This is a genomic window from Peteryoungia wuzhouensis, assembly GCF_003205195.1.
Lineage (GTDB): Bacteria > Pseudomonadota > Alphaproteobacteria > Rhizobiales > Rhizobiaceae > Allorhizobium > Allorhizobium wuzhouense.
The window spans coordinates 115344-340341 of sequence record NZ_QJRY01000004.1 but is presented as its reverse complement, the minus strand read 5'-3'; the positions used below and the strand labels follow the sequence as shown (position 1 = coordinate 340341).

At 62.4% G+C, this 224998-nt stretch carries 217 protein-coding genes, 2 tRNA genes, 1 other RNA gene and 1 pseudogene (2 of these 221 only partly in view); 115 read left to right on the top strand and 106 right to left on the bottom strand.

What is annotated here, in order from left to right; all coding sequences use genetic code 11:
• The 8 genes from DMY87_RS13185 to DMY87_RS13150 all read left to right on the top strand — a co-directional run.
• On the top strand, positions 1 to 187 hold the 3' portion of the coding sequence (locus DMY87_RS13185; protein WP_110791922.1) for a hypothetical protein. Its footprint begins 149 nt before the window's first position; only the last 187 of its 336 coding nucleotides appear in the window; its start codon lies beyond the left edge, outside the window; the stop codon is at positions 185 to 187.
• A 2-nt stretch (positions 188 to 189) separates the two neighbouring features.
• Complete coding sequence (locus DMY87_RS13180; RefSeq protein WP_110791920.1) at positions 190 to 1074, top strand: ABC transporter permease; 885 nt, start codon at positions 190 to 192, stop codon at positions 1072 to 1074.
• Positions 1071 to 1937: an ABC transporter permease gene (locus tag DMY87_RS13175; protein ID WP_110791918.1), complete on the top strand. Its 867-nt coding sequence runs from the start codon at positions 1071 to 1073 to the stop codon at positions 1935 to 1937. Before DMY87_RS13180 ends, DMY87_RS13175 begins: the two co-directional genes overlap by 4 nt.
• A 30-nt stretch (positions 1938 to 1967) precedes the next feature.
• Positions 1968 to 2960, top strand: a complete 993-nt coding sequence (locus DMY87_RS13170) for an ABC transporter substrate-binding protein (RefSeq protein WP_110791917.1) — start codon at positions 1968 to 1970, stop codon at positions 2958 to 2960.
• A gap of 330 nt (positions 2961 to 3290) precedes the next feature.
• On the top strand, positions 3291 to 4481 hold the full coding sequence (locus DMY87_RS13165; protein WP_110791915.1) for an efflux RND transporter periplasmic adaptor subunit: 1191 nt from the start codon (positions 3291 to 3293) through the stop codon (positions 4479 to 4481).
• Positions 4482 to 4495: 14 nt separating this feature from the next.
• Positions 4496 to 7819 carry an efflux RND transporter permease subunit gene (locus DMY87_RS13160; RefSeq protein WP_110791914.1) on the top strand — a complete coding sequence of 1108 codons (3324 nt, stop codon included), beginning with the start codon at positions 4496 to 4498 and terminating at the stop codon, positions 7817 to 7819.
• A gap of 148 nt (positions 7820 to 7967) precedes the next feature.
• Positions 7968 to 8642 (top strand): outer membrane protein, encoded by a 675-nt coding sequence (locus tag DMY87_RS13155; protein WP_110791913.1) that lies wholly within the window; start codon positions 7968 to 7970, stop codon positions 8640 to 8642.
• Between the two features lie 314 nt (positions 8643 to 8956).
• Positions 8957 to 9640, top strand: coding sequence for a Crp/Fnr family transcriptional regulator (locus DMY87_RS13150; RefSeq protein WP_110791912.1), 684 nt, complete (start codon positions 8957 to 8959; stop codon positions 9638 to 9640).
• 31 nt (positions 9641 to 9671) lie between these two features.
• Here the strand turns inward: DMY87_RS13150 and ureG are convergent, their stop codons facing one another.
• The 19 genes from ureG to urtA all read right to left on the bottom strand — a co-directional run bounded on the left by ureG (position 9672) and on the right by urtA (position 25533).
• The gene (gene ureG / locus DMY87_RS13145; RefSeq protein WP_110792202.1) at positions 9672 to 10283 is read right to left on the bottom strand and encodes an urease accessory protein UreG; all 612 of its coding nucleotides are present in this window, start codon (positions 10281 to 10283) and stop codon (positions 9672 to 9674) included.
• 27 nt (positions 10284 to 10310) lie between these two features.
• Positions 10311 to 11000 carry an urease accessory protein UreF gene (locus tag DMY87_RS13140; protein WP_110792200.1) on the bottom strand — a complete coding sequence of 230 codons (690 nt, stop codon included), beginning with the start codon at positions 10998 to 11000 and terminating at the stop codon, positions 10311 to 10313.
• The gene (gene ureE, locus DMY87_RS13135) at positions 10993 to 11460 is read right to left on the bottom strand and encodes an urease accessory protein UreE (protein WP_110791910.1); all 468 of its coding nucleotides are present in this window, start codon (positions 11458 to 11460) and stop codon (positions 10993 to 10995) included. The genes DMY87_RS13140 and ureE overlap by 8 nt, the downstream gene beginning before the upstream one ends.
• Before the next feature lie 64 nt (positions 11461 to 11524).
• The gene (locus DMY87_RS13130; RefSeq protein ID WP_110792198.1) at positions 11525 to 12379 is read right to left on the bottom strand and encodes a GGDEF domain-containing protein; all 855 of its coding nucleotides are present in this window, start codon (positions 12377 to 12379) and stop codon (positions 11525 to 11527) included.
• A gap of 264 nt (positions 12380 to 12643) precedes the next feature.
• The gene (locus DMY87_RS13125; protein ID WP_110791908.1) at positions 12644 to 13333 is read right to left on the bottom strand and encodes a TIGR02117 family protein; all 690 of its coding nucleotides are present in this window, start codon (positions 13331 to 13333) and stop codon (positions 12644 to 12646) included.
• A gap of 138 nt (positions 13334 to 13471) precedes the next feature.
• Positions 13472 to 13705, bottom strand: coding sequence for a hypothetical protein (locus DMY87_RS13120; protein ID WP_110791906.1), 234 nt, complete (start codon positions 13703 to 13705; stop codon positions 13472 to 13474).
• 74 nt (positions 13706 to 13779) lie between these two features.
• On the bottom strand, positions 13780 to 15492 hold the full coding sequence (gene ureC, locus DMY87_RS13115; RefSeq protein WP_110791905.1) for an urease subunit alpha: 1713 nt from the start codon (positions 15490 to 15492) through the stop codon (positions 13780 to 13782).
• Positions 15493 to 15497: 5 nt separating this feature from the next.
• On the bottom strand, positions 15498 to 16148 hold the full coding sequence (locus DMY87_RS13110; RefSeq protein ID WP_110791903.1) for a Urease operon accessory protein: 651 nt from the start codon (positions 16146 to 16148) through the stop codon (positions 15498 to 15500).
• Between the two features lie 11 nt (positions 16149 to 16159).
• Positions 16160 to 16588 (bottom strand): lysozyme inhibitor LprI family protein, encoded by a 429-nt coding sequence (locus DMY87_RS13105; protein ID WP_110792195.1) that lies wholly within the window; start codon positions 16586 to 16588, stop codon positions 16160 to 16162.
• A gap of 24 nt (positions 16589 to 16612) precedes the next feature.
• Positions 16613 to 16918, bottom strand: coding sequence for an urease subunit beta (locus DMY87_RS13100; RefSeq protein WP_110791901.1), 306 nt, complete (start codon positions 16916 to 16918; stop codon positions 16613 to 16615).
• Between the two features lie 20 nt (positions 16919 to 16938).
• Positions 16939 to 17193 (bottom strand): DUF1272 domain-containing protein, encoded by a 255-nt coding sequence (locus tag DMY87_RS13095; protein ID WP_110791900.1) that lies wholly within the window; start codon positions 17191 to 17193, stop codon positions 16939 to 16941.
• An 11-nt stretch (positions 17194 to 17204) separates the two neighbouring features.
• Positions 17205 to 17507 carry an urease subunit gamma gene (locus DMY87_RS13090; RefSeq protein ID WP_062279689.1) on the bottom strand — a complete coding sequence of 101 codons (303 nt, stop codon included), beginning with the start codon at positions 17505 to 17507 and terminating at the stop codon, positions 17205 to 17207.
• A gap of 21 nt (positions 17508 to 17528) precedes the next feature.
• On the bottom strand, positions 17529 to 18347 hold the full coding sequence (locus tag DMY87_RS13085; RefSeq protein WP_110791898.1) for an urease accessory protein UreD: 819 nt from the start codon (positions 18345 to 18347) through the stop codon (positions 17529 to 17531).
• Positions 18290 to 19417: a CE1 family esterase gene (locus DMY87_RS13080; protein ID WP_110792193.1), complete on the bottom strand. Its 1128-nt coding sequence runs from the start codon at positions 19415 to 19417 to the stop codon at positions 18290 to 18292. The genes DMY87_RS13085 and DMY87_RS13080 overlap by 58 nt, the downstream gene beginning before the upstream one ends.
• 97 nt (positions 19418 to 19514) lie before the next feature.
• A complete protein-coding gene (gene urtE / locus DMY87_RS13075; protein WP_110791896.1) occupies positions 19515 to 20210 on the bottom strand; it encodes an urea ABC transporter ATP-binding subunit UrtE in 696 nt (231 codons plus the stop codon).
• Between the two features lie 261 nt (positions 20211 to 20471).
• A complete protein-coding gene (urtD, locus tag DMY87_RS13065; RefSeq protein WP_110791894.1) occupies positions 20472 to 21227 on the bottom strand; it encodes an urea ABC transporter ATP-binding protein UrtD in 756 nt (251 codons plus the stop codon).
• Between the two features lie 4 nt (positions 21228 to 21231).
• Entirely contained in the window at positions 21232 to 22401 is a 1170-nt protein-coding gene (gene urtC / locus DMY87_RS13060) for an urea ABC transporter permease subunit UrtC (RefSeq protein WP_110791893.1), read from the bottom strand.
• The gene (gene urtB, locus DMY87_RS13055) at positions 22398 to 24002 is read right to left on the bottom strand and encodes an urea ABC transporter permease subunit UrtB (RefSeq protein WP_110791891.1); all 1605 of its coding nucleotides are present in this window, start codon (positions 24000 to 24002) and stop codon (positions 22398 to 22400) included. Before urtB ends, urtC begins: the two co-directional genes overlap by 4 nt.
• 241 nt (positions 24003 to 24243) lie before the next feature.
• Complete coding sequence (gene urtA, locus DMY87_RS13050) at positions 24244 to 25533, bottom strand: urea ABC transporter substrate-binding protein (protein WP_110791889.1); 1290 nt, start codon at positions 25531 to 25533, stop codon at positions 24244 to 24246.
• Positions 25534 to 25806: 273 nt separating this feature from the next.
• Between urtA and DMY87_RS13045 the strand changes: the two genes are divergently transcribed.
• The 6 genes and pseudogenes from DMY87_RS13045 to DMY87_RS13025 all read left to right on the top strand — a co-directional run bounded on the left by DMY87_RS13045 (position 25807) and on the right by DMY87_RS13025 (position 33836).
• Positions 25807 to 26367 (top strand): biliverdin-producing heme oxygenase, encoded by a 561-nt coding sequence (locus tag DMY87_RS13045; RefSeq protein WP_245408911.1) that lies wholly within the window; start codon positions 25807 to 25809, stop codon positions 26365 to 26367.
• Positions 26324 to 28051: pseudogene (locus DMY87_RS13040) on the top strand (GAF domain-containing protein); the annotation flags it as partial. The gene DMY87_RS13045 and the pseudogene DMY87_RS13040, both read left to right, overlap by 44 nt.
• 93 nt (positions 28052 to 28144) lie before the next feature.
• Positions 28145 to 28867: a response regulator gene (locus DMY87_RS24635; RefSeq protein ID WP_425353500.1), complete on the top strand. Its 723-nt coding sequence runs from the start codon at positions 28145 to 28147 to the stop codon at positions 28865 to 28867.
• Between the two features lie 108 nt (positions 28868 to 28975).
• A complete protein-coding gene (locus DMY87_RS13035; RefSeq protein WP_110791884.1) occupies positions 28976 to 29434 on the top strand; it encodes a DUF5680 domain-containing protein in 459 nt (152 codons plus the stop codon).
• Positions 29435 to 29536: 102 nt separating this feature from the next.
• Positions 29537 to 32920: a hybrid sensor histidine kinase/response regulator gene (locus DMY87_RS13030; RefSeq protein WP_110791882.1), complete on the top strand. Its 3384-nt coding sequence runs from the start codon at positions 29537 to 29539 to the stop codon at positions 32918 to 32920.
• Positions 32913 to 33836 carry a response regulator transcription factor gene (locus tag DMY87_RS13025; protein WP_110791881.1) on the top strand — a complete coding sequence of 308 codons (924 nt, stop codon included), beginning with the start codon at positions 32913 to 32915 and terminating at the stop codon, positions 33834 to 33836. The genes DMY87_RS13030 and DMY87_RS13025 overlap by 8 nt, the downstream gene beginning before the upstream one ends.
• Before the next feature lie 246 nt (positions 33837 to 34082).
• On the opposite strand, the gene DMY87_RS13015 is transcribed toward DMY87_RS13025, so the two are convergent.
• From DMY87_RS13015 to DMY87_RS12985, 7 genes are all read right to left on the bottom strand, one after another.
• A complete protein-coding gene (locus DMY87_RS13015; RefSeq protein ID WP_110791877.1) occupies positions 34083 to 35201 on the bottom strand; it encodes a branched-chain amino acid ABC transporter substrate-binding protein in 1119 nt (372 codons plus the stop codon).
• A 142-nt stretch (positions 35202 to 35343) separates the two neighbouring features.
• Positions 35344 to 35697 (bottom strand): DUF6867 family protein, encoded by a 354-nt coding sequence (locus DMY87_RS13010; RefSeq protein WP_110791875.1) that lies wholly within the window; start codon positions 35695 to 35697, stop codon positions 35344 to 35346.
• A gap of 18 nt (positions 35698 to 35715) precedes the next feature.
• Entirely contained in the window at positions 35716 to 36444 is a 729-nt protein-coding gene (locus DMY87_RS13005; RefSeq protein ID WP_110791873.1) for an ABC transporter ATP-binding protein, read from the bottom strand.
• Positions 36444 to 37316 carry an ABC transporter ATP-binding protein gene (locus DMY87_RS13000; protein WP_110791872.1) on the bottom strand — a complete coding sequence of 291 codons (873 nt, stop codon included), beginning with the start codon at positions 37314 to 37316 and terminating at the stop codon, positions 36444 to 36446. The genes DMY87_RS13005 and DMY87_RS13000 overlap by 1 nt, the downstream gene beginning before the upstream one ends.
• The gene (gene livM, locus DMY87_RS12995; RefSeq protein WP_110791870.1) at positions 37316 to 38710 is read right to left on the bottom strand and encodes a high-affinity branched-chain amino acid ABC transporter permease LivM; all 1395 of its coding nucleotides are present in this window, start codon (positions 38708 to 38710) and stop codon (positions 37316 to 37318) included. Before livM ends, DMY87_RS13000 begins: the two co-directional genes overlap by 1 nt.
• 4 nt (positions 38711 to 38714) lie before the next feature.
• The gene (locus DMY87_RS12990) at positions 38715 to 39617 is read right to left on the bottom strand and encodes a branched-chain amino acid ABC transporter permease (protein WP_110791868.1); all 903 of its coding nucleotides are present in this window, start codon (positions 39615 to 39617) and stop codon (positions 38715 to 38717) included.
• Positions 39618 to 39890: 273 nt separating this feature from the next.
• Entirely contained in the window at positions 39891 to 42317 is a 2427-nt protein-coding gene (locus tag DMY87_RS12985) for a GcvT family protein (protein ID WP_110791866.1), read from the bottom strand.
• Between the two features lie 254 nt (positions 42318 to 42571).
• On the opposite strand from DMY87_RS12985, the gene DMY87_RS12980 reads away from it, so the two are divergent.
• Positions 42572 to 44305 (top strand): methyl-accepting chemotaxis protein, encoded by a 1734-nt coding sequence (locus DMY87_RS12980; protein WP_110791864.1) that lies wholly within the window; start codon positions 42572 to 42574, stop codon positions 44303 to 44305.
• Between the two features lie 53 nt (positions 44306 to 44358).
• Here the strand turns inward: DMY87_RS12980 and DMY87_RS12975 are convergent, their stop codons facing one another.
• From DMY87_RS12975 to DMY87_RS12950, 6 genes are all read right to left on the bottom strand, one after another.
• Entirely contained in the window at positions 44359 to 45477 is a 1119-nt protein-coding gene (locus DMY87_RS12975) for a metallophosphoesterase (protein WP_110791862.1), read from the bottom strand.
• Positions 45478 to 45642: 165 nt separating this feature from the next.
• Positions 45643 to 46899 carry a hypothetical protein gene (locus tag DMY87_RS12970; RefSeq protein WP_110791860.1) on the bottom strand — a complete coding sequence of 419 codons (1257 nt, stop codon included), beginning with the start codon at positions 46897 to 46899 and terminating at the stop codon, positions 45643 to 45645.
• 98 nt (positions 46900 to 46997) lie between these two features.
• Positions 46998 to 47549, bottom strand: coding sequence for a sarcosine oxidase subunit gamma (locus tag DMY87_RS12965; RefSeq protein ID WP_110791859.1), 552 nt, complete (start codon positions 47547 to 47549; stop codon positions 46998 to 47000).
• Positions 47550 to 47559: 10 nt separating this feature from the next.
• Positions 47560 to 50517, bottom strand: a complete 2958-nt coding sequence (locus DMY87_RS12960; protein ID WP_110791857.1) for a sarcosine oxidase subunit alpha family protein — start codon at positions 50515 to 50517, stop codon at positions 47560 to 47562.
• Positions 50514 to 50795, bottom strand: a complete 282-nt coding sequence (locus DMY87_RS12955) for a sarcosine oxidase subunit delta (RefSeq protein ID WP_110791855.1) — start codon at positions 50793 to 50795, stop codon at positions 50514 to 50516. Before DMY87_RS12955 ends, DMY87_RS12960 begins: the two co-directional genes overlap by 4 nt.
• Before the next feature lie 9 nt (positions 50796 to 50804).
• On the bottom strand, positions 50805 to 52058 hold the full coding sequence (locus tag DMY87_RS12950) for a sarcosine oxidase subunit beta family protein (protein ID WP_110791854.1): 1254 nt from the start codon (positions 52056 to 52058) through the stop codon (positions 50805 to 50807).
• Between the two features lie 234 nt (positions 52059 to 52292).
• Here DMY87_RS12950 and cysQ point away from each other — a divergent pair, with 234 nt between their 5' ends.
• Complete coding sequence (cysQ, locus tag DMY87_RS12945) at positions 52293 to 53087, top strand: 3'(2'),5'-bisphosphate nucleotidase CysQ (RefSeq protein ID WP_110792190.1); 795 nt, start codon at positions 52293 to 52295, stop codon at positions 53085 to 53087.
• Positions 53088 to 53216: 129 nt separating this feature from the next.
• Entirely contained in the window at positions 53217 to 54239 is a 1023-nt protein-coding gene (locus tag DMY87_RS12940; RefSeq protein WP_110791852.1) for a DUF2793 domain-containing protein, read from the top strand.
• A gap of 70 nt (positions 54240 to 54309) precedes the next feature.
• On the opposite strand, the gene DMY87_RS12935 is transcribed toward DMY87_RS12940, so the two are convergent.
• The gene (locus DMY87_RS12935; RefSeq protein ID WP_110791851.1) at positions 54310 to 55050 is read right to left on the bottom strand and encodes a response regulator transcription factor; all 741 of its coding nucleotides are present in this window, start codon (positions 55048 to 55050) and stop codon (positions 54310 to 54312) included.
• 401 nt (positions 55051 to 55451) lie between these two features.
• Between DMY87_RS12935 and sciP the strand changes: the two genes are divergently transcribed.
• Positions 55452 to 55727, top strand: a complete 276-nt coding sequence (gene sciP, locus DMY87_RS12930; protein ID WP_110791849.1) for a CtrA inhibitor SciP — start codon at positions 55452 to 55454, stop codon at positions 55725 to 55727.
• 85 nt (positions 55728 to 55812) lie between these two features.
• Here the strand turns inward: sciP and DMY87_RS12925 are convergent, their stop codons facing one another.
• On the bottom strand, positions 55813 to 56316 hold the full coding sequence (locus DMY87_RS12925) for a paraquat-inducible protein A (protein WP_110791848.1): 504 nt from the start codon (positions 56314 to 56316) through the stop codon (positions 55813 to 55815).
• Positions 56317 to 56379: 63 nt separating this feature from the next.
• On the opposite strand from DMY87_RS12925, the gene DMY87_RS12920 reads away from it, so the two are divergent.
• On the top strand, positions 56380 to 56667 hold the full coding sequence (locus DMY87_RS12920) for a GNAT family N-acetyltransferase (RefSeq protein ID WP_110791847.1): 288 nt from the start codon (positions 56380 to 56382) through the stop codon (positions 56665 to 56667).
• A 92-nt stretch (positions 56668 to 56759) separates the two neighbouring features.
• Here DMY87_RS12920 and DMY87_RS12915 read toward each other — a convergent pair whose 3' ends face one another.
• The gene (locus tag DMY87_RS12915) at positions 56760 to 57110 is read right to left on the bottom strand and encodes a flagellar export protein FliJ (RefSeq protein ID WP_062279749.1); all 351 of its coding nucleotides are present in this window, start codon (positions 57108 to 57110) and stop codon (positions 56760 to 56762) included.
• Between the two features lie 433 nt (positions 57111 to 57543).
• Here DMY87_RS12915 and ctrA point away from each other — a divergent pair, with 433 nt between their 5' ends.
• On the top strand, positions 57544 to 58245 hold the full coding sequence (ctrA, locus tag DMY87_RS12910; protein ID WP_110791846.1) for a response regulator transcription factor CtrA: 702 nt from the start codon (positions 57544 to 57546) through the stop codon (positions 58243 to 58245).
• 185 nt (positions 58246 to 58430) lie between these two features.
• On the opposite strand, the gene DMY87_RS12905 is transcribed toward ctrA, so the two are convergent.
• Both DMY87_RS12905 and chpT read right to left on the bottom strand, forming a co-directional pair.
• Positions 58431 to 58799 (bottom strand): response regulator, encoded by a 369-nt coding sequence (locus DMY87_RS12905; RefSeq protein WP_165826223.1) that lies wholly within the window; start codon positions 58797 to 58799, stop codon positions 58431 to 58433.
• Between the two features lie 110 nt (positions 58800 to 58909).
• Positions 58910 to 59551, bottom strand: coding sequence for a histidine phosphotransferase ChpT (gene chpT, locus DMY87_RS12900; protein ID WP_110791844.1), 642 nt, complete (start codon positions 59549 to 59551; stop codon positions 58910 to 58912).
• 190 nt (positions 59552 to 59741) lie between these two features.
• Between chpT and DMY87_RS12895 the strand changes: the two genes are divergently transcribed.
• Together DMY87_RS12895 and DMY87_RS12890 are read left to right on the top strand one after the other, a co-directional pair.
• Complete coding sequence (locus DMY87_RS12895) at positions 59742 to 60329, top strand: DUF1134 domain-containing protein (RefSeq protein WP_110791843.1); 588 nt, start codon at positions 59742 to 59744, stop codon at positions 60327 to 60329.
• Between the two features lie 195 nt (positions 60330 to 60524).
• Entirely contained in the window at positions 60525 to 61667 is a 1143-nt protein-coding gene (locus DMY87_RS12890; protein ID WP_245408909.1) for a coiled-coil domain-containing protein, read from the top strand.
• Between the two features lie 5 nt (positions 61668 to 61672).
• On the opposite strand, the gene DMY87_RS12885 is transcribed toward DMY87_RS12890, so the two are convergent.
• Both DMY87_RS12885 and DMY87_RS12880 read right to left on the bottom strand, forming a co-directional pair.
• A complete protein-coding gene (locus DMY87_RS12885; RefSeq protein WP_110791841.1) occupies positions 61673 to 62506 on the bottom strand; it encodes a TrmH family RNA methyltransferase in 834 nt (277 codons plus the stop codon).
• A 6-nt stretch (positions 62507 to 62512) separates the two neighbouring features.
• Entirely contained in the window at positions 62513 to 62899 is a 387-nt protein-coding gene (locus tag DMY87_RS12880) for a hypothetical protein (RefSeq protein ID WP_110791839.1), read from the bottom strand.
• Positions 62900 to 63064: 165 nt separating this feature from the next.
• On the opposite strand from DMY87_RS12880, the gene DMY87_RS12875 reads away from it, so the two are divergent.
• Entirely contained in the window at positions 63065 to 64093 is a 1029-nt protein-coding gene (locus DMY87_RS12875; RefSeq protein WP_110792184.1) for an RluA family pseudouridine synthase, read from the top strand.
• Positions 64094 to 64108: 15 nt separating this feature from the next.
• Here DMY87_RS12875 and DMY87_RS12870 read toward each other — a convergent pair whose 3' ends face one another.
• Positions 64109 to 64993 carry a DMT family transporter gene (locus DMY87_RS12870; protein WP_110791838.1) on the bottom strand — a complete coding sequence of 295 codons (885 nt, stop codon included), beginning with the start codon at positions 64991 to 64993 and terminating at the stop codon, positions 64109 to 64111.
• Positions 64994 to 65179: 186 nt separating this feature from the next.
• On the opposite strand from DMY87_RS12870, the gene DMY87_RS12865 reads away from it, so the two are divergent.
• From DMY87_RS12865 to rpoH, 3 genes are all read left to right on the top strand, one after another.
• Positions 65180 to 65395: a hypothetical protein gene (locus DMY87_RS12865; protein ID WP_110791836.1), complete on the top strand. Its 216-nt coding sequence runs from the start codon at positions 65180 to 65182 to the stop codon at positions 65393 to 65395.
• Positions 65396 to 65575: 180 nt separating this feature from the next.
• On the top strand, positions 65576 to 66052 hold the full coding sequence (locus DMY87_RS12860; protein ID WP_165826222.1) for a Fic/DOC family protein: 477 nt from the start codon (positions 65576 to 65578) through the stop codon (positions 66050 to 66052).
• 157 nt (positions 66053 to 66209) lie between these two features.
• Positions 66210 to 67112, top strand: a complete 903-nt coding sequence (rpoH, locus tag DMY87_RS12855) for an RNA polymerase sigma factor RpoH (protein ID WP_110791833.1) — start codon at positions 66210 to 66212, stop codon at positions 67110 to 67112.
• A gap of 73 nt (positions 67113 to 67185) precedes the next feature.
• Here rpoH and DMY87_RS12850 read toward each other — a convergent pair whose 3' ends face one another.
• From DMY87_RS12850 to DMY87_RS12835, 4 genes are all read right to left on the bottom strand, one after another.
• The gene (locus DMY87_RS12850) at positions 67186 to 67980 is read right to left on the bottom strand and encodes an ABC transporter permease (protein ID WP_165826221.1); all 795 of its coding nucleotides are present in this window, start codon (positions 67978 to 67980) and stop codon (positions 67186 to 67188) included.
• Entirely contained in the window at positions 67977 to 68918 is a 942-nt protein-coding gene (locus DMY87_RS12845) for an ABC transporter ATP-binding protein (RefSeq protein WP_245408908.1), read from the bottom strand. The genes DMY87_RS12850 and DMY87_RS12845 overlap by 4 nt, the downstream gene beginning before the upstream one ends.
• Positions 68919 to 69075: 157 nt before the next feature.
• Complete coding sequence (locus tag DMY87_RS12840; protein ID WP_110791830.1) at positions 69076 to 71640, bottom strand: hypothetical protein; 2565 nt, start codon at positions 71638 to 71640, stop codon at positions 69076 to 69078.
• Positions 71641 to 71697: 57 nt separating this feature from the next.
• Entirely contained in the window at positions 71698 to 72996 is a 1299-nt protein-coding gene (locus DMY87_RS12835; protein ID WP_110791828.1) for an adenylosuccinate synthase, read from the bottom strand.
• A 214-nt stretch (positions 72997 to 73210) separates the two neighbouring features.
• Here DMY87_RS12835 and DMY87_RS12830 point away from each other — a divergent pair, with 214 nt between their 5' ends.
• Positions 73211 to 74113 carry a DMT family transporter gene (locus DMY87_RS12830; protein WP_110792180.1) on the top strand — a complete coding sequence of 301 codons (903 nt, stop codon included), beginning with the start codon at positions 73211 to 73213 and terminating at the stop codon, positions 74111 to 74113.
• Here the strand turns inward: DMY87_RS12830 and DMY87_RS12825 are convergent.
• On the bottom strand, positions 74110 to 74871 hold the full coding sequence (locus DMY87_RS12825; protein ID WP_110792179.1) for a metallophosphoesterase family protein: 762 nt from the start codon (positions 74869 to 74871) through the stop codon (positions 74110 to 74112). The two genes, DMY87_RS12830 and DMY87_RS12825, sit on opposite strands and share 4 nt — an antisense overlap.
• 198 nt (positions 74872 to 75069) lie before the next feature.
• Here DMY87_RS12825 and DMY87_RS12820 point away from each other — a divergent pair, with 198 nt between their 5' ends.
• The gene (locus tag DMY87_RS12820; RefSeq protein WP_110792177.1) at positions 75070 to 75870 is read left to right on the top strand and encodes a creatininase family protein; all 801 of its coding nucleotides are present in this window, start codon (positions 75070 to 75072) and stop codon (positions 75868 to 75870) included.
• A 13-nt stretch (positions 75871 to 75883) separates the two neighbouring features.
• On the opposite strand, the gene DMY87_RS12815 is transcribed toward DMY87_RS12820, so the two are convergent.
• Positions 75884 to 76837: a LysR family transcriptional regulator gene (locus tag DMY87_RS12815; RefSeq protein WP_110791827.1), complete on the bottom strand. Its 954-nt coding sequence runs from the start codon at positions 76835 to 76837 to the stop codon at positions 75884 to 75886.
• A 179-nt stretch (positions 76838 to 77016) separates the two neighbouring features.
• On the opposite strand from DMY87_RS12815, the gene DMY87_RS12810 reads away from it, so the two are divergent.
• The 6 genes from DMY87_RS12810 (at position 77017) to DMY87_RS12785 (ending at position 83789) form a co-directional block, all read left to right on the top strand.
• Positions 77017 to 78033, top strand: a complete 1017-nt coding sequence (locus DMY87_RS12810) for an ABC transporter substrate-binding protein (RefSeq protein ID WP_110791825.1) — start codon at positions 77017 to 77019, stop codon at positions 78031 to 78033.
• Positions 78034 to 78279: 246 nt separating this feature from the next.
• Positions 78280 to 79128, top strand: a complete 849-nt coding sequence (locus tag DMY87_RS12805) for an ABC transporter ATP-binding protein (RefSeq protein WP_110791824.1) — start codon at positions 78280 to 78282, stop codon at positions 79126 to 79128.
• Positions 79128 to 79964 (top strand): ABC transporter permease, encoded by an 837-nt coding sequence (locus tag DMY87_RS12800; protein ID WP_110791822.1) that lies wholly within the window; start codon positions 79128 to 79130, stop codon positions 79962 to 79964. The genes DMY87_RS12805 and DMY87_RS12800 overlap by 1 nt, the downstream gene beginning before the upstream one ends.
• Positions 79964 to 81277 carry a cytosine deaminase gene (locus tag DMY87_RS12795; RefSeq protein WP_110791821.1) on the top strand — a complete coding sequence of 438 codons (1314 nt, stop codon included), beginning with the start codon at positions 79964 to 79966 and terminating at the stop codon, positions 81275 to 81277. Before DMY87_RS12800 ends, DMY87_RS12795 begins: the two co-directional genes overlap by 1 nt.
• Positions 81278 to 81279: 2 nt before the next feature.
• Positions 81280 to 82692, top strand: coding sequence for an FAD-binding oxidoreductase (locus DMY87_RS12790; RefSeq protein ID WP_110791819.1), 1413 nt, complete (start codon positions 81280 to 81282; stop codon positions 82690 to 82692).
• A gap of 515 nt (positions 82693 to 83207) precedes the next feature.
• Positions 83208 to 83789: an NAD(P)H-dependent oxidoreductase gene (locus DMY87_RS12785; RefSeq protein ID WP_110791818.1), complete on the top strand. Its 582-nt coding sequence runs from the start codon at positions 83208 to 83210 to the stop codon at positions 83787 to 83789.
• Positions 83790 to 83882: 93 nt separating this feature from the next.
• Here DMY87_RS12785 and DMY87_RS12780 read toward each other — a convergent pair whose 3' ends face one another.
• The 7 genes from DMY87_RS12780 to ung all read right to left on the bottom strand — a co-directional run bounded on the left by DMY87_RS12780 (position 83883) and on the right by ung (position 89854).
• The gene (locus DMY87_RS12780; protein WP_110791816.1) at positions 83883 to 84224 is read right to left on the bottom strand and encodes a hypothetical protein; all 342 of its coding nucleotides are present in this window, start codon (positions 84222 to 84224) and stop codon (positions 83883 to 83885) included.
• Positions 84225 to 84302: 78 nt separating this feature from the next.
• Positions 84303 to 84701, bottom strand: coding sequence for a DUF1236 domain-containing protein (locus DMY87_RS12775; RefSeq protein WP_110791814.1), 399 nt, complete (start codon positions 84699 to 84701; stop codon positions 84303 to 84305).
• A 161-nt stretch (positions 84702 to 84862) separates the two neighbouring features.
• The gene (locus DMY87_RS12770) at positions 84863 to 85252 is read right to left on the bottom strand and encodes a RidA family protein (RefSeq protein ID WP_110791812.1); all 390 of its coding nucleotides are present in this window, start codon (positions 85250 to 85252) and stop codon (positions 84863 to 84865) included.
• 15 nt (positions 85253 to 85267) lie between these two features.
• Complete coding sequence (locus tag DMY87_RS12765) at positions 85268 to 86164, bottom strand: DMT family transporter (RefSeq protein ID WP_110791811.1); 897 nt, start codon at positions 86162 to 86164, stop codon at positions 85268 to 85270.
• 30 nt (positions 86165 to 86194) lie between these two features.
• Entirely contained in the window at positions 86195 to 87622 is a 1428-nt protein-coding gene (locus DMY87_RS12760) for an aldehyde dehydrogenase family protein (protein ID WP_110791809.1), read from the bottom strand.
• Positions 87623 to 87730: 108 nt separating this feature from the next.
• Entirely contained in the window at positions 87731 to 89008 is a 1278-nt protein-coding gene (locus DMY87_RS12755) for an NAD(P)/FAD-dependent oxidoreductase (RefSeq protein ID WP_110791807.1), read from the bottom strand.
• 138 nt (positions 89009 to 89146) lie between these two features.
• The gene (ung, locus tag DMY87_RS12750) at positions 89147 to 89854 is read right to left on the bottom strand and encodes a uracil-DNA glycosylase (protein ID WP_110791806.1); all 708 of its coding nucleotides are present in this window, start codon (positions 89852 to 89854) and stop codon (positions 89147 to 89149) included.
• Positions 89855 to 89951: 97 nt separating this feature from the next.
• On the opposite strand from ung, the gene DMY87_RS24175 reads away from it, so the two are divergent.
• The 3 genes from DMY87_RS24175 to DMY87_RS12740 all read left to right on the top strand — a co-directional run bounded on the left by DMY87_RS24175 (position 89952) and on the right by DMY87_RS12740 (position 92193).
• Positions 89952 to 90311: a hypothetical protein gene (locus tag DMY87_RS24175; protein ID WP_165826220.1), complete on the top strand. Its 360-nt coding sequence runs from the start codon at positions 89952 to 89954 to the stop codon at positions 90309 to 90311.
• Entirely contained in the window at positions 90308 to 90907 is a 600-nt protein-coding gene (locus tag DMY87_RS24170) for a DedA family protein (protein ID WP_165826219.1), read from the top strand. Before DMY87_RS24175 ends, DMY87_RS24170 begins: the two co-directional genes overlap by 4 nt.
• Positions 90908 to 90990: 83 nt before the next feature.
• Entirely contained in the window at positions 90991 to 92193 is a 1203-nt protein-coding gene (locus DMY87_RS12740) for a ceramide glucosyltransferase (protein ID WP_110791802.1), read from the top strand.
• Between the two features lie 72 nt (positions 92194 to 92265).
• On the opposite strand, the gene DMY87_RS12735 is transcribed toward DMY87_RS12740, so the two are convergent.
• The 3 genes from DMY87_RS12735 to DMY87_RS12725 all read right to left on the bottom strand — a co-directional run bounded on the left by DMY87_RS12735 (position 92266) and on the right by DMY87_RS12725 (position 94986).
• A complete protein-coding gene (locus DMY87_RS12735) occupies positions 92266 to 93837 on the bottom strand; it encodes a GMC family oxidoreductase (protein ID WP_110791801.1) in 1572 nt (523 codons plus the stop codon).
• Positions 93838 to 93936: 99 nt separating this feature from the next.
• Positions 93937 to 94467 carry a twin-arginine translocation signal domain-containing protein gene (locus DMY87_RS12730; RefSeq protein ID WP_110791799.1) on the bottom strand — a complete coding sequence of 177 codons (531 nt, stop codon included), beginning with the start codon at positions 94465 to 94467 and terminating at the stop codon, positions 93937 to 93939.
• Between the two features lie 123 nt (positions 94468 to 94590).
• Positions 94591 to 94986, bottom strand: a complete 396-nt coding sequence (locus tag DMY87_RS12725) for a VOC family protein (protein WP_110791798.1) — start codon at positions 94984 to 94986, stop codon at positions 94591 to 94593.
• A gap of 225 nt (positions 94987 to 95211) precedes the next feature.
• On the opposite strand from DMY87_RS12725, the gene DMY87_RS12720 reads away from it, so the two are divergent.
• Positions 95212 to 95520 (top strand): ribbon-helix-helix domain-containing protein, encoded by a 309-nt coding sequence (locus DMY87_RS12720; protein WP_110791796.1) that lies wholly within the window; start codon positions 95212 to 95214, stop codon positions 95518 to 95520.
• Positions 95521 to 95592: 72 nt separating this feature from the next.
• Here the strand turns inward: DMY87_RS12720 and DMY87_RS12715 are convergent, their stop codons facing one another.
• A complete protein-coding gene (locus tag DMY87_RS12715) occupies positions 95593 to 96933 on the bottom strand; it encodes a dicarboxylate/amino acid:cation symporter (RefSeq protein ID WP_110792175.1) in 1341 nt (446 codons plus the stop codon).
• Positions 96934 to 97204: 271 nt separating this feature from the next.
• On the opposite strand from DMY87_RS12715, the gene DMY87_RS12710 reads away from it, so the two are divergent.
• On the top strand, positions 97205 to 99025 hold the full coding sequence (locus tag DMY87_RS12710) for a sensor histidine kinase (protein ID WP_245408907.1): 1821 nt from the start codon (positions 97205 to 97207) through the stop codon (positions 99023 to 99025).
• Positions 99022 to 100353: a sigma-54-dependent transcriptional regulator gene (locus DMY87_RS12705; protein WP_110791794.1), complete on the top strand. Its 1332-nt coding sequence runs from the start codon at positions 99022 to 99024 to the stop codon at positions 100351 to 100353. Before DMY87_RS12710 ends, DMY87_RS12705 begins: the two co-directional genes overlap by 4 nt.
• Here DMY87_RS12705 and DMY87_RS12700 read toward each other — a convergent pair.
• Positions 100347 to 101165, bottom strand: a complete 819-nt coding sequence (locus DMY87_RS12700) for an HpcH/HpaI aldolase family protein (RefSeq protein ID WP_110791793.1) — start codon at positions 101163 to 101165, stop codon at positions 100347 to 100349. The two genes, DMY87_RS12705 and DMY87_RS12700, sit on opposite strands and share 7 nt — an antisense overlap.
• A 174-nt stretch (positions 101166 to 101339) precedes the next feature.
• Here DMY87_RS12700 and DMY87_RS12695 point away from each other — a divergent pair, with 174 nt between their 5' ends.
• Positions 101340 to 102008, top strand: coding sequence for a spermidine synthase (locus tag DMY87_RS12695; RefSeq protein WP_110791791.1), 669 nt, complete (start codon positions 101340 to 101342; stop codon positions 102006 to 102008).
• A gap of 223 nt (positions 102009 to 102231) precedes the next feature.
• On the opposite strand, the gene dgcA is transcribed toward DMY87_RS12695, so the two are convergent.
• Complete coding sequence (gene dgcA, locus DMY87_RS12685; RefSeq protein WP_205908163.1) at positions 102232 to 103215, bottom strand: N-acetyl-D-Glu racemase DgcA; 984 nt, start codon at positions 103213 to 103215, stop codon at positions 102232 to 102234.
• Between the two features lie 197 nt (positions 103216 to 103412).
• Here dgcA and mnmA point away from each other — a divergent pair, with 197 nt between their 5' ends.
• The 3 genes from mnmA (at position 103413) to DMY87_RS12670 (ending at position 105284) form a co-directional block, all read left to right on the top strand.
• A complete protein-coding gene (mnmA, locus tag DMY87_RS12680) occupies positions 103413 to 104609 on the top strand; it encodes a tRNA 2-thiouridine(34) synthase MnmA (RefSeq protein WP_110791789.1) in 1197 nt (398 codons plus the stop codon).
• Between the two features lie 136 nt (positions 104610 to 104745).
• Positions 104746 to 104822, top strand: a tRNA-Met gene (locus tag DMY87_RS12675).
• Between the two features lie 147 nt (positions 104823 to 104969).
• Positions 104970 to 105284, top strand: coding sequence for a hypothetical protein (locus DMY87_RS12670; RefSeq protein ID WP_110791788.1), 315 nt, complete (start codon positions 104970 to 104972; stop codon positions 105282 to 105284).
• 7 nt (positions 105285 to 105291) lie between these two features.
• Here DMY87_RS12670 and DMY87_RS12665 read toward each other — a convergent pair whose 3' ends face one another.
• Both DMY87_RS12665 and DMY87_RS12660 read right to left on the bottom strand, forming a co-directional pair.
• Complete coding sequence (locus DMY87_RS12665) at positions 105292 to 105933, bottom strand: ThuA domain-containing protein (protein ID WP_110791786.1); 642 nt, start codon at positions 105931 to 105933, stop codon at positions 105292 to 105294.
• A 29-nt stretch (positions 105934 to 105962) separates the two neighbouring features.
• On the bottom strand, positions 105963 to 107063 hold the full coding sequence (locus tag DMY87_RS12660; protein WP_110791785.1) for a Gfo/Idh/MocA family protein: 1101 nt from the start codon (positions 107061 to 107063) through the stop codon (positions 105963 to 105965).
• 291 nt (positions 107064 to 107354) lie between these two features.
• Here DMY87_RS12660 and DMY87_RS12655 point away from each other — a divergent pair, with 291 nt between their 5' ends.
• Together DMY87_RS12655 and DMY87_RS12650 are read left to right on the top strand one after the other, a co-directional pair.
• A complete protein-coding gene (locus tag DMY87_RS12655) occupies positions 107355 to 107939 on the top strand; it encodes a transglycosylase SLT domain-containing protein (RefSeq protein ID WP_110791783.1) in 585 nt (194 codons plus the stop codon).
• 6 nt (positions 107940 to 107945) lie between these two features.
• Positions 107946 to 108332, top strand: a complete 387-nt coding sequence (locus DMY87_RS12650) for a VOC family protein (RefSeq protein ID WP_110791782.1) — start codon at positions 107946 to 107948, stop codon at positions 108330 to 108332.
• A gap of 25 nt (positions 108333 to 108357) precedes the next feature.
• On the opposite strand, the gene DMY87_RS12645 is transcribed toward DMY87_RS12650, so the two are convergent.
• The 5 genes from DMY87_RS12645 to DMY87_RS12620 form a co-directional block, all read right to left on the bottom strand.
• Positions 108358 to 109368, bottom strand: a complete 1011-nt coding sequence (locus DMY87_RS12645) for a TIM44-like domain-containing protein (RefSeq protein WP_110791780.1) — start codon at positions 109366 to 109368, stop codon at positions 108358 to 108360.
• A 234-nt stretch (positions 109369 to 109602) separates the two neighbouring features.
• A complete protein-coding gene (gene cydB, locus DMY87_RS12640; protein ID WP_110791779.1) occupies positions 109603 to 110607 on the bottom strand; it encodes a cytochrome d ubiquinol oxidase subunit II in 1005 nt (334 codons plus the stop codon).
• Entirely contained in the window at positions 110597 to 112009 is a 1413-nt protein-coding gene (locus tag DMY87_RS12635) for a cytochrome ubiquinol oxidase subunit I (RefSeq protein ID WP_110791777.1), read from the bottom strand. The genes cydB and DMY87_RS12635 overlap by 11 nt, the downstream gene beginning before the upstream one ends.
• 238 nt (positions 112010 to 112247) lie before the next feature.
• Entirely contained in the window at positions 112248 to 113843 is a 1596-nt protein-coding gene (serA, locus tag DMY87_RS12625; protein ID WP_110791774.1) for a phosphoglycerate dehydrogenase, read from the bottom strand.
• Positions 113844 to 113930: 87 nt separating this feature from the next.
• Positions 113931 to 115109 carry a phosphoserine transaminase gene (locus DMY87_RS12620; RefSeq protein WP_110791772.1) on the bottom strand — a complete coding sequence of 393 codons (1179 nt, stop codon included), beginning with the start codon at positions 115107 to 115109 and terminating at the stop codon, positions 113931 to 113933.
• Between the two features lie 244 nt (positions 115110 to 115353).
• On the opposite strand from DMY87_RS12620, the gene DMY87_RS12615 reads away from it, so the two are divergent.
• Positions 115354 to 116346 (top strand): transporter, encoded by a 993-nt coding sequence (locus tag DMY87_RS12615; RefSeq protein WP_425353499.1) that lies wholly within the window; start codon positions 115354 to 115356, stop codon positions 116344 to 116346.
• Positions 116347 to 116433: 87 nt separating this feature from the next.
• Here the strand turns inward: DMY87_RS12615 and DMY87_RS12610 are convergent, their stop codons facing one another.
• Both DMY87_RS12610 and DMY87_RS12605 read right to left on the bottom strand, forming a co-directional pair.
• A complete protein-coding gene (locus DMY87_RS12610; RefSeq protein ID WP_110791771.1) occupies positions 116434 to 117279 on the bottom strand; it encodes an outer membrane protein in 846 nt (281 codons plus the stop codon).
• A 273-nt stretch (positions 117280 to 117552) separates the two neighbouring features.
• Positions 117553 to 118563 (bottom strand): LLM class flavin-dependent oxidoreductase, encoded by a 1011-nt coding sequence (locus DMY87_RS12605; protein ID WP_110791769.1) that lies wholly within the window; start codon positions 118561 to 118563, stop codon positions 117553 to 117555.
• A 153-nt stretch (positions 118564 to 118716) separates the two neighbouring features.
• Between DMY87_RS12605 and ruvC the strand changes: the two genes are divergently transcribed.
• From ruvC to glmM, 20 genes are all read left to right on the top strand, one after another.
• The gene (ruvC, locus tag DMY87_RS12600; protein ID WP_110791767.1) at positions 118717 to 119229 is read left to right on the top strand and encodes a crossover junction endodeoxyribonuclease RuvC; all 513 of its coding nucleotides are present in this window, start codon (positions 118717 to 118719) and stop codon (positions 119227 to 119229) included.
• Positions 119230 to 119284: 55 nt separating this feature from the next.
• Positions 119285 to 119545 (top strand): AbrB/MazE/SpoVT family DNA-binding domain-containing protein, encoded by a 261-nt coding sequence (locus DMY87_RS12595; RefSeq protein ID WP_110791766.1) that lies wholly within the window; start codon positions 119285 to 119287, stop codon positions 119543 to 119545.
• Positions 119526 to 119945 carry a type II toxin-antitoxin system VapC family toxin gene (locus DMY87_RS12590; protein WP_110791764.1) on the top strand — a complete coding sequence of 140 codons (420 nt, stop codon included), beginning with the start codon at positions 119526 to 119528 and terminating at the stop codon, positions 119943 to 119945. The genes DMY87_RS12595 and DMY87_RS12590 overlap by 20 nt, the downstream gene beginning before the upstream one ends.
• 17 nt (positions 119946 to 119962) lie before the next feature.
• On the top strand, positions 119963 to 120580 hold the full coding sequence (ruvA, locus tag DMY87_RS12585; protein WP_110791763.1) for a Holliday junction branch migration protein RuvA: 618 nt from the start codon (positions 119963 to 119965) through the stop codon (positions 120578 to 120580).
• 94 nt (positions 120581 to 120674) lie between these two features.
• Positions 120675 to 120941, top strand: coding sequence for an AbrB/MazE/SpoVT family DNA-binding domain-containing protein (locus DMY87_RS12580; protein WP_245408906.1), 267 nt, complete (start codon positions 120675 to 120677; stop codon positions 120939 to 120941).
• Complete coding sequence (locus DMY87_RS12575; RefSeq protein WP_110791761.1) at positions 120938 to 121342, top strand: type II toxin-antitoxin system VapC family toxin; 405 nt, start codon at positions 120938 to 120940, stop codon at positions 121340 to 121342. Before DMY87_RS12580 ends, DMY87_RS12575 begins: the two co-directional genes overlap by 4 nt.
• A complete protein-coding gene (gene ruvB, locus DMY87_RS12570; protein ID WP_110791760.1) occupies positions 121339 to 122379 on the top strand; it encodes a Holliday junction branch migration DNA helicase RuvB in 1041 nt (346 codons plus the stop codon). The genes DMY87_RS12575 and ruvB overlap by 4 nt, the downstream gene beginning before the upstream one ends.
• A complete protein-coding gene (locus DMY87_RS12565) occupies positions 122380 to 123285 on the top strand; it encodes a metallophosphoesterase (RefSeq protein WP_110791758.1) in 906 nt (301 codons plus the stop codon). It begins immediately after the preceding gene.
• Positions 123285 to 123794 carry an NUDIX hydrolase gene (locus tag DMY87_RS12560; protein WP_110791757.1) on the top strand — a complete coding sequence of 170 codons (510 nt, stop codon included), beginning with the start codon at positions 123285 to 123287 and terminating at the stop codon, positions 123792 to 123794. The genes DMY87_RS12565 and DMY87_RS12560 overlap by 1 nt, the downstream gene beginning before the upstream one ends.
• Positions 123791 to 124357, top strand: coding sequence for a DinB family protein (locus DMY87_RS12555; RefSeq protein WP_110791755.1), 567 nt, complete (start codon positions 123791 to 123793; stop codon positions 124355 to 124357). Before DMY87_RS12560 ends, DMY87_RS12555 begins: the two co-directional genes overlap by 4 nt.
• A gap of 95 nt (positions 124358 to 124452) precedes the next feature.
• The gene (ybgC, locus tag DMY87_RS12550; RefSeq protein WP_110791754.1) at positions 124453 to 124899 is read left to right on the top strand and encodes a tol-pal system-associated acyl-CoA thioesterase; all 447 of its coding nucleotides are present in this window, start codon (positions 124453 to 124455) and stop codon (positions 124897 to 124899) included.
• A 236-nt stretch (positions 124900 to 125135) separates the two neighbouring features.
• A complete protein-coding gene (tolQ, locus tag DMY87_RS12545; protein ID WP_062279877.1) occupies positions 125136 to 125855 on the top strand; it encodes a protein TolQ in 720 nt (239 codons plus the stop codon).
• Positions 125856 to 125880: 25 nt separating this feature from the next.
• A complete protein-coding gene (tolR, locus tag DMY87_RS12540; protein WP_110791753.1) occupies positions 125881 to 126333 on the top strand; it encodes a protein TolR in 453 nt (150 codons plus the stop codon).
• 9 nt (positions 126334 to 126342) lie between these two features.
• Entirely contained in the window at positions 126343 to 127416 is a 1074-nt protein-coding gene (locus tag DMY87_RS12535; RefSeq protein WP_110791751.1) for a hypothetical protein, read from the top strand.
• A gap of 21 nt (positions 127417 to 127437) precedes the next feature.
• The gene (gene tolB, locus DMY87_RS12530) at positions 127438 to 128742 is read left to right on the top strand and encodes a Tol-Pal system beta propeller repeat protein TolB (protein WP_110791749.1); all 1305 of its coding nucleotides are present in this window, start codon (positions 127438 to 127440) and stop codon (positions 128740 to 128742) included.
• A gap of 167 nt (positions 128743 to 128909) precedes the next feature.
• On the top strand, positions 128910 to 129449 hold the full coding sequence (pal, locus tag DMY87_RS12525) for a peptidoglycan-associated lipoprotein Pal (RefSeq protein ID WP_110791748.1): 540 nt from the start codon (positions 128910 to 128912) through the stop codon (positions 129447 to 129449).
• 157 nt (positions 129450 to 129606) lie between these two features.
• Complete coding sequence (ybgF, locus tag DMY87_RS12520; RefSeq protein WP_110791746.1) at positions 129607 to 130587, top strand: tol-pal system protein YbgF; 981 nt, start codon at positions 129607 to 129609, stop codon at positions 130585 to 130587.
• Positions 130581 to 131909, top strand: a complete 1329-nt coding sequence (gene tilS, locus DMY87_RS12515; protein ID WP_165826217.1) for a tRNA lysidine(34) synthetase TilS — start codon at positions 130581 to 130583, stop codon at positions 131907 to 131909. The genes ybgF and tilS overlap by 7 nt, the downstream gene beginning before the upstream one ends.
• Positions 131910 to 132028: 119 nt before the next feature.
• Positions 132029 to 133960 carry an ATP-dependent zinc metalloprotease FtsH gene (gene ftsH / locus DMY87_RS12510; protein ID WP_110791742.1) on the top strand — a complete coding sequence of 644 codons (1932 nt, stop codon included), beginning with the start codon at positions 132029 to 132031 and terminating at the stop codon, positions 133958 to 133960.
• A 236-nt stretch (positions 133961 to 134196) separates the two neighbouring features.
• Entirely contained in the window at positions 134197 to 135552 is a 1356-nt protein-coding gene (gene glmM, locus DMY87_RS12505; RefSeq protein ID WP_110791741.1) for a phosphoglucosamine mutase, read from the top strand.
• A gap of 109 nt (positions 135553 to 135661) precedes the next feature.
• Here the strand turns inward: glmM and DMY87_RS12500 are convergent, their stop codons facing one another.
• The gene (locus tag DMY87_RS12500; RefSeq protein WP_110791739.1) at positions 135662 to 136408 is read right to left on the bottom strand and encodes a YebC/PmpR family DNA-binding transcriptional regulator; all 747 of its coding nucleotides are present in this window, start codon (positions 136406 to 136408) and stop codon (positions 135662 to 135664) included.
• 172 nt (positions 136409 to 136580) lie between these two features.
• Here DMY87_RS12500 and DMY87_RS12495 point away from each other — a divergent pair, with 172 nt between their 5' ends.
• A complete protein-coding gene (locus DMY87_RS12495) occupies positions 136581 to 137084 on the top strand; it encodes a pyridoxamine 5'-phosphate oxidase family protein (RefSeq protein ID WP_110791738.1) in 504 nt (167 codons plus the stop codon).
• A gap of 6 nt (positions 137085 to 137090) precedes the next feature.
• Here the strand turns inward: DMY87_RS12495 and DMY87_RS12490 are convergent, their stop codons facing one another.
• The 4 genes from DMY87_RS12490 to DMY87_RS12475 all read right to left on the bottom strand — a co-directional run bounded on the left by DMY87_RS12490 (position 137091) and on the right by DMY87_RS12475 (position 140325).
• The gene (locus DMY87_RS12490; RefSeq protein ID WP_245408915.1) at positions 137091 to 137900 is read right to left on the bottom strand and encodes an MBL fold metallo-hydrolase; all 810 of its coding nucleotides are present in this window, start codon (positions 137898 to 137900) and stop codon (positions 137091 to 137093) included.
• A 156-nt stretch (positions 137901 to 138056) separates the two neighbouring features.
• On the bottom strand, positions 138057 to 138668 hold the full coding sequence (locus DMY87_RS12485; protein ID WP_133253017.1) for a hypothetical protein: 612 nt from the start codon (positions 138666 to 138668) through the stop codon (positions 138057 to 138059).
• A gap of 242 nt (positions 138669 to 138910) precedes the next feature.
• Entirely contained in the window at positions 138911 to 139735 is an 825-nt protein-coding gene (locus DMY87_RS12480) for a TIGR00282 family metallophosphoesterase (RefSeq protein WP_110791733.1), read from the bottom strand.
• Positions 139736 to 139743: 8 nt separating this feature from the next.
• Positions 139744 to 140325: a 5-formyltetrahydrofolate cyclo-ligase gene (locus DMY87_RS12475; RefSeq protein WP_110791732.1), complete on the bottom strand. Its 582-nt coding sequence runs from the start codon at positions 140323 to 140325 to the stop codon at positions 139744 to 139746.
• A 164-nt stretch (positions 140326 to 140489) separates the two neighbouring features.
• Here DMY87_RS12475 and DMY87_RS12470 point away from each other — a divergent pair, with 164 nt between their 5' ends.
• Positions 140490 to 142508: a methyl-accepting chemotaxis protein gene (locus DMY87_RS12470; RefSeq protein WP_110791730.1), complete on the top strand. Its 2019-nt coding sequence runs from the start codon at positions 140490 to 140492 to the stop codon at positions 142506 to 142508.
• A 74-nt stretch (positions 142509 to 142582) separates the two neighbouring features.
• On the opposite strand, the gene ssrS is transcribed toward DMY87_RS12470, so the two are convergent.
• From ssrS to DMY87_RS12455, 3 genes are all read right to left on the bottom strand, one after another.
• A non-coding RNA gene (gene ssrS / locus DMY87_RS12465) (6S RNA) lies at positions 142583 to 142741 on the bottom strand.
• A 62-nt stretch (positions 142742 to 142803) separates the two neighbouring features.
• Complete coding sequence (locus DMY87_RS12460; RefSeq protein ID WP_110791728.1) at positions 142804 to 143187, bottom strand: cell division protein ZapA; 384 nt, start codon at positions 143185 to 143187, stop codon at positions 142804 to 142806.
• A gap of 80 nt (positions 143188 to 143267) precedes the next feature.
• Positions 143268 to 143540: a DUF4164 domain-containing protein gene (locus tag DMY87_RS12455; protein ID WP_110791727.1), complete on the bottom strand. Its 273-nt coding sequence runs from the start codon at positions 143538 to 143540 to the stop codon at positions 143268 to 143270.
• Between the two features lie 341 nt (positions 143541 to 143881).
• On the opposite strand from DMY87_RS12455, the gene tkt reads away from it, so the two are divergent.
• From tkt to DMY87_RS12410, 8 genes are all read left to right on the top strand, one after another.
• Positions 143882 to 145864, top strand: coding sequence for a transketolase (gene tkt, locus DMY87_RS12445; RefSeq protein WP_110791724.1), 1983 nt, complete (start codon positions 143882 to 143884; stop codon positions 145862 to 145864).
• Between the two features lie 74 nt (positions 145865 to 145938).
• Positions 145939 to 146949, top strand: a complete 1011-nt coding sequence (gap, locus tag DMY87_RS12440; RefSeq protein ID WP_110791722.1) for a type I glyceraldehyde-3-phosphate dehydrogenase — start codon at positions 145939 to 145941, stop codon at positions 146947 to 146949.
• Positions 146950 to 147202: 253 nt separating this feature from the next.
• The gene (locus DMY87_RS12435; protein ID WP_110791721.1) at positions 147203 to 148858 is read left to right on the top strand and encodes a BCCT family transporter; all 1656 of its coding nucleotides are present in this window, start codon (positions 147203 to 147205) and stop codon (positions 148856 to 148858) included.
• A 222-nt stretch (positions 148859 to 149080) separates the two neighbouring features.
• The gene (locus DMY87_RS12430) at positions 149081 to 150910 is read left to right on the top strand and encodes a potassium/proton antiporter (RefSeq protein WP_110791720.1); all 1830 of its coding nucleotides are present in this window, start codon (positions 149081 to 149083) and stop codon (positions 150908 to 150910) included.
• A gap of 84 nt (positions 150911 to 150994) precedes the next feature.
• On the top strand, positions 150995 to 152194 hold the full coding sequence (locus DMY87_RS12425) for a phosphoglycerate kinase (protein WP_110791719.1): 1200 nt from the start codon (positions 150995 to 150997) through the stop codon (positions 152192 to 152194).
• 420 nt (positions 152195 to 152614) lie between these two features.
• On the top strand, positions 152615 to 153529 hold the full coding sequence (locus DMY87_RS12420) for a fructose bisphosphate aldolase (protein ID WP_110791717.1): 915 nt from the start codon (positions 152615 to 152617) through the stop codon (positions 153527 to 153529).
• A gap of 104 nt (positions 153530 to 153633) precedes the next feature.
• Positions 153634 to 154557 (top strand): PhzF family phenazine biosynthesis protein, encoded by a 924-nt coding sequence (locus DMY87_RS12415; RefSeq protein WP_110791715.1) that lies wholly within the window; start codon positions 153634 to 153636, stop codon positions 154555 to 154557.
• 177 nt (positions 154558 to 154734) lie between these two features.
• Positions 154735 to 155181 (top strand): PACE efflux transporter, encoded by a 447-nt coding sequence (locus tag DMY87_RS12410; protein ID WP_110791714.1) that lies wholly within the window; start codon positions 154735 to 154737, stop codon positions 155179 to 155181.
• Between the two features lie 7 nt (positions 155182 to 155188).
• Here DMY87_RS12410 and DMY87_RS24165 read toward each other — a convergent pair whose 3' ends face one another.
• On the bottom strand, positions 155189 to 155344 hold the full coding sequence (locus DMY87_RS24165) for a hypothetical protein (protein WP_165826216.1): 156 nt from the start codon (positions 155342 to 155344) through the stop codon (positions 155189 to 155191).
• Between the two features lie 225 nt (positions 155345 to 155569).
• Between DMY87_RS24165 and DMY87_RS12405 the strand changes: the two genes are divergently transcribed.
• The 4 genes from DMY87_RS12405 to DMY87_RS12390 all read left to right on the top strand — a co-directional run bounded on the left by DMY87_RS12405 (position 155570) and on the right by DMY87_RS12390 (position 159139).
• Positions 155570 to 156859, top strand: coding sequence for an MFS transporter (locus DMY87_RS12405; protein ID WP_110791712.1), 1290 nt, complete (start codon positions 155570 to 155572; stop codon positions 156857 to 156859).
• Positions 156856 to 157050: a DUF1192 domain-containing protein gene (locus DMY87_RS12400; protein ID WP_110791710.1), complete on the top strand. Its 195-nt coding sequence runs from the start codon at positions 156856 to 156858 to the stop codon at positions 157048 to 157050. Before DMY87_RS12405 ends, DMY87_RS12400 begins: the two co-directional genes overlap by 4 nt.
• Positions 157051 to 157411: 361 nt before the next feature.
• Positions 157412 to 157927, top strand: a complete 516-nt coding sequence (gene rcdA, locus DMY87_RS12395; RefSeq protein WP_110791709.1) for a protease adaptor protein RcdA — start codon at positions 157412 to 157414, stop codon at positions 157925 to 157927.
• Between the two features lie 144 nt (positions 157928 to 158071).
• Positions 158072 to 159139 (top strand): patatin-like phospholipase family protein, encoded by a 1068-nt coding sequence (locus DMY87_RS12390; RefSeq protein ID WP_110791707.1) that lies wholly within the window; start codon positions 158072 to 158074, stop codon positions 159137 to 159139.
• Between the two features lie 75 nt (positions 159140 to 159214).
• On the opposite strand, the gene rpmE is transcribed toward DMY87_RS12390, so the two are convergent.
• Entirely contained in the window at positions 159215 to 159436 is a 222-nt protein-coding gene (rpmE, locus tag DMY87_RS12385; RefSeq protein WP_110791705.1) for a 50S ribosomal protein L31, read from the bottom strand.
• Positions 159437 to 159635: 199 nt separating this feature from the next.
• On the opposite strand from rpmE, the gene DMY87_RS12380 reads away from it, so the two are divergent.
• Positions 159636 to 161438, top strand: coding sequence for an ABC transporter transmembrane domain-containing protein (locus DMY87_RS12380; RefSeq protein WP_110791703.1), 1803 nt, complete (start codon positions 159636 to 159638; stop codon positions 161436 to 161438).
• Between the two features lie 30 nt (positions 161439 to 161468).
• On the opposite strand, the gene DMY87_RS12375 is transcribed toward DMY87_RS12380, so the two are convergent.
• The 7 genes from DMY87_RS12375 to DMY87_RS12345 all read right to left on the bottom strand — a co-directional run bounded on the left by DMY87_RS12375 (position 161469) and on the right by DMY87_RS12345 (position 169502).
• The gene (locus DMY87_RS12375; RefSeq protein WP_110791702.1) at positions 161469 to 163115 is read right to left on the bottom strand and encodes an FAD-binding dehydrogenase; all 1647 of its coding nucleotides are present in this window, start codon (positions 163113 to 163115) and stop codon (positions 161469 to 161471) included.
• A gap of 94 nt (positions 163116 to 163209) precedes the next feature.
• Entirely contained in the window at positions 163210 to 164241 is a 1032-nt protein-coding gene (locus tag DMY87_RS12370) for a peptidoglycan -binding protein (protein WP_110791700.1), read from the bottom strand.
• Positions 164242 to 165282 (bottom strand): flagellar motor protein MotA, encoded by a 1041-nt coding sequence (locus tag DMY87_RS12365; protein WP_110791698.1) that lies wholly within the window; start codon positions 165280 to 165282, stop codon positions 164242 to 164244. It abuts the gene before it with no gap.
• A 121-nt stretch (positions 165283 to 165403) separates the two neighbouring features.
• On the bottom strand, positions 165404 to 166204 hold the full coding sequence (locus DMY87_RS12360) for an inositol monophosphatase family protein (RefSeq protein WP_110791697.1): 801 nt from the start codon (positions 166202 to 166204) through the stop codon (positions 165404 to 165406).
• A 139-nt stretch (positions 166205 to 166343) separates the two neighbouring features.
• Complete coding sequence (locus DMY87_RS12355) at positions 166344 to 167609, bottom strand: MgtC/SapB family protein (protein ID WP_110791695.1); 1266 nt, start codon at positions 167607 to 167609, stop codon at positions 166344 to 166346.
• Positions 167610 to 167652: 43 nt separating this feature from the next.
• Positions 167653 to 168846, bottom strand: a complete 1194-nt coding sequence (locus tag DMY87_RS12350; RefSeq protein WP_245408905.1) for a tetratricopeptide repeat protein — start codon at positions 168844 to 168846, stop codon at positions 167653 to 167655.
• An 8-nt stretch (positions 168847 to 168854) separates the two neighbouring features.
• Positions 168855 to 169502, bottom strand: a complete 648-nt coding sequence (locus tag DMY87_RS12345) for a thiamine phosphate synthase (RefSeq protein WP_110791694.1) — start codon at positions 169500 to 169502, stop codon at positions 168855 to 168857.
• A 103-nt stretch (positions 169503 to 169605) separates the two neighbouring features.
• On the opposite strand from DMY87_RS12345, the gene DMY87_RS12340 reads away from it, so the two are divergent.
• Positions 169606 to 170382: a sulfite exporter TauE/SafE family protein gene (locus DMY87_RS12340; protein ID WP_110791692.1), complete on the top strand. Its 777-nt coding sequence runs from the start codon at positions 169606 to 169608 to the stop codon at positions 170380 to 170382.
• Between the two features lie 67 nt (positions 170383 to 170449).
• A complete protein-coding gene (locus DMY87_RS12335) occupies positions 170450 to 170710 on the top strand; it encodes an ArsR/SmtB family transcription factor (protein WP_110791690.1) in 261 nt (86 codons plus the stop codon).
• A gap of 154 nt (positions 170711 to 170864) precedes the next feature.
• Here DMY87_RS12335 and DMY87_RS12330 read toward each other — a convergent pair whose 3' ends face one another.
• Entirely contained in the window at positions 170865 to 171041 is a 177-nt protein-coding gene (locus DMY87_RS12330; protein WP_110791689.1) for a YdcH family protein, read from the bottom strand.
• Positions 171042 to 171274: 233 nt separating this feature from the next.
• Here DMY87_RS12330 and DMY87_RS12325 point away from each other — a divergent pair, with 233 nt between their 5' ends.
• The 5 genes from DMY87_RS12325 (at position 171275) to DMY87_RS12305 (ending at position 174182) form a co-directional block, all read left to right on the top strand.
• Positions 171275 to 171478 (top strand): YdcH family protein, encoded by a 204-nt coding sequence (locus DMY87_RS12325; RefSeq protein ID WP_110792165.1) that lies wholly within the window; start codon positions 171275 to 171277, stop codon positions 171476 to 171478.
• A 17-nt stretch (positions 171479 to 171495) separates the two neighbouring features.
• On the top strand, positions 171496 to 171996 hold the full coding sequence (gene purE / locus DMY87_RS12320; protein ID WP_110791687.1) for a 5-(carboxyamino)imidazole ribonucleotide mutase: 501 nt from the start codon (positions 171496 to 171498) through the stop codon (positions 171994 to 171996).
• Positions 171993 to 173057 carry a 5-(carboxyamino)imidazole ribonucleotide synthase gene (locus DMY87_RS12315; RefSeq protein WP_110791685.1) on the top strand — a complete coding sequence of 355 codons (1065 nt, stop codon included), beginning with the start codon at positions 171993 to 171995 and terminating at the stop codon, positions 173055 to 173057. The genes purE and DMY87_RS12315 overlap by 4 nt, the downstream gene beginning before the upstream one ends.
• A gap of 177 nt (positions 173058 to 173234) precedes the next feature.
• Positions 173235 to 173360 carry a type B 50S ribosomal protein L36 gene (gene ykgO, locus DMY87_RS12310; protein ID WP_062279996.1) on the top strand — a complete coding sequence of 42 codons (126 nt, stop codon included), beginning with the start codon at positions 173235 to 173237 and terminating at the stop codon, positions 173358 to 173360.
• A 114-nt stretch (positions 173361 to 173474) separates the two neighbouring features.
• Positions 173475 to 174182: a tetratricopeptide repeat protein gene (locus tag DMY87_RS12305; protein WP_110791684.1), complete on the top strand. Its 708-nt coding sequence runs from the start codon at positions 173475 to 173477 to the stop codon at positions 174180 to 174182.
• Positions 174183 to 174236: 54 nt separating this feature from the next.
• Here DMY87_RS12305 and DMY87_RS12300 read toward each other — a convergent pair whose 3' ends face one another.
• From DMY87_RS12300 to DMY87_RS12285, 4 genes are all read right to left on the bottom strand, one after another.
• Complete coding sequence (locus DMY87_RS12300) at positions 174237 to 174521, bottom strand: YciI family protein (RefSeq protein ID WP_110791682.1); 285 nt, start codon at positions 174519 to 174521, stop codon at positions 174237 to 174239.
• Between the two features lie 8 nt (positions 174522 to 174529).
• Entirely contained in the window at positions 174530 to 175150 is a 621-nt protein-coding gene (locus DMY87_RS12295) for an aminotransferase class IV family protein (protein ID WP_110791680.1), read from the bottom strand.
• Positions 175135 to 176322 (bottom strand): aminodeoxychorismate synthase component I, encoded by a 1188-nt coding sequence (locus DMY87_RS12290; protein ID WP_110791679.1) that lies wholly within the window; start codon positions 176320 to 176322, stop codon positions 175135 to 175137. Before DMY87_RS12290 ends, DMY87_RS12295 begins: the two co-directional genes overlap by 16 nt.
• A 111-nt stretch (positions 176323 to 176433) precedes the next feature.
• The gene (locus DMY87_RS12285; RefSeq protein ID WP_165826215.1) at positions 176434 to 178305 is read right to left on the bottom strand and encodes a methyl-accepting chemotaxis protein; all 1872 of its coding nucleotides are present in this window, start codon (positions 178303 to 178305) and stop codon (positions 176434 to 176436) included.
• 383 nt (positions 178306 to 178688) lie between these two features.
• Here DMY87_RS12285 and DMY87_RS12280 point away from each other — a divergent pair, with 383 nt between their 5' ends.
• Complete coding sequence (locus tag DMY87_RS12280) at positions 178689 to 179297, top strand: helix-turn-helix transcriptional regulator (RefSeq protein WP_133253016.1); 609 nt, start codon at positions 178689 to 178691, stop codon at positions 179295 to 179297.
• A gap of 18 nt (positions 179298 to 179315) precedes the next feature.
• Here the strand turns inward: DMY87_RS12280 and DMY87_RS12275 are convergent, their stop codons facing one another.
• Complete coding sequence (locus tag DMY87_RS12275; protein ID WP_110792163.1) at positions 179316 to 181166, bottom strand: M3 family oligoendopeptidase; 1851 nt, start codon at positions 181164 to 181166, stop codon at positions 179316 to 179318.
• A 303-nt stretch (positions 181167 to 181469) separates the two neighbouring features.
• Between DMY87_RS12275 and DMY87_RS12270 the strand changes: the two genes are divergently transcribed.
• Together DMY87_RS12270 and DMY87_RS12265 are read left to right on the top strand one after the other, a co-directional pair.
• Entirely contained in the window at positions 181470 to 183014 is a 1545-nt protein-coding gene (locus DMY87_RS12270) for a sigma-54-dependent transcriptional regulator (protein ID WP_110791674.1), read from the top strand.
• Between the two features lie 184 nt (positions 183015 to 183198).
• The gene (locus tag DMY87_RS12265; RefSeq protein WP_110791672.1) at positions 183199 to 185046 is read left to right on the top strand and encodes a peptidoglycan L,D-endopeptidase MepK; all 1848 of its coding nucleotides are present in this window, start codon (positions 183199 to 183201) and stop codon (positions 185044 to 185046) included.
• Positions 185047 to 185121: 75 nt separating this feature from the next.
• Here DMY87_RS12265 and DMY87_RS12260 read toward each other — a convergent pair whose 3' ends face one another.
• The 3 genes from DMY87_RS12260 to DMY87_RS12250 all read right to left on the bottom strand — a co-directional run bounded on the left by DMY87_RS12260 (position 185122) and on the right by DMY87_RS12250 (position 186622).
• Positions 185122 to 185388 (bottom strand): DUF2312 domain-containing protein, encoded by a 267-nt coding sequence (locus DMY87_RS12260; RefSeq protein ID WP_054157131.1) that lies wholly within the window; start codon positions 185386 to 185388, stop codon positions 185122 to 185124.
• A 106-nt stretch (positions 185389 to 185494) separates the two neighbouring features.
• Entirely contained in the window at positions 185495 to 185800 is a 306-nt protein-coding gene (locus DMY87_RS12255; protein ID WP_110791670.1) for a DUF1244 domain-containing protein, read from the bottom strand.
• A 12-nt stretch (positions 185801 to 185812) separates the two neighbouring features.
• Complete coding sequence (locus tag DMY87_RS12250) at positions 185813 to 186622, bottom strand: N-formylglutamate amidohydrolase (RefSeq protein ID WP_110792161.1); 810 nt, start codon at positions 186620 to 186622, stop codon at positions 185813 to 185815.
• A 277-nt stretch (positions 186623 to 186899) separates the two neighbouring features.
• Between DMY87_RS12250 and DMY87_RS12245 the strand changes: the two genes are divergently transcribed.
• Together DMY87_RS12245 and pyk are read left to right on the top strand one after the other, a co-directional pair.
• On the top strand, positions 186900 to 187316 hold the full coding sequence (locus tag DMY87_RS12245) for a DUF1036 domain-containing protein (RefSeq protein WP_245408914.1): 417 nt from the start codon (positions 186900 to 186902) through the stop codon (positions 187314 to 187316).
• Entirely contained in the window at positions 187316 to 188755 is a 1440-nt protein-coding gene (gene pyk, locus DMY87_RS12240; protein WP_110791667.1) for a pyruvate kinase, read from the top strand. Before DMY87_RS12245 ends, pyk begins: the two co-directional genes overlap by 1 nt.
• Positions 188756 to 188807: 52 nt before the next feature.
• Here the strand turns inward: pyk and DMY87_RS12235 are convergent, their stop codons facing one another.
• Entirely contained in the window at positions 188808 to 189878 is a 1071-nt protein-coding gene (locus DMY87_RS12235; RefSeq protein ID WP_165826214.1) for an alpha/beta fold hydrolase, read from the bottom strand.
• Between the two features lie 171 nt (positions 189879 to 190049).
• Between DMY87_RS12235 and DMY87_RS12230 the strand changes: the two genes are divergently transcribed.
• The 9 genes from DMY87_RS12230 (at position 190050) to DMY87_RS12190 (ending at position 201120) form a co-directional block, all read left to right on the top strand.
• Positions 190050 to 190940, top strand: a complete 891-nt coding sequence (locus DMY87_RS12230) for a heme-dependent oxidative N-demethylase family protein (RefSeq protein ID WP_110791664.1) — start codon at positions 190050 to 190052, stop codon at positions 190938 to 190940.
• Between the two features lie 138 nt (positions 190941 to 191078).
• A complete protein-coding gene (locus DMY87_RS12225; protein WP_110791662.1) occupies positions 191079 to 192521 on the top strand; it encodes a homospermidine synthase in 1443 nt (480 codons plus the stop codon).
• A 207-nt stretch (positions 192522 to 192728) separates the two neighbouring features.
• A complete protein-coding gene (gene omp10, locus DMY87_RS12220; RefSeq protein WP_110791660.1) occupies positions 192729 to 193094 on the top strand; it encodes an outer membrane lipoprotein Omp10 in 366 nt (121 codons plus the stop codon).
• A gap of 202 nt (positions 193095 to 193296) precedes the next feature.
• On the top strand, positions 193297 to 195219 hold the full coding sequence (locus DMY87_RS12215; RefSeq protein ID WP_110791659.1) for a 5'-nucleotidase C-terminal domain-containing protein: 1923 nt from the start codon (positions 193297 to 193299) through the stop codon (positions 195217 to 195219).
• Between the two features lie 125 nt (positions 195220 to 195344).
• Complete coding sequence (gene hemH / locus DMY87_RS12210; protein ID WP_110791657.1) at positions 195345 to 196379, top strand: ferrochelatase; 1035 nt, start codon at positions 195345 to 195347, stop codon at positions 196377 to 196379.
• A 400-nt stretch (positions 196380 to 196779) separates the two neighbouring features.
• The gene (locus DMY87_RS12205) at positions 196780 to 197388 is read left to right on the top strand and encodes a hypothetical protein (RefSeq protein WP_110791655.1); all 609 of its coding nucleotides are present in this window, start codon (positions 196780 to 196782) and stop codon (positions 197386 to 197388) included.
• A gap of 80 nt (positions 197389 to 197468) precedes the next feature.
• Complete coding sequence (locus tag DMY87_RS12200; RefSeq protein WP_110791653.1) at positions 197469 to 199439, top strand: methyl-accepting chemotaxis protein; 1971 nt, start codon at positions 197469 to 197471, stop codon at positions 199437 to 199439.
• A 203-nt stretch (positions 199440 to 199642) separates the two neighbouring features.
• A complete protein-coding gene (locus tag DMY87_RS12195) occupies positions 199643 to 200659 on the top strand; it encodes an SPFH domain-containing protein (RefSeq protein WP_110791651.1) in 1017 nt (338 codons plus the stop codon).
• 2 nt (positions 200660 to 200661) lie between these two features.
• Positions 200662 to 201120, top strand: coding sequence for an NfeD family protein (locus tag DMY87_RS12190; protein ID WP_110791649.1), 459 nt, complete (start codon positions 200662 to 200664; stop codon positions 201118 to 201120).
• Positions 201121 to 201137: 17 nt separating this feature from the next.
• Here the strand turns inward: DMY87_RS12190 and DMY87_RS12185 are convergent, their stop codons facing one another.
• On the bottom strand, positions 201138 to 202133 hold the full coding sequence (locus tag DMY87_RS12185; protein WP_110791648.1) for a KpsF/GutQ family sugar-phosphate isomerase: 996 nt from the start codon (positions 202131 to 202133) through the stop codon (positions 201138 to 201140).
• A 124-nt stretch (positions 202134 to 202257) separates the two neighbouring features.
• Between DMY87_RS12185 and DMY87_RS12180 the strand changes: the two genes are divergently transcribed.
• Entirely contained in the window at positions 202258 to 203784 is a 1527-nt protein-coding gene (locus tag DMY87_RS12180) for an outer membrane beta-barrel protein (RefSeq protein ID WP_110791647.1), read from the top strand.
• A 28-nt stretch (positions 203785 to 203812) separates the two neighbouring features.
• Here the strand turns inward: DMY87_RS12180 and galU are convergent, their stop codons facing one another.
• The gene (galU, locus tag DMY87_RS12175) at positions 203813 to 204700 is read right to left on the bottom strand and encodes a UTP--glucose-1-phosphate uridylyltransferase GalU (protein WP_110791646.1); all 888 of its coding nucleotides are present in this window, start codon (positions 204698 to 204700) and stop codon (positions 203813 to 203815) included.
• Between the two features lie 201 nt (positions 204701 to 204901).
• Here galU and DMY87_RS12170 point away from each other — a divergent pair, with 201 nt between their 5' ends.
• The gene (locus DMY87_RS12170) at positions 204902 to 206119 is read left to right on the top strand and encodes a lytic murein transglycosylase (RefSeq protein WP_165826213.1); all 1218 of its coding nucleotides are present in this window, start codon (positions 204902 to 204904) and stop codon (positions 206117 to 206119) included.
• Between the two features lie 117 nt (positions 206120 to 206236).
• Positions 206237 to 207445 carry an SGNH/GDSL hydrolase family protein gene (locus DMY87_RS12165; protein WP_110791644.1) on the top strand — a complete coding sequence of 403 codons (1209 nt, stop codon included), beginning with the start codon at positions 206237 to 206239 and terminating at the stop codon, positions 207443 to 207445.
• Between the two features lie 64 nt (positions 207446 to 207509).
• Here DMY87_RS12165 and DMY87_RS12160 read toward each other — a convergent pair whose 3' ends face one another.
• Genes DMY87_RS12160 through gltB form a run of 4 tightly spaced genes read right to left on the bottom strand, consistent with a single transcriptional unit; the run spans position 207510 to position 214401 of the window.
• A complete protein-coding gene (locus DMY87_RS12160) occupies positions 207510 to 208964 on the bottom strand; it encodes a glutamate synthase subunit beta (RefSeq protein ID WP_110791643.1) in 1455 nt (484 codons plus the stop codon).
• A 24-nt stretch (positions 208965 to 208988) separates the two neighbouring features.
• The gene (locus DMY87_RS12155) at positions 208989 to 209375 is read right to left on the bottom strand and encodes a type II toxin-antitoxin system VapC family toxin (protein ID WP_342588655.1); all 387 of its coding nucleotides are present in this window, start codon (positions 209373 to 209375) and stop codon (positions 208989 to 208991) included.
• An 8-nt stretch (positions 209376 to 209383) separates the two neighbouring features.
• Positions 209384 to 209656: an antitoxin gene (locus tag DMY87_RS12150; protein WP_165826211.1), complete on the bottom strand. Its 273-nt coding sequence runs from the start codon at positions 209654 to 209656 to the stop codon at positions 209384 to 209386.
• Positions 209657 to 209715: 59 nt separating this feature from the next.
• Entirely contained in the window at positions 209716 to 214401 is a 4686-nt protein-coding gene (gene gltB / locus DMY87_RS12145) for a glutamate synthase large subunit (protein WP_425353498.1), read from the bottom strand.
• A 443-nt stretch (positions 214402 to 214844) separates the two neighbouring features.
• Here gltB and DMY87_RS12140 point away from each other — a divergent pair, with 443 nt between their 5' ends.
• The 5 genes from DMY87_RS12140 (at position 214845) to DMY87_RS12120 (ending at position 218663) form a co-directional block, all read left to right on the top strand.
• Positions 214845 to 215891 (top strand): threonine aldolase family protein, encoded by a 1047-nt coding sequence (locus DMY87_RS12140; protein ID WP_110791637.1) that lies wholly within the window; start codon positions 214845 to 214847, stop codon positions 215889 to 215891.
• Between the two features lie 145 nt (positions 215892 to 216036).
• Positions 216037 to 216339: a BufA1 family periplasmic bufferin-type metallophore gene (locus DMY87_RS12135; RefSeq protein WP_110791635.1), complete on the top strand. Its 303-nt coding sequence runs from the start codon at positions 216037 to 216039 to the stop codon at positions 216337 to 216339.
• Positions 216340 to 216422: 83 nt separating this feature from the next.
• The gene (bufB, locus tag DMY87_RS12130; RefSeq protein WP_245408904.1) at positions 216423 to 217325 is read left to right on the top strand and encodes an MNIO family bufferin maturase; all 903 of its coding nucleotides are present in this window, start codon (positions 216423 to 216425) and stop codon (positions 217323 to 217325) included.
• A complete protein-coding gene (locus tag DMY87_RS12125; RefSeq protein WP_110791634.1) occupies positions 217315 to 218100 on the top strand; it encodes an HvfC/BufC N-terminal domain-containing protein in 786 nt (261 codons plus the stop codon). The genes bufB and DMY87_RS12125 overlap by 11 nt, the downstream gene beginning before the upstream one ends.
• Positions 218097 to 218663, top strand: coding sequence for a DoxX family protein (locus DMY87_RS12120; protein ID WP_110791632.1), 567 nt, complete (start codon positions 218097 to 218099; stop codon positions 218661 to 218663). The genes DMY87_RS12125 and DMY87_RS12120 overlap by 4 nt, the downstream gene beginning before the upstream one ends.
• 65 nt (positions 218664 to 218728) lie before the next feature.
• On the opposite strand, the gene DMY87_RS12115 is transcribed toward DMY87_RS12120, so the two are convergent.
• Positions 218729 to 219199: an Hsp20 family protein gene (locus DMY87_RS12115; RefSeq protein WP_110791631.1), complete on the bottom strand. Its 471-nt coding sequence runs from the start codon at positions 219197 to 219199 to the stop codon at positions 218729 to 218731.
• A 394-nt stretch (positions 219200 to 219593) separates the two neighbouring features.
• Between DMY87_RS12115 and DMY87_RS12110 the strand changes: the two genes are divergently transcribed.
• The gene (locus tag DMY87_RS12110; protein WP_110791629.1) at positions 219594 to 220583 is read left to right on the top strand and encodes an alpha/beta fold hydrolase; all 990 of its coding nucleotides are present in this window, start codon (positions 219594 to 219596) and stop codon (positions 220581 to 220583) included.
• Positions 220584 to 220593: 10 nt separating this feature from the next.
• Here DMY87_RS12110 and hisN read toward each other — a convergent pair whose 3' ends face one another.
• Together hisN and DMY87_RS12100 are read right to left on the bottom strand one after the other, a co-directional pair.
• Positions 220594 to 221370, bottom strand: a complete 777-nt coding sequence (gene hisN, locus DMY87_RS12105; RefSeq protein WP_110791627.1) for a histidinol-phosphatase — start codon at positions 221368 to 221370, stop codon at positions 220594 to 220596.
• A gap of 347 nt (positions 221371 to 221717) precedes the next feature.
• Positions 221718 to 222593 (bottom strand): N-formylglutamate amidohydrolase, encoded by an 876-nt coding sequence (locus DMY87_RS12100; protein ID WP_110791625.1) that lies wholly within the window; start codon positions 222591 to 222593, stop codon positions 221718 to 221720.
• A gap of 197 nt (positions 222594 to 222790) precedes the next feature.
• On the opposite strand from DMY87_RS12100, the gene cpdR1 reads away from it, so the two are divergent.
• The 3 genes from cpdR1 to DMY87_RS12085 all read left to right on the top strand — a co-directional run bounded on the left by cpdR1 (position 222791) and on the right by DMY87_RS12085 (position 224320).
• Positions 222791 to 223153 (top strand): response regulator CpdR1, encoded by a 363-nt coding sequence (gene cpdR1, locus DMY87_RS12095; RefSeq protein WP_006726917.1) that lies wholly within the window; start codon positions 222791 to 222793, stop codon positions 223151 to 223153.
• A 95-nt stretch (positions 223154 to 223248) separates the two neighbouring features.
• A tRNA-Val gene (locus DMY87_RS12090) sits at positions 223249 to 223323 on the top strand.
• Between the two features lie 217 nt (positions 223324 to 223540).
• The gene (locus DMY87_RS12085) at positions 223541 to 224320 is read left to right on the top strand and encodes a DUF3800 domain-containing protein (RefSeq protein WP_165826210.1); all 780 of its coding nucleotides are present in this window, start codon (positions 223541 to 223543) and stop codon (positions 224318 to 224320) included.
• Between the two features lie 139 nt (positions 224321 to 224459).
• Here the strand turns inward: DMY87_RS12085 and DMY87_RS12080 are convergent, their stop codons facing one another.
• The gene (locus DMY87_RS12080) at positions 224460 to 224879 is read right to left on the bottom strand and encodes a hypothetical protein (protein WP_110791622.1); all 420 of its coding nucleotides are present in this window, start codon (positions 224877 to 224879) and stop codon (positions 224460 to 224462) included.
• A gap of 4 nt (positions 224880 to 224883) precedes the next feature.
• A protein-coding gene (locus DMY87_RS12075; RefSeq protein WP_425353497.1) for a fumarylacetoacetate hydrolase family protein crosses the window boundary here: on the bottom strand, positions 224884 to 224998 show its 3' portion. 584 nt of this gene lie beyond the right edge of the window; the window shows 115 of its 699 coding nt (coding positions 585-699); its start codon lies beyond the right edge, outside the window — the gene reads right to left on this strand; the stop codon is at positions 224884 to 224886.

The window sequence follows — 224998 nt, the reverse complement described above, 5'->3', positions numbered from 1 at the left end:
GAAGCTGATGCGTGAGGGTGGGCTGGGCTTGGCCATCTCCGCTTCGGCCATCGCCCAGCTGGTCCTCATCAACGTCATCGCCTTCTTCCTCTTCGGCGAAAGGCTCAGCAACATCCAGACGGCCGGCGTGGCGCTTGGTGTCGTCTCCATGGCGCTGATGCTCTTTCCGGCAAAGGGAGGCGTGTGACCATGGCCGAGCCGTCCACCTTCCGTGACCGCATCCTGCCGATCCTGACGGTGATCCTGGCGATCCTCGTCATCTGGCATGTCTTCGTCGTCTACCTGAACGCGCCCTTCGTGCGCGACCAGGCGGCCCGTGCCGGCGAGGAAATCACCTTCGCTGAGGTCGTCGAGCGTACCTTTGCGCAGGAGCGCCCTGTCCTGCCGGCCCCGCACCAGATCGTCGCCGAACTCTGGGACACCACCATCAACAAGGCCGTCACCTCCAAGCGCAGTCTGGTCTACCATGCCTGGATCACGCTTTCGGCGACGCTGGCCGGCTTTGCCATGGGCACCATACTCGGCATCGTGTTGGCCATCGCCATCGTTCACAACCGGGCGATGGACAGATCGCTGATGCCCTGGGTCATCGCCTCCCAGACGATCCCGATCCTTGCAATTGCGCCGATGATCATTGTGGTGTTGAATTCCATCGGCATCTCCGGATTGATGCCCAAGGCCCTGATTTCGACCTATCTTTCCTTCTTCCCGATTGTCGTCGGCATGGTGAAGGGCCTTCGCAGCCCCGATATCCTGCTGCTTGACCTGATGCACACCTATAACGCCAGCCAGACCCAGACCTTCTGGAAGCTGCGTTGGCCGGCCTCCATGCCCTATCTCTTCACCTCGCTGAAGGTAGCCATTGCGATCTCGCTCGTCGGTGCGATCGTCGGTGAACTGCCGACAGGAGCGGTCGCGGGCCTCGGCGCCCGCCTGCTCTCCGGCTCGTATTATGGCCAGACCATCCAGATCTGGGCCGCTCTCTTCATGGCCGCAGGGCTCGCCGCCCTGCTCGTCTCGATCGTCGGCATGGCGCACACAAGGGTACTCGCACGCATGGGGGTCAAGCCATGAACGGGTATCTCGTCTTCGCCTTTGTCTTCTGGCTCTGCACCTGGGGCCTCAACGAATGGCTGGTGCGTCTGCGCACCAAGGATCCGGCCGCCCGCCGCGCGATCGGCATTGCCGTCCCGCTGATCTTTGGCGTGACGCTGCTCGTCATCTGGGAATGCCTCGTGCGCGGCTTCGAGATCCCCTCGATCCTGCTCCCCGCCCCCTCGATGATCTGGGCGCGAATCCTCACCTCCACCCATATCCTCTGGGCGGATTTCCAGCAGACCTTCCTGAAATCGGTCATCACCGGCTACGTCGCCGGCTGCAGCCTCGGCTTCATCGCCGCAATCCTGATCGATCGCTCGCCCTTCCTGCAGAAGGGCCTGCTGCCGATCGGCAACTTCGTCTCGGCGCTCCCGGTCGTCGGCATCGCCCCGATCATGGTGATGTGGTTCGGCTTCGACTGGCAGTCGAAAGTCGCGGTCGTCGTCATCATGACCTTCTTCCCGATGCTGGTGAACACGGTCCAGGGTTTGGCGTCTGCGAGCCATATGGAACGCGACCTGATGCACACCTATGCCGCCTCCTGGTGGCAGACGCTGGTGCGCCTGCGGCTTCCCGCCGCCTGGCCTTTCATCTTCAATGCGCTGAAGATCAATTCCACCCTCGCGCTGATCGGTGCGATCGTGGCAGAATTCTTCGGCACCCCGATTGTCGGCATGGGCTTCCGGATCTCGACCGAGGTCGGACGCTCGAATGTCGACATGGTCTGGGCCGAGATTGCGGTTGCCGCACTCGCCGGCTCGGTCTTCTACGGATTGGTGGCACTGGCAGAACGCCGGGTCACCTTCTGGCATCCGTCCGTCCGTGGTGGCCGGACGTAAGTGGGACTAACAAGAAAAGAGGGAACTGAAATGACTGTCAAACTCGCATCCCTGCTGCTGTCAGCTGCGGTCTCGCTGACCGCCCTGCAGGCCGCCGCCGCCGACAAGGTGACCCTCCAGCTGAAATGGGTAACCCAGGCCCAGTTCGCCGGCTATTACGTCGCGAAAGACAAGGGCTTCTACGAAGAAGAAGGCCTCGACGTCGAAATCAAGCCGGGCGGCCCTGACATTGCACCGCCGCAGGTTCTGGCCGGTGGCGGCGCTGACGTGATCGTCGACTGGATGCCGTCAGCCCTCGCAACCCGCGAAAAGGGCGTTCCGCTCGTCAACATCGCCCAGCCCTTCAAGTCCTCGGGCATGATGCTGACCTGTCTGAAAGAAACCGGCATCACCAAGCCGGAAGATTTCAAGGGCAAGACGCTCGGCGTCTGGTTCTTCGGCAACGAATATCCGTTCCTGTCCTGGATGAGCACGCTCGGCATCAAGACCGACGGTTCGGAAGGCGGCGTGACCGTTCTCAAGCAGGGCTTCAACGTCGACCCGCTGCTGCAGAAGCAGGCCGCCTGCATCTCGACCATGACCTACAACGAATACTGGCAGGTCATCGATGCCGGCATCAAGGCGGAAGACCTGGTCACCTTCAAGTATGAAGACGAAGGCGTCGCCACGCTCGAAGACGGTCTCTATGTGCTCGAAGACAAGCTGAAGGACCCGGCCTTCAAGGAAAAGATGGTCAAGTTCGTCCGCGCCTCGATGAAGGGCTGGAAATATGCCGAGGAGAACTCCGACGAAGCAGCCGAGATCGTCCTCGAAAACGACGCTTCGGGTGCCCAGACCGAACAGCACCAGAAGCGCATGATGAGCGAAGTCGCCAAGCTGACGGCCGGCTCGAACGGCGCGCTCGACAAGGCCGATTACGATCGTACCGTGAAGACGCTGCTCGGCGGCGGCTCGGATCCGGTGATCTCCAAGGAGCCGACGGGGGCTTACACGACCGAGATCACCGACGCGGCCCTGAAATAGTCTTGGCGGACCACAGCAAGTAACGGGCACGGGGAGTGATCCCCGTGCTCGAATATTTTGTAGGCAACGCTGATCAACTTGGCATCGCTGAATTGCATTTCGGCAACACCACAGTCCAATATTGAACATTCTTCTCGCCGAACCTGAAATCACGGCCAGCGCCTCTTGCAAGCATTTGGCCGATCGCCCACCTCTGGCAGGATGTTGGGGTACCGGTGCCGCCCACGCGGCGCTACGGTGGGATTTGTTATTGCGCCTTGGATGTGAGCCGGAGACGGCGCCCATGCGTAATATGAACGGACTTGCGATCTATTTTTGGGGAAGGGACCCATGCTTATAAACACGAGCCCCAGGGCCATCATGCTGGCCTCCATGCTGACGCTGATGGCCTCGGTCGCCTTCGCTGAGGAAAAGCCCGCAGACGCGGCAACGGCCCCTGCTCTGCCCTCGATCGTCGTCACCCAGGCCAAGAGCCGCGATCTGGTCGACCGGATCGTCGCCACCGGCACGATCAAGGCGGTCGAGGATGTCTACATCCAGCCGCAGGTCGAAGGTCTTCAGATCAAGTCCCTGGAAGCCGATGTCGGCGACACGGTGGCCGCCGGTCAGGTTGTCGCCCGCCTCAACGATGACACGCTGAAGCTGGAACGCAGCCAACAGGCGGCAAACCTTGCCAAGGCTGAGGCCTCTCTGGCCCAGTCCCGCGCTCAGGTGCTCGAAGCCGAAGCCAATCTCAAGGAAGCCCAGCGCCAGTTCGACCGGGCCTCGCGTCTCGTCACCAGCGGTTCCGCCTCGGCTTCGCAACGCGAACAGGCCGAAACCTCGCTCGCCAGCGCCCAGACCCGTGTCGAGAGCGCCAAGCAGGCAATTGCGGTGGCCCAAGCGGACATCAAGGTGATCGAGACGCAGATCTCGGATATCGACCTGCGCCTCGCCCGCACGGAGATCAAGTCGCCTGTCGCCGGCATCATTTCGGTTCGCAACGCCCGCATCGGCGCCATCGCCTCTGGCAGCGCCTCGCCGCTGTTCACCGTCATTCGCGATGGCCAGATCGAACTGGTGGCGGACGTGACGGAAAGTGATATACTGCGGTTGAAGAAAAACCAGGAAGCCGTCATTACGGTTGCAGGCACCAAGACCCCGATCACCGGCTCGATCCGGCTGGTCTCGCCGGTGGTTGACGCCCTGACCCGCATGGGTTCGGTGCATATTGCCATCGACGACGACATGGCCGCACGCGCCGGCATGTATGGAAATGCCGCGATCACCATTGGCAAGGCCGATGATATCGCGCTGCCCCTCTCGGCCATCACCAGCGAGCGTAACGTGACCACGGTACGCCTCGTCACGGACGGTGTGGTCAAGATGCAGACGGTCAAGACAGGCATCCAGGACGGTCCCTACATCGAGGTGACCGAAGGACTGAAGGAGGGTGACCTGGTTGTCGCCAAGGCGGGCGTCTTCGTCCGTGAAGGTGACCGGATCAATCCCGTAGAAGACACCAGCAGCGTATCCAACTGAGGAACGACGTCGCCATGAACTTCTCTGCATGGTCCATCCGAAACCCGATCGCGCCGATCCTGGCGTTTTTCCTGTTGGTCGTGGTCGGGATTCAGTCCTTCAACGCGCTGCCGATCACCCGGTTCCCGAACATCGACGTGCCCTTGGTCGCGGTCACCGTCGGCCAGAGCGGCGCCTCCCCGGCCGAGCTTGAAAGCCAGGTGACCAAGGAGGTCGAGGACGCGGTCGCCTCGATCACCGGCGTCGATGAAATCAATTCGAACGTGACCGATGGCCAGTCGCAGACCATCATCATGTTCCGCATGGAAGTTCCGACCGAACAGGCCGTGCAGGACGTCAAGGACGCCATCGACCGCATTCGCGGCGACCTGCCGGCTTCGGTCGACGAGCCGATCGTCACCAAGATCGACGTCGAAGGTCAGGCGATCCAGAGCTTTGCCGTTTCCTCGCCGGACATGAATCTCGCTGAACTCTCGTGGTTTGTCGATGACACGATCAAGCGTGCTTTGCAGGGCCAGCCCGGCATCGGCCGGGTCGACCGTTACGGCGGCTCAGACCGTGAAGTCCGCGTCGAACTCGATCCCAACCGCCTGGATGCCCTCGGCATCACCGCCGCTGACGTATCCAGCCAGTTAAGGGGAACCAATGTCGACCTCGGCTCCGGTCGTGGCCAGGTTGCCGGCGCCGAGCAGTCGATCCGCACGCTCGGCGACAACAGGGACGTGACGAGCCTCGCCGGCACGACGATTGCGCTTCCGGGCGATCGCTTCGTCAAGCTCTCGGACCTCGGAACCGTCAAGGACACCTATCAGGAGCCCAAATCCTTTGCACGGCACGACGGCAAACCCGTCGTGTCCTTCGCGGTGTTCCGCGCCAAAGGCGCCAGCGAAGTGACGGTCGCAGAAACGGTCGCTGAAAGTCTCGCTCAGGTGCGCGCCGAGAACCCGGACGTCCAGATCGAAATGATCGACGATTCGGTCTATTTCACCTACGGCAACTACGAAGCGGCCATGCACACGCTGATCGAAGGCGCCATCCTCGCCGTCATCGTCGTGCTGCTCTTCCTGCGCAACTGGCGCGCCACACTGATTTCAGCCATCGCACTGCCGCTGTCGGCCATCCCGACCTTCTGGGTCATGGACATGATGGGCTTCTCGCTCAATCTGGTCAGCTTCCTGGCGCTCACGCTGGCGACCGGTATTCTCGTCGATGATGCGATCGTCGAGGTGGAAAACATCGCCCGCCACATCAAGATGGGTAAGACGCCCTATCGCGCGGCGATCGAGGCGGCCGATGAAATCGGTCTCGCCGTCATCGCGACCACCTTCACCATTATCGCCGTCTTCGTGCCTGTCTCCTTCATGCCGGGCATTCCGGGCCAGTACTTCATCCAGTTCGGCCTGACGGTTGCCTTCTCCGTCTTCTTCTCGCTGCTGGTTGCCCGCCTCATCACGCCGATGATGGCGGCCTATCTGATGCGCGCCGAAGACGCGATGGACGACCATCACGACAACGACAGCGTGCCGCTGAAGCTCTATACCCGTCTCGTGCGCTTCACCACGCGCCGCTGGTATTCGCGCCTGGGCACCCTCGTTGCGGCCATCGCCTTCCTCATCGGCTCGCTGATGCTGCTCGCGCAGGTTCCCGGCAGCTTCCTGCCGCCGGAAGACGCAGGCCGCATCACCCTGTCCGTCGAACTGCCGCCGAACGCGACGCTCGACGAGACCGAACGCAAGACCGAAGAAATCTATGCGGCGGTCAAGGATGTGTCGGACGTCTCCAGCATCTTCATCCTCGGCGGCGCCTCGCCGAGGGGCGATCTCGAGCTGCGCCGCGCCAGCGTCACCATGAATCTCGACCGCATCGACCACTCGCTGCTCAAGACCCTCGTCAACAAGGGTCTCGGCGGACTTCCGGTGATCGGCCCGTATCTACCCAAGATCGAGGAACACGGCCGCACGCGTCCGCAATGGGACATCGAGGAAGAGGTTTTCGAAAAGCTCGCCTCCATCGCCGACATTCGCGTACTGAAGCTGAACGACCGCGGCGAGCGCGATATCTCCTTCAACTTCCTTTCGAAGAACGAGGACGAACTGAACGCGGCCATCGCCATTCTCGAAGCGAAGCTGCGGACGGTCCCGGAACTGTCGAATGTCAGCTCGGAAGGTGCGCTTCCGCGCCCGGAACTGCAGATCCGCCCCCGCGCGGATGAGGCGGCCCGCCTCGGCATCACCGCCCAGCAGATCTCGCAGACCATCCGCGTTGCCACCATTGGTGACGTGGACGCCGCCCTGCCGAAGATCTCGCTCGATGATCGCCAGATTCCGATCCGCGTCCAGGCTTCGCTTGATCTGAGAACCAACCTGGCCGCCTTGCGCGCGCTCAAGGTTCGCACGGCATCGGGAGCGACCGTGCCGCTATCGAGCGTTGCCGACATCGACTATTCGGAAGGTGTGTCCTCGATCAAGCGCAACGACCGCAACCGTGTGGTCACCATCGGTGCGGGCCTGCCCCAGGGCATTGCCCTCGACACCGCCACCAAGGCCTTCCGCGACACGGTGAAGAGCGCGGACATTCCGGCGAGCGTCCGGCTTGCCGAAAGCGGTGACGCCAAGATCCAGGCCGAGATGCAGCAGAGCTTCGTCAATGCGATGATCCTCGGCCTCTTGCTGGTGCTGACGGTGCTGATCCTGCTTTTCAAGAACGTGATCCAGCCCTTCACCATCCTGTTCTCACTGCCGCTTGCCATCGGCGGCGTGGCGGTCGGCCTGATCGTCACCAACAATGCGCTGTCCATGCCGGTCCTGATCGGCATCCTGATGCTGATGGGCATCGTGACGAAAAACGCCATCCTGCTGGTCGACTTCGCGATCGAAATGCGCAATCAGGGCATGCACCGCCTGGAAGCGATGGTGGAAGCGGGACGCAAGCGCGCCCGGCCGATCATCATGACCTCGATCGCCATGTCGGCCGGCATGCTGCCCTCGGCGCTCGGTGTGGGTGAAGGCGGCTCGTTCCGCTCGCCGATGGCGATCGCCGTGATCGGCGGCATCATCGTCTCCACGGCACTCAGCCTCGTCGTGGTTCCGGCCTTCTTCCTGATCCTCGACGATCTCTCGCGTCTGCTCGCCTGGCTCTTCGGACGCTTCGTCGGCAAGAAGGAAGTCGAAGAGAAGGTTCTTTCCGCCGAAGACCTGTCACATCTGACCCGTCGCAACTTCGACAGCCTGCAGGCGGTGGAGAAGCGCCTCGCCGCTGTCGAACGCAGCAAGACCGATATCCGCAAGGGTGACGGCAACGGCAATGTCATCAACCTGCCTCCCCTCGCCGCCGAGTAGCGGCGAGGAGACCGGGCGGGCCTGATCGGCCAAATTCGGACCTTTATCGAGATAAAGGAAATCCCGCTTGCCTGTTTGGATCTGAATCGGCAATGGTTATCGCATAAGTTGCTATGCATAACCGATTCAACCAATTCAGGATCTTCTAATGAAGAAACTCATTGCTACAGCCGCCGTCGTGCTGATGGCCACCACCGCATCTGCAGCCGATGCGGTCTCCTCCGTCCCGCAAGCCCCTGTCGCCGCAGAAGTCAGCCCGAGCGGTTTCGATTGGACCGGCGGCTACGCCGGTATCCAGACGGGCTATGCTTGGCTTGACGGCACCTTCGATGCCGGAGCGGCGGCGGGGGGTGCCGCGCCACTGCAAGGTGACCTCGATGGAGGCACCCTCGGGTTCTTTGCCGGCTACAACAAGCAGTTCACCAACAATCTCGTGCTCGGCCTCGATGCCAATGTGGACTACAATTGGAATGATACGACGATGTTGTCGGTGTTCGGCGATGTCGACGGCAAAGCCGAATGGCAGGGTTCCGTTCGCGGCCGCGTCGGCTATGCCGCCGATCGCGCTTTGATCTATGTGGCGGCAGGTTACGTGGCCACGCGGGCTGAGGCCGACAACGCAATCCTCGGAAGCGCATCGGAGACCTTTCACGGCTATACCGTTGGCGCCGGCGTGGATTACGCCATCACCGACCGGATCTTTGGCCGCCTCGACTATCGCTACAACGACTTCGGCAGCAAGGATCTCGATTTTAGCGGTACGGCGGTGAAATCGGATCTCAGCCAGCACAGCATCAAGCTGGGCGTCGGCGTCAAGTTCTGACGCAATCGCAGAAATTGGCAGACTTCGGGGGCGCTCCGGCAACGGCGCGCCTCTTCTTGTCTGCGCCCTCAGGTTCCTGCGGATATTCTCATGCAACCGGCTGGCGGGTTGATCGAAATCAAACATGACAGGTGCAACCGGCACTATGCTGCAAGGGCTGGAAAGGGGCGACGCGCCCGATATCCTGCGGGTTTGCGGCACCACCGGGGGTGGCGGCGCGGGTTTGCGGATGCGGGCACCGGAAGCGCGAAGATGGCTCGCGCAGGTGATTTGTCGGTCCATGGCATGGCGATGAACGGGGAGCCGGGGAAACCGTGAACAAGATCTTGAGACTGAACACGCGAGACAAGAACACGCTTTTGCGGACATCCTTCCTCTCACAGCTCGGGCCATCCGCGATGGCGGCCATGCTGGAGATTGCGACCGTCGCCAACTACGAATCGCGCGACGTGCTCTTCCGCGAAGGCGACCACGCAGAGTTCTTCTACTGCGTGCTTGGCGGTTATGTCCGCCTCTACCGGCTGAACAAGGACGGCCGGGAAGCCGACATCCGCATCTGCGGCCCCGGCGACACCTTTGCCGAATGCCTGCTGGCGATGGGCGACAACTATCTCTACAACGCACAAGCCGCAGAGACCGTGACGCTCGCACGCTTCGACCTGCAAAAGGTACGCGCCCTTGCCGAACAGGAAAAGGACGTGGCGAAAACCATCATGCGCTGCCTGTCCGACCACCTGCGCGCCACGATGGACTGCATTGCCAATGACCGCCTGCAGACAGCGCCACAGCGCGTGGCCCACTACCTGCTGACAGCCTGCAACACCGATGGCGGCCCGGCCTCGATCCGCCTGCCCTTTCAGAAGAGCCTGCTGGCCGGCAAGCTGGGTCTGGCACCCGAAGCCCTGTCGCGCGCCTTCTCGACGCTGCGTCGCGCCGGTGTCACCGTGCGTGGCCGCACCATCCAGATCAACGACGTGACGGCCCTCAAACAGATCTGAGAGCTGAAAGACATAGGAGATACGGCGTGGCTTACAGCCCGCCGCTCTCCTGCAGGAAGGCGACGATGCGTTCGACGCCAGCCCCCCGCTTCAGATCGGTAAAGACGAAGGGGCCTCCGGCCCGCATCCGCCCGGCATCACGCTCCATCACCTCGAGATCGACGCCGACATGCGGCGCGAGATCCGTCTTGTTGATGACAAGCAGATCCGAGCGTGTGATCCCCGGCCCGCCCTTGCGCGGGATTTCCTCGCCCTGGCAGACCGAAATCACATAGAGCGTGATGTCAGCGAGATCGGGCGAGAAGGTCGCCGCCAGATTGTCTCCCCCCGATTCGATGAAGACGAGGTCGAGGTCGGGGATGCGGGCGTTGAGATCGGCGATGGCCCTCAGATTGATCGAGGCATCCTCCCGGATCGCCGTATGCGGACACCCGCCCGTCTCGACGCCCACCACGCGATCGGAACTGAGCGCCTGCATGCGGATCAGCGCATCGGCATCCTCGCGCGTGTAGATGTCGTTGGTGACGACGGCGACGGAATACTGATCACGCATCGCCTTGCACAGCTTCTCCGTCAGTGCCGTCTTGCCGGACCCGACAGGTCCGCCGATACCCACACGGAGCGGACCATTCTTTGACTTGATCATGTTCATGCTGCGACCTTGCGAAAACTAGGATTGGAAAAGCCGGGAATACTGCGTCTCGTGGCGCATGCTGAGGGTTTCGGCCGCAATGGCTGCCGAGCCGAGATCGTCCAGCCCCAGCCGCTCCAGGCTCGGCACCGCCAGAAGGATCCGCTCCTCGAACGCCGCGATCAGGCCGACGCCATGGCTCTGACCGATCACGCCGAGACGGATGGCAACGGAGACGAGCATCGACACCTGTGCATGCAGGAAGGCCACAAGCGCATCGCCCACCGGCACGCCGTGCGCCGCAGCGATGGCGCCAACGGCAATGCTGTAGGCAACCGGCCCGGATAACATGTCCAGCACCGGATGCGGCCAGCCGGCCGCCGCCGTCACGAAGGCTTCGCCCTGCCGGGTGATTTCCGCATGGCGCTCTGCCGAGCCCGCCAGCGCCACGGCCAGTTCCACGAGTTCGGCAAGATCGCCCTCTTCCCTCTGCCGCCGATGGGCGTCGACAAAGAGGATGGCATCATTGCGCAGGCCGCCGTGATCGAGCAGCAGGCCGATCCAGGATCCAAGGCTGCTGGCATCGCGCACATGCCTGTCGACGATGGCACTTTCCAGCCCGCCGGAATAGGCAAACCCGCCGACAGGAAAGGCCGGCGACAGCCACGCCATCAGCCGCAGAATCGCGCGCTGGTCGCCAAGACGGCCTGAAGCGACGGCATCAGCCATGGCCACCGGCGCCATGTCCATGGTTGCCATGCGCATGATAGGCACCCCGCACCGGCTGAAAGGGTTCGACGACTTCGCTCACCTCGGCACCAAGCCCGGTCAGCATGTCTCTGATAACGTGGTCGCGCAGGATGAGGATCCGGTCCGTCTCGATCTGGGCCGCCAGATGCCGGTTGCCGAGATGCCAGGCAAGTTCGATCAGATGCAGACCATCGCGCGCCGTGATCTCGAACAGCCGCTCTTCGGCGGCACGGATTTCGATCGTGGTGCCGTCTTCGAGAACGAGCCTGTCCCCATGGGCAAACAGCACCGGCTCCTTGAGGTCGAGCATGACCATGGCGCCATCATCGAGATGCAACAGCTTGCGGCGAAGGTGGCGCGCATCATGCGACAGAACGACGATGCCCTCGGGGGCCTCGGCGACGGTTCCGGCGGGTTTGTAGCTTGTCGCGCGCTGCATGAAATCTCCGAATGTCTGTTTTTTGAACCATGCACAAACGGAAGGCAGCGAGCAAGATTGAAGTTCAGCCCTTGGCTCCGACGCCGTTGAAATTCACCGCTGGATCAGCGGCATAGTCGGCCGCGCTTTCCTCTGCCATGCTGAGGGCCTGCTCGTGCATGACCCGGTTGCGTCCATGGGACTTGGCCAGGTAGAGCGCCTTGTCGGCCTGCGCATAGACCCATTCCGGTCGCCGGTCCGGCAGAAATTCAGCCACGCCGGCGGACATGGTGACGGAAAGCTCGATGCCGTCGCAGACGAACCCCCTCCCCGCAACGAGGCTGCGCGCCCGCTCGACCAGCGCCAGCCGTTGCGCAGGCTCGCTGCCATTCAGGATCACGCCAAATTCCTCGCCCCCCAGCCGCGCGACCAGATGGCGCTCGCCGAACACCTGCCGGAAGATGGCCGAGATCTCCTGGATGACGAGGTCGCCGGCATTGTGGCCGAATCGGTCGTTGATCGACTTGAAACGATCGATGTCGATGATGGCGAGAGAGGCTTCGCCATCCACCCGGGCAAAGGCATCGTTGAAGGCACGTCGATTGGCGAGCCCGGACAGCGTATCGGTCCGACTGAGCCGTTCGAATTCCGCCCGCGATTGCGTCAGGTCACGAATGACGAGGCCGGCGACGAAGGCGAAAGCTCCGGAGAACGCGCCGCCGAAAAGCCAGGAAAAGGCGACGGTGATCTTCACCGCCTCGTCGATCGGCATGGTCAGGAACCCGAAGCCATAGAGCACAGGCAAGGTGGCGAGGCTGATAGCGCTGGCAAGAATGACGGCGCGACAGCTCACCGACAGCGCAAAACCCAGAATCGCCTTCTGGTTGTCGAACGTACCCAGATCGATCTGCCGCCACAGCCACGTCCTGATGATATCCACCAGATGCTCCTTCATGAGATTTGTATGGATTAGGGAGCAATCCTTCCCCAATCTCTAATTAAGTCTTTCAAAATTGAATGACCTGTAAAATGAAAGAACAACAACCCAAAACGACCACCAACACAACCATGGAATGCGAAAAATAGCGAGACACCCCGTCCACATCTGCGCTTGGACAAGTTTCGCCGTGAATTTCTAGGGGAACAGATCAGGCCTATCCACGCACATCCGCGTTGGCGCCATGATTCGGTTTGGTCAGGTGTTTCAGGACTGCAACTTTGCCGGCGATTCGATTCGCGCGAGCGACCAGTCGAGCAGTTGCGGCAGCGGCGTCCACCAGCCCGTCGTGAGCCCGCCTTGACGCAGCATTGCCGCAGTCCAGGTATTGCAGCCAATCAAAGCGTTGAAGTGGCCGTTCGCCTCGAAGAAGACGTCGTCCAGGCCATAGGCCGCACCCTCGATCACGATCGGCGCGCCGCCTTGCCGCTGAAAGCTGTCGCGGATCGAAGCGATCATCCGACGTCGCCCTTCGGCGGAGATGGTGAGTGGCCGGACCGCCGGGTGATGAAGGTCGATCGGTCCCGCGACCTGCACATGCAGTACCGACCGGTCGATTGTCAGCGCCCGCAGCACCGGCAGCGGCTTCAGATCGCCCCAGGTCGGCGTCTCCAAATAGAAGGACCGCCCACCCCAGCCGAACACCAGATAGTCGGCACCCGGCATGCCGATCGGCAGTCCGGACGGCATGAGATCGGCGAAAGCCGCTCGCACTTCGTCGTCGAGCGGAAGCGCGATATCGGTATGGATCGGATTGGAAAGCAACAGGATTTCGCGGGTCTCTGTCGATGCGGCAAGCGACGGTGCCACAAGCGGACGTGGGACGAAGGTCCCAAGGCCAAGCGCGAAAAGGACGAGCAGCAAACCCGCAGAGAGCACGCGCAAAACCCTTCGCATCAACGCACCTCAGGCTTCGTGGCTTTCGACAACATTTTTAACAGACGGTCTTTCACACAAGCCAAGTCAGTGATGCCCTGGGATATGGTCGGCAAATCCGGCTTCAACCAAAAGAAAAACGAAAGTTGACTGGATCACTCAATCGGCAAGATGTTCGATACGCTGGACCTTTTCCGTCAAACGATCGATCCTCAGCCCCATCTCGGCGACACCGGTCGCATCCGTACTCTGGTCGCGCCGAAGTCCGGCAAGGCCGATCTCAATCCGGGCAAACCGATGCCCGTGGTCCATCAGTGTGTCACGCAGGTCGCGAATTTCCGTGCGGATGGCCCGCAAATGCTCCAGCACCAGATTGTTCACGTCTTCAGCCATGGTGCCCACCCATCGGTCCACATCGACAGTCTACACCAAAGCGAAAATTCGACAATCCGGCGCCCCCAGCCCGATCAGAACAGGAAATACCGCTGCGCCATCGGCAGCTTGGTCGCCGGTTCGCAGGTCAGGAGTTCCCCGTCAGCCCGCACTTCATAGGTTTCCGGATCGACCTCGATATGCGGCGTCAGATCATTGTGGATCATCGCCTTCTTCGAGATGCCGCCACGCGTGTTCTTGACCGCAACCATCTGCTTGGCGGTGCCGAGCCGGTTGGCAAGCCCACCGTCGAGCGCTGCCTGGCTGACGAAAGTGACGGACGTGTTGGTCCGCGCCTTGCCGAAGGAGCCGAACATCGGCCGGTAATGCACCGGCTGCGGCGTCGGGATCGAGGCGTTCGGGTCCCCCATCGGGGCTGCTGCAATCATGCCGCCGAGCAGCACCATGTCGGGCTTCACGCCGAAGAAGGCCGGGTTCCAGATCACGAGGTCGGCGCGCTTGCCGATCTCGACCGAGCCGATCTCGTGGGACAGACCATGGGCAATCGCCGGGTTGATCGTATACTTGGCGATGTAGCGCTTGACGCGGAAATTGTCGTTCTCGCCGGTTTCCTGGGCCAAGCGCCCGCGCTGGCGCTTCATCTTGTCGGCCGTCTGCCAGGTGCGGATCGCAACTTCGCCGACGCGGCCCATGGCCTGGCTGTCGGACGAGATGATCGAGAAGGCACCGATATCGTGCAGGATGTCTTCGGCCGCGATCGTTTCCTTGCGGATGCGGCTTTCGGCAAAGGCGATGTCCTCGGGGATCGACGAGGACAGGTGATGGCAGACCATCAGCATGTCCAGATGCTCGGCAATCGTGTTGACCGTGTAGGGCCGGGTCGGATTGGTGGACGACGGAATGACGTTCAGCTGGCCGCAGATCTTGATGATATCAGGCGCATGCCCGCCACCCGCCCCTTCCGTGTGGAAGGCATGGATGGTGCGGCCCTTGATGGCCCCGATCGTATCCTCGACGAAACCCGATTCGTTCAGCGTGTCGGTGTGGATCATCACCTGAACGTCATACTGGTCGGCGACCGACAGGCAGCAGTCTATGGCGGCAGGCGTCGTGCCCCAGTCCTCATGCAGCTTGAGCGACGTGGCACCCGCCAGCACCATTTCCTCAAGTGCGCCCGGAAGCGAGGCATTGCCCTTGCCGGCAAAGGCGAGGTTCATCGGGAAGGCATCCGCCGCCTCGATCATGCGTGCCAGGTGCCAGGGACCGGGCGTGCAGGTGGTGGCAAGCGTGCCATGCGCCGGCCCAGTGCCGCCGCCGAGCATGCAGGTGAGGCCAGACATCAGCGCCTCCTCGATCTGCTGCGGGCAGATGAAGTGGATATGCGCGTCCATGCCGCCGGCCGTCACGATCTTGCCTTCGCCGGCAATCGCTTCCGTGCCAGGGCCGACGATGATGTTGACATCCGGCTGGGTGTCCGGGTTCCCGGCCTTGCCGATCGCGACGATGCGTCCGTCCTTCAGCCCGATATCGGCCTTCACGATGCCCCAGTGGTCGACGATCAGCGCATTGGTAATCACGGTATCGACCGCACCATTCGCCCGCGTCACCTGACTCTGGCCCATGCCGTCGCGGATGACCTTGCCGCCGCCGAACTTCACCTCTTCGCCATAGGTGGTGAAGTCCTTCTCCACCTCGATGAACAGCTCCGTATCTGCAAGACGCACCTTGTCGCCCGTGGTCGGACCGAACATCGAGGCATAGGCGGCGCGGGACATCTTGAAGGACATGGGTCTCAGGCTCCTTGGGAGAGGGCGTGTGTGAAGAGGGGTTGCAGCCGCATCACGCGGCCGCTGGCGATATGCTTGTCTGTCAACCGGCGTTCGGCGGCGAAAGGATGCCCGCCCCAGCCGGCATGGCCGAAACCGGCCAGGATGACCGTGTCGTCGGCATAGGCGGGATCGGAGAGGATCGCATGCACCACCACCATGCCGCTCGACGGTACGACGTAAGGTTCCGCGTCGAGCGCCATCAGTTCGGCATCGAGCGCGTCATGTGCGGCGCGCGTGATGATCCGATGCTGCTTGCCGTTGGCTGCCGCGAAGGTCGCGAAACCATCGGTATAGTCGTCGCAGAAATCGTCGAGTTCGGGATGGGTGATCGCGAGCTGAGGCTTGAGTTCGGCAAACTTGCCGGGATCACGCACCGACCAGATCTCTGCAGTGCTACTCACGGCCTCGCTGTTGCGCCAGGCCGGATCGGCCAGCATGGCAGCCCCCGGGCGGCCCGTATTGCACACCGCGATCACATCGGTCTTGCGGCCCGCGGCGCCGAAATTCCGGCTGCCGTTGAAACGGATGACGAGATCGCCGGAGTCGATCAGGACATCCACTCCATCATCCACCGGTCCATTGCCGACGATCATGATCTGTCGTGCCCGAGCCATGGTCTCACACCTCAATAGAGCCCGACCAATGACTTCAGCTCTTCCGTGCGGCGTTTCGTCAGTTCCGCAAGGCACGAAGAGATCATCAACGGCTGCATGGAACCACCTTCAACCGAGTAACCTTCGACATCGCAGGCGGCATCGCGATAGGCGAGCCAGGCACGCTGCGAAGCCAGAAGCCGCTTGGCTGCCCCATTGTCGTCCGAAGGCGGCGTCGCCTTGTCCCATGCCAGCATGGCGGCGCGCGTCTCGGCCCATTGGGCATTCATCGCGGCATCGGCTTTTCGATAGTCCTCGGCCGCACACTGGTTCATGTCGGCCTGGGTCTGGGCATTGTTGCAATCGACGTCCCGCACGTCCTCACCCGAGGCCGGCGCGTCTTGCAACAATACGCAGCCACACAGCATCAGGATCACGCCCCAGTTCATCGCACGCACCATGACCATCCCCTCCAGCCAGCCATGTCAGAGGCCGCCCATGACCTGCTGGCGGAACCCATAGACCTCCCGCTTGCCCGACAGCGGGATCAGCGTCACCTGCCGCGTCTGGCCGGGCTCGAAACGCACGGCCGTGCCAGCGGGAATATCGAGCCGCATGCCTCGCGCCTGTTCGCGCTCGAAGATCAGCCCGGCGTTGGTCTCGAAGAAGTGGTAGTGGCTGCCGACCTGCACCGGCCGGTCGCCGCTGTTCGACACCTCCAGCGTCACCGTCGGATGGCCGGCATTGAGTTCGATTTCGCCTGCGGCTGCAATGATTTCACCGGGGATCATGAATCGCTCCTTCAGCGGGTTCAAGCGGCGCGCGAAGGCTGGCAGCCCTCGGCGTTGAGAATGCGTTTGGTTGACGCCGGATTGTTGGCAAGCTTGGCGGCTGGACGGATCGGCCGGCGCACCAGTTCACCGCCGCAATTCGGGCAGATGCCGGCAAGCGTGGTCTCCGTGCACTCGGCGCAATAGGTGCATTCGAAGCTGCAGATCATCGCCAGGCTCTCCGGCGGCAGGTCCTTGTCGCAGCATTCACAGTTCGGACGAAGTTCCAGCGCCATGAGCGTGTTCCTCAGCGGATGGGTTCGTGCACGGTCACAAGCTTCGTCCCGTCCGGGAACGTCGCCTCCACCTGCACGTCATGGATCATCTCGGCGATGCCTTCCATCACCTGGTCGCGGGTGATGACATGGGCGCCCGCCTCCATCAGGTCGGCAACGCTGCGGCCATCGCGCGCGCCTTCAACGACGAAATCGGAAATGAGCGCGATCGCTTCCGGATAGTTGAGCTTGACGCCCCGCTCCAGCCGGCGCCGCGCGACGATGGCGGCCATGGCGATCAGCAGTTTGTCCTTTTCCCGCGGCGTCAGGTTCATGCGTGCTCCAATCAGGTGTCGTCAGAGAGTCCAGACTTTTGGCACAGACGCGCCCCCGCGCAAGGCCGAAATGATCGGGATGAGGATTTTTCGCAAGGCAAAACCATCAGGCGCCGAAACGCGGGCAACAAGCTTGCCTTGCCAATAACTTACCCCGCCCATTTCTTCACCAATCAGCCCACGAATTGGGCTGACGAGGCCTTCGGCACGCGGACTGACATGGATGAGCGTGGCAAAGGCGACCCGGCCTGCCAGCACGCCCGGATGGGCGGTCAGGCCCGCAACATCGCCCTCGAGCTTCAGGTCTTCGGCATGCAGCAGCTTGCCCTCGCGGCGGATCCGCCAGCGGTCGCGCACGAGACCTGCAGTCATCGCCTCGCCCATGGCCTTGCGGCCGAGCAGGATCGCCTCGACGGCGAGGAATTCGGCGTCCGCGGCGAGATCGACCTCGAGCCTTCGGGTGAGCGAGGCATTGTCGAAGAGGATGCTTTCCTGCGGCAGCCAGTGAAACTTGGCGCCTGCCCCGACATCGATGTGAGTGGTGATTTGCCCCGTGCCGGCCGAGGCCTTGTAGATCTTTTCGCAAGCCTGTGTCGTCGCGGTGACGAAACAGCCGGGGCCGGCGCGGAAATGCCAGTCGAATTCATCACCGCCGGTAATGCCGCCGGCGGTGTTGATCGTCACCGCCTCCAACTCGTCGGTGAAGCTTTCGGGCAGCCGGATCTTCGCCGCCCCCTCCTGATAAAGCTCGGCGATGCGTGTGCGACCGCCGAGCGACTTGGTTACAAGTCGCCCGATACCACGGGCACGCTGTTGTCGTGTGTGCTTGATTGTTTGCACGTTTTCCCCTGCCCGCCATTCTCGATCGAGGCGGTTGTCTGGCCATCGGCGCAGGAGGCCCCGACAGCATTTCCGGCCATCATCTCTCCGCCGGATGTGCGGAAGAAGTCCCACATTCTGTCGGTCGCATCAACCTCGCGGATCGTCTTGTCGCCGGCCGATGCCAACTGGAACAGAACTGTGCGCGCCGGCCAGGCATGGTCGGCATTGGCGATCACATAGGACATGACGCTGGTGCCGGCCCGGCAGCCTAGATAACGCGAGACGTCGGCCGACGTCCCGGTCTCGGTCTGCGGCCGCGTCGTGCAGCCGTTGAGCTCCGCCCAGCGGTTGAGCGCCACTTCGCCGCCATAACGCCAATAGGCCTTGCCGCCGCCATCGAACGGATTGACGTGATCCTTCATGCCAGAAAAGGCAATAATCGAGACCGGCCGGCTCGGCTGGCAGCTCGCGCGCCGCGGTCGCCACACGCCGTTTTCCTCGACCGGCGTTCCCGCGCGAAGCCCCATGACGAAACCGGCAGCGGCGAAATCACCGTAGCCGTTGCAGATATATTGCGACAGCATGCGCCCGCCACCCGAATAGCCGGACGCGTAAATCTTCGTGGCATCGATGCAGAGCGTCTCCTTGGCGAGCTTCACCGCATCGCGGATGGCAAGCGATTCATCCGCGCCCTCACCCGCCGTGACACCGGGCACGTTCCAGGCATGGGTGTTCGGCAACTCGCCCTTCAGGCTGCCGGCCAGCGCCATCACGACAAAACCTTCGCGCTCGGCGACCTCGTCCCAGTGGCTGCGCTTCAGCTGCACCGTGGGATTGCTGTTCGAGCCGTGGAAGTCGAGGACCAGCGGGACCTTCTTCTTGCCCGAATAGTTCGACGGAATGACATAGACCGCTTCGCGCGTCACACCGCCGGACTGGAAGGTCAGGCTGTGCTGTCCGGGCTGGACCGCCATGCCGCAGCTGGCGGCTCCGGCACCAACCGCCGAGAAGCCGAAGAGAAAAAGCCCCGCGACCGCACGAGCCACTATGCTCGCCCGAGCGCGGTGAAGAACCGTGCTGGATGTCATGGATGTGCCTTCTGTTTGCAGATGCGCGTTCAATACCACGCGTGTCTCCAGCATCAACCCGACTTCGCTAATAAATCATCAACCCTGTCTTGCAAAATCATACGGTCAGGTGGCGCCGCGCCTCCGGCGTATCCAGCGTCTCGGCCGCCCCCTGATGCACGATCTCGCCACGATCCATGATGTAGACGTGATCGGCCAGCTCCCGGCAGAAATCGAGATATTGCTCGACGAGCAGGATCGCCATGCCGGTCGTGTCGCGTAAGTAACGGATCGCCCGGCCGATATCCTTGATTATCGACGGCTGAATGCCTTCGGTCGGCTCGTCAAGCACCAGGATTTTTGGCCGCGTCACCATGGCCCGGCCGATCGCCAGCTGCTGCTGTTGGCCGCCCGAGAGGTCGCCGCCCCGCCGCGACAGCATCGTGTCCAAGACCGGAAAGAGGCTGAAGATATCATCCGGAATGAACCGGTCCTTGCGCTCCAGCGGCGCATAGCCGGTTTCCAGGTTCTCCTTGACCGTCAGCAGCGGAAAGATCTCGCGCCCCTGCGGCACATAACCGACCCCCGTCCGCGCCCGGTTGAACGGCGCCATGCCGTTGAGCTTGGTGCCATTGAAGGTGATCGTGCCGGCCGACACCGCATGTTGGCCGGTGATGGCACGGAGCAGCGACGACTTGCCGACGCCGTTGCGGCCAAGCACACAGGTGATTTTGCCCATCTCGGCATTGATCGAGACCCCGCGCAGGGCCTGCGCTGCGCCGTAGTGCAGATTGACGTTTTCGACTGTCAGCATGATGCGGGCTCCCAAATGACTTCACAGGGGGCGACACCCCCCTCTGCCCTGCCGGGCATCTCCCCCTCAAGGGGGGAGATCGGAAGACGGCTAGTGCCGTAGACCGAACGAACCGCCGAATGAGTTTCAAATTTTCGAGTGCCCCAACCGCGAGATATCGGGACATGAGCGACCGGCCGCATATCGATCTCCCCCCTTGAGGGGGAGATGGCCGGCAGGCCAGAGGGGGGTACCCAAACGGCAACGTCAGACATCATCCCATCACCGCCCCAGATAATTCTCGATGACCTTCTGGTCATTCGAGACGAAATCGATCGCCCCCTCGGCCAGCACCGAACCTTCCGCCAGACACGTCACTTTCACCCCGAGGTCGCGGATGAAACCCATGTCGTGTTCGACGACGACAACGGAGCGGGTCTTGGCGATTTCCTTCAAGAGGATCGCCGTCTCCGCCGTTTCCGCATCGGTCATACCGGCCACCGGCTCGTCGACGAGCAGAAGCTTCGGTTCCTGGGCGAGCAGCATGCCGATCTCCAGCCACTGCTTCTGGCCATGGGAGAGATTGGCGGCCAGTTCGTCCTTGCGGTGGGTCAGGCGCACGGTCTCGAGGATCTCCTCGATACGCGCCTTGTCCCCGGCCGTCAGGCTGTAGAACAGCGTGGCAAAGACGCCGCGCTTGCGGTTCAGCGCCAGTTCCAGATTGTCCCAGACGGTGTGGCTTTCGAACACCGTCGGCTTCTGGAATTTTCTGCCGATGCCCAGCTGGGCGATTTCGGCTTCGTCCCTCTTCGTCAGGTCAATCTTACCGCCGTCGAAGAAGACGTCGCCGCTGTCGGGCCGGGTCTTGCCGGTGATGATGTCCATCATGGTCGTCTTGCCGGCGCCGTTGGGGCCGATGATCGCACGAAGCTCACCGGGCTCTACGATGAAGGACAGGGAATTCAGCGCCTTGAAGCCGTCGAAGGAGACGGACACGCCGTTGAGATAGAGAAGGCTGGACGTGGTCTTGTCGCTCATCACATCACTCCGCAGCCACCGTGGCCGGTTCGGGTTTCACGTCGCTGTTCGCCGCATCCTTGTCCGCCTCGCGGGCATAATCCTTGCGCTTGGCGAGAGTGGCCTGGACGGTGCCGACAATGCCCTTGGGCAGGAACAGCGTGACGAAGATGAAGAGGCCGCCGAGGGCAAACAGCCAGAGATCGGGAAAGGCGCCGGTAAAGTAGCTTTTTCCGACATTGACGAGGATCGCGCCGATGATCGGCCCGATCAGCGTGCCGCGCCCGCCGACAGCCGTCCACACGACGACTTCGATGGAATTGGCGGGCGCGAATTCGCCGGGATTGATGATGCCAACCTGCGGCACGAAAAGCGCACCGGCAATGCCCGCCATCATCGCCGAGACGACGAAAGTGAAGAGCTTGATGTTCTCGACGCGGTAGCCGAGGAAGCGCACGCGGCTTTCCGCATCGCGCACCCCGACCAGAACCTTGCCGAACTTCGAGCGCGTGATCGCCGAGGCAATCAGAAGACAGAGCGCCAGGAAAACCGCCGACAATGCGAAGAGTACGGCCCGTGTGCCATCGGCCTGCACGTTGAAGCCGAGGATTTCCTTGTAGTCGGTGAGGCCGTTATTGCCGCCAAAGCCCATATCGTTGCGGAAGAAGGCGAGCAGCAGCGCATAGGTCATCGCCTGGGTAATGATCGACAGATAGACGCCGTTGACGCGGGAGCGGAAGGCAAACCAGCCGAAGACGAAGGCGAGCAGGCCGGGGACGAGCAGAACCATGGCCATGGCGACCGGGAAATAATTCATCCCATGCCAGAACCAGGGCAGTTCCTTCCAGTTCAGGAAGACCATGAAGTCGGGCAAAATCGGGTCGCCATAGACGCCACGAGAGCCGATCTGGCGCATCAGATACATGCCCATGGCATAACCGCCGAGCGCAAAGAAGGCGCCGTGGCCGAGCGAGAGGATGCCGCAATAGCCCCAGACGAGGTCAAGTGCGAGCGCCAGGAGCGCATAGCAGAGATATTTGCCGAGCAGCGACACCACATAGGTTGGAACATGCAGTGCGCTGTCGGGCGGCGTCAGCAGGTTGAGTGCCGGCACCAGCAGGGCAAAGCCGAGGAGGACGCCGATGGCGATGACGATCTTGCCGTCGAGTGCGCGCAGGATGAAGCCGCTGATCATGCTTCCACCGCCCTTCCCTTGAGCGCGAAGAGCCCGCGCGGTCGTTTCTGAATGAAGAGGATGATCAGGACGAGAACCAGGATCTTGCCAAGCACCGCCCCGACCGAGGGTTCGAGGAACTTGTTGAGGATGCCGAGCGACAAGGCCCCGACAAACGTGCCCCAGAGATTGCCGACACCGCCGAAGACCACGACCATGAAACTGTCGATGATGTAGGACTGCCCGAGGTTCGGCGAGACGTTGTCGATCTGGCTGAGCGCCACACCGGCGATCCCGGCAATGCCCGAGCCGAGCGCGAAGGTGAAGGCATCGACCCAGGGCGTGCGAATGCCCATGGACGAGGCCATCCGCCGGTTCTGCGTCACGGCGCGCATCTGCAACCCGAAGGCGGAACGCTTCATCAGTGTCAGCAGCGCAAAGAAGATGGTGAGCGAGAAGAGCACGATCCACATGCGGTTCCAGGTGATGGTGAGACCACCCAGCGCAAACGAGCCGGACATCCAGGAGGGATTGCCGACCTCCTGGTTGGTCGGGCCGAAGATCGTCCGGATCGTCTGCTGCAGGATCAGCGAAATGCCCCAGGTGGCGAGCAGCGTTTCGAGCGGCCGGCCATAAAGGAATCGGATCACGCCGCGCTCGATGACGAGTCCAACGGCGGCGGTGACTAGGAAGGCGACCGGCAGCGCAATCGCCAGCGACCAGTCGAACAGCTCGGGGTAGTTGGTGCGGATCACCTGCTGCACCACGAAGGTGGAATAGGCCCCGATCATCACCATCTCGCCATGCGCCATGTTGATGATGCCCATCACGCCGAAGGTGATGGCAAGGCCGATGGCCGCAAGCAGCAGCACTGAGCCGAGGGAAATGCCGTACCAGACGTTCTGCCCCATATCCCAGAACATGAGGCCGCTCTCGATCTTGGCGATCGCCTTGTCGAGATCGGGTTTCAGGCTTTCGTCGATGGTGCCGGAGACCGACATCAGGATACCGACCGCCTCGCGTCCACCAAGGGAGGCAACGGTGGCGATGGCGGCGCGCTTGTCATCGGCCGAGCGGTCGGAGGCGAGCACGGAGACGGCCCGCGCCTCTTCCATGCGCGCCTTGACTTCGGCGTCCGCCTCGGAAGCCAGGGCGGTTTCGATCAAGGCCAGGTTTTCCGCACTCGGCGACTGCAGAACCGCCTGGGCGGCGGCCAGTCGCACGCTGCGATCGGGGCTGAGCAGCGTCAACCCGCCCAGCGCCGAACGGATCGCCCGGCGCAGCGTGTTGTTGACCTTGATCTTGGTGAAGGCGCCCTTCGGCTCCTCCCCAACCGTCTCGCCCGTAAGCGGATCGATCGCGGCGAGATTGCTGCCGGCAGGTTTGGTGATGAAGACCTGATTGTCCGACTTGCGGACATAAAGGTCACCCTCAGCAAAGGCTTCGAGCGCCGGTACGACGCGGGCGTCCGCAGTCGCCGCGATCTGCCCGAGCAGTTCTTCGGCCTGTTTGAAATTAGCCTTTCCGAGCGCGTTCAGGAGATCGCGCGGATCGCTCTGCGCGAAGGATGGCGCGGCGAAGGAAAGGAATAGGAAGGCGAGTGTGAAAAAACGGATCAGCATTCTGTTGTCCCCCGGTTGGCGGGGCGGCGGAGCCTGGACAGCCCCTCATCCGCCTGCCGGCACCTTCTCCCCGTGAACGGGGAGAAGAAGTGTTCCGTTGTGGGCGTTCCGCGAACACCCTCCCCTTGAGGGGGAGGGTCGAACCGAAGGTTCGGGGTGGGGTGACATCGTGCACGAGATCACCCCCACCCATCGCTTACGCGATGACCTCCCCCTCAAGGGGGAGTTGGAGGAAAGCCGATCAGCTGCCCTTGCCGCCGCACTTGCCGGTGGCAACGTTGAAGTTGCCGCATTCCATCGGCTTGCGCCAATCGGAGATCAGGTCCTTGGAATCTGGCAGATAATCCGACCATTCGTCGCCGACAACGGCAGGGGTCTGCTGGACGATTTCGAACTGGCCGTCGGCCTGGATCTCGCCGATCAGGACCGGCTTGGTGATGTGGTGGTTCGGCATGACGGTCGAATAGCCACCCGAGAGGTTCGGAACGGCAACGCCGATGATCGAGTCGAGAACGGCGTCGGTGTCGGTGGTGCCGGCAGCCTCGACGGCCTTAACCCAGGCGTTGAAGCCGATATAGGCAGCTTCCATCGGGTCGTTGGTCACGCGCTTGTCGTTCTTGGTGAAGGCATGCCAGGTCTTGATGAACTCGGCATTGACGGGCGCATCGACGGACTGGAAGTAGTTCCAGGCGGCGAGGTGACCGACCAGCGGGGTCGTGTCGAGGCCGGCGAGCTCTTCTTCGCCGACGGAGAAGGCGACGACCGGGATGTCTTCGGCCTTGATGCCCTGGTTGCCCAGTTCCTTGTAGAACGGAACGTTCGCGTCACCATTGATGGTCGAGACAACGGCGGTCTTCTTGCCGGCCGAGCCGAACTTCTTGATGTCGGAAACGATGGTCTGCCAGTCGGAATGACCGAACGGCGTGTAGTTGATCATGATGTCTTCTTCGGCAACGCCCTTGGACATCAGATAGGCTTTGAGGATCTTGTTGGTCGTCTGCGGATAGACGTAGTCGGTGCCGGCGAGAACCCAGCGCTCAACGCCTTCGTTTTCAGCCAGGTAATCGACGGCCGGGATCGCCTGCTGGTTCGGAGCCGCCCCCGTGTAGAAAATGTTGCGCGAGGATTCTTCCCCCTCGTACTGCACCGGGTAGAAGAGGATGGAATTGAGCTCTTCGAAAACAGGCAGGACGGACTTGCGCGACGACGAGGTCCAGCAACCGAAAACGGCAGCGACCTTGTCCTTGGAAATCAGCTCGCGGGCCTTTTCGGCAAACAACGGCCAGTCGGAGGCCGGGTCGACCACGACGGCTTCGAGCTTCTTGCCGAGAACGCCACCCTTCTTGTTCTGCTCGTCGATGAGCATCAGCATGGCGTCTTTCAGCGTCGTTTCCGAGATCGCCATCGTGCCCGACAGCGAATGGAGAACGCCGATCTTGATGGTGTCGTCTGCGGCGAACGCGCCGTTAAAGGCGGTCGTCGACAGCATGGCGCCGAGAAGCGCGCCTGTCAGTTTCATCTTCATGGACATTGTTGTGATCCCCTCTTCTTGGTCGCAACCGGTCGGTTAATGAAATTTAACCGTTGCTGGAGGGGACTATCGGATGCTGCGCCGCAAAACCGTATACGTCGTTTGACGTAGGTCAGGGGGGTAAAGGGGGAAGAGGCCTTCGGGTGGATCGCTCCTCCGTTTAGATATGTGGAGGCCCATCGGCGCACAGCTTGTCATTCGTCATGGCATACCATTAGGATAGAATTGAACAGCGAAAGACGAACCATGGATCTCTCCCCCAGGCGGTTGGGTTTGAAAACAAGCACCGCCGAGGCACATCACGCGCTCGATACGATGATCGGCAGTTTCGACACGCCGGCCTCCTATGCCCGCTATCTCGATGGCATGGCACGCTTCCGTCTGCCAGTGGAGGCGTGGCTTGCAACGCAGCCCCTGCCGCCCGGCTTCGGGGATTGGCAACCGGGCCTCTATGGCGAAGACCTTCTCGCCGACCTGCAGGATCTCGACATCCCCCTCCCCACGGACCTGCCGCCGCTGGAGCTGCCGGATGGCGACGGCCTGATCGGACTTCTCTATGTGCTGGAAGGCTCGGCGCTCGGCGCCCGCCTTCTTGCCAAGCGGGCGGAAGCCATCGGCTTTACCGAGCAAAGGGGAGCCCGTCATCTTTTTGCGCAGGCACGGAACTTTTCGAGCTGGCGCGCGTTCTCGGCGCGTATGGAGAACGTGTGTGTGTACGACGAACGGGCCGCTTCCACTTGGGCCGACACCGCCTTCGACTATGCCCGCAACGCCTTCGAAAGTGCCATGAATGCTCACCGCCTCCACCGTCGACTTGTCCAATTGCGACCGTGAACCGATCCACATACCCGGCAGCATCCAGCCTCATGGATGTCTTCTCGCTTGTGACCCAGGCGTTACCGTCATCCGCCGTTATTCCGCCAACGCCACGAGCATGCTGCGCACCGAAGGTGAGCTGAAGGGACGCCAAGTCGCCGATCTGCTGGGCGAAGACGCGACCCACGATCTGCGCAACGCCATCGCCCAGGCACCGGATGCGAGCCGCCCCGCCGTCATTGCACATCTGCGTCTTCCCAACGGCGATCACTTCGACATCGCCGTTCACCGCCAGCAGGACGGCGCGATCCTCGAATTCGAGCCTTCTCTGCGCCGCACCCAGCCGCTCCAGCTGGCGCGCGAAATGATCGGCCGGGTGAAGGACATCGCCGACATCGACCTTCTGATTTCGTCCTCCGCCAAACTGGTTCGCACGGTGCTGGGTTATGACAGGGTGATGATCTACCGCTTCGAGGACGACGGGTCCGGCAAGGTCGCGAGCGAGGCCAAGCGGGCAGATCTTGAAAGCTTTCTCGGCCAGTATTTTCCCGCGAGCGACATTCCCCGCCAGGCCCGCATTCTCTATATGCAGAACCCGATCCGGGTCATCTCCGACGCCAGCGGCACCCGCGTTCCCCTGCTGCCGCAAGACGACGAGGCAAGGCAGCCGCTGGATCTCTCCTTTGCTCATTTGCGCAGCGTCTCACCGATCCATTGCGAATACTTGCGCAACATGGGCGTGGCGGCCTCCATGTCGATCTCGATCATCGTCGACGACAAGCTTTGGGGCCTGATCGCCTGCCATCACTACGCACCGAAGACACTCACCATGTCGGAGCGGATCGCTGCGGAAATGTTCGGCGAATTCTTTTCGCTGCATCTCCTGTCGCTTCGCCAGAAGCGCAAGCTCGACATTACCACCGAAGCCCGTCGGGCGCTCGACCGCTTCCTCCAGTCGGCATCGCATCAGACGGATGTCGACCAGATCCTGGCAAGCGCCCTGCCGGAGTTTCAGAAGCTGCTCGCCTGCGATGGTGTCGGTCTTTGGATGAAGGACCGCTGGACAGCCATCGGCACCGTGCCGCCGGAAGGCGAGGAAGAGGCCTTGGCCGCTTTCGTCAGCAGGAACTCGGAAGGGCGGATCTGGGGGACAAAATCCCTCTCCACCGATTTCCCCGCGGCGGATTACCCGGAGGTCGTCTCAGGCGTGCTCTCCGTTCCCCTGTCACAGATCCCCCGCGACTACCTGTTCTTCTTCCGCAAGGAGCGCCTGCAGACCCTGAACTGGGCCGGCAATCCGGAAAAGACCTACGAGGTGGGGCCGCTCGGTGACCGGCTGACGCCGCGCAAGAGCTTCGCCATCTGGAAGGAAACCGTGCGCCATCAGGCCGAGGGATGGCGCGAGGCCGATTTCGAAATCGCCGAAGCGATCCGCTCGGCGACGGTCGAGATCGTATTGCGCCACAACGAGCTGATGCAGGAAGAGCGCAGCAAGGCCGACATCCGCCAGCGCATGCTGAACGAGGAACTGAACCATCGCGTCAAGAACATCCTTGCGGTGATCAAGTCGCTGGTGGCGGCCCCCGGCCAGGAAGAAGTGCCGATCGAACATTACATCGGCTCTCTGCGCGGCCGCATTCACGCCCTCTCCCACGCCCATGATCAACTGACGCGCGGCGGCGGCGGCGGCTCTCTGTCGGACCTGCTGCAGGCAGAGCTCCTGCCCTATCGCGCGGGGCTCAACACGCTGACACTGACCGGCGGCACCGTCACGCTCGACGCACGCGCCCATGCGGTGGCAGCCCTCGTCATCCACGAGCTCTGCACCAATGCCGCCAAGTATGGCGCGCTGTCGCGTCCCGGCGGCGCACTGACCGTGGAATGGCAGCGGACAGCGGACGACGACTGTCTGATCCGGTGGAACGAGAGCGGCGGTCCAGCCATCGGCCCGATTGGTCGCAAAGGCTTCGGCACTGCGCTCATCGAGCGCAGCATCCCCTACGATCTAGGCGGCACTAGCCATCTCGACTATAAACCGGAGGGTCTGGCCGCGGAATTCTGCATTCCCGGCCGTTTCCTCAATTGGGAGACCCCTGCGATCGCCGAGGAGCTGCCGCCCGTGGAAGACGCCCAGCCGACAGGGCAAAGCCAGCCGCTTCAGGCAGGCGTTCCCGTGCTTCTGGTCGAAGACCAGGTGCTGATCGCCATGGACGCCGAAATGATGCTGGCGGACGCCGGGATCGAAAACGTCGTGACGGCAAGCTCCAGCACAGACGCTTTGAACAGGCTCAAATCCTTCCGTCCGGCCATTGCCATTCTCGACATCAATCTCGGCCGCGACACCTCCGTACCCGTTGCCGAGGAGTTGGCGCGCCTTGGCATCCCCTTCGTCTTCGCCACGGGATATGACGACCGCTCGATCGTTCCGGAAGGCTTTGCCGACGTACCGGTGGTCAGAAAGCCCTATGATTCCGTGGCCCTGTTGAAGGCTTTGTCCGACCGCCTCCAAGGCAGGTGATTGCCCCCTGACCGACAGTCGTTTCTGCTGCACCCCCCTGTAAAAACAGGGTTGCACGGCGTTTTCACGCATCGTACGTTCTCTTTATGTTCCAAAAGGGAGACGAGAATGCGTGCACTTGAACAATTCATCGTCGAAGCAAAGGCGGCAAGCTACATGGGCGGCAAGGCGAAGGAACCAATCTCTTCCCGCATGGCGGCGCATGAACTGACTTATGCGCGCGGCCCCTTCCGCTATCTCGACGGCTACTACGGCGGCACGGACTTTATCGGCCAGGAGGTGGTCTGGAAGAACGGCGAACCGATCTGGGCCATGAACTATTATGGGCGCATTCTTGATCCGGAACGGATCGACGGGGAGCGGGCCGGCACCGTCATCCAGAGAGCGCTCAGCGCTCTCTACCTGGAGAACCGCTTTCTCGGCGGGTTCAGCTTTCAGCATCCGCTGGGCGAGTACGTCGACGAATCCGTCGGCAGCCTCGCAGGTTTTCAGGGCGTCGAGCGCATCCTTGTGGACGGGCGACTTGCCTACCAGCTGGATTACCATGGCGGGCTGATAAAGCCATAAAGCCCTGGCGCTCGCCATTCCTTCAGTGCCCTTGCTATTCTGCGCAATCCCGTGAAAATGCCTAAAGCTACATCACCTCCAAGCAAGCGCTAGAAATTAGGCATGCCGGCACGCCAACGCATCATTCCTGTCCGCCGCGAATACAATCGTTGGGTCGCCAACCAGACGCTGGAAGACTATGCGCTCCGCTTCACCGCCAAGAGCGCCCGAAAATTCTCATCGAGCCGTATTTCCCAGACGGCGATCGGCGCGATCTCCTTCCTGGCACTGGAAGCGATCGGCGGCACGATCACGCTGGCTTACGGCACCACCAATGCCTTCTTCGCCATCGTGGTGGCTGCGATCCTCATGCTTCTGGTCGGAGTGCCGATCAGCCGCTACGCGATCCGCCACGGCGTCGACATTGATCTCCTGACGCGCGGCGCCGGTTTCGGCTATATCGGCTCGACCATCACCTCGCTGATCTATGCAAGCTTCACCTTCATGCTCTTCGCCATCGAGGCGTCGATCATGACCAAGGCGCTGGAGCTTGCCTTCGGCATACCGCTTTGGCTCGGCTATATCATCTCCGCCGTCGTCGTTCTTCCGCTCGTCACCTACGGCATCCGCATGATCTCCAAATTCCAGCTGCTCACCCAGCCGGTCTGGATCGTGCTCAACATCCTGCCCTTCGTCTTCATCGCCTTTCTCGACTGGGAGAAGATCGACCTCTGGCGCGCCTTTGCCGGCATCGGCCATTCGAACGCCCATCTGGGCGGCGCCGCACCGTTCGACCTGCTGGAATTCGGCGCCGCCTCCGCAGTCATCCTGGCGCTGATGCCGCAAATCGGCGAACAGGTCGATTTCCTGCGCTTCCTCCCGCCGGAGGGAGCCCGCAAGCTGCACCATCGCGTCGCGATTTTCCTGGCGGGAGCGGGCTGGGTGGTGCTTGGCGTGCCAAAACTGCTGGCCGGCTCCTTCCTCGCCGTCTTGACGCTCTCGACGGGTGTCCCGATCGGGGAAGCCGCCGATCCGGCGCATATGTATGTTGCCGCTTTCGGCTACATGATCCCCAACCAGACGGCAGCCCTGATGATGATGGCGGCCTTCGTGGTCATCTCGCAGCTGAAGATCAACGTGATGAACGCCTATGCCGGCTCGCTCGCCTGGTCGAACTTCTTCTCGCGCCTGACCCACAGCCATCCGGGCCGCGTTGTCTGGCTCGTTTTCAACGTGGCGATCGCCCTCCTCCTGATGGAACTCGGCATCTACGGCCTGCTGGAGGAGACGCTCGGCATCTTCTCGATCATCGCCATGAGCTGGCTCTGCGCCATTTCCGCCGATCTCTTCGTCAACAAGAACCTCGGCCTGTCGCCCCCCGGCATCGAGTTCAAGCGCGCCCATCTTTACGACATCAACCCGGTCGGCTGCGGTACGATGCTGCTCTCGGCGAGCCTGGCGCTGGCCGCCCATTTCGGCACCTTCGGCGCCCTGATGGCCTCGCTGTCGACCTATGTCACCCTTGTGGCCTTTCTGATTTCGCCGCTGATCGCCTGGGGAACGAAGGGCAAGTTCTATCTCGCCCGCAAACCCCGCCACAGCTGGAAGAACCTGACCGGCATCACCTGCTCGGTCTGCGAACACCCTTTCGAGCCGGAAGACATGGCCTGGTGCCCGGCCTATGCCGCGCCGATCTGTTCGCTGTGCTGCACGCTCGACAGCCGCTGCCACGACATGTGCAAGCCGCATGCGAAGATCAACGCCCAGGCGGGAGCGGTCGCCCGCACCGTCCTGCCGGACGTGCTGCTCCAAAAATTCTCCACCCGGCTTGGCCGCTACGCGCTGACCGCCATGGCCTCGATCTCGTTGATCGGCGCGATCCTCGCGCTGATCGCCCATCAGGTGAATGTCGCGACCCCTGAAATGACCGAGGTTGTCGACCGCACAGTGCTGGTCGTCTTCTTCATCTTCGCCATCATCGCCGGAATCGTCTCGTGGTTCTATGTGCTCGCCCATGACAGCCGGCTGGTCGCAGAGGAGGAATCCTCGCGCCAGAACACGCTTCTGCTCAAGGAAATCGCCGCCCACCGCAAGACCGACGCGGCTCTGCAGAACGCCAAGGAAACCGCGGAGGCCGCCAACCGCGCCAAGAGCCGCTATGTGGTCGGCCTCAGCCACGAATTGCGCACGCCGCTTAATGCCGTGCTGGGTTACGCCCAGATCCTCGAGCGCGACGAGACGATCCCCGTGCCGCGCCAGTCGGCGATCAAGGTCATCCGCCGCTCCGCCGATCACCTGTCGGGCCTGATCGACGGCCTGCTGGACATCTCGAAGATCGAGGCCGGCCGCCTGCAGGTCTTCTCCAATGAGGTCAATATCCAGGATTTCCTCGACCAGCTCATCGACATGTTCGCCCCCCAGGCGGCTGCCAAGGGCATCCTCTTCGAGCACCAGCGCTCGCGCAACCTGCCGCTTTACGTGCGCACCGATGAGCGCCGCATCCGCCAGATCCTCGTCAACCTCCTGTCAAACGCGATCAAGTTCACCGACGAAGGCACGATCCGCTTCGCGGTCGATTATCGCAGTCAGGTCGCCACCTTCACGGTCAGCGACACCGGCCGCGGCATTGCGGAAAAGGACCTCACCCGCATCTACGAACCCTTCCAGCGCGGCGAGGCCGACAATATCCGCCCACAACCGGGCCTTGGCCTCGGCCTCACCATCACCAAGCTGCTCACCCAGACGCTGGGCGGCGAAATCTCGGTCACGAGCGAGCGCGACAAGGGCTCGACCTTCAAGATCCGCCTGATGCTCTCGGCCATCGACCGGCCCAACACGGCCCCTGCCCCGGAACGGAAGATCGTCTCCTATACCGGCCCGCGCCGCACCATCGTCGTCGTTGACGACAACGAGGATCACCGCGACCTGATGCGCGAGGTGCTGGCCCCGCTCGACTTCGTCGTGCTGACCGCAGCCGGCGGCCCGGAATGCCTGACGCTCATTCAGGGCGTGAAACCCGACCTCTTCCTCGTCGACATCGCCATGCCCGGCATGAACGGCTGGCAGCTGGTGGAAAAGCTGCGCGATGCCGGCCAGAAGGCGCCGATCCTGATGCTCTCGGCCAATGTCGGCGATGCTCCCGCCCCCGGCGGCGAAGGCCATGATGACGCGATCACCAAGCCGGTCGACATCTCGCGCCTGCGCGACAAGCTTGCCCGCTTCCTCGGCCTCGACTGGATCTATGCCGACGACCCGCGCCTGCTGCAGCCGGCGCTACAGCCACAAAAACCTGTATCGCCCGGAAGCGCCCATCTGGAGGAATTGATCAGCCTTTGCGACATCGGCTATATCCGCGGCATCGAGGCCAAGCTTGCCGAACTGGCGGGACTGGGGAGCCACGCAGCCTTTGTCGACACCGCCCGCGCCCATGTGCAGGCCTTCGACCTTGCCGGCCTGCGCAGCTTCCTCACCGCCTTCGAAACCGACAGGGAGGCCATGCATGGCTGAGGCCACCAGGCGCGATATCGTTCTCCTCGTCGACGACAGCCCCGATGCGCTCGGTTTCCTGACCGAAGCCCTGGAAGCCTCCGGCTATTCCGTGCTGATCGCGACATCCGGTCACGCGGCGCTCTCGATCGTCGCGCGCATCAGCCCGGACCTCATCCTGCTCGATGCCGTGATGCCCGGCATGGACGGCTTCGAGACCTGCCGTGCGCTGAAGGCCGATCCGGTCGTCGCCCAGGTCCCGGTCATCTTCATGACGGGGCTGACCGAAACCGAACATGTGGTGAAGGCACTGGAATCCGGCGGCGTCGATTATCTGACCAAGCCGATCAACATCGACGAATTGCGCGCCCGCATCCGCGTCCATCTGTCCAACGCCCGCTCGGCCCAGAGCGCCCGCGTCGCCCTCGACGCCGCCGGCCGCCACCTGCTGGCGATCCGGGGCGATGGACAGGTGCACTGGACCACCCCCCAGGCCAATCGCCTGATCGAAACCGCCACCGGCCATGCCGACGGCATCAACGCCGTCGCAAGGGCCGCAGCCGCCTGGCTCTCGGCCAGACGCAGTGGCGCTGCCCAGACAGGTGAGGCCAGCTTCCCCTTCCCCGGCACATCGGGCCTGCCGCTGACCCTCTCCCTGCTCGGGACGATCGGGGCGGACGAATATCTCTTCCGCCTGACCTCGGCCAATCGCCAGAGCGAAGACGAAATGCTGCGCGAACGCTTCGGCCTCACCCACCGCGAAAGCGAGGTCCTGCTCTGGATCGCCAAGGGCAAGGCCAACCGCGACATCGGCGAGATTTTGGGCCTGTCCTCGCGCACGGTGAACAAACATCTGGAGCAGATTTACTCGAAGCTCGGCGTCGAAAACCGGGCTTCTGCGGCGGTCAAGGCCGCCCATGTGCTGCGCGAGACGTGAAAGGCAGTAGGCAGTAGGCAGTAGGCAGTAGGCAGTAGGCAGTAGGCAGTAGGCAGTAAAAATCCGATAGCCAACGCAGCGCTGCAAGCTCCAAAGTGTAGACCCACCATACGCCCCAAACGACGGGCCAGAGGCCCATTGGCTATTGGCTATTGGCTATTGGCTAAATCCTAACCAGTCCCCCTGCCCCAGACGCAGAAAACCCGGCACAAGGCCGGGTTTTCCGTCGTTCCAAAACTGGATCGATTACTTGTTCTGGAAGTACGAGTACTTGCCGTCCTCGCCCTTCTTCCAGGTGTACATGACGTAGTCCGGGCGGGTGATGTCGCCCTTGGCGTCGAAGCCGAGTTCGCCGATGACGGTCGTGTACGGGCCCTTTTCCTTCAGCGCGGTCGCAACAGCTTCCGAGTCGTTGGTTGCGGCAGCCTTGGCGGCTTCTGCGATAACCTGCAGGGCAGCGTAGGAGTACAGCGTGTAGGCTTCCGGTTCGAAGCCGGCGTCACGGAACTTCTTGACGGCGTCGGCTGCGTTCGGGTTCTGGCGCGGATCCGGCGGGAAGGTCATCAGCGTGCCTTCGACTGCGTCACCGGCGATCGAAGCAAGTTCGTTCGAGGTGATGCCGTCGCCGGACATCATGGTGGCCTTCAGGCCCTGCGATGCCATCTGGCGCAGGATCAGGCCGGCTTCGGTGTGCAGACCGCCGAAGTAGACGACGGAAACGCCGGCTTCCTTCATCTTGGCGATCAGGGCCGAGTAGTCCTTTTCACCGGGGGTGATGCCTTCGTAGATGGCTTCGGTCACGCCGAGCTCATTCATGGCCTTCTTGGTCTCGTCGGCGAGGCCCTGGCCATAAGGAGTCTTGTCGTGAACGACGGCAACCTTGGCGTCCTTGAAGTTGTCGGCGATGTACTTGCCGGCAACTGCGCCCTGCTGGTCGTCACGGCCGCAGGTGCGGAAGGTGTTCCACAGACCGCGCTCGGTGAACTGCGGGTTGGTCGAAGCCGGCGTGATCTGCAGGATGCCGTTTTCGGCATAGACTTCAGAAGCCGGGATCGAAACGCCCGAGTTGAAGTGACCGACGACGAACTTCACGCCGTCAGCAACGAACTTGTTGGCGACCGAGACGCCCTGCTTGGCGTCCGACACGTCGTCGCCGAGCACGATCTTGATCTGTTCGCCATTGATGCCGCCAGCGGCATTGATGTCGGCGGCAGCCTGTTCGGCGCCCTTCTGGAGCTGTGCACCGAAGGCGGCGTTCGGACCGGTCAGCGGACCGGCAACGCCGACGAGGATGTCAGCCCAGGCGTTGCCGCTGAAGGCAACCATGGCCGACAGCGCAACCGCCGAGAGGAGAGACTTCTTCATACTGTTACTCCCAGTTTTTTATGCGGGTTTGGGTTTAGAGACCGTGCGCAATACCCGCTCTCACTGCGCCGGAAAACTGTTCCACTCGTTATTTCAAGCCGAGGCTCTCTGTCGCCAATCTGTGACAGAAAACAACACCTTGTCAATCTTTCTTCTTCCACGAGAGATAGGATGTTCTCTCATAAAGCCAGTAATAGTTGTCGACCATCTGGGTGGCCCGGCGCGCCTGGAATCCGGCCATCGCGAAGGCCAGCAGAAGCACCACGTCGACCAGGTAGAAGAACGGGCTGATGAACGGCCCGCCGAACAGCGAATAGTGCAGGAAGCGCATCGCGATGCCGAGGCCGAAGGCATAGACGACGACGGTGCCATAGCCCTGCCAGTTCTCGGCCACGGCCCGCCCCGAACGCCAGGCGGTCCAGAAACCGAGCAGCAGAACGAGGAACCTCAGCACCAGGCGAACGGTGGTATCGCTTTCGAAAAACAAACCTTGCATGTCAAATCCTCCGCGCGCTCAATGATGGCCGCCTTCGAGATAGGCCGCCCGGACCGACGGATCGGCGAGCAGTTCCTTGCCCGTGCCGCTCATGGTGACATTGCCGTTCACCATCACATAGGCCCGGTCGGAGAGCTTCAGCGCAGCAAAGGCATTCTGCTCGACGAGGAAGACGGTCAGCCCCTCTTCCTTGTTGAGGCGCTTGATCTGCTCGAAGATCCCCTTGACGATCAGCGGTGCGAGACCGAGCGACGGCTCGTCGAGCAGGAGCAGTTTCGGACGCGACATCAGCGCACGGCCGATGGAGAGCATCTGCTGTTCGCCGCCCGACAGGGTGCCGCCGCGCTGCGCCTGGCGTTCCTTGAGGCGCGGGAACATGGTGAAGACCTTCTCCACGTCCTCGGCAAAGAACTTCATGTTGTCGAGACCGGCACCCATCTGCAGGTTTTCCATCACGGTCATGCGCGGGAAGATGCGACGGCCTTCCGGCGACTGGGCGATGCGGCGACGGGCGATCAGATGGGTCGGCAGCCTGGTGATATCCTCGCCGTCGAAGATGATATTACCGGTGCGCGCCTGCGGGCTGCCGCAGATCGTCATCATCAAGGTCGACTTGCCGGCACCGTTGGCACCGATCAGCGAGACGATCTCGCCCTTGTGGACTTCGACGTCGACGCCGCCGAGCGCACGGATATTACCGTAATAGGTCTCGACGCCGGAGACTTTCAGAAGCGGTTCAGAGGACATCAGTTGTTCCCTCCGGCAATCGCTTCGACTTCGTGGATCACTTCGTCCAATTCTTCATCCTCGACGCCCAGATAGGCCGCGATGACCTTCGGGTCGTTCTTCACATGATCAGGCGTGCCGTCGGAGATCTTCTGGCCGTATTCCAGCACCACGACATGGTCGGAAATCTGCATCACGACGGACATGTCGTGCTCGATCAGAAGCAGCGAGGTGCCCTCGTCGCGAATGCTGCGCAACAGCGTGTTGAGCGCAAGCGACTCCTTCGGGTTCAGGCCGGCGGCCGGCTCGTCCAGGCACAGCAGTTCAGGACCGGTGCACATGGCACGGCAGATTTCCAGCCGCCGCTGTGCGCCGTAAGGCAGGTCGCCCGCCGGATCATCGGCACGATCGATGAGATCGGCCTTTTCCAGCCAGTAACGCGCCTTCTCGATCGCCTCGTCTGCCGCCTTCTTGTAGGCGGGCAGGCCGAGCAGGCCGAGAACGGTGTAACCGGACGCCTTCATCAGCGCATTGTGCTGGGCAACCAGCAGGTTTTCGAGAACGGTCAGGCCTGAGAACAGGCGGATGTTCTGGAAGGTACGCGCGACCTTGGCCTTTTTCGGGATTTCGAAATCCGGCAGACGTTCCAGCAGATACTGGTCGCCGGACTTCTGCGTCAGCGTGATCATCCCCATCGTCGGCCGATAAAAGCCGGTGATGCAGTTGAAGACGGTGGTCTTGCCGGCACCGTTGGGTCCGATCAGCGCGGTGATTTCACCGCGCTTGGCTTCGAAGGAGAAGTCGTTGATGGCCATCAGGCCGCCAAAGCGCATCGACAGATGCTCGACCTTCAGGATGGTGTCATTGCTCATGGTGGTGTTCCCGGAAGTCATCAGCCGTGACCTTCCTTGGTAAAGCTGCCCGAGACGGCCTTGCGTTCCTTGAGGAAGGCCGTCGGCTCTCTGCTGCCGACGAAGCCGCGTGGCTTGAACAGCATGACCACGACCATGGCCAGCCCGAAGAGCAGCATGCGGTACAGTTCCGGCGTGAAGTCTTCGCCGAAGATGTGCTTCAGGAACTCCATTTCACGCAGCGCTTCCGTTCCGCCTATCATGACGATCGCCGCAACCGCGATGCCCGTCAGCGATCCCATGCCGCCGAGAACGACGATCGCGAGGATGACGGCGGATTCGAGGAAGACGAAGCTTTCCGGCGACACGAAGCCCTGGCGGGCGGCAAAGAAGGACCCGGCGAAACCACCGAACATCGCACCGATCGCAAAGGCGGTGAGCTTTGTCGTGACGGTGTTGATGCCGAGCGAGCGGCAGGCGATCTCGTCCTCACGCAGCGCTTCCCAGGCCCGGCCGATCGGCATGCGACGCAGCCTGATCGTCACATAGGCGGTCAGGCAGCAGAGCGCCAGGATCACGTAGAACAGGTAGATCTTGTAATAGGCGGACGACATCGGCAGGCCGAAGGTCTTGGCGAAGCCACCGGCAGACGCATCGAAGGGAATGCCGAACAGCGTCGCCTTCGGAATGCTGGAGATGCCGAAAGTGCCCTTTGTCACATCCTGCCAGTTGATCAGCACCAGTCGGATGATTTCCCCGAAGGCGAGCGTCACGATGGCAAGATAGTCACCCTTCAGACGCAGGACCGGGAAGCCGAGGATGATGCCCCAGAAGGCGGCCAGGATGCCGGCGAGCGGCAGAAGGATCCAGAAGGACAGGCCGAAGTTCTGGGCGAGCAGCGCATAGGAATAGGCGCCGACCGCATAGAAGGCGACATAACCCAGGTCGAGCAGACCGGCGAGACCGACGACGATGTTGAGGCCCCAGGCCAGCATGACGTAGATCAGGATCTGGATGCCGAAGTTGTCGACATATTTCAGCGCCCCTTGCGTGCCGGACAGCGCGACAATGACAGGCGGATAGAGGATGAGCGCAACGAGTGCGATCTTCAGGAAGTGTGTCTTGAAAAAGCTCGGCTTGGCATCGATGTCGTGAACCGGCATCGCGGCCGACTTCTTCTCCTTGCGCTCGGAAAGCCAGGGATAGACGAAGGCGACGAGCGCGAAGCGACCGACGGCGGCGATGCCGACGAAGACAGCGAGCAGGCCGGGACGCGTGTACCAGACCAGTTCGTTGGCCATGTTCTGGTCGGTCTTGATCCCGATATAGAGGATGAACAGACCGAGCGAGAGAACGCCTGCGAACAGGCCTTCCTTCAGCGCGCGCGCCATCGTGCCGGACGAAGCGGCACCGTTTGCTTGTGCGGATGTTGTCATCGGATCAAACCTTCTCGACTTCCGGTCGACCGAGAATGCCGGTCGGCTTGAAGATCAGCACGAACGCCAGGATGCCGAAGGTGGCGACATCCTTGTAGGCGATGCTGAAGTAAGCGGACCACAGCGACTCGATCAGGCCGATCAGCAACCCGCCCAGAACGGCACCCGGCAGCGAGCCGATACCGCCCAGAACTGCGGCCGTGAAGGCCTTGACGCCGGGAATGAAGCCGTCGTTGAACGAAGCCACGCCATAATACATCAGATACATCGTGCCGGCGACGGCCGCGAGTGCTGCCCCCATTACGAAGGTGACGGAAATCGTGCGGTCGACGTCGACGCCGAGAAGGGCGGCCATCTTGCGGTCCTGCTCGGTTGCGCGCTGGGCACGGCCAAGCGGCGTCTTGTTGACGATGTACCAGAAGGCCGCGAGCAGAACCGCCGTGATGACGACGATGATCACCTGCTTGAGCGCGATGGTGACGTTGCCGATATGCACGACGTCGCTGACCAGAGCCGGGATCGGCTTGTTGCGCGGACCCTGCGAGATCTGGATGAAGTTCGACAGCACGATCGACATGCCGATCGCGGTGATCAGCGGTGCCAGTCGGAACGAACCACGCAGCGGCCGATAGGCGACGCGCTCGATCGTCCAGTTCCACAACCCGGTCATCAGCATGGAGACCACCAGCATGATCAGCAGCGCAAGCGCCACCGGGATGCCGGCAAAGAAGGTGGTGAGAATGAGGAAGACGATCAGAGCGGCAAAGCCGCCGAGCATGAAGATGTCGCCATGGGCGAAGTTGATCATGCCGATGATGCCGTAAACCATCGTATAGCCGATAGCCACGAGGCCATAGATGGATCCAAGAGTCAGCCCGTTGATGAGCTGCTGGATGAAGTACTCCATATATTATCCCCCGGACGCGCCTGAATGTTGCGTCTCATTTTGTTGCCCCATGCGGGCATGGGTATGAGGGATTCCATATCGTTTTGTCGGAAAATGTGAAGCCAAAAAGGCAAATAACGGCCAAAATGTTACCGTTTACCAACAGTTTGGCACTGTCGGGTTCACCGAACACAAAAAAGCGGCAGAAAAAGTCTATGAAATCAGCAGGTCACCGGAGGCGGCCTGCTGAATGTGAAGGTAAGCTAATGCAAGCCCATTTTTGCCGAAAACGGTTCAGTTTCTCATTCGCGACCCATTTGCGTCAAAAAGCGGCTGCGGCTGCAGCCGGGCGGGAAGGATGTCCCCAAGAATTTCCACGCTCCAGCCGTCAAGCTCATCTGCGATCTCCTTGGGTACATAGCCGAGTGCGACGGACACACCGCTGGCATGCGCAAAGCCGCCGGAGGTGACCCAGCCGCAGACCTCACCTTTGTAGGAAATCGGCTCGTCACCGATGACATCGGCATCCTTCGCCTCAACAATGAAGGTCTTCAGCCGAAGCGTGCCGCCCGACAGCTTTTCTTCCATCGCCGCCTTCTTGCCGATGAAATCGGCCGGTTTCTTCAAGGCGACGAAACGACCCAGCCCGGCCTCATAGGGTCCATAGAGCGGCCGGTATTCACGTGACCAGCTGCCGAAGGCCTTTTCGAGACGCAGCGCATTCAGCGCCCGAAGCCCGAACAGCGAAATGCCGAACTCGGCACCAGCCTCCATCAGGGTCTCGAAGAGATAACGCTGATATTCCGGTCGCATCCAGATTTCATAGCCGAGGTCCCCGGTATAGCTGACGCGCCCGACAATCGCCGGCGCCATGCCGAGATCCATCTCGCGGATCGCCATGAACGGGAAGGCCGCGTCGGAGACATCGAGATGCGTGAGCTTGGCCAGCACGTCGCGCGCCTTCGGCCCGGCAATCGACAACCCGAGCAGGCCGAGATTGAGCGGCTCGACATCAACGGAACCGTCATCGGGCAGATGCTGCTCGAACCATCGCATGTGATAGTCTTCCGCGATGCCCGATCCGATGACGAGGAAATCCTCGTCGTCCATGTTGGCGACGGTGAAATCACCGATCAGCTTGCCCGCCTCGTTGAGCATGGGCGCAAGCGCCATGCTGCCAACCGCCGGGATCTTGCCGGCGAGCATATGGTCGAGCCAGTCCTTGGCCCCCTCCCCGCTCACCATGTATTTGGCAAAGCCCGAGGTTTCCATCAGGCCGACGCTCTCTCGCACGGCCTTCGCCTCGCGACCCACCGCCTCGAAGTCGGTCGAACGGCGCCAGGAGAACTTGTCCTCGACACCCTCAGGTGCAAACCACAGCGGCGTTTCCAGACCATAGGACGCGCCGAACACGGCACCGGCCGCCTTCAGCTTGTCATAGACAGGCGTCGTCAGCAGCGGACGCGCGCCCGGCAGTTCTTCGTTCGGATAGCGGATCGAGAAGCGACGGGAATAGTTTTCGCGCACCTTGGCATTGGTATAGGCAAGCGTCGCATAATCGCCGTAGCGGCAGACATCCATGGCAAAGACATCGAAGCCCGGATCGCCCTCGATGATCCAGTTGGCAAGCGCCAGCCCCACGCCGCCGCCCTGGCTGAAGCCCGCCATGACAGCGCAGGCCGACCAGAAATTCGTCATGCCGCGCACGGGGCCGACGAGCGGGTTACCATCCGGCGAGAAGGTGAAGGGGCCGTTGATGATCTTTTTGATGCCGGCATTGTTGAAGGCCGGGAAATGGCGGAAGCCGATTTCGAGCTCGTTGGTGATGCGCTCCAGGTCTTCGGCCAGAAGCTCGTGGCCGAAGGTCCAGGGTGTCTCGATCGGCGACCACGGACGGCAGTCCTTTTCATAGGTGCCCATCAGCATGCCGTTGCGCTCCTGACGGATATAGATCTCGCCGTCGAAGTCGACGCAGTGCATCAGCTCCTTGCCCGTCGTCTTGTTGAACTCGATGACCTCGGGCATGTCCTCGGTGATCAGATACATGTGCTCCATGGCAAGCACGGGCAGCTCCAGCCCGACCATGCGACCGACTTCGCGCGCCCAGAGACCGGCGGCATTGACGACATGCTCGGCCCGGATCTCACCCTTGTCGGTGATCACCCGCCAGGTGCCGTCTTCCAGCTGCACCAGATCCTCGACCTTGGTGTGCAGATAGATCTCGGCACCGTTCTTCTTCGCCGACTTCGCATAGGCGTGCGTCGTACCATAGGGGTCGAGATGGCCTTCATGCGGATCAAAGACGGCGCCGACAAACTGCTTGGGATCGAGCAGCGGCATCATCTCATGGGCTTCTTGCGCCGAAATCAGCGTCGCCTCACCGCCGGCATATTTGCCCTTTGCCAAGAGCGACTTCATCCAGTCGAAGCGCTCCTTGGTGGCCGCCAGCATCAGGCCCGAGGTCATGTGCAGGCCGATGTCCTGGCCAGAATATTCCTCGATCTCCTTGTAGAGTTCGACCGTGTATTTCTGCAGCTTGGCGACGTTCGGATCGCCGTTGATCGTGTGCATGCCGCCCGCCGCATGCCAGGTGGATCCGGAGGTCAGCTCCGAGCGTTCCAGAAGCACCACGTCGGTCCAGCCGAACTTGGTCAGGTGGTACAACACCGAACACCCGACGACACCTCCGCCGATGACGACGACACGCGCATGGCTCTTCATGGAAAGACGCTCCCTTGGCAGCAAAGATTGATGCGACAAAGCTAGATCGCACACATGAAAGCCAGAAGACCATGCTGCGACGAAACATGTCGCATCGGTAATACCAAGTGTTCTCTGGGCGGCGTCCGTGAGCGAGATCCTGTGTCAACCGGATCAGACACACCCCCATATTTTAATGGATTCTCAAGTTATCATCTATAATCGTATCACATCACTTTTCCCCCACTCCGCCGCCCCGCTCTACAGAGATCTACATGTCCCTCTTCGCCTTCGGCAGCGATGCCCGCTCCATTTTGAACGCTCTCGAAAAATCGCAGGCCATCATCGAATTCGATCTGGAAGGCCATATTCTCCACGCAAACGAAAACTTCCTGAAGGCCATGGGCTACCGGCTCGACGAGATCGTCGGCAAGCATCATCGCATGTTCGTGACGCCGCTCGAAGCCGGTTCCGTGGAGTACAAGCAGTTCTGGCGCAACCTCGCCGCCGGCAACTTCGATCAGCGGCAATACAAGCGCGTTGCCAAGGGCGGCCGCGAGATCTGGATCGAGGCAACCTACAACCCTGTCCTCAAGGCAGGACGTCCCCACAAGGTTGTCAAGTTCGCAACCGACATCACCGCGATGAAGCTGAAGGCGCTGGATGCGGAAGGAAAGCTCGCAGCCCTCGACCGGGCCCAGGCCATTATCGAATTCACGCCGACCGGCGAGATCCTTCATGCCAACGAGAACTTCCTCGGCACGATGGGTTACAGCCTGTCCGAGATCGTCGGGCGCCACCACCAGATCTTCTGTGATGCCGACTACGCGTCGTCGCAGGCCTATCGCGATTTCTGGCGCGGCCTCGGCGAAGGCCGTTTCGTTGCCGACCAGTTCACCCGCTATGGCAAAGGTGGAAAACGGATCCACATCCAGGCCTCCTACAATCCGATCATGGATGCTGACGGCAAGGTCCTGAAGGTGGTGAAGTTTGCGACCGACGTCACCGAACGGTTCCGGGTGATCGAGGAACTCGGCGCCGGGCTCGGCCGCCTCGCCGACAGCAATATCCGTATGACGCTGGATCATCCGTTCAGCGCCGAATTCGAGCCGCTGCGGCGCGACTTCAATGCCTCGATCGGCGCGTTTCAGCAAACCTTGTCGGGCGTCCTCGACCAGACGCACGACCTTGCCCGCAACGGCAATACGATGAAGCATTCGGCGGAAGAGCTTTCGGAACGCACCAACCAGCAGGTCGCGGCCCTCGAGCAGACCGCGTCGGCGCTGTCCGAAGCCACGATGAAGCTTCGTGCGGCGACCGAACGCACCCTCGAAACCCGCAGGATCGCCACCGAGGCCCAGGCCGCAGCAACGTCTTCGGTTTCCGTTGTCAGAGACACGGTCAGCGCCATGGAGCGGATTGAAGGCGCCTCCAACGAGATCGGCAAGATCATCGGCGTCATTGATGAAATCGCCTTCCAGACCAATCTGCTGGCGCTGAACGCAGGCGTCGAGGCCGCCCGCGCGGGCGACGCCGGCAAGGGCTTCGCCGTCGTGGCACAGGAAGTCCGCGCGCTTGCCCAGCGTTCGGCCAATGCCGCCAAGGAAATCAAGACGCTGGTGAACACGTCGGCAAGCGAAGTGCAGGAAGGCGTCAGGCTCGTCGGCGAGACCGGCCGCGCGCTGCAGGAAATCGAAAAATTCGTCTCGGCGATCGACCAGAACGTCGACCGCATCGCCACCTCTGCATCGCAAGAGGCAGCCGCTTTGGAAGCGATCAACGGCGCAGTGACCGAGGTCGACGCAATGACGAAGGCGAACGCGGCCATGGTCGCCCAGTCGACGGACATCAGCCGTGCGGTGTCAGACGGCGCCACGGTCCTCGCAGAACTGGTCAATCGCTTCAAGCTCAACCGGCGCGGCGAGCTCCGCGAAGGCGAAAAGACCGTCTGGACTGAGGCAGAGCGCGCCTCGAAGCTTGGTACGACCCGCTATCGCGCCGCCTCGTGAGGAAGTGAAAGCCGGCCCGGTGAAAGCCAGGCCGGCTCGTCAGAGCAACCCTTTCAGGGCGCCGAGCGCAGCGTAAACTCCGTCAGCTCCGCCGGCACGCCGATCCTGAGCGCAAAGCCTGGCCACAGCCCCGTGCCGTTGTTCACATAGAGCTGCATGCCACCGACCTGATAGAAGCCGGAGACATAGCCATTGTTGGCACGCGCGACGATCCGGTCGAGGCCGCGCACCATGCCGCCATGGGTATGGCCCGAAAGCTGCAAGGCAACACCCCTCTTCGCCGCCCGCTCTGCCATTCGCGGCTGGTGATCGAGAAGGATGACGGGTGCATCCGCAGGCGCACCATGCAACGCCCGCCCCAGATCAGGCTCCACCGCGCCGGTAAACCGCGCGGAAAGATCCGTCACACCGGCGATCACGAGCCTGCCCTCCCCCCGCTCGATGACGTGATGCTCATTGGCAAGGATCCGCATGTTGAGCGAGGGGAAATGGCCGAGCCAGCGATCGACATCGAAGAAATATTCGTGATTGCCCGGCACCGTCAGCACGCCGTCACGCGCCCTCAGTCCGGCAAGCGGCGCGATATCCTCGCGGCGGATGTCGAGACTGCCGTCGATGAGATCACCGGTGATGACGATCAGGTCGGCATCGAGCGCATTGGTCTTCTCGACCACCGCATGCGCCCATTGGCCGGTAAAGAGACGGCTGATATGCATGTCTGTCAGTTGTACCATCCGGTAGCCATCAAGCTCAGCGGCAAGTCCCGGGATGGTCACCTCGATACGTTTCACCGCCGGCACACGGATCGCCTGGCTGATCCCGAAACCAGCGAGCGCCAATGCGGCGATGCCCATGGTGTATCGAACCTCAGGCGGCACCGCTGGAAACGTCCATCTCACGGCAAAGATCACCAGGCTCACCAGATCGAGCACCACCTGCATCGCCGCCAGCAGCACGATCGCCCCGAAGAACAGGTTGAAGGCAATCACCAGCGGCCGCGGAAATTCGGGCGCGAAGACAGAGCCGGAGGTGAAGCGGCTGAACAGGTGATATTGCGAGGCAAACAGCAGGAAGACGGCAAGCAAAAGCTTGACCCACCACGGCCACGGCAAGGGCGCGATGAAGCGGGAGGCTACGATCAGCCATGGCAGGGAGAACATCAGATGAAACATCAGGAGAACCGGGAACTGCAGCGATGGACCAGAACAGCAGGCGCTGCCGGTCGCTGACCATGGGGTGAGAACGGTTCAGCGCATATGGGGCGAATGACGGCAACGACAAGTGCAAGCAGCATGTTCACCGTTTCCAGAACGCGGGCACGCTGCTGCGAAGCCTCTTCAAACATCGTCGCGAAATGCGCGATAGGACTGTTCCAGGGCGGCGAAACGATCATTGATCGGCAGGAGGCTGATGGCCAATCGGTCCCGGCCCGAAAGCGGCAGATGATCGAGCAGCCAGTCGGCGAGGAGGTCGGCCTCTTCTGTAGCCGCGAGCCGCAGTGCCTCATAGCCTGCAACGCCGCCGAGGCGCGTCCCCAGAACGCCCCCGCCTTCGAGATCTGCGAGGATCTGTGCTTTCAAGGCAACGAGATCGACACGCGCCGGACCATCCTCGGCAAAAGCACGCGGCGCAATCTTTACCGTCGCCAAGGCATCCGTCGGCAGCGGTTCACGGCGCCGACCAAAGATCCAGTGCCTTTCGGGTTTCGAGAAGTCGCCGTTGCGGCAAAAGCCCTCGACCGAGACGATTGCGACGACGTGTTCAGACTTGAAACTGAAGACTTTTTCATCCTGCGGGCGTCCTCGCACCCCATGGCAGGAGGCAAGGACAGCCGGTGCGCCGGGCACAAGATCCGCAGCGATGACGAAGCGTATATCGAAGACCGCGAAATCATCGCCCCCTGGCGGCACCGCAGCCTCGACCGGCGCCTCACCTCGGCTCTCGAAGGCACGACCGACGGGCGCGACATCGGCTGCGGCGAAGGCCGGATAGAGCCGGGTGAAGTCAACAGGATCAGGCGGATAGGGTCGGGAACCGAATGGTTCATCGCGGGCAAGCGCATCGCGCGATCCGATCAGGTCCGGCGGCCTCCGTGCAGGCTTGATCGAGCGTCCGTCGAGAGGCGCAAAAGCGACGACATAATTGGGCAAGGTCTCGTGCCCCTCGTCACGGGCGCTAGGCTCTGCCTCCCACTCGACAGCCGTGACGGTCACGGCATAGTCGCCGTCGGCAAGGTCGAACCAGAGCTCCGGGCTTGCCGAAGGATCGGTCATCTTCTCGACACCCGGCAGACCATCCGAATTGTCGACAAAAACCCTGCCATGACGGACACGATAGGGAAACACAAAGCTCGGCCCGGAAAACGCCCTTTCCCTTTCGCTGAGATCGCCCGTCGTCAGCCGCAATTTGAAGACACCGTCTGATCCGGTGCACCAGGCAATCAGCCGCCCGGCAGCACTTTCAACGGGATAGATGAAGGTCTCGGCATACCAGGCGATCGGCCAATGCTCGGCATGTCCCAGGTCATCAGGATGAAAAAGCACGATATGGGCGACGTCGGTCGCGAGTACCATGTATTTCGAAACCTGCTGCAAGACCACGCCCTCCTAGCCTCGGCACACTCGGTCCCCTCAGGAGTAGTATCGTCGACAGTCGCCCTCAAGGTCAGGCGTCACAGGCAAACTGACCCGACTTACGCAAACCCCGCCGTCAGCGCAAATTCCTTGCCCATCTCGCAAACCTCGTCGAACAGGAAGCCGGCAAAGCTGCGCATCACGACGATTTCGAATGTGTCCTGACCCGTCCGGGCGAGGTTGGCGGCGACATGGCAGATCTGACAGTTGGTCGACTGCCCGATTTCGAAGGCGTCGGAATGAAGATCGAGGGCCGTGCATTTGGCGAGGATGCCACGCACATGCGGGCCACCGAGGCTGAGCACCACGCGCCCGTCGCTCTGGTCGAGAAACGACACGCGTGACGCGCCAAGATCCGCCAACTGCCGGGCAAGCGTGTCGGCCGTCACGCTCTCGCCAGCCAGCAGCCACTCTCCCGGTCCGCAAACGCGCACATGCACGTCCTCAAGATTGTTGAGTGCGTCCTCGATATCGCGCTCATGCCCGGCATGGACCAGCACCGAGAAGATCACCGGCGACCGCAGGATCGCCAGATGATGCGGGTTCGGCGTCGCCTCGAAACCGGAAATGTGGTCCTCGAGCACGTGACGGGCAGCATAGGTCACCGGCATGGCAGGATCCTCACAGATTCAGTTTCTTGTTGTCGGGGTCGTAGAAGACAGGGCTGACGACCTCGGCCAGCACTTCCGAACCGCGCAAGCCGTCCCAGACGACGATCTTCTCGCCCAGCCGCTCGCGGCCGGATTTCAGGAAGGCAAGGCCGATCGTGTGGCCGAGCGTCGGCGAATGGCAGACGGAGGACACCCAGCCCTGATCGTTATGGGTCGACGGCCGGATGTTTTCCTTGAGCAGATGCGCGCCCGCCTTGAACGCCTTGTCGTGATCGACCGGCTTTAGGCCGACGAGTTGCGGACGGTCGGCAGCGGTCAGGCCGAAGCGGCTCGACAGCCGGTTGCCGATGAAATCAGGCTTCTGCGTCGAGAACATCTTGCCCAGACCCACATCGTCGGGCGTCGTGCGTCCATCGATTTCGCTGTGGGTGATGAAGCCCTTTTCGATGCGCAGCACGTTCAGCGCCTCGACACCGTAAGCGCAGATGCCATGCGGCTTGCCGGCCGCCATGATCGCATCGGCAACGGCCTCACCGTAATTGGCCGGCACCGCCACTTCGAAGGCGAGTTCGCCGGAAAAGGAGATGCGGAAGAGCCGCGCCTTCAAGCCGCCCTTGAGCAGCACTTCGCGCGCCGAGAGGAAGGGGAAGGCTTCGTCGGAGATATCGTCCTCGATGATCTGTTCGAGGATGATGCGAGCCTTGGGTCCCGCGACCGACATCTGCGCCCACTGATCGCTGGAGGAGACGAAGCGCACCTCGAGATCCGGCCAGAGAACCTGGGCGCAAAATTCCAGATGCGTCATCACCTCGCCGGCATAGGCGGTCGTGGTGGTCATGAAGAAATGCTCGTCCGACAACCGGCTCGTCGTGCCGTCGTCGTAGATCATCCCGTCTTCGCGCAGCATCAGCCCGTAGCGGGCCTTGCCGACAGGCAGCTTCAGGAAGGCGTTGGAATAGACGCGGTTGAGGAATTCCGCCGCATCCTTGCCGAAGATCTCGATCTTGCCGAGCGTCGAAACATCGCAGATGCCGGCATTGGCCCTGATATTCAGCACTTCGCGGTCAACGGCCTCGCGCCAGGTCTTCTCGCCATCGCGCGGGAACCAGGAGGAGCGATACCAGACACCGGATTCGACAAAGACTGCCCCGTTTTTCTTCGCCCAGCCATGCAGCGGCGAGGTGCGCACCGGCCGCGAATGTTCACCGCGCGAGGTGCCCGCCATCGCCCCGAAGGACACGGGCGTGTAGAAGGGCCGGAAGGTCGTGGTGCCGATCTCGGCAGGCGATACGCCGCGCATGCCGGCCATGATGCCGATCGTAGCTATATTGCCGAGCTTGCCCTGATCGGTCGCCATGCCGCCGGTCGTGTAGCGTTTGGTATGCTCGACATGGCCCATGGCCTCGCGCTGGGCAAGGCTCAGGTCCTTCACATGCACGTCGTTCTGGAAGTCGACGAAGGCCTTGGACTTGGCGCCCGGCACACACCAGAGCGGCGCGAACGAAGCGTCATATTCGCCCTCAACCTCGGGCACGTCGACCGTGCCGACGAGACGACCGAGATCGCCGATCGCCTCATGCGCCTTGTCAGCGCCATCGCGCAAAACGGCGGCAAGCGAGACATGACCGGCAGCCGAGCCGGCGATCCGCAGCCCCTGCCCCACATCGGGCGCCAGGAACGCCTGATGATCTTCCGACCAAGTGGGCTTGGCGCCGCGCTGGCAGGCGAGATGCACGATCGGGCTATAGCCGCCGCTCATGGCGAGCGCATCGCAGGCGATTTCTTCCTGGTGGCCGACACGTTCGGCGATCAGACCCTTGATCCGGTAATATCCCTTGGTGTCGATGACGGAGCCGCCACGGATCACCCGGACGCCTGATGGAGCAACATCAGAGGAGTTCGTCCGCCCGTCGATGACAGCTGCAACGCCAACACCGGCAGCGACCAGATCGGCCGCCGTGCGATAACCCGCACCGCCATTGGTGAAGATCGCGACGTTCTGGCCGGCGGCCACGCCGTATCGATTGAGATAGGTCCTGATGGCGCCAGAGGTCATCACACCAGGCTTGTCATTGCCACCGAAGACCAGCGGCCGCTCTTCCGCACCCGAAGCGAGGATCGCCCGCTTGGCGACGATGCGCCAGACGCGCTCGACCGGCAGTTCGCTGGTCGGCTGTGCGACATGCTTCTGCACCTTTTCGACGGCACCGAAGACATTGTCGTCATACCAGCCGAACACCGTGGTGCGCGGCATCAGCGTGACATTGGAAAGGCTCTTCAACTCCTCGACGACAGACGCCGCATACTCGGCCGCCGGTACGCCGCCGACGGTGACGCGCTCGGAAAGCAGCGATCCGCCAAGCCGGAAACCCTCATCCGCCAGGATCACGCGCAGTCCCGCCCGCGCGGCAGCCCGCGCCGCCATCAATCCGGCCGGACCGGCGCCGATCACCAGGAGGTCGCAATGCGCCCAGGCCTTCTCGTAGCGATCGGGATCGGGCAGGAACGGCGTCTTGCCCAGACCGGCAGCCCTGCGGATAACGGGCTCATAGACCTTCTCCCAGAAGGCCTTCGGCCACATGAAGGTCTTGTAGTAGAAGCCGGCCGAAAGGAACGGCGACAACAGGCTGTTGACCGAGCCGATATCGTATTTCAGCGACGGCCAGCGGTTCTGGCTGTTGGCTTCGAGCCCCTGATAGAGTTCGGCCACGGTGGCGCGGGTATTGGGCTCGGTGCGACCGTCCTTGCCGATCGTGACAAGTGCATTCGGTTCGGCCGCACCCGCCGTCACGATGCCGCGCGGGCGGTGATATTTGAACGAACGTCCGACCAGAAGCTGGTCATTGGCGATCAGGGCAGAGGCCAGCGTATCGCCTTCGAAACCGGTATAGGTCTGACCATCGAACGAGAAGGAAAGGGTCCGGGCGCGATTGACGAGCCCGCCGGAGGAAAGCCTGAAACCACTCATCGTGCGCCCTCCTTCGCATAGGTGCTCGCATCGGTCACGCTATAGACCTCGTGGCTCCCAGCATTGTCGCGCTCGACCACCAGCCAGCGCCGGCAGCCGGCCGTGTGGTGCCAGTGCTCGACAATCCGGCCCTTCGGATTGTCGCGAAGAAAGACGTATCGCACCCACGCTTCGTCGGGTGCACCGGGCGCCGGACGGACCGGGCTCGCGTCGCCGCGAATGCTGAATTCTTCCTTGGGACGGACGCCGCAATGCGGACAGGTAATCAGGCTGGCCATGGCGATGTCTCAATGCAGGTTCGGTTGGGGACCCTTGCCGCCTTCGTCGACGGCAAAGCCGCGCTCGAAGCGGTCGAGGCGCAGCAGGCGGGCCACGGGATGGGGTTCGTTCTTGGCGATCAGATGGGCAAAGCAGAAGCCGGACGCCGGCGTCGCCTTGAAGCCGCCGTAACACCAGCCGCAATTCAGGTAGAGATTGTCGATCGGCGTGCGGTCGATGATCGGCGAGCCGTCCATCGACATGTCCATCACCCCGCCCCAGGCGCGCAGCACCCGGACCCTGGACAGTCCGGGGATCAGCGAGACCCCCTCCTCGATCGTATGCTCGACGGTCGCGAGATTGCCGCGCTGGGCGTAAGAAGAATAGTAGTCGATGTCGGCCCCGAAGACCAAACCGCCCTTGTCGGACTGCGAGATATAGAAATGTCCCGCGCCATAGGTGATGACATTGTCGATCACGGGCTTGATGCCTTCCGACACGAAGGCCTGCAGCACATGTGTCTCGATCGGCAGGTCGAGCCCCGCCATCTTCCCGGTGACGGAGGTATGGCCGGCGGTCGCCAGCGCCAGCTTGTTGCAGCCGATGAAACCCTTCGTCGTCTCGACGCCGGTCACCTGGCCGAGGTCGTCGCGGCGGATGCCGGTCACTTCGCACTGCTGAATGAGATCCACGCCGCGCTCGTCGGCACCGCGCCCATAGCCCCAGGCCACCGCATCATGGCGGGCCGTACCACCGCGCCGCTGCAGCAAACCGCCCATGATCGGGAAGCGCGCATGGTCGAAGTTCAGATAAGGCATCATCTGGCGCACCTGCTCGCGGTCGAGCAGCTCGGCCTTCACCCCATGCATCATCATCGCATTGCCGCGCCGCGCATAGGCGTCGCGCTGGCCGTCGGAATGAAAGAGATTGACGATGCCGCGCTGCGAAACCATGGCATTGTAGTTGAAGTCCTGTTCCAGGCCTTCCCACAGCTTCATCGACATCTCGTAAAAGGGCTCGTTGCCCTCGAGCATGTAGTTCGAGCGGATGATGGTGGTGTTGCGCCCGACATTGCCGCCGCCGAGATAGCCCTTCTCGATGACGGCGACATTGGTGATGCCGAATTCCTTGGCAAGGTAATAGGCGGTCGCCAGCCCATGCCCGCCGCCACCGACGATGATGACGTCGTAATGCGGTTTCGGCTGCGGCTCGCGCCACATCGGCGCCCAGTTCCGGTTGCCGGAAAGCGCCTGGCGGAAGATCGAAAGGGCGGAATAACGCATCGAACAACCTCTGCAAATGTCGCTGCACATTCGCATAGGCGTCACAAAGAGCAAGCGCGATCAGGACAAAATCTATGCTGTTTGAGACATGCGACACAGGTTTGGCCGCAGTGCAGCACGAAAGTCGCAGCCACTTGCGGCAGGCAATCACGCAGCTTCACAAGTGGTGTCTCGCGCTCTACATCGAAGGATGCGCACCAGAAAAAATGCCCCGAGGAGAATGAAATGCCTGCGATGACGGAGATCTTGACGTTGTTCGAAAAGGCAGCCCTGTCCGTTGGGCCGGTCATTCTCGATATCTACAGCGCCGGCCCGGACATTCGCCTCAAGGGCGACAAGACGCCGGTGACGGAGGCCGATGAAGCGGCCGAGCGCATAATTCTCACCGCGCTTTCCAAGGACCTGCCGGACATCCCTGTCGTCGCCGAAGAGGAAGTCGCCGCCGGTCGCCTGCCCGACATCTCCGGCGGCACCTTCATCCTCGTCGACCCGCTCGACGGCACGCGCGAATTCATCGGCGGCCATGACGACTTCACTGTCAACATTGCGCTCGTCCGGGACGGGGTGCCGATTGCAGGCGTCGTCTACGCACCGGCCCTCGGCAGCGCCTATCTCGGCGCGGACGGTGCGGCGGAACGGCTGACGATCGCCCCCGGCTACGGCGTCACGGAACGGCGCCCCATTCGCACCCGCCTGCGCCCGCCCGCCCCATGCGCCCTGGTCAGCCGCTCGCACAACAGCGAAGCGACCATGGCCTTCATCGACGAGGCCGGCATTCCCGATCGCCGGGCCGTCGGTTCCTCGCTCAAATTCTGCCTGCTGGCTGAGGGAAAAGCCGATATCTATCCCCGCTTCGGCCGCACGATGGAATGGGATACGGCCGCAGGCGACGCTGTTCTGCGCGCCGCCGGTGGCCTGACGCTGACGACAAACGGCACACCGCTTCTCTATGGCAAGCACAGCCAGGAAGACGCGCCCTTCGCCAACCCAAACTTCATCGCCTGGGCGGACGCGCAAAAGCGGGGATGAATTTTGGAATTTCCAGAATGAAATCAACGAAGGCGATGCAATTTCATCCCCCACCTTCAAGGCGGCCTCATACTTCTCCCTCGATCACCGCTGCTGCATCCCGCAGCCGGAAACAGTGGAGAGAAGCCGATGCCAGACACCACCACCCGCCTTGAACTGCCGTTCATCCTGCCCGCACAGGCGCAGAAACACGTGACCCACAATGAAGCCCTGCTGCGGCTCGACGCCGTGGTCCAACTCGTCATCGATGGCGAGAGCGTCGATCCGCCGGCAAGTCCGGCCGGGGGCGAAACCCTGTGGATCCCTGGGCCGGGTACGGCAGCCTTTGCCGGCCATGACGGCACGCTTGCCGTGCGCCAGGATGGCGCCTGGACCTTCATTGTCCCGCAGGCGGGCTGGCAGGCCGTCTTCCGCGACAGCGCAACAGTGAAGATCTTCGACGGCAGCGACTGGCAGACCCCTGCCCTGCCCGAGGCGCTCAGCCTCGACCGGCTCGGCATATCCGGCACCGCAGACGCCTACAACCGGCTGCTGGTTCAGTCGCCCGGCAGCCTCTTCAACCATGCGGGCGACAGCCACCGCCTGTCGATCAACAAGGCTTCGACCGGCGACACCGCGAGCATCATCCTCCAGTCCAACTGGCAGGCCCGCACCGAAATGGGTCTGGCCGGCGAAGACCGCTTCTCCTTCAAGATGTATGGAGACGTGACCGGCTGGCGCCAGGCGATCGGGATCTCGCCGGAGGGTTATGTCCACCATGACCAGCGACCACTGGCCCGCGCGGCCTTGGCACCGGCCACCTTCACGCCCGCCGCAGGAAGCTTTACGGGATTCGACACATTGCATCTCTCCGGCGGAGACATGGCGCTCGGCAGCCCCCTTGCCTCTGGCCATGGCAAGCCGCTGGTCGTACCCGCCTCCGGCTACTATCTCATGGCACTCACGGTGTCGTCCGACGATGCCGCCCATCAGCTGCATGTCAGCCGCAATGGTGCGAGTGACATCGCCAGTCACAGCGGATCGGCCGGCACTTCAGGGGTAACGATGCTCGTCTGGCTCGACGCGGGCGATACGCTGGCGCTGCGTCACGCGAACGCGGCGCAGTATCAGTTCGGATACGGACGCACGGAGCTTTGCGTCTTCCTGTTGTGATCGGCGCGACAAAGAACAAGGGCGCCGCTTGTGGCGACGCCCTTGTGAGGATGATGATTGGAAACCGGCGTCAAAGAAGGCGGTAGCGGCAGGCACGAGCAACCGCCTGCATGCGATTCACCGCCTCCAGCTTGCGCATGGCGCTCTTCAGATAGCTGACCACCGTGTGGCTCGAAATGTCGAGAATGATGGCGATCTCGTCGCTGCTTTTCCCCGCCGCCGACCAACGCAGGCACTCGATTTCCCGCGCCGACAGCTTTTCCCTCGGGCCGGGCCGCGGCACGAGACTTTCCACGCCGCGATCGATGAGTTCCATCGCGCTGAGCTGCATCATGGCGATATCTTCCCGGCGCGGTTTGGTGGCCCGCCCGGAATAGACGAGGATATACTGCGTCTGGTGCCGGTCGTGCAGGCTGAAGGCGAGATGACCTGATGGCGCATGCTGCTCGAACAGGGCCGCAACCGGATTGCGGGCTTCTGACGCCGCACTGCTCAGAAACAGATTGTCCACCGAAAAGATCGGCAGCGCCGTCTGCTTCAATTGCTGCACCAGAAGGCTGCCGGCAAAGATCTCCGCATGTTCATAGGCAAGGCGCAATTCGTCGGCCCAGGATGCCGCGAGCAGGTTGGCCGAGAATTCCGGGCTATCGGCCTTCGGAAAGCGCGCCAGAAGACAGTGGTCGAAGTCATAGGCGCGCCCCAGCGCGACGAGCTCGCGCGCGAAGGAATCGGACGATCCTGCGTCGTTCCCCGTCATCTCGGCATGAGCACCCAAATCGTGGCGCCGTGCCACTTCAGTCGGCCTAAACATCGAACTCCTTTCGACCGGATGAACGTCCGGCCGGAATTGGCATGTGCATGGACAAAGAATCGTTCCAATACGGAACAGCTATCAGTCGGGCCTGTCGCCGATCTTGCGGGGTAGATACCGTCAGCAAGGGGAGAAAATGAATGCAGACGGTTCAAATGAACGACGTCCAAGGCATTCTCGCCCCCGTTTCGCACGAATTGCGCTCTGCGACTACCGGGGAAGCGTGCATAACTCCCATGCATTTGCCGCAACTTTACGCAGCGTAAGGCCGGATTCGGACGAATCTCGCCGACGAACGCAATGAGAAATTATTATCAAATGCTTACAACCTGCTTAGGCAAATTTTAAAGCATAGCTCCTAGTATGCGGATGTGTGGTCTTGAGTTTGTATAGAGAGTCCAATGACCGAAATGATCCGCCCACGAGTTAAATATGTCATCGGCCCCGATGGCAGCCCTCTGACAATTGCCGATCTTCCGCCGGCCAACACACGCCGCTGGGTGATCCGCCGCAAGGCAGAGGTTGTCGCGGCTGTGCGTGGTGGCCTGTTGAGCCTCGAAGAAGCCTGCGATCGTTATACGCTGACAGTCGAGGAATTCCTCTCCTGGCAGTCCTCGATCAACGACCATGGCCTCCCCGGCCTGCGCACCACCCGCATCCAGCAGTATCGCCATTAATCTGTTTTGTACCGGCTGGCCCGGTACGCCAAGATTTTTCAGAAAAAGACCCATCACGAAACCGGCATGGCCCCGCCTGCCGGTTTTACTCGTTGTCGCCGGTCGCGTTCGGCGCGTGGTGCAGCAAGGCGACCATCAGGCTCGACCCCGCATAGAGCCAGAGCCCGGGTTGGGTAAAGGCCTCCGTCAGCCCGCTGGTCTTGGCTGCGAAGATGACGATTGCGACCAAAAGCACGTCCATCATCGACCAGCGCGCCAGATGCGGCACAAGACGCCCGATCCAGCCGGACGCCAGGTCACGCTTGGGTGCGAGGTTCTCCCCGGCAACCAGCACGAGCTTGGCGAGGGGAAAGACGATCGAGAACAGCGCCACCAGCACTGACAGTGCGGCGTCGCCTCCCGTCCAGAGCGCGGCAACAATCTCGATCAGGGAAGCTTCGCGCTTCAGAATGTAGAAGCTTTCGAACCGCATCAGCGGCAGCGTCACCCCGAGCGCCAGACAGGCGGGCGCGAAAACGAGCAGCACTGCTCTCGACCAGATCGACAACAAGCCCCTCCATCCTGAACGCTGTGTCACGCGCCGTTGCATTGCCGCCGAACGACCACAGATGTTAATCAGAAGCCAGAGATCGCGGCAACACGAGGACCTGACATGCAGATTGCAGCTGAAGAACACGCCTCGGGCGGACGGTATTTAGGCCAAGTCGAAGGCATTTCGGAGCCGGCGGAAATGACGTTTTCCCGCGCTTCGCCGACACTGATTATCATCGACCACACGCAAGTACCCGATTCACTGCGCGGCAAGGGCGTCGGCCAGGCGCTGGCCCAGCATGCAGTCGAGGCTGCCCGCGAGGGCGGCTGGAAGATCATTCCCCTCTGCCCTTTCATGAAGGCGCAGATGGATCGTCATCCGGAATGGAACGACGTGCGCAAGAGCTGAGCGTCGCATACCGGCACATAAACGCACGAAGGCGGGCGCAGGCAAAGCTGCGACCGCCTTTTTCATGGTCTCAATGGGCTTGAATCGTTAATTCAGGCCCGAACACGCATCTGGCCGTCACGCTCTTCGAGCGCTGAGGCCTTCTGGTATTCCGCTTCTGCCTCTTCCAACGCCAGTTCTGCGGCTTCCTGCTGGACCTTCAGTTCCCGGATCGAGACCTGAAGATTGTCCGCGCGCTGGCGAGCAGCCTTGGCGAAGGTGGGATAGGCGAAATGATTGGGATCCGTGATGCCGGATTTTTTCTCTTCGATGCCGATTTGAGCTTCGAGCTCCTTCGCCATCCGTTCGAACTCCGCCATCATCGACTGCAACTGCTGCAATTGCCGACGCTTTTCGGTGACCTGAAAACCTTTCAGGCGAACCAGGCTCTCACGCGACTTCATACGCAATACTCCCGTGATGCGAGACCCCCCGCCACACTTGCTACTCAACACGCCGACCGCGAACCGTCCAAAAAAAGTCTGCGGCGTTAACAAAAAGCTACCCTTGGTAACCTTTCGTTTACGGGCATCGTTAATGATAAGGCGGATCACTTAAGGGTCAGTAAATGCCAGCGCCGGAAAACGGCACATGACAATGATGAGTCAAATGAATCGGTTACGGGTAAAACCTGAGGCGCAGATTCAAGTGTGGCGATGACCGAAACACATGCAAAATCATGAGGCTGAAATCTTTGCTTAATAAATCCGATACACCTTGCCAGAGGGAATCAGAATTTGTTAACCATTTGGTGGCAGCCTGCAAATCAGGCAACGACTGGATCCGTATCGCGTAGGGGGACATCTCGACCTTTCGGCGGCGGTAAAGGGGATAAATATGCGGGTTCTACTCATCGAAGACGACAGCGCGACCGCTCAGAGCATCGAACTGATGCTCAAATCGGAAAGCTTCAACGTCTATACAACCGATCTCGGCGAAGAAGGTGTCGATCTCGGTAAGCTCTACGACTACGATATCATTCTGCTCGACCTCAACCTCCCCGACATGTCCGGCTACGAGGTGCTTCGCACGCTCCGCCTGTCGAAGGTGAAGACCCCGATCCTCATCCTGTCCGGCATGGCCGGCATCGAGGACAAGGTTCGCGGTCTCGGTTTCGGCGCCGACGACTACATGACGAAGCCCTTCCACAAGGATGAGCTCGTTGCCCGTATTCACGCGATCGTCCGTCGCTCGAAGGGTCATGCCCAGTCCATCATCATCACCGGTGAGCTGATCGTGAACCTGGACGCCAAGACCGTCGAAGTCGGCGGCACCCGCGTTCACCTCACGGGCAAGGAATACCAGATGCTCGAGCTGCTCTCGCTGCGCAAGGGCACGACGCTGACCAAGGAAATGTTCCTCAACCACCTCTATGGCGGCATGGACGAACCGGAACTGAAGATCATCGACGTCTTCATCTGCAAGCTGCGCAAGAAGCTCGCAAATGCGGCCGGTGGCGCCAACTACATCGAAACCGTCTGGGGTCGCGGCTATGTGCTGCGCGAGCCGGATGGCGCGGAATACATGGAAACGGCCTGATCCGTTCTCCGCACACGTTGCCTCAAAAGGCCCGCATCATCCGATGCGGGCCTTTTGCGTTGTCGGGATGCGGCGCCCACCCCTGCCTCCCGGCCGTTGGGGCATCCGGCCGAATGCAATGAAAAAGGCGACACCTGGAAGATGCCGCCTGAATTCGCTTGGAGAACGATTGTTGGAGCTCGCCCTCAGGCCGCCATCGCCTTGTCGCCGAAGGTCGCCGTCAGGATCTGGCGGTCGAAAGGCTTCAGCAGGAAATCATTGGCGCCGGCGCGCTTGCCGGCCATCATCACCTTCAGCTCCGCCTCGATGACGCAGTAGTAGATCCGCACGTCCTTGCCGTTCGGAAGGGCACGCACATTGGAGATGAGATCGAGAGCATCGTCCATGGCAGCATCGACGATCAGGAAATCGGGCAGCTCGCGCTCGCAAAGCACCAAGGCCTCGCGACCTGTCGATGCATCCGCCACCTGGAAGCCGAGTTCCGACAGGATCTTGCGACCCACCTTGCGAACCACGTCCGAGCCGTCTGCAATCATGAGGCGCTTCATGGCCATATCCCCTCCCGCTTCCGGGCACATAACAATTCTGCCCGCACCTTATGCCACAGCGCCTAAGGAACCGTTACCGCCTCGCGACAGGCACTGTCCCGAAACGGTCCAGCGGCTCAGACGACCTCGGCCGTGAACGCGATTTCGCCTTCGCTCGGCACGCATTTCAGCTCCATGCCGGCCTCGTCGGCGAGGAGAACGGTATAGTAGGGCTGGATGGTATGGGCATCGACCGCCTCTTCCAGATGACCCGACAGGATTTCCTGGTATTTCGGCGGCACGCGCAGCATGCGGCCCTTGGCGACGATCTTGAACTTGGCGTCTGTCTCGGGATCCTCAAGGGTCACATCAAGCGAACCGCCGCGCGGGATCGCGCCATAGGCGACGAGGAACAGGTTGAGCAGCAGCTTCACCCGGTTCTTCGCAATGATGGCGCGCGGGCCGTTCCAGGTGACTTCCGTCTTCTTCTCGGCCGCCGCGAAATCCTTGGCCGCCTTTTCCGCTTCGCCGGTGTCGATCGATGCGCCGACCGAGCCGGACGCGCCGAAGGCAAGCCGTGCGAATTTCAGGCGGACGGAGGCGTTGAGCGCGCTGGTGCGGATGAGATCCATCGCATCGGCGTCTGCACCGCCTTCGTCGAGCAGTTCCAGCCCGTTGTTGATCGCACCGACCGGCGAGATCACGTCATGGCAGACGCGGCTGCACAAAAGGGCCGCGAGATCGGGACCCGCGAGCGTGAGATTGGGGTTTTTCGCCATGGTCGTCTCCAGAGAAGTGTCATCGGTACCACAGCGGTCGTGCACGAACATGGGGCTGCGGTGTCACCGGATTCCTTGTCGGCCATAATGACACCATATTTGGTAAACCGATTATTAAGATGATGATCGCTAGGTTTAATTACCCCCATCGAAGAAGCCGAATCCATCGACTTCACATCAAGGAGGCTCCATGCGTCACCTGATAACCCGCTCCTTCCCTGCCGCGCGGCTCTTCCTTCTGGCAGCTTTCGTCCTGTCCGCACTGGCAGTGGCCCCGCGCCAGGTTCAGGCCGCCGGTGAATACTCGATCCAGGAAGTGGTCGATGCCGGGCACGGTTTCTTCGGTGAGACCAGTGGCGCTTTGGCGAAGGTCATCGAACAGGCCTTCGAACAATACGGCCTGCCGAACGGCTATATCCTCGGTCAGGAAGGTTCGGGCGCTCTGATCGCCGGCCTCACCTATGGCGAAGGCACGCTCTATACGAAGAATGTCGGCCAGCACGATGTCTTCTGGCAGGGTCCTTCTCTCGGCATCGACTATGGTGGCAACGGCACCCGCACCATGATGCTGGTTTATGACCTGCCGGATGTCGACACGCTCTACGCGCGTTACGGCGGCGTCAGCGGCTCGGCCTATATCGTCGCCGGCGTCGGCATGACCGTGCTGAAGAGCCGCGATGTCATCCTGGTTCCCATCCGCACCGGCGTCGGTGCCCGCCTCGGCGTCAATGTCGGCTATCTGAAGCTCACGCGCACGCCCACCTGGAACCCCTTCTGACATCCTGCCAGGAGGAACTCAGGCTGACGCAAGCTTGGTCCTGCTCTGTCGTTAGGCATACTGAGAGATTCCGGTGCGCTCCCCGCGGCAATCCTTGCCGCGACGGGGGCACCATGATTAAATATGCCTTAATGCTCATGTGAACGCTGTGGCCCGACCGTGATTGAATATACACTGATTTTCGGAATGGGATTTATGGCCGCAGCCCTCTTGGCAATGCTGCTGGCGCCTGCGATCCATCGGCGTGTGGTGCTCTACACCGAGAATCGCCTCAAGGCGACCATGCCGCTGAGCCCGCAGGAGATCCGCGCCCAGAAGGACATGGTGCGCGCACTCTACGCCGCCGAAAACGCCAAGACCCAGCACGAGCTGATCCGTGAGCGCGAAAGGGCGATTGCCCTCAAGCTGCAGAATGAAACCCTGTCCGGTGAAGCCGGGCGGCTGATTGCCGAAAATCAGGATCTGAAGACGCAGATCAACGAGATGAGCACCGAGGCCGCCGACATGCGCTCCGGGCTTCGCCGTGCCGATATCGATCTGTCGACCGTCCGCGAAACACTGAAGCGTGTCGAAGTGGCTACGGCCGCCAAGGATGTCGAACTGGAGGAGCGTGCGCGTCGCATCGCCCGCCTGGTGAGCGACATCGATCACATGCGCATCGAGGCCATGAGCCGGGACACCGAGATCGATACGCTGAAGACGCGCATCCAGTTCATGCGCGACGAACGCGAAGATCTGCGCCGCGAAAACAAGCTGCTGGGCAAGCGCGCCAAGGATGCCGAACTGCGTCTGACCCAGGAAGAACACAAGGTCTTGCGCCTGGAAGACAGTCTTGCGCGGGATGCGGCCGAACGGGCGGATGCAGGCTCTGCGCTGGAACGCCGGCAGCGGGAACTCACCGAGCTGAAAGCCAAGCTGAAATCGGCGAATGCGCAGCTGAGAAGCGCCCAGCGCAGTCTCAAGCAGGCGGGCCTGCCTCTGCCCGATGCGACGGAGGACACCATGCTCGACGAACAGACACCCGCCCCCCGCCTCAGCCCCGACCTGCTGGAAAGCGATATCCGCCATAGCCAGACCGCGCTGACGGAGCGCCTGCTGAAGGCGACATCCGCCGCAGAGGATGACCAGTTGCGTGAAGAACTGGGCGACATCGCCGCCAAGATGATCCTGCTGACCTCGATGCGGGAAGCCTCGGGCGAAGGCCCGTCGCCGATCGGCGAATTCATGGCCCAGCCTTCAGCCCGTGGCGCCAACGCGCCGCGCAGCCTGGTCGATCGTGTCCTCGCGCTCGACCCCTCGGTCGGCCGGTCGGCGAGCGTGCCGTCTCCCGCAGAATAGGCTGCTCAGCCCAGCCGCCCCATGGCGCGGGCAATCGCATAAAGCGCAATCCCGCTCGCCGTCCCGACATTCAGACTATCCAGCCCTGGGGCCTGGGCAATGCGGGCCGAACGGAAGCTTTCCAGGATTGCCTTGGGCAACCCCTCGCCTTCCGTTCCCATGACGAGCGCCACGCGGCGGCTAGGGGCAATCGCACCGATCTCGACCTCTCCGGAAGGAGACAGGGCCCAGATCTCGAACCCGGAAGCCGCAAGGGCGCCAAGCACGCCGTCTGCCGATCCTTGCCGGCTGTAGGGCATGGTCAGCACGGAGCCGACGGAGACACGCAGCGCCTTGCGATACAGCGGATCACAGCAGGTCTCGTCGAGCAGCACGGCGTCGGCGGTGAAACCGGCAGCGTTTCTGAACAGCGATCCGATGTTGTCATGGTTGGAAATGCCGCAGCCCACCAGCACCAGCGCATCCTCGGAGAGCGCCGCGATCCGCTCCACAAGGTCGGGTGGCGGCAGCCGTCGCCCGAGCGCCAGCACGCCGCGATGCAGGTGAAAGCCGGCGATGGCATCGAGCACCGGGGCCTCGGCGACATAAACAGGGATATCGTCCGGAAAAAGCGCCAGAAGCTCGGAAAGCCCGGCAAGCCGGTTCTTGAGGATCAGCAGCTTTTCGGCAACGACATCCCCGCCCGCCGCATGCGCCTTGGCAAGCATCGAGAGCACCACTGTGCCCTCGGCGATGAACTGGCCTTGGCGGCCGGTCAGATCGCGTTCCCGGATGTCAGTGAATTCGGCAATCCGCGGATCGGCGGGATCGGTGATCTCGATCGGGCTCCCGCCAGTCATTGATGCTTACTTTTCCGACAGCGTGACGTCGGCAATGATGCGGCCGAGCGAAAGGTCGAAGACCAGCGTCTTCTTGACGCCTTCAGCCTCGCCAAGGATCAACATCTGGCTGCCCGAAAGCGAGGTGGAGAGAACCCGGAAGCCAGCCGGCAGATCGGCGGTCAGCGAAAGCGGCTGACCGGACGGGACGGCAAACGGCTGGGCGACGGTCGCAGCCGGCGCAGAGCGCCTATCGTCGCGCGTCAGCTTATAGCCGATGGCGACAAGCACCGCGAGAAACATCACCGCCATGATGCCGCCTGAGACCATCTGCAGCTTGATCATCTTGCGGCGCACGTTTTCCATCGCCGGATCCAGCGGCTTTTCGTCCTGTTCGTCGTCGAGATGGGTCATGGTCGCGGTCTGTCCTTAAAAAAGCTTCACGGTCGTAGCCACGGTGTCCCCAAAGGGGCTCCGGGCGCAAAATCATCCGGCTATCGATTGTCGAAGGCGCCGGTCTGTGCCACATGGCAGGAAAACCGGGCCGCACCGTCGGTCGAAGAAAGACGGAATGACACGATGACCGCCCCCTTTACCGAAAGCACCGCCGCAAGAAAAGAGCTGATTGCCGACGCGGATGCCGCAGGCCGCATCGACGCCTGGCTGACGGCAGCGCTCGGGGCCGAGTTCTCGCGCAACCGCGTCAAGGCGCTGATCGAGCAAGGGGCGGTGCAGGTCAACGGTGTGCTGCTGGATTCGCCCAACCGCAAGATCAAGACCGGCGACAGCATCGTCATCGATCTGCCGGCGCCCGAGGACCCGCAGCCGAAGGGAGAGAACATCCCGCTCGAAGTCCTCTACGAGGACAAGGACCTGATCGTCATTGCCAAGCCGCCGGGCCTCGTCGTCCATCCGGGCGCCGGCAACTGGCATGGCACGCTGGTCAATGCGCTGATCTATCATTGCGGCGACAGCCTCTCCGGCATTGGCGGCGTCAAGCGCCCCGGCATCGTCCACCGCCTCGACAAGGACACGTCGGGCGTCATGGTCGTCGCCAAGAACGACATCGCCCACCGCCACCTCGCCGACCAGTTTGCCGACCACGGCCGCACCGGTCCGCTGGAGCGCGCCTATCGTGCCGTCGTCTGGGGCCGTCCACGCTCGCTCGCCGGAACGATCGATGCAGCCCTTGGCCGCTCCGGCGCCGACCGCACCAAACGCACGGTCAAGCGCGAGGACACCGACGACGCCCGCGAGGCGATTACCCACTACACGGTGCTGGAGCGCTACGGCGAAAAGCCGGATGCGACCTGCCTCGCCTCGCTGGTCGAATGCCGGCTGGAGACAGGCCGCACCCACCAGATCCGCGTGCACATGGCCCATATCGGCAATCCGCTGGTCGGCGACCAGGAATATGGCGCCGCTTTCAAGACCAAGGCCAACCTCTTGCCGGAAGAAGCCAAGCGCGCCGTCAACAAGTTCCACCGCCAGGCGCTGCACGCCTATCTGCTGGCCTTCGAGCATCCGACATCAGGCAAGACCATGCGCTTCGAAGCCCCGATCCCGGCCGATCTGCAGAAGGTGATCGACGCCCTGAAGGCGATGTGACGCGGGCAATCGTCGTTACGGATCGAGCGGCAGCACGGCAAGCGGTGGCGGCGCATGGCGCGAGACCAGCACATGCCCGACGACGGCGGCAAGAACCACCACGCCACCAATGATGGTCGTCGGCGATGGCTGGTCACCGATGACAAGCCAGACCCAGAAGGGCGCAAGCGGCGCATCCAGAGCGCCGATCAGCGCCGATTCCACCGGCGGCACATCCCGCGCGCCGAGGGTCAGCAGCAGAAACCCCAGCGAGAAGGCCAGGACGCCAAAGCCGAGCACGACCGAAAGGTCATGGCCTGAGGTGGCAAACGGCGCGGCAAAGGGCAGCGCAACGGCCGCGCTCAGGAAACAGGAGACGACAGAACACGGCAGCGCCGGCTTGTCCGGATGGCGGCGGATCAGCACGGTCCAAAGCGCGACCATCCCGGTCATGGCGAAGGCAAGCAGATCGCCGAGAAGCGCCCCCTCCTCGCCGCTGCCGATCATCACCGCCACGCCGGCCATGGCCACACCGCTGGCGACAAGGGCGACGCGGCCGGGCCGCTCGCCAAGCAGCAGGAAGCCGAGGCCAGCCGCGATAAACGGGCAGGTCGCAAAGATGATCGCCACATGGGCAACCGAGGTCGTGTAGAGCGCACCGATGAACAGCACGGCACACGCGGCCGACGTGGCGCAGATCAGAAGCCCCGACCAGCCGAGCCGGACGAAGTCTGCCACCACACGCCCCCGCGCCGTCACGACCAGGCAAAGGAGCAGAAAGAGACCGGCGATCAAGCCCCGCAGAAAAAGCAGCGTCGGCCCGTCGATGGAGACAAGCCGCGTCATCAACCCCGCCGTGGACAGCGCAAACGTCGCGGCCGTGACGGCGATCAAGCCACGCGCATAGGTCGACATGGGCATGGGAACCTCTGAAATCCATAAACAATGCGATGTTTATAGCAGACCACAACTGCCACCATGGCGTCATCAGACGACGTTGTCCGTCTGCTTTTAACATACAGCCTACTGGCTCCGTTCGTCGTTTACGCGGGGCCTGATGCAGAACACGCTCATCTGTGTTACAAAGATCGAGACGGAGGATTTGCCATGGACGAGCCGGCAAAATCGAAATTTGCATCGGAAGACCGCGCGTCGAAGGAGTGGCGTCGAGCGCAGATGATTGAGAACAACGCGATCGAAGGCGTCACACGCGACCCGTCCCTCTCTGCGATGGTCACCGAAATGCGCGAGGCTGGTACGTCCACCGAGGCCCAGATCGCTCGCCTCCTGCAACGGCATTCACGGCCTGATGCGGCGGAATGAGGCAATGATGACAGCAGCAATCAATGCTTAGTCATGCTCTGGGGGCGGGGCAAACATGAAACCGCAGCCTATCATCGTCGGATGTATCCGGGGCCAGAACCTCGGGTCCCCGTCAACCGCCTCGGCATCCGCGACTGGCCAACCCTCCACGCATTGGAAGCAGAAATCCTGCCGCTTCGCATGGAACAGGGCCTCCCGAGCGAAGCCCTCGCGCTAAAATTCGAGGGTTATCTCAGCATTCACCGGCATCTCTTTCAGGATCTGTATGAATGGGCGGGAAGTTTGCGGCCCTACACCACCAGCCGTAATCCCGGTGCGCCGTTTGCCGCGCCCGAGAACATCGCTCCCTGGATGCAAAAGCAGTTCGAGTTTCTGCAGAGCCAAGAGTATCTTCGAGAGCTTGGTCTCTCGGACTTTGCGGCGGCTCTGGCCTCCGTGGCGAACGAACTCAACGCAGCCCATCCCTTCATTGACGGGAACGGACGGGTATTGCGCCTCTGGTTGCAGATTGTCTCGGAAAAGGCTGGCTTTGACTTGTCTCTTGATCGGCGTCATGCCGGCGATTGGAACGAGGCCAGCCGCATCGGTTTCCTGACGGGAAATTGCGCGCCCTTGAGCGCCCTCCTCCTCGCCAACCTCACGCGGCTTCGTCACTGATTGTTTGACACACCGTCACGCTCTCGTGAGGGAACGCAAATCTTGTATCGCCGTTTTGCCATACTTATCTGTCATACGGATTTCTGTGGGATAGAGAGATCCACGGAGATGGGACTCGCCGGAATATTGGGAGTCCACGAAGAAAGAGGGGTGCTATATGGCCCGCAACAGTTTGCCTTCCATCACCGCCGGTGAAGCCGGCCTCAATCGCTACCTGGACGAGATCCGCAAGTTCCCCATGCTGGAACCCCAGGAAGAATACATGCTTGCCAAGCGTTATGCCGAACATGGCGACCGCGACGCGGCGCACCGGATGGTCACGAGCCATCTGCGCCTCGTGGCGAAGATCGCCATGGGTTACCGTGGCTATGGCCTGCCGATCGGCGAAGTCGTTTCGGAAGGCAATGTCGGCCTGATGCAGGCGGTCAAGAAATTCGATCCCGAGCGCGGCTTCCGTCTGGCGACCTATGCCATGTGGTGGATCAAGGCCTCGATCCAGGAATACATCCTGCGCTCGTGGTCGCTGGTCAAGATGGGCACGACCGCCAATCAGAAGCGTCTGTTCTTCAATCTGCGTCGCCTCAAGGGCAAGATCCAGGCCATCGAGGAAGGTGACCTGAAGCCCGACCAGGTGGCCGAGATTGCCACCAAGCTGAACGTCTCGGAGGAGGAGGTCATTTCGATGAACCGCCGCCTCTCCGGCGACGCCTCGCTGAATGCGCCCTTGCGCGCAGCCGAAGGCGAAAGCGGCCAGTGGCAGGATTGGCTGGTCGACGATCACGAGAGCCAGGAAGCCGTCCTCATCGAACAGGACGAGCTGGACACCCGCCGCCGCATGCTGCAGCGGGCGATGAGCGTCCTCAACGAGCGCGAGCGCCGCATCTTCGAGGCCCGTCGTCTCGCCGAAGATCCGGTCACGCTGGAAGAACTCTCCTCCGAGTTCGACATCAGCCGCGAACGCGTCCGCCAGATCGAGGTGCGCGCCTTTGAGAAGGTCCAGGAAGCCGTCCAGAAGGATGCGCTGGAACGGGCCAAGGCGCTTCGGGTGGTCGAGGCCTAAGCCTTCCGATATCTCTGAACGAAAGCCTGCAAGCCGCCCGAAAGATCGGGCGGCTTTTTTTCGTGGCCGACCGCTACTCCGTTGCCAACTGCTGGCGCGAAAACAGATAGAGCCCAAGCGCAAACAGGATGATTGCCCAGCCGGCAAGCACCCCGAGGCCGGTCAGGCCTGCGAGCGGCGATCCCCCCATGATCACCCAGTCGCGCATCCACTGCGCGGCATAACTTGGAAGCGGCAGCCGGTCCGCATCCGCCCCGAGATAGAGCTGCAACACGGTGGATCCGATGGCGAGCAGAAATGCCGGGATGACGGCCGCGATCATCGAGCGGAAGAAGACCACAAGCGTGGCGACGAAAGCCGTGAGCACAGTGAGTTCGAGCAGGGCGACCCCGAACGCAGCCACGAAGATGACGAAGGAGGCTCCGGAGAAGACAGGCCCGCCGCTGCCCTGCCCTTTCAGGACGGATAGACCAAGGTTGATCGCCACGTCGCCGATTGCGGCGACCAGCAGCCCCAGCGCCAGCCACATCAGGCACAGCAAGCCCTTTGCTGCGAACAGCTGGACACGCGGCTGTCGCGGGACCAGAACCCGCCAGGTTGCATGGCGGTATTCGAGAAAGAAGAGAGAGGCGATGCCGATGGCATAGATGAGCTGTCCGATTGAATTGCCGGACAGGTTGAGGCTCTTCGCTGCCGAGAGGAAGATATCGATATCCTCGCCACCCTGACGCCCCAGGCGCACGAAGAGCAGCCCCTCGACGACCAGCTTGAACAGGAGCGCGACGAGCGGCACGGACAGGAAACCCCAGAACAGGATCGCGGGCTGGCGCGACAGCTTCAGCATTTCCGCAGAGAGAAGCGGTCTCATCGGCCAGCCTCCCGTGTCTGCGAGAGAAAGACGGTTTCGAGATCCGGCTTGACCCATTTCGCTTCGTGGATGCGCATCCCGGCGCCAGCCAGGGATGCGATCAGATCGGGAACCTGCTCGCTGTCGATCTTCACATAGACACCGCCGTCGCCGGCCTCGGCCCTTGCGCCGAACTCTTCGATAAGGGTGTCCGGCGTGTCGACCGACAGAAAGAAGCGCCCCTCGCGGTCAAGCAGGTCGGCAACGGCGCCTTCTGCGACCAGCCGCCCATGCTGAAGAATGGCCACCCGGTCGCAGACCCTCTGAACTTCGTCCAGAAGATGGCTGGACAACAGCACCGTCAGGCCGTCGCGATGGGCAAGTTCGTCGATCAGCGCGCGCATTTCGAGGATGCCGTCGGGATCGAGCCCGTTGGTCGGCTCGTCCAGGATGATCGCCTCGGGCTGGCCGATCAGCGCGCAGCCGATCCCGAGCCGCTGCTTCATGCCGAGCGAGAAACCGGACACCGCCTTGTCCGCCGCCTTTTCCAGCCCGATCCGTCGCAAGACAGGCTCGACCAGCGCGCCGGTACCGGTGAAACGGGCCAGCATCTGCAGGTGCTCGCGGGCCGTCAGGAAAGGATAGAAGCTCGGCGCTTCAATCAACATGCCAAGTCGGCGGCGATTGGCAGGCGCCGCCGGCGCGCCGAAGATCAGCACATCGCCACGATCCGCCGTCAGCAACCCTGCCAGAATCCGCAGCAGCGTGCTCTTGCCGGCGCCGTTCGGACCGAGCAGGCCATAGACGGATCCTTTCGGCACAGACAGGCTGAGCCCATCCAGCGCCAGCACCGAGGTCCTGCCGCGACCGAACCTCTTGTCGACCGAGATGAACGAAATAGCCGGCTCAGTCGACAGGTGTACCGCCCCTCGGCGCATGTCTTCCACAATCGCTGCCATTGGCACTTTCCTGTTTTTTGTTGCCGGCCCGAGGATCGAAACCGAGCACGTCAATTGTATGAAGCCCATCGTCGGCCAGGGTTTCGACCCGGCGTCAAAATGAAAAAATCCGCCGAAATCTCTCTCGGCGGATGTGTTTTCATCGGAATGATATCGCTCAGTTCGCCGGTGTGGCCGGTGCGAGCGCATCCCACTCGCGCATCACCTGCTGGAAGACATTGGCCCCTTGCGTGCCCTTGTCGAAGGTGAGGAGCGCGCGGCGGCCATTGCGGTAGGTGACGGGGATGTCGATCCAGCCGCGAGTGGAGAGCAGTTCCATATTGCGCTTGACCACATCGGCGAAGTCGTTGAGCGCCACCAGATAGGTATCGTCCGTGACCTTGGCCGTGACGGCCACCAGCGGGTCTCCGCGATCCTGTTCGGTGCGTTTCATCGCGATGCGCTGCAGGTTGTCGATCGCGCCCCCCTCGAAATCGGCAGGCACGGAGAACACCACTTCGATGATGTGGCTCGCCGGCAGCGAGTTGTCGGTGTTGCGCTTGATCGTGACGAGCGCCGAGATGCCGCGATCCGGCACGTTGATCTTGCCCTGGATCTGCGGATCCGGCTTGCCGTCGGCCCCGGTTTCGCGCACGGCGGTCCAGGTGATGGAGCCGGGAACGGCGACCGGGGTCGCCTGGCCGATACGCTCTTCATAGAGGAACAGCTTCTCGCCGCCCGCGATCGGAGATGCCGTGGAAGCGCCGTTGGTCGGCGCCGGCCCGGCGGTCGGCGTATTCTGCGCCACCGGAACGTCCGTCGGCTCGATGGTCGAGGCAACGGTCTGGGCCGAGACGGAGCGGCCTTCTTCGCTGGATCCGGCCGGTGCTGCGCCTGCCCCTTCATCGATCTCGGTGCCGTCGGCGCGCAGCCTCTGGGTAAACTTCTGTCCCGCAGCAGCACCTTCATCCGCCGGCGTTGCCGTGGCCGTCGCCGGCGTGGATGTGGCGGGTGCGCTCGTCGCAGGCGCCTGTTCTGCAGGCGGCGTCGTGGTGCTCACCGGGGTCGTCGTCGCGCCGTCGGTCGCCGTTTCCGGCTCGCCCGTCAGGCTTGCCACCATGCCGCCGATGTCGTCACGCCATGTCCAGCCCGCGTAACCGATGCCCGCGATCAGCAGCACGCCGACCGCACCGAGAATGATCGGCGCGAGGCTGCGGCGCTTCTTCGGCTCGAGACGATAGGCCGGCTGGTCGTAGCCGCCCATCATCCGGCCGACATCGTTGTCCTGGTCGATGACGGGACCCTTGCCATCCGGCGAGAAGGTCGACAGATGCGCATCCCATTCCGGCGTCGCCGGCATGTCCGTGGTCGAAGCGGCGCTGCTTGCCGGGGCCGGCTGGGCATCGACATTGTCACGGAACCACTGGCTGAAATCGTCGGGCTCGACGCTGGCCGCCGTGGCCGCGACGGCTGGCGCAGAGGCAACCGTGCCGAAGGCGTCCGGCTGGCTATCCTCAAGCCGAAGGCCGGCGGGCACGGGGAAGTCCTGCTCCACCTCGACCCGCACCGGCTCGTCATAAGCCGGGAACTCGTCCGTCGGCGTGTAGGAGACGGAAACGGGTGCCGTATCGATCTCCGGAAGCTCCGGAACGCGGTTGGCAGCGGATTCGACGGCGGGCGGCAGATCCCAGCTGGCCGGCGGGATGACGGGTGTCGGGTCGGCGGCACGGCTCTGCAGCCAGTCGTCGACGGCATCCAGAACCGCCGACTTCGGCTCGACCGCCGGGGCGGCATACGCTTCGGGTTCGACCGGCGATTCGACGGCTTGGGCCGGCGCTGCATGATCTGCAACCTCGCCCCAGACCGGTTCGGGATGGTGTTCGGCGGCGACATCATGCTGCGGCGCATCGGCCCAGCCGGTAAAGGCAGGCTCTGCCGGCTGAGAGGCCGTCTCGACCTGCGGCTCCGGCGCGTGTTCAAAAACAGGCTCCGGACGTTCCTCCGGCACCGAAGCGACGTCGCGCACCTCGGCATCACCGAATACCTTGGCATCATACATGCCGGCATAATCGGTCTCGTCACCCGTGATCCCGTAGTCAGGATCGGACCAAACGGCAGGCGCCGTTTCGGCAACAGCGACAGGCTCCTCCGGCTCAATCCGAGCGTCGACCTCGACGGGCTCCTCGACAGAAACTTGCGGCTCTGGCTCTGGCTCGGGCGCCGGCTCGCTCATATGCGCATCGGCCCAGTCGTCACCCGTCACGCTTGGTGCCGGGGTCTCCTGCCGCGCGTCTTCGCGATCGCCATAGCCATGATCGACGTCTTCCGCCGGCATCGCAGGATCGGGTTCCGGCTCGGCCATGCGGGTCTGTGCCGGGTATTCGGGCTCGGCGACCGGCTCGGATGCCGTCTGCATCCAGACGGGCTGCGGTTCCGGCTGCGTCTGCGGCTCGGACTCTGCCTGATCTTCCGGCTGCCATTGACCCTCCGGCTCAAAGGCAGGTGCGGCGACATCATCGACGGCCGGCAAGGCCTCGGCATGCTCGGACTCGACTTCCCGGATCGCGGCATCGAGCTTTTCCAGCTGCCGCTGCAGCATATGCTCCGGCGGACGCGGCGACATGTTCTCGAGCTGCCGGACAACGGCGGAACGGGCCTTTTCATAGACCCGTGCACGCATCTCCGGAGTATTGTTCGACAGGCCGTCCACGGCCCGTCGAATAACTGCGATAAAGTCAGCCATCAGCACTTTCTCTTGAAAGCCGGCCCGCCGTGCCGGCAAAAATCGTTAACCTTCAGATTAGTCCTCGAAGGGGTCCGTCACAAGTATCGTGTCGTCGCGTTCGGGACTTGTCGACAGAAGTGCAACCGGCGCACCGATCAGCTCCTCAACCTGACGGACATATTTGATCGCCTGAGCCGGCAGATCGGCCCATTTGCGGGCACCGACGGTGGATTCCTTCCAGCCTTCGAGCGTGATGTAGATAGGCTCGACACGTGCCTGGGCAGCCTGGGCGGCCGGCAGGTAATCGATTTCCTGGCCATCCAGCTTGTAGCCGACGCAGATCTTCAGCTCGTCGAGGCCATCGAGAACGTCGAGTTTGGTCAGTGCAATGCCGGTGATTCCATTGGTGGCAACCGACTGGCGGACCAGAGCCGCATCGAACCAGCCGCAACGGCGTTTGCGGCCGGTCACCGTGCCGAACTCATGGCCCTTCTCGCCGAGGAACTGGCCGATTTCGTCGGTGAGTTCGGTCGGGAACGGGCCTTCACCGACGCGCGTCGTATAGGCCTTGGTGATGCCGAGGATGTAGCCGAGCGAACCAGGCCCCATGCCCGAACCGGCAGCGGCCTGGCCGGCAACCGTGTTCGACGAGGTGACGAAAGGATAGGTGCCGTGGTCGATGTCGAGCAACGAGCCTTGAGCGCCTTCGAACAGGATGCGCGAACCCTTGCGACGTTCCTTGTCCAAGAGCACCCAGACCGAATCCATGAAGGGCAGCACACGATCGGCGATCGAGGTCAGCTCCTCCATGATCGTCTTGTGCTCGATTTCGGCCACGCCAAAACCGCGACGCAGCGCGTTGTGATGGGTGAGGATGCGTTCGACCTTGCCTTCCAGCGCGTCGAGATCGGCAAGATCCATGACTCGGATCGCCCGACGACCGACCTTGTCTTCATAGGCAGGACCGATGCCGCGACGGGTGGTGCCGATCTTGGTGCCGCTGTTCGAGGCCGCGTCTTCGCGCATGCCGTCGAGTTCGCGGTGCAGCGACAGGATAAGCGTGGCATTCTCGGCGATGCGCAGATTGTCCGGCGTGACTTCGACGCCCTGATCCTTCAGGCGGCCGATTTCGGCGATCAGGGCATGCGGGTCCACGACGACGCCATTGCCGATGACAGCCTTCTTGCCCGGACGCACGACGCCCGAGGGCAAAAGCGAGAGCTTGTAGGAGACGCCGTCGATAACGAGCGTATGGCCGGCATTATGTCCACCCTGGAAGCGGACCACGATATCCGCCCGTTCGGAGAGCCAGTCGACAATCTTGCCCTTGCCCTCGTCACCCCATTGCGAACCAATCACCACGACATTCGTCATTTCAGAATCCTGTTTAATGCGCAGCGTCTGCGCCCTACCCAAACCCGCGCATCTATACTGTGTTGTTTTTGGGAAATCGACCCGTTTTGCAGGGCGATTTGGCTTTTTGCGTGACAAAGGTCGACCCCTCGCCTATTTCCGAGCCAATTCGCGCCGTGAGGGATGCCCTCTGATGTTTCCCGGATTGGGCGCAGACATGCAGGGAAGAATGCCTTTGCCGATCCGCGCCTATGTCTATCTGGTCATCACCACGCTTCTCTGGGGCGGCAATACAATCGCCGGCAAGATGGCGCTCGGCCATGTCAGTCCGATGGCGTTGAGCTTTGGCCGTTGGGCCGTGGCAACCCTGGTGATTGCCTCGATCTCCATCCCGCAGATCCGCAAGGACTGGGACGTGCTGAAGGCCAACTGGAAGCTGCTGATCTTCTACGGCACCGTTGGTTACGCCGCCTTCAACGGCTTTCTCTATACGGCGCTGAAATACACGAGCGCGGTCAACGGGGCGATCGAACAGGGGGCGATCCCGGTCCTGATCTTCGTCATCAACTTCCTGCTCTTCCGCATTCGGGTATCCGGCATCCAGATCCTCGGCTTCGTCATCAGTTTTGCCGGCGCGGCCATCACCGCTTCGCATGGCAATCTGCAGACGCTCCTCACCCTGACCCTCAACTACGGCGATCTGCTGATGGGCTGCGCCGGCCTGGCTTATGCCGCCTACACGATCTCGCTGCGCTGGAAACCGGCCGTGCACTGGAAAAGTCTGATGGCCATGCCGGCGCTGGCCGCAGCGCTGACCAGCCTGCCGCTTCTCTGGTGGGAGGCGGGCGAAGGCCAGATGATTCTGCCCGACACGCGCGGCTGGCTGATCATTCTCTATTGCGGCCTCTTCCCCTCCCTGATCTCGCAGATCCTCTACATCAAGGGCGTGGAAGGAATCGGCGCCAACCGGGCGGGCCTCTTCATCAATCTCGTGCCTGTTTTCGGCACGCTTCTGTCGATCACCCTGCTCGGCGAAACGCTGGAAGTCTTCCACGTCGTGGCGCTCGCCCTCGTGCTCGGCGGGATCGCGATTGCCGAATGGGGCAAGCCGCGCGATCCGGCCAACACGACCGCCTAGCCGACCGAGAGGATCTCCACCTCGCCCTTCGCCAGCCGTGCCGCCGTCAGCCGGCCGGACTTGTAGCAATGCGTATCGAGGCTGACGCGGCCGGGGCCGACAAAGGCCTCGCGCATCGGCGTATGGCCGTGAAAGACGCGCACCGGCAAACCCGGCCCCAGATCGATGAACGAGCGTCGGATCCACAAAAGGTCGTCGTCCACCTGCTCATCAAGCGGCCGTCCCGGCCGGATACCGGCATGCACGAAGACCTCGGGGCCAACGGTCACCAGCACCGGCATGGACTGCAGGAACTCGACATGCGCAGGTGGGACCGCTGCGCGGACCGCCTGGCGCAGCGCGAAGTTGGACGCGGTAAACGCCCCGTGAGCCTCCAGATCGACGCCGTAGGATCGCAGTGTGTTCTCCGCTCCGTGGTCCAGAAACCAGTCGCCGGCCGGATCCCCCTCCAGATAGTCGAGGAAGGCATCGTCGTGATTGCCGCGCAGGCAGATGCGGTCGAAGCCGGCAGGCGGTGTGGCGTTGAGGTGATAGAGCACCGCCGCCGATTGTGGCCCGCGGTCGACATAGTCGCCGAGCATGACGATCAGTTTGCGCCCTTCACGCAGGCTCGCATCGTCCCGAATCGTCTCTTCCAGCGCCAGCAGCGGTTCGAGGCAGCCATGCACGTCGCCCACGGCATAGATGGTGGAATAGTTCCCCGGCTCGATCTCCAGCCGCGGCCGCCGCTCGCACGTATCAAGCTGTTCCGTCGGCATTCCGATATTCCTTTGCATGAGATAGGCGTCTGTCCGCTCCATCATGCATCGGCGCGGCACCCGACTGCAATGTTCTTTCCAGCCGTCGCGTGCTCGAATGCGCATCCAAAAAGGCAGCGGCCTGCACTGAATATGATGCTTTTCGAAGCCCGCTGTTTTGCCTTATCGGTCAAAAACAAGAGACAGCGAGGACCGGCCATGGCGAAACCCTTCTACTGGAATGAACTGGTGACGACGGATTTCGCCACGCTGTCTGCCGACACCACGATCGCCATCCTGCCGATCGCCTCGACCGAACAACACGGGCCGCATCTGCCGATCGCGACCGATGTCGCGATTGCCAACGGCATGCTGGCGGAACTGAAGGTCCAGCGCCCTGACGACCTCGACTTTCTCGTCCTGCCGACCCAGGAGATCGGCAAGGCCAACGAACATGTCTATGGTCCCGGCAGCCTGTCCTTCGGCCCGGAAATCCTCATCCCCGCCTGGACGGCGATCGGCGCCAAGGTCGCCGAAGCCGGCATCCGCAAACTCGTCATCGTCAATTCGCATGGCGGCAATGTCGATGTCATGAGCATTGTTGCCCGCGAATTGCGCGTCCGCCACCAGATGGTCGTCGTCTCCACCCAATGGGGCCGCTTCGGCAATCCCGAGGGCATGATCTCCGAGCATGAGAGCCGCTACGGCATTCATGGCGGCGAGGTCGAGACGTCGCTGATGCTGCATTTCCGGCCCGAACTGGTGCGCATGGACAAGGCTCAGAATTTCGTCTCGAAGGCCGAGGAGATCCGCGCCAACTCCAAATTCCTCACACCGCTCCCGCCCCATTCACTGGCCTGGATCGCGCATGACCTCAACCCGCATGGCGTGGTCGGCGATGCCTCCAAGGGCACGGCGGACAAGGGCGAGGCCATCTGCAAGCATCAGGTGGCCGGCTTCATCGAACTCCTGCGCGACGTCGCCGCCTATCCCCTCTCCAACCTCTACACGCCGGGCTGACACACCCTCAGCATCACGCGCTTCCGCGAATGCTTTCAGGGATATGGCCCCGGTCCTTGAGATCCTGAACCAGCACGATCAGTTCCTGCATCAGATATTCGATGAACAAGCTGGTGGCCGAATCGAGCGTGGCGCGTGCGCGGGCGAACAGCTTCATCGGCTGGTGGCGCACATGCGCCTCTGTGAGGGGCCGGAAGACCAGCTCCCCGCGCCGGCATTCGGCCAGCGCATCAAGCGGGTTGAGCAGCGTCAGCCCGGTGCCGGCCTTCACCAGCTGCTTCATCAATTCGGAGGAATTCGTCTCGACCACCGGATCGACCGGCAGCGGCAGGGGCGCCAGCGCTAAGTCGATGATGTTGCGCAGGCTGGTGCCTGATTGTGCCAGGACCAGCGGCTCCTGCACCACCTCGACCAGATCGATCGGCCCCTCCTCTTGTGCCAGCCGATGCCCGGGCGGCAGCACCACGCCGACAGGAACGTCGAAATTGGCGAGCGTCCGGATGCCCGGCGTTGCCGGTATGTTGAACCCTAGGCCGACATCCACCTCGCCTGTGAGCACTGGATTGATCGTCGTCACCCCGCCATCGCTGCGCAGCTTGATCTGCACCCGCGAGTGTTTGGCAATGAAACCCGAAAGGATCGCCGGCAACGGCCCTGAGGCAAGACCGACGGTCGTCACAAGCGACACTTTGCCGATCTGCGGCGTCTTGAGGCCCCTGAGCCGCCCCTCCAGCCGCTCGTAATTCTTCAAGACGTCGCGAATGTGCTCGACGCATAACTCTCCGGCCGCCGTCAGCCGCAGGCCTTTCGGCAAACGCTCGAAGATCGGTGCACCCAGTTCTTCCTCCAGCGCCAGGATCTGCCGATTGACCGCGGACGAGGCGACATTCAGCCGCGCCGCCGCCTTGCGGATCGAGCCGCATCGAACGATTTCATTGATATAGACGAGCTTTCGGGAGTGAAGCACGAGACCTCCGCTGCGCAAAAATTAGTCATGCCGCATCACTATGCAGCATTCTCGCGACCAGTGCAAAAAAGGCATCGATGCGGACGAATTTTGATGCTTTTCAAGACGCATGCCAGCCGCTCAAATGCCGGAAAAGGGAGCCTGAAAACAGGCCCCGCAACGGACAAGGGGAACGATCAATGCGCGACACGCTCACCAAGACAAGTCTCATCGCCCTTTTCGGCCTCGCGACATCGCTGGCCTCCACCTCGGCTGCCTTCGCCCTCGACGAAGTCACCTACGGCACCAACTGGCTCGCCCAGGCCGAACATGGCGGTTTCTACCAGGCCGTCGCCGACGGCACCTATGAGAAATACGGCCTGAAGGTTACGGTCGTCCAGGGGGGGCCGCAGGCCGCCAACCGCGCGCTTTTGATCGCCGGCAAGGTTGATTTCTACATGGGCAGCCCGCTCGGCGAAATGGACGCCGTGAAGGAAGGCATCCCGCTGATCGACGTCGCCGCCATCTTCCAGAAGGACCCGCAGGTCCTGCTCGCCCACCCGGATCAAGGCATCGAGAAATTCGGCGACCTCGCCAAGCTCGATTCGATCTTCATGGGCAAGGACGGCTACGTCACCTATTACGAGTGGATGAAGAAGAACTTCGAGGGCTTCACCGACGAGAAGTACAAGCCCTACACCTTCAACCCGGCCCCCTTCATCGCCGATCCGAAGTCCGCCCAGCAGGGTTACCTGACCTCGGAACCCTATGAGATTGAGAAGCAGGCCGGCTGGGCACCGAAAGTCTTCCTGCTCGCCGACAACGGCTACAACCCCTATTCGACGATGATCACCACCACGGCGACCATGGTTGAGACCAAGCCTGATGTCGTGCAGCGCTTCGTCGATGCCTCGGCCGAGGGCTGGTACAACTACCTCTACGGCGACAACAAGGCCGCCAACGACCTCATCAAGAAGGACAATCCGGAAATGACGGATGGTCAGATCGAATACTCGATCAAGAAGATGAAGGAATACGGCATCGTTGAATCCGGCGAAGCGCTGGACAAGGGCATCGGCTGCATGACCGACGAGAAGTACAGGGCCTTCTTCGACGCCATGGTCCAGATCGGCGTCCAGCCAGCTGATCTCGACTACAAGAAGGCCTACACCACCCAGTTCGTCTGCAAGGGCGTGGGGCTGGCGTTGAAGAAGTAATGAGACAACGGGGCGGAGGCGTTCCCCCCCTCTGCCCTGCCGGGCATCTCCCCCACAAGGGGGGAGACCGGCTGAGCGGTAGGCCCGTCGCCCGCTTTTGGAGTGCTGAACAGCGCGGCAAACGCGGCGCCCCGCTCTCCCCCCTTGTGGGGGAGATGTCACGCAGTGACAGAGGGGGGTATCCCACCTCGCAACGCCACCCCTGCCGCAACACCAGAATGCAACGCGGATGTATCGCGAGACAGAATGACCAGTTCGCCACCAACCGAAGACCCCATCACCCCGCCCCCTCCCGAACAGCGCCGGGCGCTTGTGGTGATGAAGGACGTGTCCAAGGTCTTTTCCAGCGGCACGGTCGCGCTGACAGGCATGTCGCTCACCGTCAATGGCGGTGAATTCGTCTCGCTGCTGGGACCTTCCGGCTGCGGCAAGTCGACGGCACTCCGGATCATCGCCGGCTTGGGCGACACCACGACCGGCAAGATCGACTGGCCGAGCTCCCGCATCACTGCCAAGGGCCTGCCCGACGGCGATATCTCCTTCGTCTTCCAGGAACCAACGCTGATGCCCTGGGCGACCGTCTTCGGCAATGTCCACCTGCCCCTGAAACTGCGCGGCATTTCAAAGCATGCGGCCCATGACGACATCATCGCCGCCCTCGACCGCGTCGGGCTGAAAGACTTCGCCGACGCCTATCCGCGCGAACTGTCGGGCGGCATGAAGATGCGAGTCTCGATCGCCCGTGCTCTGGTCACCAAGCCGAAACTGCTTTTGATGGACGAGCCCTTCGCGGCACTGGACGAAATCACCCGGCAGAAGCTGAACGACGACGTGCTGAAGCTCTGGAAGGAGACCGGCATCACCGTCATCTTCGTCACCCATTCCGTCTTCGAAAGCGCCTATCTCTCCAGCCGCATCGTGGTCATGAAGGCGCGGCCGGGGCGGGTTCATGCCGATTTCCCGCTGCAGACCAGCCTCGACCGCGACGCCTTCTACCGCACCTCGGAAGAGTACCGCGCGACATGTGAAAAGGTCTCCGGCTCCTTGATGGAGGCGATCGGTTTCCCCCTTGCCGCAGGAACGGAGTTCCACTGATGAGCAACGCGGCGCATGCCTCCCCCGCACACCCCCGTTTCACCGCGCTCTATGGCGAAACGCTCCTCAAGATCCTCGTGCCCATCCTCGTCGTCTGCCTGCTGATCGTCATCTGGCAGGTCGGCGTCTGGGTCTCCGGCGTGCCGCAATACATCCTGCCCGGCCCGATCGCCGTCGCCGGTGCCCTCTTCAAGGACTGGGGCACGCTGTCGCCCGCCCTCTGGGTCACCACCAAGATCACGCTGATGTCTCTGGCGCTGGCGCTCGCCGGCGGCGTCGGCATCGCCGTCTTCCTCGTGCAGTCGAAATGGATCGAGATCGCCTTCTATCCGATCACCGTCATCCTGCAGGTGACCCCGATCGTGGCGATCGCGCCCCTGATCCTGATCTACGCGCCCTCGACGCAGGTAGCACTCCTCATCTGCGCCTTCCTCGTCGCGTTCTTCCCGATCCTCTCGAACATGGTGCAGGGCCTGAAAAGCGTCGATCATAATCTCCTGAACCTCTTCGACCTCTATGGCGCCTCGCGTTGGCAGACCCTGCTTTACCTGAAGCTCCCCGCTTCGCTCCCCTATTTCATGACGGGGCTGCGCATCGGCGGCGGCCTCGCGCTGATCGCCGCCGTCGTTGCCGAATTTGCCGCCGGTTCCGCCGGTGCCGGATCGGGCCTTGCCTTCCGCCTGCTCGAGGCCCAGTTCCGCCTGAACATTCCGCGCCTGTTTGCCGCCCTGTTCCTGCTCTCCTGCCTGGGCGTGGTGATTTTTGCCATCACCTCCTTCATTTCCTGGCTGGCGCTGCATCGCTGGCATGAGAGCAGCCTGAAACGAGAAAACTGATGTCGAGCCCGGTCACCGCCCTTCCCGCCGCCAAACGTTTCGTGCTCGCCAATGCGACGCTGCCGCAGATCTGCGTCGATGGTGTCGAAGCCCCCGCCTGCGAGGGCTTGATCAGCGCCGACATCGTGGTGGCCGATGGCAAGGTCGAGGCGATCCTGAAGCCTGGGACCGCCCCATCAGGCCTGCCGTCCACGGATCTCCGCAACGGCATGGTCTGGCCGACCTTCGTCGACATGCACACCCATCTCGACAAGGGTCATATCTGGGACCGCCGGCCGAACCCGTCGGGCGATTTCATCGGCGCTCTGGAAGCCGTGAAGACCGATCGCGAGGCCCGCTGGTCGGCTGCGGACGTCAGAGCCCGCATGGAATTCTCGCTGAAGACAGCTTACGCCCATGGCACCAGCCTGATCCGCACCCATCTCGACAGCCTGGCGCCCCAGCACCGCATCTCCTTCGAGGTATTTTCCGAAGTCCGCGAGACCTGGGCCGGCAAGATCGACCTGCAGGCGGCCGCCCTCTTCCCCTTCGACCAGATCACCGACGAGGCCTTCTTCAAGGATCTGGTCGAGGTCATCGTCGCCAACAAGGGCCTGCTCGGCGGCGTCACCTATCTGATGCCGGGCCTCGACCAGAAGCTCGACATCCTGTTCCGCACCGCTTCGGAAAACGGCCTCGATATCGACCTGCATGTCGACGAGACGCAGGACAAGGAAACCCTTACGCTGAAGACCATCGCGGAAGCCAAGATCCGCAACGGCTTCGAAGGATCCGTCACCGTCGGCCATTGCTGCTCGCTCGCCCGGCAGGATGAGGAGGTGGCAAAACGCACCATCCATCTGGTGGCGGAGGCTGGCCTCTCGGTCGTCTCGCTGCCGATGTGCAACATGTATCTGCAGGACCGTCATGCCGGCCGCACGCCCCGCCAGCGCGGCGTCACCCTCTTCCACGAACTGACGGCAGCCGGCGTCGCCACCGCCGTCTCGTCCGACAACACCCGCGATCCCTTCTACGCCTATGGCGATCTCGATCCCGTCGAGGTTTTTCGCGAGGCGGTGCGCATCATCCATCTCGACCATCCGCTGGACACCGCAGCGAGGGTCGTCACCCGCACACCCGCCGACATCCTGAAGCGCCCCGACCACGGCCGCATCACCGTCGGCGGCCGCGCCGATCTCGTCCTCTTCAGCGCCCGCCGCTGGAGCGAATTTTTGTCCCGTCCGCAGGCTGACCGCATCGTGATGCGGAATGGCATGGGCATCGACCGCAGCCTGCCGGATTACCGAGACCTTGACCCGCTGCTTGGAGTTTAGCCATGGCCGACTACGCCCAAATCAAGGAAGAGCTGGCAGGCATCGCCGTCGAAGACAATCCGGCTCTGATCAAACAGAAGAGCCGTGACTTCTACTGGTATTCGCCGATCCTGAAGGAAGAACTCGACAATGTCGTCGGCGACCTCGTTATCTCGCCGACCACGGAAGAAGAGGTGATCCGGGTCTTGAAAGTCGCCTATGCCCATGGCGTGCCGGTCACCCCGCGCGGCGGCGGCACCGGCAATTATGGCCAGGCCATGCCACTCTCGGGCGGCATCGTGCTGAACCTCATCAACATGAACAAGGTGAAGGAGATCCTGCCCGGCCGCGTCATCTGCGAACCAGGCATCATCATCTCCGAACTCGACAAGCAGACCAAGACCCATTCCGGCCAGGAACTGCGCTTCCACCCCTCGACCGCCCAGACCGCGTCCGTCGCCGGCTTCATCGCCGGCGGCTCCGGCGGCGTCGGATCGATCACCTGGGGCGGCCTGCGCGATCTCGGCAACATCCTGCGTCTGCGTGTCGTGACCATGGAAGCCGAGCCGCGCGTGCTCGAACTCTCCGCCTGGGACCTGCAGAAGGTTTCGCACGCCTATGGCACCAATGGCATCATCACCGAAGTCGAAATGCCGCTCGCCCCCGCTTACGACTGGGTCGACGTCATCGTCGGTTATGACGACTTCATGGATGCGGTGAAATTCGCCGATGCCCTCGCCCACAAGAACGGCATCCTCTTGAAGGAAGTCGCCCCGATCGCAGCCCCGATCCCTTACGACTACTTCACCCGCCACAAGCCCTGGCTGAAGGAAGGCCAGTCCGTGGTGGTCCTGATGGTCGCCCCGCACTCGATCGAACCCTTCCTGGCGTTTGCCGAGAAGGTGAAGGGGGACGTGCGTTTCCGCTCCGACACGGTCGAGAGCATGAAGGGCATTCCGCATGCCTATGAGCTGGCCTGGAACCACACGACGCTGAGAGCGCTGAAGCTCGACAGCAACATCACCTATCTCCAGGTCCAGTATCCCGGTCCCGATCACGTCGAGAAGGTCAAGATCATGACCGAGCTCTTCCCCGACGAGGTGATCGGCCATCTCGAATTCATCAAGTTCGACGGCCAGATCCAGTGCGCCGGCCTGCCGCTGGTGCGCTACACGACGAAGGAGCGGCTGGAAGAGATCATCCGCATCCACGAAGAAAACGGCTGCCCGATCTTCAACCCGCACCGTTACACGCTCGAAGAAGGCGGCATGAAGCAGACCGATCAGGTCCAGCTCGCCTTCAAGAAGGAGACCGATCCAAAGGGTCTCTTGAACCCCGGCAAGATGATCGCCTGGGAGAACCCGGATTTCGATTTTGCGGCGGGCAAGAATTATCTGTTTCCGGGGCTGGAGGTGTTTGCGGAGGCTGGGGAATAGGGGAGCGACGGTGCGTGGGTGTGTCTCGCTATGCGCGGCTTGTGGGGTACCCCCCTCTGCCCTGCCGGGCATCTCCCCCTCAAGGGGGGAGATCGGAATGCGGCAGACGCCTTACCTGGCCAGAACCGTTTCAGTTCGGGGTTAGCGAATGAATACGTGAAATTATGAAACACGGCCCGACGAGGTAGCACCACCAGCAGCGATTGAAGGAATCGACACCGGCCTCCCATCCAATCTCCCCCCTTGAGGGGGAGATGTCCGGCAGGACAGAGGGGGGTACCCCACACGCCACACCAGACAGCTAAACCACTACCAAGGAACCAGATCCAACCGCCACTGACACCCATTCCGAAGGTACTCCCAGCCGAACCACTCGGCTCATGCAAACCTGACATGGCATCCCCTATCCCTCGGCATCTGGCGGCGAAGGATCGGGATGCTGGGACAAACGGCGCGGAAGTTTTCAACTGGACCCCGACTGTTGACGCAGCGGGCAACGACTTGGAGCTTTTGGCATGCGCGTACTCGTTCTCCACTCCCACCCCCTCGAAGAAAGCTTCGGCCGGGCGCTCTACAAGCTCACCTGCGAAAGCTTGGAAAAGGCCGGCCACGAGGTCGATGGCTGTAATCTTTACGAGGAGGGCTTCGACCCGGTGCTGTCGGCCCATGACCGTCGCGTCTATCACGACATCCCCGACAATCTGACGCTGGTGAAACCCTATGTCGACCGCCTCAAGAAGGCCGAAGCGCTTGTCATCGTCACCCCCGTCTGGAATTTCGGCTTCCCGGCCATGCTGAAGGGCTATTTCGACCGCGTCTGGCTGCCCGGCGTCTCCTTTGATCTGGTGGACGGCAAGCTCACGCCCACGCTCCGCCACATCAAAAAGCTCGCCGCCGTCATGACCTATGGCGCAACCCCGATGCGCGCCTTCCTCGCCGGCAATCCGCCGAAAAAGATCGTCAAGCGGGTCATCCGCGCCCAGATCAAGATCGGTGCCCCGGTCAGATATCTCGCCCATTACGACATGAACAACTGCACGGAAAAAACCCGCGCCGCCTTCATGGAAAAGGTCCGGCGCGAGATGGAGATGTTCTGAGCATCGATCGCCGCAAGGCCGGACAAACAAGTGCCAGACAAGCAAAAGGCCAGCCCGGTCAGGGCTGGCCTTCATTGTCTCAGGAGACCCGGATTACGGGGTCGTGGCCGGCGGCGTGGCCGGGGTGGTTGCCGGCGGCGGGGTCACCGGATCGGCAGCCGGCGGCGTGGCCGGGGCGGTATCGGCAGGCGGGGCTGCCGGTGCCGGGGCCGGTTCAGCCGGCGGGGTCGTTGCTGCGGGCGGCGTGGCCGGCTCGGTGGTCGAGGTGGCCGGAGCCGTGGTCGTTGCCATGTCGCGGTTGCCGAACACGAAGAAGGCGGCAGCTGCGATCACGACGATCAGCAGAATGGCGATGCCCCAGCTGGCGCCGCTCATCCCGGCGTTCTGGGTGACGTTCGGCCGCGTATCGAGGCGGGGATCAGGACGTTGGTCCATGGTGTAAACTCCTTGCTGGTGGCGGCGTGCATCTTCATGCTTCGCCGGCAGAATGGGTGGAATTGATCGGGCGTTCGATTACTGCACTACGCCGACGACCACGTAGGTGTCAGGGTCGACGATGACGCGCTGGTTGTTGACCACCGCATAGGCATAGGTCGGCTGCTCGGGGATCGGGGTCAGCACGATCTGCTTCGGCAGCGGCTGGCCGACGGCCACCTGCTGTTCGATGATCACCGGCTGAGCCGGGGCCGGCTGCTGCTGCACATAGGTGACCACGGGTGCCGGCGGCGGGGCAACGGCGGTGCCGGCAATTGCACCGACAACACCACCGACGGCGGCGCCAACCGGACCACCGACAATAGCACCTGTCACGGCCCCACCAGCAGCACCCGTTACGGTACCTTCCTGGGCGAGGACGGGCGACGCCATCGAACCAATGACCAGAGCTCCGAGAGCAAGAATCTTCGTCTTCATGGCTGCATCCTTTCCGTTAGTGACTGCCATCGACGACAAAAACACTCGGAAAGGCAAATTGTTCCGCGACCCTGACCATCCCTCTATTCTCGGCGTAAAAAAGAAAAAAGGCGAAGACGGCAAATATAAAGCGAAACTATGGCTAGAACGACCGACGGCGGTCAAAAGACTTTCGCGGCCGTTACCTCCACCTCGACAAGGAATTCTGGCCGAGTAAAGCCACCGACGACAATCAGGGTGGAAACGGGCTTGGGCTCAAGAGTATATCGGTCGCGCACGGCCATATAGGCGGGAAAATCTTCGCGTCTTGTTACAAAGCCGGATATGCGGATGACGTCGGCAAAACTCATCTCGGCCTCCGCCAGGATCGCCTGGATGGCCCCGAAGCAGAGTTCGGCCTGTCCGGTCACATCAGGTGGAATGCTGTCATCCGGACGGATGCCGAGTTGGCCCGAGGTGACCAGCAGGCTCGCCCCGGGTGGCACCAGCAGACCGTGATTGTAGTGACCGAAGGGCTTGCGGACAGACACCGGATTGAAGCTGCGTTTCATGGCGCTCGACCTTTCTCAGGACGACGGCGCAACGGGCGCCGTACGGTTGCGTTGCAGTTCATAGAGGATATGTCCGAACAGGGCGGCAAGCACGATCGGTCCGCCGACCAGGGTGCCGGCTGACGGAACCTCGCTCAGCACCAGCCAGACCCAGAGCGGCGTGAGCGGCACTTCGAGCGCCGTCAGAAGGCTTGCATCCGCCGCCGGCAACCGCCGGGTCGAGGCGGTGTAGAAGATCAGCCCCATGGCGTTCTGCACGATGGCAAAGAGGATGATGAGCCGCAGGTCGACCATGGTCACCGTCAGCGGCGCGGCAAACCAGAAGGTGACGAGCGAACACAGCCAGGCAGAGCCCGCCATCGCCGGCAGCATCGGCACCTCGCGATGCTTGCGCATCAGCGTCGCCATGGCAGCGACGCAGAGCGTCATCACGGCGGCTAGAAACTTGCCGAAAAGCCCACCGCTTGGCCCCTGTGCATCGGTCAGCATGACAACGACGCCGACCAACGCGACAGCACTGGCGATGAGGGTCGAGCGGCTGGGCCGTTCGCCGATGAAGACGAAGGCAACCGCCGCCGTCACAAAGGGCACGGTGGCATAAATCACCATCGCATCGGCAATCGCCGTGTAATACATCGAGCCGATGCCGGTCACCATGCTGGCGGCCGAGAAGACCATGGTCCAGACGCTCGGCCACCCCATGCGGCGCAGGATGCCGGGCACGCGGCTCCGTTCGAGATAGACGAAAAACAGGAAGACGCACGTTCCCGAGAACAGACCGCGCCAGAACAGCATGGTCATCAGGTCGGCCCCGATATGCCGGATGAACAATCCGGACGACGACCAGGCAAGCGCCGAAATGGCGCCGTAGACAAGGCCGAAGCGGTATTGACGCGGATCGTCGAGGCTCATGGCGGAGTGCTCATTGCCGAGCGGTCACCGTCAGCTTCCGTAGCCGACGATGCCCTTGATCTCGAGGAAATCGTGGATGCCCCAGTCGGCATATTCGCGACCGTTGCCCGATTGCTTGTAACCGCCGAAGGGCGCCATCGTGTCCCAGTCCGGGTAATTGAGATAGACGGAGCCCGCCCGCATCCGCGCCGCAACCCGCCGCGCATGCGCGATATCGGTCGACTGCACATAAGCCGCCAGACCATAGACGGTATCGTTGGCGATCTCGATCGCCTGCTCCTCGGTCTCGTAAGGCAGGATCGACAGAACCGGCCCGAAGATCTCCTCGCGCGCGATCGTCATGTCCGGCGTGACATGGCCGAAGATGGTCGGGCGGACATAGTAGCCGCGGTTGAGATTTTCCGGTCGGCCAGGCCCGCCGGTGACCAGCAGGGCGCCCTCTTCGATCCCGACCTCGATCAGCCGCTGGATCTTGTTGAACTGCACATCGCTGACGACAGGGCCAAGAACGGTGTCCTCGGCCTGGGGATCGCCGACCTTGAAGGTTTCGGCCGCTTCACGCGCAATCAGAAGCGCCTCGTCATGCCATTCGGCCGGCACCAGCATGCGGGTCGGCGCATCGCAGGATTGGCCGGAATTGCCGAAGCAACCTTCGACGCCCTTGCGCACCGCCGTTTCCAGATCGGCATCGGGCAGGATGATATTGGCCGACTTGCCACCGAGTTCCTGCGCCACGCGCTTGACCGTATCCGCCGCCGTCTTGGCAACGATGATGCCGGCCCGGGTCGAGCCGGTGAACGACACCATGTCGACATCCGGATGCCCCGCCATCACCTGGCCGACATCCGGACCACGCCCCTGGACGAGGTTGAACACGCCCTTCGGCGTGCCGGCCGCTTCCATCACTTCGGCGACGATGACGCCGGAGATCGGCGCGATTTCGGACGGCTTCAGCACGACCGTGCAGCCGGCAGCAATGGCAGGCGCCACCTTGCAGACGATCTGGTTGAGCGGCCAGTTCCACGGCGTGATCAGCGCGCACACACCGATCGGTTCGCGCACGATCATGGTGGTGCCGCGCAGTTCGGAAAATTCGAAGCGCTCGAAGGCGGCGATGGTCGCTTCCAGATGCGCCCGGCCGGCCCATGCCTGGGCATCGCGGGCAAAGGCGATCGGCGCGCCCATTTCACGGCTGACCGCCTGGGCAATATCCTCGTAGCGCTCGTTATAGACATCGAGGATGCGCTTGAGCAGCGCCAGCCGCTCCGCAGGCTCGGTCACCGAAAAGGTCGAAAAGGCAGCTTTTGCAGCCGCAACCGCCCGGTCGACATCGCCTTTGCTGCCGACCGAGATTTGCGTATAGGCCTCCTCCGTCGAGGGATCGATGATATCCAGCACGGCCGGCACCATTGGATCGACCCATGCGCCGTCGATAAAGAATTTCAGGGAGTTGGACATCATGCCTCCAAGGCCTGCGAAAATTGACGGATCACTATTGGCCACACTGGGCGGGACTTCAAGCGACAGAACACCGGAAGGCGACCAATCCCCAACCACCGCGAGGGGTCAGCGCTCGAACCGGTCCAGCATGCGATACCAGGCGACATGCGCAGCCACTCCGATCCGCCGGAAACGATGAAACGGGATCGGGGAGATCGGCGTGAGCGGGAAAGGCAGGACGGCAGCGTCACCCGTTGCCGCATAGGCGGCCAGGCACGGACCGAGCGCCGTCATCAGCCCGATACCCCGGCCCTGGCAGCCAGCGACCATGAACAGGCCCGGCTCCGGCTCGTGCAGATGCGGCAGATAATCAGGCGTCATGGCGACCCGTCCAAACCAGCGATGTGTGATCGGCGTTCCCTGCAGCTTGGGAAACAGCCGCAACATGGCGTGCTCCAGATGGAGCCAATCGGCGGCGGACTGCGGTTCGCGCATCGGCCCTCGCCCGCCCATCACCAGCCGCCCGTCGGGACTTCGGCGGTAGTAGACGAGAATGCGCCGGCTGTCAGAGACCGGCTGCCCGCCCGGCAACACCTGATCGAGGAGTTCTGCCGGCAGCGGCGCGGTGGCAATCTGAAAGGAGTGCAGCCAGACGAGGCTCCGGGCCAAGCCGGGAATGAGCCCATCGGAATAGGCATTGGTCGCGACGAGCACTTTTTTGGCAAGCAGCGTTCGCCCCCGATCGGTGGAGGCCGCCCACAGCGCGTCTCTCGACTGCAGCCGTGTCACCGCCTCGTCAAGCAGCAATCCGGCCCCGCAGCGGGTCGCCAGCCGTGCCAGCTCGACCACCAGCGCCAGCGGATTGACCATGCCGGCGCGGCGATCCAGCCAGCCGCCGCAATAGTCATTCGCCCCGGTCAGCAGTGAAATCTCCGCCTCATTGAGCAGCATCACATCGGCGCCGCGCAGGCGCCACTCGCGGTTCCGCTGCACGGCGGCCTGCATGGCGGTGCGCGTATGTGCCGCCTGGATCCAGCCATCGCGCTGATGCTCGACGGGCAGCCCCTCCGAACGGATCAGGTCGAAAACGGCATCGGCCGTACCGGCAGAGAAGTCGGCCAGCCGCTGGCCGGCCTCGTCTCCAAGGATCTGGCACAGCGTCTCGGGATTATGTTTGAGACCGGGAATGACCTGTCCGCCATTCAAGCCGGATGCGCCCTCGCCCACCCCCCGCGCTTCGATCACCTGGACTTTCAAGCCCTGTCGTGCCGCGTGATAGGCCGCTGACAACCCCTGATAGCCGGCGCCGATCACGAGCAGATCCACCTGCCCGTCGATCAATGCTTGCGACACCACATCAGCGGGCCGGCGCCAGACTGGCGAACCCGGCAAAGGGGAGAGCATGTAGAAAAACCTGAAATGAGATCAAACGTATCGTCTGATCTTGACGAATGCTGTGTCAAAATCCACCAACGTCAGGCTGTAAATATATCTGACAGTAAAATGGATATGTTTTGCAATCGTATATTTCAGCAATACTAATTAAGCGCTTTCCGATGTCGGATTTTCAGGCAACTGCCACTCGATGGCGCTTCTGCCCTGTTGAACCAGGGAATCATTCGCCTGTGAAAAATGCCGGCAACCGAAGAAACCATTATGCGCCGACAATGGCGAGGGATGCGGCGCCTTCAGCACCAGATGCCGCGACCGGTCGACGAAAGCCGCTTTCTTCTGCGCATAGGAACCCCAGAGCATGAAGACGACATGCTCGCAATCCTCGTTGACCGCGCGGATCACCGCATCGGTGAACTGCTCCCAGCCTTGGCCCTGATGGGAGGCCGCCCGCGCCTCTTCCACCGTCAGCACGCTGTTGAGCAGCAACACGCCCTGGCGCGCCCAGTGTTCGAGGAAGCCGTGCCGCACAGGCGCAATGCCGAGATCGCTCTGCAGCTCCTTGTAGATGTTCACCAGCGACGGCGGAATGCGCACGCCGGGCTGCACACTGAAGCAGAGCCCATGCGCCTGTCCTGCCCCATGATAGGGATCCTGGCCGAGGATCACCACGCGGACCTCATCGAGCGGCGTCAGGTCGAGCGCCCGGAAATACTCAGGCCCTTTCGGGAAGATATGTTTGCCGGCCGCCTTCTCACGCTGCAGAAACGCCTTGAGATCGCGCATATAGGGCCGCGTGAACTCCTCCCTCAGCACAGCCTTCCAGCTGTCCTCGAGCCTGACTTGCGCCTCCGCCATTGCTGCCGCTCCCTCTTCTCGCTTACATGGTGCAGACGATAGAGGACCCGTGACCGGGTCTGTCAACCTCAAGCCGAACGGAGCGCACAAGAGAACCGTGACGCCCTTTTTCAGACTATGGCAACGCCACCGCATCCTGACGTCAGCCTTTGTGGCGGCGATGGCGCTGGCGCTCTTTTTTGCCGGAAGAACGATCTTCTTCGTTGCCTATTGGAGCGACCCGGTTCGCCAGGACCTGCCACCGGCCCCCTGGATGACGATCGGTTACGTCGCCCATTCCTGGCATGTGCCGGTCGAAAACCTCGCCCGCGGTCTCGACCTGCCGCCCCCGCCAAAGGATGGCCCGCGACCGTCGCTGGAGCGACTGGCCAAGCAACGCGGCCAGAGCTTCGAAGCGTTCAAGGCCGAGATCGAGGCCTCACTCGCAGACCTGCGCCGTCAGGGCCTGACGAAATGACCCTGACCGAGACGCTGCTTGCGGCCCTTCCATCCTATGGGCTATCGCTGCTCGGCATCATCGTATGCGTGAGCTGCCTCGGCGCGCCGCTGCCCGCCTCGGTCGTCATGATGCTGATGGGCGCCCTTGCCGCCGCCGGCGACTTCACGCTTTGGATCGTCATTGTCGTGGCGCTGGCCTCTGCCGTAGCGGGGGACCAGCTCGGTTATATCATCGGGCGCACCGCCGGCCGACGGCTGGTGCCGCTGGTCGCGCGCAATCCGTCGCGCCGCAAGGCGATCGAGCGGGCGGAACGGGAAATGGAAGAACGCGGCAATGTCGCGGTCTTTCTCACGCGCTGGCTGCTTTCACCCCTTGGTCCCTATCTCAACCTGATGGCCGGGGCCTCCGGCTTTTCCTGGCCGCGCTTCACGCTGGCGGGCCTGCTTGGAGAGACGGTCTGGGTTGGCCTCTATACAGGGCTTGGCGCAACCTTCAGCGAAAGCGTCACGCAGATGGCCGAGATCAGTGGCAACATCAGCGGCTTTCTGGCCGCCGGCGCTATTGCCGCATTCCTCGGCTTCAAGCTCCAGCAAGCCATGCGCAGCAAGGATTGAATGCCTGCACGGCCCCGAAAACAGGCCTTCGCCGAACTGTCACACAGCGATGTTATCCGGGGGAGAATATCCGGAGACTCGCCATGACATTTCTGATCTGGTTTGCCGTGATCGCCCTACTCGTCCAGCTCGCAAGCATCGCGTTTGTCATTGCGACCAGGATGCTCCACCGGAGAGGCGCGCATCGGCCGATCTCTAAGCCGCCGGTCACGCTCATCCGGCCGATCTGCGGGCTCGAGAACAATCTGGAGCGCTGCCTCGCCTCGTCCTTCCGGCTCGACTGGCCGTCTTACGAGCTTCTCTTCTGTGTTGCGCGGGCGGACGACCCGGCAGCGGCGCTGGCCCAGCGGCTGATGGCGGAGAACCCGCATATTCCCGCGCGCCTGCTGGTCGGCGAGGACCTGTTCAGCGTCAATCCGAAAATGAACAACGTCGTCAAGGGCTGGCGGAATGCCCGGCATGACTGGGTCGTCATGACCGACAGCAATGTGCTGATGCCACCGGACACCATTGCCCGGATGATGGCGCGCTGGGACGGCAAGACCGGTCTCGTCTGCTCGCCGCCGGCGGGAACGGAGCCGACGAATTTCGGCGCCATGCTTGAAAGCACCTGGCTCGACAGCTTCCAGGCCCGCTGGCAGCTCTTTGCCGATGCGGCCGGCTTCGGTTTCGCCCAGGGCAAGTCGATGCTGTTCAATCGACACCTCATCACCGAACTCGGCGGCTTCGAACGCCTCGGTGAAGAGGTCGCGGAGGATGCCGCAGCCACGATCCTGATCCGCAATGCCGGCTTGAAGGTCCGGCTGGTGCGCGAGCCTTTCCCGCAGCCACTCGGCAATCGTGACATCGCCGCCGTATGGAAGCGCCAGTTGCGCTGGGCCCGCCTGCGCCGCGCCTCCTTCCCGCTCTATTTCCTGCCCGAGGTCTTCACCGGCGCCACGCTGCCCATGGCTGCCATGGTGGCACTTGCGCTCAACGGCAATCTTCCGGCCTGGACGCCGCTCGCCTATCTCATGGCCTGGTACGGTGCCGAGGTCCTGCTCGCGCGCACCTATGGCTGGCCGACTGGCTGGCGCATGCTTCCCGCCATGCTCGCCCGTGATCTGCTGTTGCCGGCCCTCTTCGTGTCAGCCTGGTTCGGCAGCGGGTTCGAATGGCGCGGCAATGCGATGACTGTTGCCGACAACGACAATGGGCGCACGACCCGCATCCGCCAGGCCGTCGCACGCACGCGCGACAAGGCCCGCGAAAAGGCGCGTGCGCTGGTTGCCGCCCGCAGCCTCTGAACCTCCGTCATCAAAAAAGCGGGCAGGACCGCATCGCGATCGCTGCCCGCAAGAGGGAGGTTGTTTTGCCGGTCAGATGGTGCCTTGGCTCATCTGCTCGGCGATGTAATCCGCCTGTCGGATCGCAAGAGAAACGATCGTCAGGGTCGGATTCTCGGCTGCCCCGGTGGTGAACTGGCTGCCATCGGAGACGAAGAGATTGGCGATGTCGTGGGTCTGGCCGTGTTTGTTGACCACGCCGTCCTGCGCCTTCTCGCTCATGCGGTTGGTCCCGAGATTGTGCGTCGACGGATAGGGCGGCGTCGGGAAGGCACGATGTGCGCCGACCGCCTCGTAGAGCGCGACACCCTGTTTGTAAGCATGATTGCGCATCGCCTCGTCGTTGGGATGGTCGGTAAACCAGACGTCGGGGATCGGCATGCCATACTTGTCCTTCAGTTCACCATGCAGCTTCACCGCATTCTGCTCCTGCGGCATGTCTTCGCCGACGATCCAGAGGCCCGCCATGTTGGCATAATTGTCGAGCGCCGACGTGAACGACCGGCCCCAGCCGCCCGGATCGAGGAAGGCCGCCATGAAGGGCAGGCCCAGCGACAGCGTCTCGAACTCGTAGCCGCCGACGAAACCACGTGACGGATCGTGCCGCGCTTCGTCTCTGATAATCCCGGCCATGGTGGTTCCGCGATACATGTGAACCGGCTTGTCGAATACGGCATAGACCGAGCCGGTCGTGTGGCGCATGTAGTTCTTGCCGACCTGACCGGACGAATTGGCAAGCCCGTCCGGGAATTTCGACGAGGCGGAATTGAGCAGCAGCCGCGGGCTTTCGATCGAGTTGCCGGCGACGCAGATGATGCGGGCCTTCTGGCTTTGCAGCTTGCCGTCCTTGTCGGCATAAACGACAGCGGTCACCTTGCCCGACGCGTCATGCTCGATCTTGACCACATGCGAATTCGGCCGCACCTCCAGTTTGCCGGTCGCCTCGCCCTTCGGGATTTCCGTATAGAGCGTCGACCACTTGGCGCCCCACTTGCAGCCCTGGAAGCAGAAGCCGGTCTGCTGACAGCTCATGCGGTCGTCGCGGTCGGCGGAATTGATCGCCATATTGCCGGTGTGACATTCCTTGTAACCCAGCTTGTCAGCCCCGGCCTTCAAGACCTTGAAGTTATTGTTGCCGGGCAGACCTTCGATCCCGTTGGTGCGGGTCACGCCCATCTTGTCCTCGGCCTTGGCGTAGTAGGGCTCGAGATCGGCAAGCGTGATCGGCCAGTCGAGCAGGTTGGCGCCTTCGACCTTGCCGTAGTGGGTCAAAGTCTTGAATTCGTGCTCCTGGAAGCGCAGCGAGGCGCCCGCCCAGTGGGTGGTGGTGCCTCCAACGGCCTTCACGATCCAGGCCGGCAGGTTGGGAAAGTCCTTGGAGACGCGCCAGCCGCCGCCGGTGGTGCGATGGTCGAGCCAGGCGAGCTGGGCAAAGCTGTCCCATTCGTCATTGATGAAGTCTTCGTGCTCGATGCGCGCACCGGCTTCGAGCACGACCACGTCGATGCCCTTCTGGGCAAGTTCGTTGGCAAGCGTGCCGCCGCCTGCACCGGAACCGATGATGACGACCACGCTGTCGTCGTTGAGATCATAGGGCGCTGCCATGTTTTCCTCCCGGGAAATCGGTCATAGGGGTAAACGCCGCCGGTCCCATCCGCGATGGGCCTCCTTCCGGCGACGATGAATGCGTGTCTTGGGGTGAACTCAGAGCCAGGTGATGTCGTCGAACCCGCGCTGGATGTAGCCGCCCTTGGAATAGGACTCGCCCTCGTAGCCGAAGATCGGCCAGATCTCCTTCTGGTTATAGAGGCTGACCACGAGGTCGCCCCGCACCGCCTGGAAGAAGGGCGTCGTCTCGATATCCCGCAGGATTGCCACGCGATCATCCTCCCAGCCCAGCCCGCGATAGCCGCCGGCGCCCGCACGCTTGTCGAGATCGGCAATGCCCTCTTCGATCAGCACCTTGTGCTTCTCGTCCTTGGCCGCCATCGTATCCTGGCCCTTGACGGCCGCCGCATAGAAGCGGTCGGCGAGCTGGTCATGCGGATAGATGTCACGCGCCATCTTGATGAGCGTCGCGAGCGTATCCGGCTTCAGCGCGGTGGCTTCCAGGCCCCAGGCCTGCTCGGGACAGATCACCGCCGTGCCGGTAACCATCAGCACGGCGCCGGCCGCACCCGTCTTCAGAAGCTGGCGGCGCGACATGCCGCCTGTCTTGTCGAGTATCGTAACCACGTCATTCTCCTCCCATGAAATGATGCGCGACGGCCAGCCGCCGTCACCGAAGGCTGGCGCGAAACCGCGCCCGCCGGCTGCAGGATTGTGGGACCGGGAGCTCCTCTTCCCCCGGTCGCACGATCATTTGTAGCGTCCGTGCCGTTGCAGGACCTCGATCTTGTATCCGTCCGGATCGGTGATGAAGAAAAAGCGCGCGAGCAGAGCGCCGTCCCGGTTGAACTCGACGATCTTGTTCGGGTTCAAGCCGAGATCGGTCAGCCGCTGATGCTCGGCATCGAGATCCGAGACGCTCAAGGCGAGATGGCCATAGCCGTTGCCGAGATCATAGGCCTCCTCGCGACCCTTGTTGACCGTCAGCTCCAGCTCGAATTCGCTCTCCGAATTGCTGAGATAGATCAGGGTAAAGGTTTCGAAATCGAGACGGTCCGCGATCTCCAGCCCGAAGGCTTTCGTGTAGAAGGCGAGCGACCGCTCTTCTTCCAGAACGCGGATCATTGAATGGATCATTTTCGCCAATGGGCTGCTCCTCGCATGCTGACAAATGTCATGCAGGAAGAATGTCCCGATTTGGCATCTGGATGGTAGCAGCCCATTACCGCAGCCGATTTTTTCCCGGTCCGCCCGGGCCATTCTTCGCATCCAAGCGAGGCAGTTTAGCGAAGAGCGAAATTGACCACGGCAGCGGCTGGCAACATAATGCGAAAAAAGACCGAAGAACGATAAATCAGGGAGGAGCATGCCATGTGTGAAGTCTTTGCAGGACAGGACCCGGCCCGCTACCGCGCGGTCAACCGCTCCGTCCGCATCGGAGGCCACTCGACCAGCATCCAGCTGGAAGCGGCCTTCTGGGTGCTGATCGACGAAATCGCCGCGAGCCAGAATTTCTCGACATCCCGCTTTCTCTCGACGCTCTACGATGAGGCACTGGAGATCAACGGCTCTGTCTCGAACTTCGCGTCGCTCTTGCGCACCAGCTGTCTGATCTATCTGATGAGCAAGGCTGAGCATCCGGGCGAACCGCAGCAGTTCCACATTATCGCCGCCGAGTAAGCGGCACAAAATAAGGCGGCCCGACTGGTGCCGGGCCGCCCTTCAGTTCCGACTACCGTCCTGGCAGGACGATTATTCGGCCGCCTGCAGCACGGGCTGCGCCTGCGGCATGTCGGCCTCTTCCAGCACCTTGCCGCCGAGCGCCGCATGGAACAGCGTCTCGTCGAGTTCGCCTTCCCACCGGGCGACGACCACGGTTGCAACGGCATTGCCGATGAAGTTGGTGATGGCGCGGCATTCCGACATGAAGCGGTCGATGCCGAGGATCAGCGCCATGCCGGCGACCGGCACGGAGGGTACGACCGAAAGGGTTGCGGCGAGCGTGATGAAGCCGGCCCCGGTGATGCCGGCCGCCCCCTTCGAGCTCAGCATGGCAACCGCCAGAAGCAGGATCTGCTCGCCGAGCGACAGCTGAATGCCAGTGGCCTGGGCGATGAACAGCGCCGCCAGCGTCATGTAGATATTGGTGCCGTCGAGGTTGAAGGAATAGCCGGTCGGGATAACGAGGCCGACGACCGAGCGCTTGCAGCCAGCCTTTTCCATCTTGCTCATCAGACCCGGAAGCGCTGCTTCCGACGAGGACGTGCCGAGGACGAGCAGCAGCTCTTCCTTGATGTAGCGGATCAGCGCCAGGATCGAGAAGCCGTTGTAGCGTGCGACGGCACCGAGGACCACGGCGATGAACAGGAAGGATGTGAGGTAGAAGGTGCCGATCAGCATGGCGAGGCTGGTGACCGAGCCGATGCCGTATTTGCCGATGGTAAACGCCATGGCGCCGAAGGCACCGATCGGGGCGGCCTTCATCAGGATGGCGACCAGCTTGAAGACAGGCGCGATGACGGCCTGCAGGAAGTCAGTGACCGGCTTGCCGCGTTCACCGACCAGCGCCAGCGAAATGCCGAAGAGCACCGAGAAGAACAGCACCTGCAGGATGTCGCCATCCGCAAACGCACCGACGATGGTCGTCGGGATGATGTTCATCAGGAAGCCGATGATGGTCGAGTCATGCGCCTTTTCGGTATAGGTCGCGACGGCCTTTGCATCGAGGGTGGCCGGATCGATATGCATGCCGGCACCCGGCTGCACGACGTTCGCTACGATCAGGCCGATGATGAGGGCGAGTGTCGAAAATGTCAGGAAGTAGATCATCGCCTTGCCGGCGACACGACCAACCTTCTTCATGTCGCTCATGCCGGCAATACCGGTGGCGACCGTCAGGAAGATGACCGGGGCAATGATCATCTTGACGAGCTTGATGAAGGCATCGCCCAGCGGCTTCAACTGCGCGCCAATTTCCGGATAGAAATGGCCGAGCAGGATGCCGGCGGCGATCGCCGCGAGAACCTGGACATAGAGATGTTTGTAGAAGGGCTGACGGCCCACGGGTGTATGCCCTGCGGTATCGATCTGCATGATGTCCTCCATGGTCGCCCTGACGGAACAAGTTCCGGCCTCCCGGGCGGTTGCTGAATTGAACGGCAGCCAATGCCGCCTACAAATCCTTCAGCAAGGCGCGTGCCACTTCGAACAAAGTCGAATAACACTATGTTTTAAAATAATTTTTGCGATATCTCGACAAAATACATTCAGTGGAATGAGCGAAATTCCACACAAACCCCTTGGAAAATTGTGCGAAGTATCGCACTCTTAACCCCTCAAGAAACAGGGGCAGCGAAGTCCTGTCATGCAGCCACGTCACTGGATCATCTTTGTTCTTATATCCGGCGCCATGCTGCTCGCAGGCGTCTATTTCGGGGAAGAGACATTCCGCCAATCCGCCGTCACCCGCTTGGCGGAGGAAACGAAGACGGATGCGGAACTGAAGCGCGCGCTGCTTCTCGCCGTGCTCGACCGCTCGCGCAGCCTGCCGCTGGTGCTGTCGGAGGATCCGGATCTTGCCCGCACGCTGACAGGCGAAAACCCGACCGACATCGCGCGGCTGAATGGAAAGCTGCAGCGCCTGGCCGAAAACACGCATGCCTCTGCGATCTATGTCATTCGCGGCGACGGCATGGCCATTGCCGCCAGCAACTGGAACCGCCCGGACAGCTTCGTCGGCAGCAATTATGGGTTCCGTGACTATTTCAGCAAGGCCTTCGCCACCGGCAGCGCCGAGCAATATGCACTCGGCAGCGTCAGCCGGCGGCCCGGCCTTTATCTGTCACGCCGGATCGCGTCAAACTCAGGCGCTCCACTTGGCGTCGTTGTCATCAAGGTCGAGTTCGAAGAACTCGAGGAAAGCTGGCGTCGGTCCGGCAAGCGAACCTTCGTCACCGACAGCCACGGCATCGTGCTGATCACCGGCGTACCCGCCTGGCGCTTCCTGACCCTCTTCGACATTCCGCCCCGCGAGCTGAGCCAGATCCGCGACAGCCTCCAGTTCGGCGAAGCGCCACTGACGCCGATCCCCATCTGGAAGCTGCAGGCGTTTGACGGCGACATGATGGTGGCGACGGACACGGGTGCCGAAGCAGGCGCACCCCATCAGACCCATTTTGCCACCACCCTGGGGGTGCCCGGAACCAGCTGGGCCTTGCATGTACTGGCACCCGCGACGGAAGCGCTGGACTCCGGCGCCTGGGAAGGCCGACTGGTCGTGATCAGCATCGGCCTGCCCCTCATCGCCGCCGCCGCCTGGCTCCTTTATCTCAGCGGGCGCGCCGCCCGCCGCCGCGCCGCCGAGCAGGCCGCCCTTGCCGAACTCGAACGCCAGGTGGGCCGCAGGACACTGGAACTGACCGAAGCCCGCGACCGGCTCCAGGCGGAAATTGCCGAGCACAGGGCGACAGACATCCGATTGCAGGGCGTGCAGCAGGACCTGGTCCAGGCCAACCGGCTGGCGATCCTCGGCCAGGTGGCGGCCGGCGTGGCGCACGAGATCAACCAGCCGGTAGCAACGATCCGCGCCTATGCCGACAATGCGAAATCCTTTCTCGATCGGGGCAATGCAGAAACCGCGAAGGACAATCTCGGCTTGATCGCCGATCTCACCGACCGGATCGGTGCCATCACCGGCGAATTGAAGGGCCTTGCCCGCAAAGGGCGGCAAACGGCAGAACCGGTCGGCGTGAAAGCCGCAATCGACGGCGCACTCTTTCTGCTGAAGAGCCGCTTTGCCGGCAGTTTCGATCGCCTGACGATCGGTGACATCCCCCAGGATGTCACCGTTTTCGGCCAACGTATCCGTCTCGAGCAAGTGCTGATCAACCTCCTGCAGAACGCTTTGGAAGCAATCGAGGGGCAGGAGAAGGCCACCATCAGCATCGGCCTGGCACGCCTTTCCCCCGACGAAGTGGACTTGACGGTGAGCGACACCGGCCCCGGCCTGCCGGACCGCGTGCGCGACAACCTCTTCATTCCCTTCACCACCTCCAAGGAAGGTGGCCTCGGGCTCGGACTCGTGATCGCCCGAGACATCGTCACGGAATATGGCGGCCGGCTTGCGGTCGACACCGGGCCGAAGGGAACGACCTTCACGATTACCCTGAAGAGGGCTTCGACATGAACATCGAGATCATCCTTGTCGACGACGACCAGGCGCTGCGCCGGGCCACACGCCAGACCCTCGAACTGGCAGGTTATGTCGTCAGCGATTTCGCCGCCGCGCAGCAGGCCCTTACCCAGCTGTCGCGGGAAAGCGAGGCCGTCGTCGTCACCGATATCCGCATGGCCGGCATGGACGGGCTCGAACTCTTCGCCCGCCTCCGTAGCCTCGACCCGGATCTGCCGGTGCTGCTGATCACCGGTCATGGCGATGTCGACATGGCCGTCAAGGCGCTGCACGACGGCGCCTACGATTTCATTGCGAAACCCTTCCCCGCCGACCGCCTTGTCCAGAGCGTGGCGCGCGCGGCGGAAAAGCGCCGGCTGGTGATGGAAAACCGGCGCCTGCGCGAGGCCGCAACCACGACGCCGGACGACCTGCCTCTCATCGGCCAGACGCCCGCCATGGAGCATCTGCGCCAGACATTGCGCCAGATCGCCGACACCGATGTCGACGTGCTGATCGCCGGCGAAACTGGTAGCGGCAAGGAAGTGGTCGCCACCCTCCTCCATCGCTGGAGCCGGCGTTCCAAGGGCAACTTCGTCGCGCTCAATTGCGGCGCCCTGCCGGAAACCGTGATCGAGAGCGAACTCTTCGGCCACGAACCGGGCGCTTTCACCGGCGCCCAGAAGAAACGCGTCGGTCGCATTGAGCATGCAAGCGGCGGCACCTTGTTTCTCGACGAGATCGAGAGCATGCCTTTGCCCACCCAGGTAAAGATGCTCCGGGTTCTCGAAATGCGCGAGGTGAGCCCGCTCGGCACCAACGACATACGCCCTGTCGATCTGCGCGTCGTCGCCGCCGCCAAACTCGATCTCGGAAACCCCGCCGAGCGCGGCGAGTTTCGCGAGGATCTCTATTATCGGCTGAACGTGGTGACGGTCTCGATCCCACCGTTGCGGGAACGCCGGGCCGATATTCCCGTGCTCTTTGCCCATTTTGCCGCCCGTGCCGCCGAACGCTTCCGCCGCGACATTCCGGCCATCACCAACGATGTGCACCGCCACCTGGAGAGCCACGACTGGCCGGGCAATGTGCGCGAGCTCTCCCACTACGCCGAACGCGTCGTGCTCGGCATCACGCCGCCACCGAAGCCGTCATCGGGTTCGCCGACGGCGGGTCTCAGCCTGCCCGAGCAGATGGAGCGGCATGAGGCCGAACTCATCCGCGCGGCCTTGAGAGAAAACAGCGGCGACGTGCGCTCGACGCTTGAGGCCCTCGGCATTCCGCGCAAGACCTTCTACGACAAGCTCCAGCGCCACGGCATCAACCGGGCAGAGTATCAGTAACCGGTCGAACCCGAGGAAGCGCCGTCCTTTGACGCCGCATCCGGATTGCGCATCTGTGCCGCCATGGCCGCAGCCGCATTGGCCAGAAGCCAGGTATCCGTGCCATTTGCCATGAAACGCACCCCGGCGCGGCGGGCAAGCGCGATCATTTCGGGGTCGCCGGTCATGATGCCCGCCGGCTTGCCGGCAGCCTTGATCTTGCCGATCAACATCTCGACCGTTTCCATCACCTCCGGCACGATCGCCTTGCCGCCATACCCCATGTCGGCAGAAAGATCGGCAGGACCGATCAGGATCGCATCGACACCTTCCGTGGCGACAATGGCGTCGACATTCTCGACACCGAGCCGGCTTTCGATTTGCCCAATCAGGCAGACCTGATCATCCGCCGTCTCGGCATAGTCGGCGATCCGGCCGAAATTCGAGGCGCGCCCCAGGCTCGCGCCCATGCCTCTGATACCGAAGGGCGGATAACGCAGCGCCTTGGCCAGAAGCGTGGCCTGCTCCGCCGTTTCGACCATCGGGATCATCAGCGTCTGCGCCCCGATATCGAGCGCCTGCTTGATCAGCCAGGGCTCGCCGACCGGCAGGCGCACCACCGGATGGGCCGCGTGACGGGTCACGGCGGCAAGCTGGGCCGCGATCAGCGGAATGTCGTTCGGTCCATGTTCGGCATCGATGAGGATCCAGTCGAAGCCGGCCCCGGCACAGATTTCCGCCGAATGCGGATTGGCAAGCGCCACCCAGAGCCCGGTCAGGAGACCGGTGTCTTCGCGCAGCGCTTTTTTGAAGAGGTTCACGGGGGCGGGCATGCATCTTCTCCTGGGGCAATTGCGATCCGGCGGCTTGGCCGGAGACCACAAGCTATCCCCGGAAGCGAAGTGGATCGCAAGTCTCGTTCTCCGTCTTCGGTACGCCCGCGACATTGAACCTCTGGGGTCCGCCGTGATAGGGGCAGCGCAAACCCCAAGCGCAGGAATTGCCCCATGCTCCCCTGGATCCAGCTCGACACGGCCAAGATACCCGGCGGCGGCGAATTGCGCCTGAAACAACGCGGCACGGAATTTTCCATCATGCTCGGCACCAACGAGTTGATGAACAGCCGGCTGAGCGGTTCCGAGGAGGCGCTCGCCACCCTCGCTTTCGAGCGGATCAAGGAGCACAAGCGCCCGCACGTCCTGATCGGCGGCCTCGGCATGGGCTTTACGCTCCGCGCCGCCCTCGCCGTCCTGCCTCAGGATGCGAAAGTCACCGTCGCCGAACTCGTGCCCGCCGTCGTCGACTGGGCACGCGGCCAGATGGCCGAGATCTATGAAGGCTGCCTCGACGACCCGCGCGTGGCAATTCATGTCGGCGATGTCGGCGCGCTCATCGCCAAATCCAGGGGCCAGTTCGATGCCATCCTGCTCGATGTCGACAACGGCCCCGACGGCCTCACCCGCGAAGAGAACGACGGTCTCTATTCCCATGACGGGATTCGCAAATCCAAGGCAGCGCTCACAAAAAACGGCGTGCTCGGCGTCTGGTCGCAGGGTCCGGACCCCAGGTTCACGCGCCGCTTGAAGGATTGCGGCTATGGCGTGGAAGAGATTCCGGTGAGGGCCGGGAAAACCGGCCGCGGCAAGAAGCATGTGATCTGGATGGCGAAGGCGTGAAGGGCTTCATCCGGCGGTAGCGCTTCGACCTGGCCGACACCCCCCTCTGCCCTGCCGGGCATCTCCCCCACAAGGGGGGAGACTGGCCACCGCGCTAGCCTGGCGCCCACCTTTGGCGCAGTAGAGGCAGCGGCAAACGCGACGCGCCGCTCTCCCCCCTTGTGGGGGAGATGTCACGAAGTGACAGAGGGGGGTGTTACACGGCAAAACGGGACTGACAATTCTACCCCCAAAGCCCAACCGGCGGCACCCCCATGATCGCCCCATCATAGCCGATCGCCGGCTCGCGATCCCGCGCCAGAAGCAGCGGCCCATCGAGATCGACAAAAGCCGCCCCCTGGCCGATCAGGAAGGCTGGAGCCATGGCGAGCGACGAACCGACCATGCAGCCGACCATGATTTCGAAACCGGCCCTGACCGCCGCATCGCGCATCAGAAGCGCTTCGGTCAGCCCGCCCGTCTTGTCGAGCTTGATGTTGACTGCGTCATATTTGCCCTTGAGCGAGGCGAGCGACGCCGTGTCGTGGCAGCTCTCATCGGCGCAAACGGGCAGGACACGATCGAGGCCGAGAAGCGCCTCATCGGCACCGGCCGGAAACGGCTGCTCGACCAGCGTCACCCCGAGATCGACAAACACGGGCGCCAGCGCCTTGTACTGTTCCAGGCTCCAGCCCTCATTGGCATCGACGATGATCGCCGACGTCGGCGCACCGGCCCTGACAGCCCGGATGCGCTCCACATCCCCCTCGCCGCCCAGCTTGACCTTCAGCAGCGGTCGGGTCGCCTCTTTCTGCGCCGCCGCGCGCATGCTCTCGGGGCTTCCAAGCGACAGCGTATAGGTGACGGATAGGGGTTTCGGCTCTTGTAACTTCAGAAGTTGCCAGACGGGTTTACCCGCCCGCTTCGCCTCCAGATCCCAGAAAGCGCAATCGAGCGCATTGCGCGCCGCCCCCGGTTTCAGCCGGCTCTGCAAGCCCACCCGGTCCAACCCCTGGGCCAGCTCGGGCACCAGCGCGGTCAACACCGCGATAACGCTCTCCACCGTCTCGCCGTAGCGCGCATAGGGCACACATTCGCCCTGCCCCACATGCACCCCATCCGTCAGCCGCACCGTCACCACCTTGGCCTCGGTCTTCGAGCCGCGCGAGATGGTAAAGGTGCCGGCGATCGGAAAACTCTCCGGCGTCACGGTCATCTGGATCGGCATGGACGAAACCTCCGGTGGCGGGGCGAACGGGGCGGGCTACCCGGCGAATCGCTCCCCTTGCATGAACAGGCAATCCTTTCTATATCCGTCAACTATCGGACCGGTACCGGCGGCGGGTCAAAAAACCCTGCAAAGCCTCACCCAGATCCCCGCGCATCGCGGGCTGAACGGTCGCATGAAGCACAGAGACGAAGCCCGTGAACACGCTGGATTTTGACAAGAGACCGGAAGATACGCGCGTTGTCGTCGCCATGTCGGGCGGCGTGGATTCGTCCGTCGTTGCCGGCATCCTGAAGCGCGAGGGTTATGACGTCCTCGGCATCACGCTGCAGCTCTATGACCATGGCGCCGCCGTCCATCGCGCCGGCTCCTGCTGCGCCGGACAGGACATCGACGATGCCCGCCGCGTCTGCGAAACGCTCGGCATCCCCCATTACGTGCTCGACTACGAACAGCGTTTTCGCGACACCGTGATCAACCCGTTCATGGAAAGCTATGTCGCCGGCGAAACGCCGATCCCCTGCGTTGCCTGCAACCAGACGGTCAAGTTCGCCGATCTGCTCGCGACCGCGAAAGAACTCGGCGCCGATGCACTGGCGACCGGCCATTACATCCGCTCGAAATCCGTGCCGCTGCCGAACGACCCCGGCCACCGCGCCCTCTTCCGCCCGATCGATAGCGAGCGCGACCAGAGCTACTTCCTGTTTGCGACCACGCAGGAGCAGATCGACTATCTGCGCTTCCCGCTCGGCGCCATGTCGAAGGCGGAAACCCGCAAGCTTGCCGAAGACATGGGCCTCGTCGTCGCCCAGAAGGCCGACAGCCAGGACATCTGTTTCGTGCCCCAGGGCAAATATGCCGACGTGATCAACAAGCTGAAGCCGAATGCAGCACTTGCCGGTGACATCGTCCATCTCGACGGCCGGGTGCTCGGCAATCACGAAGGCATCCTGCATTACACGATCGGCCAGCGGAAGGGCTTGGGCGTCGCCACCGGCGAACCGCTCTACGTCATCTATCTCGACGCCCGCTCGCGCCGCGTCATCGTCGGCCCGAAGGAAGCGCTGGAGACCCACCGCGTCTATCTGCGCGACATCAACTGGCTGGGCGACCGCACGCTGGCGGAAGACGCGGCCGACGGCATGCCCTGCTTCGCCAAGGTCCGCTCCACCCGCCCGCCGACACCGGCCGTGCTGCATGCCGACGAACGCGGCGTCTATGTCGATCTCGAAATCGGCGAAGCCGGCGTCGCCCCCGGCCAGGCCTGCGTGCTCTATTCCGCAACCGGCGCCGACGCCCGCGTCTATGGCGGCGGCTTCATCGAGCGGTCGGAACGTTCGGGCACGGCGGAAGCCTCGCTGAAGGCGCTTCTGGCAAGCCCGGTGGCGGCCTAAGCAGAGGGATGTAAGCTGCGGTGGAAAGCGCAATCCTTTTTGCTTTCAACGCGCTTGACTTTGATCGGACCCTCGCCTTATAAGCCGCCCATCGCTTCGGACGGCGACGGCCTCAAGGCCCAGATGTCCGATGTGTGGCGGGGTAGCTCAGGTGGTTAGAGCGTGGGATTCATAACCCCAAGGTCGGCGGTTCAAGTCCGCCCCCCGCTACCAAAAACTCTTATTTTCAATACACTTGAGAAAATGCCTTGAATCGGAGCCGCATTCGAGCGCCGCTCATCCTGTGCGATTCTTGACGCCCAACCAATTTCCCGCAAAGATTGCACCAATCCTCATGGCTACGCGATTGGATGAGATTCCATGGCCAGCAACACGCCGAAGCGCCGCTTACCTATGGCAACCGCCTTGAAAGACAACGACGGCGGTGGCACATTTGATGCCATGGAACAGCGCGTCAAAGCCCTCGAAGACGACATGAAGCGGGTCCTGCAGGACACCGCCGAGATCAAGGGCATGCTGCGCGCAGCCCCGTCCGCGATTGAATTTGGCGAACTGAAGGGCCGCGTCAACAGCCTACCGACCATGGGCAAGGCCGCCACCATGCTGTCGATCGCCACAGCCGTGATTGTCATTTTCAACAACTGGACGGCCGTGCGCTCCTGGCTCGTCGGTTAAGCCACCCTCATCGCGCCGCCCAGACCAACCCCCGCCGCACAATCTCCCGCATCTGCGGCACCTCGAACTCCGACGCCTGATGGCCGAGCGAGGAATAAAACACCCGTCCCTGCCCGTGGCGGCGCTTCCACATCACCGGCATCGTGTGCCCGTCGATCCAGGCATCATGCTCGCCGTTAAAGGTGGTCGTCGCCAGCACCTCGTTGTTCGGGTCGACATGCATGTAATACTGCTCGGAGCGATAGGGGAAATCGCCGATGCCGGAGACGAGCGGGTCTTCGGGCTTCACGATGTTGACCGTGTAATCATAGATATTGCCGGGATGGGCGACCCACTGGCCGCCGATCATGTATTGATACTGCACGCAGTCGCGAAAGCTGTCGCCCGCCTGGCCGTGGAAGCCGCCGAGGCCGACGCCGCGGCGAATGGCAAGCTCCAGGTTCTCGATCTCGGGCTTTTCGATCTTGGTCATCGTCAGCATCGGCACGATGAGGCTGTAGTCGCGGATCGCGGGGTCGGCAAAGGCGGCCGTGCCCGGCTCGACGCGGACGGAAAAGCCCTCCGCCTGCAGCATATCGGAGATAAGGGCGGCGCATTGGTCGGGCTGATGCCCCTCCCAGCCGCCCCAGCAGATCAGAGCCTGACGCATGATGAAATCCTTTTTGAAATAATGAGAGATCAGCGGCCGAGACGGCCATCAATGAGTGATTCAGAAAGCGGCGCGGGCCGCTCGACGCGGGTGGTGATGGAAACGGTTTCGCCCCGGTCGGAGGCCGTCTGGAAGGCCTCCATGACTTCGAGCACATGCAACGCCAGATCGCCATTCGCCCGATGCGGACGATCCTCGATGATCGCATGGGCCATGTCGGCCAGCCCCAGGGAGCGCCAGTTGCCCTCGGCATAAGGCAGGCTGACGGGTTTGCCCTGCGCCTCGCCGACAACAGGCAGCAGGAAGAGATCGCCGCCGAAATGATTGGGATCGGGCACGATCAGCGTCGCCTCCGTACCGTAGATTTCAAGCGGCGTATGGCGATGGCCGGCGACATCGAAGCTCATGGAGATCTGCACCACGGCGCCATTGACGAAGGACATCAACCCCGTGACATGGGTCGGCACATGCACCGGGATCACCTCGCCCCGGCGCGGCTCACTGCCGATCTTTCGCGTGTCGCGCGCTTTGGTGGCAAAACCCGCCACCTTTTCGACCGGGCCGAGCAGGTTGACCAGATCGGTGATGTAATAGGGGCCCATGTCGAGCATCGGCCCGCCACCGGCCTCATAATAGAAGTCCGGATTGGGATGCCATCGCTCATGGCCGGGGCACATGAAGAAGGCCGTGCCGCCGATCGGCTGGCCGATCGCTCCGTCATCGATGAGCGCCCGCGCCGTCTGGTGGGCGCCACCGAGAAAGGTATCCGGCGCCGAGCCGATGCGCAGCCCCATGGCCCGCGCCACGTCCGAAAGCCGCTTGCCCTCGGAGAAGGTCACGCCGAGCGGCTTTTCCGAATAGACATGTTTGCCGGCTTCGAGCGCCTTCAGCCCCACCGCCACATGCGCCTTCGGCACCGTCAGGTTGAGGATGATGCGGATCTCGGGATCGCCGTAGAGTTCGTCGATCGAGCGCGCCGGAACGTTGAATTCGGCCGCCCGGCTCGCTGCCAGATCCGCATTCAGATCGGCCACGCCGCAAACCTTCAGGATCGGAAACTGCGGCAGGGTTTTCAGATAAGCACTTGATATATTACCGCATCCGATGATGCCGATGCCGACTTGCTGCATGATGGCCGCGTCCTCGCTCCCTGGTCTTGGTCTCACGCCCTGGGACGAAGGTGACGCCGTCACCCCTCCTCACCGTCCCGGCGGAAGAGCCGCAGACTGGTCGCAAATGCGACCGACGTCAACGCGCATTCGAGCACTTTTCCCGGAGAAGGCGCAACCGTGCGGACGATCGCAGCCGCACCCTTCCCGGATCAACGGCCAGATCTGGGGATGCCAGATCGAGGGGGCGATCGGAAAACCTTTCGTTAAATTTTAGTGAATAGAATGGGCGGCCTGTAGCGAGGTTTTGTCATGCGTACCGCTCTTATTTCCGCCCTCGGCGTCATGCTGATGCTGTCGGCCTGTGCCAAGCCGCCATCCCAGACGCGCAATGCCTGCGCGATCTTCGAACAGCGCGATGGCCTGTTCAACAACTGGCGTCGTGCCGCCGTCGCAGCCGAGCGTGAATACGGCGTTCCGGTCCCGATCCTGATGGCGACGATCTACACGGAATCAAGTTTCCGCCACAACGCCAAGCCGCCGCGCAAATGGTATCTCGGCTTCATCCCCGGCAAGCGCGCCTCCTCGGCCTATGGCTATTCGCAGGCGCTCGACGGCACCTGGGACCGCTATCAGCGCGAAACCGGCCGCTGGGGCGCCCGCCGCACCGATTTCGCCGATGCCATCCGCTTCATCGGCTGGTATCACCGCGAGACGGCGGACAAGGTCAAGATCCCGCTCAACGACCCCTACAATCTCTATCTCGCCTATCACTCGGGGCTGACAGGCTATCTGCGCGGCGCCTACAAGAACCGCCCGGAAGCCTTGAAGGGTGCGAAGCGGTTTACCGAGATCACCTATACCTATGCGCGGCAATTGCAGCAGTGCCCGGGCTGAGGATAGATGCGACTTAATCAGGTAACGGTCACGATGGTCGATCTCGATGCAGGCTGGGATTTCTACAGCCAGCTGGGCCTCATTCCGATCGTCGACTCGCGTCCGAAGTACGTGCGCTTCGCATGTCCTGATGGAGATAGCACATTTTCATTGCATCAGGGGCCTGAAACCGGCTGCGGCACGACGGTGTATTTCGAATGCGAGGAACTGGATGCCGTCTGTTCCGCGCTTGTCGAAGCAGGCGTACAGTTCTCCAGCATGCCAGAAGACCAGCCTTGGCTCTGGCGAGAGGCCGAACTGTTCGATCCGAGCGGGAACAGGGTGATACTCTACCACGCCGGACAAAATAGGCTCCAGCCGCCATGGCGACTGAAGCCTGAAATCAAACGCTGATCGAACAGATCGAGCAGACTCGACGTCAATTCGCGCTCTGGATCGCCGAGATCTGCCACAGGGTGCTAGGACGGCGGACGAAGGTCCACAGCTCGACGGACTCGGACGGGACATTTGCATCCCCCTCGACCACCGCATTGGTCTGGCGGTCAACCATGTAGTCGACAGCCTCGTAACGCATCGCGACGGTGGCATATTCGGCCTTCTCTTCAGCCCAGCTTTCAGCCACGTCACCCTGCACGAGCTGCACGTCGCGCACGACGTTCTTCACGCCCTTGGTGGCGTTTTCGCTCAGTTCCTCGGCGAGATAGGACATCGCTTCCGGCGTCGTGATCCGGCGCAGCGTGCCATAGTCTTCGGCCGCAAAGGCCGCCTGCATGTCCTTCAGCAGCTGCTCGAAGCGCTCGAGGTCGCCCTGGGTGATGCCGAGTTCGTCCGGCTGGCCGGGACGGGCGGCAGAGGCCGCCGCTGCGGCACCGCCGCCACCGATCTTCGGGATCTGGAAGCTGGAGCGACCGGCATCGCTCTGGTTATCGCGGGAAAGCCCGCCCAGGCCAGGGAAGCCACCGATGCCGGAATTGCTGCCGGCTCCGGCCGAGGCCGGCTGGCGGTTGGCAAAGGCGCGCATGGCGAAACGCACCAGGAAGAAGATCAGCAGGCCCTGGAGCAGCAGGCCCAGGAAGCCGAAGCCGCCGCCGAAGCCGGTGCCCATCAGCATGCCGAACAGGCCGCCGAGCAACAGGCCGCCCATCAGGCCACCGGCGAGACCGCCGAACAAGCCGCCCGGACGGTTAAGCCCCGGCGTCGCCGTCTGGTTTGCGCCCGGCTGGTTTGCATTCGTGCGCGGCGTCATGGTGCGCTCGATGGGGGCTGCCGGAGCCGGCGCCGTGCGGGTGACCGCCGGCTGGTTGAACGTGCGCGTGCCACGGCTGCCGAAGCCGCCAGACGCGCGCCGGGCCTCGGCGAAATCGACGGCCACGAGTGTGACCATCATGCCGAGTGCCAGCGTCGCAAAGATTTTTCCGTAATTCTGCATGGGGAACTCCCCTCCTCCTCGAACGGTCGTGGCCCGGTGGGCCTTGCAGCCCATATGGAGACCGCCCGGCCTCTTTTGTAGGTCGGGCGGTCAATTATCCAGTGAAGTTCAAGTGATCGCGTCAGGCTCTCAGCCAGAACTTGATGATCAGGCCGACGACCGTGATCGACAGAACCCCGGCCGCCCAGAGGCCGACGAACCACAGCAGTCGGGATGCCAGTCCCCGCTTGTCCATCAGTGATAGCCCTCGTCTGGATTGAGCTTTCCGCGGAAAACCCAATAGGCATAGGCCGTGTAACAAAGGATCATCGGCACCAGCACGACCGCGCCATAGAGCAGGAAGGACAGGCTGGCATCGGGCGCAGCCGCCTCCCAGATGGTGAGCGAGGTGGGCACGATATAGGGATAGAAGGAGATTCCGATGCCGGCATAACCGAGCACGAAAAGCCCCAGCGCAGCCAGAAACGGCTGCACGTCGCGACCGGTTTTGAGCCCTGACACGATCAGCCAAAGGCAGCCCAGCACGAGCGCCGGCACGACGAACGAGAAGACGATCGTCGGATAGCCGAACCAGCGGTCGAGATAGGCCGGTTCCAGCCAGGGCGTCCACAGGCTGAACACGCCCATGGCCGCGACGGTGGCCAGGGCAAGCCGAAAGGCGAAGACCTTCGCCCGCTCGGCGATCTCGCCCTCCGTCCGCATGACGAGCCATGTGGCGCCGAGCAGCCCGTAGCCGATCAGGAGCGCCACGCCGGTTGCCAGCGAAAACGGCGTGAGCCAATCCCACCAACCACCGGCATAGGCACGGTTTTCGACCGGAATGCCCTGGACGAGCGCACCGAGCGCGACGCCCTGGAAGAAGGTCGCCACCACGGAGCCGCCGGTAAAGGCCCAGTTCCAGAGATGTTCTGCCCGTTTCGTGCGCCAGCGATATTCAAAGGCGACGCCGCGAAAGATCAGGCCGAGCAACATGATGATCAGCGGTGCATAGAGGGCGGGCAGGATGGTCGCATAGGCGAGCGGGAACACGGCGAGCAGCCCGCCGCCACCCAGCACCAGCCAGGTCTCGTTGCCGTCCCAGACGGGGGCCACCGAGTTCATCATCAGGTCCTTCTCATGCTTCTCCGGAAAGAAGGGAAAGAGGATACCGACACCGAGATCGAAGCCGTCGAGGATGACATAGGCGAGCACGGCAAAGGCAATGATGCCGGCCCAGATGAAGGGAAGATCAATGGGCATGTTTGCCTCCATGGTGACCGGGCTGGGCAGCCGGCGTGATGCCGGAGGAACGGATCGGGCCGTCGTCGAGATCCGGCATCGGATCGCGCGGCAGCCGTGCCATCAGGCGCAGGATGTAGAAGGTGCCGGCCCCGAAGACGATGAAGTAGACGACGATGAAGGCGATCAGCGAGGCCGCGACCGCAGGGGCTGCGATCGGCGAGATCGAGTCGGCGGTCAGCAGATGGCCGTAGACCGTATAGGGCTGGCGACCGACTTCCGTGGTGATCCAGCCGGCGAGCACCGCGACGAAACCGGATGGCCCCATGACCAGCGCCAGCCGGTGCATCCAGTGGTTCTCGTAGAGCGTGCCCTTCCAGCGACACCAGAGCGAAAACAGCCCGACGCCGAGCATGGCAAAACCGATCGCCACCATGACGCGGAACGACCAGAACACGATCGCAACGGGCGGTTCCTTGTCGTCGGGCACCGTATCGAGGCCGCCAAGCGGTGCGTTGAGGTCATGCTTGAGGATCAGGCTCGACAGTTTCGGGATCTGGATGGCGTAGTCGATCCGCTTCTCTTCCGTGTTCGGGATGCCGAACAAGATCAGCGGCGCACCATCCGGATGGCTGTCGAAATGGCCCTCCATGGCCATGACCTTGACCGGCTGGTGTTCCAGCGTGTTGAGGCCATGCGCATCACCGGCGGCAATCTGGATCGGCGCGACGATCGCGGCCATCCACATCGCCATCGAGAACATCACGCCGGCGCGGCGCGGCGCCGTCCCCTTCAGCAGGTGCCAGGCGCCGACGGCCCCGACGACGAAGGCGGTGGTGAGATAGGCCGCAATGACCATATGCGTCAGGCGGTAGGGGAAAGACGGATTGAAGACGATCTTCCACCAGTCGACCGGCACGAACTGCCCGACCTCGTTGATCGCAAAACCATCCGGCGTCTGCATCCAGGAGTTCACCGAGAGGATCCAGGTGGCGGAAATCAGCGTGCCGAAGGCGACCATGAGTGTGGCGAGGAAGTGGAGCCCCGGGCCGACACGGTTGCGGCCGAACAGCATCACACCGAGGAAACCGGCTTCGAGGAAGAAGGCGGTCAGCACCTCGTAGCCCATCAGCGGCCCGATGACCGGACCCGCCTTGTCGGAGAACACCGACCAGTTGGTGCCGAACTGGTAGGACATGACGATGCCGGAGACGACGCCCATGCCGAAGGCGACCGCGAAGATGGTCTTCCAGAAGTCGAAGAGCTCCAGATAGACCTTGTCCTTCTTCCACAGATAGAGGCCTTCGAGCACGGCGAGATAGCTCGCGAGACCGATCGAGAAGGCGGGAAAGATGATGTGGAAGGAGACCGTGAACGCGAACTGGATGCGCGCGAGGATCTGTGCGTCGAAGTGTTCGAACATGATGACTGCGTCCTTCGTTTTCGACCTTGCTCGCCAGACAGCGCTCAAGGTGACAGACGTCAAGTATAGCCTTGCACCCCAGGATCAATGCGACAAGCCGCCATGCGGCAGTTCAACGCATCAAATGTTCCTTATATGCACCCTGCAATTCCCCGATCGTTCCAGAAACAAAGACGGCGCGGGTTTGATCCCGCGCCGTGCAATCTATCGTGCGTGAAGCGCTTCCGCGCTCAGGCCCTCAGTCGACGTTGAACACCAGTGGCTTGGCCTGCTTGACGGCCGGGTTTGCGGTCAGCTGGTCGAGGATTGCCTGGTCCACCGGGCCGTCGACATAAAGAAGCGCGATGGCATCGCCACCTTCCTTGTCGCGACCGAGCTGGAAGTTCGCGATATTGACCTTGGCATTGCCGAGCGTGGTGCCCATGAAGCCGATCATGCCGGGAACGTCGGTGTTGGAGATGTAGATCATGTTCTGACCGACATCGGCATCCATGTTGATGCCCTTGATCTGGATGAAGCGCGGCTTGCCATCCGAGAAGACCGTACCGGCGATCGAGCGCGTCTGCTTCTCGGTCGTCACAGTGAGCTTGATGTAACCGTCATAGACGCCGGTCTTGTCGCGCTTCACTTCCGAAACGATGACGCCCTTTTCCTTGATCATGATCGGGGCAGAAACCATGTTGACGTCGGCCACCTGAGGACGGATGAGACCGGCGAGCAATGCCGAGGTCAGCGCCTTGGTGTTCATGGTCGAGGTCACGCCGTCATAGAGGATCTCGATTTCCTTGATCGGGTTCTCGGTCATCTGGCCGGCGAACGAGCCGAGCACGTCGGCGAGACGGATAAAGGGCTTCAGGATCGGCGCTTCCTCAGCCGTGATCGACGGCATGTTGATCGCGTTCGAGACGGCACCCTTCATGAGGTAGTCCGACATCTGCTCGGCGACCTGCAGCGCGACGTTTTCCTGGGCTTCCGTGGTCGAAGCGCCGAGATGCGGCGTGCAGACGACGTTCGGCAGGCCGAAGAGCGGGCTTTCGGTCGCGGGTTCGACTTCGAAGACGTCGAAGCCGGCGCCGGCGACATGGCCGGACTTGATGGCTTCCGCCAGCGCCGCCTCATCGACGAGACCACCACGGGCGCAGTTGATGATGCGCACGCCGGGCTTCGTCTTGGCGATGTTGTCCTTGCCGAGGATGCCGCGGGTCTTGTCGGTCATCGGCACGTGAAGCGTGATGAAGTCGGCGCGCGGCAGAAGCTCGTCGAGCTCAACCTTCTCGACGCCCATTTCCTGAGCGCGTTCGGCCGACAGGAAGGGGTCATAGGCGATGACATGCATGCCAAGGCCGATCGCCTTCTTGCAGACGATGCCGCCGATATTGCCGGCACCGATGACGCCGAGCGTCTTGCCGGTGATCTCGACACCCATGAACTTCGACTTTTCCCACTTGCCGGCCTGGGTCGAGGCATCGGCCTGCGGCAGCTGGCGGGCAACGGCGAACATCAGGGCAATCGCGTGTTCGGCCGTCGTGATCGAGTTGCCGAACGGCGTGTTCATCACGATGATGCCGCGCTTGGAGGCTGCCGGAATGTCGACATTGTCGACGCCGATGCCGGCGCGGCCGATGACCTTGAGGTTGGTCGCAGCCGCGATCAGCTTTTCCGTCGCCTTGGTGGCGGAGCGGATGGCCAGACCATCATAGTTGCCGATGATTTCGGCAAGCTTTTCCTTGTCCTTGCCAAGCTTCGGCTGAAAATCCACTTCGACGCCGCGATCGCGGAAGATCTGGACGGCGGTTTCCGAGAGTTCGTCGGATACGAGAACGCGAGGTGCCATGACGAGGCCTCCTTCAGAGAGTTCGTTTGAATGAGATGAGGAAACTTCGGGGCTCCGCCGCTTTGGCGGAGCCGAATTGATCAAGGATCAGGCGGCAGCCTTGGCCAAAGACGCCTTCTGCGTCTCATAGGCAAAGGAGAGCCACGGCATCAGAGCCGCCATGTCTGATGTCTCGATCGTCGCACCGGCCCAGATGCGAAGGCCAGCCGGCGCATCGCGATAGGCGCCGATGTCGAAGGCGACACCCTGCTTTTCGAGCGTGCTGGCAATGCCCTTGGCAAAGGCGGCCTGGGCATCGGCGTCGAGTGCCGTCACCTCAGGGTCGACGATCTTGACGCAGACCGAGGTGTTGGAACGCGTGGCCGGATCGACCGCGAGATTGGCGATCCAGTCGTTCTTCTCGATGAAGTCGAAGATCACCTTGGCATTGGCGTCGGCGCGAGCGATCAGGGCGTCCAGGCCACCGATCGACTTTGCCCACTTCAGCGCATCGACATAGTCTTCGACACAAAGCATCGACGGCGTGTTGATGGTTTCACCGACGAAGATGCCTTCGATCAGCTTGCCGCCCGAGGTCATGCGGAAGATCTTCGGCAGCGGCCAGGCCGGCACATAGGTCGTCAGACGCTCGACGGCGCGCGGGGACAGGATGATGACGCCGTGACCGCCCTCGCCGCCCAGAACTTTCTGCCAGGAGAAGGTGGTAACATCGAGCTTGGAGAAGTCCAGGTCCTGCGCAAAGGCTGCCGAGGTGGCGTCGCAGATGGTCAGGCCCTTGCGGTCAGCCGGAATGAAGTCGGCATTCGCCACGCGAACGCCCGAGGTCGTGCCGTTCCAGGTGAAGACGACGTCTCGGTCGAAATCGACGGCAGCGAGATCCGGCAGCAGGCCGTAATCGGCATTGAACTTGCGCACATCGGCGAGCTTCAGCTGCTTCACCACATCGGTGACCCAGCCGGCGCCAAAGCTTTCCCAGGAGAGCATGTCCACGCCGCGTTCGCCGAGCAGCGACCACATGGCCATTTCAACGGCACCCGTGTCGGAGGCCGGAACGATGCCGATGCGGTAGTCAGCAGGAACCTTGAGAATTTCGCGGGTAAGGTCGATGGCCAGCTTCAGCTTTTCCTTGCCGACCTTGGCGCGGTGCGAACGACCGAGCGGGGCATCGGAAAGCGCTTCGAGCGACCAACCGGGACGCTTCGAGCAGGGGCCAGACGAAAAATGAGTGTTTGCCGGACGCGCGGCGGGGGCGATCACATCAGCCATATAGATACCCTTCCAGGTAATTAGCCTCTCGTTGGGGAGAGGTGTCCCGCCGTCGGAACTACTCTTGTCGCCGATGTCAGTCAAGCGGGTCCGCGTCGCGATAAGCAAAATTTTTGTTCCCTTCGCGCCAGGCCTCGTGTCGCAGCCCGAGCGCCTGACGATCACCCGCACGGCGGCTGTCATCAATCCGTCATGCACCGGGCGCAAGAGCGATGAACTGCCTGCCACCATGGACATGATCCAGATGTTTCCGCTGACCAGCACCATTCCCGGCCTCGTCTGGGCCTATCGCGTAAGCTCGGGCACGGGCTCGGAGCGCCTTCCTGCCGACTGTACGGCCCTCGACGCCCTTCCCGGCGATGGCTTCGTCTGGCTGCATCTCAACCTCGCCGACACCCGCCTGCCGAGCTTTCTCGAGCAGTTTCCCGGCCTTACTCCACCGGTGCTGTCGGCACTGACCACCCATGACACCCATGCTGCACTCGGGATCGACGAGGGGCTGCTCTACGGGACGCTGGTCGACTTCCAGCGGGAATTCGATTCAACCACGCGCGACATCGGCTGGCTGCACTTCGCGCTCTCGGAAAAATTCATCATCACGACCCGCCTGCAGCCGATCCGGTCGGTCGACAAGGTGCGGGCGGCCGTGGAGAAAAATGCCAGCCGCTATGCCTCACCCCTGCAGCTGTTCGAGGTTCTGGTCGCCGAATTCCAGCGTGGGCTCATCGCCGTGGTGCTCGAACTGACCGAGGAACTCAACCAGATCGAGGATCTGGTCTATGGCAGCGAGTTGCGTGACGAGCGCCGCCGCCTCACTCCCGTGCGCCGCCTGATCGTGCGGCTGCACCGCCATTTGCGCACCATGCTGCTGATAATGCGCCGTGCGGCGGCCACCGATGATGACGAAATGCCGGAGGGGGTCGAGGAAAGCCTGGTCCGCCTGTCCGGCCGCCTCGAAGCCGTCGATCAGGACGTGCAAGCGCTGGCGGACCGCGCAAGGCTGCTGCATGAGGAACTCGATTCCAAACAGAGTGCCGAGACCAACCGGCATCTGTACATCCTGTCGCTGATGACCGCCCTGCTCCTGCCGCCGTCGCTCGTGACCGGCTTTTTCGGCATGAACACCACCAACCTTCCCTTCGCCGAAGGCTTGCATGGCACAGGTTATGCCTTCGCCTTCATCGTGATCTCCGTGATGTTGTCCTGGTGGGTTCTGCGCCGCACGGGCATCCTCTGACGGCAGAATGCAAAAAGGCCCCGTTTCCGGGGCCTTGGAAAGTTGGATCGGGGTGACCGCCTCACGGCGGCCCTGCCCTTCCTGCGATTATTTGTAGACGATCGGCTCGACCGGCGGCTCGTAGGCAACCGGCTGTTCGCAGCCACCGAAGACGTAGCGCGCGCCGGCATGGATGCCGTGGCTGTAGTAGCCCTTGTCGTAACCCGGACCACCATTGGAGGCGTAGCCGAACATGTCGCCGCCCAGCGTGTGGCGGAATTGGTAACCGATATCGGCCTTGACGTTGCAGGTCACGTCAATCGACGCACCGGCCATCAGCTGGTAGGCGAAGCGCCAGCTGCCCTTGCCGCCATGTTCGACCGTGGTGTCGCAACCGCTGCCATCGTCGGCGCAAGAGGTGTTGCGCAGCTTGTCCCACTTGACGTAGGAGCCGCCGATGCCGGCGCCGACATAGGGCGTGAAATAGGCGTAGGAGCCGAGGTCGACATAGGCATTGGCCATCAGGGTATAGGCCTTCATCGAGGCAAGGTCGCTCGACGTACACGTGACGGCGCACGCGCCAAACCCAGCCCCTCCGCCGGTCGTCGAACCATTGAAATCCGACTTGAACATGTAGTCGAAGGTCAGGTCGGTGCGCAGGTAGCTGTTGACCTGATAACCGACACCGGCGCCGACGGTGAAGCTGTCCTTGATCGAGGCCGTGTTGAACTCACCCACAGTGTCGTTCGAGCCCTGAAAAAACTCGGCGCCCCGCAGCTTGTTGAAGTTGTAGCCCAGATCGCCGCGCAGATACCAGCCGGAGGCTTCGGCAACGGTCACTTCCGGTGCATCGACATAAGCCGGCTGAGGTTCTGGCTGGTAAAGGTCGGCCGCATGCGCGACCGAGCTTGCCAGCAAGGCAGCTGCAGCGACTGCAAAAATGGTTTTCGTCATGGCAGGAGACTCCAAAATCCCAGCGTTGTCTCATCAGGCCGTCTGCTGCCTGACAATGTGAACTGACACAGACAATGGAGTGGAAAAGTTAAGTTCGGATTAACTACGGACGTTAACTATAGTCGTTCAATATCGGCCGGAAACGATACTTCAATCTGAAGCCCGAGTGACTGAAACATTGGAACAATTGAAGTGAAGGCAGGACGCTGCCTCGGCGCGCTCTGCGGCAAGCCGGTGGCTCGTTTTGACACGCGTTCCGAGACGCCCCGCCGCCTATTCGGCGGCGACGCCCAGATCGATCCGATCACCCAGCCCGGCAAACAACTCGACCGACCGCAGCCGCGCGTCGAGATCGTGGATCGGGGTGGAAACGATGACTTCATCCGGCGCCACCTCGGCAAGCAGCGCATCAAGCTTGCCTGCGGCCGTATCCGGCGAACCGACGATGGCATAACGCAGCGTATGCTCGACACCGATCCGCTCGATCTCCGACCAGAAGCCATCCATGCTGTCGACCGGCCGCGGGAATGGCCGACGCACATTGCGCCGGAGATTGACGAACTGCTGCTGCGCCGAGGTGAAGAGGCGGGAGGCCTCCTGATCGGTGTCGGCGACAGCCGCCATCACGCCCACCATCACATGGGGCGACTGCAGGCTATCCGACGGCTCGAAGCGCTGGCGATAGATTTCCACCGCTTCGCCCAGCTGATCGGGCGCGAAATGCGAGGCGAAGGCATAGGGAAGACCGAGCGCCGCCGCCAGATGCGCGCTGTAAAGGCTGGAGCCGAGCAACCAGATCGGCACATTGCTGCGCATGCCGGGCACCGCGAGCAGGCCATGGTCTTCGTTCGGCTCGCCGAGCAGGCGCTGCAATTCGATGACATCGTGCGGGAAACTTTCTGCCCCCGCATCCATGTTGCGCCTGAGCGCCCGTGCCGTTCGCATGTCGGTGCCGGGAGCCCGTCCCAGGCCGAGATCGACACGTCCGGGAAACAGCGCTTCGAGCGTGCCGAACTGCTCGGCGATCACCAACGGCGAATGGTTGGGCAGCATCACGCCGCCGGAGCCGATACGGATCGTCGAGGTCCCTGCCCCGACATGAGCGATCACGATGGCGGTTGCGGCGCTGGCAATGCCCGGCATTCCATGATGTTCCGCCAGCCAGAAGCGTTTGTAGCCATTGGCTTCCGCGACCTGCGCCATCCGGCGCGAGGCATCCAGCGCCTCGCGGACCGTGTGGCCCTCGGCGATCGGCGAAAGGTCGAGAATGGAGAAATCGATCATGGCATCAATCCTGTGCTGCGCTCGTCTCTGTCATGTAGTCAACCGGCCACCGAGGCCCAAGAGGTGACGATAATAAATTATAATCACTTCGCATGTTTTCGCTTTGTTCACATTTTGCTGGCAGTGAACAGGCATTCCGACATAAGGTTTCCCATGACTTCCACGATTCGCATCATCGGCATAGACCCAGGGCTCCGTCGCTGCGGCTGGGGCGTCATCGAGACGCTGGGCAACTCGTTGCGTTTTGTCGCCTCCGGCACCGTCACCTCGGATGGTGACATGGACCTTGCCTCGCGCCTGTGCCAGTTGCATGACGGATTGGCCGAAGTCGTGCACACCTATACGCCCGACGAAGCGGCGGTTGAGCAGACCTTCGTCAACAAGGATGCGGTGGCGACCCTGAAGCTCGGCCAGGCCCGTGGCATCGCCATGTTGGTACCCGCCCGCGCCGGACTTCCGGTTGCGGAATACGCGCCGAATGCCGTGAAAAAAGCCGTGATCGGCGTCGGCCACGGCGAAAAGGCGCAGATTCACATGATGCTGAAAATCCTGATGCCCAAGGCTGAATTCAAGGGCAACGACGCCGCCGACGCCCTCGCCATCGCCATCTGCCACGCCCACAATCGCGGCGGTGATCGCATGCGCAAGGTCCTCGCCTCCGCCTGATTTGTTCTTGACTTGTTCCGCGATCGTCGATAAGTAATACCGAAGAGGTATTACCATGCGCGTCACCGAAAAAGGCCAGGTCACCATCCCCAAGGACATCCGCGATCGGCTCGGCATCAAGCCGGGTTCGGATGTCGACTTCGTGGTGGCAGACGCGGGCATCATGCTGGTCAAGAACGGCGATACAAGCGATGCATTCAAGAACTTCGACGCCTGGGCGAGAAGTGTCGAGGGGACTTTCGACACCAATGGCATGACCTCAGACGAATATGTCGATTGGCTGCGAGGACCGCGTGATGACCTCGACCGTCATTGATACCAATGCACTGATCGATGTGCTCGGGCCGAATAGCGCGACGCGGGCGTGGTCAGTGGACGCAATGCGCCGCTGCTTCGAGGAGGGGTCGTTGGTGATCAACCCGGTCATCTGGTCTGAGTTGGCTGCCTCGCCGTTGAGCGAGCAACAGCTCAGCCAGGCGCTCGATTGGCTCGACTTGAAGAAAGAACCCTTGTCCTATGAAGTGGCCTTCCGGGCTGGAAAGGCGCATCTGCTTTACCGACGAAGCGGAGGGCAGCGCGAACGCACCCTTCCGGATTTCTTCATCGGCGCCCACGCGGCCGTCCGGTCCCACCGCCTACTGACGCGGGATGCGGCGCGCTACCGAAGCTATTTCCCGGATATCGACATCATCTCCCCCGAAACCCATCCCCTGTAACGCGACGGACGCATCCCATGATCGGCAAACTCAAAGGCACCATCGACGAGATCGGCGACGACTATGTCCTCGTCGACGTCCACGGCGTCTGCTACGTCGCCCACTGCTCCTCGCGCACCCTCGGCCGCATCGGCTCTGCAGGGGAGGCAGTGATCCTGTTCATCGAGACCTATGTGCGCGAGGACCAGCTAAAACTCTTCGGCTTCATGAGCGCGCTGGAGCGGGAATGGTTCAACCTCCTGCAAAGCGTCCAGGGCGTCGGCGCCAAAGTGGCGCTGGCCGTCCTCTCCACCCTCACCCCGTCGGAACTCGCCAATGCGATTGCACTCCAGGACAAGGCCGCGATCTCCCGCGCCCCCGGCGTCGGCCCGAAGGTGGCGCTGCGTCTCGTCACCGAACTGAAGAACAAGGCCCCGGCCTTTGCCGGCGAAGCCTCGGCCAATATCGGCCTCAAGCAGGAACTCGGCGAAGGTGCGGCCTCCGCCCCGGTTGCCGACGCCGTCTCGGCACTGACCAATCTCGGCTATTCCCGCGACCAGGCCGCCAATGCCGTGGCTGCAGCCTTGAAGAACGGCGGCGAAGGGGCAGACAGTGCGAAACTGATCCGGCTGGGGCTGAAGGAGCTGTCGCGGTGAATTGTCCTCCGAATTTGTCTCATTCCGACATTTCTGCTATTGTCGGAAAAAGCGAAAGATGTCGGAGTGCCGCATGAGAGTTTGGGACGTCACCATGTCGGCCAAGGGCCAAATCACCATTCCCAAAGAGCTGCGCGAGCAGTTGACGCTAAGCCCTGGCGATCAGATGGTTTTCAGCGTGGTCGACGGAGAGATCGTCATCACCCCCAAGAATATCGACCTTAAAGATCTCGCTGGCTTCCTGGGCACCCCGCCCAACGGACGCGCGACACTCGAAGAGATTGACGAAACCGTCGTGCGGACGGCAGGCGCAAACGCCCTGTCTGCGAACAGCGACGATCCGTCCGACATCGCGGCATGACCCTGGTCGGCCTCGACACCAACATCGTCATCCGGCTTCTGACCAATGACGATCCTGACCAAAGACATGCAGCCCTGCGTTTTGCAGAGGGGCTCGGCAAGAACTATCTGGCCTTTCTTCCCCTCATCTGTGTACTGGAACTGGACTGGGCGCTGCGCTCGCAGCTCGGCTACACCAGACGAGACGCATCAGCGGCCATAGGCAAACTCCTCCAGGTCCGGGGCCTGACCGTCGAAAGCCACGATCTCGTCGTAAAGGCGCTACGGCAGGTCGACCAGAAGAATGCAGACTTCGCCGACGCCTTGATTGCGGCCCGATCTCTTCAAGAAGGCTGCGCCTCCGTAAAGACCTTCGACAAACGCGCCGCCTCCCGCGTGCCCGGCATGGAACTTCTCGCATGATGACCAACAACCCGATCCTGACGCCTGAAAAACGCGGCGAAGACCTCGATGCGGCGCTGCGCCCGCAGACGCTCGACGACTTTACCGGCCAGGCGGAAGCCCGCGCCAATCTGAAGATCTTCATCGAGGCGGCGAAGAACCGGGGCGAGGCGCTGGATCACGTCCTCTTCGTCGGCCCCCCCGGTCTCGGCAAGACCACGCTTGCCCAGATCATGGCCAAGGAACTCGGCGTCAACTTCCGCTCGACCTCCGGCCCCGTCATCGCCAAGGCCGGAGACCTCGCCGCCCTCCTCACCAATCTCGAAGAGCGCGACGTTCTCTTCATCGACGAAATCCATCGTTTGAGCCCCGCCGTCGAGGAAATCCTCTATCCGGCGATGGAAGACTTCCAGCTCGATCTGATCATTGGCGAGGGTCCTGCGGCCCGCTCGGTCAAGATCGACCTGTCGAAATTCACCCTGGTGGCCGCCACCACCCGGCTCGGCCTGCTCACGACCCCGCTGCGCGACCGCTTCGGCATTCCGGTGCGGCTCAATTTCTATACAGTCGAAGAACTGGAATCGATCGTCCGCCGAGGTGCCCGCCTCTTGAACCTGCCGATGACGGAAGATGGCGCCCGCGAAGTCGCCCGCCGCGCCCGCGGAACACCCCGCATCGCCGGACGTCTCCTCCGCCGTGTGCGCGACTTCGCCGAAGTCGCCCGCGCCGAAGCCGTGACCCGCGAAATCGCGGATGAAGCCCTGACGCGGCTCAATGTCGACAATATGGGTCTCGACCAACTCGACATGCGCTATCTTTCGATGATCGCCGTCAATTTCGGCGGCGGCCCTGTCGGCATCGAAACCATCGCGGCCGGCCTGTCGGAACCGCGTGACGCCATCGAGGACATCATCGAGCCCTACATGATCCAGCAGGGTTTTATCCAGCGCACGCCGCGCGGCCGTGTTTTGACCGCAAACGCGTGGAAGCATCTGGGAATGCAGCCGCCGAAGGACCTGGAGGCCGCGCAATTCCGGCTGACGCTCGAGGACGACTGAATGATCACACGGCGGGGGCTGATGAAGCTCTTCGGAGCGGGAGTTCTGAGCCTGATCGCGACGGCCGCCTATCCGTTCACAGAGGTTTTCCGCCGTCCTGAGATCCGTCGATACGCCTTGAGCCCAAAGAACTGGCCATTGGGGCTAGACTTGCGCGTGGCAGTTCTGGCCGATTTCCATGCGTGCGAACCGTGGATGGACGTGTCGAGGATCGAAGCGATATGCGCCATGGCCAACGAGCTGGAGCCTGATATCTGTCTGCTGCTCGGCGATTACGCCGCTGGGACCAACGTCGTCAGCAACTATGTCGACGCGGCAGACTGGGCAGCCGCACTTGCGACCCTGCAGGCACCGCTCGGCATCCATGCCATTCTCGGCAATCACGACTATTGGGAGGACATCGCCTTCCAGCGCGACCCTTCGACTGGGAACATCGCGACGAAGGCGCTCCGGCAAGCGGGCATTGCGGCCTATGTCAACGAGGCTGTGCGGATGGAAAAGGATGGCCAGGCATTCTGGATCGCTGGCCTCGGCGATCAGATGGCTCTGCGCCCCGGCAAGAAGTTCAACCGTAAGACCATGACCGGGATCCATGACCTGGCAACGACCATGGGTCATGTCACCGACGACGCGCCGGTCATCCTGATGGCGCACGAACCCGATATCTTCCCTGAGGTGACCGAACGCATCAGCCTCACGCTGAGCGGTCACACGCATGGTGGACAGATCAATCTCTTCGGCTGGCATCCCGTCGCGGCATCGCGCGGTTCATGGCGTTATCCGGGTGGCCATTTCCACGAAAACGACCGGGACCTCATTGTCTCGCGCGGTCTCGGCTGTTCGTTTTTGCCAGTCAGAATCGGCGTCCGCCCCGAAGTCCTCCTGCTCGAACTGGGTTCCGCCTGATGTCCAAACGCACCCTCATCACCATCAAGGACGGCAAGCGGCGCTTCAACCACCGCATCGCCGGCCTTGCCTTCCGCGACGACCATGTCCTGGTCCATCGCGCCACCCACGAGACCTTCTGGACCTTTCCGGGCGGGCGCGCAGAGATCGGCGAGACCTCGACGGAGACTCTCCTGCGCGAAATGCAGGAGGAACTGGGTGTTGAAGCAAAGATCGGCCAGCTCCTTTGGGTCGTCGAAAACTTCTTCGACTACGAGGGCAAGGCCTGGCACGAACTCGGCTTCTATTATCGCATGGAGATCCCGGAGCAATTTCCCTTCCACGCGACGGACATCATCCATCGCAACGAAGACGGCAAGAACAGCCTGGAATTCAAATGGGTGCCGGCGACGCGCGAGGCCCTGAAGGCGCTCGACATCCCGCCCTATTTCATCGCCGACGAGATCGAAAACCTGCCAGCCTCGCCCCAGCACGTGGTCTGGCATGATGGGGACCTGGACACGCCATGACCGACGCCATCAGGTTCATCCGCAAGCTCGCCTTTGCCAACATGCTGGCGAATGACCGGCTGCATGAGGCGATCAGCCTCCTTGAACCCGGAGAGTTCGAGGCACCCCGCACCAGCTTCTTTCCCTCGCTGGTCGCAACGCTCAATCACATCCTGATCGTCGACTGGTTCTATATCGACGCGCTGGAAGGCGGCACGCTTGGCCCGAAAGCCTGGGAGGAGGAAATTCCGTTTCCGAACCCCAAGGAGCTGCGCAACGCTCAACGGACATCCGACCGACGGCTGCTGACGTTCTGTCAGTCGCTGCGCGGTGAGGATACCGCCCGCCCCGTCCATATCCACCGTGCAGGTCGTATTCAGGTGGAGCGCACAGACGACGTCCTCTCCCACCTCTTCCAGCACCAGACCCATCATCGCGGCCAGGCCCATGCCATGCTGGCGGGCACCAGCATCAAGCCGCCGCAGATCGACGAATTCATCGTCGCGGATGATGCCGCAAGCCGCGCCGATGCCATGCAAAGGCTGGGTTTGACCGAAGCCGAGGTGATGCAACTGGACAGTTGAGCCTGTCATGCGCTAGCGAGCGCAGAACGCGAAGCCCCCCTCGGCAATCGTCTCAGGTCAGGCCCATCTCGAAACTCGCCCTCCGGAGATCCACCATGATATCAGTATCCATTCCCCTCTCCGGCGAGATCATCGACGGCGTGCATTCCCTTACCCAGCGCGTCTACTACGAGGACACCGATTTCTCCGGCGCGGTCTATCACGCCCGTTACCTGCATTTCATGGAACGCGCCCGCACCGATTATCTTCGCTGCCTCGGCGTCGAGCAGTCTGCCCTGTTCGAGACATCCGACGAGGGCCTCGCTTTCATGGTCCATCGCATGGAGATCGACTTCAAGGCTCCGGCCCGTATGGACGACATCGTGACGGTGCGCACGCGCACCGAAAAGGCGGGCGGTGCCAAGATGATTCTCGAGCAGGAAATTCTGCGCGACGACCGGCTTCTGATCGCAGCCAGGGTGGTGATAGCCGTGGTCAATCGCAGCGGCCGTCCCCGCCGCCTGCCCGAAACGCTCGCATCACAGTTCCTCGGCCAAGCCTGACAAGCCCGTGATCGGCCCGAAAAGTAACGCCTTCTTAACCATAATAGGGTCTTACTCCGGGCTGGGAGTTTGTGCAGCGCACGCCTTCCTTTGACCAAATTTTCAGCCCAGAAGGCATTCTGGGAGCTTAGGCGGGATAGGGATGTCGGCGGCAGCGACCGCATTCTTCCAGCAGCACAGCTCATGTCGCCGCCCGGTCCTTTCGCCGGGCGTTTGGATTTCGGGGAATATTTGGCATGGAACAAGTTGGAATGGCAGCAGCAACCCACGACGTGAGCCTGTGGGGACTGTTCATGCAGGCGGGCCTGATCGTCAAGTTTGTCATGCTCGGCCTCCTGGCCGCCTCGGTCTGGACCTGGGCGATCGTCATCGACAAATATCTGAGTTATGCCCGCGCCCGTCGCCAGTTCGACCAGTTCGAACAGGTCTTCTGGTCCGGCCAGTCGCTGGAAGAACTCTACCGCACGCTCGCCGAGCGCAACAACACCGGCCTTGCCGCCATGTTCGTTGCCGCCATGCGCGAATGGAAGAAGAGCTTTGAGCGTGGCGCCCGCTCGCCGATCGGCCTGCAGATGCGTATCGACCGCGCCATGGACGTGACCATGGCCCGTGAGTCGGAAACGCTGGAAGGCCGCCTCTCCTCGCTTGCCACGATCGGTTCTGCAGCACCCTTCATCGGCCTGTTCGGCACCGTCATCGGTATCATGACCTCGTTCCAGGCGATCGCCGGTTCGAAGAACACCAGCCTCGCCGTCGTCGCCCCCGGTATCGCCGAAGCGCTGCTCGCAACCGCCATCGGTCTCGTCGCCGCGATCCCCGCCGTCATCGCCTACAACAAGTTCTCCGGTGAAGCCGGCAAGCTGACGGCGCGCATGGAAGGCTTCGCCGACGAATTCTCGGCCATCCTGTCGCGCCAGATCGACGAGAAGCTGCAGCCCCGCCAGGCGGCGCAATAAGGCCTCGACGGCAGGAGATTAGACCATGGGTATGTCAGTCGGTTCAGGTGGAGGTGGCGGAGGTCGTCGCGGACGTCGCAGCAACAAACGCGCCCTCGTCAGCGAAATCAACGTCACCCCGATGGTCGACGTCATGCTGGTGCTCTTGATCATCTTCATGGTCGCAGCCCCGATGATGACGGTCGGCGTTCCCATCGACCTGCCGCAGACGCAGGCCAAGGCGATGAACAGCGAAACCCAGCCAATCACCGTCTCGGTCAATCCGAAGGGCGAGATCTACCTGCAGGAAACGGCAATCCCGATCGACGAGGTCGTGCCGAAACTGCAGGCGATTGCCACCACCGGCTACAGCGAACGCATCTACGTGCGCGCCGATACCGCCGCCACCTACGGCATTGTCATGCAGGTCATGGCGCGGATTTCGGCCGCCGGTTTCACCAATATCGGTCTCGTGACCCTACAGGAACAGCAGAACTGATCGGACGACATGAAGGGCAGCCTCTTCACATCTTCGTTTCTGCACGGACTGGCGCTCGTAGCGACGCTGGTGAGCCTTGGCTCGCCTGAAAAGCTGGAAGTGGCCAACATGGAATCGCTTCCGGTCGACATCGTGCCGATTGAGGAGTTCACCCAGATTCAGCAGGGCGACAAGAAAGCCCCGCTGGCGGAGAAGTCGGCCCCCGTTCCGACCAAGAAGCCGCCGATCGCGCAGCCTGCTGAAAACTTCGGTGACAATGAAGTCGACCTGAAATCGCCGCCGACACCGTCGAAACGCCCGGTCGAGCAGGAAGTGGCGGCAGCGCCCGAGAAAGTCGAGACCCCGGTCCCCGAGCCGGACCCTGAGGTCAACGACGTCAAGGAAATCATCAAGGAAGAGACGGCTCCGCCACCGGAGCCGAAACCCGCCGAGCCGACTCCGCCTGAACCCACCAAGCCACCGGAACCGGCACCCGCCGAACAGGCGGCTGCCGAGGAAATTCCGCTTCCCGAACAGGCGCCGATCCCGGCCGCCCGTCCGCAGCCTGAGGTCGCCAAGCCCGCCGAGAAAAAGCCGGAGCCGAAGTCGACGCCGAAAAAGGACGCCAAGCAGGACACCAAGACGCAGGAGACGGCCAAGTCGAAGCAGCAGATGGAAAGCGACTTCAACGCTGATGAAGTGGCCGCCCTGCTCAACAAGACGGACGCAGCCGGTGGCGGCGCCAAGCGCTCGACCGACAAGGCCGCACTTGGTGGCAAAACCAATACCGGTGGCTCCAAGCTCAGCCAGAGCGAAATGGATGCCCTGCGCGGCGCCATTCAGCAGAACTGGCTGATCACCCCGGGCATGGCCGATGCCGCTGACGTGCGCATCCGTGTCACCTTCCGCCTGAACGAAAACGGCGAACTGGTCGGCGAACCGGAAGCGACCGCGACCGGTGGCTCGCCCAGTGCCCAACAAGTCCTCATGAGCGGCGCCGTGCGTGCCGTTCGCAAATCCGCCCCGTTCACCAATCTGCCGCGGGACAAATACGACGCTTGGTCTGAAGTTGTCGTCAATTTCGACCCCAGCGAACTGATGTAAGAGCTGAAAGGCTTCGAGAGCATGAAAAACGCATTCCTCCGACTTCTGCTGGTCTGTGCCGGCCTGGCCGGCGCCTTCGTTTCCCCCGCGAACGCAGCCGTGGAAATCAATATCAACCGGGGCAACGTCCAGCCGTTGCCCATCGCCATCACCGACTTCGTCTCGACCGACGGCATCGGTGCACAGATCTCGGCCGTGGTCGAAGCCGACCTGAAGCGGTCGGGCCTCTTTGCCCCGATCAACCGCCAGGCCTTCATCGAGAAGATCTCCAATCCCGACCAGCCGCCGCGCTTCGAGGACTGGAAGGCCATCAAGGCAGACGCGCTCGTCGTCGGTCGCATCACGCGCGAGGCCGATGGTCGGCTCCGCGCCGAATTCCGTCTGTGGGACACCTTTGGTGGCCAGCAGATGACCGGCCAGCAGTTCTTCACCGATCCGAAGAACTGGCGCCGCGTCGCCCATATCATCGCCGACGCGATCTATGAGCGCATCACCGGCGAAAAGGGCTATTTCGATACCCGCGTCGTCTTCGTCTCGGAAAGCGGCCCGAAGACCGACCGCAAGCGCCAGCTGGCGATCATGGACCAGGACGGCGAAAACGTCCGCATGCTGACCAACAGCAAGGACATCGTTCTGACGCCGCGCTTCTCGCCGAGCCGCCAGGAAATCACCTACATGTCCTTCGAAGGCGACCAGCCGCGCGTTTACTTGCTCCAGCTGGAGACCGGTGGCCGTGAAGTGGTCGGCAATTTCCCCGGCATGACGTTTGCCCCCCGCTTCTCGCCCGATGGCCAGCGCGTCATCATGAGCCTGCAGCAGGACGGCAATGCCAATATCTATACGATGGACCTGCGCTCGCGCACGACCACCCGCCTGACCTCGACGGCGGCCATCGACACCTCGCCCTCCTATTCGCCTGATGGCAGCCAGATCGTCTTCGAAAGCGACCGTGGCGGCCGCCAGCAGCTCTATGTCATGGGTGCCGATGGCTCCGGCCAGCGCCGTATCTCCTTCGGCGACGGCTCCTACTCCACCCCGGTCTGGTCCCCGCGCGGCGACCTGATCGCCTTCACCAAGCAGTCCGGCGGCAAGTTTTCGATCGGCGTGATGAAGACCGACGGTTCGGGCGAACGCATCCTGACCACCGGTTTCCACAATGAAGGCCCGACCTGGGCGCCGAATGGTCGCGTGTTGATGTTCTTCCGTCAGAACGCCGGCGCAGGCGGCCCGCAGCTCTTCTCGATCGACCTCTCCGGTTACAACGAGCAGCTGGTCAAGACCCCCTCCTTCGCATCCGACCCGGCCTGGTCGCCACTGATGGAATAGAACTGACGAAAAAGAGGCGCGAAAGCGCCTCTTTTTTGCCGTAAACACCAGCAAATCGAGCCCATTCCCATCCGAATTGACGATTTGTTAACCATGATTGTTGGAAGCCGGTTAACCGCGATTGGTTATGGTCCAGCAACCCTAACAGGAAATTCAAGGAGACCGGCATGAGCCGCATTCATACTCCGGCCAAGAGCCGTCTGCAGACCCTCGCAACGAACCCGGCCCTCATCGCCCTGACGATGGCCCTGGCACTGGCCGGCTGCGCCAACAAGAAGAACCTGCCCAACAGCGCCGGCGACCTCGGCCTTGGCGCCAATGGTGCCGGTGCGGCGACCCCGGGCTCCGCCCAGGATTTCACGGTCAATGTCGGCGACCGCATCTTCTTCGACACCGACTCGACCTCGATCCGCGCCGACGCGGCCCAGACGCTCGACCGTCAGGCCCAGTGGCTGCAGCGTTATCCGAACTATGCCATCACCATCGAAGGCCATGCCGACGAACGCGGCACCCGCGAATACAACCTGGCGCTCGGCGCACGCCGTGCCGCTGCGACCCGTGATTACCTCGCCCAGCGTGGCATTCCGGCTCAGCGCCTCAAGACCATCTCCTACGGCAAGGAACGTCCGGTCGCCGTCTGCGACGACATTTCCTGCTGGTCGCAGAACCGCCGCGCCGTCACCGTCCTCGGTGGCGCCGGCATGTGATCCGAAAAGGATCGCCTGAACAGAGAAGGCGGCCCCCGGGCCGCCTTTTACATTTCTCCTTAGTTTGGCCGAACTTGGTTGCTTTTTGCAGGCAATTGGAAAAATCTCCTGTGAGCGCCGGTTCGGTGCACTTCATCGCGAAAACAGGAAAAGGGACATGAAGAAACTTGTGATGGCCGCTCTGTTGGCGACGGCCTCGCTCACGGGACTGCATGGCAGCGCAGAGGCGTTCCAGCTGTTTCCGAACGTCTCGCTCGGACACAAGAAGGCGCCGGAGCAACGGCTGCGGGCCCAGGTCCAGTTGGCTCAGGCTACAGACCCGACGCTACGCGTCCAGCAACTCGAGGAAGAGCTTCGCGCGCTGAACGGCCGTATCGAAGAAATGAGCTTCCAGCTTCTGCAGATGCAGGAAACCATCCGCAAGCAGCAGGAAGACAACGAGTTCCGCTTCCAGGATCTTGAGAAGAAGAAGACCGGCTCCCTGTCGAAGCCGGTGGATGGAGGCGGCGGATCCGATTCCGTCGCTGAAATCATTACGGACACTCCGGACGTCGGCGCCAGCGCCGACGTTTCCGGTTCCGCACCCGGCGAACAGACGCTCGGCCAGATCGCGCTCGACAACAGTGGCGTCCCGGTCGACACCACGATCAATGACAGCGCCGTCGGCAATGGCTCCGCGCTGCCGGGCGTCGACGCACCAACCGTCGCGCCATCGGTCACCCCGCCCGCTGCCCCCAAGCAGACGGCCTCGCTGAACTCCGAAGCCGACGTTTATCAGGTCGCCTATGGCCACGTGCTGTCGGGTGACTACAGCCTCGCCGAAAGCGAATTCCGCGACTTCATCGAAGCCTATCCAAGCAGCGCGAAGATCGCTGACGCCAATTTCTGGCTTGGTGAGGCCCTTTACTCGCAGGGCAATTACAACGAGGCGGCCAAGACCTTCCTCAACGCCCATCAGACCTACAACACCTCGCCGAAGGCGCCTGAAATGCTGCTCAAGCTCGGCATGTCGCTGGCAGCCCTCGACAACACCGAGACCGCCTGCGCGACGCTGCGCGAAGTCTCCAAGCGTTACCCGAAAGCCTCCCGCGCCGTCGTCTCGAAGGTTGCGAGCGAGCAGAAGCGCCTGCGTTGCTGACGAGCGAGAAGGCGAGGCCATCGGTCCTGCCTGAACCACGCCTGCCCGACGCTGCGGCACACGCCTTCCTATCCTCCCTGAAGAAACCGACACGCCTGCTCGTCGCCATTTCCGGCGGCAGTGATTCGACCGGTCTGCTGCTCGCGCTCAAACAGGCGCTCGAGACGGCTAACCATCCCCTGCCCCACTCCCTCTGCGCCGTCACCGTCGATCACTGCCTGCGCGCCGATTCCACGAAAGAGGCGCGCGCCGTCAAGGCTCTGTGCGAGCGGCTGTCCATTCCCCATCGCATTCTCGACTGGACCGGCGAAAAGCCCCTGAGCGGCCTGTCTGCAGCCGCCCGAAATGCCCGCTACGGCCTGCTTGCCCAGGCAGCCGACACGTTAGCCGCCGACGCCGTCGTTACAGGTCACACGCTGGACGACCAGGTCGAGACGATCGCCATGCGGGCCGAACGCTCGACCGAAGCAGCACTCGGCCTTTCCGGCATGGCATGCGCGACCTTATACGAGCGGCGCCTCTGGGTCCTGCGCCCCTTCCTGCAGACCACACGGGAGGCCATCAGAACGTTTCTCACAGATGCCGGCGAGACCTGGATCGACGATCCCAGCAATGACGACACCCGCTCCGAGCGGGTGCGGGTCAGAAACCTGAGGCTTGAACCGGATCTCGCCGCCATCACCCGGACCGGTCAGGCGCGTCGCGAACTCTCAGCCCAGGCTGCCGGGTGGATCGCCCGCCATGCCCGGCCGGTTGGGATGCAGGCGATCCAAATCAGCCTCGCCGATACGCCCGCGCCAACAGAGGCTGTCCGGCACGCGCTCTCGACCCTCGTAGCCATTCTCGGAGGCCGCCCACACCGTCCGGCAAAGACGGCGCTCGACCGCCTTACGACCCACCTAGCAAGGAATGGGGATTTCGCCCTCACGCTCTCCGGCTGCCTCATCGTCAGGCGAAAGACGAGCCTCTTTCTCACCCGCGAAAGGCGCGGTCTTTTGCCGCTCCCCCTGCCGGCGGGAGAACGTCGCATCTGGGACGGACGCTACGAAATCGCCAATCATGCCGGGACGGACCTGATCGTCGCGCCCGGTCCGTCAATGGTCATCGCGGCTGACCTTCCCCACCGCATGCGCACGGCCATTATGGCAAATACCCCGCATATCCAGACGTCCGAGGGCAAGAACGACATCTCGGGTGACGATTTCACCATCACGCCGCGCCTCTCGCTCTTTGATCCTTTCCTGCCGGATTTCGAACTCGCACTCGCCGACGAAATCGCAAGACTTCTCGACCGGGAACCGGCCATTGCCTGTCCCGTTTAAGACTTATTGACGGAAAACGATGGGATAAGGCCGGTTTGCCTTGGCAATGGCGCAGTGCGCTCCTATGTTAGCCAGTAAGACAGCGGGGTCCGTCCCGCGACACCTGTTCGGGGAATTCAATGAACCCAAATTTTCGCAATTTCGCGCTCTGGGCGATCATCGCTCTTCTGCTGATCGCCCTGTTCAGCATGTTCCAGACGTCACCGTCGCAATCGAGCTCGCGCGAGATTCCGTATTCGCAATTCCTGCGTGAGGTTGATTCGGGCCGCGTCCGCGACGTGACCGTGACCGGCAACCGCGTTCTCGGCACCTATTCCGAAAACGGCACCGCCTTCCAGACCTATGCGCCCGTCGTTGACGACAACCTTCTGAGCAAGCTCGAAGCCAAGAACGTCATGATCGTCGCCCGTCCGGAAACCGACGGCTCGTCCGGCTTCCTGAGCTATATCGGCACGCTTCTTCCCATGCTGCTGATCCTCGGCGTCTGGCTCTTCTTCATGCGCCAGATGCAGGGTGGCTCGCGCGGCGCCATGGGCTTCGGCAAGTCCAAGGCCAAGCTTCTGACCGAAGCGCATGGCCGCATCACGTTTGATGATGTCGCCGGCGTCGATGAAGCCAAGCAGGACCTGGAAGAGATCGTCGAGTTCCTGCGCGATCCGCAGAAGTTCCAGCGGCTGGGCGGCAAGATCCCGCGCGGCGTACTGCTCGTCGGCCCTCCGGGCACGGGTAAGACGCTGCTCGCCCGCTCGGTTGCCGGCGAAGCCAACGTGCCCTTCTTCACCATCTCCGGTTCGGACTTCGTTGAAATGTTCGTCGGCGTCGGCGCAAGCCGCGTCCGTGACATGTTCGAGCAGGCGAAGAAGAACGCGCCCTGCATCATCTTCATCGACGAAATCGACGCGGTCGGTCGCCATCGTGGCGCCGGTCTCGGCGGCGGTAACGATGAACGCGAACAGACGCTGAACCAGCTGCTCGTCGAGATGGACGGCTTCGAGGCCAATGAAGGCATCATCCTGATCGCTGCGACCAACCGTCCCGACGTTCTCGACCCCGCACTTCTGCGTCCGGGCCGTTTTGACCGCCAGGTTGTTGTCCCGAACCCCGATATCACCGGTCGCGAGCGCATTCTCAAGGTCCATGCGCGCAACGTGCCGCTCGCCCCGAATGTCGATCTCAAGGTTCTTGCACGTGGCACGCCCGGCTTCTCCGGCGCTGACTTGGCCAACCTCGTCAACGAAGCCGCGCTCATGGCCGCCCGTCGCAACAAGCGCGTCGTCACCATGGCCGAGTTCGAAGACGCCAAGGACAAGATCATGATGGGGGCGGAACGCCGCTCCTCCGCCATGACCGAAGCCGAAAAGAAGCTGACCGCCTATCACGAAGCCGGCCACGCGATCACCGCTTTGCAGGTGCCCGTCGCCGACCCGCTGCACAAGGCAACCATCATTCCGCGCGGCCGTGCGCTCGGCATGGTCATGCAGCTTCCCGAGGGCGACCGCTACTCGATGAGCTATAAGTGGATGGTCTCGCGCCTCGTCATCATGATGGGTGGCCGCGTCGCGGAAGAGCTGACCTTCGGCAAGGAGAACATCACGTCGGGCGCCTCCTCCGACATTGAGCAGGCCACCAAGCTCGCTCGCGCCATGGTCACCCAGTGGGGCTTCTCCGACGTGCTCGGCCAAGTCGCCTATGGTGAGAACCAGCAGGAGGTCTTCCTCGGCCATTCCGTGTCGCAGTCGAAAAACGTCTCGGAATCGACCGCCCAGAAGATCGACACGGAAGTCCGCCGCCTGATCGACGAAGCCTATACCGAAGCGCGCCGTATCCTGACCGACCATCACGATGCCTTCGTGGCAATCGCGGAAGGTCTGCTCGAATACGAGACGCTCTCGGGCGAAGAGATCAAGGCACTGATCCGCGGCGAAAAGCCGTCCCGTGACAGCGGCGATGAAGGTCCGAACACCCGCGGCTCCGCCGTGCCTTCGACCGGCCGCAAGGACGTGAGCAAGGGCGGGGAGACCGAAGGCGGCCTGGAACCACAGCCGCACTGAGGAAATCCGCAGTCGAATACGAAAAAGGCCACCCCACCGGGTGGCCTTTTTCGTGGATGCCGAAGGGTCGGGAGATGGCATGGCCGTATTGGTAACGGGATGTAATCCGCTTTTGCTGTAATTTATGTGTTGTTCTCCACAATTTGTGGCATGAGCAGCCAACACATTCGCGCAAGCGCTCTGTGACACGATCAGAGCTGCAAGCCACCCTCGCTATGGGACACGAAGGAAAACAGATGACACGTCGTTATTTTGGCACCGATGGCATTCGCGGGCTGTCGAACCGCTTCCCGATGACGCCGGATCTCGCCATGCGCGTCGGCATCGCCGCCGGCACCCTTTTCCGCCGCGGCGGCCATCGCCACCGCGTGGTGATCGGCAAGGACACCCGCCTCTCGGGGTACATGCTGGAAAATGCCATGGTCGCGGGCTTCACCGCAGCCGGCCTCGACGCCTTCGTCCTCGGCCCGATCCCGACGCCGGCCGTCGCCATGCTGACACGCTCGCTGCGCTGCGACCTCGGCGTGATGATCTCGGCCTCGCACAATCCCTTTGCCGACAACGGCATCAAGCTCTTCGGCCCGGATGGCTACAAGCTCTCCGACGAGCTGGAAATGCAGATCGAGGAACTGCTGGAAAAGGACATCTACGGCCAGCTCGCCGCGCCGACCGACATCGGTCGTGCCAAGCGCATCGACGGCGTCCATGACCGTTACGTCGAATTTGCCAAGCGCACCCTGCCCCGCGATGTGACGCTCCACGGCCTCAGGGTCGCCATCGACTGCGCCAATGGTGCTGCCTACAAGGTGGCACCGGCAGCCCTTTGGGAACTCGGCGCCGATGTGGTGACGATCGGCAATGAGCCGAATGGCACGAACATCAATCTCGACTGTGGCTCCACCCACCCGGAAGCCTTGCAGAAGAAGGTCCATGAAGTGCGTGCCGATATCGGCATCGCGCTCGATGGCGACGCCGACCGCGTCATCATTGTCGACGAGAACGGCACGGTGATCGATGGCGACCAGCTGATGGCCGTCGTGGCGGAAACCTGGAAACAGGATGGCCTGCTGCGCGGCAACGGCATTGTTGCCACCGTCATGTCCAATCTCGGCCTCGAACGCTTCCTTGGCGACAAGGGTCTGACGCTCGCCCGCACCAAGGTCGGCGACCGCTACGTTGTCGAACACATGCGGAGCCACGATTTCAATGTCGGCGGCGAACAGTCCGGCCATATCGTGCTCTCCGACCACGGCACCACCGGCGATGGCCTCGTGGCCGCCCTGCAGATCCTCGCGGCCGTCAAGCGCACCGGCAAGACGGTGAGCGAGATCTGCCACCGCTTCGATCCCGTGCCGCAGCTGCTGCGCAACGTGCGCTTCTCCGGCGGCAAGCCGCTGGAAGATGCTGTCGTCAAGCAGGCGATTGCCGATGCAGAGGCCGAACTCGCCAAGTCCGGCCGCCTCGTCATCCGCCCCTCCGGCACCGAGCCGCTGATCCGCGTCATGGCCGAAGGCGACGACAAGGAACAGGTCGAGCGCATCGTGAACGGCCTCGTCGACATGATCGCCAGCGTGCGCAGCGCGGCTGCCTGACGCCCACAAATCCTGAGACACGAAATCCACCGCCGCATCCAAGGCGAAATGCAAGAAGCCCGGCCGCTCACGCAGCCGGGCTTCTTGTTTCAACGGATAGGATCGAAAATCAGGCCGACAGCTTGGCCATGACTTCGTCCGACACTTCGAAGTTCGAATAGACGTTCTGCACGTCGTCATCGTCTTCCAGCGTGTCGATCAGCTTCATCAGCGAAGTCGCCTTTTCCTCGTCGACTTCGATCGTGTTCTGCGGCTTCCAGATCGCCTTGACGGATTCGGCACCACCCAGCACCGCTTCCAGCGCCTTGGACACTTCGTTCATGTCCTCGAAGGTGCAGTAGATGGTGTGGCCGTCTTCGTCGGAGACGACATCTTCGGCGCCGGCTTCGATCGCGGCTTCCATGACCTTGTCAGCGTCGCCAACGGAGGCCTTGTAGGTGATTTCGCCGACATGGTCGAAGGAGAAGGACACCGACCCGGTTTCGCCCAGCGCGCCGCCGGCCTTGGAGAAGGTCGAACGGACGGAAGACGCCGTGCGGTTTCGGTTGTCCGTCAGCGTCTCGACGATAACAGCAACGCCACCTGGACCGTAGCCCTCGTAGCGGATCGCGTCATAGGTCTCGGCATCGGCGCCGGACGCCTTCTTGATCGCGCGTTCGATGTTGTCCTTCGGCATCGACTGTGCCTTGGCGTTCTGAACGGCCAGGCGAAGTGCTGCATTCATCGTCGGGTCGGGCAGACCTGTCTTTGCAGCAACGGTGATTTCGCGTGCGAGCTTGGAGAACATCTTCGAACGGATACCGTCCTGTTTCCCCTTGCGGTGCATGATGTTTTTGAACTGTGAATGGCCAGCCATGGCACCCCTGATCAGGTCTGAATGTTTGGAATGGCCGCCTTATACGGGCGATTGGGGTCCGGTTCAAGGGCAGCGACAGACATCGGCAGCCGTGCGCATCGGCCCCTCATGCCGGAACAAGTCCGCACGCCGCTCGTTGCTCTCCTCGCGAACCCACAAGGAGATACGACAGATGGCAAGCTTCAGCGAAGCCCGCGAAAACCCGGTTGAACAGCTCTGGGAAGAGATCGAGGATATCCATGCCGGCATGCTTGGCCTCGCCGGTTCCGAAATGCACATGCGGCCGATGGCCCCCTTCGCCGATCACCGCACCAACACCATCTGGTTCTTCACCAAGACCGATACCGACCTGGTCAAGGCGCTGCGTCCCGGCAGCCGCGGCCAATTCAACGTTGTCGGCAAGAACCACGACTATCATGCCAGCCTCGCGGGCGCGCTGACCGCCGTCAAGGACAGCACCAAGATCGACGAATACTGGAACTCGGTGGTCGCAGCCTGGTATGAGGGCGGGAAATCCGACCCGAGCCTCATCCTTCTGTCGCTCTCGCTTGATGACGGCGAGATCTGGGCTTCGACCGGCAGCACCATCAAGTTCGGCTGGGAAATCGCGAAAGCCAATCTCGACCCGGAAAAGATGCCGGATGTTGGCGTTCACCGTCAGGTGCGTTTCGCCTGATCGGCGTCAATTGCCCGCAAGCACCAGAATCAGCGGCTTCTTCGGCAGCGTCCGCATGGACACTGTGAAGCCGCTGTTTGGCGATCGCTCGATGTCGACGCTGTCGTCGAACATGGCAAGGAAGCTGTCGACGATCGGCCCGCGCCGATGCATCGGCAGCACCACGGCAGAGCGCAACCGCTTGATCGTCCGGCTCATGCTGTCAGCGCCCATCGTCAATCCGCCATCCACCGGCACCATCACGATATCCAGCCGACCGATCTCCGCATAATGCGCATCCGTCAACTCGTGATGCAGATGACCCAAATGCCCGATGCAGAGGCCAGCCACCTCGAAAATGAAGATCGAATTGCCGTTCGGCTCGAACTCCCCGCCCCAGCTGCGAATGTCGGTAGCGACATTGCGCACATAGGCATCGCCAACAATCACATTGTGCAACGCCTTTTCGCCCGGCACATCGCTCCAGCCATGCAGCACATTGGCGATCCCAGGATCAGGCGACAGAGTGTAATGGCTGGAATGCGCCTTGTTCATCGTCACCACGTCGGGCAGGCGCGCGGAGCGGAGCCACCCATTATAGTCGGTGGCAATCTCGACGCCTTCGGGCGTGGTGATCTGAAAGGTGGAATGGCCCAGAAATGTGATCGTCACGTGTTCGGCAAACGCGGCAGGCCTTGCAGGCAATTGGGGCGCGCTAAAACTGGCGAATGTGACTGATGGAAGCGCCTCGGCAACCAGTTGACATTGACTGACGGGCGGCCGGGGACTGCCGGGCGTTTGGGTCTCCTGCGCAAACACGAAGCCTGCCAGGACCATCGAACCCCAAACACCAAAGGCTAGTCTTTGCAGCATCATGCCGCTCCCACGCCGTCGAGTCCTGAGGATCATGCAGCAGGGCAGTGCAGGCATCCACCCGTTACCGCACGCGCTCCACTCACAATCACGTCATCTGGACCAACACAATCACGGACCTTAGGCCACATCGCGCTTTAGGAAATACCAGATGGACAGTGGCATCGACAGCGGCAGCCAAACGACCAATATACTTTCCATCAGCACCACAAAGAGCACCTCCAAGCCGTGCAGTTCTGCATAGCAAGCGGCGGCTACGTAACATTCCTTAGGGCTGCTTCCATCCCATTCTCCAAACGAGAACCATCCCAGATAAGACGCCAAACTGAGGAGCGAGAGAAACAATGAAGATAACAGGAAAACGCCGGGCTGAAGCCTGCGCGCGTGATGGCTTCTTTTCAGATTGTTGCTCATTTCCTTGATCACCAAGGCCCGTTGCTCTGGAGTGAACAAAATGATGCGCAGATAATAGATCACCATTGTAGCGAGCGCAGCCAGCCAGACCGAGGATGCTACACCTTGTATCCGGAACAGCATCGCCTCACTCAGTCTTAGATGCGTCCTGTATTTCGCAATCACCGGAAAAAGAGTTTCGCCAACCTGTGACAGACCGGAAATGGCGGGACCAAGGAGCGGAAGATCCGCTCGGCCATGTGTGGCAGCTGTCGCTAAGCAAATTGCCACGAGCCACAACCCGAAGAAGAGCACCTTAACATTTGAAGAAAAGATCAACGAGGGTTCACTCGGCCCACCTTCTGGAGCTTTCGAGCTTAGCCGACCCACACTAAGGATGAGCAAAGTGACGACGAGCCCGATGAACGTCGTGATAAACCTAACCGAGAATGGAATGTCCGGAACACCCCATAGAGGGATCAAGATAAAGACAGCATAGCAGCCAAACCTCACCTCATCGCCCCCACTTCTTTACCGACAAGGCCAGTGCCCGAACCGCGCCCGAGAACCATCCCAAACCGTCACGCCCAGAACTCCGGAATCGTCTCGGCCAGGCGCGGCCCGATCCTGAGCGGCGCGATCTTCTCGGCCAAGCCCGTCGCATCGGAAATCTCGACGCCGACGCCGCAGATGGTCGCCGGGCCACTCGCCGCCTCGAAGCGACCCTTCGGCATCTTCGAGATGAAGCGGTTGAGCGGCTCTTCCTTCTCCATGCCGAGCGAGGAGTCGTAGTCGCCGCACATGCCGGCATCCGACATATAGGCCGTACCGCCGTTCAGGATCTGATGGTCGGCGGTCGGCACATGGGTATGGGTCCCGACGACGAAGCTGGCGCGCCCGTCGACGAAATGGCCGAAACACTGCTTCTCGCTCGTCGCTTCCGCGTGGAAGTCGAAAACGATGACATCAGCCTGTTCCTTCAGCGGGCAGGCCGCCAGGATCGTCTCCGCCGACTTGAAGGGATCGTCGAGTTCCGGATGCATGAAGACGCGGCCCATGATGTTGGCAACGAGAACACGCGCGCCATTGCGGGCATAGAAAAGCCCCGAGCCCTTGCCGGGCGTGCCGGCCGGATAGTTGGCCGGGCGCAGGAACTGGTCGTGCCGCGTACAGAAGGAGACGGCCTCCTTCTGGTCCCAGACGTGATTGCCCGTCGTCACCACATCGGCACCGGCATTGATCGTCTCGAGATAGATGTCCTCGGTGATGCCGAAGCCGCCGGCGGCATTTTCGCCGTTGACGATGACGAAATCCAGTTTCAGATCGGAGATCAGGCCCGGCAGGCGCTCCCAAACAGCCGTCCGTCCGGTCTTGCCCACCATATCGCCGAGAAACAGAAGTCGCATTCGTCCAATCACTCCATGAATGTTCTGAGGCCACTTTCCGTCAGAACAGCCTCAAGCCGGACGTCATGCGCTTCATCGGGCACTTCTGCCACCTCCTGACAGTCGAATGCAATGCCGATCAGCCGCGGATTGCGCCCTTTTTCCCGCAAACGCGCAATTGCACGGTCATAGTGACCGGCGCCGTAGCCGATACGGTTGCCTTTCGCATCAAAGGCGGAGAGCGGAACGAGCAGAAGATCGGGATCGAGCACGGCCGCCTCCGGCCCCGGACCGCGTGTGCCAAAGCCCGTATCGACCAGTTCGGCACCGGTCACCAGTTCACGAAAGACGATCGTTTCCCTGTCCATGACGACAGGCAGGCAGAGCCGCGCACCGCGTGCCTTCAGCCGCGCCATCAGCGGTCGGATATCGGCCTCGGAGCGGATCGGAAAAAAGCCTGATACCGTCATGCCGGGATCGATCGGAATGGCCTCTCCGGCGAAGTCCGCCATGGCAAGGCTGAACTCCAGACGGGTGGCCTCAGTGATCTGATCGCGCAGCGCCAACCGCTCTTTGCGCAGGGCAGCCTTCAAGGCGCGTTTTTCTGTCATTTTGGCCTCCAAAGCCGCTGCCCCGCCATATCTGGGGAGGGCAACAGGGCATTTTCCTCAATTTTGTCATTCGTCAAGACACTTCGCAAATCCCCTGAAAAACCAAGGATTAACTTGATGCCGTTATAATTTAGCCCAAGCAAACGTTTATAGGATACATTTGCATGAAGGTCTTTTCGCGCTTCGGCATTACGAAAACAATCACCGCCACGACAGTCATGATCCTGGTCGCGTCGCTTGGCGCGGTCTCCTGGGTCATCTCCGGCAGCATCGCCACGCGCATTCAGGAGCAGGCAATCAGCGGCCAGGATGCCAGCTTGCGCACGGCGGCCACGATCATTGAGCGTGACCTGCCCGGCACCAAGATTACCTGGGCGTCCAACGGCAATGTCGACCGGATCGTGATGGAGTCCATTCCGAAGGAATTCACCGACCACACGATGATCGACACGATCGGCCGCATGACCGGCCAGACGGCGACGATTTTCGGCTGGGAACCCGACAGCAAGGATTTCTGGCGCCGCACCACCAACATCATCAAGCCGGATGGCAAGCGCGCCGTCGGCACGGCCCTCGGCCAGGCGGGTGCCGTCTATCCCTTCGCCACCAAAGGCCAGGTCTATCGCGGCGAGGCGGTCATCCTCGACGTGCCCTACTACACCATCTACCAGCCGATCTTCTCCCCGACAGGCGATGTCATCGGCATTCTCTATGCCGGCGTCCGCTCGGCCGACATCAACAGCATCGCCACCGAAATGGCCTATGCCATCGGCGCGACGGCACTGATCGTGCTCGTCATCGCGGCAGCCCTGATCGCGCTCTTCGTCCGCCAGATCGTCGGCGCCCTGCCGCGACTGACCGGCGTGGCAGACCAGCTCGCCAGCGGCCGGCTGGAAACCGAGGTCCCCGACCAGGACCTGAAGAACGAGATCGGTGCTCTTGCCCGTTCCATCAACGTCTTCCGCGAAAGCGCCATTCAGAAGATCGAGATCGAGCGCAAGGCAGCCGATGCCGTTGCCCAGGGCGAGCGCGAACGTCAGGAACGCGAAGCCGCCAAGGCCGAGGACGCCAAGGCCGTCGAACAGGCCGTCGACGTGCTGGCCCAGTGTCTGCACAAGCTCAGCGACGGCGATCTCACGGTGCGCATCGGCCAGGCCTTCACCGGCAATCTCGACAAGCTGCGCCTCGACTTCAACGCCTCGGTCGAAAAGCTGAGCAGCACGCTCGGTGACATCAGAGTCGAGACCTCGGGCATCGAGGCGAGCTCCGCCGAAATGCGCCAGGCGACCGATGATCTGTCGAAGCGCACCGAACAGCAGGCCGCATCGCTGGAAGAAACCTCCGCAGCGCTCGAGGAAATCACCGCAACCGTTCGTGGATCCTCCGCCAAGGCCGACCAGGCAGCCCAGATCGCCGCCGTCGCCCGCAAGAGCACGGAAAGCTCGAGCAAGGTCGTTTCCGACGCGATCGACGCGATGAGCCGGATCGAACAGGCGTCGAGCGAGATCTCCAAGATCATCAACGTCATCGACGAGATCGCCTTCCAGACAAACCTGCTGGCGCTGAACGCCGGCGTCGAGGCGGCTCGCGCTGGTGAAGCCGGCAAGGGATTTGCCGTCGTTGCCCAGGAAGTCCGCGAACTCGCCCAGCGTTCCGCCAACGCCGCCAAGGACATCAAGGCGCTGATCCACAAGTCTGGGGAAGCGGTTGCCGGCGGTGTCTCGCTGGTCCAGCAGACCGGCAATGCGCTTGGCGAGATCTCCGGCCAGGTCGCCTCGATCAACGACCACATCTCGGCCATTGCCTCGGCCGCCCGCGAGCAGTCGACGGCGCTGAACGAGATCAACGGCTCGGTCAATCACATGGACCAGTTCACCCAGAAGAACGCGGCCATGGTGGAAGAGGCAACCGCGGTCACGCACCGCCTCGCTGACAGCGCTCGCGTGCTGGCCGGCTTGATCGGCCAGTTCCAGACGGCGGATGGCCACCGCGTCGTCAAGGCACCCGTCCCCTCCTACCAGCCGCCAGCCCCTGCCCCGCGTCCGGCCACACCGCGCCCAGTCGAAAGCCAGTCCCGCCCGGCGCCCTCGCCGGCCCGCTCCATGGTCGGCAAGCTGACCAAGGCCTTTGGCAGTGCCTCAACCGCAACGGCGGCTTCGCAGGACAATTGGGAAGAGTTCTGATCGAAAGATCAACCTGAAAAGACAAAGCCGTCGCGAGCGATCGCGGCGGCTTTTTGCATCAGGTGTCAGATGAGGTGCGATCCACGGCAACCGGTGGATGTTTACGATCCTGGGTGCCTACAAACGTAGGTGGGCGCCATATGTCCGAGCCCACGGGCCCGGCCAGGGACAGCTCCCTTTGGATCGAGTATGGCCCCAGGGATTGTGGTTCCTGTCGTGAGGCGCAGACCGCAATTCAGATATAAGCGCTTAACGCGTGATCCGCCAGTGGGGCGATCACAAACAATATTGAAGATCAGCTGCCCTGTCCGGCCGGCGCCGGCCGTTGGGTGAGCTTGCGGGTGATCCCGTTCAGCCGCTCGGCAACTTCGGCCAAGGTCTGTGCCACGGCCTCGTCCCGCTGATGGGCACCGGTCAGCACGCTTTCGCGCCCGGCCCGCAGATCGGCCAGTTCCCGTTCGGCAGCAGCCAGTCGGCGGTTCAGATCCGCCATTTCGTCCATCACCATAATGCCGGCCATGACCGTGATCCGGAGATCGCCGATTTCGCCGAACTGACTTTTCAGGTGGCCGACATAGCGGTCGAACTGGCCGGCCAGCGTTGTCAGATGAGGCTCCTGCCCCTCCTCGCACGCCATGCGATAGGCCTTGCCGTCGATCGTGACTGTCACCTGGGCCATCGGCCATCCAACTCTTCGTTACGCGGGCGGGCGACGCCCAACACCAAATCTCAAGTCTGCAGGCGCCGAAACCCGGCCGCCTACCGGTCGAGCACGGCCCGGATCGTTTCCATCGCCGTCACGAGACGCCGGGAGACCTCGCGATTGACCTCTTCAAGGCTGTTCGCCCGAAATTGCGACTCGTCCAGTTCCTGGGCAAGGCGGGCACGATCGGCATGCACGCGGCGAACCTCGCCGTCGATCTCACTGCTTTCCCGTTCCGCCTCAAAACGCATGTCGACGGCATTTTCGAGGCCAACCACGGCCTGACGAAGCGCCGCAAGCGCGGCTTCGACCGAATTTTCCACCGGCATCCCTGACCCCTGCCTCGTTGCCACACCTTCGCTTCTTGCGAATCGTCCTGACAATCCGGGTAATTTGAGCGGCGACACTAAGCCCCGTGCTTGGCGCGCGTCAATAAAGCGCGGCCCCTCGGCAGGGTCCAATTCTGTGGACTATCCCAACTGCGATGCCCCTGCCGGAGCCAATTTTGATGAACGCACAGGAAAGAGGCAAATCCATGGGATCATGCACGATAAAAGGCTTCTGCCCGGCCATTTTGTTGACTTGCGCGATGCACCTGATATGGATCGCTCGCTTCTCATTTGGTCCTGTGAAAGGGCCGTGATTGACACTGCGAACCAGCGGACTAGCCATGATCTCTCCAGAAAAACATAACCGGATGGCGAACGCGATCCGTTTCCTCGCCATGGATGCCGTCGAGAAGGCCAATTCCGGCCATCCCGGTCTTCCCCTGGGCGCGGCTGACGTCGCCACGGTCCTGTTCGGCCGCTATCTGAAGTTCGATCCGAAGAACCCGCTCTGGCCGGATCGCGACCGCTTCGTGCTCTCGGCCGGCCATGGCTCGATGCTTCTCTATGCGCTGCTCTATCTGACCGGCTACGAAGACATGACGATCGAGGACATCAAGTCCTTCCGTCAGCTCGGCGCCAAGACCGCCGGCCACCCGGAATACGGCCATGCCTCCGGCATCGAAACGACCACCGGCCCGCTCGGCCAGGGCATTGCCAATGCCGTCGGCATGGCGATTGCCGAACGCAAGCTGTCTGAAGAATTCGGCTCTGAGCTGCAGAGCCATTACACCTATGCGCTGGTCGGCGACGGCTGCCTCATGGAAGGCATCAGCCAGGAAGCCATTGCGCTGGCCGGCCATCTGAAGCTCAACAAGCTCATCGTCTTCTGGGACGACAACAAGATCACCATCGACGGCGCCGTCTCCTTGTCGGACTCGACCGACCAGATCGCCCGCCTGAAGTCGGCGAACTGGAACACCATCGAGATCGACGGTCACAACCCGGACGAAATCGCAGCCGCCATCGAGGCCGCCCACAAGTCCGACAAGCCGACTTTCATCGCCGCCAAGACCATCATCGGTTTCGGCGCCCCGAACAAGCAGGGCACGCACAAGGTGCACGGCTCGCCGCTCGGCGCCGAAGAAATTGCCGCTGCCCGCAAGTCGCTCAACTGGGAAGCCGAAGCCTTCGTCGTCCCGGCTGACGTGCTGGACGCCTGGCGCCTGGTTGGCCTGCGCGCCACCAAGGTTCGCAAGGAATGGGAAGAACGCCTGAACCAGGCTGACGCCGAGAAGCGCGCCGAGTTCAACCGTCGCTTCGCCGGTGACCTGCCGGGCAGCTTCGACACGACGATCGACGCCTTCAAGCAGAAGATCGCCGCCAACAACCCGACGGTCGCCACCCGCAAGGCTTCGGAAGATGCACTCGAAGTGATCAACGGCCTCCTGCCGGAAACCCTCGGCGGCTCGGCCGACCTGACGCCGTCGAACAACACCAAGACCAGCCAGATGAAGTCGATCACCCCGACCGACTTCTCCGGCCGCTACATGCACTGGGGCATTCGCGAACATGCGACGGCCGCAGCCATGAACGGCATTGCGCTGCATGGCGGCCTGATTCCTTACTCCGGCGGCTTCCTGATCTTCTCGGATTACTGCCGTCCGTCGGTGCGCCTCGCCGCCCTCATGGGCATCCGCGTCGTGCATGTCTGGACGCATGATTCCATCGGCGTTGGCGAAGACGGCCCGACCCACCAACCGGTCGAGCATTTCGCAGCGCTCCGCGCCATCCCGAACCTGCTCCTCTTCCGTCCGGCCGACGAGACCGAAACGGCGGAATGCTGGCAGATTGCGCTCAAGGAAAAGCACCGTCCGTCGGGCCTGGCGCTGACCCGCCAGAACCTGATCCCGGCCCGTACCGAATACGAAGAGAAGAACCTGTCGGCCTACGGCGCCTATGAGCTGATCTCGGCCAGCGACGCCAAGGTTTCGATCTTCGCGTCCGGCTCGGAAGTCGAAATCGCCATCAAGGCGCAGCAGCAGCTGGCCGCCAAGGGTATCTCCACCCGCGTCGTCTCGGTTCCCTGCTTCGAACTCTTCTTCGAGCAGGATGCCGACTACCAGGAAGCCATCATCGGCAACGCGCCGGTGAAGATTGGCGTCGAAGCCGGCATCCGCCAGGGTTGGGACGCGATCATCGGCTCGACCGGTGCCTTCATCGGCATGAAGTCCTTCGGCGCCTCCGGCCCGGCCAAGGACCTCTACAAGCATTTCGGCATCACCGCCGAAGCAGTCGTCGCGGCTGCCGAAGCCAAGCTGGCTTAATGACCATCCCGCCAGGGCGTCCCCGGACGCCCTGACATTGCCCAAGAGCTCACTATACAATCGGGAGTCCACCAATGACTGTGAAAGTTGCCATCAATGGTTTCGGCCGTATCGGACGTAACGTTCTGCGCGCCATCGTCGAATCCGGCCGTACCGACATCGAAGTCGTCGCCATCAACGACCTCGGCCCGGTCGAGACCAATGCCCACCTGCTCCGTTACGATTCGATCCACGGCAAGTTCCCAGCCGATGTGAAGGTCGACGGCGACACGATCATCGTCGGCGGCGGCAAGCCGATCAAGGTCACCGCGATCAAGGATCCGGCGACCCTTCCGCACAAGGAACTTGGCGTCGACATCGCCATGGAATGCACCGGCATCTTCACCTCGAAGGACAAGGCCTCGGCCCACCTGACCGCTGGCGCCAAGCGCGTCATCGTCTCGGCCCCGGCTGACGGCGCTGATCTCACCGTCGTCTTCGGCGTCAACCACGACAAGCTGACCAAGGACCACCTGGTCATCTCGAACGCCTCCTGCACGACGAACTGCCTGGTTCCGGTCGTCAAGGTTCTGAACGACTCGATCGGCATCGATCACGGCTTCATGACCACGATCCACTCCTATACCGGTGACCAGCCGACGCTCGACACCATGCACAAGGATCTCTACCGCGCCCGCGCGGCAGCGCTCTCGATGATCCCGACCTCGACAGGCGCCGCCAAGGCCGTCGGCCTGGTTCTCCCGGAACTGAAGGGCAAGCTGGACGGCACCTCGATCCGCGTGCCGACCCCGAACGTCTCGGTCGTCGACTTCAAGTTCGTCGCCAAGAAGGCCACCACGGTCCAGGAAGTCAACGACGCCATCATCGCCGCTTCCAACGGCGCGCTGAAGGGCATCCTCGGCTACACCGACGAGCCGCTGGTCTCCCGCGACTTCAACCACGACAGCCATTCCTCGATCTTCGCGCTCGACCAGACCAAGGTTCTCGAAGGCAACTTCGTTCGCATCCTGACCTGGTACGACAACGAGTGGGGCTTCTCCAACCGCATGTCGGACACGGCTGTCGCCCTGTCGAAGACCTTCTGAGATCGACGCATCTCTGCGTTTCAGGGGCGGGCTCGCGAGAGCCCGCCCTTTTTCGTTTTGTCGAAGACAGATCCAACGCCCTAAGGATTTAATTCGGCATGGCGATGGAACAATTCAGCCGCATGGCGGTTGGCCTTCCGAATTGTGGCACAAAAGCGACGCCCGACTGTCGCGGCCACCCCTGGCGGCATCCGAGCCGCACTCTGGACCATCCCATCTGGGACCCCGGACAATTCGAAAGGAATCCGAGACATTGACTTATGCGACCACGCCAACTGTCGTTGCGCAAGAGGATGCGATCCCCGCACCGGAAGGGGACACCGAGATCATCGACACCCCTTACGAGATCGGCCAGGACAACATCAGCTACAGGAAACGGCTGGTTTTCGAACTCGACATCCACAATGTCGTTTTCAGCGTGTCCGCGCTCTCCATCGTCGCCTTCACCTTCCTGACGCTGGCCTTCCAGACGACCCTTGAACCGGCCTTCACCGGCCTCCGGGATTTCCTGACCGCCAATCTCGACTGGTTCTTCCTGCTCACCGGCAACATCCTGGTGCTTGTCTGCCTCGGGCTGATCTTCTCGCCCCTCGGCCGCATTCGCCTCGGCGGTCCCGATGCCACGCCCGATTATTCCAATCTCTCCTGGTTCGCGATGCTGTTTGCCGCCGGCATGGGCATCGGCCTGATGTTCTACGGTGTGTCCGAACCGCTCGGCCACTTCACTGCAGCACTCGACGGTCCGGTGTTTGAAAACGGCGTGCGGACAGACTGGGCGCCGCTCGGCGGTGCTGTCGGCGATCCGGAAGCGGCACGCCGCCTCGCCATGGCCGCCACGATCTTCCACTGGGGTCTGCATCCCTGGGCGATCTACGCCATCGTTGCCCTGGCGCTTGCCCTCTTCTCCTTCAACAAGGGCCTGCCACTCACCCTGCGTTCGATCTTCTATCCGATCTTCGGCGAACGCGTCTGGGGCTGGCCGGGCCACATCATCGACATCCTCGCCGTCTTCGCGACGATTTTCGGGCTCTCCACCTCGCTCGGCATCGGCGCCCAGCAGGCAAGCGCCGGTCTTGAATTCCTCTTCGGCATTCCGGCCACGGAGAACATGATGATCCTGCTGGTGCTCGTCATCACCGGTATCGCCATCACCTCGGTCGTTGCCGGCATGGACAAGGGCGTCAAGCTCCTGTCCGAGGTCAATCTCGGGCTCGCAGCGCTTCTCCTGCTCTTCGTCATCGCGGTTGGCCCGACCTGGCAGATCCTCAAGGGCTTTTTCCTCAACCTCGAAGCCTATGCCACCTACCTGCCCGCCCTCGCCAACCCCTTCGGCCGGGACGATACCAACTTCGTCCAGGGCTGGACGGCCTTCTACTGGGCCTGGTGGATCAGTTGGTCGCCCTTCGTCGGCATGTTCATCGCCCGCGTCAGCCGCGGCCGCAGCGTGCGCGAACTCTTGACCGCCGTCCTCCTGATTCCCTCGCTCGTCTCCGTCCTGTGGATGACGGCACTGGGCGGCACGGCCATCAGCCAGGTGGTCAATGACGGCCTGACCAGCGTCAAGGATGCGGGCCTTGAGCTGCAGCTGTTCGAGATGCTGGCGCATCTGCCACTGACAGCGATTACCTCCTTTGTCGGCATCGTCCTGGTCATCGTCTTCTTCGTGACCTCCTCCGACTCCGGCTCGCTCGTCATCGACACGATCTCCGCCGGCGGCAAGGTCAATGCGCCGATGCCGCAGCGTGTCTTCTGGGCAAGCTTCGAGGGCCTTGTCGCCGTCGCACTTCTGCTCGGCGGCGGCCTGGTTGCCCTTCAGGCCATGGCCGTATCGACCGGCCTTCCCTTCGCGATCGTCCTGCTTGGGGCGACCTATGCACTGATCAAGGGATTGTTGGCGGAACCACGCTGACCTAAAAAATGTGGGGCGAAATTAAAAACTTTAAATTTCGCCCCACTCTCATCACGATCTTGTTCCAAGGGTGCAGAGCCGTTCGGCACGCCTGCATCATCATACATAGCCGACCCGTCTTGCGACGGGAGCAATGCTCGCTCGACGGTTTGCGAACCGCAGGCCGCGCAGGGCAGCAGTGAGCGACGGCCGCGCCAGCGGCAATCGGGAAGGGGACAGTGAGTGAGTGAATTCTATGCCGTCACATTGGTCGCGACCGCGCTCGTTCTTCTTGCTGCATTTTCCAGCCTGATCGCTTTCCGCTTCGGCGCCCCGCTATTGCTGCTTTTCCTTGGCATTGGGCTTGCCGCTGGTGTCGATGGTCTCGGCATCGAATTCTCCAACTTCCCCCTCGCTTATGTCATCGGCTCCCTGGCGCTCGCCGTCATCCTCTTCGATTCCGGCTACGGCACCTCGCTGCAATCCTTCCGTCTCTCCGCCGCCCCCGCGCTCACGATGGCGACCCTCGGCGTTCTGCTGACCACCGCCATCTTCGGCATTGCCGCCCATTTCCTGCTTGGCTTGAGCCTCCTCCAGGCCTTCCTGCTCGGCGCCATTGTCGGCTCGACCGATGCAGCTGCCGTCTTCTTTCTGCTGCGCATCGGCGGCATCAACATCCGCGACCGCGTACGCTCCTCGCTCGAAGTCGAGTCCGGCACCAACGACCCCATGGCGATCTTCCTCACCGTCGCCCTTGTCGAGCTGATCGCCAAGGGTGGCGACACGAACGGCTTCGGCCTCGACATTCTCCTCCTCTTCCTGGAGCAGATGGGCATCGGCCTTGCCCTTGGCCTGCTCGGAGGCTTTGTCATCGTGTTCATCCTGCGGCGCATGCAGGTGGAGCGGGGCCTTGCGCCGATCTTCATGCTGGCGCTTGCCCTGATGATCTTTGCCTTCACCGGCATGATCGGCGGCAGCGGCTTCCTCGCCGTCTATGTCGCCGGCATCTATGCCGGCTCGCGCAAGCTCCCCTCCAGCATCACCATCGGCCGTTTCCAGGACGGCATGACCTGGCTTGCCCAGATCATCATGTTCCTGCTCTTGGGCCTGCTTGCGACGCCGTCGCAATTCCTCGGCATCCTGTTGCCGGCGGTCGTGCTGGCACTGTTCCTGATCTTCATCGCCCGGCCGCTGGCGATCTGGCTCTGCCTCCTGCCCTTCGACTTCACCCAGCGCGAGACCGGCTTTATCGCCTGGGTCGGCCTGCGCGGCGCGGTTTCCATCCTGCTCGGCATCCTGCCGATCGTCGGCAATCTCGAAGACGGCCATATCTTCTTCAACACCGCCTTCATCGTCGTGATGGTCTCGCTTGTCATCCAGGGCTGGACGATCAAGCCGGTGGCCAAGCGTCTCGGCCTGATCATCCCGCCGCGCATCGGCGCGATCGACAAGGTCGAACTCGACCTGCCCGGCACGGCCAATCACGAGCTTCTCGCCTACCGCGTGGTGAAGGGAAGCCCGGTGCTGCGCGGCGAGCGCATCCCGCGCTGGGCCATGCCCTCGCTCGTCATCCGCGACGGCAAGTCCATGCGTTACCAATATGCCGGGCGGCTGCGCGAAAACGACCACGTCTATCTGTTCATCGCCCCGAGCTATTCGAAGCTCCTCGACCGGCTCTTCGCGACGGAGGCCGCAGTGGCGGACGATGACAGCGAATTTTTCGGCACCTTCGCGATTGCGCCCAACACGCATGTCAAGAACCTGGACGAGGCCTATGGCCCGCTGTCGATCTCCGAAAGCGAACGCGGCAAGACCGTGGCCGAACTGATGACCCAGCGTGTCGGCGGCCGGGCGGATTATGCCGACCGCGTGCGCCTCGGCACCATCGTGCTCATCGTCCGCGACATCGACGAACACGGCCACATCGCCTCGATCGGCGTCTCGATGGAGCCGGTGGAACCCGCCACCACCTGGCCGATCTTCCTCAATATCCGCGAACTGGCCCATGCGCTCCGCGACTACCTGCGCCAGAAACGCGCGGCTGCGCAGACCGGTTCGCAGAGCGAAAAATGACGGCCCTCGCCTTGCGCCGTCACATAGGCGGTGTAAGGTCCGGCCCGTCAGCCCCATTCAACAGCATTCAAGACGGGTAGATCCATGCCGGCTTTCAAGACCCTCGACGACCTCACCGACATCGCAGGCAAGCGCGTGCTTGTCCGCGTCGACCTCAACGTGCCCGTCACGGACGGCAAGGTGTCCGACACGACCCGCATCGAGCGCGTCGCACCGACGATCAAGGAATTGTCGGACAAGGGCGCCAAGGTCATCCTGCTGGCGCATTTCGGCCGCCCCAAGGGTGAACCGGTTGCCGATCAGTCGCTGTCGCTGATCGCCCCGGCCGTGGAAGAGGTTCTCGACCAGCGCGTCGCCTTTGCATCGGACTGCATCGGAGCGCCCGCCGCCGACGCCATCGCCAAGATGGAGAACGGCGACATCCTGCTTCTGGAAAACACCCGCTTCCACAAGGGGGAAGAGAAGAACGATGCCGGCTTCACCGCCGAACTCGCGAAGAACGGCGACATCTATGTCAACGACGCCTTCTCGGCCGCGCATCGTGCGCATGCCTCGACCGAGGGCCTCGCACACCACCTGCCCGCCTATGCCGGCCGCACCATGCAGGCCGAACTGGAAGCCCTTGAAAAGGGGCTCGGTCAGCCGCAGCGCCCGGTCGTGGCCATCGTCGGCGGCGCCAAGGTCTCGACCAAGATCGACCTCTTGTCCAACCTCGTGACCAAGGTCGACGCGCTGGTCATCGGCGGCGGCATGGCCAACACCTTCATTGCCGCCCAGGGCATCGATGTCGGCAAGTCGCTCTGCGAGCATGACCTCGCCGACACCGCCCGCGCGATCATGGAAACCGCCAAGACCGCCGGCTGCGCGATCGTGCTGCCGGTCGACGGCGTCGTTGCCCGCGAGTTCAAGGCCAATGCCGCCAATGAAACGGTCGACATCAACGCCATTCCTGCCGATGCCATGATGCTCGACGTCGGCCCGAAGTCGGTCGAACTGATCAATGGCTGGATCGAGAAGGCCGCGACGCTGGTCTGGAACGGCCCGCTCGGCGCCTTCGAAATCGCGCCCTTCGACAAGGCGACCGTATCGGCCGCCGAACATGCCGCCGCACAGACCAGGGCCGGCAAGCTGGTTTCCGTCGCCGGCGGCGGCGACACAGTCTCGGCCCTGAACCACGCCGAAGTCGCTGACGACTTCTCCTATGTCTCGACGGCGGGCGGCGCCTTCCTCGAATGGATGGAAGGCAAGGAACTGCCCGGCGTTGCGGTCCTCACCAAGGGCTGATCGCGGCGACCGATCAGCGGCAAACAAGATGAACCGCGTGTCCCAGGGCACGCGGTTTTTTCATGCTCAATGTCTTGGGGCGCCCGGCCCGTCGATGTTAGCATGTCCGGGACGGAACCTCGTGACCTCGGACGGGTTCTTCCGTCGGGCGAAACAGCCAGCCGGACACCGTGGACACAGCAATTTCCATGCCGCTTGAAATGACTTTAAACATTTTTGAATTTTCAAACGATTGAAATGATTTCAATCGTTTCAATAGCTTAGCCGACCATTTTCCCGCCCCGGAAGTTCTGTTATCGCCGAAGGCAGCACGGCCTTCAACGGCCGCAACGCCAGAGAATGACCAGGACGACCGTATCGGTCTGTCACAAGAGCAAAAGTCCGGCGCGACGGCGCCATGTTCAGGGATAGGAGTGAAATATGGTGGACGCGAAAATGTTGAACAAGATCACCTCGGCACCCGGCTTCATCGCGGCGCTGGATCAGAGTGGGGGTTCGACACCCGGCGCATTGCGTCTCTACGGCGTCTCCGAGACCGACTATAACGGCGACGACGAGATGTACCGCCTGATCCACGCCATGCGCGTTCGCATCATGAAGGCACCCGCCTTCTCCGGCGACAAGGTGATCGGCGCCATTCTCTTCGAGCGCACCATGGACGGCGATGTCGACGGCCAGCCCGTTCCCACCTTCCTCTGGGAAAAGCGCGGCGTGGTACCCTTCCTCAAGATCGACAAGGGCTTGCTGGACGAACAGAACGGCGTGCAGCTGATGAAGCCGATGCCCGATCTCGATGCGCTGCTGATCCGTGGCCGCGAAAAGGGCATCTTCGGCACCAAGATGCGCTCGGTGATCGCCCATGCCGACAAGGCCGGCATCGCCGCCGTGGTCAAGCAGCAGTTCGAAGTCGCCCGCCAGATCATCGGCCAGGGTCTCGTGCCGATCGTCGAGCCGGAAGTCTCGATCAAGAGCCCGACCAAGGCGGAAGCCGAAGCGATCCTGCGCGACGAGATCGCAGCCCAGCTCGACAAGCTGCCGTCGGGCGAAAAGGTCATGCTGAAGCTGACCATCCCGACGGTCGATGATTTCTACGCTCCGCTGGTCGCCCACAACGCCGTCATCCGCGTCGTCGCTCTCTCCGGCGGCTACAGCACGATCGACGCCTGCGACAAGCTCAGCCGCAACCACGGCATGATCGCCAGCTTCTCGCGCGCGCTCGCCGAACAGCTGCGGGTATCGATGAGCGATGCGGAGTTCAACGCCAGCATCGCCAAGACCATCGAGCAGATCTATGCGGCAAGCGTGAACAAGGTCGGCGCTATCGCTGCCGAGTGAAGGCTCGGAAACGCAGCGCGTCAAACTTGTCATCAGGACACGAAAGCCCGGCCGAGTGCCGGGCTTTTGTTTTATCCAGGGTGGCACATGTTCCTGGAGCCGCCATGCCGACCGCCTCTCGCACCATTCCCTTCGTCACCGTCGACGTCTTCACGGACAACCGTTTCGCCGGCAATCCGCTCGCCGTCATCACCGATGGGCGGGGCTTGAGTGACACTGACATGCAGCAGATCGCCGCCGAGTTCGGTTATTCGGAGACGACCTTCGTGCGACCGCCAAAGGACGAAGCCAACACGGCGGAAGTCCGCATTTTCACACCCGTGACCGAAGTGCCCTTTGCCGGCCATCCCAATGTCGGCACGGCCCATGTCCTTTCCACAGCGGGCAGCATCTTCGGCAAACCGGTCGGCGATCACATCCGCTTCGAGGAAAAAGCCGGCCTCGTGAAAATTTCCGTGCGCCGAAACGCGGACGGCTCGGTGGCAGGCACCACGATCTGCGCCCCCGGCCCGCTCACAACCGGCGCAACGGTGATGCCGGAGGCAATCGCTCCCTGCCTTGGCCTTCGCCCCGACCAGATCGAGACGGCTCGCCACGCGCCGATCTTCGCCTCCGTCGGCCTCAAATTCATTCTGGTTGAGGTCAAGGATCTGGAGGCACTCGCCATGGCCGCCGCGCGCCTGGAACCGCTGGCCGCCCTGCGCACGGCCCATGCCGCAGAAGACTGCGACTGCGCAACCTTCCTCTACACCTGGGTTGGCACCGATCATGTCCGCGCCCGCATGTTCGCCCCCTTCGACAATGTCGCGGAAGACCCTGCAACCGGCAGCGCCTCGGCTGCACTCGGCGCCTTCCTCACCACGCTGGGAGACAACCAAGCCGAACGGCATCTTCTCGTCGAACAGGGTGTCGAAATGGGCCGCCGAAGCCTGATCCACCTCGACGTGACCACGAGAGACGGCCGTTTCGAACGGGTCGAGATCAGTGGAGCGTCGGTCCTGATCATGCGCGGAGAGCTTTATCTGTAACCCCAGGGCAACCACCCCGGCAAAAGCGCCCAATCCTTGGGCTTTTGCTGAAATTTGCGCCAGTCAATGCTTGCCGCCTCAGCGTTCTCTCCCTATATATCTCGCCGAGGACGACCTCCCCATCATGGGCCTGATTGTACTGCGGGACGACCCGCCGGTTTTCCCGGAGGGAACAACATGCGCACCGCGACAGACCGCATCCGCCACGCTGTCAGTTTCGAACTCATCGGCCTTGCCTTGCTCGTGCCGATCGGCAGCTGGGTGTTTTCAATGCCGGCGTCTGACATCGGCGTCGTCGGCGTGGTGAGTGCCACGCTCGCGACCGGCTGGAACTATGTTTACAATCTCGGCTTCGACCACATGCTCGTGCGGTCGACCGGCACGACGCTGAAGACCTGGCCGATGCGCGTGGTCCATGCCGTCGCCTTCGAGCTCGGACTGCTCGTGATCTTGCTGCCCTTTGTCGCCTGGTATCTCGGCATCGGCCTGCGGGAGGCTTTCGTCATGGATATCGCTTTTGCGATTTTCTACATGGTCTATGCCTTCGTGTTCAACTGGACCTATGACCGCCTTTTCCCCCTGCCGGAATGGCAGACGGAGAAGGCCGGCGCGATCAGCGGATAACACAGCCTCAGGGACGAACCAGCAGCGTCACCGACCAGGCGACGAAGGCGACCACCGCCAGCTTCCAGAAATCTGCGCGGCGCTTGAGCCCGGGCAGGCCGAGCGGCTTGATGATCTGGATCAGCATGGCGAGCAGCAGAAAGGCGGATATGGCCTTGTTCATCGTCATTCCTTGTCGCATCGACCGAAGCGGCCGGACAGCCTTGCTGTCCGGCATTAAATGTCGGCCTGTCACGCAACCAGCCACAACGCTGTCACTTTTGCCCGCCACAGACTGTTCCCGCAAGCCCGGCGGGGTGTTCAGACAACGGTAGGAAGATGGGACTAATATAATGGTTCCGTGCCGAAGACTGCAGGCTCGCCCGAACCCCGATCGATGAAAAAGACCATGAGACGCAATCTCCTGCCCGTAATGGCCCTTCTTCTGGGCACGCTCTTCCTGTTTCTCGGCAATGGCCTTTATGGTCTGCTGCTGCCGGTGCGCGGTGCGGCTGAAGGTTATTCCAACGAAGTGCTCGGTCTTCTCGGCACCTCCTGGGCGACAGGCTTCGTGCTGGGCTGCTTCGTCGCGCCGAAACTCGTCATGCGGGTCGGCCATGTGCGCGCCTTCTCCACCTTCGTCTCGCTGATTTCGGTCATCGCACTGTTGAGCGGGATCATCATCGATGCGGAATGGTGGATCGTGCTGCGCGCGATCACCGGCTTCTGCACGGCCGGCACCTCGATGATCATCGAAAGCTGGCTGAACGAGCGCGCCACGAACGAAAGCCGCGGCGCAATCTTCTCCTTCTACATCTCGATCACCCTGATTGGCGTCGTCGGTGGACAGATGCTGGTCGGCGTCTTCGATCCCACGACCACCATCCTCTTCATGATCTGCGGTATCGTCTACGGCGTCGCCGTCATGCCGACCACCATGTCCACGGCAGCCTCGCCGCAGCCGCTGAAGTCACTGAAGCTCGATCTGCCGCTGATCTATCGCAACTCGCCCGTCTCCTGTGTCGGCATTCTGCTGATCGGCATCGCCAATGGCGCCTATGGCACGCTGGGTGCCGTTTTCGGCACCCGGGTCGGACTGGACGCGGCGACCATCGCCACGCTGCTTTCGGTCACCATCTTTCTCGGCGCCATCATGCAGTTCCCGGCCGGCAAGCTTTCAGACCGCATCGATCGGCGCTACGTGCTGGCCGCCCTCTCGGCGCTCGCCGCTTTCGCCGCCGTCGCCCTCGTCTTCATCGAGCCGACCAGCGCAACCTGGATCTTCATTCTCGTCGGCATCTATGGCGCCGCCGCAAACGCCCTCTACCCGATCGCGGTCGCCCATGCGAACGACTTCGCCAAGCCGGACGAGTTCGTGAAGGTCTCCGGCGGCCTGCTGCTGCTGTTCGGCGTCGGCACGATCATCGGCCCGACGCTCGGCGGTCCAGTCATGACCGCAGCCGGGCCCTACTCGCTGTTCACCGTGACGGCCCTTGCCCATCTCTCGATCTCGGCCTACGCGATCTACCGCAGCCGTCTGCGCGCTGCGATCCCGGCAGTCGACCGCGAAAACATGCCGAACCTGCCGATCAGCGCCTCCCCGCTCAGCACGCCGGAAAGCCTCAGCCTCGACCCGCGTGCAGCGCCGCTGCCCGAACATGATGACGAGCCCGAAGAGCGGGAAGGAGCAACCGCATGATCGCAGAAGAAGAACCGCGCAAACCGGCAACGGTCCACCAGATCGGCTGCGATCTGTCGGCGATATCCGCCGATGAACTGCACCACCGAATCGCGCAGCTGGAAGATGAGATTGGCCGAATCAGAGCCGAGATCATCCGCAAGGATGCGAGCCGAAAAGCCGCCGACAGCCTGTTTGGCCCGAAAGTATAGACAGTCTTCACTTGCGCCTTGGCGAGTTGCGCACCGGAAAGAACCACTTTTCTCAGTTTCGTTTACTTGGCGTTAAGCCTTTTGAGGGAAACTATGTTCATCCAGACCTTCTGGACTCAGGCAGTTTCACCTCATGGCGATGGTCTGATTTTCTCCCTGTTTTACCTTAAGAGCCGCATTTGCGGCTCTTTTTTTGCCTAAGGCTCAGGCCAGTGGCAAAATTGTGGGAATTAACCCTTCCTTAAGTTTCGCCTTGCGCATTTGGGGTAATGATTGCATCGTGGCCTCACCAAATGGGGCAGGAACAAGATCGTATCGCTCTCGTTACATGCCATAGTGATGCGTTTACAGGGAAACATCCATGTCTGAGCTCGGTATGAATACGGTCAGCTTTGCCGGTCGTGCGGCAGCATCCAGCCAGTTCAAGGCGACCTATGCCGAGGGCATGGGGCTGGTCGAAGAAACGGCCGCCTTCCTCGATGGCCCGGGGCGCGCCGCCGCCAAGGTCCTGCCGCGCCAGGCCTCGGTTCTGTACGCCGCCGAATCCATGCGCCTGACCACCCGCCTGATGCAGATGGCCTCGTGGCTGCTGCTGCAGCGCGCCGTCAACAACGGCGAGATGAGCCGCGATCAGGTTCTCTCGGAAAAGAGCAAGGTTCGCCTGGACGGCTTCAACGTCGACCGCAACGCACCCGGCTGGAACGACCTGCCGGAAGCCTTCCGCGATCTCGTCGAGCGCTCGCTGCGCCTGCAGAACCGCATCGCCCTGCTCGACCGCGAAATCTACCGCCCTGCCGAAGAAGAGTTCCTGCCGGACAACGAAAACAGCGTCCAGGCTCAGCTCAACCTCCTGCGCACCGCATTCAACGCCGGCTGAACCAGCCCGCGACAGCACCACCTTCCAGCCGGCCTGCTTCTGCAGCGCCGGCTTTTTTCTGCCATCTTGACCGGAATTGATTGCACGAGGTGTATTTACAACTTTAGAGTTTGTGCGACACTTCCGAAAAAAGAGGAGGAGCACATGACCAAGTTCATTCTTTCGATCGACGGCGGCGGCATCCGGGGGACGATCCCCGCTGCTGTTTTGACTGTACTCAAGCAGAAACTCGAAAAACGCGACAAGCGGCTGCCTTTGCATCGCTACTTTCACATGATCGCCGGGACGTCGACCGGCGCCATCATCGCGGCGGGTTTGGCATGCCCCAAGCCGGGCAAAGCGAAGGAAGCAGCCGCCGATCCGGAAACCCTGCTCGCCCTTTACAAGACGAAGGGCGCGCAGATCTTCGACATCGGCCTGTTCCGCAAGCTGGCCAATTTTGGCGGCCTCTTCGAGGAACGGTACGACGCGCAGGCGCTCGAAACCATTCTGCGACAGATGCTGGGCGAGAAAACTGAAATCAGGGACGCGCTGACCAAGATCCTCATCACCGCCTATGACATCCATGCCCGCCGGGCGGTTTTCATGACCAATGCCGATCAGGACAATGCGCGCTTTCTGGCATGGCAGGCCGTGCGCGGCTCGTCGGCCGCCCCCACCTATTTCGAACCGGCGCTGGTCGAGGATCTGGCAAGGGAAAGCCATGGGCAGATCCCGGCAATCCCCTTGATCGACGGCGGCGTCTTTGCCAACGACCCGGCCATGGCCGCCTATGTCGAGGGCAGCAAGCTCGGCTGGCGCGACAATGGCGACAAGATCGTCATCCTCTCGCTCGGTACGGGATCGGCGAACCGCAAGATCCCCTACCAGCAGGCCAAGAGCTGGGGCGCCGGCGGCTGGATCAATCCGGCCAACGACACGCCGCTGATCTCAGTGCTGATGCAAGGACAGTCGAGCACCACCTCTTACCAGCTCAACAAGCTGCTCAACAGCGAACCGCCACGGTTTGCCGACGGTGCCACTGTGGTCACCACGGACAATCGAAAGTCGCTGGATTACTTCAGGCTGGACGCGCCTCTGGTGGGCGTCAACGATGCGCTGGACGATGCCACACCCGACAACATCGCGAAGCTTGAGCGCTTCGGCCTTACGCTGGCCGAAAAACACGACCTCGCACTTGAGGAAATCGCCGACCGCCTCTCCGCCATCTGAGTCGCTTTCATCGCTCCAGAACGAAAAAGCCCGGCGCGAAGGCCGGGCTTTCCATATGCATATCGTGCAAGACGATTAGAGGCCGAGGCCGCCGAAACGCTTGTTGAACTTCGAAACGCGGCCGCCGCGGTCCAGCATCTGCTGGTTGCCGCCGGTCCAGGCCGGGTGCGACTTCGGATCGATTTCGAGGTTCATCACCGCGCCTTCAGAACCCCAGGTCGAACGAGTCTCATATTCGGTGCCATCGGTCATGACGACCTTGATGACGTGGTAGTCGGGATGGATGGAAGCCTTCATCGCTTTGTTCCTGCTGTGCCGTGGGGTCCATTTGCCGCAATTGCGTCAGCGGGACCTATTCAATAGACAAAGCCGCAGTCCTATGGGCTACGGCTTCCCAATTCGATGCCGTGCCTATACATGAAGGGCGCAGGGATAACAAGTGCCATGGCATCAAAGCCTGACAGCCCTTGTGAAGTGTAAGCAGGAGCATGACAGAGTGACCGTGGAAGCCGAAAACACCGAGAAGAAACGCCGCTCCCTGAAACCGCTTGCCGACCTCTTTCCCTATCTCGCCCGCTACAAGGGTCTGGTTGCCGGCGCGCTTGCCTTCCTCTGTCTGGCGGCCGTGACAACGCTTGCCCTGCCGATTGCCATCCGCCGCATGCTGGATCATGGCTTCAACGCCTCCGACAGCGAATTCATCAACAAATACTTCGCCATGATGATCGTCATGGCGCTGGTCCTCGCCGTCGCAAGCGCCCTGCGCTATTACTATGTCATCACCATCGGCGAACGTGTCGTGGCCGATCTGCGCAGCGATGTCTTCACCCATGTGACACGCCTGTCGCCGTCCTTCTTTGACATCAACCAATCCGGCGAGATCGTCTCGCGCCTGACCGCCGACACCACCCAGCTGAAATCCGCCGTTGGCGCCACGGCATCGCTGGCGCTCAGGAATTCCATCCTCTGCCTTGGTGCCATGGTGATGATGATCGCCACCAGCCCGAAACTGTCGATCATGGTGCTGGCGGCGATTCCCGTCATCGTCTTTCCGCTCGTCGCCTTCGGGCGCTCGGTGCGCAAGCGCTCGCGTGCCGCCCAGGATACGCTGGCCGACGCCTCCTCCTATGCCGGCGAAGTCATCGGGGCCGCCCGCACGCTGCAGGCCTTCAACGCCGAGGATGCCGCGCGCGGCCGCTATGTGACCGCTGTCGAAAGCGCCTATGAGGCCGCCCGTTCCGCCATCAAGTCGCGTGCGCTGCTGACCGGCGTCGCCATCTCGCTGGTCTTCGGCAGCGTCGTCGGCGTGCTCTGGTATGGCGCCCAGAGCGTTCTGGCCGGCACCATGACTGCCGGCACGCTCGGCCAGTTCCTGCTCTATTCGCTGATTGCCGCAGGCTCGCTCGGCACGCTCTCGGAAGTCTGGGGCGAGATGTCCCAGGCAGCCGGTGCCGCCGAACGCCTGCATGAACTCTTGGCCGAACATCCTGACATCGCAGCCCCGGCCAATCCGGTCGCCCTGCCGACACCGGCGCGCGGCAGCATCGACTTCGAATCGGTGCAGTTCTCCTATCCCTCGGCCAAGACCAAGTCCGCCCTGAACGGCCTCTCCTTCTCCGTCGCGCATGGCGAAACGGTGGCGATCGTCGGCCCCTCGGGCGCCGGCAAGAGCACGATCTTCTCGCTGATCCTGCGCTTCTATGACCCGGCCTCCGGCACCATCCGCCTCGACGGCGTCGATATTCGCGAGGCAGACCCGCAGGCCGTGCGCGCCCGCATCGCGATTGTCCCGCAGGATACGACGATCTTCGCCTCTTCGATCCACGACAACATCGCCTTCGGCACGCCGGGCGCCACCCGCGCCATGGTCGAGGCGGCGGCAGACGCCGCCCAGGCAAGCGAATTCATCGGTCGGCAGGAGAACGGCTTCGACACGCTGGTCGGCGAACGCGGCATCACGCTGTCGGGCGGCCAGCGCCAGCGCATCGCAATCGCCCGCGCGCTGCTGCGCAACGCCCCGCTGCTGCTGCTCGACGAAGCGACCTCGGCACTCGACGCCGAAAGCGAAACCCTGGTCCAGAAAGCCCTTGATGGCCTGATGCGCGACCGCACCACGATCGTCATTGCCCACCGCCTGGCAACGGTGTTGAAGGCCGATCGCATCCTCGTCCTGGATGACGGCCGCATCGTCGAGCAAGGCACCCACCAGAGCCTGATCCAGCAGGGCGGCCTCTACGCCAAACTCGCCCGCCTGCAATTCGAGACGGGTGGCCGCGACTTTACCGCAGCGGCCCAATAAGCCCACGACATCCGGCAACATCACGGGGCCTCACCGCCCCGCATTGCGCCCCGCCACCCGGCCGGAGAACAGGCAGCCGCCGAGGAACGTGCCCTCGAGCGCGTTGTAGCCATGCATGCCGCCGCCGCCGAAGCCTGAGACTTCGCCAGCCGCATAAAGCCCCGGCACCGGCATGTTTTCGCGGTTGAGCACGCGCCCCTCAAGATCGGTATGCAAGCCCCCCAGCGTCTTGCGGGTGAGAATATGCAGCCTGACGCCGATCAGCGGGCCGGCAGCGGGATCGAGCAGCCGGTGCGGCTTCGCCGTGCGCATCAGTTTGTCGCCAAGATAGTTGCGCGCACCCCGGATCGCCGTCACCTGGGCGTCCTTGGAGAAGCGGTTGCCGATCTCCCGATCCCGCGCTTCGATCTGGGTTCGCAGGTGGTGCACGCTCAGCCGATGTTCACCGGAAAGCTCGTTCATGCCGACGACCAGATCTTCGAGCGTGTCGCGCACGACGAAATCCTCACCCTTGTCCATGAAGGCCTGAACGGGACCTGGCGGGTTCTTGCCCAGCCGCTGGAGCAGCAACGGAATGTCCCTGCCCGTCAGATCCGGATTTTGTTCAGAGCCGGAAAGCGCAAATTCCTTTTTGATGATCGCCTTGTTCAGGATGAACCAGGAATATTCATGCCCCCGCGCCCGGATCGCCTTCAGCGTCGCAAGCGTATCGAAGCCCGGCATGGCGGGTGGCCGAAACCGGTTGCCTTCGGCATCGCACCAGAAGGAGGACGGACCGGGCAGAATGCGGATGCCGTGGTTCGGCCAGATCGGGTCCCAGTTCTTCAGGCCCTCGGTATAGTGCCACATGCGGTCGGCATTGATGATCTCGCCGCCGGCTGCCTGCGTGATCGCCAGCATCCGGCCATCCACATGGGCAGGCACGCCGGCGACCATGGCCTTGGGTGCCGGACCGAGCCGTTCGACCGGCCAGCTCTTGCGCACGAGATCATGATTGCCGCCGATGCCACCCGAGGCGACGATAACGGCATCAGCCGCAACTTCGAAATCACCAATGACATTGCGTGAACTGGAGCCGCCGCGCACCGTGGCATCCCCTGCCAGCACCACGCCGACGCAACCGGTCACGACCCCGTTGCGCACGGAAAGCCGGTCCACCTGATGACGAAAGAGGAAGGTGAGTTTGCCGGCATCCGCCGCCACTGTCGCCCGCCTGACGAAGGGGGCGATCACTCCCGGCCCCGTGCCCCAGGTGACATGGAAACGCGGCACGGAATTGCCGTGACCGTCGGCAAGCGCGCCGCCCCGCTCCGCCCAGCCGACGACGGGAAACCAGCTGATGCCCTGCGATTTCAGCCAGGAGCGCTTTTCTCCGGCGGCAAATTGCAGATAGGCTTCGGCCCATTGGCGCGGCCAGAAATCCTCCGTCCGGTCAAAACCGGCCGAGCCGAACCAGTCCTGCCGGGCAAGGTCCAGACTGTCGCGGATCCCCATGCGGCGCTGTTCGGGGCTATTGATCAGGAACAGCCCACCGAGCGACCAGAATGCCTGGCCGCCGAGATTCTGTTGCCCCTCCTGATCGATCACGCAGACCTTGAGCCCTCGGTCCACAGCCTCGGTTGCGGCCACAAGGCCAGCCAAACCGCCGCCGATCACGACGATGTCGAACTGCTGCATGTCACCCTCCCGAAGCGCCACGTCTTACCTTTACGCGCACGTAACTCACCGCGCAAGTTACCCGAACGGCAAAGACCGATCGGATTGAGGCTGTTCAGCGTTCGGTGAGCTTCAGCTCGATACGTCTGTTCTGGGACAACACGTCGGGCGTATCCCCCTCGGCAATCGGCTGGAACTCGCCAAAACCGGCGGCAACCAGCCGGTTGGCGGGAACACCTTTCGAGATCAGATACTTGACCACGGAGGTCGCGCGCGCCGAGGAAAGCTCCCAGTTGTCGCGGTAACGACCGGTGCCGGTGAGCGGCGACGCGTCGGTGTGGCCGTCCACCCGCAAGACCCAGCTGATCTCGGCCGGGATTTCCTGCGCCAGTTCGAGAAGGGCCGCAGCCAGCTTGTCCATTTCCGCCTGCCCGGCAGCGTCGAGTTCCGCACCGCCGACGGGGAAAAGCACTTCCGACTGGAAGACGAAACGGTCGCCGACGATGCGGATGTTTTCGCGATCCGACAGGATCTCCCGCAACCGTCCGAAGAAGTCCGAGCGATAGCGGTTCAGCTCCTGCACTCGCTGGGCAAGCGCCACGTTCAACCGCCGGCCGAGATCGGCAATCTTTGCCTGCGATGACTGGTCTTTGGCTTCTGATGCCTGCAGCGCCTCTTCGACAGCCGCGATCTGGGCGCGAAGGGCCGCGATCTGCTGGTTCAACAATTCGATCTGGCTTGCGGCGCGGGCGCTGACCTGCTTCTCCGCCACCAGCTCCTCGTTCAGCCGGCCGACCTTCGCATTTGCCGCATCCGCAGACCCAGTCCCACTGTCGAGCAGTTGCTGCAGCCGGGAACGCTCGCTTTCCGAAATCGAGAGTGACGACTGCAGGGCCGCAAGCGTATCTTCGAGATCCTGCTTGCCGCTCTTCTCCAGCGCCAGAAGATTGGTGAGTTCGGCAATCTGGCTGTTCAGCCGGTTGAGCACCTCGTCCTTGCCGGAGATCTCGCGGCTGAGGATGAACTGCGCCAGCACGAAGACCGTGAGCAGGAACATGATGGCGAGCAGCAGGGTGGACAGGGCGTCTACGAAGCCCGGCCAGTAGTCGACGGTGCGCTCCCTGCGCCGGTTGCGCCCGAGCGCCATTTACTTGGCCCCGCCGATCTTGTCGTTCAGCCGGTCGAGCGTCTTGCGCATGGCGCGGGCGTCTTCCTGCTGCGCTTCGATCCAGTCGCGCAGCATCTGCTGCTCGTTGCGCATGTTCTTGACGAGACCCTGAATGCCTTCGGCAAGGCCGGCAATGGCGGCCACCGAACGGTCGCCGCCGGCAGCGCCCTCGCGATTGGCAAGCTTCTGGATCTCCGCGACAAGCGAACGGATGTCTTCCGCCGCAACCGCGCCGTCGGCATCGACAGCAACAGGCCGTTCGGAATCGAGATCCGTCACCGACGACAGCCAGTTTTCCAGTTCGACGTAAAAGCGGTTCTGCGCACGTCCCGCCTGGAGGTCGAGGAAGCCGAGGATCAGCGATCCGGACAGGCCGAGAAGCGAGGAGGAAAACGCCGTGCCCATGCCCTGGAGCGGCGCGGTAAGCCCCGATTTCAGCGCCTGCAGCACGTCGTTGCTGTCGCCGGATGCCGGATCGAGCGACTGGATGACGTCATTGATCGAACCGATCGTGCCGAGCAGACCCCAGAAGGTGCCGAGCAGGCCGAGAAAGACGAGAAGGCCGATGAGATAACGCGTGGTATCGCGGGATTCGTCGAGACGCGTGCCGATGGAATCGAGGATCGAGCGAAGCGCGGTCGTTGAGATCGCCATCGACCGGCGTCCGCCGATCAAGGCGCGCATCGGTGCGAGCAGCCTAGGATCGCGCCCGACCCGCTCCGCATTGTCGCCGGCGGCGCGGAAATTGTTGAACCAACGAACTTCCGGGCGCAACGCCCAGACATGGTTGAACACCAGGATGATGCCGACGGCGAGGACACCGAGGATCAGGCCGTTCAGACCGGGATTGGTGACGAAAGCCGCGTGAGCCTGCCGATAGAGGATTGCTGCAATGAAACAGACGATGATCAGGAAAATGACCATTGTCGTGAAGAAGGGCATCGGGCTGGAGAGTTTCTGACCGTAGTCTCCCGGACGGGTCACCCCGACTTCCAGGTCCTCCACCTTCACTTTCGCCATAATAAGCACGTCCTCCGAAGAATCTTGAAGCGAAGGCTAGTGGAAAATTGAGACGAATTGAAGCCGAAGCGTCAGGGGAATTTCACCACCCTGACGCGTGCCGACCGATGCTGGTCTCGGATCAGGTCTGCGGCACCGGACGGTTCACGACCTCTTCCAGGGCCTTGCGGATATATTCGTTGCCGGCCAGCACGGTGCCGTTCTCGAACATCTCCTGGGCGCCCTTCATGTCCGAGACGAAGCCGCCGGCCTCCTTGATCAGCAGCACGCCGGCTGCGATGTCCCAGGCGTTCAACTGGGCTTCCCAGAAGCCGTCCAGGCGGCCGGCCGCGACATAGGCGAGGTCGAGGGCTGCCGCCCCCATGCGACGCACGCCGGAAACTTCATTCATCACGTGGCGCAGTTCGACGAGGAACTTGCCATGCTGACCACGGCCGAGATGCGGCACGCCGCAGCCGATGACGCAATCGGACAGCACCTTGCGGGCGCCAACGCGGATGCGGCGATCGTTGAGGAACGCGCCACCGCCCTTTTCCGAGGTGTAGAGTTCATCGGTCGCCGGATTGAAGATCACGCCCGCAACGATCTCGCCATTGCGCTCGAGCGCAATCGAGACGGCGAACTGCGGAATGCCGTGCAGGAAGTTGGTCGTGCCGTCGAGCGGGTCGACGATCCAGCGATGCGCGCCGTCGGTGCCCTTGATCTCTTCGCTTTCCTCACCGAGGAAGCCATAGGTCGGACGGGCCTTCAGCAGTTCCTCGCGCACGATCTTCTCGGCGCGGAAATCGGCCTGCGAAACGAAGTCGCCCGGGCCCTTCACCGAGACCTGCAGGTTCTGCACTTCGCCGAAATCGCGCGCCAGCGACTTGCCGGCCTTGAGCGCGGCCTGGACCATGACGTTGAGAAGGGCGGAGCGGGCCATAGAGCGTATTCCTTAAGATTGGATGGTCGCCGGAGAGCGGCGAGGATGCAGCACGCGAGAGCGCGGCGATTGGCGGGTTCAAGACCACAAATAACGCCGGAATTCAAGGGGCAAAGCCGCCGATCGCCCTGCAACGGGGTCAAGGCAGCTGCGCCACGAACGCCGCGATGAGCCCGGCCGCGATGGCAAGGGTGGTCGCCAGGGCGAGCATCAGCAGGAAAGACCGGCTGCCGGTCGCCGCACCATAGGCGACCTTTGCCAAGAGATTGGCTGCGACCGCGATACCGATCGCATTGATGGCAACGGCTGTCGTGAGTTGCGCCGCCATGCCAGCGACGGTCACAGTCGCTGCATCGACATCGGCGAGCGCCGACAGTGCGGAAACCACATAAAGCCCCCCGTCACCGAAGATCTGGCTCGATGCGCGGGCGACGAACGCGACTACGGTGATCAGGAGCGCCATCTTCACCACCTGTATCAGCTCGAACGGGTTGGCAGGCGGCTCTGCCCCTGCATGCGAGACGTCACGACGGATGAAAAGAACCGCACAGGCCATCATCACACCGCCGGAAACCAGGAGCGGCGGCAGCAAGGCGGAAACGAGCGAGGGGGCCAGTGCCGCGACCAGAAGCCCTGTGCGCACCAGCGACACGGCCCCGGCGGCAACTGCACCACCGGCCGCAGCCTGGGCCGGCATGCCGGAAACGCTCTGCCGCGCAAACGTGACCGTCGTTGCGGTCGATGACACGAGGCCGCCGACAGCGCCAGCCACTAGATAACCCTGACCGCTGCCGAGCAGGCGCACCGCGACGTAACCAATGAAGGAGACCGAGGCGAGCAGGATCACCAGGATCAAAAGACTGCGCGGCGACACGCCTCCGAAAGGACCATAGGGTGTCGCCGGGATCAGCGGCAGCAAGACGAAGCTCATTGCCAGGAGAACCACCGCTGAGCGCAACTCCACCCAGGTCAAACGCCGGATGGCCCCGTGCAGGAATTCACGGCTGGCAAGCACGGTGACAATCGCCGCACCGCCTGCGGACGCGATGACCGTATCCCCCAGCACGGCGAGTGCGCCGAGTGCGAAAGTCGTGATGGCGGCAATCACGGTCGTCGCGCTGACGCTGTGTTCGGCGCGCGCCTGGATCAGCGCGAAGCGCAACATCACCACGGTCAAGGAAAGAAGGAAGGCGGCAACGATCAGTCCAGGTGCGGGTGTGCCGCCGATCGCAGTCTCCAGAAGCCCGGCCAGTCCGCCGGTCATGCCGATCAGCGTAAAGGTACGGATACCCGCTGTGCGCGCGCCTTCCGGTTCGGCGCGGTCACGCCAGTGTCTCTCCACACCAACTGCCGCGCCGATCGCGATTGCAAGCCCGATCCGCTGAAACAGGTCGACGAGATCCATGCACGGTGCCCTCCCCTCAAGGCACAGGCGTGCGGCACGCGCCTCAGCTCCGACGGAACCGGTTGGCGCGATCGATCGCCTGCTTCTGCTGCTCTTCGTTCAGGCCGAGATAGAAGTCTTCGAGTGTCGGATCCTTCAGACCCGCACGGCGTGACAGAACATACCACTTGGCCGCCTCGACCGGATTGGGGGCGGTCCCGAGCGCATTGATATAGACATGCGCCAGCCGGTTCTGTGCCACCACATTGCCGCGCTTGGCGGCAATCGACAGCCAACGATAGCCCGCCTCGTAGTCGCGCGGGCCGTTGACGCCATTGACCAGCCACAGGCCCATGTCGAGCTGTGCGGTATCGAACCCCGCCTTGGCGGCGCGCTCCATCCATTCGCGGGTACGCTTCTTCTTGCCCGGCGGCACGTCCTTCAGCACGGAATAGATCTGGGCCAGGGCATATTGCGCATCGGCAATCCCCTGCTCCGCCGCCTTTTCGTAATAGGGCATGGCAAGCGTCAACCCGCGCACACCCGGATTTTGCGAAACCAGGATCTGCGCCCAGTTGAACTGCGCCGACCCGTTGCCGCCATCGGCGGCCTTCTTCATGTAGTCGTCGGCCTTGGCCTTGTCGCGCTCGACCTCGCGGCCTTCCATCAGGAGCAGGGCATATTTGAACATGGCGGACGTATCGCCGCCCTGGGCTGCCTGGGCATACCAGAAGGCGGCGCCCTTCGGGTCACGCTTCACGCCGAGCCCGCGCGACATGATCTCGGCAAGCAGCGTCTGGGCGGCCGGATCGCCGAGTTGCGCACGCGGCAGGGCCTTGTCGACGGCGGTCAGGAACAGCCCACGCTGGAATGCGCCGTAAGCCTCGTCCGCTTCACCGGTGAAAGGCTTTTCCGGCGGCAGATCCGGCAGCGGAGCGCCCATGCGCAGATAGATGTTGATGCCTTGAAGCGCGTCGTCACCCTTGGCGCCGGCGGTCACCTTGCCGCCTTTGACCGGTGGCGGGGCCGCGTTTTTGCCAGCACGGTCGAGCGTCGTTGCATCGCCAGTGGCGCTGTCGTCGCGCTTGCCGCGATCGATATCGCCTGCATCGGAAGGATTGGCAGGCAGAATGGCCGGCGCATCGCCGATCGCCACACCGTCCTCGCTCTCCTGCGCCATCACCGGCGTGCCCGCCGCAAGGCAGGCCCCGGTCAGTATGGCAAGAATCAGGCTGCGGGACGTGAAAGATTGGCGCATCCCGCGGTTCAATCCGCAAACCGTGGCGCTTTTTCGTCAAGCTCGGCATTCACCCGCGCAACGATCGTCGCAGCATTGGCCGGGTCTTCGAAGACCGCCTTGCCGAGGGCGACGAATTCCACGCCGGCTTCGGCAACGACCACGGCAGACGACGGGTCAGCGCCGCCCATGACGATCGCCGGGATCTCGATCATCGCCGACCACCATTCGCCGAGCGCGACATTCTTCGAATGCGCTTCCGGCTTGATGTCGCCATCAAGCTTGCCAAAGAAGATATAGTCCGGCTGCGTCTCGCCGACCTCGAGCGCATGATGCCGATCCATGGCATTGCCACCGCCGACGATGAGCTTCGGCTGGTGTTTCTCCACGGCCTCGGCCAAGGCTTCGGCATTGCCGGTGATATGCAGGCCATCGGCCTTGACCCGACCGGCGACACGGCTGTTATCGACGATGAGCGCCGCAGCCCCCGCCTCCTGGATCACAGGCACGAGCAATTCGGCATGTTTCTGGAACTCGCCGTCATCCAGCCCGTATTGCGGGATGATGACGGAGGCCACGTCTCCGCCGCGCAGCGCATTGGCCACCGTTTCGCAGCGCATCGCCGGATCGGCAATGTCAGGGACGATGAGGACGAGGCGGCAGCGGTCTTCGGTCATGCGGCTATATCCGTTTGCGGGACATTTCCACGACAGCGGAATTCGTCCTCGTTTTATCTCGATAAATCCGATAGACCGCTCTTCCGAAAGGATCAACCGATCAATGCTGACAGACCCGAACTTCTATGCCGTCGCCATTCCCGCTGTCGCCCTGGTCGGCCTGTCCAAAGGAGGGCTTGGAGGGGCTTTCGCCCTGATCGGGGTTCCCCTGCTGGCGATCGCCGTGCCGCCCATGCAGGCCGCCGCGATCTTCTTGCCGATCCTCCTGGTGATGGACGCGGTCGCGCTCTGGGCCTGGCGCCGCCACAACAACCGGGCAACGCTCTTCGTCATGCTGCCGGGCGCCATCATCGGCATCATTCTCGGCTGGGCGACGTCGACGCTCGTCTCGCCGAATGCCATGCGCCTCGTTCTGGGCGGCATCTCGCTGATCTTCGCGCTCCGCTATTTCATCGAAAGTTATGCCAGCCGGGATGGCGTCGAAAAGCCGGCGGCACCGGAACGTCCCGTTGCGGGTTCCTTCTGGGGCGCGCTCGCCGGTTATTCCAGCTTCGTCGCCCATGCCGGCGGCCCGCCCTTCCAGGTCTACACCCTGCCGCTGAAGCTCGATCCGAAGACCTATACCGGCATGTCGACCCGCTTCTTCGCCATCCTCAACGCCATCAAGGTCATCCCTTATTTCGCTCTCGGCGAACTCGACAGCACCAATCTCACCTTGTCGGCCATGCTGCTCCCCGTGGCGCTCGTCTCCACGCTGATCGGCGCCAAGGTGGTTCACTACATGAAGCCGAAGATCTTCTATCCCCTGATGTATGGCATGGTCCTGATCGCCGGCGCGAAACTCTTCTACGACGGCAGCACAGGCCTCACGGGTCTGTAGTCTCCTTCCCTTGCTGCACCGCACATCGGCGCTTGCCGGATGCCGGCCTTTGACATAACGTTCGCCCATGACGAACGCGGATCCTTTCACGGCGATCGCAGACCCGAACCGGCGGCATATCCTTGAGGATCTGCGCCGGGGCGCGAAAACCGTGAACGATCTGGCAAGCCGCCTACCGATCAGCCGTCCCGCCGTCTCCCAGCACCTGAAGGCCCTGCTCGATGCCGGGCTTGTCGAGGTGACCGCCGAGGGAACCCGCCGCTTCTACAGCGTAAGAAAGCCGGGCTTCGACCGCATGAACATCTGGCTCGACCAGTTCTGGTCCTGACCACACCTCCTTTTCCCTGAAATCCAGGCAAAGAAAAGCCCCGAAGTCCTTGGGAACTCCGGGGCGGGGGAATGGTAGGGCTGCTTCATGAATACATCGGGATCTCTGGGAGGCCGCAGGGGCAATTGGATCCCGGCGCAGCCGGCATGGAAGGTTAGTGGCGGGTGGACGCCCTCAGGCGCTCCATTTCATCTTTGAGGCGCAGTTTCAGACGCTTCAGTTCGGCGATCTGCCGGTCGTCGACGGAGGGGGATGCCAGCGCGTCATGGAGCTGGTCTTCCAGTGCACCATGCTTCTTCTGCAGCGAGTCAAGATGAGCCTGTATGGTCATTTGATACGTCCTTCCTTGTCGCCTACCTCCAGCCCTCATCCGCTGGAGTTTCAGGCTTTACGAAAGTAATGTGACACGAGAAATGCGGTTTGTCGAAGGCGATTTCGTGATTTCGACCCCTGAAAATGAGGGACAAGGATAACTTCCCGTTACCGGTATTTGATGATAGGAGCTTGCGCGAATCCAACGGCCATCCTTAAACGGTGAGCCACAGGGCGAAGATGGGGAACAAGATGGCCGATCAGGAACAGGCTGACATCCGGCTCTCGCTGGCGCGGCTTCGCCAGGAGCACGAGGACTACGACGCGGCAATCAATGCGATGATCGCGACCGGCTGTGAAGCCCTCAGAATCCAGCGGATGAAGAAGAAGAAACTGGCACTCAAGGACCGGATCACCGCGCTCGAGGACCAGATCATTCCCGACATCATTGCCTGAGCCAGAAGGACGTGAGCATGACAGCTGACTGCCCGCCCGTCGCCATCATCATGGGAAGCCAGTCCGACTGGGAAACCATGAAAAACGCCGCAGACACGCTCGATGCGCTCGGTGTTTCCTACGAGGCGCGCATCGTTTCGGCACATCGCACGCCCGACCGGATGTATGCCTTTGCCAAGGGCGCACGCGACGAAGGCTTCCAGGTGATCATCGCCGGCGCCGGCGGTGCGGCCCATCTGCCCGGCATGGTGGCCTCGCTGTCGCCCCTGCCGGTCTTCGGCGTGCCGGTCCAGTCGAAATCCATGTCCGGCCTCGACAGCCTCTATTCCATCGTCCAGATGCCGGCGGGCATTCCGGTCGGCACACTCGCCATCGGTCGTGCCGGCGCGGTCAATGCCGCCCTGCTTGCGGCGCGCGTTCTCGCCCTGCATGACGAAGAACTCACCGACCGCCTTGATGACTGGATCGCCCGCCAGGCGGCAGCCGTTGCCGAATACCCCATGGACGAGACCCCATGACCGTTCGCACGATCGGCATCATCGGCGGCGGCCAGCTCGGCCGCATGCTGGCCATGGCGGCTGCCCGCCTGAACTTCCGCACGGTGATCCTCGAACCGCAGGCCGACAGCCCGGCAGCGCAGGTCGCCAACCGGCAGATCACCGCAGCTTATGACGATCCGTCAGCGCTTGGTGAACTGGCTTCCCTCTGCGACGTCGTCACCTATGAATTCGAAAACGTCCCCGTCTCGGCTGCCGAACATCTGGCACGAAGCGTCCCGGTCTATCCGCCGCCGAAGGCGCTGGAAGTCGCCCAGGACCGCCTGACGGAAAAACGTTTCCTCAATGCCTCAGGCATCGAGACCGCGCGCTTCCATGCCGTCAATAGCCAGGCCGAACTGGAGGCAGCCCTTGCCGATTTCGGCGGTGAAGGCGTGTTGAAGACCTGCCGGCTCGGTTACGACGGCAAGGGCCAGAAAGTCTTCCGCAAGGGTGACGCAGCCGACGGCGCCTATGCGGCGCTAGGCTCCGTGCCGCTGATCCTCGAAAGCTTCGTGCCTTTCGTGCGCGAAATCTCGATCATCGCCGCCCGCAGCCTCGACGGCCAGGTGCGTTGTTACGACCCGACGGAAAACGTTCATCGGAACGGCATCCTGCACACCTCGACCCAGCCCGCCGCGATCACGCCGGAAACGGCGACAGCCGCCCGGGAAGCAGCGACCAAGCTGCTGGATGGCCTGGCTTACGTCGGCGTCGTCGGCATGGAGTTCTTCGTGCTCGAAGACGGACAGCTGATCGCCAACGAGATCGCGCCGCGCGTCCACAATTCCGGCCACTGGACGGAGGCTGCCTGCATCGTCTCGCAGTTCGAACAGCACATCCGCGCCGTCGCCGGCCTCACGCTTGGCGACCCCGTCCGGCATTCCGATTGCGTGATGACGAATCTGATCGGCGACGACATCGATTCTGTCCCCGGCTGGCTCGCCAGGCCGAACGTGCTCGTCCATCTCTATGGAAAGACGGAAGCCCGTCCTGGCAGAAAGATGGGCCATGTGACGGAAATCCTGCCTTTCCGGGACTGATAAGCCGGGTTTTTTAGCCTTTTCGGCGGGGCAAATGCCGCCGGACCGGTTGACAGGCGGGCCTCCCTCGGGCTAATTGCCGCCAACTCTTCAAGGGCGCGCCCGGCGGCGCGCTTTTGATTGTTTCAGACAGTGGGTGAATGACACATTCCCCGACAATCGTTGTGGACCAGAAAAATGAAGATCAAGAACTCGCTGAAAGCGCTTAAGGCCCGTCATCGCGACAACCGTCTGGTTCGCCGCAAGGGTCGCGTCTACATCATCAACAAGGCAAACCCGCGCTTCAAGGCCCGCCAGGGCTGAGGTCTCCCGGATCCGCAAGGGTCTGGTTGCCATGCAGGTTACCCGCCATCAAATGGCGTGTTGATATCGCAGATTTGAATTTGAAAGACGGCGCTGAGGGACTACCTTCCCTTTATGCGCCGTTTTTCTTTGCGACTCGCCCCGAGCCTCCTGTTCCTGTCTGCTGTGGTCGTCTCGGGCCATGCGGCGGCACAGGCGCCAGACCAGCCCATTCCGCAGCAGCCAATGCCGCAGCAGCCGATGCCGGGCCCGCCGGCGCTGGAGCAGCCGACGCCCCCTGCCGCGACCGTCGCGCCGCCGGCACAGTCAGCCATCGAACAGGTCCCGCTCGCCGCACCGCAGCCCGAAAGCATTGAAGAGATGCTGGCCCGGCTCAAGCGCGAGCGCAATCCGGACGCCGCCCGCGTCATTGCCAACGCCGCCATGACAGCTTGGAGCGAATCGAAAAGCCCGACGGTCGATCTTCTGATGCAATGGTCCGCCAAGGCCGCCGCCGAGAAGCGCAATGCCGCAGCACTCGATTTCGTCGACCAGGCGATTACCCTCAAGCCCGATTTCGTCGGCGCCTGGAACCAGCGCGCCACGCTGCATTTCACCATGGGCAATTACAAGAAGTCGGTCTCGGACATCGAGAAGGTGCTGGAACTCGAGCCCCGCCATTTCGGCGCGATCGCCGGCCTCGCCGGGATCCTGACCGAACGCGGAAGCAAGGAAGGCGCCCTGCACGCCTGGGAACGGTATCTCGAGGTCTATCCGGCCGACCATGAAGCCCAGGAGATTGTCTCGAAGCTGTCGGAAGAACTCGCCGGCCAGCGCACCTGATTCACGCGTATTGCGCGGCAAGGCGGGGACGCCAGCGCGGCCTGGCGCCTGCCGTCAGTCCTTCATCAGGGCCAAGCCCTCGGCCGTCCGCGTCACCGTGATCTCCGTGACGTCATACACTGCGACACCCTCGACCGTGAAAGGATCGGCCGCGACATAGGCGCCGATTTCCGCACGGTCACCCTTGGCGAGCACAACGCCGCCGGTCCGTGGGTTCTTCCGACCTGACGCCAGGAACATGCCGCGCTCATAGCCGGCATTGACCCAGTCCATATGCGCAGCCATGAAACGGTCCGCCTCCTCGATCGGCTTCACATAGGTCAGGGAGAGGATGAACATGGATGGTCCTATTCGATGAGTTCAGCGCGGATCAGTCCGCGCAGGGAGTTGCCGACAAACAGCTTGCGATGGCTGAGGTCGGATAGCTTCAACACCTCGCCACGGGCCCTGCGCTCGCGGATCAGTTCGGCCCGGAGCACGCCGGGCAGCAGACCGCTGGTCAGCGGCGGGGTCAGCAGCGTGCCATCGGCTGCCTCGGCGAAGATGTTGGTGATCGTGCCCTCGCAGACTTCGTCGCGCTCGTTGAGCAGGATCACCTCATCTGCCTCGTCCTTGGAGAACTCCGCCCGCGCCGCCTCATAAGGCTCGCGGCGGGTCGTCTTGTGACGAAAGAGGCTGTCCTCCGATTGCAGCCGCGTCTTTGCAACCTTCACCCGCCAGACCGCCTCTTCGGCTTCGGCAATGTAAGGGCTCGTGGTGATCTCGATCTTCCCGCGAAAGCTCATCACCAGCCGCACGCGCAGCGGCGTGTCGCCGGAAACTTCCTTCTCCAGTTTGCCACGCGCATCCTGCGGCTGGCGAAAACCGAGCGCGTCGGCAGATCGTGCAAGCCGGCGCAGATGCTGGTCGAGCCTGAGGAAGCCCGCGTCCGGCTGCCACCGCATCGTCTCGATCAGCGAGAAATCCATTGATCCCCCAGGGCAAAACGGGCCTTCAAGAGGCATTCCTGATACTCGGCCTCTGCCTTCGAATCGAAGACGATGCCGCCGCCGACATTGAAGACTGCCCGACCGCCCTTGAAAAGGGAGAGGGTACGAATGGCCACGGAAAAACGCATCGGTCCTTGCGGATCGCACCATCCGATCGCGCCGCAATAGACGTCGCGGGGACCGGCCTCCAGTTCATGCAGAATGCGCATCGCCCACATCTTCGGCGCACCCGTCACGGAGCCGCAGGGGAAGAGGGCGGCGATGATCTCGGGCAGCCCGACGTCGGGCAACAGCTTTGCACGGACATGGCTCACCATCTGGTGCACGGTCGGATAGGTCTCGATCGCAAAAAGCTTCGGAACCGACAAGGTGCCGACTTCGGAGATCACCGAGACGTCGTTGCGCAGGAGATCGACGATCATCCGGTTTTCGGCCTGGGTCTTCTCATCGTCCAGCATGGCCGCGATGATCGCCGCGTCCTCCTCGGGCGTTGCGCCGCGCGCCGCCGTGCCCTTCATCGGCCGGGTCTCGATGAAGCCGTCTTCATCGACGGAAAAGAACAGTTCCGGCGAGCGGGAGAGAATGACCGGATAACCGAAATCGATGAGGGCGCCATAATGCACCGGCTGGCGCCCGACCAGCGACCAGAAGGCGGCACGCGGATCGCCCGACCAGCGGGCTTCCACGGGCATGGTCAGGTTGGCCTGGTAACAGTCCCCCTTGCGCAGGTGCTCATGCAGGCGCTCGAAACGGGTGCGATAGGCATCAAAGTCCCAACCGGCGCGCGGCTCGCTGAGAAAGGGCGCATTCGGAATGTTGGATGGCGGCTGCGCCAGAGGGTGATCGGCCGGGGCCGGACCGTCGAATATGCCGATCGCGATGAGCGGTGTATCCCGCCCCTCGACGATGAGCGGCGCAAGCTTCTCCTCGAAGGCGAAACCGGCTTCGTAGGAAAGATACCCCGCCAGCCATTTCCCGGCCCGCCGGGCGCGCTCCAATCTTTCGATCGCCGGCTTGATCTCGTCCGTCCTGCGCACGACGACGAGGTCCTGCGGATCTGCGAACAGCAGGCTCCGGCCAGTCTTGTCGTCACGAAAAAGGGCATGGAGCGCCGACGGCGCATCGATCGGGGAAAGCAGGCTGTCGTCCATGCCGGTGTCTTCGCATATCGGGCGAAGCGCGACAACCAGACACCCGCCATGGCGCGTCGCGAACAGGCGGCCGGACCGAAATCCTCCCCGGCCGCCTGCCAAAGTCTGCCGTCAGGCGGCCCGCCTGTCGGCTTGCGCGCCGGAGGTCCTGCGGACCTGATCCGTGGAACCGGCCATCAGGTTGAAATGGCCAATGAGATCGCGCAGGGTCACCGCCTCGGCGGCCAAGGCGTTCGAGGCAGCGGTTGCCTCTTCGGCCATGGCGGCATTCTGCTGGGTCTGCTGATCGATCTGGTTGACGGCGCTGTTGACCTGCACAAGCCCGGTGGACTGTTCCTGGGCCGAAACCGCGATCGAGTCGATGTGACCGTTCACCACCGCCACGCATTCCTCGATCATTTCCAATGCCTTGCCGGTACGGGCGACAAGATCGACACCGGTCCCGACCTGCTGGGTGGAACTGCGGATCAGATCCTTGATCTCGCGGGCCGCCTGGGCTGAACGCTGGGCGAGCTCACGGACTTCCTGGGCGACGACCGCAAACCCCTTGCCGGCGTCTCCGGCGCGAGCAGCCTCGACACCGGCGTTCAGCGCGAGCAGGTTGGTCTGGAAGGCGATCTCGTCGATGACGCCGATAATGCTCGAAATCTGACCCGACGAGGCCTCGATCGTGCTCATCGCATCCATGGCGGTTGTCACCACCGCCCTCGATTCGGACGCGGCGCGATTGGCCTCTGCCGCCGCAGCCCGGGCCTGCTGGGCAAGCTTCGAGGAATTGGCCACGTTGACGGTAATCTCGTCGAGGGCAGCAGCCGTTTCCTCAAGGGCAGAGGCCTGCTGTTCCGTGCGCTTCGACAGGGCATCCGCCGAGAGATCCAGTTCGCGCGAGCCGGCATCGATGGAGCGTGTCGACTGGGTGACCGCCTGCAGCGTGTCGCGAAGCTGGACAACCGTCCGGTTGAAGTCCTGACGCAGGCTCTCGAACGACGGGGCGAAGGCTTCGTCGATCCCGGCGCTCAGATCGCCGTCCGCCATGCGACGCAGGCCGTGTGCCAGCGACTTGGTCGCCTGCGCCATTTCGGCGGCGATCTGGCGGTCCCGTTCCGCAGCGGCCAGGCGATCGGCCTCGGTCGCCGTGCGGGCCGCTTCGGCCTCGCTCTGCAGCTGCAGCGTATGCAGGCCGTTATCCTTGAAGACCTGAAGGGCCTGGGCCATTTTGCCGATCTCGTCGCGACGATTGGTTTCGGGAACATCCACGGCGAAATCGCCCTGAGCGATGACCGACATCCGCGTCGTCAGATGACCGATCGGAGCGACGACGCTGACGCGGAACAGGGCAAAGCCGATGGCAAACACCAGCAGGCCGCCGGAGATCATAACCACGACGGTGATCATGCGGGTGTTGTTGGCCACGCCCGCCAGTTCTTCCCCCTCATGGTCGGCAGCGTCGCTAACCTCGGATCTAACCTTGGACAGCTCGGCCGAGACGGCGGAAAATTTGGGCTGGCATTCCCGCGTGTAAAGGCTGACGGCAGAGATGATCTCGTCCGGAGTGGTGCTCTTTTCCCCGACCTGAATGACGCGGGCGCAACTGACGTCGAAAATGCTGGTAGCGCTATCCTTGACCGACGCCAGAGTTTCGTGGACGCCAGCATGGGCCTCCTCTCTCGGCAGTGCTTGCGATGCGCTGTCAATCATCTCCAACATGGATTTGCGCGCCTCGATCAAGTCGCCTTTCGCGGCAGCGATCGCCTTGGGATCGGACATCATGATCATATCTGCGAGCGACGCGCGGGCCGTGAAAAGCGCCCGATTGGCGCGGGTGAGCTGGGAAGCAGCCTTGGTCTCGTCCTTCAGCAAGCCCGAATAGGCCTCCGTCAGGACCTTGACCTGTGTATTGACATAAACGGCCATACCGACGGCCAGCAACAGAAACAGACTTGCGATGAGCGTGAACTTCGCTCCGATCGAAATATTTTTCATGAAAATTCCTTCGCGCATTGGTAGGCTGTCAGTAGATATTGCAATTGCGCAAAGATCGCCTGTTCGGTTAAGCAGTTGTCAACCGTGTAGTGCTAGGTGTCTACTGGGCGTATGTTGATTGGCGGGTTGTGAGCCAAACTGTCGTTCAAATATCGCACAGCTCTCTCGCACCCCCGGTCAAGTTTTCTTGCCCGTTCGCCTGCTCTCCCTGCCATCGTGGCCGATGCCCGGCAAGTGCATGTCGTCGACAGGTGGGGCACTTGCGAAGATGGAGAGGTCCAATTTCCGACGTCAACTTCACCTCGTCCGTTCGATCGATCATTGAGACGGACACGCTGGAAAATTTGTTCGAGATCTGCGTCGACAGTTTCGGAAAGCTTGGCTTGACCGAATTCGTTGTCGGCGGTTTCGACCGCGTGACACGCCGGGCCATGCCATGCGACTGGATCAAGACCTTCGATGTCCTGGCGCTCCCCTCGCTTCGCCGGAAGATCACGACGCGCGATCCGGTGATGGAACGCACCCTGACAAGTGCGACGGTGGTGCCATGGGATCGCGACAGCCTCGAACGCGAAGCGCCGGGAAGCCGCTTCCTTGATTTCGTCAGGGATCTGAAGCTGCAGGCCGGTCTGAACATGCCCCTGCAGGAGCGGGGCAATGAGGTCTGGGGGATGGTGGTGGCCTCGCGCTCGCCTCGCGTGTTTTCGCCAGAGCAGATCCGGCAGGCCTTTTCACTGTCCGCGATGGTCCTTCTGAAGCGGACGCTTCTGCTGGCAGCCTGTGCGGCCCGCACCGTTGACGATCCGCGCATCGCACTCCTGTCGGAAGAGCAGCGCGAAATCCTTCGCTGGGTCGCCGAAGGCAAATCCAATGCGGATATCGCGCTGATCATGGACCGCACCAAGCGTGCGGTCGACTATCACGTCGCGCAGATCCTGCGGAAGCTCGGCGTTGCAACCCGGACCCAGGCGGCGGCTTTGCTCGCCACCTAGATCGTCACGCAAGCCTGATCAGCCTGCCTTGTCGAGCGCTTCCAGCTCATCGATCAATCCCTCGATCATCGACAGGCCCTTGCTCCAGAAAGCCGGATCGGTGGCATCGAGGCCGAAGGGGGCGAGAAGTTCGGAGTGATGCTTCGTTCCGCCAGCCTTCAGAAGCTCGAAATACTTCTGCTGGAAGCCGTCCTCGGCATTCCGGTAAACCGCGTAAAGCGAATTCACCAGGCAGTCACCGAAGGCATAGGCATAGACGTAGAACGGCGAATGGATGAAGTGGGGGATATAGGCCCACCAGGTCTCGTAGCCTTCCGAGATCTTGATCGCCGGTCCGAGGCTTTCTTCCTGAACCGAGAGCCACAATTCGCCGATCTGCTCGGCCGTCAGCTCGCCCTCCTTGCGCGCCGCATGGATCTTGCGCTCGAACTGGTAAAACGCGATCTGGCGCACGACCGTATTGATCATGTCCTCGACCTTCTGGGCGAGCATCGCCTTGCGCTCTTTGCTGTCGGTGGTCTTGTTAAGAAGCGCCCGGAAGGTCAGCATCTCGCCGAAGACGGAGGCTGTCTCGGCAAGCGTCAGCGGGGTCTGGCACATCAAGGCCCCCTGCCCGCCGGCCAGAACCTGATGCACGCCATGGCCGAGTTCATGGGCCAGCGTCATCACGTCGCGCGGCTTGCCCAGATAATTGACCAGCACATAAGGATGCGCGGACGGAACCGTCGGATGGGCAAAGGCACCCGGCGCCTTGCCGGGACGCGCCGGCGCATCGATCCAGCCGCCGTCGAAGAAACGGCCGGCAATTTCGGCCATCTCAGGCGCAAAGCCGCCATAGGCCGAGAGCACCATGTCCTTGGCCTCGTCCCAGGGGATCAGGCGGTCGGGCGTCTCCGTGAGCGGGGCGTTGCGATCCCAGAAGTTCATCTGGTCCATGCCGAGCCACTTTGCCTTCATCGCGTAATAGCGGTGCGAAAGACGCGGATAGGCTTCGCGCACGGCTTCCGCCAATGCATCGACCACCTCTCGCTCGACCCGGTTCGCGAGATGGCGACTGTCGGCAATGTCCTCGAAACCGCGCCAGCGGTCAGAAATGTCCTTGTCCTTGGCGAGCGTGTTCGTCACCAGGGTGAAGATGCGGATATTCTCCTTGAACGTCTTCGACAGCGCTTCCGCCGCCAGCTTGCGTTTTGCCGGATCGGCATCCTGCAGAAGCGTCAGGGTCGGCTCGAGCGGCATCTCTTCATCGCCGACCTTGAAACGAAGTGCTGCCAGCGTCTCGTCGAACAGCCGGTTGAAGGCCGCAGCGCCGGTCTGTGACTTTTCCAGGAACAGCTGCTCGATCCGGTCGTCAAGCTGGAAGGGCTTGTCCTTACGAAGGTCGACGATCCAGGGGCGGAAATGCGCGAGCGCCGGATCGCGATCCATGGCAGCATCGACGGCATCGTCAGCCAGGCGGTTGAGTTCCAACGGGAAGAACAGGAGACGCGACGACATGTCCGTCAGCTTCGCCTGAATGTCACCGAAAAACTTGCCGTTCGCCGGATTGGTCATGTCGGAATAATAGGTAAGGCCTGCATAGGAGGCGATGCGGCCGAGCAGATCTTCGAGCGCGTCCATTTCGCGCAAAGCCTCGGCCAGTGAGTTCTCACCGACGGTTTCCAGCGCCGCTTCCAGCTTGCCCTTCCACTTGGTTTCGAACGCCAGCGCACCGGTCCCGGCCTTTTCGACGGCGCCGAGGAATTCAGGGGATTTCTGGCCGGGATAGAGGTGGTCCAGCGTCCAGACGGGCAGATCGCCAAGTGCTGCGGATTGTTTCGCCGCAGCGTCCGTCGCACTGGCAAACACGTGGCTTCGGTCGATCTTCATGACGATGTCCTTTCCTGTCTGATGCCGGGAGATGTAGTCAGTCCCGGCACACTCGGCAAGCCGCAGACAGATCGCGACAGAGAGGCTGTCGCTGCCGCTCTCCTGCACCATGGATGTGACATCCGCCGCAGACTGGCCGATACACGTCGCCACCGACCTTTCCGCCGCCTGTGCCAATACAGGTTAAGAATCGTTAAAATCCGAGGCTTTCTCCCAACAACATGTTCAGTCCTTTCTGGCACGCTCCCCCCTCGATTACCCAGGAGCGCGAAGGCGCCGGCACTCACCCCGGGGGAGCAAACTTTGACTGCACAGATCCTACTCATCGATGAAGATGCCGCCGAGCGCCGCAGCATGAAGGCTGCGATCGAAGCGCACGGCCATTCCGTTCATGTCGCAGAAACGGCGCATGCCGCCATCGATACCTTCCGGCGCCAGCGCGAGCAGATCGGCGTCGTGGTGATCGACGCCTCCGCCCCCGAAGGCCTGCAATCCGGACTCCTCGCCGTGCTGGCAGAGATCAATCCGGCCGTCCCGGTGATCGTCGCCACCGCCGAAGGGGCAACCGAAACGGCGCTCGACGCTGTCCGCTCCGGCGCCTTCGATTTCCTCGTGAAGCCCTTTGCCCCGGAGCGCCTGTCGGGCGCCGTCGAGGCCGCGCTGAAGATTCATCGCAGCAGCCTGCAGGGGCGCACTCCGCGAAGAGCCCGCAGCGGCGCAGTGAGTTTCGCCGATATCGTTGCCGCCAGCGCCTCGATGTCTCGTGTCGTCGAACTCGGACGTCGCGCGGCGCAATCCACCATTCCCGTCATGCTTGAGGGCGAGGCTGGCGTCGGCAAGGAACTCGTCGCCCGCGCCATCCATGCCGCCAGCGACCGTTCGTCACGCCCCTTCGTCACCGTCAACTGCCAGTCAATCTCACCGGCACAGATCGACGAGGTCCTGTTCGGTGGAAGCCGCCTTGGCGATCTCGACCCGGCATCGGCGGTGGGCAAATTCGGCGAAGCCGAGGGCGGCACCCTGTTCATCGAAGAAATCAGCGAGTTGCCGGCGATCGCGCAGGCGCGTCTCCTGGACGCGGTGCAGTCTGGCGAGGTGGCACGCGCCGGCCAGCAACAGCCTTCCAAGGTCAATGTCCGGCTGGTGCTGGCAACCAACAAGGACCTCATCGAGGAGGTGAAGTCCGGCCGGTTCCGCGAGGACCTCTATTACCGCCTCAACGTCTTTCCGATCACGATCCCGGCGCTGCGCCGCCGCAAGGAGGATATTCCGCATCTGGTGCGCACCTTCGTCGAGCGCTTTTCGCTGGAACAGCGTCTGCCCCGCACGCTGCAGGTCGAAGCGTCGGCCATTGCCCTGCTGACGGCCTTCGATTGGCCCGGCAACACCCGGCAGCTGGAAAATGCGATCTTCCGGGCGGTGGTTCTGGCCGAGGGTGTCAGCCTGGGCGAGAGCGACTTTCCCCAGATTTCGGCCCAGGTCAGCGGCCACCGCTCCGGTGCCGCAAGCCGCGATGCGAGCGAGATCCGGGACGAATCGAGTCCGGTTGCCAAGGTGCAGGCAGCGCTCGCCGAACGGGCCGCCACCTTCGTAAGCCACACGGCCGCCCCCTCGTCCACAGGTTTCGGCAATGTGTCGACCGGCAATGTCATCGTCAGCACGGACGAGGCCGGGAACGTGCGCAAACTGGCCGAGATCGAAGAGGAACTGATCCGCTTCGCCCTGAAGTTCTATCGCGGCCAGATGAGCCAGGTGGCCCGCAAACTCGGCATCGGGCGCTCGACGCTCTACCGCAAGCTCAAGGACTACGGCATCGACCCGGACGACCCCCAAAAGGATGCCGCTTGATTTGTCTCAATCTTCCCTTGTTAACTCTGGGGTAAGCTTAATCGCCTACCAAGAGCCTGACATGTGTTAGGCAGACGTTCACCATAACGTGACTGCTTGTGCGGATGTGGCAAATTTGCCATGGTGTGACCGCATTTGACGTTCACCTTGAGTTGGCGTGGGACGGATTCTGACGGGGATAGCATTGCAGACATCGCAAGACATCAGCGCGCGCCGATGGCAGAACGGGCGCAAGCCCCAGGCCGCATGCGCAAAGATCGCAGCGAGACTGGTCTGTTCGTTTCTGGCCTTTCTCTTCGTCGGTGCCGTGACCGCATTCGGGACGGCCGGTGCAGCGCGTGCTGAAACGCGCACCCTCAACATTGAATTCGTCCATACCGGCGAGCGCGCCTCGATTACCTTCAAGCGCAATGGCCGCTACGACCCCAAGGGTCTGAAACAGCTCAACTACATCCTGCGCGACTGGCGCCGCAACGAGCCGACGAAGATGGATCCGCGCCTCTTCGACCTCGTCTGGGAAGTCTACCGCCGCGCCGGCGCCAAGGGCTATATCAAGGCCGTATCCGGTTACCGTTCGCCGCAGACCAATGCCATGCTGCGTTCGCGCTCCAAGGGCGTCGCGAAGGAAAGCCAGCATATGCGCGGCACCGCGATGGACTTCTACATCCCGGGCGTGGCGCTCAAGACCCTGCGCGAACTGGGCGTGAAACTGCAGGCGGGCGGCGTTGGCTATTATCCCAATTCCGGCTCGCCCTTCGTTCACATGGACGTGGCCGGCGTGCGCGCCTGGCCGCGCATGAACCGCCAGGACCTGGTGCGCCTCTTCCCCGACGGCAAAACCGTGCATATCCCGTCCGATGGCAAGCCTCTGCCGGGCTACCAGCAGGCACTCGCCGAATACAAGCGCCGCCTGGAAGCCGGTGGCGCGATCATGGTGGCCGACGAGAAACGCCCGAGCCGTCCGCGTAACTTCCTCGCCATGCTGTTCGGCGGCGGCGATGAGGATGAAGAAGAGGATGTTCCGGCACCGGCCGAACGTCCGGCACTCGCCGCGCAACCGGAGCCCGCAGCACCGCCTCCGCCGCCCGTGGTCACGGCCACCGAGCCGGTCATGGTCGCCAATGCCCTGCCGGGCGTGGACTCCGCCCCTGTTCCCCAGGCCCGCCCGTCGCTTCGACCGGCTGATGCAAGCCTTGCCGTGGCGCTTTACCAACCGCCGCGCAACGCCGCAGAAGATGCGCTGCAGCAGGTTGCAAACGGTGTGCCCGTACCGGCCGCAGCACCATCGAGCGAATTCGCCGACCTCGCCAGCATGAAGGTCCCGGTTCCGACCCTGCTCGGCCCGCGTCCCGACCGGGCCACAAACGATCCGGCCGTCATGACGGCATCGATCGATCCGAACAGCGACGCCATGGTTCTCGCCAATGGTGCAACCGTTCCGGTTCCGACCGCTCGTCCAGCCGTGGCAGAGGCCCTTCTGGCCAGTGCGCAGCCGGAAGAGGAAGCCGAAGTCGACGAGGTCGAACAGGCCATTCTGTCGCCGGAAGCCGCCGACGCACTTGAAAACAGCAACCAGGCCGAAATGGCCGCACCGATCCCGGCCGAACGGGCAACCGCAAGTGCAGCACCGGCTGCACCGGCAGCAACCAAGCCGGCACCAGCCGCAAAGTCGGTGGAAGTCGCCTCGCTGCCGCAAAAGCCGGCAGGCGAAGCGACATCGGAATTCGGCGATATGTTCGATACGCCGAAGGTCTCCGCACCCGGTGCCGATGCGGCGCTGCCGGTCAAGGGCGGGCGCCCCGGCCAGGAAGAAGCCGAACGCGCCCATATGGCGATGTATGGCGGAACAAAGCTGACCAAGGGCATGATCGAACAATGGGCCCTCAATCAGGGCAAGTTCGAAACAGTGATCAAGCCGGGCAAGGCACCGCGCGTCGTCTCGCGTTCGCTGCTCGCCCCGACCACGACCGTTCCCGTCGGCTTCCGTCTGGATGCGACAACGGTCGATCCGAGCCGCTTCGGTCAGCCCTGATCCGTCGAGGACAAAACAAAGGCATTAAAAAACCCGCCGGATCGGCGGGTTTTTTGTGTCTGTTCGAAACGAAGATCAGCCTTCGGGCGGGCTTTCGATCATGCCCAGCGCTGCCAGGTAGGTGTCGAGGATCAGATCCTCTTCCATGCGTTCCTGGTCGTCCTTCTTGCGCAGCGCGATGACCTTTTTCAGGATCTTCGTGTCGAAGCCCATGGACTTGGCTTCGCCATAGACGTCCTTGATATCGTCGGCGATCGTCTTCTTTTCTTCTTCGAGGCGCTCGATGCGCTCGACGAAAGCGCGGAGCTGGTCGCGGGCGACGCCGTGGGCGGCATCAGACATGGGCAATCTCCTTCATGTCGGGGATGGCAGTTCGGGATGGAATTTCGTGGGGTTCACGTGCCGCGAACCGAAGCCCGCGTCAAGTCCCCAAAGCGTCAACGGCAGCTCATTCCTGCGGCCGGTTCTTCTCGAAGGCCTGCTGCTGCGCAGCGCTCGCCTCGAGCTGGTTCTTCGCCTTCCATTCGTCATAGGGCATGCCATAGACGATCTCGCGGCTCTCATCCTTCGTAAGATCCAGACCCTTCTCGTTTGCCGCATCGAGATACCAGTTGGACAGGCAGTTGCGACAGAAACCGGCGAGGTTCATCAGGTCGATGTTCTGCACGTCGGGACGGTTGCTGAGATGCGAGAGAAGCCGGCGGAAGGCGGCGGCTTCCAGCTCGGTCTGCTGCTCCTTGGTCGGCAGGGTCATGGGCTTAGTCCTTCAGGGCGTGATCGGATGGGCCGGATAGGGACCAGTCCGCGAGGGGTGTATCCGATATTCATGCAGCATCGGGTCGGCATTGAGGCGGGCAAAGATCGGCGCCAGGCGATTGGCCCAGGCCTCGACACCCTCGTCATGGCCGATCAGGTCCTGCCGCACTTCGAGCAGCGCATGCGCAATGCCCGCCGTCATGCAGTGGCGATACATGGTGTCGCCCTTCAGCGCGCCGTCGTAAGGTTCGTTGTCGCCGATGAGGAGATCCCCCTCGCCTTCCAGCGCCGCGATCAACGGACGCACGGCCCGGTCATCCGTGTCCCACAGAACCGCCGCATGCCACGGCCGCGGCACGCCCTTCCAGGCCGGCGTGTAGGAATGCAGCGACAGGACCAGCGGCGCTTTGCCGGAGGCCTCCGCCACCTGCGCAATGACGTTGGCGACGGCCTGGTGATACGGCCGGTGATAGGTCTCGATCCGGTATTGCCATTCCTCGGCGCTGATCGGATGATTGCGCGGAATGATCGCGCCGTCGGAGATGCGCATGATGATCGTCGGATCATCCTCGCCGCGATTCGGATCGATGAGCAGGCGGGAAAACCGCGACATCACCGCCGGCACGCCCAGTTGAGCGGAGAGCCGCCGCGTCAGCGCCTCGATGCCGATGTCATAGGCGATGTGGCGGCCGAACGCACTTTCCGGCAGGCCAAGACGACCATATTGCTCCGGCACGATATTTGTGGCGTGGTCTGCCAGAAGCACCAAGCCACTGTCATGACGGCCATCTAGGATTTCGAAAACGGAGTGCTCATTCATCAGTTCGAAGCCATCGTCTGCTAAGGCAGGCTTGATCGCATGGGGGGAATAGGGAGCGCAAGCTTTCATGGCTGTCACGTTTGTGCCAAGATCGGACAACATGGTCCCGGCACTGGGCGAAGAGTGGAAATATAATCGATTAGAGTTGCGTTGACATTCTCAGGTCAGCATCGCAAGAAGGCATCCCATGCGCATTTTTGGAGTTCCGGCGGCAATCGTGCACAAGCAATACACACAGTTTTGCAATCGCGTTGCCGCGCGTTTTCTGAGGCCCCTGATGATCGCGGGCGCGCTGTTTGCGCCCATGCTCGCGGCAAACGCGGCGCATGCCGAATTCAGGGCCTGCAATGGTACACAGAACCTCGTCGGCGTTGCCGTCGGCTATCGGGCCGAAGAGGGCTGGATCACCGAGGGCTGGTGGCAGGTTCCGGCCGGCACCTGCGCCACACTGATCGAAGGCGAACTCCAATCGCGCTACTATTATCTCTATGCTGAGGACGCCGCCCGTGGCGGTCGCTGGTCCGGTGACATCAACATGTGTGTCGCCGAAAACGAGTTCAAGATCGTCGGCGTGAAGGACTGCTTCGCGCGTGGCTATCAGCAGATGGGATTCAAGGAATACGACACCGGACGACAAGGCAGCTGGATGGTCCAGCTCTCCGACACGTCAGGCACCCAGGAAAGCCAGAACTGATGAAGCGCAACCGCAAAGTAAAGATCCTCGCCACGCTCGGTCCCGCCTCTTCCGAAGAGGCCATGATCCGCAAGCTGCACGAAGCCGGCGCCGATCTTTTCCGCATCAACATGAGCCATGCCAGCCATGATCTGATGCGCACGCTGGTTCAGCGCATCCGCAGTGTCGAGGCCGCCTGTGGCCGTCCGATCGGCATCCTCGCCGACCTCCAGGGTCCGAAGCTTCGCGTCGGCAAGTTCGCCGACACCACCGTCGAGCTGAAGGCCGGCCAGACGTTCACGCTCGACAACAAGGATGTGCCCGGCGACGCGAACCGCGTCTATCTCCCGCATCCGGAAATCCTGGAATCGGTAAAGCCCGGCGACCGCCTGCTGATCGATGACGGCAAGCTGCATCTGCGCGCCGAGAAATGCGATGGCAAGAGCATCGTGACCACAGTCGTCTCGGGCACGAAGATCTCCGACCGCAAGGGCGTCAGCCTGCCCGACACCATTCTCGCAACCGGCGTTCTGACCGACAAGGACCGCGCCGATCTCGACGCCGTGCTTGCCGTCAACGATGTCGACTGGGTCGCACTCTCCTTCATCCAGCGCCCGGAAGATCTGGCGGAAGTCCGCAAGATCGCCAAGGGCCGCGTCGGCCTGATGTCGAAGATCGAAAAGCCGCAGGCGATCGAGCGCATCGACGAGATCATCGAACTCTCCGACGCACTGATGGTGGCCCGCGGCGACCTCGGCGTCGAAATGCCGCTGGAGCGCGTGCCCGGCATCCAGAAGCAGTTGATCCGCGCCTGCCGCCGCGAAGGCAAGCCGGTTGTCGTCGCGACCCAGATGCTGGAATCGATGATCACGGCACCGGTGCCGACGCGCGCGGAAGTCTCCGACGTCGCGACCGCCGTCTTCGAAGGCGCTGACGCCATCATGCTCTCGGCCGAGTCGGCTTCCGGCCAGTATCCGGTCGAAGCGGTGGCGACCATGGCTTCCATTGCCGAGACCGTCGAGCGCGAGCCGCATTACCCCGGCATCATCTACGCCCAGCGCGCCCAGCCGGAAGCAACCGGTGCTGACGCCATCTCGCTCGCGGCCCGCCAGATCGCCGAGACGCTCCGCCTGCAAGCAATCGTCTGTTACACCTCGTCCGGCAACACCGGCCTGCGCGCCTCGCGCGAACGTCCGGAAGTGCCGATCATCGCGCTCTCTCCGGTCATCCAGACCGCGCGCCGTCTGTCGGTCGTCTGGGGCCTGCATTGCGTCGTCTCCTCCGAGCCGACCGATCTCGACGACATGGTCAACCGCGCATGCCGCATCGTCGTCGAAGAAGGTTTCGGCAAACCGGGCGACCGCATCATCATGTCCGCCGGTGTGCCGCTCGGCACGCCCGGTTCGACCAACATGCTGCGCATTGCCTATATCGGCTCGGACGGCCAGACCGGCATCTGATCGAACCCAACGCATGGAAAAAGCTGTCTTCGGGCGGCTTTTTTCGTGGCAACTACTGCCCGGCCTGCAAGGACGGCGCCCGGCCTTCAGGCTCGACACGCGTTGCCGCAAGACGCGGCTCTGCAGCACCCGCCATGGCCTGCAGGTCACGCGCCTGGCCTGAGATCTTCTCCAGCGCCGCAATGACGATGTCGGTCACGATGTAATCCGGCTTGTGGCCGAGCCCCTTGATCCAGACGAGTTCGGATCCTTTGATATCACGCGCGAGCCCCTTCGAATGGATCTCCTCCAGCACGATCTCGTCGCTGTCCCCGGTGATGATCACCGTGGGCTTGTCGATTTCGCTGTAGCGCTTCGAAAATTCCGTCACATAGGCATGCAGCCCGGCGACATCGGTGGCATTGGCGCGAAACGTCGCCGGACGCAGCACGAGTGCGGCGCCCGTCTCCGCGACATAGGAGGCCGGCACCGGGTTTGGCGCAAAGACATGCGCGGTGCCCGGAGTGATCCGGGACATGCCCGCCTGCAGCGCCAGCGTGTTGCAAAAGAGCGGACCGATGATCGGCGCTGCGGCGACGTGATAGTACCAGTCGACGCCACCCGGCCAGGGGTGGGTGGCGGCAGCGAGGAAGACCAGTCCCTCGACCTTGTCCGGATGCAAGACCCCGAAGCTCGCCGCAATCGCACCGCCGAAGGAATGTCCGACGATAATCGCCCGTGTGATGCCCATTTTCTCCATCAGCGTCGCAATCGCATTGGCCTGTCCGGCCGGCGTATCGTTCTCCGGCCCGCCCCGTTCGGAGTAACCATGGCCCGGCCGGTCGACGAAGAGCATCTCCGCCCGCCCCCGCAGCGGTTCCAGAAAGGCACCCGCCTGGTCGCGCAGATTGCCGGAGGCCCCATGGATGAAAACGATCGGCGGCAGGTCTGCGTCGGGACCGGCAGCCACGTGCAGCGCATTCAGGCGGAAGCCGCCGACATCGGTCAGCGTGCCGATATTGGGATACTGCTCCTCGATGGCACGGGCGCGGATCTGGGTCGCGATGGCCAGTGCCAGCAAGAGGAGAGCAAGGACGACGACGATGCCGAGCAGGATCAGGCCGAGGCGGGGAAGGATGAACAAGGTCAGGTCTTTCAAAGAAGGGGACGAGCGGACAGGAAATCGGCCTGAAGCCGCCTTCGTCAAGGCCCGCCTCACTTTGCTGCGACGTTGTCGCCGCCTTTCAGGGCACAGTCGATCTTGCCATCGGGCGGGCAACGCGGCAGGTTGGCGCCAAAGCGAGCCTGACACCCTATGTCCCATCCCTTCTCTCACGCCCCCTATGCCGGTCCGACCCGCCCTTTCACGATTGGCCTCTGCGCGCTTGATCCCACACGCTGGATCGAGCCGGATCGCGACCTGCAGCGCTATCTCGACGAAAAACGTCATCTGATCGAGGCGCGTCTCGACGATGTCTTTCGCGCAACCGAGGACAGCCTGCCCGCCCAGCACGAATGCCTGGAGGCGTTGGTTGCCCATATCGAGCGGGATCACCCGGGCCATTCCCGCCGGGAAGGCCAAATTCTTCAAGTTGCCGGTCATGCAATTGACCTTGCCGATGAGAGCACACCCCCGCTCCTGCGTGCCGGCATGCTCGTCCAGGACGATCTCGTCATCATGATGAAGCGCGAGGCGGGCTGGTCCATCGCAGCCGCCCACCTCTCCTTCCCCTCGTCCTGGCTGCTCTCCGAAAAGTTCGACCGGCCGATGGAGGCCGTCCACGAACATGTACCGGGCTTCCAGGCCGGCACGCGCAATGCGGTCATGATCAACCGCATCTTCGACAACCTGTTGCCCGGCCAACCGGCGGAGCGCTTCAACTGGTCGATCAACTGGCGCGAAAAACTCTTCCACCCCGAAACCGGACGAAACGACGCGGCGGCACCCGAGGAGGCGGTGATCCGGGTCGAGCGTCAGACACTGACCAAGCTGCCGGACACGGGCGCGATCGTCTTCACCATCCGCATCTATCTTGACCCTGTCTGCCTCTTCCAGACGCATCCGGAAGGCCGCAGGCTGGCTGCAGCGCTGGCAGACCAGCTGGAGACGATGGAGGATGCCCAGCTCGCTTACAAGGGCCTCGATCGGCAGAAGGCGCACCTCGTCGCGAAGCTGCGACAGGATGCTGCGAAAATTTCCCCCTGAGGGCCGACGCGCGTCGGGGCATGGTCTTTATTGTGTCAGTGTTTTGTGATCTAGAACCGCCATTATCGGTTTGGCCCGCACTCACGGGCCGAAACGCACCTGCGGGACCAGCCTGGTCGCGCCTCCAAGGAGATCCAGATGAGTGAGAAGACCTACCCGGTTTATGGCGAGATCACCGGCCCGATCGTGATGATCGGCTTCGGCTCGATCGGCCGCGGCACCCTGCCGCTGATCGAACGCCACTTCAAGTTCGACAAGAGCCGGATGGTCGTCATCGATCCCCGCAACGACGAGGCGGAACTGCTGGCCAAGCACGGCATCAAGCACATCCAGGCCCACGTCACCAAGGACAACTACAAGAAGCTCCTGAAGCCGCTTCTGACCGAAGGCGAAGGCCAGGGCTTCTGCGTCAACCTCTCCGTCGACACCGGTTCGCTCGACCTGATGAAGTTCTGCCGCAAGCTCGACGTTCTCTACATCGACACCGTCGTCGAACCCTGGCTCGGCTTCTACTTCGACAAGAACATGAAGAACTCCGAGCGCACCAACTATGCGCTGCGCGAAACCGTACGCCAGGAAAAGGCGAAGAACCCGGGCGGCACGACGGCTGTCTCCACCTGCGGCGCAAACCCGGGCATGGTCTCCTGGTTCGTCAAGCAGGGCCTCGTCAACCTCGCCAACGAGATCGGCATCAAGTTCGAGGAACCTTCGCAGGATGACCGCGAAGGCTGGGCCAAGCTGATGAAGAAGGTCGGCGTCAAGGGCGTGCACATCGCCGAACGCGACACCCAGCGCACCAAGAACCCGAAGCCGTTGAACGTCTTCTGGAACACCTGGTCCGTCGAAGGTTTCATCTCGGAAGGCCTGCAGCCGGCCGAACTCGGCTGGGGCACCCATGAAAACTGGATGCCGAAGAATGCCAAGAAGCACAAGAAGGGCTGCAAGGCAGCCATCTATCTGGAACAGCCCGGCGCCAACACCCGCGTGCGCACCTGGTGCCCGACGCCAGGCCCGCAATACGGCTTCCTCGTCACCCACAACGAGTCGATCTCGATCGCCGACTACTTCACCGTCGAGAAGGATGGCGAAGTCACCTACCGTCCGACCTGCCATTACGCCTACCACCCGGCCAATGACGCCGTGCTCTCGCTGCACGAGATGTTCGGCAACGGCGGCAATCAGCAGCCGGTCCTGCACGTTCTCGATGAAGACGAACTGGTCGATGGCGTCGACGAACTCGGCGTGCTGCTCTATGGCCACGAGAAGAATGCCTACTGGTATGGGTCGCGCCTGTCGCTCGAAGAAACCCGCGAAATCGCTCCTTACCAGAACGCAACCGGCCTTCAGGTAACCTCGGCCGTACTCGCCGGCATGGTCTGGGCGCTGGAAAATCCGAAGGCCGGCATCGTCGAAGCCGACGAGATGGACTACAAGCGCTGCCTCGAAGTGCAGTCGCCCTATCTCGGCCCGGTCGAAGGCCACTACACCGACTGGACCCCGCTCGACGGCCGCCCGGGCCTCTTCCCGGAAGACCTCGACGAAAAGGATCCGTGGCAGTTCCGGAACATTTTGGTTCGCTGAGCCATTCAGAGACCGATCGAGGCCCGTCGCTTGCGGCGGGCCTTTTGCCATGCGGCTCCAGGCGGTCTATCGCAGCGCAACTGAGCCGGGATAACTGAGGGTGCCGAAGTGCTGAGCCTTGCTTTGGGCAAGGCTTCGCGGCATGGTTTGCAACAATGCACAAGGGCGGGCGGCATGGCCGACCTGTCGAGTTGGTGGGAGATTGAGATGAAGACCAAAACCGTGGTGACGCTGGCAGCTGCAGGCCTTGCCCTCACGTCCTGCTATTCGTCCGGTCCACCGCGTCAGCTCCCGACCGTCCAGCAGGGCCCGTCGATCGAAGGCGAATGGGTCGATCCGAACGGCATCGCGTCCAGCTTCCGCGGCGGCACCTTCACCACCCGCACCACCGATACGAACCAGGTCCTGGCCTCCGGCACCTACACGCTACAGGGCGACCGCCTGGTCGAGATCAACATGACGTCGCTGGTCCGCAACACCCAGCAGAAGGTCAATTGCGCCCTCGTCACGCCGACGCAGCTCAACTGCACATCCGACAGCGGAGCGCAGTTCTCACTCGCCCGCCGCGCCTGAAGCAGCACGCAAAGTCTCCGAATTCGAAGCGGCCGCCATGGCCGCTTCTTTCGTTTTGTGTCCTCTAACCTGAACCGCCACCTGCTTTTTTCCTTGCCCTGTCCCGGCCTAGATGAAAACATCCGCCATCCCGAGCCGGCATGCATCTGTCACAGTCGCATGCCAGACAGTGACAGACGGATATTGAACCAGGAGAAAGACGATGTTCAGACACTTGCGAATAGGCCTCTTGAGCGCATCCGTGCTCGCCCTTTCCACAGGCGCAGCACTCGCCGATTTCGAACTCAACATCCTCCACATCAACGATCTGCATTCCCGCATCGAAGCGATCAACAAGTCCGACTCGACTTGCTCGGCCGAGGAAGCCTCCAAGAACGAGTGCTTTGGCGGTATCGCCCGTGTGAAGGCAGCCATCGACGCCCGTCGTGGCGAACTGTCCGGCAAGAATGTTCTGACCCTCGATGCCGGCGACCAGTTCCAGGGCTCGCTCTTCTACACGACCTACAAAAGCGCCCCGATCGCCGAATTCATGAACGGCATCGGCTTCGACGCCATGGCGATCGGCAATCACGAATTCGATGACGGTCCGGAAGAATTGGCCAAGTTCATCGACGCGCTGAAATTCCCGATGATCTCGGGCAACACGCTGGCGGGCCTCAATTCGCCGGTCGCTGACAAGTTCAAGCCTTACATCGTCAAGGACTTCGGCGGCGAGAAGGTGGCCGTGGTCTCCGTTCTCGCGACCGACACCGACGAAACCTCGTCGCCCGGCGATGCCATCCTCTTCGCAGACGAGATCGGCTACCTGAAGGATGCCGTGAAGGAGATCGAAGGCCAGGGTGTCAACAAGATCGTCCTCCTGTCCCATGTCGGCTACGTCAAGGACCAGGAGATCGCAGCCGCTGTTGACGGCATCGACGTCATTGTCGGCGGCCACAGCCATACCCTGCTGTCCTCCACCGACGAAAAGGCGGCCGGCCCTTATCCGACCCTGGTCAAGAACCCCTCAGGCAAGGACGTGCCGATCGTCACGGCCTATGCCTATTCGAAATATCTCGGTGACCTGACCGTTACCTTCGACGATGCAGGTGTCGTCAAATCCGCCGCCGGTGCGCCGAAACTGCTCGACGCCTCGGTGACCCCGGATGCCGCCTTCACCGCCAAGGTCACCGAACTCGCCGGTCCGATCGAGGAGATCAAGCTGAAGGAAATCGGCGCCACGTCCGATGCCATCGATGGCTCTCGCGAAACCTGCCGTGCGGTGGAATGCACCATGGGCAACCTGGTCGCCGATGCCATGGTCGACCGCCTGCAGGATCAGGGCGTGACCATCGCCATCCAGAACGGTGGCGGCCTGCGCGCCTCGATCGATGCCGGCACCGTCACCATGGGCGAAGTCCTGACCGTGCTGCCTTTCCAGAACACGCTCGCCTCCTTCCAGCTCAAGGGATCGGACGTCGTCGCCGCCCTCGAAAATGGTGTGAGCCAGATCGAGGAAGGCGCTGGCCGCTTCCCGCAGGTCTCGGGTCTGAAATACGCGTTCGACAAGTCCAAGCCGGCTGGCAGCCGCATCTCGGATGTTCTGGTCAAGGAAGGCGACAACTGGGTCGCAATCGACGCCAACAAGATCTACGGCGTTGCCACCAACAACTACATGCGCGGCGGCGGCGACGGCTACAAGGTCTTCGCGACCGGCGGCCAGAACGCCTATGATTTCGGCCCCGGCCTCGAAACGGTGGTCGCCGACTACATCGCCAAGAACAGCCCCTACAAGCCCTATACCGACGGCCGCATCACGGCAGTCGAAACGGCCGCCGCCAGCACCACCACCGCTCCTGCCGCAGAAGCGCCTGCAGCGCCGGCCACGGAGGCTCCGGCCGCCCCGGCGGCGCAAGCACCGGCCGCTGCGGCACCTGCAGCAACGGCTCCGGCGAAGACGGCGACCGAAACAGCAAAGGCCGTTGCCGAAACAGCCTACAAGGTGGTCGCCGGTGACAGCCTGTGGAAGATCGCCAAGGCCACCTATGGCGACGGCCTGCTGTGGACGAAGATTGCCGAGGCCAACGCCCTGCGCAATCCCAACCTGATCACCATCGGCAAGGAACTGCAGCTTCCCCCGAAGTAAGACGGTTCGCCGCAGGATCACCAGCCGGTCCGGGCTTCCCCGGGCCGGCTTTTGCTTTTATCAGATGATCCCAGTGCCATCTTTCGACGTATTGCTTCCCTGCAGCAAATCATCAGGATACCCCAATGACCGCAATGCCCGCCCACTGGCCCTCCGACCATCCGCCCGTCAAGTTCGGCAAGGTCGGCGTGCTCCTCGTCAACCTCGGCACCCCCGACGGCACCGACTACAAGTCCATGCGCCGCTATCTCGAGGAATTCCTGACGGACAAGCGCGTCATCGAGTGGTCCCGCTGGTTCTGGTATCCGATCCTTTACGGCATCGTATTGAACAAGCGCCCGCAGAAGGTCGGCAAGGCCTATGAGGAGATCTGGAACAAGGACCTCGACGAAAGCTATCTGCGCACCTACACCCGCAGCCAGGCGGAAAAGCTGGCGACCGCGCTGAAGGACCTGCCGAACGTGCATGTCGACTGGGCGATGCGCTACGGCCAGCCGGCGATCCAGGCCAAGATGAACGAAATGCAGAAGGCCGGTTGCGAGCGGATCCTGATCTATCCGCTCTATCCGCAATATGCGGCAGCCACCACGGCGACGGTCAATGACGAGGCCTTCAAGGCGCTCCTGAAGATGCGCTGGCAGCCGGCGCTGCGCACCGTGCCGCAATATGCCGACGACCCGGTTTACATCGAAGCACTGGCCAACTCGATCAACGAGCATCTCGCCACGCTCGACTGGGAGCCGGAACTGGTCATCACCTCGTATCACGGCATTCCGAAGTCCTACTTCATGAAGGGCGATCCCTATCACTGCCAGTGCTACAAGACGACGCGGCTGCTGCGCGACCATCTCGGCTGGGAGAAGGAGAAGCTGATGGTCACCTTCCAGTCCCGCTTCGGGCCGGAGGAATGGCTGCAGCCCTATACCGACAAGACGGTGGAGAAACTGGCCAAGGACGGCGTCAAGCGCATCGCCATCCTCAATCCGGGCTTTGTCTCCGACTGCCTGGAAACGCTGGAGGAGATTGCCGGCGAAGCAGGCGAGGATTTCCTCCACAATGGCGGCGAGAAGTTCACCCACATTCCCTGCCTGAACGACAGCGAAAACGGCATGCGCGTGATCGAGAACGTGGTGCGCCGTGAACTCCAGGGTTGGGCCTGAGCGATATCCAATCCCTTTGAGGCCGCCTTCGGGCGGCCTTCGTGTTTCCGGCAGCGGACGCCTATTGGAATGGGAATGGGAACGTTCAGAGGCCGAACACAGAGAGAGCAGCGCCTACAACCGTTATGCGATGCAACCTTTATGGCTCACGCCCGTCACCGCACCACCAGCGCATCGCAGCCTTGGCCTAACCTGCACAAATTCAATGCATTTGGCCTGTCCGGTATTCAACACCAATCTCCAGCAAGCAACAACTTGAGAGAGTGAAGTTCATCTACCCAGATTGAAATCAATTGCAACTGTTTGAATTTTATTACAATTTTTGATTCACATCTTCTTATATTAAGAGACCATTTAACAATGGATGCTAGAATTCTTCTCAATATGAGGAGACCCACTGATGAGTGTTCTGAAAACATCTGTAGCAATGGCCGCCCTGATCATGTCCGCCGGCTCGGTTTTGGCCGAGCCGCCCAAGCCGGACGTGGCGAAGCTCGTGACGCCCGCCGTCATCGAGGACATGCGCAAATTCATCGATACTGAAATCGTCCAGGTCTCGGTTGAAGCCCAGAATGCCCGTTTTGACAACCTCACCCAGGACAAGATCGACACGCTGGACAACCAGTGGAAGGCCGAGCGTGAAGCCGCCGACAAGCCGCTGATCGCAGCCACCCTGTCGAGCCCGCTTTCCGTCTACCTCGCCCGCATCCAGGGCAAGTCTCTTGGCCTCTATGCCGAGATCTTCGTGATGGACAAGACCGGCCTGAACGTCGGTCAGAGCTCCGTCACCAGCGATTTCTGGCAGGGAGACGAAGACAAGTACCAGAAGACATTTGCGGTGGCCGACGATGCCCTGTTCGTCGATGAAGCGGAATGGGACGACGAAGCCAAGATCTGGCGCGACCAGGTGAGCTTCACAATCCTCTCTGCCGACAAGAAGAAGATCGGCGCCGTCACGGTTGAACTGAACCTGACGGAACTCGAAAGACGCATGCAGGCCGGTTCCTGAGCGACCGCCACGGCGCCATGAGGGCGACCGTGCCAAGAAATGATGTTGCACATTCTCTCAGACCGAGACTGGATCGAAATATGCTGAAGAACCTTTCTGTCAGCGCCAAGGGCTTCATCGCCTTCGGCATTTTGGCGGCCATCGCCATTGCATCGTCAACCTTCATCTACAACCGGGCACTGGAAGCCAATCACCAGGTCGCGGAAACCGAGCTCGTCAACCAGCTCGTAGACACCATCACTGAGTTTTCCGCGGATCTGTCTGTCACGGACATGCATCTGAAGACCTTCCTGCTCACCGGCAACCGCGAGTATTCGGCGGCCGTGGACAGCGGCCTGGCCGAGATGAAGGCCGACATGAGCAGGCTTGAAAAGACATTCGCCGAGTCGTCTCCGGCTGAGCTTCCGAAACTGAAGGAAGCCTTTGCCTCCGTGGCGGACTGGACCACCAAGGTCGTCGAACGCCAGATCCTCCTGATGCGCGATCCGCAGACCGTTGAACTCGCCCGTGCCATCGAAGTGACGGGTGAAGGCGCACGTTACGTCAAAGCGGTCGAAACCAGCCTCGCTGCAGTGCAGTCTTCCATGGCAAGCCGCGCTGCGGCCGCGACGGCGACCCAGCATGCGGCCCTGGACATGGTCCAGAGCGTCAGCCTGATCGCATCGCTCGTCGTCGGCGCCGCCGCTGTTCTCATGGGCTTCCTGAACTTCCAGCTCGTTTCCCGCCCGCTTGGCAAACTGGCAGACGTCACGTCCCGCCTGGCCAATGGTGATCTGGATGTCGTGATTGAACAGGGTGGCAAGGACGAAATCGGCCGCATGGCCGGGTCCATGCAGATCTTCCGCGAGGCCGCCATCGCCAACAAGCGCCTTGAAGCCGAAGCCGAGACCAATCGCCAGAAGGCGGAAGCAAACCGCATCGCCGACCAGCAGCGTGCGGAAGCCGATGCGGCCGAGCGCCTGCGCATCGCAACCTCCGGCCTGGCTGCCGGTCTGCAGCGTCTCGCCTCGGGTGACCTTGCCTTCCAGATCAACGAAGCCTTCGCACCTGATTTCGAACAGCTGCGTCACGACTTCAACCTCTCGGTTCGCCAGTTGAACGAAACGCTCGCCGGCATCACCAACAGCGTGGCGACCATGGAAACCGGCACCCGCGAAATCGCCTCGGGCACCGACCACCTGTCCAAGCGCACCGAGCAGCAGGCGGCGGCGCTGGAAGAAACGGCCGCAGCCGTCGAAGAGATCACTGCGAATGTGGTGAACTCGACCAAGCGCACCGAAGAAGCGCGCTCGGTCGCCGCCCATGCCAACACCTCCGCCAACCAGTCGTCGGAAGTCGTCGCCCGCGCCGAAGAGGCCATGCGCCGGATCGAAGGGTCCTCGCAGCAGATCTCGAACATCATCGGCGTGATCGACGAAATCGCCTTCCAGACCAACCTGCTGGCCCTCAACGCTGGCGTTGAAGCGGCCCGCGCAGGCGAAGCCGGCAAGGGTTTTGCCGTCGTCGCTCAGGAAGTCCGCGAACTCGCCCAGCGCTCGGCCAATGCTGCGAAGGAAATCAAGGCGCTCATCCAGAACTCCTCGGCGGAAGTCGCCGGCGGCGTCGATCTCGTCCGCAAGACGGGCGAAGCGCTGCGCACCATCGGCGGCTTCATCAGCGAGATGAACACCCATATGGATGCGATCGCGATCTCGGCGAAGGAGCAGGCGACCGGCCTCTCCGAAGTCAACCACGCCGTCAACGCGATGGACCAGACGACCCAGCAAAACGCCGCCATGGTCGAGGAATCGAATGCCGCCTCCGGCGCACTCGCTGCCGAAGCCGCCAAGCTCCGCGACCTGATCTCGCACTTCCAGATCGATGGTGTCCAGACAGCGCAGGCCGGTGCACTCCGCGACACCGCGCGCGCCATGGCGCGGCCCAGCCAGCCGGCCGCCGCCGCACGCCCTGCTGCACCGCGTGCACCGGCACAGCCTGCGAGAGCCGCAGCCCCTGCCCCGCGCGCCCACGGCAATGCCGCGGTCGCGCAGGACAACTGGGAAGAGTTCTGACAAGCCCAGCCGTCACGACGGCTGCAGAAGTTGGCCAATGGATCAAAGGCGGAGGACACCCTCCGCCTTTTGTCTTTCTCGGGCTTGGCATGACCCGCATTCACGCCGGACCGTGCAATGGCACTTGCAATCCCCCCGTCATATCCCGATGTTAGCGCCATGATGGGTGGCCGTTCTCGGCCGAATGGGGAGAAAATCACGTCATGCTCGCAGGTCCGGATATTGTCGTCATCGCACTGGTGGCCCTGGTCGTCCTCGTTCTGTTTGCCGGCATCAAGACCGTGCCACAGGGGTATCGCTACACAATCGAGCGATTTGGCCGCTACACCCGCACGCTGGAACCCGGCCTCAATCTGATCGTGCCTTTCATCGAGCGCATCGGTTCGAAGATGAATGTCATGGAACAGGTGCTTGATGTGCCGACCCAGGAGGTCATCACCAAGGACAACGCCTCCGTCTCTGCCGATGCGGTGGCCTTCTATCAGGTGCTGAATGCCGCCGAAGCGGCCTATCAGGTGGCCAATCTCGAAAACGCCATCCTGAACCTCACCATGACCAATATCCGCTCGGTGATGGGCTCCATGGACCTCGACGAGCTGCTGTCCAACCGCGAGGTGATCAACGACCGCCTGCTGAAGGTTGTCGACGAGGCCGTGCGTCCCTGGGGCATCAAGGTCACGCGCGTCGAAATCAAGGACATCCAGCCGCCGGTCGACCTCGTCGATGCCATGGGCCGCCAGATGAAGGCCGAGCGTGAGAAGCGCGCCCAGGTCCTGGAAGCAGAAGGTTTCCGCAACGCCCAGATCCTGCGCGCCGAGGGCGCCAAGCAGTCGGCGATCCTCGAAGCCGAAGGCCAGCGCGAGGCCGCCTACCGCGAGGCCGAAGCCCGCGAGCGCCTGGCGGAAGCCGAAGCCAAGGCGACCCGCATGGTCTCGGAAGCGATCGCCGCCGGTGACCTCAATGCCATCAATTACTTCGTCGCACAAAAATACACGGAAGCCATGACCGCCATCGGCACGGCGAACAATTCCAAGATCGTGCTGATGCCGATGGAAGCCTCGGCACTGGTCGGCACCTTGGGCGGCATCGGCGCAATCGCGCGTGAGGTCTTCGGCGACCAGCCGGCAAGGCCGACACCACCGCCGGCCGCGCCGCGTGTCGCAGCACCGCCACGGCCCACACCGGCCGTCAATCCCTTCGCCCCCTCCAGCGAGACGTGAGCATGATCGCCCGCATCATTGCCGAACTCGGTCCGTGGAGCTGGTGGATACTCGGCATGCTGTTGCTGGCCGCCGAATTGCTGATGCCGGGCGTCTTTCTCGTCTGGATCGGCCTTGCGGCCCTGGCGACAGGTGCAGTCTCGCTGCTGCTCTGGGACTTTGCCGCCTGGGCCTGGCAGGTGCAGGCCCTGTTCTTCGCCGTGGCAGCCGTGCTCTTCACGCTCGCCGGACGCCGCTATTACGGTCGCACGGATGTCGGCAGCGACGAACCGCTTCTCAACCAGCGCGGCGCGAGCCTCATCGGCCGCACCGCGACGCTCGCCGAGCCGATCCGCGAAGGCCGCGGCCGCATCCGCCTGGACGATACGTTCTGGATCGTCTCCGGCCCGGATCTCGCGGCCGGCACACAGGTTCGCGTCGTCGCGAGCAATGGCCGTGATTTGACGGTGGATGAGGCCTGATCAAGCAGAAGCTTGCGTCAGGCAACGCCGATGCGCAGCAAATCGTGGAAGTGTATGAGGCCGATCGGCTGATCCTGATCATCGACCACCATCAGCGCGCCGATGCCGAGCTTGTTGATCGTGGCCGCTGCCGTGGTGGCGAGCGCATCGCCCTGGATCACCTTCGGATTGCGGGTCATCACGTCTTCGACGTTGAGCACCGAGAGATCCCGCGCCAGATTGCGGGCCATGTCGCCTTCGGTCACGATGCCGCAGAGCTTGCCCTGGCCATCGACCACACCGACACAGCCGAAGCGTTTGTGCGACAAGGTCTTGACCGCCTCCGGCATCGACGTGCCGAGCGGCACCAGCGGCAGCCGATCGCCGGTATGCATGATGTCGCGCACATGGGTGAGCGCCGCCCCCAGCTTGCCGCCGGGATGGAAGGTGCGGAAATCGCTGGGGCTGAAGCCGCGCGCCTCCAGAAGCGCAATCGCAATGGCATCCCCGATGGCAAGCTGCAGCACGGCGGAAGACGTCGGCGCCAGGCCATGCGGGCAGGCCTCCTGCACCTTCGGCATCAGAAGCACGACATCGGCATTGCGGGCCAGCGTCGAGGTCTCGCCCGATGTGATGGCGATGAGGGGAATGGAAAAGCGCCGCGAATAGTTGAGGATGCCCTGCAGCTCGACCGTTTCGCCACCCCAGGAGATCGCGAGGATCGCATCATCCTGGGCGATCATGCCGAGATCGCCGTGATTGGCTTCTGCCGGATGCACGAAGAAGGCGGGCGTGCCGGTCGAGGCGAAGGTTGCGGCAATCTTCGAGCCGATATGGCCACTCTTGCCGACACCCGTGACGATGACACGGCCGGTGATGTCGCCGATTGCCTTGACGGCATTGCCGAAGGGAGCCGCCAGCGGTCCCGCCAGCGCATCTTCCAGGACCTGCAGCCCCTCCCGCTCGGTCGCGACCACGCGGATCGCGGACTGGGTGGCACTGGCTTCGACGAGATTGACGGCGCGCTTGATCATGGCCGTCCCATACTGCGTTTGGCAACGCCTGTAAATCAGGCCCGATCGACGCACAGCACCGAAACCAATCATTAACCACCAGGCTTTACCTTTCGGTAAGCATGACGGAGCGCCGGGCGGACAGATGATAGTGAATGGCAAGATGGGATTGCGGGGCGCCAAGCGCCTCGGGCTGCGCGGCATGGCCGCTTTGCTGGCCGCCCATGTCTTTGCCCTGCCCTTGCCGCTTGCCGCCCAACAGGCTGTGACGGCGAACCCGGTGGCTGCGCCAAACCGGCTGACGGCTGCCAATGGCACTCTGCTCACCTCTGCGGACACCGAGCCCCTGACCGGGCCGACGGACCCGACTGCCGCCAATGTCGTGACCGACCCGACGACAACAGCGACCGCAGCACCTGCGCCGCTCCTGGAGCCGGCGGTTGAAAATGCCGATATCGCGCCGCTGGACGACGATTTCGGCCGCCAGAACCTCCGGGAAACCCGTCTCGACAACCCGGCTACCGCCCGTATTCGCCGCGATGACGAGCGAGACATGGGCATCCGTCTCGGCACGCTGGTGCTGCGCCCCGCACTCAACCAGCAGATCGGCATTGAACGGGAAAAGACGGCAACCGGCAGTGAGCGGCGGGTTTTCTCGGAAACCGGCCTCAAGGGTACGCTCACCTCCGACTGGTCCCGCCATGAATTGACCATCGGCGGCGAAGGCGCATGGCAGGAAACGCTGTCGGGTGACGGCGCCGACAAGCCCCGCGCCCGGATCGACGCCAACCTGCGGCTCGATCTCGCCGACGACACCATTGCCAACATCACCGGCGCCTACAGCTTCAGCCGCGAGGACACCAACGATCCGAACGCCATCTCGGGTGCCAGCGTCCAGTCGGGCGTGCACCAGTTCGACGGCGGCGTCTCGGTCGAGCGCGATTTTGGCCTGCTGCGCGGCTCGATCGCCACCAAGGCCAGTCGTTATCTGTACTCCGACGCCGAACTCTCCAACGGCACCACCGTCGACCGCAGCGACCGTGACCGCACCCGTGCGACGATCAGCGCGCGCCTCGGCGTGGAGCTCTCAACCGCACTCACACCCTTCGTCGAAGCGACCACCGGCAAGCTGATCTATGACGACAGCGTCGATTCCAGCGGTTATCGCCGCTCGGCCGACATTTACGGCGCAAAGACCGGCGTGGCGGTCGATCTCGGCGAAAAGCTGCGCGGCGAAATCGCGGTCGGCTACGAGCAGCAGCGCTTCGACGACAGCCGTCTCGCCGATCTTTCCGCAGTCACGGTGGATGGCAACCTCTTCTGGTCGCCGCGCGAGGGCACAACGGTCGACGTGACGCTCGCCACGACCCTCGATCCCTCGACTGCGGCCGGCGTCAGCGGTGCAAGCGTGCACAGCCTCGACGTCAGCCTTGCCCACGAGCTGCGCAGCAATCTCGTCGCACGGCTGACCGGCGGCACGTCGCTGAGCCGCTACGACGACGCGGGCGCATCGGCAGACAAGACGGTTTACAATGCTGGGGCCGGTTTGACCTGGAAGATCAATCGCTATCTCGATGCGACGGCCGACCTGACCTATGAGCGCAACGATTACAAGTCGGCCGGTGACACCGATACGGTGACGGCGCTGGTCGGCCTGACCGCCAAGCGCTGAGGCCCGGCGGTCAGCCAATTCGATTGGCTTATTTCAGAGCGGCGAGGATCGCCTTCAGTTCCTGCTCGATGACCGGACGGATGTCCGGACGCTCGATCGCGAAGGCGACATTGGCGAGGATGAAACCATCCTTGGCGCCGCAGTCGAACGTCTGGCCCTTGAAGTGATAACCCGCGAAATCCTGGCTCTTGGCAAGCTTCAGCATGCCATCGGTCAGCTGGATTTCGTTGCCGGCGCCGCGTTCCTGGGTCGACAGGATCTCGAAGATCTCGGGCTGCAGGATGTAGCGGCCATTGATGAAGAAGTTCGAAGGTGCGGTCCCCTTGGCCGGCTTCTCCACCATCTCCGTGATCTGGAACCCGCCTTCGAGCGCCTCGCCCACACCGACGATGCCGTATTTGTGCGCCTGGTCGGGCGCGCATTCCTCAACGGCCACAATATTGCCGCCGGTTTTTTCATAAAGTTCGACCATGCCCTTGAGGCAAGCCTTTTCACCGCGCATAATCATGTCAGGCAGGAGCAGCGCGAAGGGTTCATGACCGACGATGTCGCGGGCGCACCAGACGGCATGGCCAAGGCCGAGCGGTTCCTGCTGACGCGTAAAGCTGGTCTGCCCGGCCGTCGGCTGCAGATCGCTCAGGAGTGACAGTTCGGCGTTCTTGTTGCGGGCCTTCAGCGTCTGCTCAAGTTCGAACTGGATGTCAAAATAGTCCTCGATGACCGCCTTGCCGCGTCCCGTCACGAAGACGAAATGCTCGATGCCCGCCTCGATCGCCTCGTCAACCACATACTGGATGACAGGCTTGTCGACGACGGTCAGCATTTCCTTCGGCACCGCCTTGGTCGCGGGCAGAAAGCGTGTGCCGAGGCCGGCAACGGGAAAAACGGCTTTGCGGAGCTTCTTAGTCTGAACCACTCATTCCTCCTCGAGGATCTAATCGATTTACGCCATCATACCGCAGTCACGGCCAGTAACATAGAAGTGCTTAGAAATCGCAAAGGCGAATGAAAGACGAGGGCCTGGCCGGACCACATGGTAAAGGTTTGTTGACCGAACAGCATTAACCTTGCGTGAACAGCCTTTGTTCCGGCTGCATACCGAAGAACGAAAGGGGAGATGCCCATGAAACGACACCATCCCAGCCTTCTCGGCGCAATCGCCTTGACCCTGTCGACGGCCTTGATGCCGGTGCAGGCCTTCGCCGATGCCGGCTTCCAGAAATGGATTCGCGACTTCTATCCCGTCGCCGCCAAGAGCGGCATTTCCGAGCGCACCTATCGCAAGGCCTTTGACGGCGTGAAGGAACCAGACCAGTTTGTGCTGGAAAAGGCGGCCTATCAGCCGGAATTCAAGTCGGAGATCTGGGACTATCTGGACAGCCGGGTGAACCCCTACACCGTGCGGATCGGCCAGGAGATGCTCGCCAAGCATGGTGGGTTGCTGAAGGCGCTGGAGAATCACTTCGGCGTCGACAAACACGTCATCCTCGCCATTTGGTCGATGGAATCGAATTACGGTGCTGCGCTCGAACGCCCCGACCGCCTGCACAATGTGCCACGCTCGCTGGCAACGCTCGCCTATGCCGACAAGAAGCGCGCGAAATACGCCCGCACCCAGCTGATCGCGGCGCTGAAGATGCTGCAGAACGGCGACGTCTCAAATAAGAACCTGATGGGCTCCTGGGCCGGGGCCATGGGCCACACCCAGTTCATCCCGTCGAGCTATCTGCTTTACGGCATTGATGCCGATGGCAATGGCACCAAGGACATCTGGCACTCGATACCGGATGCGCTCGCCACGGCCGCGAACCTGCTTGCCAAGAACGGCTGGCAGACCGGCCGCACCTGGGGCTACGAAGCCGTCGTCCCGCAGGGCGGCAGCAAATTTGCCGGCCAGACCAAGACGCTCGCCCAGTGGCAGGCGCTCGGCTTCGCGCGTCCCTCCGGCAAGGGCTTCAAGAACGGTGCCGAGCGTGCCGAACTGAAGTTGCTCGGCGGTTCGAACGGCCCAGGCTTCCTGATGACCAAGAACTTCTTCGTCATCAAGCGCTACAACGCCGCCGACAGCTATGCACTGGGTGTCGGCCTGCTCGCCGACGAGATCGCCGGTTATGGCGGCATGCAGCAGCGCTGGCCGCGGCCGAACGGCACGCTCGACATGAAGGAGAAGTTCGAGCTTCAGACCCGCATGCAGGCGCTCGGCTATTACGACGGCAAGATCGACGGCAATTTCGGCTCCGGCTCCAAGGCCGCCATCACCGCCATCCAGCAACGCCTCGGCATGGCCGCAGACGGCCAGCCATCGCGCGTGCTGCTGGAGGCCCTGCGCAACTGATCCGGTCCACCTGACGGCGAACCGCAGATTGACTTGACGGCCGACGCGCTCCACAACGGGCATCGCGTCGGCCGCATCGTATCAGCCGACCCATGGCCGCAGCGGGAGGAGATCGCAATGACAATTCGGCGCGTTTCTTTCACTCGCCTCACCCGGATCGCCAGCCTCGCGCTCGCCGTCCTTGTGGCTGCGCCGGCCTTCATGGCCGCAGACACGCAGGCGCAGCAGCTGGAGCGGCGCCGTACCCTGTTCGACGTGCTGTTCGGCCAGCGCCAACCCGAATATCTGCCGCCGCGCGATGTCAGGCGCCCGATCCGCGAGCAGCGGCCGCGCAAGAAGACCGGCGGCAGCATCACGACGATCGACACCCGCACGCCGACCAGCCGCGCGGTGCCGCCCGCCCCGCCGCCACCGGCCAAGCTGGACAATGCCAAGAAGGTTCTGGTGATCGGCGACTTCGTGGCCGGCGGTCTCGGCGAGGGCCTGAAGAGCGCCTTCGAAGACGCACCGGGCGTGCTGATCGAAACCCGCGCCAATGGTTCATCCGGCCTTGTCCGTGATGATTTCTACGACTGGACCGGCACCCTTCCGGGCCTCATCTCCGAACTCCGCCCGAGCGTCGTCGTCGTCCAGATCGGTGCTAACGACCGCCAGCAACTGGTGACCCCTACCGCAAAATACGATTTCCGCACCGACGAATGGTTCTCGGCCTATGCTACCCGTGTCACGGCACTGGCCGAAGTCGCGACCAAGGCAAAGGTGCCGCTGATCTGGGTCGGCCTGCCGGCCTTCCGCCCACAGAACATGACGGCCGATGCCCTGCGCCTCAACACGCTCTATCGCACCAGCGTCGAGAAATTGAACGGCGAATTCGTCGATGTCTGGGACGGCTTCGTCGACCAGGACGGCCGCTTCATCGTGACCGGCTCCGACATCAACGGCCAACCGGTGCGCCTGCGCGGCAATGACGGCATCGGCTTCACCGCCCCCGGCAAACGCAAGCTTGCCTTCTATGTGGAGAAATCCGTGCGCCGGCTGCTGGGCGACATGAGCAGCCCGGATCTGGTGCGGCTCGACGCGACCAATCTTCCGAGCCTGATCGACCTCCCGCCGGTCGAAGCCAAGGGCATCGTCAGCACACCGCCGATCGACCTCTTCGACCCTGAACTCGACGGCGCGACCGAACTTCTAGGCGGCGCACCGCTGCCCGCCAGCAGCACCAAGACGCCGCGCGACATGCTCGTCCGAAACGGCAAGCTCCCCGACCCGCCGGCCGGGCGCGTCGATTATGTGCAGCGTCCGGTCGCGACGACCGCCACTCCCTGATCGCCGATAGCAAAAAGGGCCGCCCGCAGGCGACCCTTTGTATCGCTCATTCGGAGGTTCCCGCTCACCGCGGCAACACGCTCTCGCCCATCAGCGCCTCGTCGATCGCACGCGCCGCCTGGCGTCCCTCGCGGATCGCCCAGACGACGAGCGACTGGCCGCGACGGGCGTCGCCGGCCACCCAGACCTTGTCGACCGACGAGCGATAGTCCTTGTCGTTGGCAACCACATTGGTCGAGCCGCGGCGGTCGGTGTTGAGTTCCAGCTTGCCGTCCAGTTCCTTCAGCACGCTGTCGGTGAACGGGCCCGAGAAGCCGATGGCGATGAAGGCGAGATCGGCCTTGATGATGAATTCCGTGCCCGGGATCGGCTTGCGGCGCTCATCCACCTGGCAGCACTTCACGCCGGTCAGCACGCCGTCTTCGCCGACGAATTCGAGCGTTGCCACCTGGAATTCGCGGTTGGCGCCTTCGGCCTGACTGGACGAGGTGCGCATCTTGGTGGCCCAGAAGGGCCAGACGGCGAGCTTGTCTTCCGTCTGTGGCGGACGCGGGCGGATGTCGAGCTGGGTGACCTTGACGGCACCCTGGCGGAAGGCCGTGCCGACACAGTCGGAGGCCGTATCGCCACCACCGACGACGACGACATGCTTGCCACCGGCGAGGATCGGATCGGCCGGCCAGCCATTGCTGTCGATGTTCTCGCGACCGACGCGGCGGTTCTGCTGGACAAGGTAGGGCATGGCGTCATGCACGCCGTGGAACTCGACGCCGGGTATGCCGGCTTCGCGCGGGGTTTCCGAGCCACCGCAATAAAGCACGGCGTCATAGTCCGCGCGGAGCTTCTCGACGGTCACGTCGACGCCGACATTGACGCCGCAATGGAAGGTAACGTTTTCGCCCTTCATCTGCTCGACGCGGCGATCGATGAAGTTCTTCTCCATCTTGAAGTCCGGAATGCCATAACGCAGCAGGCCACCGGGCTTGGTTTCGCGCTCGTAGACATGCACCTCGTGGCCGGCGCGACCGAGCTGCTGGGCAGCCGCAAGCCCCGACGGACCCGACCCGATGACGGCGACCTTCTTGCCGGTATGGATGGTCGCCGGCTGCGGCACGATGAAACCGAGTTCATAGGCCTTGTCGGCAATCGCCTGCTCGACCGTTTTGATCGCAACCGGCGTGTCTTCAAGGTTCAGCGTGCAGGCTTCCTCGCAGGGTGCGGGGCAGACGCGGCCGGTGAATTCCGGAAAATTGTTCGTCGAGTGGAGGTTGCGGATCGCCTCCTCCCACTTGTTGTTATAGACGAGGTCGTTCCAATCCGGGATCTGGTTATGAACAGGACAGCCGGTCGGACCATGGCAATAGGGAATGCCGCAATCCATGCAGCGCGCCGCCTGCTTGGTGACCTCAGCATCCGACATGGGGATGGTGAATTCGCGGAAATGGCGGATGCGGTCGGAGGCCGGCTGATACTTCGCCACCTGCCGGTCGATTTCCATGAAACCTGTAACCTTGCCCATGTCTACTTTCCTCAATCTCCGCCGCTATCGCAGCCAGTTCTCGATCTGCAATCCCGGAACCCGGGAAAACTCACTCTTGTTGTCCGTCACCAGCACAGCATCGAGCGCCAGGGCATGTGCCGCGATCCAAAGGTCGTTTGGACCGATATTCTTGCCCTGCCTCAGCGCCAGCCGGACATCGGCATAGCGCTGGTCGCTCGGCAGTTGGAGCGGCGCCACATAAAGACGTCGCGTCACCGCCGACACCTTCTGTGACAGCTCCTCCGAGCCATTCTTCTTCACGCCGTACCAGATCTCACCGTGGGTGATGATGCTGATAAAGGCGTTCTCCTCGCCAACCTCGAGCAGTCGTTCGAGCACCTTTCCACGCGGATCCCTCACGATCGCCGAGACGATGTTGGTATCGAGCATGTACCGCATCAGATCTCGACCTCATCAAGCGGCGCCAGATCATCATCATTCTCGACGAAATCCTCTCCGCTCCAGGCTTCCGCCTGTTTCAGATACTCGATCAGTCCAGCAGTCACTGCCGTCCGCATCAGGATCGAGCCATCCGGTTGCCGCACCATGACGGCGCGATCACCTTCAAGATCGAACTCCTTCGGGATACGAACCGCCCGGCTTCGACCATTCTTGAAGATGGCGACTGCAACCTCGCCACCTTCACCTGCGTCTTTCACATGCTCGTTCATGCCGGACCTCATGATTGCGATATGCCGAAAGCATATCACAACAATTGGACCATTAGAACTTATTCCGCAGCCACGCCCATGCGCATGCGTTCCATTTCCTCAAGCGCACGACGATATTCGACCGGCATGACCTTGCGGAACTTCGGACGATACTCGGCCCAGCTGTCGAGGATCTGCTTGGCGCGGTTCGAGCCCGTGTAATGCAGATGGTTCGAGATCAGCTGGTAGAGGCGCTCCTCGTCGTGGCGGGTCATGTCGCCCGACACGTCGACCAGGCCCTTGTGCATGAGGTCGCCGCCGTGATGGTGCAGCTTCTCCAGCATGTCATCCTCTTCCGGAACCGGCTCGAGTTCGACCATGGCCATGTTGCAGCGCTTGGCGAAATCGCCGCTCTCGTCGAGCACGTAAGCCACGCCGCCCGACATGCCCGCCGCGAAGTTGCGGCCCGTCTGACCAAGGACGACGACCACGCCGCCCGTCATGTATTCGCAGCCATGGTCGCCGACGCCCTCGACGACGGCGATCGCACCCGAGTTGCGCACGGCAAAACGCTCGCCGGCCACACCGCGGAAATAGCACTCACCGGAGATCGCGCCGTAAAGCACGGTATTGCCGACGATGATCGAGTTTTCCGCGATGATGCGGGCATTTTCCGGCGGACGCACGATGATGCGGCCACCCGAAAGACCCTTGCCGACATAGTCGTTGCCGTCACCGACGAGATCAAAGGTGATGCCACGCGCCAGGAAGGCGCCGAAGGACTGGCCGGCCGTGCCGGTCAGCGTGACGTGAATGGTGTCGTCCTTCAGACCCTTGTGGCCATGACGCATGGCGACTTCGCCCGAGAGCATGGCGCCGGCCGAGCGGTCGACATTCTTGATGTCGACATCGAAGACGACAGGCTGCTTGTTTTCGAGCGACGGCATCGCCTTCTCGATCAGCTTGCGGTCGAGAATGTCGATGATCGGGTGGTTCTGCTTTTCGGTCCAGTAGGTGGCGGACTTCGGCGCGTCGACCTTGTGGAAGATCTTGGAGAAGTCGAGCCCCTTGGCCTTCCAGTGCGCGAGCATCTCGTCCTTTTCCAGAAGCTCGGAAGCGCCGATGATCTCGTCCAGCTTGGTAACGCCAAGCGAAGCGAGGATTTCGCGCACTTCTTCAGCCACGAAGAAGAAGTAGTTGATGACGTGCTCCGGCGTGCCCTTGAAGCGCTTGCGCAGGACCGGGTCCTGGGTCGCAACGCCGACCGGGCAGGTGTTGAGGTGGCACTTGCGCATCATGATGCAACCGGCCGCAATCAGCGGAGCGGTGGCAAATCCGAATTCATCGGCACCGAGCAGCGCGCCGATGATCACGTCGCGGCCGGTCTTCAGACCACCATCGACCTGCAGCGCGATGCGCGAACGAAGCCCGTTCAGCACCAGCGTCTGCTGGGTCTCGGCAAGGCCGATTTCCCAGGGAGAACCGGCGTGCTTCAGCGAGGTGAGCGGCGAGGCACCCGTTCCGCCATCGAAGCCGGAGACGGTAATATGGTCGGCGCGTGCCTTGGCAACGCCGGCGGCAACCGTCCCGACACCGACTTCCGAGACGAGCTTGACCGAGACATCGGCCTCAGGGTTGACGTTCTTCAGGTCGTAGATCAGCTGCGCCAGATCTTCGATCGAATAGATGTCGTGATGCGGCGGCGGCGAAATGAGACCCACACCCGGCGTCGAGTGACGCGTCTTGGCAACCGTTGCATCGACCTTGTGGCCGGGCAGCTGGCCGCCTTCGCCGGGCTTCGCACCCTGCGCGACCTTGATCTGCAGCATGTCGGCATTGACGAGATATTCGGTGGTGACACCGAAGCGGCCGGACGCGATCTGCTTGATCGCCGAACGCTCGGGGTTCGAAGACCCGTCAGCCAGCGGCAGATAACGATCGCTCTCCTCGCCGCCCTCACCGGTGTTCGACTTGCCGCCGATCCGGTTCATGGCGATGGCAAGCGTCGTATGCGCCTCGCGGCTGATCGAGCCGAAGGACATCGCACCCGTCGAGAAGCGCTTGACGATCTCGACCGCCGGTTCCACCGCATCGACCGACACAGGCTTGCGGCCGAGCGCCTCCGCCGACTTGATCTTGAACAACCCGCGAATGGTGTTCATCCTGAGATTGCTGTCGTTCACCATCTCGGCGAATTCGCGGTAGCGGTCCTGGCTGTTGCCACGCACGGCATGCTGCAGCGACGCGATCGAATCAGGGCTCCAGGCATGGTTTTCGCCACGCATGCGATAGGCATATTCACCGCCGATATCGAGCGTATTGGCGAGAACCGGATCCTTGCCGAACGCGGAACTGTGACGGGCGACGGTCTCTTCGGCGATCTCGGTCAGGCCAATGCCTTCGATCATCGTCGCCGTGCCGAAGAAATACTTATCGACCAGTTCGGAGGAGAGCCCGATCGCGTCAAAGATCTGCGCGCCGCAATAGGACTGGTAGGTCGAGATGCCCATCTTGGACATGACCTTGAGGATGCCTTTCCCCACAGCCTTGATGTAGCGATAGACGACTTCGTCTTCCGACACTTCCTTCGGAAATTCGCCATGCTTGTGCATGTCGGTCAGCGTATCGAAGGCGAGATAGGGATTGATCGCTTCCGCACCGTAACCGGCGAGACAGCAGAAGTGATGCACTTCGCGCGGCTCGCCCGATTCGACGACGAGACCGACCGAGGTGCGAAGCCCCTTGCGGATCAGGTGGTGGTGCACGGCAGCGGTCGCGAGCAGCGCCGGGATCGCGATCCGGTCAGGACCGATCTGGCGGTCGGAAAGCACGATGATGTTGTAGCCGCCGCGCACGGCCGCTTCCGCCCGCTCGCAGAGACGGTCGAGCATTTCCGGCATGCCTTCGGCACCACGCTCCACATCATAGGTGAAGTCGAGCGTCTTGGTGTCGAAGCGGTCTTCCATGTGCCCGATGGAGCGGATCTTTTCGAGATCGCCATTGGTCAGGATCGGCTGGCGCACTTCCATGCGCTTGGCGTTTGCCATGCCTTCATGGTCGAGGATGTTCGGACGCGGACCGATGAACGACACGAGGCTCATGACGAGCTCTTCGCGGATTGGATCGATCGGCGGGTTGGTCACCTGCGCGAAGTTCTGCTTGAAATAGGTGTAAAGCAGCTTCGACTTGGTCGACATCGCCGAGATCGGCGTATCGGTACCCATCGAGCCGATCGCTTCCTGGCCGGTCGTTGCCATCGGCGACATCAGGATCTTGGTGTCTTCGGTGGTGTAGCCGAAGGCCTGCTGGCGATCGAGCAGCGACACGTCACGACGCAGCGCGCGGGGTTCGACCGGCTTCAGGTCTTCGAGGATGAGCTGCGTGCGATCGAGCCATTCGCGATACGGATGGCTGCCGGCAAGCGACGACTTCACTTCCTCGTCGGAAATGATGCGGCCTTCCGCCATGTCGATGAGCAGCATCTTGCCCGGCTGCAGGCGCCACTTCTTGACGATCCGCTCTTCCGGCACCGGCAGCGTGCCAGCTTCGGATGCGAGGATGACGCGGTCGTCGTCAGTGACGAGATAACGGGCTGGACGCAGACCGTTGCGGTCGAGCGTCGCACCGATCTGGCGACCATCGGTGAAGCAGACGGCGGCCGGGCCATCCCACGGCTCCATCATCGCGGCATGGTATTCGTAGAACGCCTTGCGCTCAGGCGACATCAGCTGGTTGCCGGCCCAGGCTTCCGGGATCAGCATCATCACGGCATGCGCCAGCGAATAGCCGCCGCGCTGCAGGAATTCGAGCGCGTTGTCGAAACAGGCCGTATCCGACTGACCTTCATAGGAGATCGGCCAGAGCTTGGAGATGTCGTCGCCGAAGAGCGGCGAGGAGACAGACGCCTGGCGCGCCGCCATCCAGTTGACGTTGCCGCGCAGCGTGTTGATTTCGCCGTTGTGGGCGACCATGCGGTAGGGATGCGCCAGCTTCCACGACGGGAAGGTGTTGGTCGAGAAGCGCTGATGCACGAGGGCAACCGCCGACTCGAAGCGCGGATCGGCGAGGTCCTTGTAATAGGCGCCGACCTGATAGGCGAGGAACATGCCCTTGTAGACGATCGTCGAGGACGACAGCGAGACCGGATAGAAGCCGGTTTCCTGGCCGCCATACTGATCGTAGATGCGGTTGGAGATCACCTTGCGCAGCAGGAACAGGCGACGCTCGAACTGTTCCTGGGTCGCGGCGTCACGGCCAGCGCCGATAAAGACCTGGATCTGGCGCGGCTCGGTTGCGGCAATCTCTGGCGCCTTGGACAGCGAGGAATTGTCGACCGGCACATCGCGATAGCCGATGAGGGTCTGGCCCTCGGCCTGACAGACTTCGGCGATCACCTTCTTGAAATGAACGATCTGCTCTTCGTCCTGCGGGAAGAAGAAGTGACCGACGGCATATTCCCCCGCCTTCGGCAGGGTGATGCCTTGGGCGGCCATTTCCTCGCGGAAGAAGCGATCGGGGATCTGCACGAGAATGCCGGCACCGTCGCCCATCAAAGGATCGGCACCAACGGCGCCGCGATGGGTCAGGTTCTCCAGGATGAACAGGCCATCCTTGACGATCTGGTGCGACTTCACGCCCTTCATATGAGCAATGAAACCGACCCCGCAGGCATCGTGTTCGTTCTTCGGGTCGTAGAGACCCTGCTTGGCAGGAAGACCGCGCGCAACCGGCTTGCCGCCAGTCGATTCCGCGCTCGCGGACCGCATGTTCTCTTCGGATGACGTGATGCGCGTCATGGCCTTCCCTCCTATGGGGCCCGGCAGAACCGGGCGGGTTGATCTGGGACCCTTCGCAGTTTCGGGCGCCAGACGACGGAGACCCACCCTGACCGGGTTACATCACCACCGCATGACACCAGAGTTCGAGATCCCGAAACTCGAATTAGGTCAATCAATCTGACCTAATTTTGAAAATTTCTATGACAGAATGTAAGCGGCCTTGCAAGGGGACGCACGGAAAATTAACCGGCCACCGGACGCTAAATTGCCATGCAGCACCCTCCTGCGCAATTTTATTTCACGTCAGCATCCCTGCTATTCGCCTTCTTGCGGAATTGACCAACGCGACATGGTCCGCCGCGGACCGGATTGATCACGTCGCGGAAATGCCTAATCTCCGGAAACCCTCCCCTGGCTCAGGAAATGATCCCATGTTCTTCGCATCCGACAACTGGTCCGGCGCCCATCCCAAGATTGCCGAAAGCCTGACCCGCTTCGCCTCCGGTTATGCCGCAGCCTACGGCACCAGCGACCACGACAAGCTGATCGAGGCGAAGTTCAACGACATGTTCGAACGCGAAGTCGCGGTCTTCTTCGTCGCCACGGGCACCGCCGCCAACTCCTTGGCCCTTGCAAGCGTCGCCAAGGCCGGTGGCGTCACCTTCTGCCACTATGATGCCCATGTGAATTCCGACGAAGGCGGCGCCCCGGAATTCCTCACCGGTGCGACCCGGCTCTTCCCGGTCGAAGGCGACAACGGCAAGATCGATCCGGAAGCGCTCGACATTGCCGTCTCCCGCTTCGACGTGCCCTCCGTGCATCACGGCCGCCCCATGGCGATCACCGTGACCCAGGCCACCGAGGCCGGCACCGTCTATTCGCTCGACGAACTGGATGCGATTGCCGCAATCGCGAAGACAAAGAACCTGCCCCTCCACATGGATGGTGCCCGCTTCGCCAATGCGCTGGTCGCGCTGAAGGCAAGCCCGGCCGAAATGACCTGGAAGCGCGGCGTCGACATCCTTTCCTTCGGTGGCACCAAGAACGGCTGCTGGTGCGCCGAAGCCATCATCTTCTTCAAACCCGAAATGGCAGAGGAGATGCCCTATATCCGCAAGCGCTCCGCCCAGCTCTTCTCCAAGACCCGCTTCATCTCTGCCCAGCTTGAAGCCTATCTGGAAAACGATCTGTGGCTGGAGCTCGCCAGCCATTCCAATGCCATGGCCGACCGCCTGCGCGCCGGCCTCACGGCCAAGAACACCACCCGCCTCGCCTGGGAAACGACCGCCAACGAGGTCTTTGCCGTCGCCGACAAGGACGCGGTTGCCCGCGCCCGTGCCAAGGGCGCCATGGTCTATGACTGGCTCCCGCCGCGCGACATGCCGCATCTGCTCGGCGCCAATGAAACCCTTTTGCGCCTGGTAACAAGCTTCGCGACGACCAGAGAAGAAGTCGATCAATTCATAGAAGTCGTCTGAGAGGCGCGCTTCTTACAAGCATATCGAACAACAAGAATACAATAATCATTGATTTCCCAAGGCCTCCTCTCCTCGCCATGATCCCTTCACCAGCCCCTGATCGGGCTGGTTTGGGAAACAGCTTCACGATCCGAGGAGAAGCATCATGAGCAAGTACACCACCAACGCCGCAGCACTCGCCGCCGCCGTCACCATGGCCGTCGGCGCGGCCGCCCTCCTGTCGGGTCCGGCCGCCGCACAGGAAAAGGAAAAGTGCTTCGGCGTCGCCATGGCCGGCAAGAACGACTGCGCTGCTGGCGCCGGCACCACCTGCGCCGGAACCTCGAAGGTCGACTACCAGGGCAACTCCTGGTCCTACGTCGCCAAGGGCACCTGCCTGACCATGGCGCTCCCCGACGGCCGCATGGGTTCGCTCGAAGCCCTCGACCGCGACCTCCCCAAGGCCTGAGCCTTCCCCGTCCCGGCCCCTGCGGTACTGCCGCAGCGGCCGGGATGCGGCCGGATCCCTAAGTCGCACCAGAGGAGCGCCCCATGTCACAGTCACCGACCTTGATGGCGAACCCGCACGTCACGGCGGGATTGCCGCCCCGCAGCGGTGCAGGCTTCAAGCCTCAGCATGCCGATGCGATCCTTGCCGATTCCTTCCGCATCGGCTTTCTCGAAGTGCACGCGGAAAACTACATGGGCGCTGGTGGCCATCCCCACCGCATCCTCACCCGCATGCGCGAGGATTTTCCACTCTCGGTGCATGGCGTCGGCCTGTCGATCGGCAGCCCGCGAGGATTGGACCCTGCGCACCTCGCCCGGCTCAAATCCGTCGTCGACCGCTATCAGCCGGCCATGGTCTCAGAACATCTGGCCTGGTCGACCCATGACGACCACTTTCTCAACGACCTCCTGCCCGTGCCCTATGACGAACAAACGCTGAGCCGCGTCTGCGACCATATCGACCAGATCCAGGAGGCATTGGGACGCCGGATCCTGCTCGAAAACCCCTCGACCTACGTGGCCTTCGAAGCCGCCACCATGCGTGAGACGGATTTCATCCGGGCGATTGCGCGGCGCACCGGCTGCGGCCTGCTGCTCGACATCAACAATGTGCATGTCTCCGCCACCAATCACGGCTACGGCGCACTGGAGTATCTCGCCGACTTCCCGCTGCTCTTAGTCGAGGAAATCCACCTCGCCGGCCACGCGACGGATGAAGACGACATCGGCCAGCCGCTCCTGATCGACAGCCACGACCGGCCGGTGGACGATGTGGTCTGGTCGCTCTACCGCGAGGTCTTGGGCCACACTGGGCCGCTCCCGACCCTGATCGAATGGGACAACGACGTGCCCGACTGGCCGATCCTCAAGCGCGAAGCCGAGCGGGCTGACGCCCTCCTGCATCTGTTCGGCGAGCAGCGCCTGGGTCTGCGCCATGCGTCCTGATCCTGTCACCAGCGGTGCTTTCGCCGCCGCCCTGCAAAACCGCGACCTCCCGCCACCGGACGGCCTCAGTCGTCCGGGCGGCAAACCCGCGACCCGTCGTTTTGCCGTCTACCGCAACAATGTCGCAGTCTCGCTGGTCGATGCGCTCGCCGCGATCTACCCCAGCCTGCAGAACCTCGTGGGCGAAGAGTTCTTCCGCGCCATGGCCCATGCCTATGTGTTGCACAACCTGCCAACATCGCCGCTGATGTTCACCTATGGCGCCAATTTTCCGGCCTTCATCGAAACCTTCGCGCCGGCCGGCGCCCTGCCCTTTCTCCCCGATGTGGCGCGCGTCGAGCGTGCCTGGCTCGACGCCTTCCACGCCGAGGACCGCGCACCGCTCGCCCCGCAGGCGCTCGGCTCCATCGATCCGGACGCCCTCGCAACCATCCGTTTTGAACCGCATCCGGCAAGCCGGCTGCTAAAGTTGCCCCACGCGGCCGGGAGCATTGTCGGCCGTGACCGGGCCGGCCAGCCGCTCGACGGCCTGGACCCGTTCATGCCTGAGGCCGTGCTGATCACACGCCCCGCCTTTGATGTCTCGGTAACCGTTCTGACGGTTGAAGCCTGCGCTTTCCTCAAGGCCCTGATGACGGGAAGCACCTTCGCCGAAGCCTGCGATTCGGCCGAAAACGCAACACCCGGAACCGACATAGCCGGTCTGCTCACCCTCACACTTGCCAGTGGCGCCTTCAGCGACCTGAGGTCGCCGGAGACAAGGAAACCGTCATGATCCGCCAGCTCCAGTCCCTCAAAGGCCTCTACGACCGTGCCGTCATGGCCGTCGAACGGCGGCTCGACAGGTGGTTCCTCGGCCTTGCGGCACGCGCCGTCTTCGCCGCAGTGTTGCTTCCCTATTACTGGAATTCGGCACTGACCAAGTTCGATGGCCTCTTTGCGATCAGCGACAGCGCCTATTACCAGATTGCGCTGCCGGCAGTGGATGCCGCTGGTGGCGATGTCTCGGCCGTTGCCGTCTTTCCCTGGGGCCTGATGGTGATCTTCGGCACCTATGGCGAAGCGATCCTCCCGGTGCTCGTCGTCCTCGGTCTCTTCACCCGCATCGCCGCCGCCGGCATGATCGGCTTCATCCTCGTCCAGAGCCTGACCGACATTCTCGTCCACAAAGTCGATGCCGCGACCATCGGCGCGCTCTTCGATCGTTTTCCCGACAGCGTGATCCTCGACCAGCGCCTGCTCTGGATCTTTCCGCTGCTATATCTCGCGGTGAAGGGCGCCGGCGTCCTTTCCCTCGACAAGCTGCTCTGCACGCTCTGGACCAGACGAATGCAGTGACCTGAAACGCAAAAAGGCGGCGGGCCTTCGCCCACCGCCTTCCACATTTCGCAAATGCGTGTGTCTTAGTTCACGTGTGCCTCGATGGCCTTCGGCGCCGCACCGGCGGCTTCCGCAGCAATCGAAATCCGGCGCGGCTTCATGGCTTCCGGAATGTTGCGCAGGAGATCGATGTGCAGCAGCCCGTTCTTCAGCGAAGCGGCGGTGACCTCGACGTGGTCGGCAAGCTGGAAGCGGCGCTCGAAGGCGCGCTTGGCAATGCCGCGATAGAGGAATTCGCTCTGCTCGGCCTTCTCGTCTTCGGCCTTCTCACCCTTCACGGTCAGCACATGCGCATGCGCCTCGATCGAAAGCTCGCTTTCGTCGAAACCGGCAACAGCCATGGTGATCCGGTAGAGGTTATCACCGGTGCGTTCGATGTTGTAGGGCGGATAGCTCTGGGCCTGCTCCGGCTGTCCGAGGCTGTCGAGCATCGTGAACAGGCGGTCGAAACCGACGGTGGAGCGGTAGAGCGGGGAAAAATCGACGTGACGCATTGTGTCCTCCTTGAAGCGACGTTGGCGTTTTGGGGTTCGCGCACATCCCGCAACGGGCGATGTCGGCGAAGGTTACGGACCCTTTCGGCGTCCGCATCACCGATGTGGGAAATCGGTTTTCGGAATTCAAGATCATCCGTCTGAACAGCGAAATGCAGCCGATGAATCCCGCGTGAACGAGAGGTTCAAGACGGGTTCAGCCCCCTCGCTTTAAACCATCTCCATCGGTTGTCTCGAACCCGATAGGCCGGGGATATCGCCCCTTCCACTCCGGTCGATTTCGCCGGAACCGCATATCTCCATATGGGGTTCCGGCTTTTTTCTTTGACCTTTTGCGGGGGCCATCCTATCCCGGAACAAGGAAACCGCGCTCAACGGACAGGCAGTTGTGAGGATGGAAGCAAGACTTCACGCCACGCCCGGAAACCCCATTCCCGGAACCCCGCTCGTCGGCACCTTCAAGGGGTATCGCGGCGCAAACCTGCGCTATGCGGTCTTCAAGTCCAGCGCCGAGACCACCCGTGGCACCATCGTGCTGCTGCACGGCCGCAACGAGACCATCGAGAAATATTTCGAGACGATCCGCGAGATGAATGAACGCGGCTTCTGGGTGGCGACATACGATTTTCGCGGACAGGGCAGCTCGGATCGCCTGATCAAGGACCCGCGCAAGGGTCATGTCGGCCGCTTCGACCATTACGTCCGAGATCTCGAGATTTTCCTTGAGCAGATCGTTCTGCCCGACACTCGCCTGCCCTTCTTCCTGGTCGCCCATTCGACCGGCGGGCTGATTGCGCTGAAGGCAGCCCCGCGGCTTGCCAACCGCATCGAGCGCATGGTGCTGACGGCCCCCTTTGTCGGGCTGGGCGGCCAGAAAACCTCGCCGGACAACATCCGCCGCCTGGCGACGCTCGCCACCTTCACCGGCCTCGGCGGGATCTGCCTCAACAAGGACGAACCGCGCAAGGATTTCGACGGCAATCCGCTGACGACAGATCCGCAGCGCTTCGCCCGCAACCAGCGGCTCGTGGCGGAGCATCCGGAACTGTTTCTAGGCCCACCGACCGCACGCTGGCTCTATGAAAGCCAAAAGGCGATTGCCCAGGTGCGCGACCCGCGCCACCTCGCCTCGATTACGGTGCCGACTGTCATCGTCGCGCCGGGCAATGACCCGATCGTGCCCTATCACTACCAGGAATCGCTGGCACAATATTTCCGCGCCGGACAGCTGGTGCCGATATCAGGCGCCCGTCACGAAATCCTGCAGGAGCAGGATCGCTATCGCTCCCAGGCGCTGGCCGCCCTCTTCGCCTTCATGCCCGGCGGCGAGCCCCAGGAAGCCGATCCTGTCGGCGAACTGACCGACAGCCGCCTCGACGCCTAAGACCACACGCTTAGCGACGCTTCAGCATCTCCATGACCTCGGCATGCACGGCCTTGGAGCCGGCCGCGATGATCGAGCCGCCCGCTTCCGGCCGCCCGCCATCCCAGGTGGTGATCACGCCGCCCGCCTGCTCGATGATCGGGATCAGCGCGCCGACGTCATAGGGTTTCAGGACCGTCTCGATCACGAGGTCGATATGCCCGGCCGCAAGCAGGCAATAGGCGTAGCAGTCGACGCCGTAGCGGAAGAGTTTCGCCCGGTCCTGCACCGCCTGATACCGCTCGACCTCCCAATCCCGGAAGAGATGCGGCGAGGTGGTGAACAGGATTGCGTTTTCGAGGGAGCCGCAGTCACGCACCTGGTTCTGCCGTTCCCCATCGGGGCCGAAATACCAGGATTTCTCGCCATCGGCAAAATAGCGTTCACCGGTGAACGGCTGCTCCATCAGCCCCATGACGGAGCGCCCCCGCTCCTGAAAGCCGATCAGCGTGCCCCACACGGGAACGCCTGAGATGAACGCCCGCGTCCCGTCGATCGGATCGATGACCCAGACCTCTTCGCTGTCCATGCGGATATTGGCGTGCTCCTCGCCGAGAATGCCATGGGTCGGGAACTCAGCCTCGATCAGCCGGCGGATGGCCGTCTCGGCCGCCTGGTCGCCCTCGGTGACCGGATCAAAGCCCTGCGCCTCCTTGTTCACGACGGACAGGCCGGAGCGGAAACGCGGCAGGGTCTCGGCCTTGGCGGCATCGGCGAGGCGAAAAAAGAAATCACGGGTGGGGCGCATGAGAGGTTCCGTCTGAGGAGTGAGGGCGCCAGTCTTAAAGCCTGTCGGAGCGAAAGAAAACCGCCTCCCGTCATCCCCCCGCGTTTCAGGGCCCAAACGCAGAACTGCGCATTTTTTCGCCACGCCCAAAAAAGCACCAAAATTCAACTTGACAATGGTGCACTGCAGCACATAACGTCTGAACCACAGTCTTTGACTGTAAATACCCTCCTTGGGTGTTTCCTCCCTAGACTTGAAGCCGCGCCCCGTGCGCGGTTTTTTTTGTCTTCGAACCAAGCAGGCAGGGGCGCGCGCCCGCAGGGTTCAACGAGCGGTTTGCCGGGTTCGGAGAGCGGGGAGAAAGTCGCCTATTCGGCCGCCAGGGCCTGGTCGCCAAAATAGTCGGCGACGAAATCGGCCATCTGGCCCATGAAGATCGCGAGAGAGCCTGCCAGCACATCGAAATCCGGCCGCTTCTCCAGCGTCGACTCGTCAATATAGATCGAGCGATTGACCTCGATCTGCAGCGCGTGCAGGTCCCGTGCCGGCCGGCCGTAATGTTCGGTGATGAAACCGCCGGCATAGGGTTTGTTGCGCACGGCGGCAAAGCCGAGTTCCTCGAGGAATTGGAGGGCTGCCCGCGACAGCTCTGCCGAAGCGCTCGTGCCGTACCGGTCGCCGACGATGAAGTCGGGCTTCACGCCGCTGCCGGCAACCCGGATATTGCCGGGCATCGAATGGCAGTCGATCAGAACGCCGAGCCCGAAGCGGGCATGGGTGCGGGCGATCAGCTTGCGCAGGCAGGCGTGATAGGGCTTGTAGCAGGTCTCGATCCGCTCCATCGCCGAGGCGAGCGGCATGCGCCCCGCATAGATTTCCATGTTTTCGGCAACGATCCTGGGAATGGTGCCGAGCCCGCCGGCCACCCGCGCGGAATTGCTGTTGGCGTAGGGCGGCAGCGGATCGGAGAACATGCGCGGGTCGAGCTCATAGGGCTCGCGGTTGACGTCGACATAGGCGCGCGGAAAATTCGCGACCAGCATGGGCGCACCGAAACTGGGCGCCGCAGAAAACAGCTCGTCGACGTAGTGATCCTCGGAACGGCGTATGGAGAGATCATCGAGCCGCGACTCATCGAGGAAAGCACTCGGATAGCAGCGGCCGCTATGGGGCGAGTTATACACGAAGGGAATGGTCTGAACGGCGGGTTCGCGAATCTCGAAAGGCTCGAATTCGTTGGTCATCCGCTCCCCAATGCCTCTTCTTTACCAAGTCACAAACTTGTTGTGTTCTCCATGTTGCCAGTCGGCAGGTGCAAAGTCCATACTGCCGGAAATGGCGGAGCGGGCTCACTTTTTCGTTGTTCACCGGTTCTTTACTGGGCAGGACCTAGAGTGAGCGGCTGCGAGCGTCCCATGCAATCGAATACAGCGGTCCCTAAATGACACAGAAAATCCTTCTCGCCGAAGATGACAACGACATGCGCCGGTTCCTGGTGAAAGCGTTGGAAAAGGCGGGTTACAAAGTTTCCTCCTTCGACAACGGGGCGAGCGCCTATGACCGCCTGCGCGAAGAGCCCTTCTCCCTTCTCCTGACCGACATCGTCATGCCGGAAATGGATGGCATCGAGCTGGCGCGCCGCGCCACCGAACTCGATCCGGACCTGAAAGTCATGTTCATCACCGGCTTTGCCGCCGTTGCCCTGAACGCCGATTCGAAGGCACCGAAGGATGCGAAGGTCCTGTCGAAGCCTTTCCACCTTCGTGACCTCGTCGACGAAGTGAACAAACTCCTTGCTGCGTAAGGCCTGCCGAAGGGGTTGAAAAAATCTCTTCACAAAACTGCAAAATGCCTATTGACGGGTGAAGCGGTTTTGTGGTCTTAAGCCGCTCATCGGATGGGCGTGTAGCTCAGCGGGAGAGCACTACGTTGACATCGTAGGGGTCACAGGTTCAATCCCTGTCACGCCCACCATTCGAATTCTTTCAAGGGCTTGCCGGAAACGGCGAGCCCTTTTTGGTTTCACATCTTCTTCTCCGAGTATGGTCAGGCCCTTGGCCACGAATCATTTTCGCGACCTCCATGATTTTGAACATTCTTGACCCGAAGGTGGAATGACGCTCTCATTCGGCAATCCTTGATAGCAATGCTTCTCGAAGGGAAGAGGGGACCTAGGGTGTCGCATTCGTATGTGGCCTTTGTCGACGAGTCGGGTGACGACGGGCTCGGCAACTTTCGCGTCCCCGGTCGACGCGGCGGCTCCTCGCAATGGCTGGTTCTGTCGGCCTGCGTCTTCCGACAGGTCTACGCACTCGAGGCAGTCCGGTGGCGGGACTCGATCTCGGACAAATTTGTCAACAAGAAGAGCCGCACGCTGCATTTCATGGATCTGAACCACGGCCAAAGAACCGTCGCGGCACAGACGATCGGCGCGCTGCCGCTGAGAACGATAAGTGTCATGGCGGCCAAGCCACCTATTCCAGGCGGTATCTATACAGCCAAGAACCAACTCTATTTCTACATGGCGCGCTATCTTGTCGAACGCATATCCTGGCTTTGCCGTGATCATCGCCCTCAGGTTCCCGAAGGCGACGGGCGAGTGAGAATCACCTTCTCGCGTCGTGGCGGCATGTCCTATGAGAGCTTTCGCGCGTACCTGACCCACATGAGAGATCAACCCGATGCCGGGGTTAACATTCATTGGCCAGTGATCGACATTGAGGCAGTCGACGCACAGGATCACAAGAAGAGCGCGAGCCTGCAATTGGTCGACGCAGTTGCCTCGTCTTTTGCGGCAGCAGTCGAGCCCGACTTTTATGGAAACTGCGAACTACGATACGCAGAGCTGCTCCGCCCCGTGACATATCATCGGGGAGGCAATTATCTGAGCTACGGCGTAAAGATGGTGCCCAAATACCAAGACTGCGGGCTGGACGCGCAGCAGAGCAGGTTCATCGAGCTTTTCAAATGAAACGGCAGCCCCCCGGCCCATGATTGCGATTGCTCGCCTGCAGTCTTTCGAGTGCTCTGGGGTGTTCCGGCGCATGGCTGCCTAACAGCTATATAACACTCTTACCGCCCATTTTCCACGACTATCTGGCGCAGCCACCTCACCCAACCACCGTAACCACATCCCCCACATAAACCACCACGTACCCGCCATCCGCCTTCAGCGTCCGCGCCTTCGCCTCCAACGCCGCAAGATACGGCGCCCGCCGCCACCCCTCGGGATGTGCAGGATCGACCAGGACCGTGAGCTGCGGCCCCTGCGCGTAAAGCATCATGCCGCTTAAGGCAGGCTCCCATTCCGCCCCAAGCGAGGCATCCGTGCGCCACAGGCAATAGAAGTCGCGACAGGTGGCAGGCCGCGTCTCGTAGGCTGCGCAGCCCCCACCGCTCAGACAGTGGCGGCAAGGCTCGTTGGCCGGTTTGTTGAGTTCGTCGATGTCAGGCAGGATGCAGCAGAGCGCGCAGGTGCCGCAGCGCCTGCCTTCGACAAGGACAGGAGCCGCCTCGCCGTGGAAAGCCATGACGTCAGGCCGCCGGGCCGATGGTCACCGTCAGCGGTGCCAGCCCCTCGACCGTCCCGACCAGCCGGTCGCCGGGCTGCACCGGGCCGACGCCGGAGGGCGTGCCGGTGTAGATGAGA

What these genes read in the sequence shown, in the direction of transcription:
- DMY87_RS13180 (WP_110791920.1), top strand. Translation starts at nt 190, where the DNA reads ATGGCCGAGCCGTCCACCTTCCGTGACCGCATCCTGCCGATCCTGACG.
- DMY87_RS13175 (WP_110791918.1), top strand. Translation starts at nt 1,071, where the DNA reads ATGAACGGGTATCTCGTCTTCGCCTTTGTCTTCTGGCTCTGCACCTGG.
- DMY87_RS13170 (WP_110791917.1), top strand. Translation starts at nt 1,968, where the DNA reads ATGACTGTCAAACTCGCATCCCTGCTGCTGTCAGCTGCGGTCTCGCTG.
- DMY87_RS13165 (WP_110791915.1), top strand. Translation starts at nt 3,291, where the DNA reads ATGCTTATAAACACGAGCCCCAGGGCCATCATGCTGGCCTCCATGCTG.
- DMY87_RS13160 (WP_110791914.1), top strand. Translation starts at nt 4,496, where the DNA reads ATGAACTTCTCTGCATGGTCCATCCGAAACCCGATCGCGCCGATCCTG.
- DMY87_RS13155 (WP_110791913.1), top strand. Translation starts at nt 7,968, where the DNA reads ATGAAGAAACTCATTGCTACAGCCGCCGTCGTGCTGATGGCCACCACC.
- DMY87_RS13140 (WP_110792200.1), bottom strand. Translation starts at nt 11,000, where the DNA reads ATGGCTGATGCCGTCGCTTCAGGCCGTCTTGGCGACCAGCGCGCGATT.
- ureE (WP_110791910.1), bottom strand. Translation starts at nt 11,460, where the DNA reads ATGCAGCGCGCGACAAGCTACAAACCCGCCGGAACCGTCGCCGAGGCC.
- DMY87_RS13125 (WP_110791908.1), bottom strand. Translation starts at nt 13,333, where the DNA reads ATGCGAAGGGTTTTGCGCGTGCTCTCTGCGGGTTTGCTGCTCGTCCTT.
- DMY87_RS13120 (WP_110791906.1), bottom strand. Translation starts at nt 13,705, where the DNA reads ATGGCTGAAGACGTGAACAATCTGGTGCTGGAGCATTTGCGGGCCATC.
- ureC (WP_110791905.1), bottom strand. Translation starts at nt 15,492, where the DNA reads ATGTCCTTCAAGATGTCCCGCGCCGCCTATGCCTCGATGTTCGGTCCG.
- DMY87_RS13110 (WP_110791903.1), bottom strand. Translation starts at nt 16,148, where the DNA reads ATGGCTCGGGCACGACAGATCATGATCGTCGGCAATGGACCGGTGGAT.
- DMY87_RS13105 (WP_110792195.1), bottom strand. Translation starts at nt 16,588, where the DNA reads ATGGTGCGTGCGATGAACTGGGGCGTGATCCTGATGCTGTGTGGCTGC.
- DMY87_RS13100 (WP_110791901.1), bottom strand. Translation starts at nt 16,918, where the DNA reads ATGATCCCCGGTGAAATCATTGCAGCCGCAGGCGAAATCGAACTCAAT.
- DMY87_RS13095 (WP_110791900.1), bottom strand. Translation starts at nt 17,193, where the DNA reads ATGGCGCTGGAACTTCGTCCGAACTGTGAATGCTGCGACAAGGACCTG.
- DMY87_RS13090 (WP_062279689.1), bottom strand. Translation starts at nt 17,507, where the DNA reads ATGAACCTGACGCCGCGGGAAAAGGACAAACTGCTGATCGCCATGGCC.
- DMY87_RS13080 (WP_110792193.1), bottom strand. Translation starts at nt 19,417, where the DNA reads ATGACATCCAGCACGGTTCTTCACCGCGCTCGGGCGAGCATAGTGGCT.
- urtE (WP_110791896.1), bottom strand. Translation starts at nt 20,210, where the DNA reads ATGCTGACAGTCGAAAACGTCAATCTGCACTACGGCGCAGCGCAGGCC.
- urtD (WP_110791894.1), bottom strand. Translation starts at nt 21,227, where the DNA reads ATGAGCGACAAGACCACGTCCAGCCTTCTCTATCTCAACGGCGTGTCC.
- urtC (WP_110791893.1), bottom strand. Translation starts at nt 22,401, where the DNA reads ATGATCAGCGGCTTCATCCTGCGCGCACTCGACGGCAAGATCGTCATC.
- urtB (WP_110791891.1), bottom strand. Translation starts at nt 24,002, where the DNA reads ATGCTGATCCGTTTTTTCACACTCGCCTTCCTATTCCTTTCCTTCGCC.
- urtA (WP_110791889.1), bottom strand. Translation starts at nt 25,533, where the DNA reads ATGTCCATGAAGATGAAACTGACAGGCGCGCTTCTCGGCGCCATGCTG.
- DMY87_RS13035 (WP_110791884.1), top strand. Translation starts at nt 28,976, where the DNA reads ATGCGTGCACTTGAACAATTCATCGTCGAAGCAAAGGCGGCAAGCTAC.
- DMY87_RS13030 (WP_110791882.1), top strand. Translation starts at nt 29,537, where the DNA reads ATGCCGGCACGCCAACGCATCATTCCTGTCCGCCGCGAATACAATCGT.
- DMY87_RS13025 (WP_110791881.1), top strand. Translation starts at nt 32,913, where the DNA reads ATGGCTGAGGCCACCAGGCGCGATATCGTTCTCCTCGTCGACGACAGC.
- DMY87_RS13015 (WP_110791877.1), bottom strand. Translation starts at nt 35,201, where the DNA reads ATGAAGAAGTCTCTCCTCTCGGCGGTTGCGCTGTCGGCCATGGTTGCC.
- DMY87_RS13010 (WP_110791875.1), bottom strand. Translation starts at nt 35,697, where the DNA reads ATGCAAGGTTTGTTTTTCGAAAGCGATACCACCGTTCGCCTGGTGCTG.
- DMY87_RS13005 (WP_110791873.1), bottom strand. Translation starts at nt 36,444, where the DNA reads ATGTCCTCTGAACCGCTTCTGAAAGTCTCCGGCGTCGAGACCTATTAC.
- DMY87_RS13000 (WP_110791872.1), bottom strand. Translation starts at nt 37,316, where the DNA reads ATGACTTCCGGGAACACCACCATGAGCAATGACACCATCCTGAAGGTC.
- livM (WP_110791870.1), bottom strand. Translation starts at nt 38,710, where the DNA reads ATGACAACATCCGCACAAGCAAACGGTGCCGCTTCGTCCGGCACGATG.
- DMY87_RS12990 (WP_110791868.1), bottom strand. Translation starts at nt 39,617, where the DNA reads ATGGAGTACTTCATCCAGCAGCTCATCAACGGGCTGACTCTTGGATCC.
- DMY87_RS12985 (WP_110791866.1), bottom strand. Translation starts at nt 42,317, where the DNA reads ATGAAGAGCCATGCGCGTGTCGTCGTCATCGGCGGAGGTGTCGTCGGG.
- DMY87_RS12980 (WP_110791864.1), top strand. Translation starts at nt 42,572, where the DNA reads ATGTCCCTCTTCGCCTTCGGCAGCGATGCCCGCTCCATTTTGAACGCT.
- DMY87_RS12975 (WP_110791862.1), bottom strand. Translation starts at nt 45,477, where the DNA reads ATGTTTCATCTGATGTTCTCCCTGCCATGGCTGATCGTAGCCTCCCGC.
- DMY87_RS12965 (WP_110791859.1), bottom strand. Translation starts at nt 47,549, where the DNA reads ATGCCGGTGACCTATGCTGCCCGTCACGTGCTCGAGGACCACATTTCC.
- DMY87_RS12960 (WP_110791857.1), bottom strand. Translation starts at nt 50,517, where the DNA reads ATGAGTGGTTTCAGGCTTTCCTCCGGCGGGCTCGTCAATCGCGCCCGG.
- DMY87_RS12955 (WP_110791855.1), bottom strand. Translation starts at nt 50,795, where the DNA reads ATGGCCAGCCTGATTACCTGTCCGCATTGCGGCGTCCGTCCCAAGGAA.
- DMY87_RS12950 (WP_110791854.1), bottom strand. Translation starts at nt 52,058, where the DNA reads ATGCGTTATTCCGCCCTTTCGATCTTCCGCCAGGCGCTTTCCGGCAAC.
- cysQ (WP_110792190.1), top strand. Translation starts at nt 52,293, where the DNA reads ATGACGGAGATCTTGACGTTGTTCGAAAAGGCAGCCCTGTCCGTTGGG.
- DMY87_RS12940 (WP_110791852.1), top strand. Translation starts at nt 53,217, where the DNA reads ATGCCAGACACCACCACCCGCCTTGAACTGCCGTTCATCCTGCCCGCA.
- DMY87_RS12935 (WP_110791851.1), bottom strand. Translation starts at nt 55,050, where the DNA reads ATGTTTAGGCCGACTGAAGTGGCACGGCGCCACGATTTGGGTGCTCAT.
- sciP (WP_110791849.1), top strand. Translation starts at nt 55,452, where the DNA reads ATGACCGAAATGATCCGCCCACGAGTTAAATATGTCATCGGCCCCGAT.
- DMY87_RS12925 (WP_110791848.1), bottom strand. Translation starts at nt 56,316, where the DNA reads ATGCAACGGCGCGTGACACAGCGTTCAGGATGGAGGGGCTTGTTGTCG.
- DMY87_RS12920 (WP_110791847.1), top strand. Translation starts at nt 56,380, where the DNA reads ATGCAGATTGCAGCTGAAGAACACGCCTCGGGCGGACGGTATTTAGGC.
- DMY87_RS12915 (WP_062279749.1), bottom strand. Translation starts at nt 57,110, where the DNA reads ATGAAGTCGCGTGAGAGCCTGGTTCGCCTGAAAGGTTTTCAGGTCACC.
- ctrA (WP_110791846.1), top strand. Translation starts at nt 57,544, where the DNA reads ATGCGGGTTCTACTCATCGAAGACGACAGCGCGACCGCTCAGAGCATC.
- DMY87_RS12905 (WP_165826223.1), bottom strand. Translation starts at nt 58,799, where the DNA reads ATGGCCATGAAGCGCCTCATGATTGCAGACGGCTCGGACGTGGTTCGC.
- chpT (WP_110791844.1), bottom strand. Translation starts at nt 59,551, where the DNA reads ATGGCGAAAAACCCCAATCTCACGCTCGCGGGTCCCGATCTCGCGGCC.
- DMY87_RS12895 (WP_110791843.1), top strand. Translation starts at nt 59,742, where the DNA reads ATGCGTCACCTGATAACCCGCTCCTTCCCTGCCGCGCGGCTCTTCCTT.
- DMY87_RS12890 (WP_245408909.1), top strand. Translation starts at nt 60,525, where the DNA reads ATGGCCGCAGCCCTCTTGGCAATGCTGCTGGCGCCTGCGATCCATCGG.
- DMY87_RS12885 (WP_110791841.1), bottom strand. Translation starts at nt 62,506, where the DNA reads ATGACTGGCGGGAGCCCGATCGAGATCACCGATCCCGCCGATCCGCGG.
- DMY87_RS12880 (WP_110791839.1), bottom strand. Translation starts at nt 62,899, where the DNA reads ATGACCCATCTCGACGACGAACAGGACGAAAAGCCGCTGGATCCGGCG.
- DMY87_RS12875 (WP_110792184.1), top strand. Translation starts at nt 63,065, where the DNA reads ATGACCGCCCCCTTTACCGAAAGCACCGCCGCAAGAAAAGAGCTGATT.
- DMY87_RS12870 (WP_110791838.1), bottom strand. Translation starts at nt 64,993, where the DNA reads ATGCCCATGTCGACCTATGCGCGTGGCTTGATCGCCGTCACGGCCGCG.
- DMY87_RS12865 (WP_110791836.1), top strand. Translation starts at nt 65,180, where the DNA reads ATGGACGAGCCGGCAAAATCGAAATTTGCATCGGAAGACCGCGCGTCG.
- DMY87_RS12860 (WP_165826222.1), top strand. Translation starts at nt 65,576, where the DNA reads ATGGAACAGGGCCTCCCGAGCGAAGCCCTCGCGCTAAAATTCGAGGGT.
- rpoH (WP_110791833.1), top strand. Translation starts at nt 66,210, where the DNA reads ATGGCCCGCAACAGTTTGCCTTCCATCACCGCCGGTGAAGCCGGCCTC.
- DMY87_RS12850 (WP_165826221.1), bottom strand. Translation starts at nt 67,980, where the DNA reads ATGAGACCGCTTCTCTCTGCGGAAATGCTGAAGCTGTCGCGCCAGCCC.
- DMY87_RS12845 (WP_245408908.1), bottom strand. Translation starts at nt 68,918, where the DNA reads ATGGCAGCGATTGTGGAAGACATGCGCCGAGGGGCGGTACACCTGTCG.
- DMY87_RS12840 (WP_110791830.1), bottom strand. Translation starts at nt 71,640, where the DNA reads ATGGCTGACTTTATCGCAGTTATTCGACGGGCCGTGGACGGCCTGTCG.
- DMY87_RS12835 (WP_110791828.1), bottom strand. Translation starts at nt 72,996, where the DNA reads ATGACGAATGTCGTGGTGATTGGTTCGCAATGGGGTGACGAGGGCAAG.
- DMY87_RS12825 (WP_110792179.1), bottom strand. Translation starts at nt 74,871, where the DNA reads ATGCCGACGGAACAGCTTGATACGTGCGAGCGGCGGCCGCGGCTGGAG.
- DMY87_RS12820 (WP_110792177.1), top strand. Translation starts at nt 75,070, where the DNA reads ATGGCGAAACCCTTCTACTGGAATGAACTGGTGACGACGGATTTCGCC.
- DMY87_RS12810 (WP_110791825.1), top strand. Translation starts at nt 77,017, where the DNA reads ATGCGCGACACGCTCACCAAGACAAGTCTCATCGCCCTTTTCGGCCTC.
- DMY87_RS12805 (WP_110791824.1), top strand. Translation starts at nt 78,280, where the DNA reads ATGACCAGTTCGCCACCAACCGAAGACCCCATCACCCCGCCCCCTCCC.
- DMY87_RS12800 (WP_110791822.1), top strand. Translation starts at nt 79,128, where the DNA reads ATGAGCAACGCGGCGCATGCCTCCCCCGCACACCCCCGTTTCACCGCG.
- DMY87_RS12795 (WP_110791821.1), top strand. Translation starts at nt 79,964, where the DNA reads ATGTCGAGCCCGGTCACCGCCCTTCCCGCCGCCAAACGTTTCGTGCTC.
- DMY87_RS12790 (WP_110791819.1), top strand. Translation starts at nt 81,280, where the DNA reads ATGGCCGACTACGCCCAAATCAAGGAAGAGCTGGCAGGCATCGCCGTC.
- DMY87_RS12785 (WP_110791818.1), top strand. Translation starts at nt 83,208, where the DNA reads ATGCGCGTACTCGTTCTCCACTCCCACCCCCTCGAAGAAAGCTTCGGC.
- DMY87_RS12780 (WP_110791816.1), bottom strand. Translation starts at nt 84,224, where the DNA reads ATGGACCAACGTCCTGATCCCCGCCTCGATACGCGGCCGAACGTCACC.
- DMY87_RS12775 (WP_110791814.1), bottom strand. Translation starts at nt 84,701, where the DNA reads ATGAAGACGAAGATTCTTGCTCTCGGAGCTCTGGTCATTGGTTCGATG.
- DMY87_RS12770 (WP_110791812.1), bottom strand. Translation starts at nt 85,252, where the DNA reads ATGAAACGCAGCTTCAATCCGGTGTCTGTCCGCAAGCCCTTCGGTCAC.
- DMY87_RS12765 (WP_110791811.1), bottom strand. Translation starts at nt 86,164, where the DNA reads ATGAGCCTCGACGATCCGCGTCAATACCGCTTCGGCCTTGTCTACGGC.
- DMY87_RS12760 (WP_110791809.1), bottom strand. Translation starts at nt 87,622, where the DNA reads ATGTCCAACTCCCTGAAATTCTTTATCGACGGCGCATGGGTCGATCCA.
- DMY87_RS12755 (WP_110791807.1), bottom strand. Translation starts at nt 89,008, where the DNA reads ATGCTCTCCCCTTTGCCGGGTTCGCCAGTCTGGCGCCGGCCCGCTGAT.
- ung (WP_110791806.1), bottom strand. Translation starts at nt 89,854, where the DNA reads ATGGCGGAGGCGCAAGTCAGGCTCGAGGACAGCTGGAAGGCTGTGCTG.
- DMY87_RS24170 (WP_165826219.1), top strand. Translation starts at nt 90,308, where the DNA reads ATGACCCTGACCGAGACGCTGCTTGCGGCCCTTCCATCCTATGGGCTA.
- DMY87_RS12740 (WP_110791802.1), top strand. Translation starts at nt 90,991, where the DNA reads ATGACATTTCTGATCTGGTTTGCCGTGATCGCCCTACTCGTCCAGCTC.
- DMY87_RS12735 (WP_110791801.1), bottom strand. Translation starts at nt 93,837, where the DNA reads ATGGCAGCGCCCTATGATCTCAACGACGACAGCGTGGTCGTCATCATC.
- DMY87_RS12720 (WP_110791796.1), top strand. Translation starts at nt 95,212, where the DNA reads ATGTGTGAAGTCTTTGCAGGACAGGACCCGGCCCGCTACCGCGCGGTC.
- DMY87_RS12715 (WP_110792175.1), bottom strand. Translation starts at nt 96,933, where the DNA reads ATGCAGATCGATACCGCAGGGCATACACCCGTGGGCCGTCAGCCCTTC.
- DMY87_RS12710 (WP_245408907.1), top strand. Translation starts at nt 97,205, where the DNA reads ATGCAGCCACGTCACTGGATCATCTTTGTTCTTATATCCGGCGCCATG.
- DMY87_RS12705 (WP_110791794.1), top strand. Translation starts at nt 99,022, where the DNA reads ATGAACATCGAGATCATCCTTGTCGACGACGACCAGGCGCTGCGCCGG.
- DMY87_RS12700 (WP_110791793.1), bottom strand. Translation starts at nt 101,165, where the DNA reads ATGCCCGCCCCCGTGAACCTCTTCAAAAAAGCGCTGCGCGAAGACACC.
- DMY87_RS12695 (WP_110791791.1), top strand. Translation starts at nt 101,340, where the DNA reads ATGCTCCCCTGGATCCAGCTCGACACGGCCAAGATACCCGGCGGCGGC.
- dgcA (WP_205908163.1), bottom strand. Translation starts at nt 103,215, where the DNA reads ATGCCGATCCAGATGACCGTGACGCCGGAGAGTTTTCCGATCGCCGGC.
- DMY87_RS12670 (WP_110791788.1), top strand. Translation starts at nt 104,970, where the DNA reads ATGGCCAGCAACACGCCGAAGCGCCGCTTACCTATGGCAACCGCCTTG.
- DMY87_RS12665 (WP_110791786.1), bottom strand. Translation starts at nt 105,933, where the DNA reads ATGCGTCAGGCTCTGATCTGCTGGGGCGGCTGGGAGGGGCATCAGCCC.
- DMY87_RS12660 (WP_110791785.1), bottom strand. Translation starts at nt 107,063, where the DNA reads ATGCAGCAAGTCGGCATCGGCATCATCGGATGCGGTAATATATCAAGT.
- DMY87_RS12655 (WP_110791783.1), top strand. Translation starts at nt 107,355, where the DNA reads ATGCGTACCGCTCTTATTTCCGCCCTCGGCGTCATGCTGATGCTGTCG.
- DMY87_RS12650 (WP_110791782.1), top strand. Translation starts at nt 107,946, where the DNA reads ATGCGACTTAATCAGGTAACGGTCACGATGGTCGATCTCGATGCAGGC.
- DMY87_RS12645 (WP_110791780.1), bottom strand. Translation starts at nt 109,368, where the DNA reads ATGCAGAATTACGGAAAAATCTTTGCGACGCTGGCACTCGGCATGATG.
- cydB (WP_110791779.1), bottom strand. Translation starts at nt 110,607, where the DNA reads ATGCCCATTGATCTTCCCTTCATCTGGGCCGGCATCATTGCCTTTGCC.
- DMY87_RS12635 (WP_110791777.1), bottom strand. Translation starts at nt 112,009, where the DNA reads ATGTTCGAACACTTCGACGCACAGATCCTCGCGCGCATCCAGTTCGCG.
- serA (WP_110791774.1), bottom strand. Translation starts at nt 113,843, where the DNA reads ATGGCACCTCGCGTTCTCGTATCCGACGAACTCTCGGAAACCGCCGTC.
- DMY87_RS12620 (WP_110791772.1), bottom strand. Translation starts at nt 115,109, where the DNA reads ATGGCTGATGTGATCGCCCCCGCCGCGCGTCCGGCAAACACTCATTTT.
- DMY87_RS12615 (WP_425353499.1), top strand. Translation starts at nt 115,354, where the DNA reads ATGTTTCCGCTGACCAGCACCATTCCCGGCCTCGTCTGGGCCTATCGC.
- DMY87_RS12610 (WP_110791771.1), bottom strand. Translation starts at nt 117,279, where the DNA reads ATGACGAAAACCATTTTTGCAGTCGCTGCAGCTGCCTTGCTGGCAAGC.
- DMY87_RS12605 (WP_110791769.1), bottom strand. Translation starts at nt 118,563, where the DNA reads ATGATCGATTTCTCCATTCTCGACCTTTCGCCGATCGCCGAGGGCCAC.
- ruvC (WP_110791767.1), top strand. Translation starts at nt 118,717, where the DNA reads ATGACTTCCACGATTCGCATCATCGGCATAGACCCAGGGCTCCGTCGC.
- DMY87_RS12595 (WP_110791766.1), top strand. Translation starts at nt 119,285, where the DNA reads ATGCGCGTCACCGAAAAAGGCCAGGTCACCATCCCCAAGGACATCCGC.
- DMY87_RS12590 (WP_110791764.1), top strand. Translation starts at nt 119,526, where the DNA reads ATGACCTCGACCGTCATTGATACCAATGCACTGATCGATGTGCTCGGG.
- ruvA (WP_110791763.1), top strand. Translation starts at nt 119,963, where the DNA reads ATGATCGGCAAACTCAAAGGCACCATCGACGAGATCGGCGACGACTAT.
- DMY87_RS12580 (WP_245408906.1), top strand. Translation starts at nt 120,675, where the DNA reads ATGTCGGCCAAGGGCCAAATCACCATTCCCAAAGAGCTGCGCGAGCAG.
- DMY87_RS12575 (WP_110791761.1), top strand. Translation starts at nt 120,938, where the DNA reads ATGACCCTGGTCGGCCTCGACACCAACATCGTCATCCGGCTTCTGACC.
- ruvB (WP_110791760.1), top strand. Translation starts at nt 121,339, where the DNA reads ATGATGACCAACAACCCGATCCTGACGCCTGAAAAACGCGGCGAAGAC.
- DMY87_RS12565 (WP_110791758.1), top strand. Translation starts at nt 122,380, where the DNA reads ATGATCACACGGCGGGGGCTGATGAAGCTCTTCGGAGCGGGAGTTCTG.
- DMY87_RS12560 (WP_110791757.1), top strand. Translation starts at nt 123,285, where the DNA reads ATGTCCAAACGCACCCTCATCACCATCAAGGACGGCAAGCGGCGCTTC.
- DMY87_RS12555 (WP_110791755.1), top strand. Translation starts at nt 123,791, where the DNA reads ATGACCGACGCCATCAGGTTCATCCGCAAGCTCGCCTTTGCCAACATG.
- ybgC (WP_110791754.1), top strand. Translation starts at nt 124,453, where the DNA reads ATGATATCAGTATCCATTCCCCTCTCCGGCGAGATCATCGACGGCGTG.
- tolQ (WP_062279877.1), top strand. Translation starts at nt 125,136, where the DNA reads ATGGAACAAGTTGGAATGGCAGCAGCAACCCACGACGTGAGCCTGTGG.
- tolR (WP_110791753.1), top strand. Translation starts at nt 125,881, where the DNA reads ATGGGTATGTCAGTCGGTTCAGGTGGAGGTGGCGGAGGTCGTCGCGGA.
- DMY87_RS12535 (WP_110791751.1), top strand. Translation starts at nt 126,343, where the DNA reads ATGAAGGGCAGCCTCTTCACATCTTCGTTTCTGCACGGACTGGCGCTC.
- tolB (WP_110791749.1), top strand. Translation starts at nt 127,438, where the DNA reads ATGAAAAACGCATTCCTCCGACTTCTGCTGGTCTGTGCCGGCCTGGCC.
- pal (WP_110791748.1), top strand. Translation starts at nt 128,910, where the DNA reads ATGAGCCGCATTCATACTCCGGCCAAGAGCCGTCTGCAGACCCTCGCA.
- ybgF (WP_110791746.1), top strand. Translation starts at nt 129,607, where the DNA reads ATGAAGAAACTTGTGATGGCCGCTCTGTTGGCGACGGCCTCGCTCACG.
- ftsH (WP_110791742.1), top strand. Translation starts at nt 132,029, where the DNA reads ATGAACCCAAATTTTCGCAATTTCGCGCTCTGGGCGATCATCGCTCTT.
- glmM (WP_110791741.1), top strand. Translation starts at nt 134,197, where the DNA reads ATGACACGTCGTTATTTTGGCACCGATGGCATTCGCGGGCTGTCGAAC.
- DMY87_RS12500 (WP_110791739.1), bottom strand. Translation starts at nt 136,408, where the DNA reads ATGGCTGGCCATTCACAGTTCAAAAACATCATGCACCGCAAGGGGAAA.
- DMY87_RS12495 (WP_110791738.1), top strand. Translation starts at nt 136,581, where the DNA reads ATGGCAAGCTTCAGCGAAGCCCGCGAAAACCCGGTTGAACAGCTCTGG.
- DMY87_RS12490 (WP_245408915.1), bottom strand. Translation starts at nt 137,900, where the DNA reads ATGGTCCTGGCAGGCTTCGTGTTTGCGCAGGAGACCCAAACGCCCGGC.
- DMY87_RS12480 (WP_110791733.1), bottom strand. Translation starts at nt 139,735, where the DNA reads ATGCGACTTCTGTTTCTCGGCGATATGGTGGGCAAGACCGGACGGACG.
- DMY87_RS12475 (WP_110791732.1), bottom strand. Translation starts at nt 140,325, where the DNA reads ATGACAGAAAAACGCGCCTTGAAGGCTGCCCTGCGCAAAGAGCGGTTG.
- DMY87_RS12470 (WP_110791730.1), top strand. Translation starts at nt 140,490, where the DNA reads ATGAAGGTCTTTTCGCGCTTCGGCATTACGAAAACAATCACCGCCACG.
- DMY87_RS12460 (WP_110791728.1), bottom strand. Translation starts at nt 143,187, where the DNA reads ATGGCCCAGGTGACAGTCACGATCGACGGCAAGGCCTATCGCATGGCG.
- DMY87_RS12455 (WP_110791727.1), bottom strand. Translation starts at nt 143,540, where the DNA reads ATGCCGGTGGAAAATTCGGTCGAAGCCGCGCTTGCGGCGCTTCGTCAG.
- tkt (WP_110791724.1), top strand. Translation starts at nt 143,882, where the DNA reads ATGATCTCTCCAGAAAAACATAACCGGATGGCGAACGCGATCCGTTTC.
- gap (WP_110791722.1), top strand. Translation starts at nt 145,939, where the DNA reads ATGACTGTGAAAGTTGCCATCAATGGTTTCGGCCGTATCGGACGTAAC.
- DMY87_RS12425 (WP_110791719.1), top strand. Translation starts at nt 150,995, where the DNA reads ATGCCGGCTTTCAAGACCCTCGACGACCTCACCGACATCGCAGGCAAG.
- DMY87_RS12420 (WP_110791717.1), top strand. Translation starts at nt 152,615, where the DNA reads ATGGTGGACGCGAAAATGTTGAACAAGATCACCTCGGCACCCGGCTTC.
- DMY87_RS12415 (WP_110791715.1), top strand. Translation starts at nt 153,634, where the DNA reads ATGCCGACCGCCTCTCGCACCATTCCCTTCGTCACCGTCGACGTCTTC.
- DMY87_RS12410 (WP_110791714.1), top strand. Translation starts at nt 154,735, where the DNA reads ATGCGCACCGCGACAGACCGCATCCGCCACGCTGTCAGTTTCGAACTC.
- DMY87_RS24165 (WP_165826216.1), bottom strand. Translation starts at nt 155,344, where the DNA reads ATGAACAAGGCCATATCCGCCTTTCTGCTGCTCGCCATGCTGATCCAG.
- DMY87_RS12405 (WP_110791712.1), top strand. Translation starts at nt 155,570, where the DNA reads ATGAGACGCAATCTCCTGCCCGTAATGGCCCTTCTTCTGGGCACGCTC.
- DMY87_RS12400 (WP_110791710.1), top strand. Translation starts at nt 156,856, where the DNA reads ATGATCGCAGAAGAAGAACCGCGCAAACCGGCAACGGTCCACCAGATC.
- rcdA (WP_110791709.1), top strand. Translation starts at nt 157,412, where the DNA reads ATGTCTGAGCTCGGTATGAATACGGTCAGCTTTGCCGGTCGTGCGGCA.
- DMY87_RS12390 (WP_110791707.1), top strand. Translation starts at nt 158,072, where the DNA reads ATGACCAAGTTCATTCTTTCGATCGACGGCGGCGGCATCCGGGGGACG.
- rpmE (WP_110791705.1), bottom strand. Translation starts at nt 159,436, where the DNA reads ATGAAGGCTTCCATCCATCCCGACTACCACGTCATCAAGGTCGTCATG.
- DMY87_RS12375 (WP_110791702.1), bottom strand. Translation starts at nt 163,115, where the DNA reads ATGCAGCAGTTCGACATCGTCGTGATCGGCGGCGGTTTGGCTGGCCTT.
- DMY87_RS12370 (WP_110791700.1), bottom strand. Translation starts at nt 164,241, where the DNA reads ATGGCGCTCGGGCGCAACCGGCGCAGGGAGCGCACCGTCGACTACTGG.
- DMY87_RS12365 (WP_110791698.1), bottom strand. Translation starts at nt 165,282, where the DNA reads ATGGCGAAAGTGAAGGTGGAGGACCTGGAAGTCGGGGTGACCCGTCCG.
- DMY87_RS12360 (WP_110791697.1), bottom strand. Translation starts at nt 166,204, where the DNA reads ATGGCCCGCTCCGCCCTTCTCAACGTCATGGTCCAGGCCGCGCTCAAG.
- DMY87_RS12355 (WP_110791695.1), bottom strand. Translation starts at nt 167,609, where the DNA reads ATGGATCTCGTCGACCTGTTTCAGCGGATCGGGCTTGCAATCGCGATC.
- DMY87_RS12350 (WP_245408905.1), bottom strand. Translation starts at nt 168,846, where the DNA reads ATGCGCCAATCTTTCACGTCCCGCAGCCTGATTCTTGCCATACTGACC.
- DMY87_RS12345 (WP_110791694.1), bottom strand. Translation starts at nt 169,502, where the DNA reads ATGACCGAAGACCGCTGCCGCCTCGTCCTCATCGTCCCTGACATTGCC.
- DMY87_RS12340 (WP_110791692.1), top strand. Translation starts at nt 169,606, where the DNA reads ATGCTGACAGACCCGAACTTCTATGCCGTCGCCATTCCCGCTGTCGCC.
- DMY87_RS12335 (WP_110791690.1), top strand. Translation starts at nt 170,450, where the DNA reads ATGACGAACGCGGATCCTTTCACGGCGATCGCAGACCCGAACCGGCGG.
- DMY87_RS12330 (WP_110791689.1), bottom strand. Translation starts at nt 171,041, where the DNA reads ATGACCATACAGGCTCATCTTGACTCGCTGCAGAAGAAGCATGGTGCA.
- DMY87_RS12325 (WP_110792165.1), top strand. Translation starts at nt 171,275, where the DNA reads ATGGCCGATCAGGAACAGGCTGACATCCGGCTCTCGCTGGCGCGGCTT.
- purE (WP_110791687.1), top strand. Translation starts at nt 171,496, where the DNA reads ATGACAGCTGACTGCCCGCCCGTCGCCATCATCATGGGAAGCCAGTCC.
- DMY87_RS12315 (WP_110791685.1), top strand. Translation starts at nt 171,993, where the DNA reads ATGACCGTTCGCACGATCGGCATCATCGGCGGCGGCCAGCTCGGCCGC.
- ykgO (WP_062279996.1), top strand. Translation starts at nt 173,235, where the DNA reads ATGAAGATCAAGAACTCGCTGAAAGCGCTTAAGGCCCGTCATCGCGAC.
- DMY87_RS12305 (WP_110791684.1), top strand. Translation starts at nt 173,475, where the DNA reads ATGCGCCGTTTTTCTTTGCGACTCGCCCCGAGCCTCCTGTTCCTGTCT.
- DMY87_RS12300 (WP_110791682.1), bottom strand. Translation starts at nt 174,521, where the DNA reads ATGTTCATCCTCTCCCTGACCTATGTGAAGCCGATCGAGGAGGCGGAC.
- DMY87_RS12295 (WP_110791680.1), bottom strand. Translation starts at nt 175,150, where the DNA reads ATGGATTTCTCGCTGATCGAGACGATGCGGTGGCAGCCGGACGCGGGC.
- DMY87_RS12290 (WP_110791679.1), bottom strand. Translation starts at nt 176,322, where the DNA reads ATGGACGACAGCCTGCTTTCCCCGATCGATGCGCCGTCGGCGCTCCAT.
- DMY87_RS12285 (WP_165826215.1), bottom strand. Translation starts at nt 178,305, where the DNA reads ATGAAAAATATTTCGATCGGAGCGAAGTTCACGCTCATCGCAAGTCTG.
- DMY87_RS12275 (WP_110792163.1), bottom strand. Translation starts at nt 181,166, where the DNA reads ATGAAGATCGACCGAAGCCACGTGTTTGCCAGTGCGACGGACGCTGCG.
- DMY87_RS12260 (WP_054157131.1), bottom strand. Translation starts at nt 185,388, where the DNA reads ATGTCTGATGCCGCCCACGGCGTCGCCCGCGACCAGCTCCGCGCTTTC.
- DMY87_RS12255 (WP_110791670.1), bottom strand. Translation starts at nt 185,800, where the DNA reads ATGACCCTGCCGACCAAGGAGCAGCAGACCGAGCTGGAAGCCGCCGCC.
- DMY87_RS12250 (WP_110792161.1), bottom strand. Translation starts at nt 186,622, where the DNA reads ATGAATGAGCACTCCGTTTTCGAAATCCTAGATGGCCGTCATGACAGT.
- DMY87_RS12245 (WP_245408914.1), top strand. Translation starts at nt 186,900, where the DNA reads ATGATCGCGGGCGCGCTGTTTGCGCCCATGCTCGCGGCAAACGCGGCG.
- pyk (WP_110791667.1), top strand. Translation starts at nt 187,316, where the DNA reads ATGAAGCGCAACCGCAAAGTAAAGATCCTCGCCACGCTCGGTCCCGCC.
- DMY87_RS12230 (WP_110791664.1), top strand. Translation starts at nt 190,050, where the DNA reads ATGTCCCATCCCTTCTCTCACGCCCCCTATGCCGGTCCGACCCGCCCT.
- DMY87_RS12225 (WP_110791662.1), top strand. Translation starts at nt 191,079, where the DNA reads ATGAGTGAGAAGACCTACCCGGTTTATGGCGAGATCACCGGCCCGATC.
- omp10 (WP_110791660.1), top strand. Translation starts at nt 192,729, where the DNA reads ATGAAGACCAAAACCGTGGTGACGCTGGCAGCTGCAGGCCTTGCCCTC.
- DMY87_RS12215 (WP_110791659.1), top strand. Translation starts at nt 193,297, where the DNA reads ATGTTCAGACACTTGCGAATAGGCCTCTTGAGCGCATCCGTGCTCGCC.
- hemH (WP_110791657.1), top strand. Translation starts at nt 195,345, where the DNA reads ATGACCGCAATGCCCGCCCACTGGCCCTCCGACCATCCGCCCGTCAAG.
- DMY87_RS12205 (WP_110791655.1), top strand. Translation starts at nt 196,780, where the DNA reads ATGAGTGTTCTGAAAACATCTGTAGCAATGGCCGCCCTGATCATGTCC.
- DMY87_RS12200 (WP_110791653.1), top strand. Translation starts at nt 197,469, where the DNA reads ATGCTGAAGAACCTTTCTGTCAGCGCCAAGGGCTTCATCGCCTTCGGC.
- DMY87_RS12195 (WP_110791651.1), top strand. Translation starts at nt 199,643, where the DNA reads ATGCTCGCAGGTCCGGATATTGTCGTCATCGCACTGGTGGCCCTGGTC.
- DMY87_RS12190 (WP_110791649.1), top strand. Translation starts at nt 200,662, where the DNA reads ATGATCGCCCGCATCATTGCCGAACTCGGTCCGTGGAGCTGGTGGATA.
- DMY87_RS12185 (WP_110791648.1), bottom strand. Translation starts at nt 202,133, where the DNA reads ATGATCAAGCGCGCCGTCAATCTCGTCGAAGCCAGTGCCACCCAGTCC.
- DMY87_RS12180 (WP_110791647.1), top strand. Translation starts at nt 202,258, where the DNA reads ATGATAGTGAATGGCAAGATGGGATTGCGGGGCGCCAAGCGCCTCGGG.
- DMY87_RS12170 (WP_165826213.1), top strand. Translation starts at nt 204,902, where the DNA reads ATGCCCATGAAACGACACCATCCCAGCCTTCTCGGCGCAATCGCCTTG.
- DMY87_RS12165 (WP_110791644.1), top strand. Translation starts at nt 206,237, where the DNA reads ATGACAATTCGGCGCGTTTCTTTCACTCGCCTCACCCGGATCGCCAGC.
- DMY87_RS12160 (WP_110791643.1), bottom strand. Translation starts at nt 208,964, where the DNA reads ATGGGCAAGGTTACAGGTTTCATGGAAATCGACCGGCAGGTGGCGAAG.
- DMY87_RS12155 (WP_342588655.1), bottom strand. Translation starts at nt 209,375, where the DNA reads ATGCTCGATACCAACATCGTCTCGGCGATCGTGAGGGATCCGCGTGGA.
- DMY87_RS12150 (WP_165826211.1), bottom strand. Translation starts at nt 209,656, where the DNA reads ATGAACGAGCATGTGAAAGACGCAGGTGAAGGTGGCGAGGTTGCAGTC.
- gltB (WP_425353498.1), bottom strand. Translation starts at nt 214,401, where the DNA reads ATGCGGTCCGCGAGCGCGGAATCGACTGGCGGCAAGCCGGTTGCGCGC.
- DMY87_RS12140 (WP_110791637.1), top strand. Translation starts at nt 214,845, where the DNA reads ATGTTCTTCGCATCCGACAACTGGTCCGGCGCCCATCCCAAGATTGCC.
- DMY87_RS12135 (WP_110791635.1), top strand. Translation starts at nt 216,037, where the DNA reads ATGAGCAAGTACACCACCAACGCCGCAGCACTCGCCGCCGCCGTCACC.
- bufB (WP_245408904.1), top strand. Translation starts at nt 216,423, where the DNA reads ATGTCACAGTCACCGACCTTGATGGCGAACCCGCACGTCACGGCGGGA.
- DMY87_RS12125 (WP_110791634.1), top strand. Translation starts at nt 217,315, where the DNA reads ATGCGTCCTGATCCTGTCACCAGCGGTGCTTTCGCCGCCGCCCTGCAA.
- DMY87_RS12120 (WP_110791632.1), top strand. Translation starts at nt 218,097, where the DNA reads ATGATCCGCCAGCTCCAGTCCCTCAAAGGCCTCTACGACCGTGCCGTC.
- DMY87_RS12115 (WP_110791631.1), bottom strand. Translation starts at nt 219,199, where the DNA reads ATGCGTCACGTCGATTTTTCCCCGCTCTACCGCTCCACCGTCGGTTTC.
- DMY87_RS12110 (WP_110791629.1), top strand. Translation starts at nt 219,594, where the DNA reads ATGGAAGCAAGACTTCACGCCACGCCCGGAAACCCCATTCCCGGAACC.
- hisN (WP_110791627.1), bottom strand. Translation starts at nt 221,370, where the DNA reads ATGCGCCCCACCCGTGATTTCTTTTTTCGCCTCGCCGATGCCGCCAAG.
- DMY87_RS12100 (WP_110791625.1), bottom strand. Translation starts at nt 222,593, where the DNA reads ATGACCAACGAATTCGAGCCTTTCGAGATTCGCGAACCCGCCGTTCAG.
- cpdR1 (WP_006726917.1), top strand. Translation starts at nt 222,791, where the DNA reads ATGACACAGAAAATCCTTCTCGCCGAAGATGACAACGACATGCGCCGG.
- DMY87_RS12080 (WP_110791622.1), bottom strand. Translation starts at nt 224,879, where the DNA reads ATGGCTTTCCACGGCGAGGCGGCTCCTGTCCTTGTCGAAGGCAGGCGC.